Origin of the sequence: Polaribacter irgensii 23-P, assembly GCF_000153225.1 — a bacterium.
GTDB lineage: Bacteria > Bacteroidota > Bacteroidia > Flavobacteriales > Flavobacteriaceae > Polaribacter > Polaribacter irgensii.
Genome location: NZ_CH724148.1, coordinates 2,017,226 through 2,247,911, shown reverse-complemented (window position 1 = coordinate 2,247,911; position 230,686 = coordinate 2,017,226). Strand labels below are relative to the sequence as shown.

General features: G+C 34.0%; 193 protein-coding genes, 2 tRNA genes, 1 other RNA gene, 2 pseudogenes and 1 riboswitch (2 of these 199 cut by a window edge). Of the genes and pseudogenes, 104 read left to right on the top strand and 94 right to left on the bottom strand.

Annotated features, from left to right (window positions below):
* Positions 1-971: the 3' end of a TonB-dependent receptor gene (locus tag PI23P_RS10045; RefSeq protein WP_004570723.1), read on the top strand. 1,255 nt of this gene lie to the left of the window's left edge; 971 of the gene's 2,226 nt are visible here — the last part of the coding sequence; its start codon lies off the left edge, out of view; it ends in the stop codon at positions 969-971.
* A gap of 130 nt (positions 972-1,101) precedes the next feature.
* Here the strand turns inward: PI23P_RS10045 and PI23P_RS10040 are convergent, their stop codons facing one another.
* On the bottom strand, positions 1,102-1,893 hold the full coding sequence (locus tag PI23P_RS10040) for an anti-sigma factor (RefSeq protein ID WP_004570722.1): 792 nt from the start codon (positions 1,891-1,893) through the stop codon (positions 1,102-1,104).
* Positions 1,894-1,896: 3 nt separating this feature from the next.
* Complete coding sequence (locus tag PI23P_RS10035) at positions 1,897-2,427, bottom strand: RNA polymerase sigma factor (RefSeq protein WP_004570721.1); 531 nt, start codon at positions 2,425-2,427, stop codon at positions 1,897-1,899.
* Positions 2,428-2,570: 143 nt separating this feature from the next.
* Between PI23P_RS10035 and PI23P_RS10030 the strand changes: the two genes are divergently transcribed.
* The gene (locus PI23P_RS10030) at positions 2,571-2,789 is read left to right on the top strand and encodes a hypothetical protein (protein WP_004570720.1); all 219 of its coding nucleotides are present in this window, start codon (positions 2,571-2,573) and stop codon (positions 2,787-2,789) included.
* 900 nt (positions 2,790-3,689) lie between these two features.
* Here PI23P_RS10030 and meaB read toward each other — a convergent pair.
* A complete protein-coding gene (gene meaB / locus PI23P_RS10020; protein WP_004570718.1) occupies positions 3,690-4,757 on the bottom strand; it encodes a methylmalonyl Co-A mutase-associated GTPase MeaB in 1,068 nt (355 codons plus the stop codon).
* Between the two features lie 301 nt (positions 4,758-5,058).
* On the opposite strand from meaB, the gene cysS reads away from it, so the two are divergent.
* The 6 genes from cysS to PI23P_RS09990 all read left to right on the top strand — a co-directional run bounded on the left by cysS (position 5,059) and on the right by PI23P_RS09990 (position 9,909).
* Complete coding sequence (gene cysS, locus PI23P_RS10010; protein ID WP_004570716.1) at positions 5,059-6,537, top strand: cysteine--tRNA ligase; 1,479 nt, start codon at positions 5,059-5,061, stop codon at positions 6,535-6,537.
* A 1-nt stretch (position 6,538) separates the two neighbouring features.
* Positions 6,539-6,760: a membrane protein insertion efficiency factor YidD gene (gene yidD, locus PI23P_RS12425; RefSeq protein WP_004570715.1), complete on the top strand. Its 222-nt coding sequence runs from the start codon at positions 6,539-6,541 to the stop codon at positions 6,758-6,760.
* A gap of 152 nt (positions 6,761-6,912) precedes the next feature.
* Entirely contained in the window at positions 6,913-7,770 is an 858-nt protein-coding gene (lgt, locus tag PI23P_RS10005; protein WP_004570714.1) for a prolipoprotein diacylglyceryl transferase, read from the top strand.
* Positions 7,771-7,777: 7 nt separating this feature from the next.
* A complete protein-coding gene (locus PI23P_RS10000; RefSeq protein WP_004570713.1) occupies positions 7,778-8,089 on the top strand; it encodes a DUF6787 family protein in 312 nt (103 codons plus the stop codon).
* A gap of 346 nt (positions 8,090-8,435) precedes the next feature.
* Positions 8,436-9,041, top strand: coding sequence for an NUDIX hydrolase (locus PI23P_RS09995; protein WP_238300017.1), 606 nt, complete (start codon positions 8,436-8,438; stop codon positions 9,039-9,041).
* 49 nt (positions 9,042-9,090) lie between these two features.
* Positions 9,091-9,909 carry a lysophospholipid acyltransferase family protein gene (locus PI23P_RS09990; protein ID WP_004570711.1) on the top strand — a complete coding sequence of 273 codons (819 nt, stop codon included), beginning with the start codon at positions 9,091-9,093 and terminating at the stop codon, positions 9,907-9,909.
* On the opposite strand, the gene PI23P_RS09985 is transcribed toward PI23P_RS09990, so the two are convergent.
* From PI23P_RS09985 to PI23P_RS09975, 3 genes are read right to left on the bottom strand one after another with little or no spacing between them, the layout of a single operon-like run.
* Positions 9,906-10,907: an aldo/keto reductase gene (locus PI23P_RS09985; protein ID WP_004570710.1), complete on the bottom strand. Its 1,002-nt coding sequence runs from the start codon at positions 10,905-10,907 to the stop codon at positions 9,906-9,908. The genes PI23P_RS09990 and PI23P_RS09985 overlap by 4 nt on opposite strands.
* Positions 10,904-12,136 (bottom strand): MFS transporter, encoded by a 1,233-nt coding sequence (locus PI23P_RS09980; protein WP_238300016.1) that lies wholly within the window; start codon positions 12,134-12,136, stop codon positions 10,904-10,906. The genes PI23P_RS09985 and PI23P_RS09980 overlap by 4 nt, the downstream gene beginning before the upstream one ends.
* 10 nt (positions 12,137-12,146) lie before the next feature.
* Positions 12,147-15,059: an FAD-binding and (Fe-S)-binding domain-containing protein gene (locus PI23P_RS09975; RefSeq protein WP_004570708.1), complete on the bottom strand. Its 2,913-nt coding sequence runs from the start codon at positions 15,057-15,059 to the stop codon at positions 12,147-12,149.
* Between the two features lie 384 nt (positions 15,060-15,443).
* On the opposite strand from PI23P_RS09975, the gene PI23P_RS09970 reads away from it, so the two are divergent.
* Complete coding sequence (locus PI23P_RS09970; protein WP_004570706.1) at positions 15,444-16,511, top strand: methyltransferase; 1,068 nt, start codon at positions 15,444-15,446, stop codon at positions 16,509-16,511.
* A 126-nt stretch (positions 16,512-16,637) separates the two neighbouring features.
* Here PI23P_RS09970 and PI23P_RS09965 read toward each other — a convergent pair whose 3' ends face one another.
* A complete protein-coding gene (locus tag PI23P_RS09965) occupies positions 16,638-18,845 on the bottom strand; it encodes an endonuclease MutS2 (protein ID WP_004570705.1) in 2,208 nt (735 codons plus the stop codon).
* Between the two features lie 37 nt (positions 18,846-18,882).
* Between PI23P_RS09965 and PI23P_RS09960 the strand changes: the two genes are divergently transcribed.
* On the top strand, positions 18,883-19,545 hold the full coding sequence (locus tag PI23P_RS09960; RefSeq protein ID WP_004570704.1) for a uracil-DNA glycosylase: 663 nt from the start codon (positions 18,883-18,885) through the stop codon (positions 19,543-19,545).
* A gap of 230 nt (positions 19,546-19,775) precedes the next feature.
* Here the strand turns inward: PI23P_RS09960 and PI23P_RS09955 are convergent, their stop codons facing one another.
* The 8 genes from PI23P_RS09955 to rlmD all read right to left on the bottom strand — a co-directional run bounded on the left by PI23P_RS09955 (position 19,776) and on the right by rlmD (position 26,260).
* Positions 19,776-20,630 (bottom strand): substrate-binding domain-containing protein, encoded by an 855-nt coding sequence (locus PI23P_RS09955; protein WP_004570703.1) that lies wholly within the window; start codon positions 20,628-20,630, stop codon positions 19,776-19,778.
* The gene (locus PI23P_RS09950) at positions 20,631-21,500 is read right to left on the bottom strand and encodes a nucleoside phosphorylase (protein WP_004570702.1); all 870 of its coding nucleotides are present in this window, start codon (positions 21,498-21,500) and stop codon (positions 20,631-20,633) included. It lies immediately after the preceding gene.
* A gap of 9 nt (positions 21,501-21,509) precedes the next feature.
* Positions 21,510-21,833 (bottom strand): translation initiation factor, encoded by a 324-nt coding sequence (locus PI23P_RS09945; protein WP_004570701.1) that lies wholly within the window; start codon positions 21,831-21,833, stop codon positions 21,510-21,512.
* Positions 21,834-21,889: 56 nt separating this feature from the next.
* Positions 21,890-22,837 carry an isopenicillin N synthase family dioxygenase gene (locus tag PI23P_RS09940; RefSeq protein ID WP_004570700.1) on the bottom strand — a complete coding sequence of 316 codons (948 nt, stop codon included), beginning with the start codon at positions 22,835-22,837 and terminating at the stop codon, positions 21,890-21,892.
* A gap of 63 nt (positions 22,838-22,900) precedes the next feature.
* Complete coding sequence (locus tag PI23P_RS09935; RefSeq protein WP_004570699.1) at positions 22,901-23,620, bottom strand: DUF6048 family protein; 720 nt, start codon at positions 23,618-23,620, stop codon at positions 22,901-22,903.
* The gene (locus PI23P_RS09930) at positions 23,601-24,086 is read right to left on the bottom strand and encodes a DUF6452 family protein (protein WP_004570698.1); all 486 of its coding nucleotides are present in this window, start codon (positions 24,084-24,086) and stop codon (positions 23,601-23,603) included. Before PI23P_RS09930 ends, PI23P_RS09935 begins: the two co-directional genes overlap by 20 nt.
* 35 nt (positions 24,087-24,121) lie before the next feature.
* Positions 24,122-24,415 carry a 4a-hydroxytetrahydrobiopterin dehydratase gene (locus PI23P_RS09925; RefSeq protein ID WP_004570697.1) on the bottom strand — a complete coding sequence of 98 codons (294 nt, stop codon included), beginning with the start codon at positions 24,413-24,415 and terminating at the stop codon, positions 24,122-24,124.
* Positions 24,416-24,802: 387 nt separating this feature from the next.
* Positions 24,803-26,260, bottom strand: a complete 1,458-nt coding sequence (rlmD, locus tag PI23P_RS09920) for a 23S rRNA (uracil(1939)-C(5))-methyltransferase RlmD (RefSeq protein ID WP_004570695.1) — start codon at positions 26,258-26,260, stop codon at positions 24,803-24,805.
* 447 nt (positions 26,261-26,707) lie between these two features.
* Here rlmD and rocD point away from each other — a divergent pair, with 447 nt between their 5' ends.
* A complete protein-coding gene (gene rocD / locus PI23P_RS09915; RefSeq protein WP_004570694.1) occupies positions 26,708-27,988 on the top strand; it encodes an ornithine--oxo-acid transaminase in 1,281 nt (426 codons plus the stop codon).
* 103 nt (positions 27,989-28,091) lie between these two features.
* Entirely contained in the window at positions 28,092-28,535 is a 444-nt protein-coding gene (locus PI23P_RS09910) for a hypothetical protein (protein ID WP_004570693.1), read from the top strand.
* A 75-nt stretch (positions 28,536-28,610) separates the two neighbouring features.
* Here the strand turns inward: PI23P_RS09910 and PI23P_RS09905 are convergent, their stop codons facing one another.
* Positions 28,611-31,196 carry an AsmA-like C-terminal region-containing protein gene (locus tag PI23P_RS09905; RefSeq protein ID WP_004570692.1) on the bottom strand — a complete coding sequence of 862 codons (2,586 nt, stop codon included), beginning with the start codon at positions 31,194-31,196 and terminating at the stop codon, positions 28,611-28,613.
* A gap of 475 nt (positions 31,197-31,671) precedes the next feature.
* Here PI23P_RS09905 and PI23P_RS09900 point away from each other — a divergent pair, with 475 nt between their 5' ends.
* The 13 genes from PI23P_RS09900 to PI23P_RS09835 all read left to right on the top strand — a co-directional run bounded on the left by PI23P_RS09900 (position 31,672) and on the right by PI23P_RS09835 (position 45,436).
* Positions 31,672-33,786 (top strand): S9 family peptidase, encoded by a 2,115-nt coding sequence (locus tag PI23P_RS09900; RefSeq protein WP_004570691.1) that lies wholly within the window; start codon positions 31,672-31,674, stop codon positions 33,784-33,786.
* An 81-nt stretch (positions 33,787-33,867) separates the two neighbouring features.
* Positions 33,868-34,866: a cysteate synthase gene (capA, locus tag PI23P_RS09895; RefSeq protein WP_004570690.1), complete on the top strand. Its 999-nt coding sequence runs from the start codon at positions 33,868-33,870 to the stop codon at positions 34,864-34,866.
* 79 nt (positions 34,867-34,945) lie between these two features.
* Positions 34,946-36,193 carry a cysteate-C-fatty acyltransferase gene (gene capB / locus PI23P_RS09890; RefSeq protein ID WP_004570689.1) on the top strand — a complete coding sequence of 416 codons (1,248 nt, stop codon included), beginning with the start codon at positions 34,946-34,948 and terminating at the stop codon, positions 36,191-36,193.
* Between the two features lie 323 nt (positions 36,194-36,516).
* The gene (gene hisG, locus PI23P_RS09880) at positions 36,517-37,374 is read left to right on the top strand and encodes an ATP phosphoribosyltransferase (RefSeq protein WP_004570687.1); all 858 of its coding nucleotides are present in this window, start codon (positions 36,517-36,519) and stop codon (positions 37,372-37,374) included.
* Position 37,375: 1 nt separating this feature from the next.
* Positions 37,376-38,659, top strand: coding sequence for a histidinol dehydrogenase (gene hisD, locus PI23P_RS09875; protein WP_004570686.1), 1,284 nt, complete (start codon positions 37,376-37,378; stop codon positions 38,657-38,659).
* 122 nt (positions 38,660-38,781) lie between these two features.
* Complete coding sequence (hisC, locus tag PI23P_RS09870) at positions 38,782-39,837, top strand: histidinol-phosphate transaminase (RefSeq protein WP_004570685.1); 1,056 nt, start codon at positions 38,782-38,784, stop codon at positions 39,835-39,837.
* A complete protein-coding gene (gene hisB / locus PI23P_RS09865; protein ID WP_004570684.1) occupies positions 39,834-40,970 on the top strand; it encodes a bifunctional histidinol-phosphatase/imidazoleglycerol-phosphate dehydratase HisB in 1,137 nt (378 codons plus the stop codon). The genes hisC and hisB overlap by 4 nt, the downstream gene beginning before the upstream one ends.
* Before the next feature lie 48 nt (positions 40,971-41,018).
* Positions 41,019-41,600 carry an imidazole glycerol phosphate synthase subunit HisH gene (gene hisH / locus PI23P_RS09860; RefSeq protein ID WP_004570683.1) on the top strand — a complete coding sequence of 194 codons (582 nt, stop codon included), beginning with the start codon at positions 41,019-41,021 and terminating at the stop codon, positions 41,598-41,600.
* Positions 41,601-41,674: 74 nt separating this feature from the next.
* Positions 41,675-42,430, top strand: a complete 756-nt coding sequence (gene hisA / locus PI23P_RS09855; RefSeq protein ID WP_004570682.1) for a 1-(5-phosphoribosyl)-5-[(5-phosphoribosylamino)methylideneamino]imidazole-4-carboxamide isomerase — start codon at positions 41,675-41,677, stop codon at positions 42,428-42,430.
* A 63-nt stretch (positions 42,431-42,493) separates the two neighbouring features.
* Positions 42,494-43,249 (top strand): imidazole glycerol phosphate synthase subunit HisF, encoded by a 756-nt coding sequence (hisF, locus tag PI23P_RS09850; protein ID WP_004570681.1) that lies wholly within the window; start codon positions 42,494-42,496, stop codon positions 43,247-43,249.
* A 13-nt stretch (positions 43,250-43,262) separates the two neighbouring features.
* The gene (locus tag PI23P_RS09845) at positions 43,263-43,724 is read left to right on the top strand and encodes a GNAT family N-acetyltransferase (protein ID WP_004570680.1); all 462 of its coding nucleotides are present in this window, start codon (positions 43,263-43,265) and stop codon (positions 43,722-43,724) included.
* Positions 43,724-44,323, top strand: coding sequence for a bifunctional phosphoribosyl-AMP cyclohydrolase/phosphoribosyl-ATP diphosphatase HisIE (hisIE, locus tag PI23P_RS09840; protein ID WP_004570679.1), 600 nt, complete (start codon positions 43,724-43,726; stop codon positions 44,321-44,323). The genes PI23P_RS09845 and hisIE overlap by 1 nt, the downstream gene beginning before the upstream one ends.
* A 186-nt stretch (positions 44,324-44,509) precedes the next feature.
* On the top strand, positions 44,510-45,436 hold the full coding sequence (locus PI23P_RS09835) for a DMT family transporter (RefSeq protein WP_004570678.1): 927 nt from the start codon (positions 44,510-44,512) through the stop codon (positions 45,434-45,436).
* Between the two features lie 13 nt (positions 45,437-45,449).
* Here PI23P_RS09835 and smpB read toward each other — a convergent pair whose 3' ends face one another.
* Entirely contained in the window at positions 45,450-45,908 is a 459-nt protein-coding gene (gene smpB, locus PI23P_RS09830; protein WP_004570677.1) for an SsrA-binding protein SmpB, read from the bottom strand.
* A 97-nt stretch (positions 45,909-46,005) separates the two neighbouring features.
* On the opposite strand from smpB, the gene PI23P_RS09825 reads away from it, so the two are divergent.
* Positions 46,006-46,743, top strand: coding sequence for a DUF6503 family protein (locus PI23P_RS09825; RefSeq protein ID WP_004570676.1), 738 nt, complete (start codon positions 46,006-46,008; stop codon positions 46,741-46,743).
* Positions 46,744-46,745: 2 nt separating this feature from the next.
* Here the strand turns inward: PI23P_RS09825 and PI23P_RS09820 are convergent, their stop codons facing one another.
* The gene (locus PI23P_RS09820; protein ID WP_004570675.1) at positions 46,746-47,237 is read right to left on the bottom strand and encodes a histidine phosphatase family protein; all 492 of its coding nucleotides are present in this window, start codon (positions 47,235-47,237) and stop codon (positions 46,746-46,748) included.
* 250 nt (positions 47,238-47,487) lie between these two features.
* On the opposite strand from PI23P_RS09820, the gene ytxJ reads away from it, so the two are divergent.
* From ytxJ to PI23P_RS09785, 6 genes are all read left to right on the top strand, one after another.
* Complete coding sequence (ytxJ, locus tag PI23P_RS09815) at positions 47,488-47,889, top strand: bacillithiol system redox-active protein YtxJ (protein WP_018941856.1); 402 nt, start codon at positions 47,488-47,490, stop codon at positions 47,887-47,889.
* 58 nt (positions 47,890-47,947) lie between these two features.
* Positions 47,948-49,498, top strand: a complete 1,551-nt coding sequence (locus tag PI23P_RS09810) for a DEAD/DEAH box helicase (protein WP_004570673.1) — start codon at positions 47,948-47,950, stop codon at positions 49,496-49,498.
* A 527-nt stretch (positions 49,499-50,025) separates the two neighbouring features.
* Positions 50,026-51,474, top strand: a complete 1,449-nt coding sequence (locus PI23P_RS09800; RefSeq protein ID WP_004570671.1) for a type III PLP-dependent enzyme domain-containing protein — start codon at positions 50,026-50,028, stop codon at positions 51,472-51,474.
* A gap of 18 nt (positions 51,475-51,492) precedes the next feature.
* Complete coding sequence (gene speB / locus PI23P_RS09795) at positions 51,493-52,440, top strand: agmatinase (RefSeq protein WP_004570670.1); 948 nt, start codon at positions 51,493-51,495, stop codon at positions 52,438-52,440.
* The gene (locus PI23P_RS09790) at positions 52,430-53,407 is read left to right on the top strand and encodes a deoxyhypusine synthase family protein (protein WP_018941855.1); all 978 of its coding nucleotides are present in this window, start codon (positions 52,430-52,432) and stop codon (positions 53,405-53,407) included. Before speB ends, PI23P_RS09790 begins: the two co-directional genes overlap by 11 nt.
* 5 nt (positions 53,408-53,412) lie before the next feature.
* A complete protein-coding gene (locus PI23P_RS09785) occupies positions 53,413-53,691 on the top strand; it encodes a hypothetical protein (protein WP_004570668.1) in 279 nt (92 codons plus the stop codon).
* A gap of 57 nt (positions 53,692-53,748) precedes the next feature.
* On the opposite strand, the gene PI23P_RS09780 is transcribed toward PI23P_RS09785, so the two are convergent.
* The gene (locus tag PI23P_RS09780; RefSeq protein ID WP_004570667.1) at positions 53,749-55,272 is read right to left on the bottom strand and encodes a bifunctional GNAT family N-acetyltransferase/carbon-nitrogen hydrolase family protein; all 1,524 of its coding nucleotides are present in this window, start codon (positions 55,270-55,272) and stop codon (positions 53,749-53,751) included.
* A 285-nt stretch (positions 55,273-55,557) separates the two neighbouring features.
* Entirely contained in the window at positions 55,558-56,835 is a 1,278-nt protein-coding gene (gene fahA, locus PI23P_RS09775; protein ID WP_004570665.1) for a fumarylacetoacetase, read from the bottom strand.
* Positions 56,836-57,034: 199 nt separating this feature from the next.
* Between fahA and glyA the strand changes: the two genes are divergently transcribed.
* Entirely contained in the window at positions 57,035-58,309 is a 1,275-nt protein-coding gene (glyA, locus tag PI23P_RS09770) for a serine hydroxymethyltransferase (protein ID WP_004570664.1), read from the top strand.
* A 112-nt stretch (positions 58,310-58,421) separates the two neighbouring features.
* Here glyA and PI23P_RS09765 read toward each other — a convergent pair whose 3' ends face one another.
* A complete protein-coding gene (locus tag PI23P_RS09765; protein ID WP_004570663.1) occupies positions 58,422-59,756 on the bottom strand; it encodes a DNA recombination protein RmuC in 1,335 nt (444 codons plus the stop codon).
* Between the two features lie 86 nt (positions 59,757-59,842).
* Here PI23P_RS09765 and PI23P_RS09760 point away from each other — a divergent pair, with 86 nt between their 5' ends.
* Positions 59,843-60,382 carry a 1-acyl-sn-glycerol-3-phosphate acyltransferase gene (locus PI23P_RS09760; protein WP_004570662.1) on the top strand — a complete coding sequence of 180 codons (540 nt, stop codon included), beginning with the start codon at positions 59,843-59,845 and terminating at the stop codon, positions 60,380-60,382.
* Between the two features lie 83 nt (positions 60,383-60,465).
* Here PI23P_RS09760 and pepT read toward each other — a convergent pair whose 3' ends face one another.
* Both pepT and PI23P_RS09750 read right to left on the bottom strand, forming a co-directional pair.
* Positions 60,466-61,710, bottom strand: coding sequence for a peptidase T (pepT, locus tag PI23P_RS09755; RefSeq protein WP_004570661.1), 1,245 nt, complete (start codon positions 61,708-61,710; stop codon positions 60,466-60,468).
* 153 nt (positions 61,711-61,863) lie between these two features.
* Entirely contained in the window at positions 61,864-62,904 is a 1,041-nt protein-coding gene (locus tag PI23P_RS09750) for a WD40/YVTN/BNR-like repeat-containing protein (protein ID WP_004570660.1), read from the bottom strand.
* Between the two features lie 45 nt (positions 62,905-62,949).
* On the opposite strand from PI23P_RS09750, the gene PI23P_RS09745 reads away from it, so the two are divergent.
* On the top strand, positions 62,950-63,915 hold the full coding sequence (locus tag PI23P_RS09745; RefSeq protein WP_004570659.1) for a patatin-like phospholipase family protein: 966 nt from the start codon (positions 62,950-62,952) through the stop codon (positions 63,913-63,915).
* Positions 63,916-63,981: 66 nt separating this feature from the next.
* Here the strand turns inward: PI23P_RS09745 and PI23P_RS09740 are convergent, their stop codons facing one another.
* The gene (locus tag PI23P_RS09740) at positions 63,982-65,433 is read right to left on the bottom strand and encodes a GFO_1087 family putative carboxy terminal peptidase (RefSeq protein WP_238300015.1); all 1,452 of its coding nucleotides are present in this window, start codon (positions 65,431-65,433) and stop codon (positions 63,982-63,984) included.
* A 441-nt stretch (positions 65,434-65,874) separates the two neighbouring features.
* Here PI23P_RS09740 and PI23P_RS09730 point away from each other — a divergent pair, with 441 nt between their 5' ends.
* The 5 genes from PI23P_RS09730 (at position 65,875) to PI23P_RS09710 (ending at position 73,248) form a co-directional block, all read left to right on the top strand.
* Positions 65,875-66,375 (top strand): DUF4252 domain-containing protein, encoded by a 501-nt coding sequence (locus PI23P_RS09730; protein WP_004570656.1) that lies wholly within the window; start codon positions 65,875-65,877, stop codon positions 66,373-66,375.
* 186 nt (positions 66,376-66,561) lie between these two features.
* Positions 66,562-69,003, top strand: coding sequence for a M1 family metallopeptidase (locus PI23P_RS09725; protein ID WP_004570655.1), 2,442 nt, complete (start codon positions 66,562-66,564; stop codon positions 69,001-69,003).
* Between the two features lie 530 nt (positions 69,004-69,533).
* The gene (locus PI23P_RS09720; RefSeq protein WP_004570654.1) at positions 69,534-70,685 is read left to right on the top strand and encodes a putative porin; all 1,152 of its coding nucleotides are present in this window, start codon (positions 69,534-69,536) and stop codon (positions 70,683-70,685) included.
* Between the two features lie 71 nt (positions 70,686-70,756).
* Entirely contained in the window at positions 70,757-72,382 is a 1,626-nt protein-coding gene (locus PI23P_RS09715; protein ID WP_004570653.1) for a BCCT family transporter, read from the top strand.
* 8 nt (positions 72,383-72,390) lie between these two features.
* On the top strand, positions 72,391-73,248 hold the full coding sequence (locus PI23P_RS09710; protein ID WP_004570652.1) for a universal stress protein: 858 nt from the start codon (positions 72,391-72,393) through the stop codon (positions 73,246-73,248).
* A gap of 447 nt (positions 73,249-73,695) precedes the next feature.
* Here PI23P_RS09710 and PI23P_RS09705 read toward each other — a convergent pair whose 3' ends face one another.
* From PI23P_RS09705 to PI23P_RS09695, 3 genes are all read right to left on the bottom strand, one after another.
* The gene (locus tag PI23P_RS09705; protein ID WP_004570651.1) at positions 73,696-74,079 is read right to left on the bottom strand and encodes a DUF3037 domain-containing protein; all 384 of its coding nucleotides are present in this window, start codon (positions 74,077-74,079) and stop codon (positions 73,696-73,698) included.
* Positions 74,069-74,848, bottom strand: coding sequence for a HipA family kinase (locus PI23P_RS09700; protein ID WP_004570650.1), 780 nt, complete (start codon positions 74,846-74,848; stop codon positions 74,069-74,071). Before PI23P_RS09700 ends, PI23P_RS09705 begins: the two co-directional genes overlap by 11 nt.
* Before the next feature lie 72 nt (positions 74,849-74,920).
* Complete coding sequence (locus tag PI23P_RS09695) at positions 74,921-75,280, bottom strand: helix-turn-helix domain-containing protein (protein WP_004570649.1); 360 nt, start codon at positions 75,278-75,280, stop codon at positions 74,921-74,923.
* A 306-nt stretch (positions 75,281-75,586) separates the two neighbouring features.
* On the opposite strand from PI23P_RS09695, the gene PI23P_RS09690 reads away from it, so the two are divergent.
* From PI23P_RS09690 to PI23P_RS12420, 4 genes are all read left to right on the top strand, one after another.
* Positions 75,587-76,687 (top strand): M14 family metallopeptidase, encoded by a 1,101-nt coding sequence (locus PI23P_RS09690; protein WP_238300014.1) that lies wholly within the window; start codon positions 75,587-75,589, stop codon positions 76,685-76,687.
* An 83-nt stretch (positions 76,688-76,770) separates the two neighbouring features.
* A complete protein-coding gene (locus PI23P_RS09685) occupies positions 76,771-77,250 on the top strand; it encodes an Lrp/AsnC family transcriptional regulator (RefSeq protein WP_004570647.1) in 480 nt (159 codons plus the stop codon).
* 129 nt (positions 77,251-77,379) lie between these two features.
* Entirely contained in the window at positions 77,380-78,384 is a 1,005-nt protein-coding gene (locus tag PI23P_RS09680; RefSeq protein WP_004570646.1) for an NADP-dependent oxidoreductase, read from the top strand.
* Positions 78,385-78,391: 7 nt separating this feature from the next.
* Positions 78,392-78,577: a CPXCG motif-containing cysteine-rich protein gene (locus tag PI23P_RS12420; RefSeq protein WP_081439190.1), complete on the top strand. Its 186-nt coding sequence runs from the start codon at positions 78,392-78,394 to the stop codon at positions 78,575-78,577.
* Positions 78,578-78,674: 97 nt separating this feature from the next.
* Here PI23P_RS12420 and PI23P_RS09675 read toward each other — a convergent pair whose 3' ends face one another.
* The 11 genes from PI23P_RS09675 to PI23P_RS09625 form a co-directional block, all read right to left on the bottom strand.
* Positions 78,675-79,379 carry a pseudouridine synthase gene (locus PI23P_RS09675; protein WP_004570645.1) on the bottom strand — a complete coding sequence of 235 codons (705 nt, stop codon included), beginning with the start codon at positions 79,377-79,379 and terminating at the stop codon, positions 78,675-78,677.
* Between the two features lie 9 nt (positions 79,380-79,388).
* Positions 79,389-80,609: a multidrug effflux MFS transporter gene (locus PI23P_RS09670; protein WP_004570644.1), complete on the bottom strand. Its 1,221-nt coding sequence runs from the start codon at positions 80,607-80,609 to the stop codon at positions 79,389-79,391.
* Between the two features lie 893 nt (positions 80,610-81,502).
* Positions 81,503-82,414 (bottom strand): bifunctional metallophosphatase/5'-nucleotidase, encoded by a 912-nt coding sequence (locus tag PI23P_RS09665; RefSeq protein WP_004570643.1) that lies wholly within the window; start codon positions 82,412-82,414, stop codon positions 81,503-81,505.
* Position 82,415: 1 nt separating this feature from the next.
* Positions 82,416-83,162 carry a 5'-nucleotidase C-terminal domain-containing protein gene (locus PI23P_RS09660; RefSeq protein WP_004570642.1) on the bottom strand — a complete coding sequence of 249 codons (747 nt, stop codon included), beginning with the start codon at positions 83,160-83,162 and terminating at the stop codon, positions 82,416-82,418.
* Between the two features lie 42 nt (positions 83,163-83,204).
* The gene (locus PI23P_RS09655; RefSeq protein WP_004570641.1) at positions 83,205-83,642 is read right to left on the bottom strand and encodes a hypothetical protein; all 438 of its coding nucleotides are present in this window, start codon (positions 83,640-83,642) and stop codon (positions 83,205-83,207) included.
* Positions 83,632-84,843: an ABC transporter permease gene (locus PI23P_RS09650; RefSeq protein WP_004570640.1), complete on the bottom strand. Its 1,212-nt coding sequence runs from the start codon at positions 84,841-84,843 to the stop codon at positions 83,632-83,634. Before PI23P_RS09650 ends, PI23P_RS09655 begins: the two co-directional genes overlap by 11 nt.
* Complete coding sequence (locus tag PI23P_RS09645) at positions 84,840-85,469, bottom strand: ABC transporter ATP-binding protein (RefSeq protein WP_026288373.1); 630 nt, start codon at positions 85,467-85,469, stop codon at positions 84,840-84,842. Before PI23P_RS09645 ends, PI23P_RS09650 begins: the two co-directional genes overlap by 4 nt.
* Before the next feature lie 29 nt (positions 85,470-85,498).
* Positions 85,499-86,698: a GTP-binding protein gene (locus tag PI23P_RS09640; RefSeq protein WP_004570638.1), complete on the bottom strand. Its 1,200-nt coding sequence runs from the start codon at positions 86,696-86,698 to the stop codon at positions 85,499-85,501.
* Positions 86,699-86,713: 15 nt separating this feature from the next.
* Positions 86,714-88,396: a PhoX family protein gene (locus PI23P_RS09635; protein ID WP_004570637.1), complete on the bottom strand. Its 1,683-nt coding sequence runs from the start codon at positions 88,394-88,396 to the stop codon at positions 86,714-86,716.
* Positions 88,397-88,402: 6 nt separating this feature from the next.
* A complete protein-coding gene (folE, locus tag PI23P_RS09630) occupies positions 88,403-89,068 on the bottom strand; it encodes a GTP cyclohydrolase I FolE (RefSeq protein WP_004570636.1) in 666 nt (221 codons plus the stop codon).
* Entirely contained in the window at positions 89,058-89,462 is a 405-nt protein-coding gene (locus PI23P_RS09625; protein WP_004570635.1) for a MerC domain-containing protein, read from the bottom strand. The genes folE and PI23P_RS09625 overlap by 11 nt, the downstream gene beginning before the upstream one ends.
* 116 nt (positions 89,463-89,578) lie before the next feature.
* Between PI23P_RS09625 and PI23P_RS09620 the strand changes: the two genes are divergently transcribed.
* Positions 89,579-89,959, top strand: a complete 381-nt coding sequence (locus tag PI23P_RS09620) for a Fur family transcriptional regulator (protein WP_004570634.1) — start codon at positions 89,579-89,581, stop codon at positions 89,957-89,959.
* 326 nt (positions 89,960-90,285) lie between these two features.
* On the opposite strand, the gene PI23P_RS09615 is transcribed toward PI23P_RS09620, so the two are convergent.
* The 4 genes and pseudogenes from PI23P_RS09615 to PI23P_RS09600 form a co-directional block, all read right to left on the bottom strand.
* Positions 90,286-90,909 (bottom strand): hypothetical protein, encoded by a 624-nt coding sequence (locus PI23P_RS09615; protein ID WP_004570633.1) that lies wholly within the window; start codon positions 90,907-90,909, stop codon positions 90,286-90,288.
* Positions 90,910-91,013: 104 nt separating this feature from the next.
* On the bottom strand, positions 91,014-93,428 hold the full coding sequence (locus tag PI23P_RS09610; protein WP_238300013.1) for a TonB-dependent receptor: 2,415 nt from the start codon (positions 93,426-93,428) through the stop codon (positions 91,014-91,016).
* A gap of 114 nt (positions 93,429-93,542) precedes the next feature.
* Positions 93,543-93,931 (bottom strand): annotated as a pseudogene (locus PI23P_RS09605) (GTP cyclohydrolase I); the annotation flags it as partial.
* A 157-nt stretch (positions 93,932-94,088) separates the two neighbouring features.
* Complete coding sequence (locus PI23P_RS09600) at positions 94,089-94,325, bottom strand: MerC domain-containing protein (protein WP_004570629.1); 237 nt, start codon at positions 94,323-94,325, stop codon at positions 94,089-94,091.
* Between the two features lie 116 nt (positions 94,326-94,441).
* Here PI23P_RS09600 and PI23P_RS09595 point away from each other — a divergent pair, with 116 nt between their 5' ends.
* Positions 94,442-94,822 carry a Fur family transcriptional regulator gene (locus tag PI23P_RS09595; RefSeq protein ID WP_004570628.1) on the top strand — a complete coding sequence of 127 codons (381 nt, stop codon included), beginning with the start codon at positions 94,442-94,444 and terminating at the stop codon, positions 94,820-94,822.
* Positions 94,823-95,165: 343 nt separating this feature from the next.
* Here the strand turns inward: PI23P_RS09595 and PI23P_RS09590 are convergent, their stop codons facing one another.
* Entirely contained in the window at positions 95,166-95,375 is a 210-nt protein-coding gene (locus PI23P_RS09590; protein ID WP_004570627.1) for a hypothetical protein, read from the bottom strand.
* Between the two features lie 907 nt (positions 95,376-96,282).
* Here PI23P_RS09590 and PI23P_RS09580 point away from each other — a divergent pair.
* The 5 genes from PI23P_RS09580 to PI23P_RS09560 all read left to right on the top strand — a co-directional run bounded on the left by PI23P_RS09580 (position 96,283) and on the right by PI23P_RS09560 (position 101,061).
* Positions 96,283-97,092, top strand: coding sequence for a pentapeptide repeat-containing protein (locus PI23P_RS09580; protein ID WP_004570625.1), 810 nt, complete (start codon positions 96,283-96,285; stop codon positions 97,090-97,092).
* A gap of 1 nt (position 97,093) precedes the next feature.
* Entirely contained in the window at positions 97,094-97,720 is a 627-nt protein-coding gene (locus PI23P_RS09575) for a nucleotidyltransferase domain-containing protein (protein ID WP_004570624.1), read from the top strand.
* Positions 97,717-98,010, top strand: coding sequence for a hypothetical protein (locus PI23P_RS09570; RefSeq protein ID WP_004570623.1), 294 nt, complete (start codon positions 97,717-97,719; stop codon positions 98,008-98,010). Before PI23P_RS09575 ends, PI23P_RS09570 begins: the two co-directional genes overlap by 4 nt.
* Positions 98,011-98,172: 162 nt before the next feature.
* Positions 98,173-98,904, top strand: a complete 732-nt coding sequence (locus tag PI23P_RS09565; protein ID WP_004570622.1) for a phospholipase D family protein — start codon at positions 98,173-98,175, stop codon at positions 98,902-98,904.
* 186 nt (positions 98,905-99,090) lie between these two features.
* Positions 99,091-101,061, top strand: a complete 1,971-nt coding sequence (locus PI23P_RS09560) for a DUF2075 domain-containing protein (RefSeq protein ID WP_004570621.1) — start codon at positions 99,091-99,093, stop codon at positions 101,059-101,061.
* 242 nt (positions 101,062-101,303) lie between these two features.
* Here PI23P_RS09560 and PI23P_RS09555 read toward each other — a convergent pair whose 3' ends face one another.
* Positions 101,304-101,972 carry a LytR/AlgR family response regulator transcription factor gene (locus PI23P_RS09555; protein WP_004570620.1) on the bottom strand — a complete coding sequence of 223 codons (669 nt, stop codon included), beginning with the start codon at positions 101,970-101,972 and terminating at the stop codon, positions 101,304-101,306.
* The gene (locus PI23P_RS09550; protein ID WP_238300012.1) at positions 101,969-103,039 is read right to left on the bottom strand and encodes a sensor histidine kinase; all 1,071 of its coding nucleotides are present in this window, start codon (positions 103,037-103,039) and stop codon (positions 101,969-101,971) included. Before PI23P_RS09550 ends, PI23P_RS09555 begins: the two co-directional genes overlap by 4 nt.
* 231 nt (positions 103,040-103,270) lie before the next feature.
* Between PI23P_RS09550 and PI23P_RS09545 the strand changes: the two genes are divergently transcribed.
* The 5 genes from PI23P_RS09545 (at position 103,271) to PI23P_RS09525 (ending at position 113,665) form a co-directional block, all read left to right on the top strand.
* Positions 103,271-105,592, top strand: coding sequence for a TonB-dependent receptor (locus PI23P_RS09545; protein WP_004570618.1), 2,322 nt, complete (start codon positions 103,271-103,273; stop codon positions 105,590-105,592).
* Between the two features lie 32 nt (positions 105,593-105,624).
* Positions 105,625-106,833, top strand: coding sequence for a DUF4374 domain-containing protein (locus PI23P_RS09540; protein ID WP_004570617.1), 1,209 nt, complete (start codon positions 105,625-105,627; stop codon positions 106,831-106,833).
* 1,556 nt (positions 106,834-108,389) lie between these two features.
* Positions 108,390-109,850, top strand: a complete 1,461-nt coding sequence (locus PI23P_RS09535) for a cryptochrome/deoxyribodipyrimidine photo-lyase family protein (protein WP_004570616.1) — start codon at positions 108,390-108,392, stop codon at positions 109,848-109,850.
* A 126-nt stretch (positions 109,851-109,976) separates the two neighbouring features.
* On the top strand, positions 109,977-111,458 hold the full coding sequence (locus tag PI23P_RS09530) for a cryptochrome/photolyase family protein (protein ID WP_004570615.1): 1,482 nt from the start codon (positions 109,977-109,979) through the stop codon (positions 111,456-111,458).
* An 845-nt stretch (positions 111,459-112,303) separates the two neighbouring features.
* Complete coding sequence (locus PI23P_RS09525) at positions 112,304-113,665, top strand: L-lactate MFS transporter (RefSeq protein ID WP_004570613.1); 1,362 nt, start codon at positions 112,304-112,306, stop codon at positions 113,663-113,665.
* 352 nt (positions 113,666-114,017) lie between these two features.
* Here PI23P_RS09525 and PI23P_RS12530 read toward each other — a convergent pair whose 3' ends face one another.
* Positions 114,018-114,197: a hypothetical protein gene (locus PI23P_RS12530; RefSeq protein WP_155811766.1), complete on the bottom strand. Its 180-nt coding sequence runs from the start codon at positions 114,195-114,197 to the stop codon at positions 114,018-114,020.
* Between the two features lie 88 nt (positions 114,198-114,285).
* On the opposite strand from PI23P_RS12530, the gene PI23P_RS09520 reads away from it, so the two are divergent.
* Positions 114,286-114,990, top strand: coding sequence for a hypothetical protein (locus tag PI23P_RS09520; protein ID WP_004570611.1), 705 nt, complete (start codon positions 114,286-114,288; stop codon positions 114,988-114,990).
* Positions 114,991-116,208: 1,218 nt separating this feature from the next.
* On the opposite strand, the gene PI23P_RS09515 is transcribed toward PI23P_RS09520, so the two are convergent.
* From PI23P_RS09515 to PI23P_RS09490, 5 genes are all read right to left on the bottom strand, one after another.
* Positions 116,209-117,795 carry a PepSY-associated TM helix domain-containing protein gene (locus PI23P_RS09515; protein ID WP_004570610.1) on the bottom strand — a complete coding sequence of 529 codons (1,587 nt, stop codon included), beginning with the start codon at positions 117,793-117,795 and terminating at the stop codon, positions 116,209-116,211.
* Positions 117,796-117,799: 4 nt separating this feature from the next.
* The gene (locus PI23P_RS09510; protein ID WP_004570609.1) at positions 117,800-118,075 is read right to left on the bottom strand and encodes a hypothetical protein; all 276 of its coding nucleotides are present in this window, start codon (positions 118,073-118,075) and stop codon (positions 117,800-117,802) included.
* 356 nt (positions 118,076-118,431) lie between these two features.
* Entirely contained in the window at positions 118,432-121,020 is a 2,589-nt protein-coding gene (locus tag PI23P_RS09500) for a TonB-dependent receptor (RefSeq protein WP_004570607.1), read from the bottom strand.
* 122 nt (positions 121,021-121,142) lie between these two features.
* Complete coding sequence (locus tag PI23P_RS09495; RefSeq protein ID WP_004570606.1) at positions 121,143-122,066, bottom strand: FecR family protein; 924 nt, start codon at positions 122,064-122,066, stop codon at positions 121,143-121,145.
* A gap of 60 nt (positions 122,067-122,126) precedes the next feature.
* A complete protein-coding gene (locus PI23P_RS09490) occupies positions 122,127-122,690 on the bottom strand; it encodes a sigma-70 family RNA polymerase sigma factor (RefSeq protein ID WP_004570605.1) in 564 nt (187 codons plus the stop codon).
* 900 nt (positions 122,691-123,590) lie between these two features.
* Here PI23P_RS09490 and PI23P_RS09485 point away from each other — a divergent pair.
* On the top strand, positions 123,591-124,136 hold the full coding sequence (locus PI23P_RS09485; protein ID WP_004570604.1) for a flavodoxin: 546 nt from the start codon (positions 123,591-123,593) through the stop codon (positions 124,134-124,136).
* 281 nt (positions 124,137-124,417) lie between these two features.
* On the opposite strand, the gene PI23P_RS09480 is transcribed toward PI23P_RS09485, so the two are convergent.
* Together PI23P_RS09480 and PI23P_RS09475 are read right to left on the bottom strand one after the other, a co-directional pair.
* Positions 124,418-126,223, bottom strand: coding sequence for an FAD-binding protein (locus tag PI23P_RS09480; RefSeq protein WP_238300011.1), 1,806 nt, complete (start codon positions 126,221-126,223; stop codon positions 124,418-124,420).
* A 90-nt stretch (positions 126,224-126,313) separates the two neighbouring features.
* Positions 126,314-127,219, bottom strand: a complete 906-nt coding sequence (locus tag PI23P_RS09475; RefSeq protein ID WP_004570602.1) for a LysR family transcriptional regulator — start codon at positions 127,217-127,219, stop codon at positions 126,314-126,316.
* Positions 127,220-127,354: 135 nt separating this feature from the next.
* Here PI23P_RS09475 and PI23P_RS09470 point away from each other — a divergent pair, with 135 nt between their 5' ends.
* Positions 127,355-128,521 carry an acyl-CoA dehydrogenase family protein gene (locus tag PI23P_RS09470; RefSeq protein WP_004570601.1) on the top strand — a complete coding sequence of 389 codons (1,167 nt, stop codon included), beginning with the start codon at positions 127,355-127,357 and terminating at the stop codon, positions 128,519-128,521.
* 299 nt (positions 128,522-128,820) lie between these two features.
* On the opposite strand, the gene PI23P_RS09465 is transcribed toward PI23P_RS09470, so the two are convergent.
* Positions 128,821-129,420, bottom strand: a complete 600-nt coding sequence (locus tag PI23P_RS09465) for a DUF6642 family protein (protein WP_004570600.1) — start codon at positions 129,418-129,420, stop codon at positions 128,821-128,823.
* Between the two features lie 642 nt (positions 129,421-130,062).
* On the opposite strand from PI23P_RS09465, the gene PI23P_RS09460 reads away from it, so the two are divergent.
* Positions 130,063-130,560 carry an Lrp/AsnC family transcriptional regulator gene (locus PI23P_RS09460; protein ID WP_004570599.1) on the top strand — a complete coding sequence of 166 codons (498 nt, stop codon included), beginning with the start codon at positions 130,063-130,065 and terminating at the stop codon, positions 130,558-130,560.
* A 53-nt stretch (positions 130,561-130,613) separates the two neighbouring features.
* On the opposite strand, the gene PI23P_RS09455 is transcribed toward PI23P_RS09460, so the two are convergent.
* The 3 genes from PI23P_RS09455 to PI23P_RS09445 form a co-directional block, all read right to left on the bottom strand.
* Complete coding sequence (locus PI23P_RS09455) at positions 130,614-132,017, bottom strand: aldehyde dehydrogenase family protein (RefSeq protein ID WP_004570598.1); 1,404 nt, start codon at positions 132,015-132,017, stop codon at positions 130,614-130,616.
* 10 nt (positions 132,018-132,027) lie between these two features.
* Positions 132,028-133,044 carry a homoserine dehydrogenase gene (locus PI23P_RS09450; protein ID WP_004570597.1) on the bottom strand — a complete coding sequence of 339 codons (1,017 nt, stop codon included), beginning with the start codon at positions 133,042-133,044 and terminating at the stop codon, positions 132,028-132,030.
* Positions 133,045-133,552: 508 nt separating this feature from the next.
* Positions 133,553-133,717 (bottom strand): hypothetical protein, encoded by a 165-nt coding sequence (locus PI23P_RS09445; RefSeq protein ID WP_004570595.1) that lies wholly within the window; start codon positions 133,715-133,717, stop codon positions 133,553-133,555.
* A 236-nt stretch (positions 133,718-133,953) separates the two neighbouring features.
* Between PI23P_RS09445 and PI23P_RS09440 the strand changes: the two genes are divergently transcribed.
* From PI23P_RS09440 to PI23P_RS12525, 4 genes are all read left to right on the top strand, one after another.
* Positions 133,954-135,087, top strand: coding sequence for a helix-turn-helix domain-containing protein (locus PI23P_RS09440; protein ID WP_004570594.1), 1,134 nt, complete (start codon positions 133,954-133,956; stop codon positions 135,085-135,087).
* Between the two features lie 1,173 nt (positions 135,088-136,260).
* On the top strand, positions 136,261-136,590 hold the full coding sequence (locus PI23P_RS09435) for a hypothetical protein (protein ID WP_004570593.1): 330 nt from the start codon (positions 136,261-136,263) through the stop codon (positions 136,588-136,590).
* A gap of 259 nt (positions 136,591-136,849) precedes the next feature.
* Positions 136,850-137,926, top strand: coding sequence for a DUF418 domain-containing protein (locus tag PI23P_RS09430; RefSeq protein ID WP_004570592.1), 1,077 nt, complete (start codon positions 136,850-136,852; stop codon positions 137,924-137,926).
* A 246-nt stretch (positions 137,927-138,172) separates the two neighbouring features.
* Positions 138,173-138,313 (top strand): hypothetical protein, encoded by a 141-nt coding sequence (locus PI23P_RS12525; protein ID WP_155811765.1) that lies wholly within the window; start codon positions 138,173-138,175, stop codon positions 138,311-138,313.
* Positions 138,314-138,590: 277 nt separating this feature from the next.
* Here the strand turns inward: PI23P_RS12525 and PI23P_RS09425 are convergent, their stop codons facing one another.
* Positions 138,591-139,133 (bottom strand): pyridoxamine 5'-phosphate oxidase family protein, encoded by a 543-nt coding sequence (locus PI23P_RS09425; protein WP_004570591.1) that lies wholly within the window; start codon positions 139,131-139,133, stop codon positions 138,591-138,593.
* A gap of 519 nt (positions 139,134-139,652) precedes the next feature.
* Here PI23P_RS09425 and PI23P_RS09420 point away from each other — a divergent pair.
* The 7 genes from PI23P_RS09420 to PI23P_RS09390 all read left to right on the top strand — a co-directional run bounded on the left by PI23P_RS09420 (position 139,653) and on the right by PI23P_RS09390 (position 146,308).
* Positions 139,653-140,450, top strand: coding sequence for an alpha/beta fold hydrolase (locus PI23P_RS09420; protein WP_004570590.1), 798 nt, complete (start codon positions 139,653-139,655; stop codon positions 140,448-140,450).
* A 24-nt stretch (positions 140,451-140,474) separates the two neighbouring features.
* The gene (locus tag PI23P_RS09415) at positions 140,475-141,665 is read left to right on the top strand and encodes a PAS domain-containing sensor histidine kinase (RefSeq protein ID WP_004570589.1); all 1,191 of its coding nucleotides are present in this window, start codon (positions 140,475-140,477) and stop codon (positions 141,663-141,665) included.
* On the top strand, positions 141,665-142,078 hold the full coding sequence (locus PI23P_RS09410; RefSeq protein WP_004570588.1) for a response regulator: 414 nt from the start codon (positions 141,665-141,667) through the stop codon (positions 142,076-142,078). The genes PI23P_RS09415 and PI23P_RS09410 overlap by 1 nt, the downstream gene beginning before the upstream one ends.
* A gap of 440 nt (positions 142,079-142,518) precedes the next feature.
* Positions 142,519-143,793: a mechanosensitive ion channel family protein gene (locus PI23P_RS09405; protein WP_018941849.1), complete on the top strand. Its 1,275-nt coding sequence runs from the start codon at positions 142,519-142,521 to the stop codon at positions 143,791-143,793.
* Positions 143,794-144,520: 727 nt separating this feature from the next.
* Positions 144,521-145,132 carry a DEAD/DEAH box helicase gene (locus PI23P_RS09400; protein WP_004570586.1) on the top strand — a complete coding sequence of 204 codons (612 nt, stop codon included), beginning with the start codon at positions 144,521-144,523 and terminating at the stop codon, positions 145,130-145,132.
* Positions 145,133-145,179: 47 nt separating this feature from the next.
* Positions 145,180-145,818 (top strand): thiamine phosphate synthase, encoded by a 639-nt coding sequence (locus PI23P_RS09395; RefSeq protein WP_004570585.1) that lies wholly within the window; start codon positions 145,180-145,182, stop codon positions 145,816-145,818.
* A 139-nt stretch (positions 145,819-145,957) separates the two neighbouring features.
* A complete protein-coding gene (locus tag PI23P_RS09390) occupies positions 145,958-146,308 on the top strand; it encodes a DoxX family protein (RefSeq protein WP_004570584.1) in 351 nt (116 codons plus the stop codon).
* Here PI23P_RS09390 and PI23P_RS09385 read toward each other — a convergent pair.
* From PI23P_RS09385 to PI23P_RS09365, 5 genes are all read right to left on the bottom strand, one after another.
* Positions 146,305-146,682, bottom strand: a complete 378-nt coding sequence (locus PI23P_RS09385; RefSeq protein WP_004570583.1) for a DoxX family protein — start codon at positions 146,680-146,682, stop codon at positions 146,305-146,307. The genes PI23P_RS09390 and PI23P_RS09385 overlap by 4 nt on opposite strands.
* 178 nt (positions 146,683-146,860) lie before the next feature.
* Positions 146,861-147,916: an NAD(P)-dependent alcohol dehydrogenase gene (locus PI23P_RS09380; RefSeq protein ID WP_004570582.1), complete on the bottom strand. Its 1,056-nt coding sequence runs from the start codon at positions 147,914-147,916 to the stop codon at positions 146,861-146,863.
* 3 nt (positions 147,917-147,919) lie between these two features.
* A complete protein-coding gene (locus PI23P_RS09375) occupies positions 147,920-148,345 on the bottom strand; it encodes an OsmC family protein (RefSeq protein ID WP_004570581.1) in 426 nt (141 codons plus the stop codon).
* Between the two features lie 24 nt (positions 148,346-148,369).
* Positions 148,370-149,464, bottom strand: a complete 1,095-nt coding sequence (locus PI23P_RS09370) for an alkene reductase (protein WP_004570580.1) — start codon at positions 149,462-149,464, stop codon at positions 148,370-148,372.
* A gap of 80 nt (positions 149,465-149,544) precedes the next feature.
* Positions 149,545-150,120 (bottom strand): Crp/Fnr family transcriptional regulator, encoded by a 576-nt coding sequence (locus tag PI23P_RS09365; RefSeq protein ID WP_004570579.1) that lies wholly within the window; start codon positions 150,118-150,120, stop codon positions 149,545-149,547.
* Positions 150,121-150,233: 113 nt separating this feature from the next.
* Here PI23P_RS09365 and PI23P_RS09360 point away from each other — a divergent pair, with 113 nt between their 5' ends.
* The 7 genes and pseudogenes from PI23P_RS09360 (at position 150,234) to PI23P_RS09325 (ending at position 156,027) form a co-directional block, all read left to right on the top strand.
* Positions 150,234-150,818, top strand: coding sequence for a TetR/AcrR family transcriptional regulator (locus PI23P_RS09360; protein ID WP_004570578.1), 585 nt, complete (start codon positions 150,234-150,236; stop codon positions 150,816-150,818).
* A 17-nt stretch (positions 150,819-150,835) separates the two neighbouring features.
* Positions 150,836-151,468, top strand: a pseudogene (locus PI23P_RS12795) (nitroreductase family protein).
* Positions 151,469-151,504: 36 nt separating this feature from the next.
* Entirely contained in the window at positions 151,505-152,665 is a 1,161-nt protein-coding gene (locus tag PI23P_RS09345) for an iron-containing alcohol dehydrogenase (protein ID WP_004570575.1), read from the top strand.
* A 118-nt stretch (positions 152,666-152,783) separates the two neighbouring features.
* Positions 152,784-153,461, top strand: a complete 678-nt coding sequence (locus PI23P_RS09340) for a type 1 glutamine amidotransferase domain-containing protein (RefSeq protein WP_004570574.1) — start codon at positions 152,784-152,786, stop codon at positions 153,459-153,461.
* Positions 153,462-153,629: 168 nt separating this feature from the next.
* Entirely contained in the window at positions 153,630-154,538 is a 909-nt protein-coding gene (locus tag PI23P_RS09335; RefSeq protein WP_004570573.1) for an EamA family transporter, read from the top strand.
* Between the two features lie 111 nt (positions 154,539-154,649).
* The gene (locus PI23P_RS09330) at positions 154,650-155,219 is read left to right on the top strand and encodes a Crp/Fnr family transcriptional regulator (RefSeq protein ID WP_004570572.1); all 570 of its coding nucleotides are present in this window, start codon (positions 154,650-154,652) and stop codon (positions 155,217-155,219) included.
* Between the two features lie 67 nt (positions 155,220-155,286).
* Positions 155,287-156,027: an acyl-CoA desaturase gene (locus PI23P_RS09325; RefSeq protein WP_004570571.1), complete on the top strand. Its 741-nt coding sequence runs from the start codon at positions 155,287-155,289 to the stop codon at positions 156,025-156,027.
* A gap of 93 nt (positions 156,028-156,120) precedes the next feature.
* Here PI23P_RS09325 and PI23P_RS09320 read toward each other — a convergent pair whose 3' ends face one another.
* The 3 genes from PI23P_RS09320 to PI23P_RS09310 all read right to left on the bottom strand — a co-directional run bounded on the left by PI23P_RS09320 (position 156,121) and on the right by PI23P_RS09310 (position 159,308).
* Positions 156,121-157,464 carry a DEAD/DEAH box helicase gene (locus PI23P_RS09320; protein ID WP_004570570.1) on the bottom strand — a complete coding sequence of 448 codons (1,344 nt, stop codon included), beginning with the start codon at positions 157,462-157,464 and terminating at the stop codon, positions 156,121-156,123.
* A gap of 203 nt (positions 157,465-157,667) precedes the next feature.
* Positions 157,668-157,859 carry a cold-shock protein gene (locus PI23P_RS09315; protein WP_004570569.1) on the bottom strand — a complete coding sequence of 64 codons (192 nt, stop codon included), beginning with the start codon at positions 157,857-157,859 and terminating at the stop codon, positions 157,668-157,670.
* Positions 157,860-157,997: 138 nt separating this feature from the next.
* Positions 157,998-159,308: a DEAD/DEAH box helicase gene (locus PI23P_RS09310; RefSeq protein WP_004570568.1), complete on the bottom strand. Its 1,311-nt coding sequence runs from the start codon at positions 159,306-159,308 to the stop codon at positions 157,998-158,000.
* Between the two features lie 117 nt (positions 159,309-159,425).
* Between PI23P_RS09310 and PI23P_RS09305 the strand changes: the two genes are divergently transcribed.
* From PI23P_RS09305 to PI23P_RS09295, 3 genes are all read left to right on the top strand, one after another.
* Positions 159,426-160,004, top strand: coding sequence for a Maf family nucleotide pyrophosphatase (locus tag PI23P_RS09305; protein ID WP_004570567.1), 579 nt, complete (start codon positions 159,426-159,428; stop codon positions 160,002-160,004).
* A 150-nt stretch (positions 160,005-160,154) separates the two neighbouring features.
* The gene (locus PI23P_RS09300; protein ID WP_004570566.1) at positions 160,155-161,108 is read left to right on the top strand and encodes a transketolase family protein; all 954 of its coding nucleotides are present in this window, start codon (positions 160,155-160,157) and stop codon (positions 161,106-161,108) included.
* Between the two features lie 16 nt (positions 161,109-161,124).
* Entirely contained in the window at positions 161,125-161,721 is a 597-nt protein-coding gene (locus PI23P_RS09295; protein WP_004570565.1) for an outer membrane beta-barrel protein, read from the top strand.
* Between the two features lie 69 nt (positions 161,722-161,790).
* Here the strand turns inward: PI23P_RS09295 and PI23P_RS09290 are convergent, their stop codons facing one another.
* Positions 161,791-162,624, bottom strand: coding sequence for an FKBP-type peptidyl-prolyl cis-trans isomerase (locus tag PI23P_RS09290; RefSeq protein ID WP_004570564.1), 834 nt, complete (start codon positions 162,622-162,624; stop codon positions 161,791-161,793).
* 79 nt (positions 162,625-162,703) lie between these two features.
* Between PI23P_RS09290 and PI23P_RS09285 the strand changes: the two genes are divergently transcribed.
* Both PI23P_RS09285 and PI23P_RS09280 read left to right on the top strand, forming a co-directional pair.
* On the top strand, positions 162,704-163,084 hold the full coding sequence (locus PI23P_RS09285; RefSeq protein WP_004570563.1) for an RNA-binding S4 domain-containing protein: 381 nt from the start codon (positions 162,704-162,706) through the stop codon (positions 163,082-163,084).
* Entirely contained in the window at positions 163,081-163,584 is a 504-nt protein-coding gene (locus PI23P_RS09280) for a phosphoribosyltransferase family protein (RefSeq protein WP_004570562.1), read from the top strand. The genes PI23P_RS09285 and PI23P_RS09280 overlap by 4 nt, the downstream gene beginning before the upstream one ends.
* Here PI23P_RS09280 and PI23P_RS09275 read toward each other — a convergent pair.
* On the bottom strand, positions 163,576-164,091 hold the full coding sequence (locus PI23P_RS09275; RefSeq protein ID WP_004570561.1) for a shikimate kinase: 516 nt from the start codon (positions 164,089-164,091) through the stop codon (positions 163,576-163,578). The two genes, PI23P_RS09280 and PI23P_RS09275, sit on opposite strands and share 9 nt — an antisense overlap.
* 99 nt (positions 164,092-164,190) lie before the next feature.
* Between PI23P_RS09275 and PI23P_RS09270 the strand changes: the two genes are divergently transcribed.
* Positions 164,191-164,263: transfer RNA gene (locus tag PI23P_RS09270), tRNA-Lys, on the top strand.
* A gap of 46 nt (positions 164,264-164,309) precedes the next feature.
* Positions 164,310-164,393 (top strand) — tRNA-Leu (locus PI23P_RS09265).
* Positions 164,394-165,267: 874 nt separating this feature from the next.
* On the opposite strand, the gene PI23P_RS09260 is transcribed toward PI23P_RS09265, so the two are convergent.
* The 7 genes from PI23P_RS09260 to dnaB form a co-directional block, all read right to left on the bottom strand.
* Positions 165,268-168,093, bottom strand: a complete 2,826-nt coding sequence (locus PI23P_RS09260) for a PAS domain-containing hybrid sensor histidine kinase/response regulator (RefSeq protein WP_004570559.1) — start codon at positions 168,091-168,093, stop codon at positions 165,268-165,270.
* A gap of 610 nt (positions 168,094-168,703) precedes the next feature.
* Complete coding sequence (locus tag PI23P_RS09255; RefSeq protein ID WP_004570558.1) at positions 168,704-170,032, bottom strand: dicarboxylate/amino acid:cation symporter; 1,329 nt, start codon at positions 170,030-170,032, stop codon at positions 168,704-168,706.
* A gap of 314 nt (positions 170,033-170,346) precedes the next feature.
* Positions 170,347-171,474: an N-acetyl-alpha-D-glucosaminyl L-malate synthase BshA gene (gene bshA, locus PI23P_RS09250; protein ID WP_026288371.1), complete on the bottom strand. Its 1,128-nt coding sequence runs from the start codon at positions 171,472-171,474 to the stop codon at positions 170,347-170,349.
* Between the two features lie 161 nt (positions 171,475-171,635).
* Positions 171,636-172,481, bottom strand: a complete 846-nt coding sequence (locus PI23P_RS09245) for a transketolase (RefSeq protein ID WP_004570555.1) — start codon at positions 172,479-172,481, stop codon at positions 171,636-171,638.
* Positions 172,482-172,612: 131 nt separating this feature from the next.
* Positions 172,613-173,797 (bottom strand): hypothetical protein, encoded by a 1,185-nt coding sequence (locus PI23P_RS09240; protein WP_004570554.1) that lies wholly within the window; start codon positions 173,795-173,797, stop codon positions 172,613-172,615.
* Between the two features lie 86 nt (positions 173,798-173,883).
* A complete protein-coding gene (locus tag PI23P_RS09235) occupies positions 173,884-175,923 on the bottom strand; it encodes an alpha/beta hydrolase family protein (protein ID WP_004570553.1) in 2,040 nt (679 codons plus the stop codon).
* Between the two features lie 140 nt (positions 175,924-176,063).
* Complete coding sequence (gene dnaB, locus PI23P_RS09230) at positions 176,064-177,575, bottom strand: replicative DNA helicase (RefSeq protein WP_004570552.1); 1,512 nt, start codon at positions 177,573-177,575, stop codon at positions 176,064-176,066.
* Positions 177,576-177,712: 137 nt separating this feature from the next.
* Between dnaB and PI23P_RS09225 the strand changes: the two genes are divergently transcribed.
* The 10 genes from PI23P_RS09225 to PI23P_RS09175 all read left to right on the top strand — a co-directional run bounded on the left by PI23P_RS09225 (position 177,713) and on the right by PI23P_RS09175 (position 192,098).
* Positions 177,713-178,798 (top strand): DUF3810 domain-containing protein, encoded by a 1,086-nt coding sequence (locus PI23P_RS09225; RefSeq protein ID WP_004570551.1) that lies wholly within the window; start codon positions 177,713-177,715, stop codon positions 178,796-178,798.
* A gap of 89 nt (positions 178,799-178,887) precedes the next feature.
* On the top strand, positions 178,888-181,854 hold the full coding sequence (locus PI23P_RS09220; protein ID WP_026288370.1) for an amidohydrolase family protein: 2,967 nt from the start codon (positions 178,888-178,890) through the stop codon (positions 181,852-181,854).
* Between the two features lie 5 nt (positions 181,855-181,859).
* Positions 181,860-183,149 (top strand): amidohydrolase family protein, encoded by a 1,290-nt coding sequence (locus tag PI23P_RS09215; protein ID WP_004570549.1) that lies wholly within the window; start codon positions 181,860-181,862, stop codon positions 183,147-183,149.
* A gap of 197 nt (positions 183,150-183,346) precedes the next feature.
* Complete coding sequence (locus PI23P_RS09210; protein ID WP_004570548.1) at positions 183,347-184,144, top strand: TrmH family RNA methyltransferase; 798 nt, start codon at positions 183,347-183,349, stop codon at positions 184,142-184,144.
* A gap of 341 nt (positions 184,145-184,485) precedes the next feature.
* Complete coding sequence (locus tag PI23P_RS09205) at positions 184,486-184,683, top strand: hypothetical protein (RefSeq protein ID WP_004570546.1); 198 nt, start codon at positions 184,486-184,488, stop codon at positions 184,681-184,683.
* A 420-nt stretch (positions 184,684-185,103) separates the two neighbouring features.
* Positions 185,104-187,326, top strand: coding sequence for a RelA/SpoT family protein (locus tag PI23P_RS09195; protein WP_004570544.1), 2,223 nt, complete (start codon positions 185,104-185,106; stop codon positions 187,324-187,326).
* A gap of 72 nt (positions 187,327-187,398) precedes the next feature.
* On the top strand, positions 187,399-187,848 hold the full coding sequence (locus PI23P_RS09190; protein WP_004570543.1) for a Fur family transcriptional regulator: 450 nt from the start codon (positions 187,399-187,401) through the stop codon (positions 187,846-187,848).
* 57 nt (positions 187,849-187,905) lie between these two features.
* On the top strand, positions 187,906-189,177 hold the full coding sequence (locus PI23P_RS09185; protein WP_004570542.1) for an adenylosuccinate synthase: 1,272 nt from the start codon (positions 187,906-187,908) through the stop codon (positions 189,175-189,177).
* A 202-nt stretch (positions 189,178-189,379) separates the two neighbouring features.
* Positions 189,380-190,909, top strand: coding sequence for an OstA-like protein (locus PI23P_RS09180; RefSeq protein ID WP_004570541.1), 1,530 nt, complete (start codon positions 189,380-189,382; stop codon positions 190,907-190,909).
* Positions 190,910-190,916: 7 nt separating this feature from the next.
* On the top strand, positions 190,917-192,098 hold the full coding sequence (locus tag PI23P_RS09175; RefSeq protein ID WP_202899946.1) for an aspartate aminotransferase family protein: 1,182 nt from the start codon (positions 190,917-190,919) through the stop codon (positions 192,096-192,098).
* Positions 192,099-192,178: 80 nt separating this feature from the next.
* Here the strand turns inward: PI23P_RS09175 and PI23P_RS09170 are convergent, their stop codons facing one another.
* From PI23P_RS09170 to PI23P_RS09130, 10 genes are all read right to left on the bottom strand, one after another.
* The gene (locus tag PI23P_RS09170; protein WP_004570539.1) at positions 192,179-192,865 is read right to left on the bottom strand and encodes a peptidoglycan DD-metalloendopeptidase family protein; all 687 of its coding nucleotides are present in this window, start codon (positions 192,863-192,865) and stop codon (positions 192,179-192,181) included.
* A 68-nt stretch (positions 192,866-192,933) separates the two neighbouring features.
* Positions 192,934-195,201: an aconitate hydratase gene (locus PI23P_RS09165; protein ID WP_004570538.1), complete on the bottom strand. Its 2,268-nt coding sequence runs from the start codon at positions 195,199-195,201 to the stop codon at positions 192,934-192,936.
* Positions 195,202-195,447: 246 nt separating this feature from the next.
* On the bottom strand, positions 195,448-198,225 hold the full coding sequence (locus PI23P_RS09160) for a bifunctional aconitate hydratase 2/2-methylisocitrate dehydratase (RefSeq protein ID WP_004570537.1): 2,778 nt from the start codon (positions 198,223-198,225) through the stop codon (positions 195,448-195,450).
* A 234-nt stretch (positions 198,226-198,459) separates the two neighbouring features.
* An RNA gene (gene rnpB / locus PI23P_RS12275) (RNase P RNA component class A) lies at positions 198,460-198,766 on the bottom strand.
* 178 nt (positions 198,767-198,944) lie between these two features.
* The gene (gene dnaJ, locus PI23P_RS09155; protein ID WP_004570536.1) at positions 198,945-200,081 is read right to left on the bottom strand and encodes a molecular chaperone DnaJ; all 1,137 of its coding nucleotides are present in this window, start codon (positions 200,079-200,081) and stop codon (positions 198,945-198,947) included.
* A gap of 76 nt (positions 200,082-200,157) precedes the next feature.
* Positions 200,158-200,715 (bottom strand): nucleotide exchange factor GrpE, encoded by a 558-nt coding sequence (locus PI23P_RS09150; protein ID WP_004570535.1) that lies wholly within the window; start codon positions 200,713-200,715, stop codon positions 200,158-200,160.
* 104 nt (positions 200,716-200,819) lie between these two features.
* Complete coding sequence (locus PI23P_RS09145; protein WP_004570534.1) at positions 200,820-201,371, bottom strand: HNH endonuclease; 552 nt, start codon at positions 201,369-201,371, stop codon at positions 200,820-200,822.
* 80 nt (positions 201,372-201,451) lie between these two features.
* Entirely contained in the window at positions 201,452-202,762 is a 1,311-nt protein-coding gene (murA, locus tag PI23P_RS09140) for a UDP-N-acetylglucosamine 1-carboxyvinyltransferase (protein ID WP_004570533.1), read from the bottom strand.
* 6 nt (positions 202,763-202,768) lie between these two features.
* Entirely contained in the window at positions 202,769-203,422 is a 654-nt protein-coding gene (locus PI23P_RS09135; RefSeq protein WP_004570532.1) for a DUF4290 domain-containing protein, read from the bottom strand.
* Positions 203,423-203,518: 96 nt separating this feature from the next.
* Positions 203,519-205,840 (bottom strand): ATP-dependent helicase, encoded by a 2,322-nt coding sequence (locus tag PI23P_RS09130; protein WP_004570531.1) that lies wholly within the window; start codon positions 205,838-205,840, stop codon positions 203,519-203,521.
* A 189-nt stretch (positions 205,841-206,029) separates the two neighbouring features.
* On the opposite strand from PI23P_RS09130, the gene PI23P_RS09125 reads away from it, so the two are divergent.
* Complete coding sequence (locus tag PI23P_RS09125; protein ID WP_018941846.1) at positions 206,030-206,545, top strand: DUF7935 family protein; 516 nt, start codon at positions 206,030-206,032, stop codon at positions 206,543-206,545.
* An 86-nt stretch (positions 206,546-206,631) separates the two neighbouring features.
* On the opposite strand, the gene PI23P_RS09120 is transcribed toward PI23P_RS09125, so the two are convergent.
* The 3 genes from PI23P_RS09120 to PI23P_RS09110 all read right to left on the bottom strand — a co-directional run bounded on the left by PI23P_RS09120 (position 206,632) and on the right by PI23P_RS09110 (position 210,786).
* Positions 206,632-207,693 (bottom strand): YncE family protein, encoded by a 1,062-nt coding sequence (locus PI23P_RS09120; RefSeq protein WP_004570529.1) that lies wholly within the window; start codon positions 207,691-207,693, stop codon positions 206,632-206,634.
* A gap of 3 nt (positions 207,694-207,696) precedes the next feature.
* A complete protein-coding gene (locus tag PI23P_RS09115; protein ID WP_004570528.1) occupies positions 207,697-209,568 on the bottom strand; it encodes a TonB-dependent receptor plug domain-containing protein in 1,872 nt (623 codons plus the stop codon).
* Between the two features lie 29 nt (positions 209,569-209,597).
* Positions 209,598-209,832: riboswitch (cobalamin riboswitch) on the bottom strand.
* Positions 209,833-209,844: 12 nt separating this feature from the next.
* Complete coding sequence (locus PI23P_RS09110) at positions 209,845-210,786, bottom strand: ABC transporter substrate-binding protein (RefSeq protein WP_004570527.1); 942 nt, start codon at positions 210,784-210,786, stop codon at positions 209,845-209,847.
* A 1,260-nt stretch (positions 210,787-212,046) separates the two neighbouring features.
* Here PI23P_RS09110 and PI23P_RS09105 point away from each other — a divergent pair.
* Entirely contained in the window at positions 212,047-213,159 is a 1,113-nt protein-coding gene (locus PI23P_RS09105) for an ABC transporter substrate-binding protein (protein ID WP_004570523.1), read from the top strand.
* Positions 213,160-213,252: 93 nt separating this feature from the next.
* Here PI23P_RS09105 and PI23P_RS09100 read toward each other — a convergent pair whose 3' ends face one another.
* From PI23P_RS09100 to PI23P_RS09090, 3 genes are read right to left on the bottom strand one after another with little or no spacing between them, the layout of a single operon-like run.
* Positions 213,253-213,588, bottom strand: coding sequence for a DUF2834 domain-containing protein (locus tag PI23P_RS09100; RefSeq protein WP_004570522.1), 336 nt, complete (start codon positions 213,586-213,588; stop codon positions 213,253-213,255).
* A 57-nt stretch (positions 213,589-213,645) separates the two neighbouring features.
* On the bottom strand, positions 213,646-216,399 hold the full coding sequence (locus PI23P_RS09095; RefSeq protein ID WP_004570521.1) for a DNA gyrase/topoisomerase IV subunit A: 2,754 nt from the start codon (positions 216,397-216,399) through the stop codon (positions 213,646-213,648).
* 3 nt (positions 216,400-216,402) lie between these two features.
* Positions 216,403-218,262, bottom strand: coding sequence for a DNA topoisomerase IV subunit B (locus PI23P_RS09090; RefSeq protein ID WP_004570520.1), 1,860 nt, complete (start codon positions 218,260-218,262; stop codon positions 216,403-216,405).
* Positions 218,263-218,480: 218 nt separating this feature from the next.
* Here PI23P_RS09090 and lysA point away from each other — a divergent pair, with 218 nt between their 5' ends.
* From lysA to PI23P_RS09060, 6 genes are all read left to right on the top strand, one after another.
* Positions 218,481-219,725 (top strand): diaminopimelate decarboxylase, encoded by a 1,245-nt coding sequence (gene lysA, locus PI23P_RS09085; RefSeq protein WP_018941844.1) that lies wholly within the window; start codon positions 218,481-218,483, stop codon positions 219,723-219,725.
* A gap of 80 nt (positions 219,726-219,805) precedes the next feature.
* On the top strand, positions 219,806-220,315 hold the full coding sequence (locus tag PI23P_RS09080) for a GNAT family N-acetyltransferase (RefSeq protein WP_004570518.1): 510 nt from the start codon (positions 219,806-219,808) through the stop codon (positions 220,313-220,315).
* A gap of 43 nt (positions 220,316-220,358) precedes the next feature.
* Complete coding sequence (locus tag PI23P_RS09075; protein ID WP_004570517.1) at positions 220,359-221,336, top strand: NADPH:quinone oxidoreductase family protein; 978 nt, start codon at positions 220,359-220,361, stop codon at positions 221,334-221,336.
* 93 nt (positions 221,337-221,429) lie between these two features.
* A complete protein-coding gene (locus PI23P_RS09070; RefSeq protein WP_026288369.1) occupies positions 221,430-223,547 on the top strand; it encodes a Tex family protein in 2,118 nt (705 codons plus the stop codon).
* 71 nt (positions 223,548-223,618) lie between these two features.
* Entirely contained in the window at positions 223,619-225,964 is a 2,346-nt protein-coding gene (locus PI23P_RS09065; protein ID WP_004570515.1) for a type IA DNA topoisomerase, read from the top strand.
* Positions 225,965-226,072: 108 nt separating this feature from the next.
* Entirely contained in the window at positions 226,073-226,993 is a 921-nt protein-coding gene (locus PI23P_RS09060; protein WP_004570514.1) for a sterol desaturase family protein, read from the top strand.
* Here the strand turns inward: PI23P_RS09060 and PI23P_RS09055 are convergent.
* The 3 genes from PI23P_RS09055 to PI23P_RS09045 are packed head-to-tail and all read right to left on the bottom strand — an operon-like array spanning position 226,990 to position 229,504.
* Positions 226,990-227,211 carry a VF530 family protein gene (locus PI23P_RS09055; protein ID WP_004570513.1) on the bottom strand — a complete coding sequence of 74 codons (222 nt, stop codon included), beginning with the start codon at positions 227,209-227,211 and terminating at the stop codon, positions 226,990-226,992. The genes PI23P_RS09060 and PI23P_RS09055 overlap by 4 nt on opposite strands.
* Positions 227,208-227,876, bottom strand: coding sequence for an NAD(P)H-binding protein (locus PI23P_RS09050; protein WP_004570512.1), 669 nt, complete (start codon positions 227,874-227,876; stop codon positions 227,208-227,210). Before PI23P_RS09050 ends, PI23P_RS09055 begins: the two co-directional genes overlap by 4 nt.
* On the bottom strand, positions 227,876-229,504 hold the full coding sequence (locus PI23P_RS09045; protein WP_004570511.1) for an aminopeptidase P N-terminal domain-containing protein: 1,629 nt from the start codon (positions 229,502-229,504) through the stop codon (positions 227,876-227,878). The genes PI23P_RS09050 and PI23P_RS09045 overlap by 1 nt, the downstream gene beginning before the upstream one ends.
* A gap of 131 nt (positions 229,505-229,635) precedes the next feature.
* Between PI23P_RS09045 and gcvT the strand changes: the two genes are divergently transcribed.
* Positions 229,636-230,686, top strand: the 5' portion of a protein-coding gene (gcvT, locus tag PI23P_RS09040) for a glycine cleavage system aminomethyltransferase GcvT (protein ID WP_004570510.1). Its footprint extends 35 nt past the window's final position; only the first 1,051 of its 1,086 coding nucleotides appear in the window; its start codon is at positions 229,636-229,638; the stop codon falls past the right edge of the window.

Sequence of the window (230,686 nt, the reverse complement as noted above, 5' to 3'; positions counted from 1 at the left end):
CTGGTTTGCGCTACGATTTGATTAATGACGTAGCACTCTCACACACAAAAAACAGAAAAGAAATTATTGATAGAATTCAGTTAGGAGATGTGAAACAAACAAACATGTATGCATTTTTTAATGCTGAATTTAATTTGGGAAAATTTAAAATTTCTCCGGCAGTTCGTCTCGATTACTTTAAATTTATTTACAATGATGCACTGCAAATAAATTACGAAACTTTGACTAAAAATAAGGCGATAGTTACTCCCAAATTCAATATTTTATTTAGTCAAAACGAAAATTTACAATGGTTTTTAAAATCAGGTATTGGCTTTCATTCAAATGATACAAGAGTCATTTTACAACAAAATTTAGATAAAATATTACCAAAAGCGTACGGTATGGATTTTGGTAATATTTGGAAGCCTGTGCCAAAAATGGTTTTAAATACAGCCGTTTGGTATTTATTGTCTGAAGAAGAATTTGTATATGTTGGCGATGCTGGTATTGTGGAGCCCTCAGGAAGGTCCGAACGTTTTGGATTTGACTTTGGTGTTACGTATCAATTTACAGACTGGTTATTTTTAAATACAGATTTAACCTATACAAAAGCAAGAAGTTTAGAAAATCTTAGTGGCGAAGATTTTATTCCTTTAGCACCAGATTTTACAATGGTTGGTGGTTTGTCAGTGGCCAATTTAGGAAATTTCTCAGGGGGTTTGCAGTATCGATATATTGACGATAGACCTGCAAATGAAAATAATTCTATTGTTGCTCAAGGATATTTTATCGCTGATTTTAACGTCAACTACAAAATGAATGACATAACCCTAGGGGTTGCAGTAGAAAATATTTTTGATATCGCTTGGAACGAGACACAGTTTGCAACAACTTCGAGATTGCAAAATGAAATAAATCCAGTTGAAGAAATTCATTTTATACCGGGGACTCCATTTTTTGCAAAAGCAAGTATTCGGTATACGTTTTAAAAAAAAATAGTAAGATTTTAATCAAGTTTGTTTGGTTAATTTTGGTTGGGTGAAATGTCCGTGATACGTGTATCACGGATATTTTTTTGTTTCAAACAAACTTTGATCGCGTGGGGTAGGTGTGTAAAATTTAAATGGTGGAAGCGATAAGCCCCAAAGTATAAAGTTGCTCTAAATTTGGGAATTCACTACCTCCAGAGGGTTCCAAGGTAATGCCAAAAGCTTCTGATTTGCTTGTGTTTTCTTTGGTAAATACTTTGTATGTATTTGCAGTAAAAGTATCTAAAATACCTAAACTTGTAGGAGTCAATGGATTTAGAGTTAAAGACCAAACTTGGTATACTTTTCCTTTTGGTGGCGCTGGTAAACCCTTAGCATCTATGTAAATACTTTTCGTTTCCTTGTCCCAGTAAATATTTGCATATGAATCTGGTGAGATCTTCTGACCTGCTAACGGGACGGAAATGATGTTTTTGTCTCTAAAAACAGTAATTAATTTTTCTGCTTCGGCTAAATTTGTGGATGCTTTTTCTATTTGCTCTTTTAACTGTTGTTTTTCAGTAGCAACTTGCTGCTCCAATTGGTTGTTTTGAGAGATAGACCAAATTAACGAACTTCCAACGAGTATGGAAGCCGCCCAACCAGAGTATTGTAACCAATTTACTTTTGTTCTAGAAATTGGAACTATTTTCGTTTTTTTGCGGTTAATTTTGTCTTGAATTTCTGAAAATGAGTAGGCGATGTCTTTCTGCGCTCCTGAGGCAGTTAGTTTTACAATCGCTTTTTCTATGGATATTACTTCAGCGAGTAATTCAGGATGCACTTGCATTAAAGCATCGACTTCTCTGTTCTCTTCTTCAGAGAGCAAACCTGCTATATACAGTTCTAAAATTCCGGTTGCGATGTATTTTTTAATATCCATTTTTTAAACTCCAAGCATTACTCTTAATTCAGAAATACAATTTCTGTTCCTTGTTTTTATCGTTCCAATTGGCATTTCTAGTTTTTCAGAGGCCTCTTTCTGTGTATATCCTTTAAAATATAAAAGTTCTATTACAGATTTACAAGTGGTCCCCAGTTTGGTCACATATTCCTTCAAACCGATGGTGTTTGTTGCCTGGTCTAAATTGTCATTTGTTTCTAATATATCTACGAAAAAATCTGCGTTAAGGTTTTGTTTAGACTGTTTATATTTTTTAGAACGCGTATAATCAATGGCGGCATTTCTTGCAATGTTGAGTATCCAAGTAAAAAATCTGCCTTTTTCTGAAGAGTATGTTTCCGCTTTATCCCAAGCCTTTATAAAAACATCTTGTGTGATTTCCTGCGTAACATCTGAATTTTTTACGATGGTGTAAACCACGCCCGAAATACTATCACAATACATATTGTATAGTTTTTCATAGGCTTTTTGGTCTTTCTGCTGAAATTGTAAAATAAGATGTTCTAAATTCATAAATAATAATCGTCTGCTAAATTATTAATTCTTTTTGACAAATAGCGGTTTACGGATATACTTATTACTCTCTATTTACTCCTCTTCACAAATAAGCTAAATTATTATAAATTTAAACTTTATAATTACTGAATTTAGAGCATTTGGAGGTCGATCAGGGCACTGTTGGAATTGCACCCATTGATCTTAAAAATTTGTATGGAACTATTTCACCTGACAGTGGTCTCTCTCATCATAATGATGCTAACGCTATCCTTTTATTGGGACCCTCAAACCAAAATCTTGTGATTGATGAAGGTGCTATTGGAAACAATAGTTTCATATATAGCAGTTCGGATGCTTTTGTATTACGGAATGGCTGAAGATTTTCAAACTTTAGTACTGAAAAAATCATATGTAAACCGATCTCAAAGGAAGCGGATTTGCCCAAAATTCTATGTTTTATAATAACTCTGCAAAGTTATTAGATATTCCTAGTAGTAAAAATATTGCAGAAGAAATGTTGCGGTCACTCGAAAATTGCAGCTTTATGAATAATACTGTAGATCAGGACGCTTTTATGTATATGACATGTTTTAGGCATTATTTCCATTAAAAACACTATTTTTTTTACAATGTAATTAAAGATGGTTTCATGAGAATTACAAGGGGGTGAAGCATTACTTATCGAGAGTTCTACCATTATAAAAAATAGTAATTCATATTCAAACAGCAGTGCAATTAGTGTGTAACGTGTCTCCATCACGATAAAAAACTGAATCTTTAAAACAAATTAAGATTTTAATATACATTAAAAGGAGCTGGTAAGTGTAGTCGTAAAAAACACTTTTATTTCCAATGATTCAAAACATCCTTCTTCAGGTACTTATGAAGCAATTTATACTGGTGTCGCTGGTTTAGAAAGCGCAATACCTGAAGAAAACAAAGGCTACTTAGTAAAGTTGAAAAATGTTTCGAACTTAATTAATAAAGGTATCGAAGATGCTTAAAATCATTATAAGTGAAGGATTTATAGCAGTGTCGCTATGGATATTGGAGCGTATGAATTTGAAGGAGTAAATGACACTTCATTATTAAATGTTCTTAATAAAATTGATGCTATAACGGTTTATAACACCGTTGGCGATTAGGTTCACGAATTCCAGATTCCTTTTAAGCATGTATAAATGCGATACTTTAGAAAATTAGATAGGTTTCGCTGCGTTTTCAATTCTTTTGTGAAGTGAAAATTAAGAATTTTAAAATGTATTATAACAACGAGACTACATTTCTAACAATTTTTTTGCCGCTTTAAATGGGGTTGTTTTACCAGTCTCTAAATTGTCAATTTCTTCTTGTAATGCCTTCTTAATTTTTATCTTGTTATAAAAATTATCCTTTAGTTGTTGGTCAATTGTTGCCAACAGCCAAAATTTATTTTGCTCATTCCTTTTACGATTGAAATGTAAATTTTCTTTAGTCAAGGCAATATAGTCTAGAATCAATGCATCAATTTTTTGTATTCCAGAATTGTGAAGTGCACTAGCCGTAAGCACTTTAGGTTGCCATTTGCTTTCCTTTAATGGGTATAAATGGAGAGCTCGATTGAATGCAACCTTCGCTATTTTTGCATTTTGAATGTTTTCTCCATCTGCCTTGTTGATTACAATGGCATCTGCCATTTCTATGATTCCCCGTTTTATTCCCTGCAATTCGTCACCAGCGCCTGATAGTTTTAGCAGTAAGAAGAAATCTACCATAGAATGCACCACCGTTTCTGATTGTCCAACACCTACAGTTTCTATAATAATAGTGTCAAAGCCTGCTGCTTCACAAAGGATAATACTTTCTCTTGTTTTTTGTGCAACGCCTCCTAAAGAGGTACCCGAAGGAGAGGGTCTGATAAATGCATTTTCATCGGTAACCAATTCTTCCATTCTTGTTTTATCTCCAAGAATAGAACCAAGGTTAATAGAGCTACTTGGGTCCACGGCTAATACAGCCACTTTTTTTCCTTTGCCTGTTAAGTGTTTTCCAAAAGTTTCTATAAAAGTACTTTTACCAACGCCTGGAACTCCAGTAATTCCAATTCTTATTGAATTGTTAGCATGGGGCAAACAAAGCTCTAAAATTTCATTCGCTTTTTGTTGGTGCTTTGGATTGGTGCTTTCTATTAAGGTAATTGCCTTGCTTAAAAGGGTAATATTACCTTGTAAGATTCCCGATACAAAAGCAGCGACTGAGTTTTGCTTTTTGCGACTCGTTTTAATTTTTTCTGCGGACGCTGGACTGGTCGTTTTTTGTTGTGAAATGCCATCTCTTTCATGCAGTGCAGAAGGTTTTTTATCCATGATAAATATTAATACGTAAATTTAAAGATAATAAATTAGAAATTCAATAACTAACAAGGCAATTAGATCTGTGATCAAAAATGCCACATTTCTTTAAAATAAAAAAATAGACTTTTGCGTTCATTTTAAAGAGGATGGAATTTGGTTTCATCAAATAAATAATCCAAACTTTAATTTTAAAAAAATAAGGTGCTTTACAGTTTGAATCTATTTTTCCGTTTTCTAAAATTTCCCCTGTGTTCAATTTCTGTATTCTTAATAAAGTGTCTATCTTTATCGGCTGTAATCAGTCACTTTTTCAATGGAACGCTATAAAGAAAATCAATTAAAAGTATACAATTCTCTCTCTAAAAAGAAAGAGGATTTTAAGCCCATAACTGCAGGATATGTTGGAATGTATGTCTGTGGTCCCACAGTATATAGCAATGCGCACTTAGGCAACGTGCGGACTTTTATGTTTTTTGATATTGTCTTTAGATATTTATTACACTTGGGGTACAAGGTACGTTATGTGCGTAATATTACAGATGCAGGTCATTTAGAAAATGATGCAGATGAAGGTGAGGACAGGATTGCTAAAAAAGCACGTATTGAAAAGATAGAACCCATGGAGGTTGTGCAGCGCTATACGGTAGACTTTCACAATGTTCTTAAAAATTATAATTTTTTACCGCCAAGTATAGAGCCAACAGCAACGGGTCATATTGTAGAACAAATAGAAATGATCAAGGACATTGTTAACAAAGGATTCGCATATGAAGTAAACGGATCTGTGTATTTTGATGTTTTAGCATATAATAAAAAAGAGCACTACGGCATTCTCTCAGGAAGAAAAGTAGAAGATTTAGTCCACAATACTAGAAGTTTAGACGGGCAGTCAGATAAGAAGAATCCACAAGATTTTGCACTTTGGAAAAAGGCCGAAGAAAAGCATATTATGCGATGGCCCTCTCCTTGGAGTGAAGGTTTTCCTGGATGGCACTTAGAATGTTCTGTAATGAGTACCAAATATTTGGGAGAGCAATTTGATATTCACGGAGGTGGAATGGATCTAAAGTTTCCACATCATGAATGTGAAATAGCACAATCAAAAACATGCAGTGGAAAAACACCAGTGAACTATTGGATGCACACAAATATGCTGCTGTTAAACGGACAAAAAATGGCAAAATCTACAGGGAATTTTATTTTACCCAATGAAATATTGACTGGAGAGAACGATATTTTACCAAAGGCATTTTCTGCAAGTGTGGTGCGTTTTTTTAATTTGCAAGCCAATTATCGGAGTATTCTAGATTTTTCAGGAGCTGCCCTAGAAGCTTCAGAAAAAGGCCATTCAAAATTGATGGAAGCTGTTAATGTTTTAGAAAATTTAGCTACCAGTTCGGTGTCCTCTTTTGATGTCGAAAAATGGAAAAAATCTTGTTATGCTGCAATGAACGACGATTTTAATACGCCTGTGTTAATTTCTTATTTGTTTGAAGCGGTAAAAATAATCAATCAAATAAAAGAGCAAAAAGAAAGCATAACAGCGACTGATTTAGGCGTATTACAAGAAACCTTAAATACTTTTGTGTTTGACGTTTTAGGACTTACAAACGAAGTTCTGTCACACCATTCGGAAAAGACAAATGGAGTGGTTGAGTTGTTAATAAAATTGAGGAAAGAAGCAAGAGAAAATAAAGAATGGGCGTTGTCTGATCAAATTAGAGATGAATTAATTGAATTGGGCATTCAATTAAAAGATGGAAAAGATGGGACTACATTTTCATTGAACTAAATTGAAAAAAATAATAGCATACCCGTTTATTTTATTGGTGCGTTTTTACCAGGTGGCAATATCCCCTTTTACCCCATCAACTTGCAGATACAGCCCAACTTGCTCTCACTACGCTATAGAGGCACTTCAAAAGCACGGTTTTTTCTTAGGAAGCTGGTTGGCTCTAAAAAGAATATTTAAATGTCACCCTTGGGGTGGCAGTGGTTATGATCCAGTACCTTAGCAAACAGTAAAAAAGTGTATTTATTTTTAAAGCAATAAAGATTGTAATCAGCCTAAAAGGCGTGCCAATACAAAATGTAAAGCGCGGCAAATTTGTTAAAAAGAAATAAAATTAATTAGAGACGACATGCGTTCAAATACAATATAATTATTATGAGTTTTTTAGCAATAGAGTGGAACCCTTCGATCGGAATTGATTTAGGTTTTTTTGTAATTCGGTGGTATAGTTTAATGTTCGTAACTGCTTTTTTATTAGGGCTTCATTTTATGAAGAAGATTTATGTAGAAGATAAAATTCCCTTAGAAAAAGTAGATCCGTTATTTATGTATGTTTTTCTTTCCATGCTGATAGGGATGCGCTTGGGAGATGTTTTCTTTTATAGTTGGGATTATTATCAACAACACCTCCTAGAAATATTCTTACCAATAAAAGAAAGTAGCTCAGATTTTTTATTCGGCTTTATTAAAGGGTGGAAATTTACAGGATTTACGGGTTTTGCAAGTCATGGTGCAGCGATAGGTATTCCAATTGCTATGTTTTTTTACGCGAAAAAGCACTTAAACAAACCTTGGCTTTTTATATTAGATCGACTGTCTATTATGGTCGCGTTGGCAGGCTTTTTTATTCGGTTTGGAAATTTTTTTAATTCAGAGATTTATGGAAAAGAGACGGGTACTAGTTTTGGTGTAATTTTTAAAGCAGCCGGAGAAACAACTGCGAGGCATCCTACGCAGTTGTATGAGGCTTTTAGTTATCTCGCCTTGTTTTTAGTAATGTGGTTTATATATTGGAAAACAACTAAAAAAGAGCAAATTGGTTTTCTTTTTGGATTGTTTATGTTAGTTTTGTGGTCTTTGCGCTTTATCATTGAATTTTTAAAAGAGCCACAAGTTCAAAAGAGGGGACAAGAGTGGCTTTTTAGCCCATTAAATACTGGACAAGTATTGAGTATACCTTTAGTACTAATTGGAATTTGGCTTATGTTGAGAAAATCAAAAAAACAAGCTTAAGATTTTTATGGAAAAATTAAAACAACGTTGGAACATTGATAATAATTGGTCTTTTCTTGCGATATTTATTGTATTTGCACTTAACGGTTCTTTTGCAACTTGGGTTGCAAAACCAATTACAACTTTTTTTGGACTGAATCCTGAAACGATTTCTAGTTTTATTTATTGGCCATTGAGAATCTTATTAATTTTTCCAATTTATCAATTAACTTTGCCAATTATTGGTTGGCTATTCGGACAATTTAAATTTTTCTGGGCTTTTGAAAAAAAATTTTTAAGCAGGTTAGGATTGGGTTTTTTATTTAAGAACAAGGATTAGTTGCTGTGTAAATTTTAGAGCACGCTCTTATTTTTAAAATGTCTTAGCTGTAATTTTACATAGGATTGAAATTATATCTTTAGTAAGAAACGCTTCTTTACAAAAGAAGGCCTATTTAAAACGAACATTTCTTTATTTTTTGATTTTAATTCTTGCGATCATCAAATAAAACTGTTTACAAGATACACGTAAAATAAGTGCTCTTTCGGCAGTGCAGCATTAAAGAGTGAATTGCACTAATCTTATTTATCTATCATGCAAAAATTAAATGTTGACTTAAAAAAGAATTGGATTACTAAAATATTTATGCAAAGTGGAATTTAGTCAATTCAAAAATAAAATAGCTGTGCTTAAAACTCAAAAAATAGGTGGTTTGACAGCACAGCTAAAATTGGCACCCTCCGTTCGCTTGAAATATAATATTGATGAAATAGCTGCTTACAATCCTAAAAAAGCTGCGGTGCTGGCAATTTTTTATCCCAATAAAAAGAAACAAGCCGTTTTCCTACTAACTAAAAGAGCAAATTATAAGGGCACACATTCTTCACAAATAAGCTTTCCTGGAGGTAAGATACACAAAGAAGATACCACACTGCAGGAAACAGCTTTAAGAGAGACCTATGAAGAAGTTGGAATCTCTCCAGGATCTGTAGAAATTGTAAGAGTGTTAACTCCAGTCTATATTCCTCCGAGTAATTTTTTAGCGACGCCATTTATAGGAAGTACAGAAACCATGCCTTCTTTTTTAAGGAACTATGAAGTTGCTGAGATAATTGAAGTTTTAGTCTCAGATTTATTAGACGATGCGACTCTCGCTACTGTAAATATTACCAACACTTATATGGATAATAGAACTGTACCATGCTTTATGTTAAACGGCTACGCCGTTTGGGGAGCAACAGCGATGATGCTTTCGGAAATTAAAGAACTTTTAAAGTGTTCTTTTAAATGATTTGTTTTGTAGATTTGCTAATAAGCAATTAAACAACCACCCATACACAATGCCTTTAATAAAAAGAAATCCTTTTGGCCATATTTTATTTTTAAAAAAGATCATAATTAGAGCTTGTGGCGTAGTTTCACATGCCAGGTATCGAAAATTTAATAGTTTAAGGATAGAAGGTTCAGATGTTATAAGAGCCTTGCCAGAAAAAAACGTTCTTTTTATTTCAAACCATCAGACGTATTTTGCAGATGTTGCTGCGATGATCCATGTTTTCAATGCGGCTTTATGTGGAAGAGATGATTCTATAAAAAATATTGGCTATATATGGAATCCGAAATTAAACGTATATTATGTTGCTGCCGGAGAAACTATGAAATCTGGGTTATTGCCAAAAATATTTGCCTATGCGGGTTCCGTTTCGATAGACAGAACTTGGCGTAATTCGGGAAAAAATGTGAATAGGCAAGTAAAGAATTCTGATATTTCTAACATTGGTAAAGCAATAAATGATGGTTGGGTAATTACTTTTCCACAAGGCACAACAACACCATTTAAGCCTATTAGGAGAGGAACCGCTCACATTATTAAAACCTATAAGCCTGTTGTAGTACCAATTGTGATAGACGGTTTTAGACGTTCTTTTGACAAAAAAGGATTGCGCATAAAAAAACGAAATGTTTTACAATCAATCGTAATTAAAGAGCCTTTAGAAATCGATTATGAAAATGAAGAGGTTGCAGATATTATTACAAAAATAGAATTTGCAATTGAGCAACATCCCTCGTTCTTAAAAGTTTTATCTCCAAAAGATGCAGAAGAGTATTTGAACGAGGAAGCGGTGCTCAATAAGCAGCGTGAATTCTGGAGCTCTTAAAGCTCGCAAATTTCATTGATTAACTGCAATTCTTTTTCTGTGAAACTTGTGTTTTCGATTGCCTTTACACTGTCAATAATCTGTTCAGTTTTACTAGCACCAATCAAGACAGATGTAATTCTTGGGTCTTTTAAAATCCAAGAAATGGCCATTTGTGCAAGGGTTTGGCTTCTATTCCTCGCAATTTCATTCAATCCTTTAATTTTAGGCAGCATTTCAAGAACTTGAGATGTGTTCAAAAAAGGACTGTCTTTTACAGCTCTTGAATCTTTAGGCAAACCATGAAGGTATTTGTCGGTCAACATGCCCTGAGCTAGAGGAGAAAAACAGATAGCACCAATTTTAGATTTTTCAAGCAAATCCAATAGACCGTCCTCAACCCATCTATTTAGTAAATTATAATTTGGTTGATGCAACAAGCAAGGAGTTCCTAAATCTTTTAATATTTTAAAAGCCTTTTCTGCTTCTTCAGGTTGATAGTTCGAAATGCCAACATACAAGGCTTTTCCTTGCCGTACCATTAAATCCAAAGTTCCCATGGTTTCTTCCAAAGGAGTATCGGTATCAGGCCTGTGATGATAGAAAATATCAACGTACTCTAAACCCATTCTTTGCAGACTTTGATCTAAACTGGCCACTAGAAACTTCTTGGATCCTAAATCTCCATAAGGTCCGGGCCACATTCCGTAACCGGCTTTGGTAGAAATAACGAGTTCGTCACGATAAGAACGAAAATCATTTTTTAATATTTTACCTAAATTTTTTTCTGAAGATCCTGGAGGAGGACCATAGTTATTTGCCATGTCAAAATGCGTAATTCCGTGATCGAAAGCACATTTTAAAAGGTTTCTAGCATTTTTAAAATTATCCTCTTTTCCAAAATTATGCCACAATCCCAGTGAAATCTCAGGCAACAATAAGCCACTGTTTCCAGTTCTTCGATAGTTCATCTTCTCATAGCGATTTTCATCGGCTACATACTTCTTTTTTTTACTCATAACTTTGATATGCTTTTTCTAAATCCTAGAGCGGCCAACAAACCAATAATAGGAATAATTGTAAATGTTGTAAATAAATGTTGGTATTCTATTAGTGTTGGATTTTCTCCTAGCATATATCCCATAAATAGTGACATGAAAATATCGGGTGTAAAACCGGCTACCGAAATGACTCCAACTAGAGTTCCTGTCATTTGAATAGGTGTTTTTGCTTCTTCAATAATAGCAAAATACAATCCTCTTAAAGAATACGTTCCCAACGCCATAAAGATAAAAACTAAAAACGATAAAAATACCGCTTGGGTGTTAAAAAAACCAAAGCCTAGAATTGTAGATGTTACAATAAGGACCGCGAAACTAGGTATTATAATTTTAGAAGGAATGTATTTGTCTGCTATCCAGCCAACAAGAATGGCGGCAATAGGTCTTAATAATTGAATGAAAACTGCAAAGTAAGTAGCTTCTTCTAAAGAATATTTCCAAACGTCTTTTGCATAGGTTCCATATACTTCTGTAAGTTTGTAAGAAGAATACGCACAAAAAATAATCAAAGAGTGAAAAATTACTTTTTTCTTCTTCATTAAAGAAAAAGCTGTTTTAAAGTCGAAATGAAAGGCGGTTCCCGTTTCAAACTGTATCGGATCTTTTGGAAGTGCTTTCCAAACTAACAAAGCAACCAAAAACACAATAATTGTATTGGCCCCAATGATAAACTGTAGTGTTTCTACCTTATTACTATAGGTAACTTCCAGACCCTTTTCTGGGAAAAAATAGGTTAATATGGAGGCTCCAAATAAACCTATTAGTGCGGCAAAAAAACCTCTTCCTCCATCTAACAGCCCAAAAGATAAACCTTGATTGTGTTTATTTCCCCATTGTCTCGTTGCTTTTATTAAAGATGCCCAAAATAATAGAATGGTTGAAAATCCCCAAAAAGCATATAAAATTTTAAGGGTGAAAATAGAGGGAATTAGGACCATCGAAAAGCCGCCAATAGCAGTTAAAAATAAAGAAATAGATAATAATTTTTTAGGTTCCCACTTGTCTGCAATAAAACCACCAAAGAAATAAGAAAGCAAAGCAGTAACTCCATATAACGCCTGCGCCTCCCCAATTTGAGCGTCAGTAATTAGAAAGGCCTCTCTAATTACTGGCTTAAAAATGCGCATTTGAATAAATGGTAATAAAAAGATTGCCTCTCCTGCAAGAATCAAGGCAACCATTGACATCCCTTTGTTTTTAGTTTGCATCCGCCAAAGATAATGCTTCTTTTAAGATTGTTATTGGATGTTTTGCAATGCGTTCTGTTCCATCAAAAATTTGATGTCTACAACTCGTTCCAGCAGCTACAATTTCAGTTTCTTTTGGTGTATTCCTTATTTTTGGAAATAAGGTGTCTTCACCAACCTGCATGGAAAGAGCATAGTGTTCTTTTTCATATCCAAAAGAACCAGCCATTCCACAACACCCGGAATTGATAATGGTTACAGAATAATTTTCTGGAAAGTTTAAAACTTGAAAACTTGCATGGGTTCCAGACAGCGCTTTCTGATGGCAATGTCCATGAATTTTAAGTATTTTAGCCTCTTTTGTGAATAGCGATTTTTGCAGGTTTCCATTTGCCATCTCTTTCGCGATAAACTCTTCAAAAGTAAACACGTTTTTGGCGATATTTTCTGCAGATTTTTTATCATCTGCCAAACGAATGTATTCATCTTTAAATGTCAATATTGCGGAGGGCTCTATACCGATTAAAGGAGTTTCTTCTGTAACAATATCTTTAAAGATTGCAACGTTCAAATTGCAAACGGCTTTCGCTTCTTTTAAGAAACCTTTTGAAATAAAGCTTCTTCCAGATTCTTCGTGATGTACAATTTGTAAGTTATAACCTAACTTTTCAAATAGATGAAATGCATCTTTTCCAATTTCTACGTCATAGAAGTTCGTAAATTCGTCACAGAATAAATAAACAATCTTCTTATTTTCTGATTGTGGTTGTTTTTTATACCAGCTTTTTAATGTCTTTACTGCCAATTTAGGCACCTTTCTCTTTTGTGCAACACCCATAATGGCTTTGGCTATAGGAGTGCTTAAAATCGCATTTGTAAGTGCAGGTGCAATGCTTCCTAACTTATTGTACTTTACATTGTTTGCAAACAAGCTACTTCTAAAAGAATACCCATTGGTTTCCTGATATTGATATAAAAACTCTACTTTCATTGTTGCGATGTCTACATTACTTGGGCACTCTGAAGCACATGCCTTGCAGCTTAGACAAAGATCCAATACCTCTTTAAGCTCTTTTGAATCAAATTTATTGGAAGCGGTATTGTTTGTTAAGACATCCCGCAGCATATTCGCTCTTGCTCTAGTGGTGTCCTTTTCGTTTTTTGTTGCTCTGTAACTTGGGCACATCGTACCGCCAGCTTCTACTGGTTTTCTGCAATCTCCAGAACCGTTGCATTTTTCTGCGAGTTTTAAAATCCCTTCATTGTCAGAAAAATCTTGCAGGGTTTCAATTATGGGTTCTTTTCGATCTACTTCATACCGCAAACTTTCATCCATGGCAAAAGCATCTGTAATTTTACCCTTATTAAAAACATTATTTGGATCGAAAGCTTTTTTTATACGTCTTAGTAACTGGTAATTTTGTTCTCCAATCATCAAGGGTATAAACTCAGCACGTACAATTCCGTCTCCGTGTTCTCCACTAAAAGATCCCTTGTATTTTTTTACTAATTCTGCCGTTTCTGTAGTAATTTTTCGAAACAACACAACATCCTCTTTTTTCTTTAAATTTAAAATAGGACGCAGGTGCAATTCCCCGGCACCTGCATGTGCGTAATAGACAGCATTTTGCTGATACTTATCCATTAATTTTGTAAACTCCTTTATGTAATCTGGTAAATCTGCCAATGCGACTGCAGTATCTTCAATACAGGCCACTGCTTTTTTATCACCGATCATATTTCCTAAAAGTCCCAAACCAGCTTTTCTTAAGGAGTGTACTTTTGAGATGTCTTTTCCATATACTTTTGGGTGATGATACCCAAAATTATGTTGTTTTAAATCTGCAATTAAAGCGTCTGCTAATGTTTCAGCAGCTTCAATGGTATTTGCCGATATTTCTAACATTAAAATAGCTTCGGGGTCTCCTTGCAAAAAGAATCTATTTTTTGCTTGTTCTCGATTGCTTTTCGTACAATCTAATATGGTTTTATCCATCAATTCACAATTGTATAAATTGTGTTTCATTGCAGTTACTGTGGCGAGTAAGCTTTCATGAATGCTCGTAAAATGGGCGCATACCATAATACTTTCCGAAGGAGGTAAATTATCTAATTGCAAAGTCATGGAAGTTGAAAAAGCAAGAGTGCCCTCACTGCCCGATAAAAATTTTGCAACGTTTATGGAAGGTTCTGTTCCTCCAAATAAATCAGATGTTAAAAATTCATCTACAGCATATCCAGTATTCCTTCTGTGAATAATTTCTTTTGGAAATTCTTTTTTGATTTCATTTTGATTTTCAACAAGCGAAAGTTCTTCAAAAATAGCTTTGTAAATATTTCCTTCGACGGTATTTTCTTTCGTTTTAGCAATAAATTCTTGAGAGCTAATTTCTTTAAAAAGAGCCTCACTACCATCACTTAAAATTGCTTCAATTTCTAAAACTTTATCGCGCGTCACTCCATATTTTATAGAAGTGCTTCCAGAAGAGTTATTTCCAACCATTCCCCCCATCATACACCGATTCGAAGTAGATGTATTCGGACCAAAAAATAGACCGAATGGTTTTAAATATACATTTAAAGAATCTCGAACAATTCCGGGTTCTAACTTTATCGTTTTTGCAGTTTCATCAAAAGAAAGAATGGCTGTAAAGTATTTAGAAACATCCACTACAATTCCATCTCCAACACACTGGCCAGCTAGCGAGGTACCTGCTGTTCTTGGTATTAAAGTGCTTTTATTTTTTGTTGCAAAATCAATTAAAACTTTGATATCCTTTCCGTTCTTTGGATATGCCACCGCCAACGGGATTTTTCGGTATACAGAAGCATCCGTAGCATATAACGTTTTGTGTAAATTATCAAAAAACACTTCGCCCAAAAGTGACGCATTAAGCTGCTTTAAAACTGTATCTTGAATCATTGCGTTCTGTAAATATTGTTATCCTAACAAATATCTGAATAAATAAATAGATTTTCCATCTTTAAAATCATCTTTCACTATTTTTATTGATTCTACAAAAGCCAATTTAAATTTTAAGGAACACGAGGTTGTGAAATAAACATAAAGTGATCTTGCACTTCTTTTTAATGCGAAATATCTGTTAAAAAAAGTATATTTGTTGCATAATTTTTTTGTTTGAATTTTAAGACTAGCTTATGTACACAAGAAAGAAAAGCTCTTTTTTTTAAAAATTCAGCATACATTTAAAGAGTCATTGCAATTGCAGATTCTTTAAAAACAAATCATAATCAAATGTTTTGCACAAATAATCGCGTGTAAAATGTTACCATAGAATTTTAATTGATGACTGATACCTTACAAATTAACAAACCAACACCGAGCATTACTATTGAAAACACAATACGTTTTGACAGCAACACCGACGTAAGAGAGACAATATACGCAATGAAAGCGGGTGCCTCAGTTTTGATAACGGAATTTTATAGCAACGGAATGTTGCTTTTAAAAGAACTGCACAAACATCTCAGCAATCGATTACCCAATAAAACTTTTACAGAACAGCGTGCATATCGCGCGGAATATCACAAATTATCAAATCAAATTTTATTAGAAATTACAGGGCACCAGGTGGCAGTCCACAAAGCTCCTAAGATAGGATGGATCGAAAAGTTGTATCCAGACACCACTAACTTTTTATTAACTTTTCCGCAAGTACAGGGATTGAATAGTGCTTGGCAGTGGTATAAAAACGGAATATCTCTGCCCGTATTGAGAAACAAAATACACCCGTATTACGGAACTTATTTCCCGACGCGTTTCGATCATTTAATCTTATTTGACAATTGGTTAAAACGTTACACAGGTCCGAAAAAATCTGCGATTGATGTAGGAATTGGCAGTGGGGTTCTTTCTTTTCAAATGATACAACACGGTTTTCAAAAAGTTTTTGGTACCGATACAAATCCGAATGCGATTGTTGGTCTAAAGGAATATATGGGAGACACAAAGCTGTCACGAAAAATAGAATTATATTACGGAAGCCTTTTCGCTGCGATAGATAAAGAAGCAGAATTAATCGTTTTTAATCCTCCTTGGTTGCCGGCAAGCTCAGGTATAGAAAATTTGGACGAAGCTATTTACTATAACAAAAATCTCTTTCCAAAATTCTTTGCGGAGGCAAATAACAAATTGGCTAAAGACGGAAAACTTGTTATTTTGTTTTCTAACATCGCACAAATAACCAAGGTTTCAAAGGAACATCCGATTGAGAAAGAGATTGCAAAAGGGGTTCGGTTTGAAGTAGAAAAGTGCATTAAGAAACTAGTAAAAGTTGCTTCCGACAAAACAAAAAGAAATCAACACTGGAGAGGAACTGAAGAAGTAGAACTATGGGTACTTACCAAAAAGTAATCTTCTAAGAGCGAATCAAAAAAACAGTCATTTCAGCGTTTCGTTTAAACTGTATAACAAATGCCGTCTGATCAATTCAGACGGCATTTGTTGTTTTTAATCGTTAAAAAAAAGAATAAATATTATTTATTTCTTTACTTTTTCTACCAACTCAAGATTGCTAATCGCAGTTTTTGTAGTAAAAACACCATAATTAATAGTCACACTTTTCTTTTCTATTTTATCGATGGTACCAATTGAATTGGAGTCTTTTATGCGGACTCTGTCATTTATTTCGTAGACGTAAGTCGCTTTTTCTTGGGCAATTTTCACCTCTGCGATCTCCTTTTCTTCGCGCACTGCTACCACCTTTTCTAAGACCTCTTTCTCTACCTTTTTAATAACTGCTTGTATTTGCTTTTCAACAACTTTTGCAATCTGTTTTTGTGACTTTGATTTTGGGGTCAAAGGATTTTTTTTAGCATACTTTACTTTTTCGTCTGTAACCCACTTGTTAAAGTTTGCATTCAGTTCTTTTTTATTGTTATTTTGAAAGAACTTATTTAAAAATTCGTTGATTTTTCTTCCCAAAGAAAGCATTCTTTGATTGTTGTCATATAACTCTTGAAAGCCGGCCAATTTAAGTTGAATTTTATCTTCTTTCTCTTGCAAACTCTCTAAGTGCTCTTGCCCTTTCAGTTTTTGTTTTGCCAAGTTCTCAGAATTCCGCTGTAAAATTGTTCTTTCTTTTTGCAGTTTAGAAATGGTTTTATCCAAACGGACTTTCTCGGTATCCACTCGTTTCTTAGCTTTGTTAATAAGGCTATATGGAATGCCGTTTTTTTGTGCTACTTCAAAAGTAAAAGAACTTCCCGCTTGTCCAACAAACAATTTAAATAAAGGCTCTAAAGAGCGCTCATCGAATTGCATGTTTGCATTGGTTACATTTTCTAATTCATTTGCCAACACCTTTAAGTTGGAGTAGTGGGTTGTAATGATGCCAAAAGCCTTTTTCTCATAAAACTCTTCTAAGAAAATTTCTGCTAGGGCACCCCCCAATTCAGGATCAGTTCCGGTACCAAATTCATCAATTAAAAACAAGGTGTTTTCATTGCAGTTTTTTAAAAAATAATGCATGTTTTTTAAGCGATAACTATACGTACTTAAGTGATTTTCTATAGATTGATTGTCCCCAATATCCGTTAAAATACTATCAAAAATATAGGTCTGGCTGCGTTCCTCAACAGGAATTAAAATACCACTTTGCAACATTAACTGCAATAATCCAATGGTTTTTAGCGTAATGCTTTTTCCACCTGCATTTGGTCCAGAAATGACTATAATTTGCTGTTTTTCATTCAGCTCTATAGACTGTGGAATTGTAGTGATTTTTTGCTCCTTATTTTTTCGCCATAAAATAGGGTGTACTGCATTTTTAAAGAAAATTCTTTTTTCCTTTGTAATTAAAGGCAAAATAGCATCCATTTCTACTGCATACTTCGCTTTTGCACTCACCACATCTGTGCGCACTAAATAAGCTATATACTCCTCCATGAGGCCCGTAAACGGTCGAATTGTCTCTGCTAACGTGCGTAATATTTTTATAATTTCTTGTTTCTCTTCATATTCTAAGTTCTGAAACTCTCGGGCATAGGCCAAGGTTGCTTGTGGTGCGATGTATACAATATTTCCAGATTTAGAGGAGCCTAAAAGACTTCCTGCAATTTTTCGTCTGTGCATTGCAGAAACCGCTAAAACTCGCTGATTGTCGACAACGGTTTCTTTAATATCATCTAAATATCCTGCAGCAATCGCCTTTGACAAGCTGCTGGAGAAACTGGCACCAATCTTACCACGGATATTATTAATATCTCTTCTCACTTGTTTTAATACAGAAGAGGCATTGTTTTTAACCTCTCCAGACAGATCAATAATTCTTTTGATCTCATCATCTACATAGGTTGTAAACTCTATTTTTTGGGACAGTATAAAAAATGTAGGAAATTGAAGTTTTAATTTTTTAAAGAATTTTAAATGTTCATTTACCGTCAAGGAAGCTGCCGCAATTTTTAAAAATTCTGAAGTCTCTATAAAACTATTTTCTATTTTTAACCTTTTTACACTTTCAGTAATGGTGTCAAATCCATGATTTGGCACTCTGTTTTCACTTTGAAAAGATGACAAATATTCATTGACTAAATGCAGCTCTGTAAAGAGTTGCTTGCGGCCAGTTATCGGCTGTATTTCACGTACATTCTCTTTTCCTAACCCCGAAATGCAACGTTCTGAAATGTGCTGAAGAACTGTTGAAAATTCTAAATCTTGTAATGTTTTTTTTGAAATATTTGTATACAAATTTGTAAGTTTGATTTTTTTACAAAAATAAGAAACTATGGAGTTAAAAATGGGGGATCTGTGGAAAATAATCGTAGAAAGTGAAATTGTAAAACCTTATTTTAAAGACTTGACTAATTTTGTAGAAGCAGAGTATAAAACCCAGCGTTGCTTTCCACCAAAGGAAGCTATTTTTCATGCTTTTAATTGTTGTTCTTTTGAAGATTTAAAGGTTGTGATAATTGGTCAGGACCCATATCATGACGAAAATCAGGCGAACGGGCTGTGCTTTTCAGTGAAAGCAGGCACGAAACATCCCGCTTCTTTAAAAAATATATTTAAGGAAATTCAGACAGATTTAAACCAACAGGTTCCAAAGAATGGCGATTTAGAGAAATGGGCAGTTCAAGGAGTGCTGCTACTAAATGCCACGTTAACAGTAAGAGCACACGTTGCGGGTAGTCACCAAAAGAGGGGCTGGGAGACATTTACAAATGCAGTGATAGCTGAAATTTCTGCCAAAAAAGAAAATATAGTGTTTTTACTTTGGGGAAAATTTGCCGAAAGTAAAATAAATTTTATAGATACAGAGAAACATAAAATACTGATAGCTCCACACCCTTCGCCATTAGGAGCTTGGAGAGGATGGTTTGGATCTAAACATTTTTCCAAAACGAATACATTTCTAAAGTCAATTGGTGCACAGGAAATAAGCTGGTAAAAAAAAAGACTTTTACAAATGCATTCTGCAATAAAAAGTTTCTAATTTTAGGGCTTACAACATAAACTAAGCGAAATTGAAATGAACTAATGGGGTTTGGTTTAGAAGAGAATTATCTGCTAAACCGCAAGGAGAGGAAGTACTTTTACAAGAAGAAAAACAGATACTACCTAAAATACAAATTAAAATAAAGACTATTTTTTTCATTTCGTTTATTTAAAAAATTAAGATTATATTTTCTTTACAAAAGCAGCAGAATTTTTAATTTCTTTGATCACATTGAATCGAAGCATTTTCTTTTGGATGCTTGTAATCGAATTTTTTGTGATTGGTTTTCCATCACTCCATGTCGTAATTTTTAACCATTTTTGAATGTCTTCTAACTTCTGTTCATAGCGTACTGCTAAAATTTCATCAATATTTTCAATATTTTTGAAAGTACTTGTTTTTCTGTTTATAATATCTAAAATACGGGAAACGGCTTCGGGATGCTGCTCTAAAACTTCATTTCTTACTGCAATTACAAAACAGGGCCAAGGGGTAAGACAGTCTTCAATTCTTCTAAATACTCCCTGATCTACCAGCGGTTTGGTCGTAAAATGCTCCCACATAAAATAATCGGCAGTACCGGTTGTTAAGGCATCAATTCCGCCTTGTAAATTTCCTACGACTTTAAATTTTAGAGAAGCTATATCCCATCCCTGATTAAAAGCATTGACAATGGCCATTAAATGAGAGCCTGAGCCAAATCTACTAATGGCGATCGTGCCATGCTCCAATTCTTTAATGCTTTTAAATGTTGATTTCTCACCAACATGTACTCCCCAAATTAAAGGTGATTTTACAAATATTTGTACAATTTTAGAAGGATTTCCGTTTGCAATATCTTTTATAATCCCTTCCGTTAAAACAATCGCAATGTCTACTTCACCACTGCGAAGCGCCTTACACATTTCTCCAGTTCCGCCAGGAAAGTTGTTCCACCTAAGATTTATATTTTCTTTCGTGTATTCTTTGTTTTTTAATGTCAAATACCAAGGGTAATTAAAGTGCTCTGGTACACCGCCAACTTTTAATTCCGTCATTTATTCTACTAATTTTTCGAGGCAATATTCGATTAAACCATCCACGATTTTTTTATAGTTTGCGCTAAATGTGCCGTCTGCTCTGTTTGCTATGATTGCGTTCATAGATAGTGCTTGATGGCCAAGCAGCTTAGACAAACCGTAAATAGCAGAAGTTTCCATTTCAAGATTGGTAATTCGAGCACCATTGAAACTGAAAGAATCCATTTTGCTGTTAATAGCAGCATCTTGCAACGGCAAACGTAAAACTCTACCTTGTGGACCGTAAAATCCTCCTGCTGTTGCTGTAATTCCCGTAAATATTTTTTCAGACATTAATTTCTTCGCGAGTACAGCACTGTTTTTAATTAAAATAGGATGTGCTTTTTTTGGATTCCAATGGGTGTGTTTTACAAACGCATCTTCAATTTCTTGGTTTGATATTTCTTCAATTTGGTAGGAGTGAAGCATGCCATTCAGGTCTAAGGCGTGAGAGCTCATTAAAAAAGAATCCACAGGAATGTCTTTTTGTAAAGAACCTGAAGTTCCAATTCTTATAATATTTAAAGAAGTTAAGACTTTCTTTGGTGTTCTTGTTTTTAGATCGATGTTTACCAATGCATCCAATTCATTTAGAACGATGTCGATATTGTCGGGTCCAATTCCCGTCGAAATGATTGACAATCTTTTTCCTTTATAAATACCTGTAGTTGTTTTAAACTCTCTTTTTTGAGTTGTAAACTCTATAGAATCAAAATGATTGCTAATACTTTCAACTCTGTCTTGATCACCAACAAAAATAATATCGTTGGCTATATTTTCTGGTTTTAAATTCAAATGATAAACGCTACCATCGTGATTTAATATTAATTCAGATTCTTTTATACTCATATTTATTTTTTATCCTCCCACTCTTTTAACCTTAAAACCTTTGTCTTTTAGCATTTCCATGATGGTGTCTCTAAAATCACCTTGAATGATAATTTTATCATCTTTAAAACTACCCCCGACAGAAAGCTTTGTTTTAATTTCTTTCGCTAAAATTTTAAAATCAGCAGTCGCTCCCGTATACCCTTCTAAAATAGTAATTGGTTTCCCTTTCCGTTTTTCATATTTGCAGATAATCGGATCGTCTTGAAGCCAAATATTAGCGGTTTCTACTTTAACTTCTGGTGTCTCCTCGTGTGTGGGAAATAAGTTTTTTAATTGCTCTTTTAAATCCATTTGTTTTACAGTCTACAGATGTACTATTTAATGCTGTTTTTCTTGAGTGAAAAAGATTATTTTTTCAATCCCAATTCTTTTAATCGTTGCTCTAAAAATTCGCCAGCCGTTATGTCTTCAAACTGTTTTAAATGCGCTGCATCTGCACAATCTTCTAAAACATCTAATTTCATCTCTGATATTGGATGCATAAAAAATGGAATGGAATAGCGTGAAGTTCCCCACAATTCTTCTGGAGGGTTGACAACTCTGTGGATGGTAGATTTTAGTTTGTTATTGCTATGTCTTGCCAACATATCTCCAACATTGATCATGATTTCATCAGGCTCTGCCATGGCATCAATCCATTCTCCATTGAGATTTTGTACTTGTAAACCTTTTCCTTGAGCGCCCATCAAAAGTGTTATTAAGTTGATGTCTCCGTGGGCAGCAGCTCTTTCTGCTCCCTGAGGTGCTGTTTTGATTGGAGGGTAGTGTATGGGTCTTAAAATGCTATTTCCATTTCGTATATAGTGATCAAAATAAGTCTCTTCTAAATTTAAATACAAAGCCAAAGAACGCAACACGTATTTGGCCGTTTTTTCTAGCATTTTAAAAGTTTTTTCTCCAACCTCATTGAATTTTGGAAGCTCATCGACTAAAACATTATCAGGATACTCTTTTGCTCTTTCCGCATCATCTTCTACGTATTGTCCAAAATGCCAAAATTCTTTTAAATCCCCCTCTTTTTTGCCTTTTGCAGATTCTTTTCCAAAAGAAACATACCCTCTTTGGCCTCCAATGCCAGGAATTTCGTACCGCTCTTTGGATGCTACGGGTAAATCAAAAAAGTTTTTTACTTCAGCATATAAATCTGTGACTAAAGCCTCATCTAAAAAGTGACCTTTTAAAGCAACAAAACCGATGTTTTCGTAGGCGTGTCCTATTTCATTTATAAATTTTTGTTTTTTCGCTAAATCATCAGATAAAAAATCTGCTAAGTTTACACTTGGTATTTTATTCATAGTAGTCGATTTTTTTAAAAGAATTATAAAGTTACTGAAAAAAGAATGGTTGTGAAAGTAGTTTTATTTTTTTGCGAATGGAATTAAATAACTAATCGTATAATTCAATCCAAAACCTGTTTGACTTTCAAAAATTCGATTAAACCCAGGCGCATATAATACTTTAAAATCTTTGGGATCTTTTGCGCTGATTAAAATTTTGTAAGAAACAGAAATTCCGATAAAAACATTTTTCAATGTTTCTGCCTTAAGACCGATCATTAATTCTGACCAATGTGCATTTAGATTTACAGCAGACACAGAACTGGAACTTAACGTTGCTGGAAAATAATTGCCACTTTCAGCATCTGAAACATTCGGAGTATAGTTGTTTAAAGTTTGATCAAAAAGACTGAAACCATATCGAAGTCCGATAAAAATCTCATTATTCATATCCAACCAATTTTTGTAAGCGTTAAAATTAAGGCCAAGTCGCATATAGTTTCCCTTTGATGTTGAGTTGGAGTAATCTTCAATACTTGTATTTTTTTCATATCCGAACTCCGTAGCAATGTATACATTCTTTCGGATCCTATAATCTGCCGTAATTTCCATCCCACTGTAAGCACTTTCAAAATAGGTTCTTAATGGTCTGCTGATATCAATTCCTAAGCGCAGTCCGTAGTTTGTTTTATAGATAATAGTATCCTGCGTTTTAAGAGGTGTATTGTCTTGTGTTTTTTCCTGAGAAAAATTGTTTGTCCATGCAAAAAGAAGACAGCAACTAATGAAATATTTGAACATGAGCTGTGCTTTGATCATCTAGATTAGTAATGGTAGTCGGTGTAAAAGCGGTAATCCATGAATTGGTGTCCGCTGAGAACGCTACATTTTTGAAAATAACTTTAAATCCACAAGATCTAGAAACATAGGCTTCCTCAGTATCGTACAGAATAGAAAATACTGCAATTTCATTATTCTCAGAAGCACCGTTTGTGGTGTTTTTCTTGAATGTATAAACCGTCTCTGAAGTTAAGGAGTTTAGAGGAATTGAAATGCTATTTAGGCTCTGATTCGTGAAAAGGCTGTCGGTTTTTCCTGCTCCAATTATTGAGAAACGCTCTACTTTTTTTAAAGTTTCCCTATTGGTATCGTCGTAGAAATCAATTATTAATTTTGATGTCACAGGATTTTTTACACAGAAATCGTCTTTTTCACAACCTGCAAATACAAAACAGCCAAACAATAAAATTAGTGCTTCTTTTTTCACGCGTTAAAAATGGAAATTAAATTGATTTAAATACATTATTCTTCTTCAACTTCTACAATCTTATTTATTGCAGCTGCCAATTTAAAATCTAATTCAGTAACACCGTCTGCATCATGAGTTGTTAGGGTAATGTCTAATTTATTATAGACATTAGACCATTCTGGATGGTGGTTTAAAGCTTCGCATTCGAAAGCAATTCTATTCATTGCAGACATGCAATCTTTAAAATTATCAAATTCAAAATCTGTATGTAAGGCATTGTCAAAATATTCCCATTCTAAGAGTGCTGGTAACTTTTTTTCTATTTCGAAATCTGTTAGTTTTTTCATTTTTTTATTTTAAAAAGGATTCTTAATTGATTTTTTTGGATTTTTAAATTATCTATAATCTTAATCGTGTAATTGGTCTTTACTTTTTCTGTTCTCTGCGGTGCTAAAATAGTTTCATTTTTAATAATACCACCTAATTCTATTGAAATTATGAGTTGATTTAACACTTTAGATACTAACTTTTATAAAAACAGCATAAAATGCACATTATTTTTAGTTGCTTGCCTTTAAATAACGGGTGTTCAATTTTAGAAATAGCAATGGCCATGTATTATACATGGCTGAATTCATCTTATTTTATTTCGAATCTAAACATTCGAGCCAGCACCTTTTCAACTTCTAATAAACGAACAATTTTTAAATAAAACGCTAACTTTAAAAGATGAACTACGAAACTTTCTCAAATAAGACAACCGTTTCTATGTGCGCAGTGTGGGGAAATTGATCTACTAAACTCATCTTTTTGATTACATATCCCGCTGCTCCCAGTAATTCAGTATCTCTAGCCTGTGTTGCAGGATTGCAGGAAACATAAACCATCCTATCTGCATTAAGATTGATTATTTTTTGCAAAGTTTTGGGCGCAATTCCTGCTCTGGCAGGATCTAAAATAATTGTTTTTATCTTGTTTTCATACTCTGGATGTGATGTTAAAAATTTTCCAACATCTGCTGCGAAAAATTGCACACCGGTAATATTATTTCTTTTGGCATTTTTTTCCGCGTCTTCGATAGCAGAAGCTACAATATCTACCCCAATAATCTGAGCATTTTTACTTTTAGAAGCTACAATTTGTCCAATGGTTCCTGTTCCACAAAACAAATCCATAACCACCGTGTTATCTACTTTTGTTTTGTCTTCTAAAACATATTCAACGACCTTATTATATAATTTCTCTGCACACTTAGGATTGGTTTGAAAAAAACTTTTCATGCTAATTTCAAAATCTAATCCCAACAATTGCTCTACAATTTTATCTTTTCCATACACCAAGTTTAAACTCCCAGAGGTCGCAATTGTTCTGTCGCCAGTTTCGTCGTTTATCGTGTGTAGCAAACCTGCTAAACGCTTTCCAAAAATATCCTTTAGAAAGTCAGCAAATTTATTTAGGTCAAATTTCTCTAATTCTGGTGAAGTGGTGACTAAATTACATAACAACTCGTCCGTTTTGAAAGATTTACGCACTACAAAGTAGCGAAAGAAACCTTCTCTTTTTGGACCATGCCAGGGATCTAAACCTGTTTCGATACAATATTGCTTGATGTTTTTTAGATGGTCTTCCATTTGTTTGTCAAACAAACCAGAATCCTTATTTAAATCATCTCCCATCCACCAAACACCCCGTCTTTTAAAGCCTAAAGTGAATTCGTCTTTATCTCTTTTTGTAATTCTGTCATATCCAATTGCCGAAAAGCCATATTCCATTTTATTTCGATAATGAAAGACATTTGGGGAAGTGACAAATTCGTCAAATAAAGCATCTATATTTTCTACTTTACCTATTTTTTTGAACAGTGAAAGCGTACTTTCTTTTTTGTATTTATGTTGTAATTCAATTGGTAGTTGGATGTAAGGAGCTCCCGGTATGTCTTGATACGGAACTTGAATTTCGTCTTGAGAAGCCTCTAAAACGTCGATTAATTTTGCTTCCGCATATTTTTTACTCGATTTACTAATTTGGGCTTTCACCAATTGTCCTGGAAGCGTGTTCGGTACAAAAATGACAAAACTTCCTTCTTCTGAATGAATGCGTGCAATTCCTTTCCCCCCAAAAGCGTAATCTTCAATTTTTAATTCTAAAACTTGATTTTTTTTTACAAATTGGTTGCGTTCTCTCCGTGACATTAATTTTTATTTTAGTTCGCAAAATTAGGAAAAGTTATTGAGAGGCTGTCCATGAATATTATTTATGTTAAAAAGGTCTAAAATGATCTTTTGACGTACCTAAAACAGTAGGTAAAATAGTGCTGTATGACTTTCGATTACAGAGGTGTACCACTGTATTTTAATTTTTAGAACCTGCTAAGAAGCGTTAAAATTGAAATATTTCCCTTCTTAAAAGTGCAACGCAAAGGTGCATTCGTCAGACCGCATTCCAAAGAAAATCCAAGTGCTGTTGTCAGGAAAAGGAAGTTTTGAAACTGGGACAGTACTAAATTTGTTAATTATTTTGATTACTTTTGTAAAACTTCGGGGATGATTTCTTTCCCACGCTGAATTTTTGGCTCTCGCTAAAAGGATAAAGGTAGAACAGGAATGGTTATTTAATTATAAACATTTAAAATTAAGAGTATGACTGTTTTAGACAAACTTACATCACAAGAGGCAATTGAATTAGAAAACAAGCACGGTGCGCACAATTACCATCCACTTCCTGTGGTTTTGAGTAAAGGTGAAGGTGTTCATGTCTGGGATGTTGAAGGAAAAAAATATTACGATTTCTTGTCAGCTTATTCTGCGGTAAATCAAGGACATTGCCATCCAAAAATTGTCGATGCTATGATGCATCAAGCGAAAACATTGAGTTTAACTTCAAGAGCTTTTCACAACGACATGCTTGGTAAATATGAAAAATTTGCTACGGAATACTTTGGTTATGACAAGTTATTACCAATGAATACCGGTGCAGAAGCGGTAGAGACAGCATTGAAGATTGCTCGAAAATGGGCTTACGAAGTAAAAGGTATCGAAGAAAATAAAGCTGAAATAATTGTTTGTGAAAATAATTTTCACGGAAGAACGACAACCATTATTTCTTTTTCTAATGATGAGGTTGCTCGAAAGAATTTTGGACCCTATACCAATGGCTTTATTAAAATTGAGTATGATAACTTGCATGCTTTAAAAGAAACATTGGAAAGCAGTAAAAATATAGCTGCATTTCTAGTGGAACCTATTCAAGGAGAAGCGGGAGTTTATGTTCCCTCTGATGGTTATTTATCAGCAGCAAAAGAAATGTGTGCTGCACATAATGTATTGTTTATTGCGGATGAAGTACAAACAGGAATCGCAAGAACGGGACGTTTATTGGCTACTTGTGGAAACTGTGCTTGTCCAGAGAAAAACTGTTCTGGAGAACCAGAGACCAAAGCAGACATTCTTATTTTAGGAAAAGCACTGAGTGGCGGAGCATATCCTGTTTCAGCTGTTTTAGCAAATGATGCGATTATGAACGTGATTGGTCCCGGAAACCACGGCTCTACATTTGGAGGAAACCCAATTGCAGCAGCAGTTGCCATGGCCGCTTTGGAAGTAGTAGCAGATGAAAAATTAGCGATCAACGCAGATAGATTAGGACATATATTTAGATCTGAGTTAACAGAATTTTGTAAAACCAATCACTTGGTGAAATCGGTAAGAGGTAAAGGACTGTTAAATGCAATCTTAATAAACGATACCGAAGACAGCACAACTGCCTGGGATATTTGCATGAAATTAAGAGACAACGGTTTGCTAGCAAAACCAACCCATGGTAATATCATTCGTTTTGCTCCTCCTTTAGTCATGACGGAAGTGCAGTTAATGGAATGCGTTGGCATTATTAAAAACACAATTTCTGAATTTAAGAAATAAATTCTACAAAGATCATTTAAAGCCACAAATTTATATTTGTGGCTTTTTTTTGGTCTTATAAATTCATTACTTTTGAAAGTATAAGAGATCAAATACAAAGATTATGCAAAATGTGCTTACCGAATTAGAAGAACTTAAGATAACTCCGGATGCAAAAGAATTTTTAAAGGAAATTGCAAGTTGGTGCAAGTTTTTATCTGTGCTAGGATTTATTAGTATAGGACTGTTGCTTTTTGGTAGCTTTTTTTTAAGCTTGGCGTATCGCAGTGTTCCAGAAATAGCAACCTCGCCTTTTAACGCGGGAGCACTCATTACATTTTCATATATTGTTGTTGTTATCATCTACATATTTCCTCTTTATTACTTGAATCAATTCTCTAATAAAATGAAAAAAGCACTGCTATCTAAAGAGGATAAAGTGCTTGCAACTGCTTTTAAAATGCTAAAATCTCATTATAAGTTTATTGGAGTTTTTACAATTATATTGCTGTCTGTGTATCTTTTATTGGCAATTGTCGCTTTTGCAGGCCTATTTTCTCTCTCGTAAAACAGCAAGTAGTAGATTGAAAATGGAAATGGAAATGGAAATGGAAATGGAAATGGGATACTGCTGTTGTAATACCTAATTTTTCTTTACTGTATCTTTTATCTTGCCAAAGAATCCTCCCAAAACATTCTTTATCTTGTTTTTAGTATTATTTGTTTTTATGCTATTAAAAAGTAAATTTTTCAATTTATCCTTTCCTGTTTTTAGTACACTTTGTTTTTGCTTTTCTAAGAGAATTTTCAAGAGGTCTGCTGTCGTATTTTTTATGTTTGAAGAAAAGATAGGTGTCGAAAAGCTACCCTTTAATGAGGCCTTAATAGGAATGCTTTTAATCCTAGCAACATCTTTTGGAGTGCACTGTGTAAGTGCAGTTGTAACGGTACTTCCTAAATATTTAACTGGAACATCCAAGTTAATGTCATAATTCATAGCAGTATTGAATCCATGCGATCCTTCAATTTTAATAGCAATGTCTTTGTAATTAATATTAATAGGAGGCACACGCACTTGCCCATTAGCAAAAGAAAAAGAAGCACTAACATCATTTAAATTGAATTCATTTAGGTCTAAGAAGTCTATTTTAGAACCCAACAAGTTTAATGCTTTCGAATTTTTTGGCTTTAATTTTGTATTTGACAATTGCCCCCGTAAACTCCCAAAAATAGACTTTAAATTTGGAGTTATGTCGCCATTTAAATCACCAGAGACTTGCAACGTAGCATTTATTTTTCCTTCAACGGTTTCTGTAATAGGAGCGATGGCCTCTAACATTTTTAGATGGTTAAAAGAGTCTGCAATATTTAATTTTTTTAGGTTTAGATCCAGTGCAAACTTAGACCTCTTTTCTGCGGTAGAAACCACACCATCAAAATCAATATTTCCTCCAAATACAGCGGAAGTTATGTTCTTTAATCGAACGGATTCTTCTTTGATATGTAGCTCTCCAGAAACAGATGTCAAATTGATATTGTCATAGATTACTTTTTTAGCAACTGCTTCTAAGCGCACATCTAAAAAAGAAGGTATTTTTAAGTTTATTGTTTCTTTTTCTTTAGTATTAGTCGTTTTGCTTTGTGTTAGAAAATCAGATACTTTAAAAACAGTCGAATTTAAATTGAAATTTCCTTTCAATTTCTCATCCTTATAAAGAAAGCCATAAAAGTTCTCTAAATTTCCTTGAATGGCGATGTCTGATGCTCCAGTTTTTGCTCTGAATTCTTCTAAGATAACAGTATTTGTAGTGAAAGAAACCGAAGTTTTGTCAATAAAAAAAGGGTTGGCTATATCTTCAGCTTTGAACTTAAAATTAGAAACTGTAATATTCCCTTTGTTTTTTATGTGTTGATAGGTTTCTTTTTCAATAGATTTTAAATCAAATTGTGTGGTGATATCTGCTTGTAAAATCCCTTTTAGTTCGTTTTTAAAAGTAATTGGATATACTTTTTTAATAGTACCGAGGTCGATGCTTCCTTTTACTTTTAAATTTACAGTAGCATTTTCTAAAAGGTTAACAACATTGCCGCTTGCGCTAAAAAGATCTTTATCTAATTTAAAAGATGTGTTTGTAATTGCTATTTTTGTGTCTTTTAAATATCCTGAGGTGTTGATAATACTGGCATCAATATTAATATTGTTTACTGACTTCGGCAAACTTGTATATTTAAACATGGCATTTTTAGACACAAATGAAATGTTTAGCGCAGGGATCGTGGTTTCAGTAAAAGATCCTTTTACAACTCCATTTAAGTCAAAATTCCCTTTGGTCTCGATACCGTTTAAATCTTTTGAATATTGTTTTGGCAGTAATGCTAGTAAATTTTTAAATGACGAGTTTGGTGTGTAGAATGCCATATCGTAGAACTGACCTTCTTCGGTTAATTGAATAAAACCATTGAACTCCAAAGGAAGTTTATTGATAGAAGCAGTGTTTTCTTTAAATGTGAATTTTGAATTTTGTAAATCGATGTTTAAAGCAGCATTCAACTTTATGTTTATATCTTTTAAATAATTTATATTTTGATAATCTAAAGAAAGTTTAGCAGTAGTCTTGGTGTCAATATCTAAAATTTCTTTGGTAAAATTTCCTTTTCCTGAGTGATAAATATTATTTAGTGCTAGCTTAACTTTTGAAGTTTCGTCAGAAAAACTAAAATTAATATTTTCTAGTGCATATTCATTTATCAATAAGGCAACCGCACTCTCTGTTTCCGTTGTCACAGAATTATTTTTTTTAGCAATATCAAAATTAGCACTATTATTTTTATCAAAAATGATGTTCAGAGTTCCGTTTGTTGCCGAAATACGATCAATTGCTATGGGTGCTGTTTTGTAATAAAATAGGGATGTAATTTTTATGGTAAAATTTATTTTTTCGGCATGAAACAACGTATCTCTTAGAAAAGGAGCCTTATTTATGATTGCCAGTTCGTTTACTCTTAAGCTTGCGTAAGGAAAGTTTCTAAAGAAACTTAAATCTAGCTCTTTAAAGCTGACTGTTGCGTTGATCTTATTATTGATGGTATCCGAAACCAATGCTAAAATTTTATCCTTAAATAAAAGTGGAATTGCACTCATTGCAAGTATTAAAACGAGCAGAATAGAAAGGCTGTATTTGAGTATTTTATTACCTGAAGAGGATTTCTTTTGTTTTTTCGGAATCATTATTTTTTGATAGCTGTTAATTGGGTGAAATTACTTCTATTAAAATAGGCATTTGAATTTAGAAAATAATTAAAAAAAACTCGTTTTTTTAACTGGTATAAGCAACTTTTAAAATGTGTCCTCCAAGTTCGTTATCCTCTTTTAGAACTGCTCAAATTATATTATTTTTATAAGTGATCAGTGAACGTTTACAAGGATATTCGATACAATGATTATAAAGGGAACCAATTATGTGGATTTAGAAAGTATGCATTGTCACACAATCTTCTGTATTTATAATGTTCATTATTGGTTGTGTTTTTGTATTTATAAACCACTATAAAAAGTGCTTTTAAACTGTTATTGCGTTACCTGCGAAGGGCATGTTAAATTTAGTAAACATAAACTATTCTTAAATCTATAAAAAAGGAAAGCAATATTTACAAAAACTCTAATTTTAAGTCTTATTTTTGTGTTCGTTTGTAAAAATAAATCCATGAAAAATATAACTTCTAAAGCACCTTTAGCCGATAAACAACCCAAAACATTATCCTTGCACGATGATGTAAGAATTGATAACTATTTTTGGATGCGTCTGTCCGATGCGCAGAAGCTTGCAGACATAAAAGATGAACAAACTAAAAAGGTCATTGGTTATTTAGAAGAAGAAAACACATATCATGATCAAATTACTGCTTCAACTAAGAATTTTGAAAAACAGTTGTTTGAAGAAATGAAAGGACGGATTAAGGAGGATGATTCTTCTGTTCCTTACAAAGACAATGGTTACTTCTACAGCACCCGTTTTGAAATTGGCATGCAATACCCTATTTACAGCAGACAGAAAGACAACGTAGAGGCAGCGGAGCAAATTTTGTTCAATGTAAATGAAATGGCCAAGGATTTTGATTATTTTCAAATGGGAGGTCTCAATATTTCTAATGATAATAAACTGGCCGTTTTTGCAACGGACACCGTTAGTCGAAGACAATATTTTCTTCGAATTAAAAATTTAGAAACTGGAGAAATTTACAAAGACATTATAGAAAACACCTCTGGTGGTTCTGTTTGGGCAAATGACAACAGGACTTTTTTTTACACGAAGAAAGATCCAAATACGCTAAGAAGCGAAAAAATATTTAGACATGTTTTGGGAACACCAACTTCTGAGGATGTTGAAGTTTTTCATGAAATAGACGAAACTTTTGGCACCTATGTAACCAAATCAAAATCCAATAAATACATTATTATTGGATCTTACAGCACGGTTTCTACGGAAGCTCAATTTTTAGATGCAGACAATCCAACAGGGACATTTACAATGTTGCAGGGACGTGAGCGAGATTTAGAATACAGTGTTTCTCATTTTGAGAATGATTTTTATTTGTTGACAAATAAAGACAATGCAACCAACTTTAAACTAATGAAAACCCCGGTTTCTAATACCGAAAAAGAAAACTGGACAGATGTAATTCCGCATAGGGAAGATACATTACTAGAAGATTTTTCAATATTTAAAGAGTACTTAGTGCTGGAAGAACGCACGAATGGATTGAATAAAGTACGCATTAAGCGCTGGGATAAATCTGCTGATTATTACCTGCCATTTAAAGAAGAAACGTATTCGGTAGGCGTATATTCAAACCCTGACTTTGACACAGAGATAATTCGCTATTCTTACAATTCCATGACAACCCCTGCTTCCGTAATTGATTTTAATATGCGGGATAAATCTGAGCAGATTAAAAAAGAACAAGAAGTTTTGGGCGGTAAGTTTAACAAAGAAAATTATCGCAGTAAACGTCTCTGGGCAACCGCACGAGATGGTGAAAAAATAGCTGTTTCTATTGTGCATCACAAAGATACAAAGCTTGATGAAAATACACCTTTATTACAATATGCCTACGGTTCTTATGGGTATACCATTCCAGACGGTTTTTCTACCACGCGCTTGAGTTTGCTAGACAGAGGGTTTGTATACGCTTTGGCACACATTCGTGGAAGTGAATACTTAGGACGAAATTGGTATGAAGATGGTAAAATGTTAAACAAGAAGAATACATTTACAGATTTTGTAGATTGTTCTAAATATTTAATTGACAACAAGTACACTTCAGCAAAACATTTATATGCAATGGGTGGATCCGCTGGAGGTCTGTTGATGGGAGCAATTATAAATATGAATCCTGAACTTTACAACGGTATTATTGCTGCAGTTCCATTTGTAGACGTAGTTTCGACAATGATAGATGATTCCATTCCACTCACAACAGGGGAATACGACGAATGGGGAAACCCAAATGACAAAGAATATTACGATTATATAAAATCATATTCACCTTATGATCAAGTAAAACCAAAAGCGTATCCGAACATGTTGGTTACCACTGGTTTTCACGACTCTCAAGTGCAATATTGGGAACCTGCTAAATGGGTGGCAAAATTAAGGGAGCTAAAAACAGATGACAATCTTTTATTGTTAAGGACAAATATGGAGGCAGGTCATGGAGGTGCTTCTGGTCGTTTTGATGCTTTAAAAGAAACGGCGAAAGACTTTACTTTTTTGCTTTTGTTAGAACATAAATTGGCACAAAATTTGGGTACGTCATAAAATCGATTTATAATTTAAAACAAAAATTGTACTTTTACATTTAGGGCTAACAAAAATCACAGATTTTTTGTGAAATTTAGAATGACTAAAAACGACGGTATTCACAACAGTATTTTAGAGTTAGTAGGAGAAACACCATTGATTAAACTTCAAAAAATCACAAAAGATTTAAAAGGTGCTTATTATGCAAAAGTAGAATATTTTAATCCAAGACTTTCTTCAAAGGATCGGATTGCATTGCATATTATTAATGATGCCGAGAAAAAGGGGATTCTTAAAAAAGGAGCAACCATCGTAGAAACCACTTCTGGTAATACTGGATATAGTTTGGCAATGATAAGTCTTATTAAAGGCTATAAGTGCATTTTAGCGGTAAGTGATAAGTCTTCAAAGGATAAAATTGATTTATTAAAAACAATGGGTGCAGAAGTGCACGTTTGTCCAGCAAACGTGCCAGCTGATGACCCAAGGTCCTATTATGAAATCGCCAAAACGATTCACAAGAAAACAGAGCACTCTGTGTATATCAATCAATATTTTAATGCGTTGAATATAGAGGCACATTATAGGACCACAGGACCGGAGATTTGGCAACAAACTAATGGAAAAGTCACACATGTAGTAGTCGTCAGTGGAACTGGAGGAACGATTTCAGGTGTTGGAAAATTCTTGAAAGAACAAAATCCGGCGATACAGGTTTTAGGAGTAGATGCTTTTGGTTCTGTTCTTAAGAAATACCATGAAACAGGAGAATTAGATCCTAAAAAAATAAAACCGTATCGTATCGAGGGGCTCGGAAAATCACTCATTCCAACGGCTACAGATTTTGATGTGATTGACACCTATGAAAAAGTGGGGGATAAAGATGCTGCTTTAGCAGCAAGAGAAATTGTGCAAAAAGAAGGCTTATTTTGCGGCTATACTAGTGGAGCGGTAATGCAAGCAACCAAACAGTATGCTGCTTTAGACATGTTTGATAAAAAGAGCTTTGTAGTGATTATATTTCCCGACCATGGCTCTAGGTATATGAAAAAAATATATAGTGACACGTGGATGAAAGCACAAGGTTTTATTGACTAAATCATCAAAAATCTACGTTTTATTGAATTGTTTAAACTCACAGAATTTATTAACTTTGCGTACAGTAAAATAGCGGAATATGACGACAGATTTATTTGATAGGATTAGAAAAGACAAAGGTCCCTTAGGGAAATGGGCAGACATTGCAGAAGGCTATTATGTCTTTCCAAAATTAGAAGGACCTATTTCTAATCGAATGTTTTTTAATGGTAAAAAAGTAATTACTTGGAGCATCAATGATTACTTAGGATTGGCAAATCATCCAGAAATTTTAAAAGTGGATGGAGAAGCATCTTCAGAACACGGTTTAGCGTATCCTATGGGCGCTAGAATGATGTCTGGACACACTCCTTTTCACGAACAACTAGAACAAGAGTGCGCGGCATTTGTAGCGAAAGAAAATGCATATGTATTAAATTTTGGATACCAAGGAATTATGTCAGCTATTGACGCTTTGGTGACAAAAAACGATATCATTGTATACGACATGGATACACATGCTTGTATTATTGATGGTGTTCGTTTGCATTCGGGAAAGCGCTTTGTATATCGCCACAACGATATGGAAAGTTTTGAAAAAAACATTAAGCGCGCATCTAAAATGGCAGAAAAAACAGGTGGTGGCATTCTGGTGATTTCGGAAGGTGTTTTTGGAATGCGAGGTGAGCAAGGGCGTTTGAAAGAAATTGTAGCTTTTAAAAAAGAATACAACTTTAGATTACTCGTAGACGATGCACATGGATTTGGAACTTTAGGAAAAGACGGCAGAGGAACTGGTTTTGAACAAGGAGTGCAAGATGATATTGATGTGTATTTTGCAACATTTGCGAAGTCTATGGCAGGTATTGGAGCCTTTTTAGCGGGAAATAAAGATGTAATACAGTATTTACAGTACAATATGCGTTCTCAGACGTTTGCCAAATCATTGCCATTAGCAATGGTAAAAGGAGCTTTAAAGCGGTTAGACATGTTGCGGACAATGCCCGAATTAAAACAAAAATTATGGGAAAACACCAATACTTTACAATCGGGATTGCGAGCGGCAGGATTTGACTTAGGAACAACGCAAACGTGTATTACACCTGTGTTTCTAAAGGGGGACATCCCTGAAGCCATGGCAATGGTCAACGATTTGCGTGAAAACCACAACGTATTTTGTTCCATTGTTGTTTATCCTGTGATTCCGAAAGGATTGATTATTCTGAGGCTTATACCAACAGCTACACATACGCAAGAAGATATTTCAGAAACCATTACTGCTTTCTCTGCGATCCGAATCTTGTTGGAAAACGGCACTTATAAAAAAATCGCAGCAGAAATGATTTAATTGTTTTGCCATTAAAAAAGGAACATTGCATTTTCTTTTAGCAGAAAAAAGAACCAAATATTAAATTTTTGATAAAATTAAAGATTTTAATGTTTTTTTAATTGCTCCCCTTGGTTTATTACAAATAAAATTAAGATCTTTGCAGAAAAAATACAGAACATGACTTTTATTCAAGCACATCATCATCATCATTTTTACAATTGCATTCAAGCGATTTAAAAATGTATTGAATAAAATCAACATATTTATAAACCCGTTTGAGCAAATCAAACGGGTTTTTTTAATTTTAAGCCGTATTTGTTCAGACCACAAAAAAACAACAAATGAGTAATTTAAGAATTGCAGTACAAAAGTCAGGTAGATTAAACGAAGATTCCATGCAAATTTTAAAAGATATTGGAATTTCAATAGACAATGGAATCGACCAATTAAAAGCTTCTGCAAGAAATTTTCCAGTAGAAGTATTCTATTTAAGAAATGGCGATATTCCACAATATCTTAGAGATGGCGTAGTAGATGCCGCTATTATAGGTGAAAATATTTTGATTGAAAAAGGAAATGATTTGGCGTTTATTGAGCGTTTAGGTTTTTCAAAATGTAAAGTTTCTATCGCAGTACCAAAAGAATCTAAAGCCAATTCTTTAAAAGATTTAGCAGGAAAAAGAATTGCAACTTCTTATCCTGAAACAGTCATGAAGTTTTTAAAAGAGCAGAATATTGATGCGCAATTGCACACCATAAGTGGCTCTGTAGAGATCGCACCAAATATTGGTTTGGCTGACGGAATTTGTGACATCGTTTCTAGTGGAAGCACCTTGTTTAAAAATGGTTTGAAGGAAATTGAAGTGCTGCTCCAGTCGGAAGCTGTTTTGGCGGTCTCTCCAAAAATTTCTGAAGAAAGAAGTGTCATCTTGCAAAAAATCCAATTTAGAATCCAATCCGTATTAAAGGGAAGAGATTCTAAATATGTACTGTTAAATGCTCCAAATGACAAGTTAGAGGCTATTTTAAATTTACTTCCAGGAATGCGAAGTCCTACAGTACTTCCTTTAGCTGAAGAAGGCTGGAGTTCTGTGCACACCGTCATTTCTAAAAATGAGTTTTGGGATATAATTGATGGCTTAAAAGAAAATGGAGCAGAAGGTATTTTAGTTTGTCCAATCGAAAAAATGGTATTGTAATATGAAAACGATCTTAAACCCACAAAAGAAAGATTGGAATAAAATCTTAGAAAGACCTACCAAAAAAGTAGGTGATATTGAAGCGACTGTAAATGAAATTTTTACAGACATTCAAGCAAATGGTGATGCTGGAGTCGCAAAATATACTGAGAAATTTGACGGTATTGCCCTAGATAGTAATTTGGTTTCGGTAGCAGAAATTGAAGAAGCAATCTCTTTAGTTCCCAAAGAATTAAAAGAAGCAATTCAGCAAGCAAAAGAAAACATTACCAAATTTCACGCAGCACAAAAGACGGAAAAGGTAAGTGTAGAAACTACGAAAGGCGTGCAATGTTGGCAAGAGAAAAGACCCATCCAGAAAGTAGGGTTGTATGTTCCAGGAGGCACAGCACCTTTACTTTCAACTGTATTAATGTTGTCGATACCCGCTAAAATTGCAGGTTGTAAAGAAATTGTACTGTGTTCTCCACCAAATAAAGAAGGAAAGCTTCCTCCTGCTATTTTATACGCCGCAAATTTGTGTGGTGTTACAAAAATTATAAAAGTTGGCGGAATTCAAGCAATTGCAGCGTATACTTTTGGAACGGAAACAATTCCTCAAGTGTATAAAATTTTTGGTCCTGGAAACCAATTTGTTACGGTTGCAAAACAGTTGGCAACCAAGTACGGCGTTGCGATTGACATGCCTGCGGGACCGAGTGAACTGTTGATCGTTGCAGATGACTCTGCGAATGCCAGTTTTGTTGCGGCCGATTTATTAAGTCAAGCGGAACACGGCATAGACAGTCAAGTAGTATTAGTTTCTACTTCAAAAAAACTTATCGATGCAGTGTCAATTGAAATTGAAAAACAGCTTTTAGAATTGCCAAGAATAGAAATTACGCAAAAGGCAATCCACAACTCGACTTCTATTTTTGTTGAAAATGATGCCATTGCTTTAGAGCTGATCAATGAATACGGCCCTGAACATTTTATTGTCTGTACAAAAAACAATGCTTTTTATATTGAGAACATAGAAAACGCAGGTTCGGTATTTATTGGAAATTATACCCCAGAAAGTGCAGGCGATTATGCTTCAGGAACCAATCATACTTTGCCAACCAACGGATTTACAAAAGCATATTCAGGAGTAAATTTAGACAGTTTTATGAAGAGTATTACTTTTCAAGAAATTTCGAAAGAGGGCATTCAAAATATTGGAAAATCTATCGAAATTATGGCAGCTGCAGAAGGTTTACAAGCGCACAAAAATGCGGTTACGTTGCGCTTAAAAGAGCTATTATAAATAATTAAAGTGTCTTTAAGGGGTGCGTGGGGATGGTCTTTAAGAAGATTCCAACCGCAAAAAAAAGTACTTTTAGAAATGATATTAAGAGTAAATATTAAGATTGTTAAAGTCTTTATAGTATGAAAACAAAATTCAATTTAGAGAGCCTTGTTAGAGAAAATATAAAAGCTCTGAAACCATATTCATCGGCAAGAGATGAGTACAAAGATGTGAACACGTCTGAAATGATTTTTTTAGATGCCAATGAAAATCCCTTTGAAAACGGAGTCAATCGGTATCCAGATCCACAGCAGCAAAATGTTAAAGAATTACTTTCACAAGTTAAAAACATTAGCAGTAAAAACATCCTTTTAGGAAATGGAAGTGATGAGGTTCTTGATTTGATATTTAGAGCTTTTTGCGAACCCAATCAAGACAATATAATTACGCTTCCACCAACATATGGTATGTATGCTGTGTTGGCGAATATCAATGCCGTCGAAAATAGACCGGTACTGTTAAGTACAGATTTTCAACCAAAAGTGACACAGATTTTAAAGGAGGTCGATGAAAATAGTAAAATCTTGTTCCTGTGTTCTCCAAACAATCCTTCCGGAAATACCTTTACGATAGAAATTGTAGAAGAACTCTTGTTAAAATTTAATGGCTTGGTGGTAATTGACGAGGCTTATATTGATTTCTCAGAACAAAAAAGTTGGCTGGAAAAGATAGCGCAATTTCCGAACTTAATGATTACTCAAACACTATCAAAAGCATTTGGTTTGGCAGGTATTCGGTTAGGCGTGTGTTATGCATCTGAAGAAATTATAAAAATTTTAAATCGTATCAAACCACCTTACAACGTCAATGAGCTTACACAACAAAAAGCAATAGAAAGATTGTCAAAAATTGATGCTGTAAAAAAAGAAGTTTTTGAAATTATTCAAGAGCGCACAAAAGTAGTAGAGGCCTTGAAAGAGATTGCCTTTGTCAAAGTTATATATCCCACAGATTGCAATTTCGTTTTAGTTCAGGTAGACAATGCAACCACGCGTTATGAACAATTGATTGCAAAAGGAATCGTAGTGCGCAATAGAACAACGCAAGCTTTGTGTGAGAATTGTCTGCGTTTCACGATTGGTACTCCTCTTGAAAATCAGCAATTAATGAAAGCTTTAAAAGAAATATCGTTATGAAAAAAGTATTATTTATTGACAGAGATGGAACCTTAGTGTTGGAGCCGCCAGTAGATTATCAACTAGATAGCTTAGAAAAGTTGGAGTTTTACCCAAAAGTATTTCAATACATGGCAAAAATTGCTTTAGAATTAGACTACGAATTGGTTATGGTGACCAATCAAGACGGTTTAGGAACGGACAGCTTCCCTGAAAACACTTTTTGGCCTGCGCAAAATAAAGTGCTCTCAGCATTTGAAAAAGAAGGGGTTGTTTTTTCTGATATTTTAATAGACAGAACGTTTCCGCATGAAAATGCCGCAACTAGAAAACCAAAAACTGGATTGCTTAAAAAATACTTTTCCAGCGACTATGACTTGGAGAATTCTTTTGTTTTAGGAGATCGCATCACCGATATGGAACTGGCAAGAAATTTGGGGGCGAAAGGTATTTTCTTGTCTGAAAATCCAGAATTAGGGGCAGATGAAATCAATACTTCTACACAAGAAATCAATGAATGTATCGCGCTTACAAGCACAGACTGGTCAGAAATTTATGAATTTTTGAAATTGAAAGATCGCGTTGCCGAAATTACCAGAAATACCAATGAAACAAAGATTTATATTAAAGTAAATTTAGACGGTTCTGGAAAAAACAACATTTCCACAGGTTTGTCATTTTTTGACCATATGTTAGATCAAATTGGTCGGCATGGAAATATGGATTTAACCATTCAAGTAAAAGGCGATCTAGAAGTTGACGAACACCACACCATAGAAGACACTATGATTGCTTTTGGAGAACTGTTTAACAAAGCATTAGGAAATAAATTAGGCATTGAAAGATATGGTTTTTGTTTGCCTATGGATGATTGTCTGGCACAAGTGGCTGTAGATTTTGGTGGTCGAAATTGGTTGGAATGGGATGCAGAATTTAAACGAGAGAAAATAGGGGACATGCCGACAGAAATGTTCTACCATTTATTTAAATCGTTTACAGACGGTGCTAAATGTAACTTAAATATCAAGGCAGAAGGAAACAACGAACACCATAAAATAGAAGGTATTTTTAAAGCATTTGCAAAGGCTATGAAAATGGCGGTAAAACGAGATGCTAACAAAATGTTTTTACCCAGCACAAAGGGAATGTTATAAAATAGCTTTTTCTATTTGTTGCGAACAAATGGTTATAAATGAAGAACAATGAAAATTATAATTATAGATTACGGGGCTGGTAACATAAAAAGTATTCAATTCGCTTTTAAGCGTTTGGGATTTGAAGCTGTATTGTCACATAATATTGATGAAATTAAAGCGGCTGACAAAGTAATTTTCCCGGGAGTTGGTGAAGCGAGTTCTGCGATGAAAATGTTGCAGCAAAGTGGTTTGGATGCAGTAATTCCAACTCTAAAACAACCTGTCTTAGGAATTTGTCTGGGAATGCAATTGATGTGTAATTTCTCAGAAGAGGGAAATACAAAGGGTTTGGGAATTTTTGATGTTGCAATAAAACGTTTTTCCAGTGCTGTTAAAGTACCACAGATGGGATGGAATGTTATTTCTAATTTAAAATCCGACTTATTTACAGGAATTAAAGAAAATGAGTTCATGTACTTAGTACATAGTTTTTATGCAGAGGATTGCACAGAAGCAATTGCGACAACAAATTATGAGAGACCCTATGCTTCTGCATTGCGAAAAGATAATTTTTATGGAGTCCAATTTCATCCAGAAAAAAGTGGTGTTGAAGGAAGTAAAATTCTTGAGAATTTTTTAAGATTATAACAAATAACGCTCTGCAAGTAGTAGCGAGAGGATATAAATAAATTGAACGCAATCGATTCATAAAAAGTAATACAATGAGAATAATTCCAGCCATAGACATCATCGATGGCAAATGTGTTCGCCTGACCAAAGGAGATTATAGTACGAAGAAAATATATAACGAACATCCTTTAGAAGTTGCCAAAGAGTTTGAGGCAGCAGGTATTGAATATTTACATGTTGTAGATTTAGATGGAGCAAAGGCAAGTCAAATTGTCAATCATAAGGTACTCGAGAAAATTGCCAGCAAAACAGGACTAAAAATTGATTTTGGAGGCGGTTTAAAATCTGACAAAGATTTAGAGATCGCGTTCAACTCTGGTGCTCACCAAATTACAGGTGGCAGCATTGCTGTGAAAAATAAAGAGATGTTTGAAAGCTGGATTGAGAAATATGGTGCTGAGAAAATCATTTTAGGTGCCGATTTCTATCCTGACGCTTTCGGAGGCAAAATAGCAACCAATGGCTGGCAGCAGGAAAGTGCGTTCGCTTTAATTCCGTTTATCAAAGGATATCAGCAAAAAGGAATTCAATATGTAATCTGTACAGACATTTCTAAAGATGGAATGCTATCAGGACCAAGTTTCGATATTTATAAAGAAATTTTAGAGGCATGTAGTGCAGACATAAAAAGAGAATCAATACAATTGATTGCTTCTGGAGGCATCTCAACATTTGATGAATTGCCAACACTCGCAGGAATGGGTTGTGAGGGAGTAATCATAGGAAAAGCGATTTATGAAAATAGAATTACCTTGAAACAGCTAGAGAATTTTATAGTAACGAACTAAGTATCATGTTGCGTAATTTTTAAGAAAATTTGAAATTACCGGAACTTTTAAAAGCTATTAATTATGTTAACAAAAAGAATAATACCTTGTTTAGATATTAAAAACGGAAGGACGGTGAAAGGCGTGAATTTCGTGAATTTAATTGATGCTGGAGATCCTATTATTTTAGCAAAGCAGTATGCTGAATTGGGAGCTGATGAATTGGTTTTTTTAGACATTTCTGCTACGCTAGAAGGGCGAAAAACAATGTTAGACATGGTTTTAAAAGTTGCTGAACAAGTAAATATTCCGTTTACTGTAGGCGGTGGAATTTCTTCGGTAGCAGATGTAGATTTGTTGTTAAAATCAGGAGCTGATAAGGTTTCGATAAATTCATCTGCTATAAAAAGACCTGAATTGGTGAATGAATTGGCAGAAAAATTTGGCAACCAATGTGTGGTGGTTGCTATTGATGCAAAGCAAATAGAAGGGGAGTGGAGAGTCCATTTAGCAGGGGGCACCATTCCGACAGAGTTGAACTTATTTGAATGGGCCAAAGAGGTAGAAAGACGCGGCGCAGGTGAAATTTTATTTACCTCGATGAATAACGATGGCACAAAAGCAGGTTTTGCAAACGAAGCATTGGTAAAATTATCTACCGAGCTTAACATTCCTATTATTGCGTCAGGTGGCGCGGGAACCGTGCAGCACTTTGTAGATACTTTTAAAATAGGTAAATCAGATGCAGCGCTAGCAGCCAGTGTTTTTCATTTTGGAGAGATTAAAATACTGGAGTTGAAGCAAGCTTTAAAAACACATCTAATTCCCGTTAGATTATAGCTTTTAAAAAGAGATGAAGGCATTAGAAATAAAAAAGTATGAAGAGCACTATCAGCAGCAATTTAAAGAAATTTCTTTAGAATGGTTACATGCCTATGGGTTGTACGAAGAAGCGGATGCTGATTTAATAGAGAATCCCAAAAAATATATACATGCAGGAGGCTTTATTTTTCTAGCACATTATACGCAAAAAGTTGTAGGGACCGTTAGTCTGATTCCATCGGAAAACAATACTTTTGAGATTATGAAATTAGGAGTTCTTGAGGGATACAAAGGATTGGGCATTGGACGCACATTAATGCAAGTTTGCATTGATATTTGTAAGGAGAAAAAAGCACATCGTATTACTTTAGAAACCAGTAGTAAATTAAAAAATGCCATACAGCTCTATGAGAAATTAGGGTTCTTACATGTCGAAATCACAGATTCTTGTTATGAATCTGCCGACGTAAAAATGATATTAAATTTGAAATAATGAATATAGATTTTAACAAAAATAATGACGGCTTAGTCCCTGCGATTATTCAAGATGCAACCACAAAAAATGTTTTGATGCTAGGATATATGAATGCAGAAGCTTTTGAAAAAACGAAAGAAACAAAATTAGTAACTTTTTACTCTCGGTCTAAAAACCGATTGTGGACCAAAGGCGAAGAGAGTGGGAATACATTGCAATTGGTTGATTATAAATTGGACTGCGACAGTGATAGCTTGTTGATTTCGGTTCACCCAAAAGGCCCTACATGTCATACAGGCACAGATACTTGCTGGAATGAGGAAAACACCCCGAATTATGGATTCTTTTCAACTTTAGAAAAAACCATTGCGGAGCGCGTAGCAAACAAAGATGTAGAAAAATCGTACGTGGCTAGTTTATTCGACAAAGGGATCAATAAAATAGCCCAAAAAGTAGGAGAGGAAGCAGTAGAAACTGTTATTGAGGCAATGGATTCAAATGACCCATTGTTTTTATATGAGTCCGCAGATCTGTTATTTCATTATTTAATGCTCCTACAGGCAAAAGGCTTTACGTTAAAAGATATTGAAGCAGAATTGATTGGAAGACAAAAGTAATTCGACACTTTGAAATCTTAAAATGCTCAAATAAAGAAAGTATTGCGCATTTTTTAATTGGAATTTAACCTTTCAATTACGTGCCCTATCTGCGGCATTCAGAGTTTACAAGACCATTGCAGTTTGCGATAAAAAAAATGCAATTAATAAAATAATAGTATTATTTTCACTTCCAAAAAAGCCAATATGAAATCTCACAAATCGCAAATACTGATCATCATCGCATTCATTTCAATTTATGTGATTTGGGGTTCTACCTATGTATTTAATAAGATTGTGGTTACCGAAATAGATCCCTTTTTTATAGGTTTCATTCGCTTTATGACGGCGGGTACATTGATACTGATTATTGCTAAATTTTTAAAGCTTAATTTAAAAATTTCTAAAAAGCAGTTTTTAAATTGCTGTATCGCTGGATTTTTATTTTTAGTATATGGGAACGGTGTGTTCGTATGGGCCTTAAAATATGTAGATAGTGGGTTTGCAGCCTTACTCGCTTCTACCCAACCTTTATTTGTGCTTTTGCTGATGCGTTTAGTAGATCGAAAGCCCATGCAAAAAAAATCTATTTTTGGGGTCTTACTTGGTTTGCTCGGAATGTACTTATTAGTGAGCCAGCAAGATATTACTGCATCAGAAGGAAGTCTCTTAGGTATTTTTATGATTTTTACTTGTGTATTGAGTTGGAGTTATGGCAGTGTTTTTGTTTCAAAAGCAAATTTGCCCCAAAGCTTTTTTGTGAGCACTGGCTATCAAATGTTAGCTGCTGGAACTATGCTGCTAGTGGGAAGTTTAATTTTTAATGAAACGTGGTTGCCACCTTTAAGTTGGAGTACAGACTTGCAATTATCAATGCTGTTTCTTATCTTTTTTGGCAGTATTGTAGCGTTTACGTCCTTTAACTATTTATTAAAAACGGTTTCCACAGAAAAAGTGGCAACTTCGGCTTTTGTAAATCCTATTATTGCAATGCTACTAGGATGGTATGTGCTAAACGAAGTGTTGACACTGCAATCTATAATCGCTTCTGTAATTTTATTATCTGGTGTCTACTTTATAACCTCGCGCAAGAGAATTGCGAAAGTAACTGCAGATGAATCGATAAAACCTTGATCATTAATTTCTATTAGAAATTCTTTTTAATTCTCGCTAAGTCACGTTTATTATCTCGGTCTTTCATCACTTCCCGTTTGTCATGTGTTTGCTTTCCTTTTGCTAGCGCAATTTCTAATTTGGCAAAACCTCGGTCATTAATAAATAATTTTAAGGGCACAATGGTATTCCCTTTTGCTTCCACATCCCTTTTTAAACTGCGCAATTCGCGTTTGTTTAGCAACAATCTTCGCTCACTTTTTGGTTTGTGATTGAACTGGTGACCAAACATATATTCTTGAATGTACATATTTACAATGAACAATTCGCCACCTTCATTAAATTCACAAAAACTCTCTGTAATTCTCGCCTGACTCAAACGTATGGATTTTATTTCAGTTCCAGTTAGTTGAATTCCAGCCACGAATTTGTCAAGAATTTCAAATTCAAAACGCGCTTTTTTATTCTGTATGTTGATGTTTTTTTGAACCATCAATAATCAATTTTTAATTTTAACAAAGATACATGTTTACATCCACGAAAGAAATGTAATTTTGACATCTATTTGAGATCCTTTAAAACAAATTGAGATGAAACTAAGTGCTTTTTTATTATTATTACTTTTACTCGCATGCAATCCCAAAAAAATAGAGTTAACTGCAGTAGAAATTATTGAAAAAAGCATGCGTTACTCAGGTGCAGAAAAGGTAGCAAATGCCAAAATTAAGTTTGTATTTAGAGATAAAGAGTACGCTGCTGTTCGAAAAAATGGAGCTTTTGAGCTTTCTAGACACTATTTGACTACAGACAGTTTGAAGGTTCGTGAAATTTTATCAAATTCTGGATATCAAAGATTTATAAATGAAAAAAGAGTTGTAATATCCGACTCTTTAAGCAACAACTTTAGCAACTCTGTAAATTCTGTGCACTATTTTTCGGTTCTTCCTTTTGGTTTGAATGATGCGGCGGTTCAAAAAAAACGATTAAAGTCAGTTCGTATTAAAGGCAAAGAATATTATAAAATAGAAGTTAGTTTTTATGAAAACGGGGGAGGTGAGGACTTTGATGATGTTTTTATTTATTGGATTGGAAAAGAGAGTTTTTTAATTGATTATTTGGCCTATTCCTATCATACTAATGGCGGAGGAATGCGATTTAGAGAAGTAAAAGACCGATCAATCAACAGTGGTATTCGGTTTGTAAATTATAATAATTATGAACCTGTAATATCTGGAATCCTATTAAAATATATCGATTCGGCTTATGAAAATGCCGGATTAAAAAAAGTGTCTGAAATTAATTTAGAGATGATTGAAGTGCAATTGTAACCTTACTGCACACGCATAATCCGACACGTTTTCTTTGTTCCCTGTATGGTAACGATGTACACACTTGAATTGTCGGTATCTTTCATATTCTTATAGGTCTTTTCTTTAAGAATTAAATTAACAAGATTAGGAGTGGTATTGCTATGACCTACAATTAAAACAGACTTTCCGTATGTTGCTTTTATAAAAGTAGAGTCATACATATTGCTAGGATCATACGTTTGAATGGGTAATTTTTTTTGAGCTGCTGTAGGTGTTCCTGTTTGTTTTGTTCTGTTATAGTCGGTGGAGTATATAGCGTCCAATTCAATTGCGTCAAAATAATGCATCCATTTTTTGGCTCTTATCAAACCTTCTGAATTTAAACTTGGATTTTTATTTGTTGCATCGGTGCGATCTTTTTCGGCATGCCGAATTAAATAATACGTTGTTATTTCTTCCGAAGTACAAGCGCAAATTAAAAGAAATACACACAAAAATAAAGATTTTTTCATAGCAACTAGTTGAAAACACGAATATAGATAAAAAAGAACATTCATGCGATGAATACCGCATCTTCTTGAACGTATCATGTGCTATTTTAAAAGGCTCTTGTGCATGCACATCTCATTTACGTATAATTTTAAATACGTAAGAAATAGCATATCGTAAAGAGAATACAGCGATGCAAAGTATCTGTATTCCTAACTTTATGACGGCTAAAAGTTCCGTATCTTTGTAAAAGAAAACAATAAAAAAGACAACATGAGTATATTTAATAAAATGTTTGGTAGCAAAGAAAATGAAGAAGAAAAAACAGAAAAAAAATCCTTTTTAAATTTTCTTCCGCTAACTACTTTAGAACAATTAGAAACTATAAAAAAAGAGTCGCATACAGGTGCTGTATTAATTTTTAAACATTCTACAAGATGTGGAATTAGTCGCATGGTTATCAAGCAATTTGAGCAACTATTTACAGCGGAGCACGAACATTTAAAAGTGTATTATTTAGACTTACTAAATCACAAAGATATTTCGGCAGAGATTGGTGTAACTTTTGAAGTAACGCATGCATCGCCTCAAGTAATTGTAGTCCGAAATGGAAATTCTGTGCACGATGCTTCGCATAATGACATTACACTAATAAATTTATCGCGATTTATATAGTTTAAATCTGGGAAAAACCTATTTTAAGTCTTACTTTTGTATTTCAAATTTTTAACCGTTGTCAGAATCAAACACTTCACAAGTAAAAATAGGTAAGGAATTATATGGGTATCAAAAAGATGCACTTCAAGAGATTTTTAATCGTTTTGAAACAGCACCTCAAGATTATCACTTATTATATCAATTGCCAACGGGAGGTGGAAAGACTGTTATTTTCTCCGAAATAGTAAGGCGATACATAGAAACTTTCAAAAAGAAGGTTTTAGTGCTAACGCATCGAATTGAATTGAGCAAACAAACCTCTAGAATGCTAGATGAGTTTGGTGTGAATAACAAAATAATTAATAGCACTGCTCAATTAGACGACCAGAGCGACTATTATTGTTTTGTTGCGATGGTAGAAACTTTGAAAAACAGGTTGATAGACGACAAGTTGGATATTTCTGATATTGGACTCGTTATTGTAGATGAGGCACATTACAACTCGTTTACAAAAATATTTAAATTTTTTGATGGTGCCTTTGTTTTGGGAGTTACAGCAACTCCTTTGAGCTCAAACATTAAATTACCGATGTTTGAAAATTATCAAGAGCTCTTTGTAGGAGAACCCATTCACCACCTGATAGAAAGTGGCTATTTAGCGCAAGCAAACATGTATTCATATAATGTTGGGCTAACTTCTTTAGAAGTTGGCGCAAATGGTGATTATACGGTGAAATCTTCTGAGGATCTGTACATGAATACAGACATGCTCTCAAAATTGGTAAGTGCATACGAAGAGACCGCAAAGGGTAAAAAAACATTAATTTTTAACAATGGGATCAACACCTCTATACAGGTGTTTCATGCATTTAAAAAAGCAGGATATCCGATTGCCCATTTAGACAATACCAATACCAGAAAAGAGCGAGAGCTTATATTAAAATGGTTTCATAAAACCCCCAACGCGATCATTACCTCGGTGAGTATTTTAACAACGGGTTTTGATGAACCCAGTATTGAGGCAATCATCCTAAATAGAGCAACAAAATCACTTACATTATACTATCAAATGATTGGTCGTGGTTCTCGTATTTTTGGAGAGAAAAATACTTTTGAAGTCATTGACCTTGGAAATAACTTTCATCGATTTGGTCCTTGGGGAGCAGATTTAGATTGGCAAAAAATGTTCAGAGCACCGGACTACTATTTAGATGCAATTCTTTCAGATGAAGAAATAGAGAATACGTTTAGGTATGAATTTCCTGGAGACATCAAAAAGGAATTTGAAAAATCTACGGATACCTATTTCGATATGAAAAAAGTGTATATCGATACTGTAAAAGCAGGAGAATCCTCAAAAAGAGTCTTAGAAAAATCAATTGTACATCATGCAAAAATGTGTATCGAAAATAGTGAAGATGTTTTTGATGCCTTGATATTGGTCAAATTGATAGGAGAGGAAATCGATGACCGCATTAACAGGTACGCAAAATGTATTTCAAAGAGTACACACAATTTTGTAACCTGGTTAAAAGATGATTATCGAAAAAAACTAAATGCGTATTTGCGTACAAATTTTGATGAAGATTTTGAGAAAATTCACGGGCATCCGCCTATTGAAGAATAAACAATACAACTAAAAGGACTGAATTTTCAGTCCTTTTATCTTTTTACACAGACCCCCCTTTATTCTTGAGATAAAAGCCTAAGAGCGCTAGCGTCAAAGGTTCTTTATTTTAACTACCTCTTTTATTTTATGAGCATTCGGTTCTAAAGTACTCATTACATGAATGTAGCAAACGAAACACTGCTCAAAAATAATTTTCATTTTTTTTAAAATTTTGTTTTTTATATTCAAAAATAATTTACATTTGTGTAACTTATTTAAGTAAAATGCAACGTTTTTCTTATTTCGGACATAACTTTCAGTCGGAGACTGACCGTTATATAGCATTTTGGAAATGCAACGAAAAAATTAAGGTATCTCCGTTTTCTATGCTCCCAGAACTGCAGCTTTTCTCAAAGTTGCACGTAGTTTACTTACAGATATTACAGTGATAAAAACCTTTTTTACAGGCTTAGCTATTTTTAAACCATGCGTTTCGTACGTTTTGATTTAAAGGAATTTATCATATATATAATCTAAAAATAAAAGTGAACACAAAATACATAGATCTAATCGAGCAAACATTCGATTGGCCACAAGAAGAGTTTCAAACAGAAAACAACAAATTATTTTGGCGCGGTATTAATTTAATGGATTTAATTGCAACTTACGGTGCACCTTTAAAATTTACCTATCTGCCAAAAATCTCGGAAAACATCAACAAAGCAAAAGGTTGGTTTCAAGCGAGCATTGACAAGCACAATTATAAAGGAAATTACTTTTATAGCTATTGTACTAAAAGTTCTCATTTTAAGCACGTTTTAAATGAGGCTTTAAAAAATGACATACACATAGAAACTTCTTCCGCTTTCGACATCGATATCGTACTGAACTTAAAGAAAGAAGGGAAAATTAAAGACTCTACATTTGTTATTTGTAATGGGTTCAAACGGGATCAGTACATTCAGAATATTGGCAATTTAATCAATTCTGGTCATGAAAATTGCATTCCTATCATAGACAATTTTGAAGAATTACCCCTGCTTCAAAAGGAAACGTCAAAACCCTTTAAAGTGGGTATTAGAATTGCTTCTGAGGAAGAACCAAAATTTGAGTTCTATACCTCCCGATTGGGAATTGGTTATAAAAATATTGTTTCTTTTTACGAGCGTGAAATTGCTGATAATGAGCAGGTAGAATTGAAGATGTTGCATTTTTTTATCAATACAGGTATTCGTGACAATGCGTATTATTGGAACGAATTAATGAAGTGTTTAAATGTGTACATCAACTTAAAAAAAGTATGTCCAACTCTAGATAGCTTGAATATTGGTGGTGGATTTCCCATTAAAAACTCTTTGGCTTTTGACTTTGATTATCAGTATATGATTGATGAAATAGTACATCAAATCAAACAGGCATGTGACGAAGCAGAAGTATCCGTTCCAAACATATTTACAGAATTTGGAAGTTTTACTGTTGGAGAGTCTGGAGCGACGATCTATGAAATCTTATATCAAAAAAAGCAAAATGATAGAGAACGATGGAACATGATCAATTCGTCATTTATTACTACGCTGCCAGACTCGTGGGCAATTAATAAACGGTTTATAATGCTTCCCATTAATAAATGGAACAAGCAGTATGAGCGCGTTTTACTAGGGGGTTTGACTTGTGATAGCGATGATTATTACAACTCTGAACAACATATAAATGGAATTTATTTGCCAGTTTATGAAAAAAACAATCCGTTGTATATTGGATTTTTTAACACTGGTGCCTATCAAGAATCTATTGGAGGTTTTGGAGGTTTACAGCACTGTTTAATTCCACATCCAAAACATTTGCTATTGGATCGAGATGCGGGTGGAAATCTAACGGTCACTATTTTTAAAGAACAGCAAAAGAGCAGTGAAATGTTGTCGATACTTGGTTATGAAGAAAGTGCAGAGACCACAGGTAACACAAAAAAAATATTAAAAGAAGCTATTTTATAACCCCGTTAAAATCACGAAATGAATACAGCAAAAACCTACGCAGGAATTCCACAAGAATTTGGAAATCTGTTAACAGCAAAAATTGTAATTATCCCGGTTCCTTATGACGGAACAAGTACTTGGCAAAAAGGTTCAGATCTAGGACCTCAAGCATTTTTAGAGGCTTCAGAAAACATGGAATTGTATGACATTGAAACGGATTCTGAAGTATATCGGCAAGGGATTTTTCTTGCAGAGGCAGTTACAGAGAAATCATCTCCAGAGGCGATGGTCTCTGCAGTGCACGCAGTAACTAAAAAGTACATCAATCGAAATAAATTTGTTACTATTTTTGGAGGAGAACATTCAATTTCTATCGGTACAATTAGAGCCTTTAACGAACGATACGACAATCTAACGGTATTGCACATTGATGCACATGCCGATTTGAGAAAAGAGTACGAAGGTTCTACCTGCAACCACGCGTGCGCAGTTTATGAAGCAAGCCAGACAACGAATCTAATACAAGTAGGTATTCGAAGCATGGACATCACTGAAAAAAGAACGATTAATCCAGACAAAGTATTCTATGCACAAGACATGGCTGTAGATGCAGATTGGATGGAAGATGTTGTAGATCAATTGACAGACAATGTGTTCATAACATTTGATTTAGATGCATTAGATCCTTCTATAATGCCATCAACTGGAACTCCAGAGCCTGGAGGTCTTTTTTATTATGAAACATTAACCTTTTTAAAATCTGTTTTTGAACAGCGAAATGTAGTTGGTTTTGATATGGTTGAGTTGTGTCCTAATACCAAAGAAAAATCTTCAGATTTTTTAGCTGCAAAATTATTTTATAAAATGCTAAGCTACAAATTCGCATCAAAAACTGATGGGTATGAAAAGGGTGAGGAGAACGCCAAAGAAAACTCTTTTAGTAAATTAAGTAAATTTAAAAATAACGACGATGATGAATACTAATCAAAAACCAATTTCAGAATTTATTGAAAAATATTTTTTACACTTTAATGCTGCAGCTTTAGTAGATGCTGCAAAGGGGTATGAAGCACAATTAAATAAAGGAAGTAAAATGCTTGTTTCTTTGGCTGGAGCAATGAGCACTGCAGAAATAGGGAGAATATTTGCAGAGATGATTCGACAGGATAAAGTACATATTATTTCGTGTACCGGTGCAAACTTAGAGGAAGATATTATGAACTTGGTAGCGCATTCTCACTACAAGCGCGTTCCAAATTATCGAGATTTGACGCCCCAAGATGAATGGGCACTTTTAGAAAAAGGCTTGAATAGAGTTACCGATACTTGCATTCCCGAAGAGGAAGCATTTCGTAGAATTCAACAACACATCGTAAAGATTTGGAAAGATACCCAAGAAAATGGAGATCGTTTTCTTCCGCACGAATACATGTATAAGTTGTTACTGTCGGGGGTTTTAGAACAGTACTATGAGATCGATATAAAGAATTCTTGGATGTATGCCGCCGCAGAAAAAAATCTGCCAATGGTTGTTCCTGGCTGGGAAGATTCTACGATGGGTAATATTTTTGCTTCATATGTTTTAAAAGGAGAATTACAGGCATCTGTTGTAAAGTCAGGTATTGAATACATGACTTTTCTCGCAGATTGGTATACAGAAAATTCTGAAAATGGCATTGGTTTCTTTCAAATAGGAGGGGGTATTGCAGGAGATTTTCCAATTTGTGTGGTGCCGATGTTATACCAAGACATGGAAAGAACAGACACACCATTTTGGAGTTATTTTTGTCAGATTTCTGACTCTACAACAAGTTATGGATCGTATTCTGGTGCAGTGCCGAATGAGAAAATTACTTGGGGTAAATTGGATATCAATACACCAAAATTTATTATCGAAAGTGACGCCACCATTGTAGCGCCTTTAATTTTTGCATACCTACTTGAAATGTAGTTGTTATGAAGAGAGTAATTGTAGATTTCGCAAAATTAACAGCTGATATCTTAGGGCTGTTGATCACTAAATATCCAAAAGGATATGGTAATTCGGATATAATTTCTTTTAAAAATACAAAAGGGGAAACGATAAAAACATTGGAAGTAAAAACGGAGGAAACCATCTACTTAGTTAAAATCAGTGAACGCTTGGAGCAGACAATGGAAGCATTCGCGGAAGACGAAGATTCATTTGACGAAAATGAAGATTTAGATTTCGATACCTTAGAACTTGAAAAATAAGTAACAAAAAAAAGCTCCAAATATCGGAGCTTTTTTTACAGAGCACTGGTACCAATCTTATATCTTTTTTAATTCGAAAATATCTTTCCTTCGGTCTTTGAGATTTCTCACAGAACCAAATTTATTTAAATCTTTCAGCAAATCAATATCCACATCAGCAATTAAAATCATTTCTGTGTTGGTCGTTGCCTCTGCTTTTATTCCGTTTGCAGGAAACGAAAAATCACAAGGAGTAAAAACCATCGATTGGGCATATTGGATGTCCATATTATTAACCTTCGGCAAGTTCCCTACGCTTCCAGCGATTGCTACATAACATTCATTTTCAATGGCTCTTGCTTGCGCACAATGGCGAACTCGAGAGTATCCGTTTTGCGTATCTGTCAAAAAGGGAACGAATAAAATTGCCATGTCTTCATCGGCAAGCAATCTACTCAATTCAGGAAATTCGATGTCGTAACAAATTAAAACACCAATTTTTCCGCAGTCAGTGTCAAAAGTTTTTAACTGGTTTCCTCCCTGCATTCCCCATACTTTTGCTTCGTCTGGAGTTACGTGTAATTTTTCATAGCGTTCCGTTGTTCCGTCTCTTCTGCAAATATATCCTACGTTGTAAAGCAACTCATTTTTTATTTCTGGCATGCTCCCAGTAATAATATTGATATTGTAACTAATAGCCAATTCAGAAAATTTTTGCACAATTTCAGGAGTGTACTTTGCCAATTCCCGAATGGCCTCAGATTCTGGTAAATGATTGTTGTCTGCCATCAACGGTGCGTTGAAAAACTCAGGGAATAAAGCAAAATCAGAACGGTATGCAGAAACGGCATCCACAAAATATGCTGCTTGCTGCATCAATTCTTCTAGGTCTTTATAAAGGCGCATTTGCCATTGAATCAATCCCAAGCGGACTACTTTTTTAGTCGTGGTCGCTTTTTTAGATTTCTTTTCGTAATAAATATTATCCCACTCTAATAAAACGGCAAATTCTCCTGAATTTTGATCGCCCTCTAAGTAGCCTTTTAAAATTTTTGAAGGATGAAAATCATTTGAAATTTGAAAGTTTAAAACAGGGTCATGAATTTCCTTTCGTTTTACTTTTTCGATGTATTCTTTTGGAGAGAGTGTTCCAGAATGCTTGTGGTAATTTGGAATTCTACCTCCAAAAGCAATGCCTCTTAAATTCAATTTCTCTGTTAGTTCTTTTCTGTAGTCATACAACCTTCTCCCTAAGCGCAATCCCCGATATTCCGATTTGATAAAAATATCGATACCATACAAAACATCACCATTCTTTTTGTGTGTGTCAAAAGTAAAAGCGCCCGTAATTTCTTTGTAGGTATGCTCATCGTCAAAGCTATTGTAATCGATAATGATCGAGAGGGCGCAACCCGCCAATTCTCCATTAATTTTAATTACAACTTGTCCTTCGGGAAACTTTTCTATTAAAGTTTTTATTTGCGCTTCTTTCCAGTACGAATTTGGCATGCTTGCATAGGCCTCAATCATTGCTTCTTTTAACTGTTTATAATCATTTAATGTTAAAAACTGAAGCGATATATTTTCGATATTCTCTATCATTTTATGTTGAATGCCTTTTTAAAACAGCATTTCTATGCTGCAAAATTAATTAAAAAAAAGAAGTGGATTTTAAAAATAAAAATATATTTAAAAGCATTCATTATGCGTTGACTAGAAGTCAACAAAGGCTGTCTGTTTTAATTTTGTACAATGAAACAGCCTCTCATATCTATTTTTAACAACTCCTCTCGATTGTCTTTTTTGGAAGTGTATTTAAAAAATTAAAAACCCCACAACCAAAAAATGGAAGTGAGGCTTTTGCATAAAATTTGTATGTTTTGCTGTTTATCTCGCCGGTAAGACTTTACCGATACACTCTCCGAAACCAATCCGAACAGTATCGTTTTTACAATGTGCACGCATGATTACCGTATCATTGTCATTGATAAATTTACGCGTTGTTCCATCTTTTAAGGTAATCGGGTTTTGTCCACGCCAAGTCAATTCTAACATCGAACCAAAACTGTCTTTTGTAGGTCCAGAAATGGTTCCAGAGCCCATCATGTCTCCAGCTTCTACTGGACAACCATTTACGGTATGATGCGCTAATTGCTGCGCCATGGTCCAATACATGTATTTAAAATTGGAATTTGCCACGATTGTTTCTTCTTCATTTTCTGGTTGAATTCCAACTTGCAAATGAATGTCATAACTTCCTTTTCCAATTTGTTTTAGGTAGGGTAGTGGCGTATACACTTGTTTTGGGTTGTCTGTTCTAAAGGGTTCTAGGGCATCTAAAGTTACAATCCAAGGTGAAATTGTTGAGGCGAAACTCTTTCCAAGAAAAGGTCCCAATGGCACATATTCCCAAGCTTGTATGTCTCGAGCAGACCAATCGTTAAATTGCACCAACCCAAAAATATACTCTTCCGCTTCTTCAATCGGAATTCTATCCCCTAATACATTTGCATCCGTGGTAATAAAAGCCATTTCCAATTCAAAATCTAATAATTTTGTTGGCCCAAAACCGGGAATATTTGTTCCTTCAGCAGGTTTTGTTTGTCCATAGGGTCTTCTAACGGGAGTTCCTGACGGAATGATAGAAGAACTTCTTCCATGGTATCCAATGGGAATGTGCAGCCAATTGGGTAGCAATGCATTCTCAGGATCTCTAAACAAAGAACCTACGTTTGTTGCGTGTTCTTTACTCGCATAAAAGTCTGTATAATCACCGATAGAAACAGGCAATAACATTTCAACTTCATCGATTCTAAAAATAATATTATTTTTGTGCTCTTCATTATCGCGCAAAGAACCCGTGTCAAAATCAAAAACTTCAGCAATTCTATTTCTTACCAGACGCCAAGTTTTGCGACCATCTGCAATAAAATCATTCAAGTTGTCTTGAAGAAAGATGTCTTCTGTTAAAGGAATTCCCTCAAAATAACCCAATTGATGGAAAGCTCCTAAATCGATAGCGAAATCACCAATTCTACTTCCAATTGTTATGATGTCATCTCTGGTAATAAAAACACCGAAAGGAATATTTTGTATTGGAAAATCTGAGTTTTCAGATACTTGCAACCATGATTTTCTATCCGGATTATTTGCTGTTATGATCATTTTATAAATTCTTTAATTTTCTCAAAGCTATGGAATTTTTTCTCATTCTCGAGTTCAAACCTCACGAATAACGTATTATTAACAAAGCTTTTTTTTCAATTGTATAAATCCTAAAAAATTAGATAAATTTTAAGAAAAAGTTATTTATAATTATTTGGTTTTTAGTTACTTTTGTAAACCACTCAAAACAACAACGATAATGCAATTAGACAATCAAATTTTTGACCTTATTCAGGAAGAAAAAGAAAGACAGTTAAACGGTTTGGAGCTAATCGCTTCTGAAAACTTTGCAAGCGATCAAGTAATGCTTGCGCAGGGCTCTGTTTTAACAAATAAATATGCAGAAGGATATCCTGGTAAACGATATTATGGCGGTTGTGAAGTTGTTGATGTTGTGGAGCAATTGGCAATTGAGAGAGCAAAAGAATTGTTTGGAGCAGAATATGCAAACGTACAACCACATTCCGGATCACAAGCGAATACTGCTGTGTTTTTTGCCTGTCTAAAACCTGGAGACACCATTTTAGGATTCGACTTATCTCACGGGGGGCACCTAACACACGGTTCTCCTGTAAATTTCTCAGGAAGATTATACAATCCTACTTTTTATGGAGTTGACAAAGAAACAGGGGTTTTAAATTATGACAAAATTCAGGAAATAGCAACAAAAGAAAAGCCAAAGTTGATCATTGCAGGTGCTTCGGCATATTCAAGAGATATCGATTTTGAGCGCTTTAGAGTGATTGCAGATAGTGTTGGCGCGCTGTTATTGGCAGATATTTCACACCCAGCAGGAATGATTGCAAAAGGCATTTTAAATGATCCTTTACCACATTGTCATATTGTAACGTCTACAACACACAAAACCTTGCGTGGACCTAGAGGTGGAATTATATTGATGGGGAAAGATTTTGACAATCCTTTCGGAGAGACATTAAAGAACGGAAAGCTTAAAAAAATGTCTACATTATTAAATTTCGCAGTATTTCCAGGAAATCAAGGGGGCCCTTTAGTACATGTTATTGCTGCAAAGGCAATTGCTTTTGGTGAGGCTTTAACAGATGAGTTTTTAGAGTATCAAATTCAAGTAAAAGAAAATGCTGCGGCAATGGCAAAAGAATTTGTAGCGAAGGGATATAATATTATTTCTGGAGGTACCGACAACCACTGTATGTTGATTGATTTGCGCAACAAAAATATTTCTGGAAAAGATGCAGAGATCGCTTTAGGAAAAGCAGAAATTACAGTGAATAAAAACATGGTTCCCTTTGATGATAAATCTCCTTTTGTAACCTCAGGAATTCGAGTTGGAACCCCTGCAATTACAACCCGTGGTTTGAAAGTTGAGCATATGAAAGCAGTAGTAGGCTTTATCGATGAGGCGATTACCAATGCAGATAATGATGAAATTTTACACGAAATAAGTGAGCGTGTCTCTGACATGATGAGTTCAAGAAGATTGTTTGTAATGTAAACAAGATTCCAAAAGTGTTTTACAAACTTTTTAAAAATAAAAAAAGCATCAAGTTATTTCTTGATGCTTTTTTATTGCAATGCATGCGGCATACCTGCATTGTATGTTATTTTTACTGCGCGCGATCTAACAAACTTTGAGGGAGTGCTTTTTTAGCTTTTGCACCCATTTTCTTTAATTTTTCTACACTTGTAATGATATTTCCTTTTCCTTCAACCAGTTTGTTCATGGCATTTGAATACTCTTTTTTACTTTCGTCAATTCTTTTCCCAATACCGATTAAATCCGTTAAAAATCCTTGAAACTTATCATACAACGCACCGGCCTGTCTTGCAATTTCTAAGGCATTTCTTTGTTGTTTCTCGTTGTTCCACATGGTATCTATTGTGCGCAACGTGGCCAATAGTGTAGACGGCGTTACAATAACAATGTTTTTTTCGAATGCTTTATTATATAAATAAGTGTCTGAATTTAAAGCCACAGCAAAAGCTGGTTCAATGGGAATAAAAAGTAAGACAAAGTCTGGCGATTCTATTTTGTAAATATCTTCATATTTTTTTTCGCTCAACTGATCCACATGCCTTTTGAGCGAGTGTACATGTTCCTTTAAAAATTCTTCTCTTAATACATCGGATTCTTCATTTACATATTTTTCATATGCTACCAGTGAGACCTTAGAATCCACAATCATTTTCTTGTTATTTGGCAGGTGGATGACAACATCTGGAAGTATCCGGCGCCCTTCTTCATTTGTAAAGCTTTGCTGCACATAATACTCTCTATCTTTCTCTAGACCAGACTTTTCTAAAACGCGTTCTAAAACAAGTTCACCCCAATTTCCTTGCATTTTATTATCTCCTTTTAAAGCTTTGGTAAGGTTTAAAGTTTCCTTGCTCATCTGCTGATTTAACTCTTTTAGACCTAAAATCTGCTGACGCAAAGCAGCGTGATAATCAATACTTTCTTTGTGTGTTTTTTCTACTTTATCCTCAAATCCTTTAATTTTTTCTTGCAGTGGGCTTAGAATATTTTTTATATTTTCTTTATTTTGAGCGGTGAATTTCAAGGATTTTTCATCCAAAATTCTATTGGCTAAATTTTCAAATTCTTTGGTGAATTTTTCATTTAGCTTTTCTACCTCCTGCTTATTTTCAACAAGCTTTAGTTGTACACTTTTCAATTCTGACGTGAGCGCAGACTTTTCAAAAATTAACAGCTCTTTTTGCTGCTGATTTTTCTTCAGTTCTCTTTGGGCTTCTATAAAATTGTCTTCTAATATTCCTTTGGTTTCTTGTAATAAGACAACACGCGCTTCCAAAGTAGATTTCTCTTTTTCTACAATTGTCTTTTCTTTGGAAAAAGTTAATTTTGCTCCTAATCTTCCAATAAAGAAGCCTGTTAAAGAAAACAATACAGCAATTAATAAGTATGTAAATATTTCAGTCATCATGTCAATTTAAGTCCTTAAATTTATCACTTTAAATAACAACACAAAATCTTTATTTTTGATTTTTGTAAACAATTTGTACTTTTTTGAAGACAGTAGCCACTTTTATTTTAAACAGTATTTTAGGTTGGAAAGTTGAAAATAGCTTCCCTAAAGAGCCTAAAAAATATATTGTTATAGCCGCTCCACACACGAGTTGGATTGATTTTCCCATATCTATTTTAGTGAGAATAAGTCAAGGAACTATGGTGCATTTTATCGGAAAAGGGTCTCTTTTTAAATGGCCTTTCGGCTATTTTTTTAGAAGTTTAGGAGGAACCCCCGTAGACCGCACTAAAAGCAATAAAATAGTGGATGCCATCATTGATTTATTCAACACAAAAGAGGAATTTCGATTGGCTTTGTCTCCTGAAGGCACTCGAAAGAAAGTAGCACATTGGAAAACAGGTTTCTATTACATCGCCAAAGGTGCTAAAGTGCCTATTGTTATGGCAACTTTGGATTTTGAAAACAAAAAGATGAAAATTTCTGAACCCTATTATGTCACTGGTGATTTAGAAAAAGACTTTGAATATTTCAAGCTTTTTTACAAAAATGTAAAGGGTAGAAACCCTGATTTATCCTAGTATTTTTTTACAACCCCCTTTTATAGAGGGTTGTAAAAATGCTCTTGAGCTGACGAAAATCGATTTAAAACGCCGTTATGTAGTTAAATAGTATTTTTTTTAGCAACTTTCTGAACAATTCCAACAATTACCTCTGTTGCTTTTATCATCGACTCTACGGGTACATATTCAAAACGTCCATGGAAATTATGACCTCCAGCGAAAATATTTGGGCATGGGAGTCCCATGTATGATAACTGCGATCCGTCAGTTCCTCCGCGAATTGGTTTTATAAGGGGAACGATGCCAATATCTTTCATCACTTCCTCCACCAAGTCTACAATATGCATTACCGGCACAATCTTCTCCTTCATATTGAAGTATTGATCTTTAATTTCAACAGTGATTGCTTCGTGACCTAGACGCGTATTGCAATCCTGAGCAATTTTTTGAATTATCTTTTTTCTTTCGTCAAACAGATGAGCGTCGTGATCTCTAATAATGTATTCTAAAATAGTCTTTTCTACATTCCCAGTCATATCGTGTAAATGAAAAAATCCTTCATATCCTGACGTTTTTTCTGGAACTTCAGCAGCGGGAAGTGCTGACATAAATTCATTTGCAAGATGCATCGAATTTATCATTTTTCCCTTTGCATAGCCAGGATGTACAATTTTACCCACAATCGTTACTTTTGCACTTGCTGCGTTAAAATTTTCATATTCCAATTCTCCAATTTGACTTCCATCCATAGTATAGGCCCATTCAGCGTCAAATTTGTTCACATCAAATTTATGAGCACCTTTGCCAACTTCTTCGTCTGGAGTAAAACAAATTCTGATTTTTCCGTGCTTTAACTCTGGGTGTTTTAACAAATACTCCATTGCAGTAATAATCTCTGTAACTCCAGCTTTATCATCGGCTCCTAAAAGCGTTGTACCGTCTGTTGTAATGATAGTTTGCCCTTTGTATTGCAATAGATCTTCAAAATAATCTGGGGAAAGAATGATGTTTTTTTCTTGATTTAAGATAATATCATTTCCTTGATAATTTTCAACAAGCTGCGGCCTTACATTTTTTCCAGTAAAATCTGGACTGGTATCTATGTGAGAAATAAAACCAATGGTAGGAACACGATGTGTTATATTGCTAGGTAAAGTAGCCATGATGTAGCAATTTTCATCCAACTCAATCTCTTGCATTCCAATTTTTTTCAAGTCCTCTACCAAAACACGTGCTAAATTCCATTGTTTTTCTGTGCTTGGAAATGCGGGATTATCGGGATCTGATTCTGTATCAATTGTGATGTATTTGATAAACCGATCTGTAATGTGTTTTTTATCAATCATTTAAGTGTCGTATTTGTCTTAACTTGTCTTTTTTTATAGTTCCTATGTAGCCTTTTTTATGGACTATAATGATGCCATAAAGTAGGCGCGTAATCTTGCTCTAAAATAATGGTTTTTCAGGACTAAAAGGAAGGGTATGTGACTTATTAATTGCTATAATTTAAACTTGCCTATTTTTCCATCTCCTCCGAGCCAAGCAGTATTCTTGTCTGTAAATTGGATGGTATAATACCTTTCTTTAGATACTTCTACCCAAGAATTCCCGCCATCTTTAGAATATGAAATGCCTGTTTTACCCACAGCAAACACTTCTTTACCTGCTGTATTGGGAACGTATTGCACGCAGCTTTTATAATTTGGATGTTTTCCGTTTGCAAGAATCGTCCATGTTTTTCCCCCATCAGTGGTACTTGCTTTGTTGGCAACATTTTCCATTGGTTTCGAATAGTCTCCACCAATTATAATTCCATTTTTATCATCATAAAAGTCAATGGAATAGATTCCTTGCGGACCGATACCCTGAATGATGGGAGTTTCATAAATTTCCCAAGTAAGGCCATAATCTGTCGATTTTAAGATTCTTGCAGCTGTGCCACCGGATGCAATCCAAACAGTACTTCCAATAGTTTTGATATTCGTATTGCTGGCAGCAAAGAAAGCTTCCCCCTTGAGGATCTTTGGCAATTTTTCGCAAGGAATTTTATGCCAGGTTTCACCGCGGTCTTCAGTGGTTAGTATCGAAGCACAATCTGCTGTAGGGTCTCCAACGGCGATTCCGTGCACAGCGTCCTCAAAAAAAGTAAGTGCATCATAAAAAACGTTTTCGTGCATTTCTTGATATTTTAAAGTTGCAATTCCTTTTGATATTTTATATAACAAGGCAGGATTTTCGATCGTGATTGCAAAATAATCCGTCCCGTTAAACCCTAAACTTCTAAAATTAGGAAGAAGGCTGTCTCGGAATTGAATAGGAATGGGAGTCCAAGTATTTCCAGTGTTTGTTGTAAAACCCAAATTTCCACGAGAGCCAGCGTAAAAAACACATGCTCCATCTACTGCTTGAATTGCTCGAATACTCGTGCTGTCTCTTTTAAAATTTTGTATTTCAATGGAAGTGATATTTCTTGGCTGGTATTCTTGTGCGGAGACATTAAAAAAAAGGAAATTAACAATAACCGCTATTATTCTATTCATTTTTGATATTTTTATCTCACGAAAGTAAACAAATCAAAATAAGTAATGAAAAAGGCATTGGTAATTTCTGGGGGTGGAAGTAAAGGTGCATTTGCTGGTGGCGTGGCGCAATATCTTATGGAGAAAAAGAAAAAACAATATGATTTGTTTTTAGGAACTTCTACAGGAAGCCTGATGGTCTCACATCTGGCATTGGGCATGTTAGACGAATTAAAAGAGTTGTACACCAATGTAAACCAAAAAACAATTTTCAGCAACAACCCCTTTAAAATAAAAAAAATTGCTGGAGAAAAAGTAATCACAATCAACCATTTAAATACTTTCTGGAACTTTATAAACGGTAGAAAAACTTTTGGTGAGAGTAAAAATTTGCGAGCGCTAATCAAACGGAAGATCACAAAAGAAATGTATCTCCAAATAAAAGCTACAAACAAAGAAGTAGTAGTCACCGTGTCTAATCTAACAGCAAATAAAATTGAGTATAAAGCTATAAGTGCCTGCAGTTACGAAGATTTTTGTGATTGGATTTGGGGATCTTGTAATTATGTGCCATTCATGAGTTTGCTAGAAAAAAACCATTGCCAATATGCAGATGGGGGTTTTGGCTCTCTCATTCCAATTAGAGAAGCTATTTTGAGAGGTGCCACAGAAATTGACGCTATTATTTTGGAAACAGAGGTCACTCAAATTAATAGAATGCCGGCTACAAATCCGTTTTCTTTACTATTTGACGTATTTGATTTTATGCTTGTTCATGTAGAAAAACACAATATCACTATTGGAAAATTAGCTGCTTCTCACAAAGGTATTCAGCTAAATTTATATTATACTCCTACAATCCTAACCACAAATTCTTTGGTTTTTGATAAAAAACTAATGAAAAAATGGTGGAAATCCGGATACAATTACGCAAAAACAAAAGAGGAGCAAAAAATGAGCGAATTTAGGCCAGATTTGATCCCGAAAGAGGAAATAGAAGACGGAATTGACATCTTAAAAAGTAAAAATTAAAACCTTTAGAAAAGGTAAAAACACGCTTTATTTTGTTTCGTTAATTTTTTATTTCTAAACGATGCACTAAAACTTAGAATACATATTATTTCCTGCTGGTGTTGCTAATTTAGAATTAAAAAATTCTTCTTGCGTTGTTACAGAATTCTTTTGACGGGTTGCTTTTGCTCCCGTAGTAATGTACTTTAACGCACTGTCTAAAAGCGGATCTGTTCGCTCTCCTAACACGCCTAAATTACCAAAATTCTCTTTTATTTCAACTCCTGAAAAATTAACTTCAGGGATAATTCCACCGGGATAATTGATCCCATTTTTGTCTGTAATCTCCAAAACAATAGGCTGCATTGCATAGCTGTGTTTTGTGTTCAAATTGGCCCCACTTCTCTGTAAATTGTCGGAATCATACAAGGTGACTGATCCTACTTGCTTGCCTACTGTTTCTACACCGATTACGCGAACGGCTATGTAGGGGTTTAAAGAACTGATCACCAATTCTGAGGCCGATGCTGAACTTCCAGAAACAATAAAGTAGACCCGAGGTAGCTCTAAACTATTTATAGCTACTTCTGAATCTGATGTTGTGATTTTTGTTGCAAATCTGTTGGTGAGAAAATCTGAAGAAACCTGAGCTACAATTTTTTCATTCCATCTTTGCTTTGAGTATACTTCATTTGGAAACTGTCCCGCAACCATGCTACCTAAATAGGTTGCCGACTGCACAGAGCCACCGCCATTGTACCGCAGATCGATAATTAAGTCATCAATATTTTCTGATTTAAAATAATCAAACTTGGTATTTAAGTCTACATCATAAGAGCTTACAAACTGGTTGTACAAGAGGTACCCTATTTTTTTATTGTCTGTCTCAATCACTTTTGCAATTGCGATAGGATTTTCTGTAATTTCTGTTTTTGTCAAGTCATATTGAGTTCCATTTGCTTGCGGATTTCCACCGTTATACGCAGCTAAGCCTACAGAGACCGCAATATTGTCTCCAAACAATAGACTGCTGTAATTCTGATCTGTTAAAATTTCTCCATTTATAGTGTTAAAAATCATGCCTCTTTCCATTTTTTCAGCTGCTGCACTAGAATTGGGTATCACATAGCGCACATATCCAAATATATTGCTTGAATTGTCTTGGTACCGTACCAAACCAAAATCTAAACCCGTGCTTAAATTGATACCTTGGAAAGAGTTTTCTAGCGCTACATAATCGTCTACAATCCATGAAAAACGATCTTCTGGCTTTTTTAACAAACTGTTAAAAGTAGCTTCGGAAGAAGAATATCTGCGAAAATAAATGTGCTTTTCTTCTAAATTTTTAAATCGAGTATCTGCCAAAGTCGGCACTTCCTTTTGCCACAAATAATAGCTATTTAAACCTTTCCATATAAAAGCATTGATTTCATCTGCACTTGTTACCTGAAAAGTCTCTGGTAACACTTTCTCTTCTTTACTGCAAGAAACCGAAAACACAGAGATAAAAAGGAGACTAATAAGAATATATTTGTTCATGAACATAATTTTTAAATAAAAGCAATCGTTTTGAATTCTTTTTAATTGGTATTCGTAAAATAAGAGAACACACCAAAGCATCTTTTTTTTGTTTTTTAGAACGTATTTAAAAATACACATTTATTGCTACAAAAACACCATAGGTATTTTACCGACAATAAATTACTGTAAAAAACGTAAAAATAATAGCTCGGCAAACAACTTTAATACGCAAATAACCTTTGGTAAGGTACTAATTTTATACACACAAAAAAATGAATCAGTACGGATAAAAAATACTTTTTTGCATCTTTCTTTTTTTCTATTCAGGTTTTGTGATTGAATTTTAAAAATGCTTAAATATTTTGGTGCAATAAAAGCCATTATTTTTCTAGAACTTCTTTAAATGATTCTATATTTGTTATTAAAAGTCATTATTTGAGACTCACAAATTTTAAAGAAATGAAAACTGTACTTCTAATAATCGCCTGTATCATTTTTCCAAAGACAATAAGTGCACAGACTTCAATAGAAGCGCTAGAGGACATAGCTGGTGTTGAGATGGTAATTATTACCAAAGATGCTTTTAATCTCTTATTAAAGTTTAATCCAGAAAAATTTAAAGAGGCCAAAGCGCTACACGCTTTTCAAGTGTTAGAAGGTTTGGAAGAATTAAAGATATTTACTGCTAAAAATCCAGAAAGTGCAAAAATAATGACCCGTACATTTCTTGCAGCCATCAATGAAGAAGAACTAACAGCTTTGGAGGGAGGACAAGAAGATCCCGAATTTGTTAAAATTTATGGTAAGTTAACAGCGGATATTGCAGTTGCAAAGAAGGTAATACTATATAAAAAAGAACGTTCTCTCAAGGATAATAGTGAGTCTGCAACCGTTGTTATTTTATTAAAAGGGAACATCCCTGTTTACAAAACTTCGCGACTTGTAAACCTTATTATATAAAATAAGCAGCCCTTTTTTGCATATGAAAACTCCATTGAATTTGAATTTTCACTATTTGATTTGATTAATAAAAAATAATTAAGAGCGGGCGCTAAATTCACTTTGACGTATTTTTGAATTTAACGATGCATTAACAAGATCTATCTTCATATGTAGTATTTTTGAAGGTATAAGAAATGAGTATTCATGAAGATTAAAAATTATTTACTTTTTATTTTTGCAGGAATCAGCACATTTGGTTTTTCCCAAAACAATACAATTTACAGAGCGGCAGCGGAAAAAACACATGATTTAATGCATACAAAGTTGAAGGTGGATTTTAACTTTGAAGAAAAGCAATTGAATGGAGAAGCATGGGTTACCGCAAAACCTCATTTTTACACAACAAATACTTTTGTTTTAGATGCAAAATCTATGCTAATACGCGAAGTATCTTTGAACGGAAAAACAGTGCCTTATGTTTATGACAATGCTAAAATAACCATAACATTTCCTAAAAAATACACGAGAGAAGAAACCTTTACTGTTTATATAAAGTATGTAGCAAGACCAGAAAAAATAGTTGAAAAAGGCAACGAAGGAGTTACTGTAGCAAAAGGCCTGTATTTTATAAATGCCGACGGATCAGATAAAAACAAACCAACACAAGTTTGGACACAGGGAGAAACTGAAGGCAGTAGTTGCTGGTTTCCTACAATAGATGCTCCAAATCAAAAAACAACACAAGAAATTTACATTACCGTTCCAAAAAAGTACGTGACGCTTTCTAATGGGGCATTAATTAGTCAGACAACCCAGGAAACTACACGCACGGATTACTGGAAAATGGACGAAAAACATGCACCTTATCTCGTGTTTTTAGGAGTTGGGGAATTTGAAATTATAAAGGATGCGTATAAAGACCTCGAAGTTTCGTATTACATCGAAAAAGAATATGCAAAGTATGCCAAAGATATTTTCGGGAATACTCCTGAAATGTTACAATTTTTCTCGAACAAACTAGGGGTAGCATATCCTTGGAATAAATATAGTCAGATGGTTGTACGGGATTATGTTTCTGGAGCTATGGAGAATACAACGGCTGTTGTTCACGGTGAACAGGCACTTCAAACACGGGGACAGTTAATCGACGAGAATACACAGGAAAATACCATTGCGCATGAACTTTTTCACCATTGGTTTGGTGACTTAGTTACTTCAGAAAGTTGGAGTAATTTAACTTTAAATGAGTCTTTTGCCAATTACAGTGAATATTTATGGCAAGAATACAAATACGGAAAAGAAGCGGCAGAAATGCACCAACACGAAAATAGAACCTTGTATTTAGAAGGACAGGAAGCCGATAAAAAATTAGTTCGTTTTAACTATGTAGATCAAGAAGACATGTTTGATCTCGTTAGTTATAATAAAGGAGGAGCAATATTGCACATGTTGCGAAAATATGTGGGTGACGAGGCTTTTTTTACAAGTTTGAAAACCTATTTAAACACCTACAAATTTAAAGCTGCAGAGGCACATCAATTGCGTTTGGTTTTTGAAAAGGTAACGGGTAAGGATTTAAATTGGTTTTTTAATCAGTGGTTTTTCGGCGCAAGTCACCCAAAACTTTCAATTTCGTATGATTATAATATGCTGCGAAAAACAGTGACCATTAATGTGCAACAGCTGCAAGCAGAAAATTTTCAGTTTCCGTTGACCTTAGATATTTTTGAAGCGGGAAAAAGGAGAAGAGAAACGCTGTTTGTTGAAAATAACGATGCTTCTTTTACCTTTGATTTTAAAGTTCAACCCACATTCATTCAAATGAATTCCGATGGCGTTTTATTATGTGAAATCAACGAAAATAAAATATTAAGTGATTATGTTTTCCAATTAAAAAATGCGCAACACTACACGCATCGCAAAGAGGCATTGGTGGCCCTAGCGAAAAAACAAGACGATAAAGATGCTTTTACCGCGGTTGTACACGCTTTAGAAGACTTTTCTTATCAGATTAGAATTTTAGCATTGGAAAATATTGATTTGATTAATAAATTTTCTAAAAAAATGGCCATTCAAAAAATTATACAAATTGCAAATGAAGACCCAAAAACGCTGGTGCAAGCAGCGGCCATTGAAACTTTAGGGAAGTTAATCGATCCAGAATTGAAACAAATATTTAACAAAGGCCTGTCTAGCGTCTCTTATGCCGTTTTAGGAAAATCTTTAGTAGCGATGTATTATGTGGATAAAACCGTCGCAATAAAAAAATCCAAAGAATTACCCGATGAAGTTCGGAAAATTTTAGCCACTCCATTGACGAAAATTTTCATAGAATCTAATGACGAAACGGAATTGCCTTTTATCGCTAAAAGTGTGGTTTCGGGAATGTTTCTGTCCGGAGATGCTGCGACCAAACTACTCTATGAAAAAGCCTTCAATATGATTTCTAAAAGTAATAACTTGGAAGCCATTCGGAATCTAATTGAAGACATGGTTCGCAAGGGAAATCAATACCAAAAGTTTAATTTTGACAAAGTTGTGATCAATTTAATGAGAACCATGATTCAAGAACAAGAAGTGAGTACCAACTCGAATAAAGAACGGATTGTTGCGATTGTAAAAGAGGGTATGATGGGACTGTTGTAAGTAATTGTATCAGAATATTTACAACGTTTATAAACGTTTTTATTGGTTATTACTGTTCACAGAAGTGTTTAAAATTATTTTAATCGCACAGTGCATTTATTTACGACATTGTATACATGATAATTTAGATTCCTTCATAAAATTTTTAACGGATTGTCTTTTTCTTTTTTCTCCCTTTTTTCGCTACAGCCTTAGAACGACTTGAAGTGTACATCCACCTATTTTTATCTCTTAAAAGAAATATAAATTAATAATTTTTCATTTTGAGCGCACTTGGACAGTGCGTTTAAATCTTTTTTTTTATGCAGGATATCATATAATTATCCTTCCCTTTGTCCTTGTTTGCGGGTGTTTGAAAATATTTTTGTTGTTGAATGCTTAAAAGAGTTGTATCTTTGCCGATCCTAAAAATCATGAAATATTGATTTTTAATACATTACCGCAGGGTCTATGCGTTTGTAAATAACCTTCCTGGTTTATTTTCTAAATTTTACACCTTAAATTTTTAACAATTACTTGAAATTAAACCAATGACAAAAATAATTATGCGCTTACAATTTTCAAAAACTTGTGCCTTTTCAATCGTGGCATTTTTGTTCTTATTTTCTGTAAAAGCGCAAGACAAACCAGAAATTAAAATAGGGGGTGCACTTCGTTTTAATTACAATTTATCTTCTTGGAAAGACGGTCAAAAAAAGCGGGGCGGTGATTTTGGATATGATATGTTCAGAGTAAACGCAAAGGGAGCATATAAAGGAATACAATTAAATGCTGAATATCGATACTATTCAGAAGGTTTTGGGGGTGGAATGCTAAAACAAGGGTGGTTAGGATACAATTTTAACGAACGCGATCAAATTCAAGTAGGTTTGACGCAAGTGCCCTTTGGAATTCAACAGTACAACTCACACAATTGGTTTTTTAATTTAACCTATTATGTAGGATTAGAAGATGACCACGATATGGGCATCAAGTACATGCATACAAGCAATAGGTTTGAATATCAGTTAGCGTTCTTTAAAAATGCAGAAGAATTGGGTTTTGGGAACAACTCTGAAGTTTCTCCAAATCGATATTCGTACGATGTTGCTGGAAGAAATAAGGAAATAAATCAATTTAATGGAAAATTTGTTTACAAGTTCGGTAAAAAATCAGCGAGTAGATTAGGGGTCTCTTTACAATATGGAGGTTTGTATAATTTGGATACCGAAGAAGTTGGCAATCATTCTGCGGTTGCTGCGCATTACGAGTTGAACAAAGGAAAATGGAATGTAAAAGCACAATTTATTACTGCTGCTCACAATCCAGAAAATGCAGATTCCGAAGATCGCGCTGTAGTTACAATGGCGGCCTATGGAGCTCCTTATCAGGTAGCTGCCGATTTCAATATGTATTCTTTGGGGATTTCGAGAAATATTCCCGTAAAACTTGGACCTGTTTCAAATTTGCAGTTCTACAACGATTTTGCGTATATGGAGAAAAAAGCTGCTGGATTTACAGATTCTTACATGAATGTAACGGGAGTTTTAGTTTCTGCCGGAAATGTATACACTTATTTTGACTATGCTGCGGGTTACAATCACTCTTGGCTGGGTGGTAATTTTGTGGATGATTTTGCAAAAGGAAATCCCAATGCGGTTTGGGAGGCTCGATTTAATATCAATATTGGATATTATTTCTAATCTTACACTCGGAATTACAGACGTATTAAAGCACTACTAAAATTAAAATATTATTAAAAACACATTCTATTATGGCTAAGAAAATTATAAGAAGTGATGAGAAAAAATCCATTTTTGGATTGGAAGTAAACGGACCCGTATTTTTTACTTCCGCTATTATTGTCATCATCACCATTACACTAACCTTGCTTTTTAAAGAACAGGCAGAGCAGTCTTTTACTAAAATTCAAGCATTCGTTGCAAACAAGGCAGGTTGGTTTTTTATATTGAGTGTAAATGTATTTCTGGTCTTCATGATTTACTTGGCCTTTAGTAAATTTGGTCAAATAAGGATAGGAGGACAGAGCGCAAGACCGGAGTTTAAAACGCTTTCTTGGTTCGCCATGCTTTTTAGTGCAGGAATGGGAATTGGACTGCTATTTTGGAGCATTTCAGAACCCATCTATCATTACTTAAGTCCGCCAATGGCGGAGGGCGAGACTGCGGAAGCTGCAAAAGAAGCGATGAAGTTTACTTTTCTTCACTGGGGTTTTCATGCCTGGGCAATATATGCCTTGGTAGGACTGTCTTTAGCGTATTTCACTTATTCTCGCGGACTTCCGCTTACCATCAGATCTGTTTTTTATCCTTTTTTAGGAGATAAAATTTATGGAAAAATTGGAGACGCGATAGACATATTTGCTGTAATTGCGACTTTATTTGGACTTGCAACCTCTTTAGGGTTGGGGGTACAACAAATCGCGGCAGGACTAAATCATCTCTTTGGAGTCGATAGTGGCCTGTTAACTCAAATTATTTTAATTGGAGGGATCACCCTTATTGCTACGATTTCTGTTGTGTTGGGTGTAGATAAAGGAGTGCGTGTTTTGAGCGAATGGAATATGAGAGTAGCAGTGTTGTTTCTTGTAATTGTACTCTTACTAGGTCCAACGATTTTTATCTTTAAATCTTTTGTGCAAAATACGGGGAATTATCTATCGAGTATACTTGAAATTTCAACTTGGACAGAAAGTTATACAGGGACCAATTGGCAAAATGCTTGGACTACCTTTTACTGGGGTTGGTGGATTGCATGGTCTCCTTTTGTAGGTATGTTTATTGCACGTATTTCTAAAGGACGTACGGTTCGTGAATTTATTTTGGGAGTGTTAATCGTGCCTTCTATTGTTACTTTTTTCTGGATTTCTGCTTTCGGAAGTACTGCAATTCATGAGGCGATACTTGGAAATGATACCATTGTAAATGCTGTAAATGATAATGTTGCCACTGCTTTATTTGTGTTTTTAGAAGATTATCCTTTTGCATTTGTTCTCAATATTATTGCCATCATTTTAATTGCAGGATTTTTTGTAACATCCTCTGATTCTGGATCTTTGGTTGTCGATAGTTTAACAACAGGAGGTAAAATAGACGCGCCTGTAGGGCAAAGAATCTTTTGGGCTCTTGTTGAAGGCAGTGTTGCTGCTGTTCTTTTAATAGGAGGTGGGCTTCAAGCGCTTCAAACAGCCACCATTGTTACAGGGCTGCCATTTGCTATCATTTTAATCGTCATGTGTTTCTCCCTTTACAAAGGTTTAAACGAAGATTTCCGGAAACTAAAAAAGCGGGAATCTCAAAAAGAACTTGAAAATTATGAAGAAATAGTATCTACGATCGTTAAAAAACGAAATACAACCAAGGAAAATATTGCTAAATAATCTGTATTATGACTGAAATAAAAAACATCTTAGTTGCTTTAGACCTATCTGATATTGACAACACCTTAATAGAATACGCATCTTTTATTGCTGATTCGCTTCGGGTTGAAAAAGTATACTTTGTACACAACATAAAGAAATATGAGATTTCAAAATTATTTGATGAGCAACTAAAGGATGTGAATCTTGACGAAATAATTGGAGACGAGTTGAATGAAAAAGTGGAAGAAAAATTCACGTCTTCCGCAGCGTGGGAAGTTCTGATCTCAGAAGATCCTTATTCTGAATCGCTTATCAATTATATTGTCAATAAATATGTAATACAACTCGCTTTAATCGGAAACAAAAACAAAGCGAGAGGCAGCGGTGTTGTTAGTGGAAAGCTTTTGCGTTTGTTAAAATGTGACATCCTATCCATTCCAAAAGATGCAACACCTATCATTTCTAATATTTGGGCAGGAACAGATTTTTCTAATGTTTCTAAAAAAGTTTTTAAAGTTGCTGAAAACCTACAAAAAAGGTCCGATGCACACGTAAAAGCGATACACATATACAAAGTACCTGCACAATTTTCTCCTTATATTCCGAAAGAACACTTGAATACAAAAATTGAGAATCACTTGAAGGATAAATATGAGAAATTCGTAAAGAAAATTGCATTTGAGGGAACCTTAACTTCAGAAATTATTCTAGGAAGAGATCTTGGCATTGCAGAAAAACTTATTTCACAAGCTGAAACATCTGGAGTGGATCTTATTATTGTTGGCGACAAAGGGAGAAATACTTTCTCTTCTTTGCTGATAGGAAGTGTGACGGAAGAACTTTTTAATCAAGACATGGAAGTGCCTCTCTGGATTGTAAAGTAGTAGCAGACAACAAGTTTTAGAAAAAGCTTTTCAGTAAAAAGTTGAAGAGTGCAGAGCGCATGCGTGCAAGAATTGACAATGGGGATCACTTTGTCTCAACATCAATATCTCTTATAGATATGCTGTTCTTTTTGTTTTCATTTCACGCATGTTGTTTCCATTTAAAAGAAAAAACAGCATTTAAGTGTCAGTACCGTAAAGCTCCTTTTCAAGTGATAAAAAGGAAATACATCAAGACAAGAGATTTTAACATGCAGTTATAAACGAATTAGGAAAAGCCATCTCCAACTTCTTTTACAACATCGCTCTGTTTTGCACAGCATTTTTTAGGGGCTATTTTAAACAGTTAGATTTTTTATAATAAAGATTGCGCATTGGTAGCCACTTAAAAAGAAGCGTTTAGCAATGCGGTAAGTGCTTCAAAGAGTTCGTTGAAAGCATTGGCTGCTACAACACATACTTTTCAAAAATATCACGCAACTCCGCTTCAGGATTTTCACACAATCCAGGATGTGTTTTAGAACTTTGGATAATCGTACTTCTGCAAGCTGCTAGCCATCTAAAGCGATCTGAGATTTCTAAGGCTCCAATTTTTCCTCCAGCAGCATTTCCATCGCTAATTAATTTCCAGGCATCTAAATAAGCATTTAAAACAGCAATTTCTATTTCGGGAGCAAAGGCTGCTAACTTTTGCGCATCAATATGATATTGTATGCCCAAGAATTTTTTCCGTTTCGAAAATAGGAGCACCCCGATATTGAAGAACTCCTCGCGTTCTACTTTAGGAACGAGTCTAATAATTGCATATTCAAATGTATGTTTATTTTGCATCTTCCGCTTCTTTAACAAATAGATCCAACATCGAAAGTTTTGTGCTTAAAAAAGTAATGTATGCAGTTCTTATTTCTCCGGGACTGAATACATCCTCTTCACTCAACAACCAATCTTCAGGAATATTCGCAACAATTTCTGTAATAACAGCGATGTGAATGCTTTTTTTAATCTCTTCTGAAGCTTGTAATAAGTGGGTCGCTTTTGGTAAAAGTACGTGGTCTTTTACCAAGGGGAAACTTCGTTTCAAATGCGTCTCCCAAGTTGGCCAATTATGATGAAAATACAAACTTGCACCATTGTCAATAATCCAAAGTTCTTTCTTCCAAATGAGTAGGTTTGTATTTTTAGCTGTTCTGTCAATATTACTAATCAAGCAGTCTAAGAGCACCACTTTGGAAGCTGTGAGGGGATCCAACTCGGAAACCAAAGGATCATAGGTAATGGCACTTGATAAAAAATGCAATCCCAAATTTAAACCGACACTAAATTTTAGTAAATCTTGAATTTCTTCATCAGGCTCTGTTTTGCTAAAAGAAGCATCTAAGTTCATAAAGACCAATTCTGGCACTTTTAAATGCATGGCTCGCGCCAATTCTCCACCAATAAATTCTGCTATTAATGCTTTTTTTCCCTGTCCTGCTCCTCTGAATTTAAGCACGTACAAAAAGCCATCATCTGCTTTTACAATTGCAGGTAGGGAACCACCCTCTCGCAAAGGCTGTATATATTGAACAACATTTACTGTTCTTATATCCATTGTTTTCATAGGTACTAAAATATAGTATTTAAAGAAATCTAAGTTGAAAAAGAAATTTTGTTTTGAAGTTAATTTTTAAGCTTACTTCTGATATTCTTCAAAAGTGCCATCCTCATAAAAAATAACAATATTTTTTATTTTTTTACCAGGCTCCGCGATTTCTGAATTGATTAGGGTGGGATTCATCTGCGCATTCTTTTGTTTTGAAACACTCACTTTGGGGAAAGATCCCTTCCCTTTTAACAACCAATTAATATCTACCTCTTGTAATTCTGTAGTGATCTTTAAAATAAAATCTAAACTAGGTTTGTTTCTGCCCGACAAGATATGTGAAATACTAGACCGTTGCACTCCTACCTTATCTGCAAAGCTAGACGCAGAAAATTGATAGTATTCTATCACTTCTTTTAGTCTGTTCGTGAAATCTGCACTGTTTATCATTGTAACTTATTGATTATTTACAAATGTAAACCTTATCTTTTTAGCTGCAAAATTAATTCTTATTATAATTTAAAATTACGTGTATGAATATAAACCAAAGGTTTAAGTAACACACGTAAAGTGATCAATTAAAGTGTTTTAATCACCCATTATAGTATATATTGATGAAAGCGTATTTGTACAAAAGCCTGTGTTGAAGGCAAACTACAGGTGTATACATATGTAACCGATCTATTGGGTTTACTTGTTTACAAATGTGAAATACTTTGATTTTACATTTGTAAACAATTTAGTTTGATTACAAATGTGATTCTATTATTTTTACGTCCTTATTTAGAAGCCCAAGATATGAATGCACTTGAAGTCGATTTTTTAGAGACCCTTTATAACAAGGAAAAAGAAACTTCCTTAAACGGAAAATGGATTTGCTTAAAGGATATTAAAGACATACTTCAAAAACATGCCATTGCTTTTGAACTGCTCCAAATCGGAACTTCAGAACAAGAAAGACCTATTTATCAATTGAAAATTGGTGCTGGAAAAAAAAAGGTTTTGTTGTGGTCTCAAATGCATGGAAATGAAAGTACGGGGACAAAAGCGCTATTTGATCTTTTTAATTGTTTTTTAAATGGTAAGGAAAAAGAGATTGCAGCCATTTTAGAAATGTGTACGTTGGTTTTTATTCCGATGTTAAATCCAGATGGCGCAGAAGTCTATACACGAGTTAATGGAAATAACGTGGATTTGAATCGAGATGCTGTGAATTTAATAGCAAAAGAAAGCAAGATTCTAAGGAAGGTTTTGGAAGGGTTCAAGCCTGATTTTTGTTTCAACTTACACGATCAGCGGACTATTTTTAACGTTGAAAACACTAAAAATCCTGCGACCATATCTTTTTTAGCACCATCCGAAGAATCCACGCGAGCACTTACAGCTGGAAGAAAGCAAACGATGAATGTTATTATTTCTATGAACGCCGTGTTGCAAAAAATAATTCCCAACTGTGTTGGAAGGTATACAGACGAATTTTACCCAACAGCGACAGGAGATACTTTTCAAAAGTTAGGATACAATACGATTTTAATTGAGTCTGGACACTATCCTGAAGACTATGGGCGTGAAATCTCAAGGAAATTTACTTTTTTCGCCATACTTCAAGGCTTGTTTTACGTCGCCAAAACGGAAGATTTTAACAGCTACGAAGCATATTTTGAGATCCCTAATAATGCCGCTCTTTTTTATGACGTTATTCACCGGTTTCCAAATTCTCAAAAAGATGTTGCATATCAGTTTAAGGAGGAAATTATCAACGCTGTTTTAGTTTCAAAATTGCAAAAATCAGAAGAAAAAAGCCTAAAAGGGATGTTTGGACACCACGAAATCGTTTTCGAAAGCCATGTTCTTTAAATATTTCTCATATTTTTCATTGTTTAATTAAATTAAAAGTATATTTTAGCCAAAAAAATTGTATAATTTATAAAAAATGAAAAATGAAAAAATTTACGCTCGATGAGATTGATCATCAAATTTTAGACATTTTAATTGAGAACGCTAGAACACCATTTACGGATATTGCAAAGCAATTGTTAGTCTCCGCAGGAACCATTCATGTGCGAGTAAAGAAGATGGAAGATGAAGGTATTATCCAAGGCTCTACACTGACCTTAAATTACGAAAAAATGGGCTATTCGTTCATAGCGCATGTTGGCATCTATTTAGAAAAAACATCGATGACCCAAGGTGTGATTGAAAACCTAAGAAAGATATCAAACGTAACCGTGGCCTATGTGACTGCTGGCAAATATAATATTTTTTGTAAAGTTAGAGCAAAAGGCACCAATGATGCAAAAGATATCATTTATGAGATCGATGACATTCCTGGTGTGAACAGAACAGAAACCATGATTGCTTTAGAAGAAAGTATCAATGACAAAAAGAGAATGATGCATGCAATTTTCAAGGAATTGTAAAATATAAAATGTAGCACAATTTTAAAAAACCTTTATCCTTAAAATGATAAAGGTTTTTTTATGAATTTTATTATTGAAGTTCCATTAAGTTGTAGAATAACCTTATTTTTAATCCTTATTAGTTAGCGTATGAAGAACAAACAAATTATTTTAAAAAAGAGGCCTGTCGGTTTTCCAGATGCCAATACTTGGGAATTAGAAACACAAACGGTTCCTGAGTTGGAAGAGGGAGAAATTTTGATAGCACATCATTATATTTCTTTAGACCCTGCGATGCGGGGCTGGATGAATGACACGAAATCCTATATTCCTCCAGTAGCCCTGAATCATGTAATGCGTGCTGGAGCTATTGGAAAAGTAATTCAAAACAATAATAATCCTAAGTTTGAAATTGGAGATTGCGTTACAAGTTGGGGAGGTGTCCAACAGTTTTCAATATCGAATGGAGATGGTTGGTATAAAGTTGATGAAAAATTAGCCTCCATGCCCGTGTACCTCGGAACTTTAGGGATGCCAGGAATGACTGCTTACTTTGGAATTTTAGAAGTAGGTAAAATAAAAGCAGGGGATATTGTTTTGGTTTCGGGAGCTGCGGGCGCTGTAGGTGCTATTGTTGGTCAGATTGCAAAAATAAAAGGATGCACTGTTATTGGAATTGCAGGAGGAAAAGAGAAATGTGACGCGCTTGTAAACGAGTTGGGTTTTGACGCGGCAATTGATTACAAAACAGAAAATATATATTCGGCGTTAAAAAAGAAATGTCCGAAAGGGATTGATGTGTTTTTTGACAATGTGGGAGGCGTCATTTTAGATGCTGCTTTAAGCAAATTAAGAATGCATGCAAAAGTTGTTATTTGTGGAGCAATTTCGCAATATAACAACAAGCATAAAATCAATGGACCCAGTAATTATTTATCTTTGCTCGTGACAAGGTCAACCATGCAAGGTATGGTTGTTATGGATTATACCAAAGATTTTGGAATTGCTGCAAAGCAAATGGGAATTTGGATGCAAGAAGGCAAGTTAAAATCCAAAGAGGACGTGTATGAAGGTATTGAGAACTTTCAAGAAACATACAACCGGCTTTTTTCTGGAGAAAAAAACGGGAAATTAGTATTAAAAGTAATAGAATAATAGCAGAATGGAACAAGAACACTTTTTTCAATGCCCACACTGTTGGGAAGATATCTCAATGGTGCTGGATGCCAGTATACGCGAACAGACCTATATTGAAGATTGCGAAGTATGCTGCAATCCTATTGAAATAACATCTACTTTCGAGGATGGTGAATTGATAGGATTTCGATCAGAATCTATCGAGCAGTAGATTGACGTAAAAAATAAAAGATTATACTTTTAGGTGGCTGAACGCTAAAACATACCAAAACGCTTGCGTCCATGAAAATTGGACGTGAGCGTTTCTGTTATATAAGTGGGTTCTCCCAAGAAAACTCTTGGAATAAAGAGGTCCAATCTGCAGGAAAATTGGCTTTTAAGACGAGGTTTTCTTTAGAAAAAGGGTGTTGAAATTCTAATTTGCCTGCGTGTAAAAATAAATTATTCCAGCCAAATTTTTCTGCATACATCAGGTCGTGATTTTTGTCACCATACTTAGAATCTCCAATTAAAGGGTGGCTAATTTTAAGTGTGTGCAGTCTCAATTGGTGTGTTCTACCTGATTTTGGTTTCAATTCAACCAAACTATACCGCGAAGAGTCGTAGGGTTTTACCGGAATGTCTAAGGTTCTCTGCGCCAAAGTTTTCAAATGTGTCAATGCTTCTCTATACACGCTGGCATCGCGCCCTTTTACCGGAGAATCTATGATTTTTTCTTCAGGAGAAAAACCTCGAACCACGCCATAATACGTTTTATCAATTGTATTTTCTGTAAACAAAGCCTGAAATTCAGAAACATAGGTTGTTTCCTTTGCCAAAAGAATGATGCCCGATGTTTTTCTATCCAAACGATGAATTGGATATACTTTGAGGCCTTTTACCTCTAATATCCATTGTAAAAGAGACCGCTCATCGGCAACACTTCTCGAATGGTAGGCATGGTGAACGACTATATTATTTGGTTTGCACACGCACATAACATAGGCGTCTTCAAAAATTATTTCTAAATGCATCTGTTGAGTTTAAGATCTGTTTGTTTTCGAAAGTTCGCGCGCATTTGAAAAATGCAAATACTGAATTAAAGCAATGGCCATGCTGCCACAAACAAAAAAACCAATGAATAGTGGCAGGGCGGTAGTCTTTATAAAACTCCCGATAAAAGTAGCAATCGGAACTGCCATAATGGTAGATACAAAACCATTGATTGCGGCACCAATGCCTGCAATATGTCCTATGGGTTCCATCGCCAGAGCGCGTGTATTTCCGAATAAAAAACCAATGGCAAAAAACTGTAACCAAAAGAAAATGATGAGAATTACAATACTGGGATTGGGTTTTCCATAATACAAGCCGATATAAACAATCGGAACGAGTGTAAAAACAATCGCAAAAATACGCACTAGTTTAAACATCCCTAATTTTAAAACCAAGGTGCCATTCAAAAAGGTAGCAAAGCCTACGCCAACGGCAAGACCGGCAAAAATAAATGGAAACTCTTCTTTTAAATTGTACTGCTCTTCAAAGATAAGTTGACTCGCACTTAAGTAGACCATAAAAGAACCGGTAATAAAACCAGAAAATAAGGTAAAGACAATGGCATTTTTATGTTTGATAAATTCTTTAACACCAGAGACAAAAAGCGCAAATTTAAAGGCTCTTTTGTTTTCTGGTTTTAGAGTTTCAGGTTGTCTTTTCCAAAACCAAAGCATTACAAACACACCAAAAAATAACTGACTGTAAAAAATAGATTTCCAGCCGTACAGATCGAGCATTATTTTTCCTAGGGCAGGCGCTATAATGGGGACAAGTATAAAAATAACGACGACAAAAGACATTACTTTTGCCATGTAATTGCCACTAAAACGGTCTCTTATCATTGCAATACTAATCGTTCTAGGTGCCGAAAGACCGATTCCCTGCAAAATCCTTCCCGCAATCATCATTTCGAGACTGGTTGCGAAAATGCAAACTAAACTTGCCACAGCAAAAACAATAAATCCTAGAAAGATAGCAGGTTTCCGTCCAAAGCTGTCCGATAGCGGCCCTGAAATTAGCTGACCAAATCCCAAGCCTAAAAAGATCATGGTAATCAATAACTGATTGTTTTGAGAATCCGTAACACCAATCGTATCGCTAATATCTGTAAGTGCAGGTAACAATGCATCTATGGATAAGGATACGAGAGACATAAGGGATGCCATGATTACAATAAACTCAAATTCAGATTTCTGCCTAATTGCCATCTGGTAAAAGTAGTTTTTTAAGGAGGAACTCTATTTAAGATTGAACGTTATTTTAGGTCCAAACACATTTAATAAAAAGAGGACAATTCGATGTTATTTGTGAAGAGTGCTTGTTTGGAAAAGAAGGGTTCCAAAACTATGATTGCGGGTAAATAAGAGCTTCTATAAAACCTATTTAACATAATATAAATTATAGTACAGATTCACTTCGTAAATTGGATAGCTATAATTCTATATTATGTAAAATATCCCAGAAAGTCTTGAAAGCTAAATAAACATTGGTTTGGGGGTGTTTTAACATTCGTCAACAAGTATTAATTATAATTCCGTAGAATCTCTTATTTGGTATTATTCAATAACATTTTTTAAATACGTTATTCTAAAAAACATTCGAACTATAATAATTTGTAGCTATAATTCGCCATTATGTTAAATTGCCTCTTGCCAAAAACACTCGATTGCTTTTTAAAAATAATTATGCTACGCAATAATTTTTTTAAACACAATTTTCCAACGCTTGCAGCCGCACAAAAGCTAAACTTTAGAATTCTTCATAATTTGTTATTTCAATTAAAATTCTGCTGTAATTTTTTTCCAATAACATTTGGGGCAACTTTCCACAAGAGCATAAATTTTATGAAATCGAGTTTTTACGAGATTCACGAACTCCTTTAAAAGCGTAAGAATTAATTAATAAAGTGAGTAAAAATAAAATTCTATGCACTTGTTCTATTTTGGACTATTAATGAACCTTCTTTTGTTTAGTATTTATAATGTTATGTTAAATAGGTAATAAACATTATTACTATTAATCTTTCATTATTATCTATTTTTCTTGATAAAAAAAAGAAACAAAAAAATCAAGGCTTCACATATAAAAAGCTAGTATTAAATCAAACTAAGATTGTAGTTCCTTTTGAAGTTTTATTATTTTGTTCATCAAAATAAAAATCTATTCGACCTAAGTTTAAACCATAAGCCCCAACTTGATTTACAAGTGTGTTTTTTCCATCAATATTTTTTACAATAGTTGGTTTTGGTAAAAATGTATGTGTATGGCCTCCAATAATTAAATCAATATTTTTAGTGATTTTTGCTAAACTTAAATCAGATATTTTGTTTGGATTTCTTTTATAATTATAGCCCAAATGCGATAAGCAGATAATTAAATCGCACTTTTCTACGTTTTTTAATTGATGAGTAATGTCTTGCGTAATTTCTACAGGATTTAAATAACCAGTTTCTTTGTACATGTTTTTGCTTACCAAACCTTCTAACTCAATACCTAATCCAAAAATTCCAATTTTAATATCATCTTTAATCATAATTTTATACGGTTTTATGTGTGTATCTAAAACCGTGTTTTTAAAGTCGTAATTTGCAGAAACAAAATCGAATTTTGCATTGGGCAATTGGGTGTATAAACATTCAATAGAATTGTCAAAATCGTGATTCCCAATAGTAGCAACATCATATTTAAGTAAACTCATCAACTTAAACTCCAACTCGCCACCAAAATAATTAAAATAAGGAGTTCCTTGAAAAATATCGCCAGCATCTAATAGTAACGTATTTTTATTTTCTTGTCGAATTTGCTCAATTAAAGTAGCTCTTCTTGCAACTCCTCCTCTATTTGGGTTTCTACTGTCATTTTCCTTAAAAGGTTCTATATGGCTGTGTGTGTCATTGGTATGTAAAATGGTAATATGGCGTTTTTGCTGAGCAATAAATGAGGGCAACGTAAAACCACCAACCACTGCCAATACAGATGCGCCACCAAGTTTAACAAAATTTCTTCTTTTCATCTTATTGAATTTTTACACGATTATCAATGGAAACTCTTAAGGTATCTGTTTTTTTAAAATAACCAATCACAGCATCTCTTACTTTATAATTGAGGTTTGTTAATTTCTTCGGATTCTTAAAGAAATCCATTCCATCGCCACCAGTTTGTAAATAATCGGATGTTAAAACATTGTATGTTTTATTTTTATTGAATTTTTCGCCATTTATTTTTAAATCGAAACAATCATCTTTTATTAATAAATTTATATTTTCTGATAAAGGATGAGCACTTTGTTTGTCAATAAAATATTTGATCAATGCTACAACTTTAGCGCTTGTTAATTCCACCACAACTAGCTCATTATCAAAAGGCATCAATTTAAAAGCATTTTCTGTGGTTACATTTCCTGCATCAATGGATGCACGCAAACCACCACTATTAAACAATGCAAAATCAATAGATGCATTTGTTTTTTCTTTGAACATTGGGTTGGCAATATCAACACATAAATCTGCCATTAAATTGCCTAAAGTACTTTGCAGACCGATGTTTTCTTTGGTTAGATCATTGGCTGTATAAGTTAAAACACTTTCCATTTCGCCTATTAGCTTTTCTTTATAAGGAGCAATAAAGTTCTCAATTTTTGATGATGCAACAATTGTAGAGTCAATTACAATATTTTTTGCAGTAATTTTTGTAACACTTTTTTCTGTGTTTTTGCAAGAAGCAAATAACAGCAACAGACAAATAAAATGGATTTGTTTCATTAAGTTGATATTAACTGGTAATTATAAAATATAAAATTAGCTTTATTCATGCAATATTCCTTTGCAATCTGTAAGTATATAATTAAAATGTTCCACATCATCTTGATTTAATTTTAGTGTTCCTGTTATACTAACAATATCATCTGTTTTAAAGTTTTGTTTATTTATAAATACAAGTTCTATTGCTGATTCTGGACCTCCTTGACCACAAAAATAACATGATGCCATTGGTCCTTTAGAGAGCATGTATATATTTTCTTTAGCTACAACATCTAAAAAATAACCTTTAATTGTTATTTGCTTCCCTTCTAAAGCTTTTATCGAGGTTGAAAACGTAGGGTACATAAAATAATCATCATATTCTGAAAAATATGTATCTGTAAACTTTATTTTTGACAAGTCTTGCCAAGTAACATTTTGTTGACTGAAACAGAACGAACAAACGAATAGAAAAATTAAATAAACACCTTTATTTCTCATTGCTTAAAATTGTTGATATGTTCATTTTTATGATTGGATATATAGCTAATGAAACGGATACAATGACCATCATTAAAATTAGGGCTCCTATTTGCAATACATCTTGAAAAAGCGACTCTTGAAGCATGTTTTGTTGATCGTTATATTCCATAAAATGAAACATAAAACCTAACCCTATTTTTAGTAGTAAAAACCCAAGTAAGAATGAAGAAAAGGCTACGATCAATCCTTCATAAAAAACCATTTTCATCAATTGAAAATTACTTGCTCCATAAGTTCGTAAAATAGCCAAATCAAAAGCACGTTCTTTAACCATTTTATAAAGACTTATAAATATTGTAATACAAGAAATTACAAGAATTAAATAAGCTATCAAAGAAATAGTTTTAAAGCCAATACTTGTATTTTCATACAATTTATGTAACTCGTATTTAGGCAAGGAAGCTTGCATATTAGTTCGCTTGTTAATACGCCTAAGAAATGGCAACAGTCCTCTTGGGCTTTTAAAATTAATTAATAGTGATGTTATTTCTTTTTCACCATGTCTTTTGTTATCATCATGTCTTTCATAATTTACTTCCCCACCGTGATCATGCACATACCATACACTTTCTAAATTAGTAACGATTAAGCGGTCTATTACTTTTTGTGTAGGTTTTAAAATACCCACTACAATTAACAAATCATCGTGTTCTTCAATACTATTTTCTACTAATCCGTGAGAACTTAATAGGGTATCTCCTATTTTAAGGTTTAATTTTCGAGCTACAGAATTCCCTAAAATTACTTCCATCGCATTTTCAACAGGGTGTCCTTTTTCTAACTCACCGTCATAAAGAGCAATATATTCGGGGGTTGTTCCTACAATTCTAAAACCTTTATAATTATCGCCATAAGAAATTGGAACGGCAAACTTAATAAGAGGGTTTTTGCTTATTTTAAGTGCTTCATTGTATGAAATATTCCCTGTGGGATTGTCTAAATGTAATACCGAAGCCAAAACAAGCTGTAATGGACTTCCTTTAGCACCAACCACTACATCTATCTTACCTAAATTGTTTTCTATTTGATTTTCAAAAGACCTTTTTAATTGTTGAATTCCCAAAAGCAAAGCTATACTTATGGATAATATAAAAACACTTAAAAAAGTGTATAATGGTTTAGATTTTATGTTTTGTATGCTAATAATCCAAATATTCATAATGTAATTGAATTTTGGAAAAATGATTTGATTCTATGGTCATGCGTAATCACTATTAAATTGGCATTGGTTTGTTTCGCCTGATTTTTCAGCAATTTAATAACAATTTTACAGTTTTTATCATCTAAACTTGAAGTTGGTTCATCAGCTAAAAGAACTTTTGGATTATGTATAACGGATAATGCAATTCCTAATCGTTGCAATTGCCCTTCACTAAGCTCGCTAATTTTATTTTTTTTAAGTTCAGACAGGCCCAATTGTTTTAATACGATTTCAATCTTTTTATTGTGTACAAGAGCATTACTAAACAAAAGACGTGCTTTTAAATTATTAAACACGTTTAAAGATACTATAGCGTGTTTTTTTTGAAAAACAAGCCCTATGTTTTTACCTCTAAATTTATCCAGTTTGTTACTTTTTAAAGCATTTAAATCTGTATTATCAATAAATACATTTCCTGTAACTGGTTTTAATAAACCCGCCAAAAGATGTAAAAGTGTTGTTTTTCCAATACCTGACTCTCCTAAAATGAGTAAATTTTTTCCTTTCTCTAAAGCGATATTTGGAAAACTTAAAATAGCCCCTCTTTTTTTATATTGATAGGTAAGATTCTCTGTTTGTATCATTCTAAATTTTATAAAAACCACTCTCTTATTTAAACTGCTATAGGCCATTGATCTTTTTGTGTGAATGATTTATTTTTCCACAACTTAATTTCTTCCTCTGTAAGTAGACATTTATTTAATTGAGTAATCATTCCTTCTTTGTCTAAATGTTGTCCAATAAAAACCAATTCTATTTTTCTATCGCCAAAAATAATATCCCAATCTGTTTCTATTTGTTTTTGATTTTCTACAAAAGAAGCATAATTGCTACGTTCTGAAAAAGACATAGACGCCCACCAAACTCCTGCAGAATCTGCCTTGCAAGAACCACCTGCAGAACTCCAAAGTAAAGCTTGTTCAGATCTTGATGCTAACCAAAACAACCCTTTACTTCTTATAATATTTTGCGGAAAAGCCTCATTCAAATAATTTAAAAAACGCTCTGGATGAAATGGTTTTTTACTTCTAAACACAAAAGAACTGATGCCATATTCTTCTGTCTCTGGCACGTGTTCATTTTCTAATTCCTTAATCCAACCGGCAGAAGCTTCTGCTTTTTCATAATTAAATAAACCAGTATTTAGCACATTTTCTAAAGCTACTTTAGATTCATTTGTAGTAATAATTTTAGCTTCAGGATTCAATTTACCAATAATCGCTTGTAATTCTTCCAACTGATCTTCTGAAACCAAATCTATTTTATTCAGCAAAATAACATTGGCAAACTCAATTTGGTCTGTTAATAGATTTACGATAGTTCTATTATCACCATCAATATTTGTTAGTTCTCTTGTGGTTAAGTAATCTGAACTAGAAAAATCTTTCAAAAAGTTAAAAGCGTCAACAACAGTAACCATTGTATCTACATAGCTAAATCTGCTTAAATCTATTTTACCATCTTCACTTTCGAAAGTAAAGGTTTGTGCAACAGGAATAGGCTCACTAATTCCAGTACTTTCTATCAGCAAATAATCGAATTTATTTTGCAAAGCCAATTTTTCTACCTCAATCATTAAATCCTCACGAAGTGTGCAACAAATACAACCATTAGACATTTCTACCAGTTTTTCTTCAGTTCTAGAAAGTGTATTTTCATTTTCTATAAATTGAGCATCTATATTTACTTCACTCATATCATTTACAATAACAGCTACTTTTAAGCCTTTTTTGTTATGCAAAACGTGATTTAATAATATTGTTTTTCCAGCGCCAAGAAAACCACTTAAAACTGTTACAGGTAATTTTTTCATTTTTATTCTAAATATTTATGAAACTTCTATTTGGTTTAGCTTATTCATTTTTTCAATTAAATCTCCAGTAATGGCAACCACAGCTGGTTTAGGAATATTATCTTCATCAAAAGGCCATTTACTTGTTAAATTCTCTAAATCTTTAGATTGCTCTCCTGGATGTTGCACACTTAAAAACAAGGTTTTACCATCTGGTGAAAACCAGGGACCTGTCAATTCTGCATCTTTTGGTGCAGAAGCAACACGAATAACTTTTCCAGCATCTTTGCCTAATCTAGGAATTACAAATAAACTGTTATTTTTAAAAGGCATATAAGGTTTGCCTTCTTTATTCATAGCACTTCCAGACATATCAGAAGTCATCCAAAGATTGCCAGATAAATCAAAAGCCAAATTATCTGGACACGAAAATCCGTTTTCTTCTCCACCAGCTTTATAGGTTTCTGCTTTAAAGGTTAACGCATCAAAAGCACCGTTTTTTTCTTCGATTTTTAAAATAAAACCGTGAAAATCTTTTGTAATATAATTGTTGGTTAATGAAACAAAAATATTACCTGTTATAGGGTCAATTTCTATATCTTCTGGTCTGTTTAATGGAGTTGCTCCCAGCAATTTTGCAGCTTCTCTTGCTCTAATTAGCACCTCTGTTTGATCTTTAAATTTCTCTTTTAAAATAGGTTGATTTACCCAATCTAATGCCAACCATTTTCCGTTAACAGTATCTGCAACATACAAAGTCCCTTCTTTTAAAGAACTTGGTTTAGAGGAGATAAATTTATACAGATGTTCGCTATTATGGTCATCTCCTGTGTAAGCAACTACTCTTTTATCTGCCAATTCATACAACGTACAACATTCGTGTGCAAATCTACCCAAAGCAATATGTTTCTGTGCTTTACCATCTTTTGGATTCACTTCTACAACCCAACCATAATGTTCTGGAGGATAATCGTAAAAACTCTCCCAACCACTTTTACTTGGTCTGTGTCTTGCAACATTTTCTTCATCATATTCGGTTTCGCCAAAATAACTATCGTAGTTTTCTTCGCAAGTTAAAAAGGTTTTCCAAGGTGTAATTCCCCCAGAACAATTGCTATGCGTTCCTATAAAAATCGTTTTTCCTTTAATTGGTGTATCCCAATTTATTTGCATTGGTGTTTTTGCAGTAATACGTCTGTTATGAGGATCATTTTCAACAATTTTCCATTGCCCATTTTCTTCATTAATTCTTACAATACTGCCACCAACATTGTACATTTCTTTATCAACTTGAGCAATAGTTCTATATTCTGATGGGTTTTCATAATCTCTATAATTAAAATCAGAAACAAAAAGCGGATTAATATATTCATGATTTACCCACAACAAACCGTCTTTTGGATTATCATCATCAAAAGGAATAAAACAATTAAAATCGTTATTAAAACCAAAGGTATCTGTGTCGCTAATTTTATCGCCCCATTTTATAACGGTGTGATAATTTAAACCATTTGCCAATACTAAATCATCTTTATCAGAAGGCAATAAACCTTTTAAAACCAAATTTTTTAGTTCGATTAATCGTTCTTCAGAAGTTGAATTAAAACTTGTTGTTGGATTTGCAGTATTGCCACAACTCATTAAAAATTGAGGTAAAATAAGCGATCCCAAACTTGCTTTTCCTATCAAGGAGATGAATTTTCTTCTGCTATATTCCATACTATTTTATATTGATTGTTGTGCAATTATTTTTAAAAACTCATTTCTGTATTCGCTTTCCGAAAAACAGCCTCCATATTCTAATGTTGTGGTAAAACTACTTTGATCTTTAATGCCTCTTGAAGAAACGCAAAGGTGTTTTGCAGTTATAGAAACAATAACATCTTTAGTTTCTAAAACATCTTGCAAATCATTTAAAATTTGTAAAACCAATCTTTCTTGCACTTGTGGTCTGCGTGCATAATAATCTACCAGTCGATTTATTTTTGATAAACCAATCACTTTATCTTTAGGAATATACGCCACATTTGCAAAACCAACTATTGGTAGAAAATGATGTTCACAAGCAGAATCTATAGTGATATTCTGTTCCACCAACATTTTTTTGTAACTATATTTATTAATAAATACTGATAATTTTGGCTTATTTGCAGGATTTAATCCATAGAACAGTTCTTTTACATACATTTTTGCAAAACGATAAGGAGTTCCAGATAAACTATCATCTGTTAGGTCTAACCCTAATTCTTCCATGATTTTACCAAAATGATGTTGAATATTTTTAATTTTTTCATCATCAGATTTGTCAAAAGCATCAGCACGTAAAGGTGTTTTAATACTTGTTGAAAAATGGTTGTTACCTGTTATTTCAATTTGCTCATTATCTTTCATTAGTACAGCATTTAGTAATGTTGCATTGACAATATTTTTTATTGTAAAGATGTAATAGTATTAATGTAAGTGCTGGAAAATAAATAGCTTGTTCACTTAAAGGAAACCATGCTATTTTTTCATTGATTATTATTATTAACAACACAGTCCAACTCAACCATAAAAAAGGTTTTATCCAATAATTAGATGTTGTTTGTGTAGAACGGTATACAGCAAAAAAAGAAATTACCAAAAAGAAATAGTCTATAAAACTCCACCAAGTAGGTACTTTTTCACAACAAACCAATGAACAACTTTGGGCTATAAAAATAAAGGGTGTAGCAATACAATGTAGAAGACACAATGCACTTGCTATGGCTCCTATACTGTCTGGTTTTTGTTTTATAAATATCATAATTTAATGTAATACAACTGAGTTGCAAATATAGTATTATTATTAACTAATGCAACAAAGTTGCATTAAATATGATTTTATTTTTTTCTACCTTTAAGTTGAGCTATATTTGTGTAATGGGAATTTTAAGAAAAACAAAATCAGTTAAAATACTGCTTGATGAGTTTGAAAAACAATCAACAGCTATTTCTGCGATTACATTAATAGAACGCTTTCATTTAAATATGAATAAAACGACAATATATCGTATTTTAGACAAGCTAGAAGATGATGGTTTTCTTCATTCGTTTTTAGGTAAAAACGGACATAAATGGTATGCGAAATGTATTGGTTGCACTAATGTTGAACATCATGATATTCATCCACATTTTCAATGTCTAGATTGTGGAAAAGTAGATTGTTTACCAACAGATGTTTTGATACCTAATATTCCTAATCGCAAGGTTGATGTGTCTCAAATATTAATTCAAGGTAAGTGTGAAGAATGTTTTAGTTAAATAAATTTAATACCCCTTACTATTTATAAATTAAATAATTTTGTAAGTGATTAAAAATTACATAAAAGAAAATTATTTCAGTAACTCTTAAATAATTTTCAAATATAACAAGCCCTTTTTTAGCTTTTACTTTTTCTTATAAAGCCCCAAAAACATTAAATTTTCACTTTGCAATACTATAAATTAAAGTACATTTTATAACAATTAGAGGAATATCGCATTTGGGCACTATTTAACAGCACAAGACATGCTGCGAAGCTATGACATAAAAAATCTCCCAGGCTAGTTTACAGCGAACAAGCTGGGAGATCAAACACAAAAATTGGTTATTGAATATTCAAGTCAAAGGTCAATGCAAAATCAGTATCACCATCATTAGAACCCGATGTAGCTGTTTTCACATCTGGTTGGTGCTGAAGCCTAACGGTAAATAATGCTCCAGAAGATGCTGTACTAGAAGTTGTCCAAGTGCTAGACAAACCAACAGGGTTCCCATTTTCATCCTCATCGTTGTAATTTATTGGATCTGCAGCTGCATCTATATTCCCGTTTCCGATAGGATTGGCAAAGACATTTACTGTAAAACTAAAGAAGAACTGATGCTCATTATCTTCCTCAAGAATTTCATCACCAATATCTTCAGAGTCTGCTGGATCTAATTTATTTAGAATTTCATAGGTTAATGTATATTCGGTATCGGCAGCAAGTGTAATAGCACCTAAAATCTGTAATTCTTGTATACCTGTTCCGTCTGGATCTTGAGCGGAAGCTCTTATTACATCGTTTACATCAGCCGTATTCGTAAAAATAAGGGTAACATCTGTAATTACTTCTATTTCGTTTTCTTCTTCCGGTGCAATATCATCATCATTACTACAACCAATAATTGTAATAACTGAAAATAAAATTGCTAATAATTGTAAATTTTTAAATGGATTTATTGTTTTCATCTTTTTGTTCTAATTGTTTTATTTTTATTAAACGGTACTATCTATAAATCTTTAAAATTTAAGGTCCTCTGCTAGGCATAGACTTATACCTAGCTAGCTTTTTTCTATTCATTTTTAGCATTTTTTTTAAGTGTATATTTGAGTGTAAAAAGTAAATTTCTACCAGATTCGTTGGCGAAATAGCGCATTTCGTTCAGGTAGTCTCGATACCTGGTATTCAATAGGTTTTGAACGGTAATACCTCCACTAAGGTTTTTCCTTTTAAAGGTCCATGATAAGTCCAGTAGAAAATAGCCATCATTTGCGGCTGCAAAGTCAAATATTTCAGAGCTTGTTGTCAGCTCCACAGACCCATCGACCAAGCTTTGGGGTGTAATTGTACGCGGCGCTTGAGATTGTCGAAAGGTATAACTAGGGCGAATAGACCATCTAGAGGAATCAAAGAAACCTACTTTACCTTGATTCCATTTCAGTTCAATAGTTGTCGAAATCGGTGGTTGGTTGATTAAGGGAGCATTATCACCTACATTTCTAGACCATAAATAGCTTGCTCCAAAAATACTCGAAACTTTATCGGTCCATTCTTTTTTCCAACTGTAATCTGCGCCAAAGAAAAGCGCATCAACCTGATCGAAAATAAATGCAGGCATTGGGCCCCGTATTGTTCCGAAAACTCCAATAGGCCGATCAAAAACGTAATTTTCTATAAAATGTGAATACACTGTTAGGTTATGGCTATTTCCATTTTTATTGGTCTGAAATTCGTTGATGAATTTATATCCTCGTTCTGGATTCACAGTACTTTGATTTAAAGGGATCACTTCATCGGTACTCAATTTACCATTGGTGTCTTTGAATCTTAGCAAGCCAAAGGTTGTTTTAAACCCATGCTGTCCAAAACTGAACAGTTCTTCCATATTTGGGGTGCGCCATGCAGTTCCTATATTTGTTCTAAAAGTGCTATTTTCAGAAAGTTGCCGAACGTAGCCTAATGATCCAGTAAAATTAGTGAAGGTATAGTTGTCTCTAAAAATATCTTGATTGATTTCCCTACCTCGAACATCATTGGTTTCTAAATCAAACCGTAACCCCGCTTCAATCATATTTTTTCCAAATGTTAAGCTTTCAACCGCAAAAGCACTAACCCTATCCGTATTGTAGTTGGGGATATATGGAGTGGTCTGGGTACCTGGGTTATTATCGTTATTTTGACTAAAATATTGAGCACCGAGCAAACCATTTAATCCATGCCATTTAGGATGCTTCCATTCCAATTGATAGTCATAGGTGAGCAAATCGAGATTAATAATAGGTAGCTCGGCATTTCTCCGTACATCAAATTCATCTCTTTTGTTTAATTGCACACCAACAATTAGGGTAAGCTTTGCCCCTTTGGTGTACCACCAATTAATTTCTGCCTTCGCCAAATGATGTTGGGTTTTTTGGTTGGGTTGATTGATATCAAAGGAAAGAGGATTAATAATAATAGGTTCATTTGAATTAATGGCACGAATAAACGAATCTGGACTATTAGCGATAGAAGCGCGCAATAGTGCTAATTTCTGGTCAACAAAGCTATAGTTCACCTTAAAATCCCATGTATCTAGGTGGTGCAAAATGCCAAAACTAAATGCTTTTTCTTCTTTGCCAGAATTAGTCAAATTATAACCTGGTGTGTTGCGATCACCAATTCTAGTATAATTTCCATTTGCAAAATAGCTCCAATTTTCAGTTCCATTTCCAATTTCAAAATTAGTGTTGTAGCCTTTGCCATTGGTTTGGTAGCCTGTGCCTAAAGCTGCATAAAATGGATTGTTTAAAAGTGATGGATTGGGCTCAATAATAATAGCACCCCCCAAAGCTTCAGGGCCATATCGCACGCCAACTGCCCCCTTGACCACAGTGATGCTGTTTGTTGAAGCAATGTCTATTTCTGGGGCATGATCGGCACCCCAATTTTGAAAGCCATGTTTTAGACCATTATTCAATACCAGGATTCGATTCCCATACAAACCATGAATAACAGGTAATTGCACATTGGTTCCGGTTGACATAAATGTTACTCCTTGTTGCTGTGACAGGACTGCCGCCAATGATTGGGTTGGATTGCTGGTAATTTCTTTCTTTCCAATCGTAACTTGTGAAATTGTTTCAGTCCCTTTCTCTTTTCTTCGTTTCGCTTGAATGATTACTTCGTTTAATCCTGTAACTTCTTGGGTTAAATAAAAGTGTATGGCTGAATCGTGTTCATGGTCTTCTATCAAATTAGTATAGCCTAAGCATGAAATAATAAGAATATTATTTTTTGTACAAAGATTATCGATTTTAAAAGTACCTTCAGCACTGGTGGTGGTGTATCTTTCTATGCCCTTAACTTTAATCACAGCATTAGGAATAGGCTCTTCTGTATAAGCATCTAATACTTTTCCATTAAGGGAATACCCGCATGTTTCTTTTTGAGCTATAAGCAATGATGACCCAAAGAATAAAAAGTTTAATATTATAAAATGTTGTTTCATTTTAAATGACATTCGGAAATTGTTTTGGTAGTGTATTACTTGACTTTACATCTTATAGGACGGGCTATTTATGAACTGTTTTCTAGTGCTAGATGAGTATTAAAACTTACAGCCCCTGTCTTTTGGAATGTATGCTACATTCGCATGTCCGATTATTGGTAAAAAGTGATGTTCACAAGCAGAATCTATGGTGATATTTTGTTCAATCAGCATTTTTTTATAGCTGTACTTATTTTCAAATATTGAAAGTTTTGGTTTATTAGCTGGATTCAATCCATAAAACAACTTTTTTACATACATTTTGCATCATGATACGGAGTTCCAGATAAACTATCGTCCGTTAAATCTAGCCCCATCTCCTGCATGGTCATTTTAAAATGATGTTGTATATTCTTAATTTTCTCATCATCTGATTTATCAAAGGCATCAGCAAGTAAAGGTGTTTTAATACTTGTTGAAAAATGATTAACTCCTATTATTTGAATTTGTTCTTTACCCTTCATTAGTGCAGCATTTATTGTTGTTACATTGGCAATATTTTTTATTGTAAAGATGCAATACTATCAATGTAAGTGCTGAAAAATAAATAGCTTGCTCACTTAAAGGAAACCATGCTATTTTTTCGTTCATTATTATTATAAATAATACACTCCAACTTAATCATAAAAAAGGTTTTATCCAATAACTAGAAGTTGTTTGTGTAGAACGATATACAGCAAAAAAAGAAACTACTAAAAAGAAATAGTCTATAAAACTCCACATAACAGGTGCGCTATCACAACAAACCATTGAACAACTCTGAACTATAAAAATAAAAGGCGCAGCAATACAATGCAAAAGACATAATGTACTTGCTATGGCTCCTAAACTATCTGGTTTATATTTTATCAATATCATAATTTACTTTAATGCAATTGAGTTGCAAATATAGTATTATTAATAACTAATGCAACAAAGTTGCATTAAATATGATTTTATTTTTTACTACCTTTAAGTTGAGCTATATTTGTGTAATGGGAATTTTAAGAAAAACAAAATCAGTTAAAATACTGCTTGATGAGTTTGAAAAACAATCAACAGCTATTTCTGCGATTACATTAATAGAACGCTTTCATTTAAATATGAATAAAACGACAATATATCGTATTTTAGACAAGCTAGAAGATGATGGTTTTCTGCATTCTTTCTTGGGTAAAAACGGACATAAATGGTATGCGCAATGCAGTGGTTGCTCCAGCGCTGAACATCATGATATTCATCCACATTTTCAATGTTCGGATTGTGGAAAAGTAGAATGTTTATCCACAGATGTTCTCATTCCTACTATTCCTAATTGTAAAGTTGATGTGTCTCAAATATTAATTCAAGGAACGTGTGAAGAATGTTTTAGTTAAATAGATTTCAAATCTATTCATACTTATAAAATAAATAATCATCCATAATTTTTAAAATATTCAAGTATAATAAATTAAAATTTATTGGAATATCTTTAGGAAAAAATCGGAAATATTAGTTATTTAAAAATCATTCCACACACATTCCACTACACTCTTATCGTCGTTTCGTAAAAAGCGTATTCCATTACATTTTTTAAGAAACATTTAGAAAGAAAAAAAAAGAAGATTTAATCTCGCTTTAACCCAAAGCAAAGTAACATAACGCAGAACATTATAGTACAGATTTATATATTGCAATTATACAATAATATTTTAACTTCATCCCATTTTGGAAAAGTAACTACTCAAAATTCGCTGTATGAATTATTTTCTTAGCTACTGAATCATAATCATCTCCCGTAAAAACTTGAACAATTATTTTTTGATTATTACAGGTTGCTTGAATGTCTCCTAGATGGTCTTTATTTATTGCTTGATAGTCTAAAGATTCTACAGAACTAAACATACCTTTACCACTTAATTCCATGAGTAAACTTGATAATCCGAACATGTTTTTTTCAATTTTAATTTTTAAACCAGGTTAAAAATAAATAAATGCACCTGTTTATTCATTTTAACAATAATTCTCTAAACAATTTTATGAGCTTTAAAATATGTAGTCTATTTTTTGAGCACTTAAAACCGTTATACCTTATAAATTCTTAATACATCTAAATAAAAAAAATGGTGTGGTTAAAATTTTATGGAATCTTTACTTTAGGCATTAAAAAAACATTTATTAAAATTATAATAATCTTCCATTCTATTATTCATAATTAAAATATAAAATTATAAGTAATTTATTTTGAATTACTTACTACACTTTTACGGAAGTAATACATTAAATGAATCCATCCCCTTCAAAAAGAAGTATACCACTCACCCACTAAACAAATGAACACGCAAAAAAGACGTTATTCTTAAATGTTTAGAATAAAAAACTTTTTAATTAACGAAAAATGACGTCATTTTAAAATAATTATTTAGATTTAAGGGCTATTTAAAAGGAATTCAAGAAACTTCACAGGCTTTTCATCGGAAAGCTTAGCGTGCTTTCAAGTCTTCTCTAAAAATTAATTAATTTTTTATTGACACATACCCAAAGTTTAAGATGCTGTTCATTCGGAATAAACGCTTAAATTTTTGGTGTTACCATTATGGTACGGAAAAGAAATTTTTTCAGTAGCTATAAAAAAAGAACTGTAAATAAATAATTTTGTTGCATTCAACCCGATGGCAATAATTAACAAAAAAAATGAGATTTTTAACCGAACATAAACAACCGATATTGAAACAATTCAGCAACATTTTGTATGCCTATCGTTTCAATACGTGGGTAAATACGGATAAAAGGTGCTGTTATACCCTAATTGTAGCCAATTAGAGAAACATCAAGAATAATAAAATAATGGAAAAGTATGATAAAGGATAGTGGAAGAATTCAAGTTATCGATAAAATCATAGATGGCACAATAACCGAAGAAAACTACCATAATAAGTTTTTTCTAAGAGTAGGTTCAAAAGCCGACAGATATGAAAATATTGATTTCAGTCATACTTATTTTGACCATTGCTACTTTAGAAACTGTGTATTTGATTCTTGCAACTTTAATGGTTGTAAATTTATAAATTCAAATTTTTTAAGCTCAACATTTGTTGGTTGTAATTTTGATTATGCTACTTTTCAAAATACTCAAATTGATAAAGAGATTTTAGATTCTGGCTGTCCAGGATACTCTAATTTAAAACTAAAGTTCGCAAGAACTTTAAGGAAAAATTTTCAAGGTTTAGGTGATGCAGAATCTACTAATAAGGCAATTAAAATAGAACTAGACGCAAAAAAACACCACTTATTGAAACGCTGGAAATCTAATGAGTCTTATTATCGAAAAAAATACGGAGGCTGGAATAGATTTCTTGCTTTTTTCCCTTGGTTTAGATTCAAAATGGAAGAATTTATTTGGGGTAATGGAGAAAGTACAATAAAACTAATTCGTTCAGCTTTTTTATTTTGGGTAGTAATGACTATTGTTGATGTTTCTTATTCTGGTAATCTTAACGAAATATCTAGTTATTGGAGTTCCTTTGTTAAAATGCCTCAAATTTTCTTAAGTATAGAAAAACCTCATGACTATTCTAATATATATTTAAGTATCATATTTATTGTGAGAATAATAGCCTTCGGTCTTTTTATGTCTATTCTATTAAAAAGATTTAATAAACGTTAAAATGGATATATACTTATTTGGTTCTTTATGTAGAGGAGAAATTGACAAATATTCAGATGTTGATTTATTGGCAATTATTGGTGTAAATGAAAACAGCAATACTCAATTTGACACTCAAAAATTTTCTGTTTATAGAAAAAAAAGAATGTTCGAATTATGGAAAGAAGGAAATCCTTTTGCTTGGCATTTATTTGAAGAAGCAAAACTTATATATTCAGACAACAATGAAAATATTCTAGCAAATTTCGGGAAACCAAATCCATATACTAATATGAAACTAGATTTAGAAAAATTTTCGAATTTGTTTTATAATTCAATAGAGTCCTTAAAAGACTCTAAACATTCTGACATATTTGATTTATCTATGTTATTTCTTTCAATAAGAAATTTTGCTTCGTGTTATTCTTTGGGCTATTTAAATGATTTTAATTTTTCAAGAAAGTCCGCGTTGAATTTAAAATTTGACAAACTTAATATTTCAAAGAATAGTTTCGCAATATTAGAAAGAGCAAGGATATTATCCACTAGAGGCTCAGGAAAGTTAATTACGGATTTAGAAAAAAAAGAAGTACTCAAAGAAACTGAAATAATTTCAGATTGGTTTCAATTAATATTAAGAAAAATATGAATGAATTTAGTAATAGAATAGATCTTCAAAGAGAAGTCATAAAAATAGTAAATAGTGCAAAATTTGAATACGAGATTACTGGTCTTTCAAAAAATGCAATTGAACGATGGCTAATGGATAACAGGCTGGATACAGAATCTGATTTAACCAAATTACTCTTTATAATTTCTAGTAAACTATTCTTCCTAGCAAATAAAAGCCAAGAACAAATAACAAGTGGCTACAAAAAAATGAGTAGTGAAGTTTCAAATCTTGTAGAGAATTTACGAGATGAAATTTTAGAACAATAAAAACTGGCCACAACAAAGTATATAATTTATCGCTAGCTTCTTGACTACTTACGAAAGTCCTCGCAGACTTTAAATCTGTGTCTTATTTACTAACTTTAAAACAAGCAACTAGCGTTATACAAAGACGTTGTAAAACATTAAAAAAAATAACTAAAATTAAAAATGGCGAAATACTTAAGAACTTCAAGCATAAGTGCTGAATTAGAAAATTTAATCAAAGACGCACGAAAAGAACTTTATATAATTAGTCCATATCTGAAACTTTCTGACCAAGTTAAAGAACTTCTAAATGACAAAGAAAGAGAAAAAGTTGATGTCCGAATAATTTTTGGGAAGCAAGAACTCGCACCAACTGAAATGGCCTTTTTAGAAGACTTGAAATACGTAAGACTTTACTTCTCTAAAAATCTTCACGCAAAATGTTATTTGAACGAAAATAAAATGATAATTGCTTCAATGAACCTCTACGAATTTTCTCAAGTAAATAATCGAGAAATGGGAATTTTAATTGATACGGAAGATGAAGAGGACAGAAAAGTTTATGAAGACGCAACAAAAGATATTGAGTCTATAATTCATAATAGCGAAGATTTTTCATATGTAAAAGCACCACAAAAAGTATTACAATCGGAAAAAAAATATAGTCCGAAAAAGTCTGCTAAATCAAAAACTGATTTTTCAAAATCTGACTATAAAACAACAAAAGAATTATCTCAAGAAACTGAATTAAGTAGCAGGAAAATTAATTCTATTCTTGTCGACAAAAACCTGATGTATAAAAAGAACGATGATTGGTTTGCTACTAAAAAAGGAAAAGAGTTTGGTGGTATTGAAAAAGAAGGACAATATGGACAATTTGTTATTTGGCCACAAGAAATAAAAATGGAAATTTAGGAATAATAACATTTTTCAATACCATATATGATTTATAGCTTGTAATCGCCTACTTGTGGAAGTACTTTATAACTTTCTTAGTCGATAATTATTTACTAAATGAGTTAATTAAACAACGAAAAAAACAATAAACAAACACGTAATATTTCACGCCAAAACGAAAAAATATAAACAAGCAAAATATTTATGAAAAGAGCCTATTACTCAAAATCCATTCAAGATTATTTATTAGATACCGAATCGAGTATTTTAGGCGAATTAACAGCAAATCACAGCAATAGAAGTCTTGAAGAATTACAAATAAATGCTTGGAGAAAACAAATAAACATATTAAAAAATCAACTTAGAGGATTTGAAGGTCAAATATATTTTGAATTTGCAATACCAAGAATGGGGAAACGAGTTGATAATATTTTAATAATAAATGATATAATTTTTGTAATTGAATTTAAAGTTGGTGATGGTGGATATGAAAAATATGCAATCGAACAAGCTATTGATTATACTATTGACTTGAAGAACTTTCACGAAGGAAGTCATCATTTGAAACTTATTCCCGTTTTAGTAGCTACAAATGCAGAAAACTATAAAGAGCCAATTTTAAATGTGATTAACCATAATAGTGTTGCAAAATCTAATCAATACAATATAGCTGACACACTTAAAACCTTCATAAACTATAATAGTAAACCAGTTAATATTGAATATTGGGGAAACTCAATTTACAAACCAACACCAACCATTGTGGAAGCTGCTAAAGCATTGTATAAAGGTCATAATGTAAAGGAAATAACACGATCTGATTCTGGAACAATAAATCTTTCCAAAACGACTGACTGTATTAATAAAGTAATTGAAACTTCAAAGTCTGAAAATTTAAAATCTATTTGTTTTGTTACAGGTGTGCCGGGTGCAGGAAAAACTTTAGCTGGTTTAAATATAGCTGTAGAAAGAATGAAAGCGGATGAAAATGAACATGCAGTTTTTTTGTCAGGTAATGGGCCCTTAGTGGATGTATTAAGAGAAGCTTTGACGAGAGACGAAGTTTTAACAGCTAAAGATAAAAATGAAAAAGTTACAAAAAAGCAAGCAGCAATAAAAGCCAATGCTTTTATTCAAAATATTCATCACTTTAGAGACGAATATTTAAAAGATGAAATAAATGCACCTATTGAAAAAGTGGTTGTTTTTGATGAAGCTCAAAGAGCTTGGACGAAACATCAAGTTAGTTCATTTATGAAAAGAAAAAAAGGAGTTGAAGATTTTGATATGTCAGAGCCAGAATTTTTGATAGACGTGATGAACAGACATTCTGATTGGTGTACTGTTGTCTGTTTAATCGGAGGAGGCCAAGAAATAAATACTGGTGAAGCAGGCTTGGAAGAATGGATAAGTTCTTTAAAAAATCATTTTCCAAATTGGAACATTCATTATTCAAATTCAATCTTAAATAGTGATAATTATCTAAAATCTGAAAATTCAAAAAACTGGTTAGTTAAAAATGGTATAAGTGAATTTGAATTACACCTTTCTATATCTATAAGGTCATTTAGATCTGAAAAATTATCTTCATTTATACACGAATTACTTAATATCAAAACGGAAAATGCAAAAAACATATATTCAGAAATAAGGGAACATTACCCCATTATTGTTACAAGAAATCTTGACAAAGCAAAAGACTGGTTAAGAAATAAAGCAAAAGGAAGTGAAAGAATAGGTTTAATCAGTTCATCTGGTGCAAGAAGATTAAGACCACTTGGAATAGACGTTAAAAATGAAATTTCGGCACCAAATTGGTTCTTAAACAACAGTCAAGATATACGATCTTCATATTTTTTAGAAGAAGTTGCAACTGAATTCGATATCCAAGGACTTGAAATAGATTGGGCATGTGTTGCTTGGGGTGGTAATTTTTACATGAATAATACTGATTGGAAATACCAAAATTTTAAAGGAACAAAATGGCAGAATATTAATAAAGATATAGATAAAGAGTATCTTAAAAACACATACAGAGTTCTTTTAACCAGAGCGCGACAAGGAATGGTCATTTTTATTCCAGAAAGCAGTACCCAAGACCATACAAGACCAAGTGAATTTTACGATAGAACATTTGAATACTTAAAGAAAATAGGAATAAAAGAAATAGGGTAATAAAGTACGAAAACACAACACCATGTATAATTAATTGCTGGTTCTCGCCTATCTACGAATGTCCTCGCAGACTTTCTTGGTCGGTAATTATTTAATAAAATACTCGCTTAAAACGCGCAACAAATGATATACAATCACGTTCCCTATAATTAAAAACAACCTAAAAAATTGATAAAAAGAAATATCATAGAAATTTTACCAGCAATTTTAGGAGGTCTAATTTATAGGACTTAGCGGATAGATTATTGAAAACGCTTCATAAATTTTTTCTTGAAGAACCTCCCTATTGGCAATTTTAAATTCTTTAAAAAAACAACATTTCCAGCAACCTTTTCTAAATGCTTCATATTTATTAAATAGGACTTGTGTATCTGACAGAAAAAAGCGGGATCTAATCTTTCCAACCATTGTTTTAAAGAGTCGGTGCTTAAATGAATTTTATCGACTGTAAACACTTCTGTATAGTCCGCATCTGATTTGATATATCGAATCGCATCCGTATTAATTTTTATATGTTCGTGACCTACTTTTACGATAATAGACTTCTCAGTAACTGTGTTATTCAGCAAAGGAAATTTTAGTATTGCTTTTAAAAATCGTTCATAGCGAATCGGTTTTAACAAATAATCTAAAACGTTCAGCTCGTAACTTTCAAAAGCATAATCAGAAAAAGCAGTCGTTAAAATTACTCTTGGACCATTTTCTATCGTTCTTAAAAATTCTATTCCCGATATTTTGGGAAGATGAATATCTAAAAAAATCAAATCAATAGGTTCCTTTTTTAAAAACTCATTGGCACTAATCGTATCTGTAAAAGTTCCTTTTAGGATTAAATTATCTGTATCAGAAATATACTTTTCAATAATATATTGTGCAGGTATTTGATCCTCTACAAGAATACAATGGATCATTCTTGTTTTTTTAATAAATTCATGTTCAATCCAACTTCAAAACGGTTGTTGATATCTGTAATTTCTAGATTGAACTTTTCTGGATACAGTAAATTCAATCTTTTCTGTACATTTTCCAAACCTATCCCTTGCGCAAGATTGTCTGTATTACTACTATCTAAATAGTCATTTTTACAACTAAACGTTAAAACACCCTCCTTAGAAACAGCCATGTCAACAGTGATTTTTAAATCAACAGACTGACTGGAGGTACTGTGTTTAAACGCATTTTCTATAAACACCATCAATATTAAAGGCGCAATAGAATAACCAGAAGAAAGATTGTTAAAAGAAACAGCAATCACCCCCCTACTACCTATCTGCAATTCATATAATGCAATAAAACTTTTTAAATGATCTATTTCTTTGTGAAGCGCAACATAATCTGCTTTACAGTCATATAGCATATATCTTAAAACGGCAGACAATTCTAAAATGATAGAAGGAGTCTTAGGAGATTCTTGTAATGCATATGCATATAAATTGTTTAAGTTATTGAACAAAAAATGAGGGTTTAACTGAGATTTTAAGAATTGTAATTCACTCTCCTTTACGAATAGTTTTAACCTTTCAACCTCTCTTTTTTTCGTATCAAAATCCCACGCAAATTTGCAACCAACAAAAAGGATGATAATAGGCAGTGTTTCTACCAAAGAAAATAATATGCCAGGAAAATAGGCACCTCTTGTTTTTGGGAAATAAATTTGTTCTAAAAAAAACTCATCTATTAATATGACAGCAATTATTAAAACAACAACACTACCCATAAAATAAAATCGTTTCCCTTTAAATAATAATTTAGGCAACAGCACATAATTAATACAATAAGCAGCAAACATATAATTCGCAAAAAAAGAAATTTTATACGGAATAAATTTCTGAGCAGTATCTGTAAAAGCAGAATACGCTTCCTGATTGATCGCATACACTAAATACAAGAAAAAAGTAACCACGGACTGAAATACAATCTCTTTACAGTTTTTTTTAATAAAAATGAGCATGTTCACTGTCATAAGAAATAGCTGCATGAATTCTTTTGTATGCGCATAAAAATTAATTTATTTTCAATATGCTGTTCGTCATATAATATAGGTCGTTGACGGATTTGTTCTTAAAATATTGAGATACATTCTGCATTTTTGTACTTTATTCTTATTTAGTCTAAATTATAATTAATGCACTCAAAATTACTGTTTTTTTATTTCATCTCACTATTTTTTTTAAAAACAATATCCGGTCAAGAGACTCCTAGAGTCATAATGGGCACAATAAGCAACGAATACAATGAAGCTGTAAGTAATATTCATGTATTGCTTAGCGGAACGCATATTGGAGATTTTACAGATATGAAAGGAAACTTTGAGCTTCGCAATCTTCAACTACAGGAATACCGTGTAGAAATTGTTGGTTTGGGTTTTCAAAAACAAATTAAAACCATCAATTTTTCAAAGTCAAAAACAATCCACTTACATATTATACTTAAGGAATCTGTCACCAATATTGAAGAAGTAACCATCGTAGGAAAAAGTAAAACAACGCTTATTGAGGAAACAGGATTTAATATACATTCAATAGATATCAAAAAATATCAAAACAAATCAACCGATGCCGTTGCGATATTAAACAAAACATCTGGGGTTAGAATTAGATCTAAAGGGGGTGTTGGATCTAATAACAGGGTCTCCTTAAATGGTCTTTCGGGAAAACAAATCCGAATATTAGTAGATGACATACCTATGGATAATCAAGGAGCGGCCTATAATATTAATAATATATCTGTAAATCTAATCGACAGAATCGATGTATATAAAGGGGTCGTACCTGTTCATCTGGGAGTAGATGCCTTAGGGGGTGCTATTAATTTAGTGACCAAAAGAAAAAACAATTCTTTTGTAGATGTATCCTACAGTATGGGGTCTTACAATACGCATCGGTTCAATGTAAGTGCTCAGTATAGAAATAAAAACAATGGATTTACGGTGAAATTAAACAACTCATATACCTATAGTGATAACAACTACACCATGCATGATGTGCAATATTTTGAGACAAAAACAATTATCGCAGACAACAAAGAGCAACTTGTTGATCGTGAAGTTACAGGAAATGTAGAACGTTTTCACGATCGATTTAAATCGATGTTTACAAACGTTGGAATTGGATTTTTGAATACAAAATGGACAGATGAATTTTTTGTAAACCTCGCCATCGCTTCTGTAGATAAACAAGTTCAGGGATTTAATAACACGCCTATTGGACAAGCATATGGAGAAGAAGAGAACAAAATGCTGCGCATGCGTTATAAAAAATCGGGGCTGCTGAATGATCGATTAAAAATAGACCTGTTTGCTCTTTATAATGAGATAAAACAAGTTGCGGTAGATACCTCCTCCAGAAGATATCGTTGGGATGGAAGTTATAGGATCAATATAGTCGATGATCCCAGAGGAGAAAGGCTTGTAGATAAAACGTTCTTTGTGGCAGACCAACAACAATCATTGTACAGGGCGAATTTAATATATAAACTAGCTGATACGCATCAATTTATTTTAAACCATAACTATTCCAATGTATCTAGGCAGGGTAAAAATACAATCGATTTAAATGAAGAGCAAGCTTTTACATCCCCCAATACATTAGAAAAAGCAATTACGGGGCTATCGCATGCTTCTTCTTATTTTGATGGAAATCTAAAGTTAGAAATAGGTGCAAAATATTACAATATACAGACGCTTGCCAAACAAGTAATCACATTTACAGATCAATCTAGAGAAATACAAAATTTAAATACAAAGCAGCAAGAGATGGGATATCTAATTGCCTCTAGCTATTTTGTCAATCCCAATTTATTGATAAAAGCATCTTTTGAAAAAGGATTTAGAATGCCCGAACCCATAGAAATTTTTGGAGACGGATTGTCAACGGCCTCTTCCCCTACTTTGGTACCAGAAACAAGTTACAATACCAATTTAGGTGCAAAATACACTCTGAATTTTAAGAACGGCTTTTTAAAAAATGAAATACATGTTTTTAGGAGAAATGTAAAAAACTATATCCGTTTAAAGTTTTTAGGACTTATAAGTGGGTACCAAAACGATCCAGATGTACTTATTAACGGTCTTGAATATGAAGTTTCTTATGCGCTACATAATTTTAAGATCCGCAGCAATGCAACGTGGCAAGCGGTATTAAATAATCAAGATTATGAAACAGGTTCTATAGAAGAAGCTGTTTTTGAAAAGGAACAACTTCCTAATACCCCTAAGTTTTTTGCCAATTTAAATGCCAGTTATAATTTTCCGGATCTCATACATAATATAAATACCTCTGTGTATTACGGCATTAATTACGTGGACGCTTTTTATATCAGTTACGAAAAAACTGCGCTACTCACTAATAAAAATGAGATTCCTCCACAGTTCTTAAATAATTTTGGCGTTACATTTTCAACAAAAAATAAAAAACACAATTTAAATCTACATGTAGAAAACATGTATAACAGCACCGCCTTTGATAATTTTAAACAACAAATACCCGGAAGCGCAATGTATGTAAAATACCGCTTTTTTTTAGACATGTAAATTTTAAACAATAACTATAAATAATAGAAACAATGAAGATTAAAGTATGTAAACTAGGATTAATTTTTACACTAATATGTAGCGTATTAGCCTGTAATAACAATGATGACACTATAACAGATATTGACCCAATAGATGCAACCAATAATTATAAATATCTTTTGGCCCTGTCATTACCAACAACAGATCTATACCCTTTTCATGTATTGGAAGAAATAGAAAGTGGAACTGCATCTATTTACAAAGCACAAGAAATTCCGGATTTACCTTACAATCTTGTGGTAAACGGTAAAGATGGGTATGTGTATTTAAATTCTGAGACAAAATTAACGAAATACGAAATCGATGATACTGGCGTATTTTCAGAAATAGCTTCGATGCAAAACACAGGAATTAGTGGAGGACCTGTATCCGCTTTTTTACCAGACAATAAAATGATTGTTTCCACAGGAGCGAGATCTGCTGCTGGCGCATCTGCAATCTATCAAATTATTGATTTAGAAACCATGACTGAAGACAGCACAGGAAGTATTGTTTTACCTTCTGAAGATACAGATTTAACGTCTCCTTCGTTGTATATTTATAAAGACAACAAATTGTTTGTCCCTTATTTTAAAGCAGGTGCAAAATGGGCTCCTTATGATACTGCATCAATCGCAATTTACAATATTGAAACCTTAGAACTTGAAAAAGTAATTACGACGGACAAGGCAGCTGGTTTAGGATTTAGCGTAGTTTCATCGCATGCAATTACAGAAAATGGTGATTTATATATTACATCGAGTAATACAAATTATTGGGTAGGAAACGAATCGATACCCTCAGGAATTGTAAAAATCAACGCTGGAGAATCTGAATTTGATGATTATTTCTTTGACTTGTCTGCAAAATTTAATGGAAACCATACAGGAGGAATGGTTTATGCTGGCAACAATAAAGCCATTGTACAAGTATTTAGAAGTGACTTAATAACCAAATATGCAGATTATCAAGGAGGCTATGTAATTGAATACCATTCAATAGATTTAACGACCAAAGAAACGACTAAATTGGACATTCCAATATCTAAATATCCTAGAAATATGATGCAGTCTCTTGGTGATGGCAGAGTAGCGATCATTGGAAATACTGAAACCGAAGGAAACAATGTGTATATTTATGACGAAACGACCCGAACTGTAACAAAGGGATTGGAATACAACGGAACAGAAATGATTTCTGCTTTTTTACTTTTTAAATAAAAAAAGACACCCTTTTGTCGTGGCAAATGCCATCTCTATTTTTGCAGTACGATGCAAGATACGTGCAGTTTAAACAATCGTGCGAGTTTTAATAACATCCTAAAAATTGTCTTAGCGTTTTTTATAAACGCTGAGACAATTTTATTGAATATAGATTTAATAACTTAAATCCATTTCACACAAGTCACATCACTCCTACGTCCTCTCGACTGCGCTCGATACAAGCTCGTAAAAAGCGTGTGCAATAAACAGCTGTAGAAGAAAATTTTAGAACTCATTTTTCAAGAAGGTGAAAAAAAAGCCTTGATTTTACCCAACGCTCATAGCACATAAGGCTAGCGCATATATTGAAAAGCAATTGTTGCACTAAAATTACTGCTTTTACTTATTGTACGACTTTAAACGATTCATTCTATTTTTTCATATTCTTGTATTTTATATTTTATATTTTAAACTTAATTAATAAATACGCAAAAGAGATTGATATCTTATTTTTCAACTACACCATAAGTTACGTGTATGTAAACTGTGTAATGTTTAGTTCATTTCACGCGATAAAATGCGTACCATAAGCTCTCTAATCATAAAGAAGAATGATCTTCATGTAATTCTTTAATATCATTCCGTCAGCATTTTAAAAACTGAAACGTATAACCAAAATCAAAGAAAAAATTCATTTTGATGTATTTATTCAACGCTATTGGTAGTGCTGTTGTCTTTCCTCGCAAAAATATTATCGCTATCGGTAAGGTTTTGGAAGTCTCCGTAAAATGTATGAGATGTTTTTTTCTTATTGCTATTAATCGTTACTCCAAATTTTAAATCTATTCTCAGGTACTCTTCTTGTTGCTCATAAACGCTGCATCATTTTGTAAAATTTCAGATCCTGCATTTTGCGAAGCTCCTAAATTATTCAGTTCTTAAACAATACTTTTGTTTAATGATAGATTGTAAAAATTAAACATTTTGTATCTTTACGTTCCGTTAATTGACATTTATATTTCTAAAAAATAGAATTATGTTTGGGTTATTTAAAAAAAAAGCCAAACATACGTTCTATAGCGCATGTTAAAAGGGAGTCATTGAGGCACTTCGTTTTTTTTCAACGAAGAGCCAATTAAGACATCGGAAGGTTTATCCGGCTGAAGAGATTATGAAACCATTAGAGAGGTTCAAAATAAAACGACGGAAAACCAGCAACTGGATACTGCAGTCTATAACAAAGAGACTTAAAATTTAGTTTCGCATTCCCGAAAAAGGGGTGTTGAAGTTACTGTATGACAAACGCAAGACGTCTCATTTTAAACGTTGGAGAAAACTGGTATTAATGGTATAAGCCTGCAACATTTAAAAAAAGAAGTCAGGAGAAAGTTGGTTTAAATGCGACAGATAACGCGCAATTTCCGAGAAAAGAATACGCAAACGTGCGTACAAAATAAGAAAAAACGGATGTACGTTTAAAAGAACAAGTGATCCCAAAGATTAAAGGAGTAATTTTCTATAAAAGACTGCTCCCTTTCCTTTTTTGTATGAAAAAACGATAAAAAATTACATTTTTGAATAGAGAACCCATAAATATAGTTTGGTTAAAACGAGATCTTAGATTACGAGATCACGTGCCTTTGCATACAGCAGAACAAAAAGGGGTTCCCTATATTATAATTTACTTTTTTGAACCCAGTATTATTGAATATCCAGATACGAGCCCCAGACATTTACAGTTTGTATACCATTCCCTAAAATCACTTGACAAGGGCTTGGCAAACTACAATCGCAAAGTAGAGGTGTTTTATGGAGAAGCTATGGATATTTTTAATTTTCTGAATACACATTACAGCATTCAACAGCTTTTTAGTTATCAAGAAAGTGGCCTAAAAAAAACTTGGCAGCGCGATAAAAAAATCAGAGCATTTTGTGCTATAAACAACATTTATTGGGAAGAAAGTCAACGTGATGGAATCATCAGAGGTCTTAAAAATAGAGATACTTGGAACAAGAGATGGCATGCTGCCATGCACACCCCTATTCTAAAAAATAACTATTCAGTTTCAAAATTAAATACGGTAGAACATGCCTATGTATTGCCTCAAGAATTGGTTGCTAAGCTAGAAAACTATCCGAAGCACTATCAACCTGCAGGTGAAGAAAATGCCTGGCGGTACCTTACATCTTTCACTCAAAAAAGAGGATTTAACTACCACAGACATATCTCTAAACCTACAGAAAGTAGAATCGCTTGTAGTCGATTATCGCCTTATTTCGCTTGGGGAAATATCAGTATCAAACAAGTCTTTCACTATGTGGGTAAGCATCCGAATGGAACAGCAAATAACCGTGCCTTTTCTGGAATGCTAACGCGTTTGCATTGGCATTGTCACTTCATACAAAAATTTGAAGTAGAGTGCACGTATGAAACACTTTGTGTGAATAAGGGGTATGAATTACTAGCGCACAAGAAGAATGCGTTGTTTCTAAAAGCCTGGAAAACAGGACAAACAGGATATCCGCTTATAGATGCGTGTATGCGTGCTGTAGAACAAACAGGATGGATTAATTTTAGAATGCGCGCAATGGTCGTTTCTTTTTTAACCTTAAATTTAGATCAAGACTGGAGAGATGGTGTATACCATTTAGCATGTCAGTTTTTAGATTATGAACCCGGCATACATTATCCTCAATTTCAAATGCAAGCAGGAACCACTGGTATTAATACCGTGCGCCTTTACAATCCTGTAAAAAATTCTGAAGAACACGACCCACAAGGTGTCTTCATTAAAAAATGGGTTCCTGAACTAGAAAATGTTCCAGAAGCATACATACATGAACCTTGGACAATGAGTCTTATGGAGCAAGCCTTTTGCGGTGTAGCCATTGGTGAAGATTATCCTTTGCCCATAGTAGATCTCAAAACAAGCGCAAAATTAGCGAGAGATAAAATTTGGGGACATAAAAAACATCCAGCAGTTACCGCTGAAAAATACAGAATTTTAGCAACACACGTGAATAAAAGACGATAGAGAAAGTGCAATTACAACAAAAAGTAGGAGAATTGTGCGAGCACTTTGACTTGGCTTAAAAAATAGGAAGAGAATTAAGAAAGCGTAAAATGTTGCAATAAACGGTTTAAAAAAAATAAAACATACATGAAAACAGTAAATCTAATTTTTCCAAATCAACTTTTTGAATCATCTCCTCTTTTAGAAAATGGTTTTCCTATATATATGATTGAAGAATTTACCTACTTCAAGAAATTCAACTTTCATAAACAGAAAATTGCATATCACAGAGCGACAATGAAACATTACGAAGCTTTTTTAGTTTCTAAAGGGATTGAAGTTATGTATATAGAATCCACAGAGAATCTTTCAGATGTTCGGAAATTAATTCCGTTCTTAAAATCAGAAGGGATTACTAATTTCAACTATATAGACCCTATAGATAATTTGCTTCAGCAACAAATTGAAGAAGGGTGTATTTCCAATACTATTGAAAGAACAGTATTTGATTCACCATTATTTTTGAATAGTAAAGAAGACTTACAACCTTTTTTTAGAAGTGATAAAAAAAAATACTATCAAACCTCTTTCTATACAGACCAAAGGAGTAAAAGAAATATTCTGATCGATCCCGACGGAAAACCAACTGGAGGAAAATGGACTTTTGATACTGAAAACAGAAAAAAATATCCGGCAAAAAAAATACCGCCTACGATTCAATTTCCAGACGTAGATTCATTTTATAAAGAAGCATTAAACTATGTAAACAAGAACTTCTCAAAGAATCTAGGGAAACTTTCAGAAAATTCTTTATACCCAACAAATTTTGAAACCAGCAAACAATGGTTTCAACAATTTTTAGAACAACGCTTCTTAGAGTTTGGTACCTATGAAGATGCTGTTGTTGCAGAGAATTCTATACTAAATCACAGTGTTTTAACACCAATGTTAAACGTAGGTTTACTTACTCCAGAAAATATTGTTGCGCAAAGCATTGCTTTCGCGAAAGCGAATAATATTCCTATCAATTCATTGGAAGGTTTTGTGCGTCAAATAATAGGCTGGCGAGAATTTATGCGTGGTTTTTATGAAAGTCGGGGAAGTGACGCTCGTACACGTAATTTTTGGGAATTTACTAAGAAAATTCCAAAGTCGTTTTATGACGGAACAACAGGGATTTACCCAATAGATGAAACCATTAAAAAAACACTAAAAACAGGATACTGCAATCACATAGAACGTTTAATGATTTTAGGCAACTTTATGATGCTTTGCGAATTTGACCCAGACGAAGTATACCGTTGGTTTATGGAACTCTTTATAGATAGTTATGATTGGGTTATGGTGCCAAATGTATATGGAATGAGCCAGTTTGCTGATGGTGGTTTAATGGCTACAAAGCCATACATAAGCGGTAGTAACTACTTAATGAAAATGAGTAATTATAAAAAAGGGGAATGGCAAGCAGTTTGGGATGGTCTTTTTTGGCGATTTATGGATACCCATCGCGGTTTCTTCAAGAAAAACCCGAGGTTGGGAATGTTGGTTTCTATGTTTGATAAAATGCCACAAGAAAAAAGACAACAGCATATTAAAAATGCAGAAGATTATTTAGCGAAACTTGAATAAGTGTCATTGTTTCTTTTTTTTATTATTGTCAACGGTTTTGATCCATAGATAGAATTCCATTCCATACACATTGCCCCTTTGCTCCTATCCCTTAGATAAACTCAAGGCAGGCTAGCTTAGGGCAAAGTGTATTTACGCGTGCTCTTATACTTGAAAATAAAGACTCGTGAACCCTAAAAGAGTTTCATTACATTTTTTAATAAAGATTTTAGGAAGAAAAAAATAAAGAAGATTTGAATATTTAGAAAGAGTATTCCTAAACTTAAAAATGACAGATGTTTCTTTAGTAAGAAAACAATGGATTGGATCTGGTTTAATGGTATGCAAAAAAGCACCAAAAAACCTTTTTTTCAATGGCAGTATATGGCATAATTAGCCCGACACCTCATCTGGTGAAAATGAGTTTAACCAGATGGTTTTTTCAAATGATAAAGGGACTTCTATTGCACAAAAAACTGAAGGCGGATATTTGAAAAATACAAGTAGTTATATCCAGGAACTTCCCTTACCGAATTCATAGATTAAAATAAATATACCCCCATTGCCATTTGTTCTGAATGTGAAACAAAAACTACCATTTGGCAATGGCGTAACTCCTGACTAGCAGGTCATACTGAATTTTGAACAGTATATAAAGAGTCTAAAAGCACCTTTAGAATATATTTTAAAAAAAATTAGCAAGGGTACATAACAAGCTGCAACACCATACATACGTAATTGTTGATTTTAGCGAATTTAGAAAGTCATTGCGGACTTCAGATAGGTATTTATTCACTAAATTTAGCATTGAAAAAAAAGGCAATTCAGTGCACACAAACACCTTATAAATATTTAAAATTATTGATTTGTATTTAAACAAAGAGAACAGTATCGCAAAAAGCAATTACAAGCGTTGGTTTGCGCCAATTGCTGCCTTAAGTATTCATTTATGTATCGGCCAAATTTATGCCTTTAGTGTTTTTAATAAACCACTCACTAAAATTATTGGCATCACAGAACAACTGCCAGAAGATTGGACACTTTCTGAATTGGGTTGGATTTTTACGCTTGCTATTTTCTTCTTAGGGGCTTCTACGGCCGTTTTAGGAAAATGGGTAGAAAAGGTGGGGCCAAGAAAGACAATGTTTTTTGCAGCAATCTTTTTTAGTAGCGGCTTCTTACTCTCTTCTTTAGGTATTTATATTCATGAACTTTGGATGCTCTATTTAGGTTCTGGGGTATTGGGAGGAATTGGTTTGGGGTTGGGATATATCTCACCAGTAAGCACCTTAATGAAATGGTTTCCAGATCGCCCTGGTATGGCTATCGGAATGGCTATTATGGGTTTTGGTGGTGGGGCGATGATTGCCTCTCCTTTAAGCGTCTATCTAATTGCGCTTTATGGAACCGAAACCTCAACGGGAGTATCAGAAACCTTTTTAACTTTGGGTTTACTTTATTTGGTAATGATGCTGTTTGGCTCTTTAATTATAAAAATCCCTCGTGAAGGTTGGAAGCCTGAAGGATTCGACCCCACTACCGCCAGGAAGAGTAAATTAATTACAACACAAAATGTTTTGGTAGATACAGCGGTGAAAACACCACAATTTTGGTTGCTTTTTATGGTATTGGGATTAAATGTAAGCGCAGGAATTGGTGTTTTAAGTCAAGCCAGTGTCATGATACAAGAAATGTTTAGCTCAGAAAATAAGGGAGCTACGGAAGCAGTAACGGCGATAGATGCTGCTATTTTTGTTGGATTACTTAGTTTATTTAACATGATAGGTCGAATTGTATGGTCTACATTAAGCGATTATTTAGGTCGCAAAACCACCTATTCCATCTTCTTTATTTTGGGTATCTTCTTGTACATATTGATTCCATTTACGGTTCAAATAGGCAGTATGTTCTTATTTACGGTAGCCTTTTCTATCATTATTAGTATGTATGGTGGCGGTTTTGCTACCATACCAGCTTATTTAAGAGATCTGTTTGGCACCAAACAAATTGGAGCGATTCATGGAAAATTGTTATTAGCTTGGAGCATGGCAGCTATTATTGGGCCGATAACCATAAATTACTTAAGAGAATATCAAATGGAAGTTTTGAACGTACCAAGTGCCGATGTCTATAACTTAACCATGTACTTAATGGCTGGTTTGTTATTTATAGGACTCCTGTGTAATTTATTTATTAAGCCTGTCGATTCTAAATACCACAATGATTAAAAACAACTTCTGGCAAAGAATTGAACTAAAAAAAAATTCTTTTCTTCATTAAATTAGTACCCTATTTTTCTAAGCTTAAAATAGTACTATTTCATTTTTTAAACTTTTATTTTTAATTTAAACACTGCCTATTTTAATAAAACGGAAACGTTTTGCTCCTCTTAAAAAAAACCTGTTTTTACGATCGCAAAACGTTGTTTGGTGCAGGGTATTTAAAACTGCTATTGCTGAGCATACCTGCGGGTGCAAAATTAGCATGGATCCTCAAAAATTTAAGAAAGGTCCTATTCTTGAAAAAAAGCTAGTATAACCAACAAACTGTGGTTACAAATTTCGCGTATCAACCTAATATTCAATGCAACCAATAACTTACAATATTTTTCAAACGAGTTTCAAAGGTAGGTACTGTTACATGACTTGCTTTCAATGGAAGATCAAAAGAACGAGAGCAAGGTGATGCATGCAGGTAAAAAAACAACGGATAATAATCTGCAGGAACAAACTCTAATTTTAGCATCCCTACAAAAGTCATATCGGATTTTATTAACTAAATTTGGAATCTAAATATTTTATAACTCGAATACTAGCAGTTCGTCGTAAGTAAAAAACATTTTTAATAAATGAAAGAACACCTGAGTATTTTAATTGATGACAAGAACATTGATTTATGGAATGAATTGAGTGAGATATACGAAATTGAATTAATTGCAAGTCCAGAAGAACTTTATAGGTCGAAAGTTTCGGATAATATTGCCCTCATATACATTAATGAAAAGGAATTGAGTTCAATTTCTTTTACACGCGAATTACTTCAACTCTACTTGAAGTCCAAAAATGTAACCATCGCCGAAGATTTTGACAATGCCTTGAAAAACTCTGAGAGAATTGATACTCTTTTTTCTAATGGTTTAAAAGAACATATAATTAATTGCCTTGAAAATGAATTAGTACTTCCTATATTTTTAAAAATGGGGTATAAAAATCAATCATTCACTGATGATTTTAACAGTCCTAAAATGAATAAAAAAATGTTGGATATGCTCTTGGAGCGATATGAAAATAAAGGGGTTTATGACCGAGAAGCTTTAGAGTTTTTTATAGGCACATTCTTAGCAATGAAGTCCTGTAATAATGTATCCTTTAATTATCATAAATACTTCATCGCTTTTCAAAAATTAGATAAAAGACTGTATTTCTTATTGTCTGAGTTTTGGCTCGATTGGAAAACCTATGATTTTCAAGATGATGCCGACCACTATGATAAAATTTTGCAATATTTCATTGCAGACGTTAAGAATTGGATATCAAAAAAAAAGATCTCCTAAAAAGTTCTTAAAATCAGCGCAAGGGGAACTTCCATTTTAACAAAAAGTAGGTGCAGCTTGCGGAAGACCTTTTGCACAGCATAAAATTTAAAAAGAATTGAAGACGTAAAACACTGAAGTAAAAGTTGTTAAAAAATAAAATATAAATAGTAAACTCAATTTTGCCAAATCAACTTTTTGAATCATCTCTTCTTTTAGTAAATGGTTTTCCTAAATAAGTTATTGGATAATTTCTGTTCTTTAAACAACTTAAGTTTTATAAACAGAAAATTGCATATCATAGCACGGCAATGCAACATTATGAAGTTTATTTGGCTTCTAGAAGGGTCAAAGTGATGTGTATAGAATCCCTAGCGGACGTCTCAGATATTCGAGATTAATTCCATTTTTAAAATCAAGAAGTGTCACTAATTTTAACCTTTCAGACCCTTTAGGTCATTGACTTCGGAAATGAATCGAGATAGGAAGTATTTACAATACTATTGAAAGCACAGTATTTAATTCACCATCATGCCTTAATGGTAAAGAAGACATGCAAGTTTTTTAAAAGTGATAAAAATACTACACATGAAACCGTCTATAATTAATAACTGGTTGCCGACACTTTATGTGGCCTAAACAAAAATTATACCTTATTTACGGAACGCATTCGATGTTACCGCTTCTACCCTATCTCATAGTTTAGATGCTTTTATGACATCAAAATACACAAAGTTTTCTCCTGTTTTATTCCGAGACATTGTGATAAACAAAGAATACATACGAAAGGCATTGCACACATAATTATTGAAATAGAAACCAATGTTTTGTGTGTAAAATTTATAAAGTTATGCGAAAACCAGCATAAAAAAAGATTTCATAAAAGAGGACAAAAATATAATACACCGATTTCAAATAGTTTTATAAAAATGTCATAATAAAGTAGTTCGATATTTATTGCAAAGCAAATTCATATTTACAGTTTATGTGTTAATAATAAGTGATTTAAAAATATATCTTTTCTGTTTATGTGGTTTGGGAAGAGTTGTTACTGTGTACCTCTTTTAAAGTGCTAAATTTAGAGTTCTTTTGCAATTGCTTTTTATCAAAAAAAAAAAGCAAATTCTCATGAATAATATTGATGTTTTAAGAATTCAAATCAAATATTCTTAAACTTATAGTCATCTAACAATTCGTAATAATTATTTTTTGAATGCGTATCGTTTGGCTATTTAGAACTCAATTCTTTTTCCTTAACCTAAATACAGCAAATACACTTAGTGTTCCAATACCCAACCACAATACATCAAAAACAAAAATACCATAATTTTCATTTAAAAAAGTTCTCCAAATCCAGTTACCTGACAAAAATCCATTAACCAAAGGAATACATAAACCTAAAACACCGCCTAATAATAAGGTGTATTTATTCGTGAAATAATTATCTTTTTTAAACCAAAAGAAGAGCGCTGATAAAAGCCAACCTCCAAAAAACACCCAATTCAAAATTAGTTTTCGTTCGAGGTTAAAATTTTCGGGAATTAATTTAGATACAGTAAAAGCCAATGCTGTAATAGGAAACAGCGTTAACGATATAGCTAAATAAATAACACCTACCTGCTCATTAAAACGCCTCTGTTTTTCTTGAGCATTCTTTTTATCTCTTGCTGTTAGCCAAATCAATACGCCGGTTATAATTACAAAACAGGTAATTAAAGAAAGTATAAAGTAAATAATTTTTAAAAAATAATGAGTCCAAACACCTACATTACCAAATTCTGCATGGTGGAGATTTCCTGCAACTTCGTACACTGATTTGGTATAACTTAAATTATTTGGGTCTGCTATTGAGGTGATTTTATCAGTCGCAAAATCATACGAAATTTGTGCATTGTAGTAAAACTGCTTTTCTTTATCAACAACTCCAGAAACAGTAATACTACTATTTTGATTCCCATAACGAGCAACGCGAATACTTTTTGTTTGAAAATCTTTCCAAGAGGTTTTTAAACTGTCTAAAAAAGGATGTATCAATTGCACTGAATTTGTAAACTCAGGGTTGGTATACCTAACCTTATTATTAATAATTTCTATTGTATTCTTATCTGTAATACTTTCAGGAAGCATATTTCCCAGCGGTTTTATCAATAAACCCAAACAAAACATAGCTCCTGTTAAGGCATACATAAATTGAAAGGGCAATCCTATCATGCCTAATACGGTATGTGCATCTGTCCAAATGGTTTTTAATTTTGCGAACGGACGAAACACATAAAAGTTAGAGACCATCTTTTTCCAATGTACTATTACTCCGGTGACGATCGCAAACAAAAAGAAAAAGGAAACAAAACCTGCTAAGTAATAACCAGGTAAACCACCTAATTGGAAAAAAAAGTGTAATAAATAAAACAAACGATCTAGGTTGTATTTTTCGTGTATCTCTTTAATGGAAAATGTGCTTTTATTAAAGTCTTGCGTTATTAATAACTCTTTAGCACCCCCATTAATGGCCAAACTATCTTTCGATTCAAAAAATAGCGCATATAAACTAGTTGCATTTTCTTTACGAATATAAAAATCCCTTTCATAAACGGAATAGCCTGTACTATCTAATTTTCTTAAGATTAGATCTAGATTAATATCCATTACACCGAATTCATTTGTAGCTGTGGTTTCTGCGATCGTTTCTTCATTTTCCCAGGCTTTAATTTCGGTTCGGAACAAGGTAAAAGCCCCTGCAAAAAAAATGATATAGAGCGCAACGCTGATAACAATACCCGTTACGGTATGCAAACGAAAAAAACGATTGAAATTTAATTTATCCATGTACTTAAAGATATAATACCGATAGTAATAGTAGAGATACTCCTAAATAAAGCAACCAACACGTCCATCCATTTTTAAAGAAAAAAGGAAGTAACAACAGTGTTGTCCAAACGATAAAAAGTGTAAATGTTGCTGTTTCCATAACGGCCTCTTTATCAAACCAACGCAAGAAACAAGCGTGTGCTAAAAGGGAGATAGCATAACCACCGAGTATGCCTGCCGTTATCTTTGCAAAACGTTGCCAATTAGATTTTTCAAGATATTTAGGATTTGCTGGCATATTTTAATTTTTTTTAGAGGTAAAAAGCGGAAATAATAGAACAACCAAACTGCCAACAACCATTAATGCCACAAGTGCTATGCATATACCTGAACGGAACCCATAGTGCACTCGGTATAAATAGAACGAAATACTAAGGCAGAACATACCTGTAATTTTAGAAATCAGCACATGTTTTTGTATCCATAAAACGAGGTTGTTTTTTTGTAATACAACTTTTTTAGAAGTGTTATACAATGCATAAAAACCTAAAAAAAGTATTAAAAAAGCAAGTATTGGCATATTAAAAAAAGGTTTGTAAAATAAACGGTCTTTACCAAAATAGCAAAGACCGTCTAAGAATCTAAATAAAATTGTTAAAATTTCAAGGTTAAGTTTGCAGTAAAATTACGAGGATTTTGAGCTGCTACTGCAGAACTATCCCAGTACTTTTGGTTGGTGATATTATTAAATTTTATACCAAACCTCCATGTTGATTGTTCATAAAAAATAGTGCTATTAAGCAAAGTATATTCTGGAACATAGAATACATTATCACTTGACCTATAAAGTTGATCCACAAAATTGCCACCAACACCAACACCTAAACCGTGTAATTTTTTTTGAAATTTGTAAGAAACCCAATAATTGATAACATTTTCAGGAGATCCTGAAGCTTTATTACCTTCTATGCTTGCGTCTTGAGCCCTGACAATACGGTTGTCATTGTATGCATAACCAAAAACAACATTTAACCCTGCTACAGGATTTGCAATGAACTCAAAGTCTATTCCCTTACTTACTTGCTTACCATCTTGTGTAGCGAAATTATTAGCATCGTACCTTGTGGCATTATCGATAGCAATATTATAATAACTTAGAGTAGTACTTAATTTTTTATCAAAAGCTTCTACTTTTATACCTCCTTCATACTGGTTCGCATATTCAGGATCTAAAACTAATTGAGAACCGTCTGGTTGCGTTACAGGTGAATTGTTATTAAAACCATTCATATAATTACCAAACACAGACAATTGATTCTCAACAACTTGATAAATCAAGCCTAACTTTGGCGATAACGATGTTTGTTTGTAACCCTCTCTATCTCCTATTATTTCACGATTATAATTATCTAAACGCAAACTAAACATTGCAGAAAATTTTTCTGTAAAATCAATTACATCGGAAACATAAGCACTAAATGTTTGTTGATTTGAAACCAAATATGTGTTTTCAGATAGCACTGGATCCACATCACTTTTACGAATTACATCAAAATCTGTAGTCACATCAATAGTATCAAAAAAACCGGTAAAACCATAAGAGAATTGAGCCGTAGTAGTGCGATAATTTGCCCCGATTAAGATATTGTGCTTTAAATTTCCTGTATTGAATTTACCATTGATGTTTTCTTGAATATTGGTGTAATTATTATAAATCGGTCCATACAATCCTACTCTTCGGCTGACTTCAGTTGGAGATTTCCAAGTCGTGTAATATTGATAACTACGATCTACATCTTCCCCAACAAAAGAAAATAAGGTCGTAGATTTCCAGTTTTCTGAAAGTTGATATTCTGCCTGAACAAAAGCTTTTGATGCTGTTGTTTCAGCATCAAGATCTTCGTTAAATAAAGCGGTTTCATAATCGAATTGCACATCATTAGGATTTGTAATTCCTGAGTTCGCATCATAACGACGAAATTCTGGACGGGTGTTGTTCGCTTTATATAGTTCGGCATCTACTGTAAATGTTAATTTATCTGTAGCTTTATAGACGAGACTTGGTGCTATTAAATAAGAGTCGTTAAAACCATAATTTAAAAAGCTTTTTTGCTTGGTTACAGCTGCATTTAGCCTAAATAATACTTTATTGTCTTCTGTTAGTGGTGTGTTAATATCCGCAGTAAGTCGGTTTAATCCAAAACTACCTGTGGTGTAAGACACTTCTGTTTTTTTTGTTTCCTGCGGTTTTTTCGTAACTAAGTTTACGACACCTCCATAAGAGGATGCCGAAGAGCCGAATAAAGTTCCTGAAGGCCCTTTTAATACTTCAATACGTTCTACATTCGCTAAGTCAACAGATGAACGACCTGAGACCGTTTCCATACCATTTCTAGCATTGATTCCAGTTCCAAATCCTCTGAATGTAATACCGATTCCTCCTGAAGAAAAAGTAACAGGCACTGCTCCCACAGTATTTCTAAATGCATCATTTACGTCTACTACTATTTGTTCGTTTAGTAATTCATTCGTTACTACATTATATACTTGTGGGTTTTCTATGTTTTTTAGGGGCATACGAGCTACATAGTCTGCTTGTTTATCAGCATATACTCGTTTTCGGTTACCATTTACAATTACTTCTTGTAAAGCTTTACTCGTTTCATTTAAAACAAAATGAACTTGTGTATTCTTGTTGGCAACGATGCTGATATTTTTTTTTCGCTTTTCGAAACCAATAGAACTTGTTAAAAGGGTATATTCTCCCTCGGGTGCAGAAAAACTATAATACCCATTTTCATCTGCTGATATACCAAATTTTGTATCTTCCAAGAGTAGCGATACAAATGAAGCAGGCTTGCCATCATTCGTTGTTATTTTCCCTGAAACCTGTCCTTTTTCGGCACTCCGCTGTATTAAAATACTAGTCCCTAATACTTTATAATAAATTTGATATTTTACCAAAGTTTTATTTAAAACCTCCCGAAGTGTAGCGTTCGTATAGCTTTTATTAATGTTAATATTTTTCTTTACGGCATCTGGCTCATAAGAAAAAGAATAGCCTGTAACTTTTTCTATTTTACTTAAAGCTGATTCTAAATTTTGATTGTTAAAGGTAATGGAGATTTCTTTCTCTAAAATCGAATCTTGAGCAAATACGGTATTGAAATTTAGACTTATTAGCATAATTACTGCTAATTTTAAGACCTGTGAGAAACACAGATTGGTACTATAATTTTTCATATTTTTGTATTGTGTTATTTTTTATTGAAATTTAATGGCATAACACCAGTATGTAGTTTGAACGCAGCATACTGGTTGTTTTATTAATCGTTTTTTATTTTTATCTTTTCATCTATTATTTTTTAATAAATCGTTATTATTCTTCCTTCTGATCGGTATTTAAATTTTAGCACAAAACTCATTTTTTGCATTAAGTCTTGTAATGAAGGGTTGTTATGCTTGCCTCTATACAGTCTGTTTTCCAATCCTTGTTTTTCTACTTTTATAGTTACACCATAAAAACGCTCTATATCATGCATTACTTCTTTAACCGTTGTTGTTGTGTAAACAAGCTGTTTTTGCGCCCAAGCTTTAGAGAGTGAACTGTTCACCTCTTTTATTTCTAAAATATTATTTTTTAAGACCACCCGTTGATTTGGTGCTACAATAACTCCATCGTTTTTATGCGCTCCTTTTTTATAAAACAACACCTTTCCTTCATTTAAAGTAAGTGTCGTTGCATCATTAGTGTATGCAGAAAGATTAAATTTTGTGCCTAAAACTTCCGTTGTAGTGGTCCACGTTTTTATAATAAAGGGATGTAAACGATCTTTAGCAACTTCAAAATAAGCTTCTCCTTCTAATTGGACCGTTCTTGTATTGCCATAAAAAAATCTAGGAACTATTAATTTACTTGCTGCATTGAGCGTTACAATTGAACCATCATTTAAGGTAATGGTTTGTATTTGTCCTATTTGGGTTTTATATTCATTCGTGCTATTTAGAAACAGGTAACTTCCTAATCCTATAAATAAGGCTATTGAAGCTGCCATACTCCAAACTATTCTTCTAGAAACACCTTTTTTAGGTTGCGTAACTTTAAAAGCTGATATTTTTTTCTGTACGGTATTTCTTAATTTATTTTCTAAAAAAAGAGAAAAGGGCACGCCTTCTAAAATAGCATCATTTTCATTTGATGTATTTAGCCAATGTTGTACTGCTAATTTTTCTGTATCAGAACATTGCCCGTTACTGTACTTTTCTAAAATTTGAGGTGTTATTTCCATAAATAAACAATCGTGTTCATTTATATAGAGCCAAAATAAGAAGAGGAGTCCTAGTTGATTTTAAAAAAAATATAAAAAGATAGAAATAACAGGTTGAATATGTTTTTTAATAAATGACAATGCTTTTGTTATGTGATTTTTTACAGTCTTAGGAGAAAGATTTAATGCTACAGCGATTTCATTCGCATTAAGTTGGTTTTCACGGCTTAAACGATATATTTTTTGACATTGACACGGTAGTTGGTTTACTACTAATTGCAGATCTTCTTCAAGAAATGTTGTAATTGCCTCATTGTGTTCTATTACATCAATAGTAAACTCGTTTTCTTCACAAAGGTTACATGCTGTGAATACATCCTCTCTGTTTTTTGTTTTAGTTCGATAATATTTAATGATGCCTGTTTTTGCAGATTTTATCAAATAACTTTTTATAGAAAAAGATACTTCTAGTGCTCCACCCCGTTTCCATAGGCCAATAAAAACATCTTGTACAATTTCTTCAGAAGCGATCGTGTCATTTGTACTTTTATAACAAATGGCGTATAATAGCTTCCAATATTTTGTGTATAATTGGTCTATTACAAGGCTATCTTTTAGGTTATATGTTTTGTTTTCAGCTTTCATTTAAATTATATTTAAGACCAAAAAATAATTTTGTAAATATATAATTTTATATTTATTTAGATTAAATATAAATAATAAAATAAACTTTTTTTGGAAATAACAAAAAAAATAATAAGGGGTTGTTTTTGATGTAGTTAACCCTTTACTAGCTAAACATATGAATTAAGTTTAGTATTTTCCATTCCACACACATTTCACTATCTACTAAAGACATTTCATAAAAAGCGCATGTACTCGCTCTCTTATATTTTTAGAAATAAGAGCTGGTGAGCCCAAAAGGGTTTCAATATATTTTTAAAGACACCTTAAAAACAAATGACGGTATCGTATAAGATTTGGCTTTTATCAAATCGAAGTATGAAATGCACGCAAGCCCTAAAATATAAACCAATGAGTAAAGAAAAGTGATACAAAACAGCAAATGATAGTACATTTTTAATTGGGGTGTTGTCAGTAACGATTTCACAATTAAAAGCCATTTATAAAAAAATCAAATAATCGCTATCATTCTATATGCTATTAATCATAACAGAAAACTGTTAACTACAGCAGATATTGGTTTGAGGGTGTTTTAAAATTTGGCAGCAAGAGTAAATTATACTCCCGCACAAATCCATAAGGGACAAGCACAAACTGGTATGCTGTGCAGAACTCATCTTTAATAAAAGTGATGCTTATTATTTCTCCGATAGCACTACAAGTAAAACGCTTCGTAGCGAATGCAATTTTTTTAAACCTCTGTTCGCATGCATTCAGATATTATCTAAAAAGCTGGACCAATGCGATTGCTAAATAAAATTGAGCACATGCATCTGTAGAACTCTAAAATATAAAAACAATTCTTATTTAGTTTAAATAAATATAACGTAATTTTACATCACAATTAATATACGCTACAGCATGGAAAATATAGCCTTATTTTATGGATCTGAAACTGGAGTTACAGATGACATCACCCGTGATTTTGTTTCTCTTTGGGAGCAGGATACGCTAGACTTAATGGAAATAGGAGACGCCACAGTTACCGATTTTAAAAAATATGAAAAGCTTATTTTCGGTTTGTCTACTTGGTATGATGGTGATTTACAAAGTGATTGGGAAGATTTTTTTGATGATTTTAAAACGATTGATTTTACAAATAAGACTGTAGCTATTTTTGGTTTAGGGGACCAAGTAGCCTATGCAGAGTATTTTGTAGATGGAATTGGTATCTTGGCCAAAGAGGTGCTTAAAAATGGCGGTAAGATTATAGGGTATTGGCCTACGAAAGGGTATCAGCACACCAATTCTGTGGCAATAAGTGAAGAAAATACCGAATTATTTTATGGTCTTGCCATAGATGAGGACAACGAGCATCAGCTCACAGATGAAAGATTGAACACTTGGATTTCTCAAATAAAAAAAGAATTTCAAAGCACCGAAGCCGAATCTAAAGCGGCCGTTTAAGCTCAATTTATTTTGTAAAAAACAAGCAGAACTGCCTTAAATAAAAATCTGTAAGATCCAATATAAAACGGTTAGACATGTCAAAAAGAAACCAGAGGCCACTTTTTTCAGCAGTCCTCTGGTAGGCAGTATTCTTTAAAAACACATAATTAAAAACCAAACAAGTAAAAAAAAAACTATAATCCTTACAGCGTATTTATCCGATTTATAGATTGTTTTAGTTGCTATATTATAGTTAACCGTACATTCTATTTTTTCATTTGAAATAATATTTTTGCGATTTACTCTAATAACAATCCTTTAAAATTCACGATTTCTTTCGTAGTATTTACAATTGTATGGAGTTCTTTTGTGAGTGGTTTTAATTGCTCTTTGGTTACTTCTAAAACGGTATTGTTCAGTTTAATTCTAAAGTTTGCATCAAAAGCTGCATTCGTTTCTTTGTAGTCGTCACGCTGGTGTGCTCCTCTACTCTCTTTTCGAGCGATGGCTCCTAAAATAGTTGCTTCTGCAGACATGATAGAACCCTCCAAATCAAAGGCCAACATTAGATCTTCAAAACCTTCAGAATCTGGACGAACATCTAAATTTTTAAGAGCTTCTTTTAGTGTATTGATTTTGCGCAGTCCTTCTTGAAGTTTCTCTTCATTTCGAACGACACCGCAGTGCTCCCACATAATATTTCGCAATTCACGCTGCAAGGGACGTGCAACTTCACTTCCATTTTTGATGAACGCATCTATTTTTTCGTGTGCTTTTGCAATGACCTCACGAGAGCGATATTGTATGTCCATATATGAGGAGCGCTCCGCTGCTGCCGCTCCTGCACGTTTTCCGAAAATTAATATTTCGGCAAGCGAATTCCCACCCAATCTATTTGCACCGTGCAAACCACCAGTAACTTCTCCAGCTGCATACAGACCTTCAATATTTGTGGCGTGGTCCTCTGGATGCACCACAATACCGCCCATAGAATAATGTGCTGTTGGTGAAACTTCCATTGGTGTTTTAGAAATATCTATCATTAGAGTATCTAAAAACTGACGATACATTCTTGGTAATTTTTCAATAATAAATTCCTTTGATTGGTGGCTAATGTCTAAATAGACGCCACCATTAGGAGTCCCTCTTCCTTCAACTATTTCTGTATAATTGGCCATGGCAACCCGATCTCTTGTAGAAAGCTCAAGCCGTTCAGCATCGTAATTTTTCATAAAACGCTCTCCTTTGCCATTCACAAGATATCCACCTTCTCCACGCACTGCTTCGGTAACCAAAGTACCTGCAATTTCTTCGGGAATTACCATCCCTGTTGGATGAAATTGCACCAATTCCATATCGGTTAATGTACAGCCTGCTTTTAATCCGAGGTAAAACCCATCTCCTGTATTTTCATTTCTTCGCGAAGAGCTTTTTCGCCAAATTCGGGTATGCCCTCCGGCAGCCAGTATGACAGAATCTGCTAAAAATACCGTGCGTTCACCACTTTTAATATTAAAAGTCATGGCTCCAAAACAGCAATTATCATGCACTAATAATTCAGTTACGTATTGCGAATCGTGAATCGGAATTTTTAATTCTTTTGTTTTTTTAATTAGTGCCATTAAAATAGAACGACCAGTATAATCTCCCGAATAACAAGTTCTTCGATGCGTATGCGCTCCAAAAAAACGTTGATCCATTTTACCATTCTCTAATTTTGCAAAATTTGCACCCCATGCATCAATTTCAGTGACCAGCGATGGTGCTTCTTTTGCCATAAGCTCCACCATTCTTGGTTCAGAAAGGCCGTAGCCCTCAATCATCGTATCTGCAAAGTGTTGTTTCCAAGAATCTTCTGGATCTACATTCCCAAATGCAGCATTTATGCCACCTGCTGCCATCACAGTATGTACATCCTCCTTTAACCGTTTTCCTATGACGGTTACTTCTACACCCGTTTTTTTTGCTTCAATGGCCGCTCGAAGCCCAGATCCCCCGCTTCCAATTACTAAAACATTAGAAATATGTGTGCTGTGTTTACTTATTTTTGCTGCTTTCATTTTTTGTTTTATTGCGTCTAGAACAAAAATAATAGTAAAATTCATTTTTTTCAATAACATAAAACGATTAGCTACATAGGTAAAAACGATTGCCTATTTATAAAACTTCTCTTTTTAGCTTTCAGCGAATAAAAATTAAAGTGTACCAAATTCAAGTAAATTTGAAAGCTCATTCACAAGTTTTTTTATAATATGTTTTTTTTCAAAACCTCTTGTAGACACTAAATTCACATCCAATTCTAAAGTGTTTTCTCTAAACATAAGTAGTTGTGTTCTCTGTTTTTTTGACATATAAATGGCCGCAATTTTTGGTATAAACATGGTGCCTCCATTCATATCAATAATATTTTTTAAAGTTTCTAAGTTTCCTTTTAAATACTTGATTTTGTTGTTTTTTAAGCGCTCAAAAGATTGCGTTCCCAAATCTTTTATTTGACGCATCAAGAGATCTCTTAAATCTTCATGTAATAAAATTTCATTAAAATTAATATCTCTTAATGAAATCAAATTGTTCTCTGTCTGCTTTATTTCTGTTGAATATACACACAGCTTTTCCTTGTACAATTTTTGCTCATAATAGCCATGGGTTAAAGAGGGGTTGATCATTACCGCAGCATCTACTTGCTCATTTATTAAATAATCTTCAATGCGACGATCGCTCAATTCTAAAATCTTAATTTCTAATTTTGGATACTTTTTAGTTATTTTTTTTATAAAAATTGGTGTGATGTAAGGGGCTAAAATTTCTGTAATGGCCAAGTTAATTTGTCCTGAAATTTCGTCTTTCTTTTCAAAAGCCATCTGGATGAATTCTTTTTGCTGAAAACGAATTTCTTTAGCCTTTCCAATAAGGTCTAAACCTTTTAATGTAGGCAGCACTGGTTGTCGCGATCGGTCAAAAATGATGATATCAAACTCTTTTTCTAAACGTTGTATTTCTCTACTTAATGTGGATTGTGCAACATCACAAGCCAAAGAAGCTCTATTAAAATTGCGATACCTTTCTACCGCTATGATATATTCTAATTGTCTAAAATTCATAATGAAAAGATGAACAGTGTTTATAATACTCCTGCAATTTCAATATTTATCCTCGAAATAGCGAAATCTTATTTTTACAAAAATATTATAAATTTAGCTATTTAGAATCATTTTAAATAATTAAATTTGTAGCAGATGAAACAGCATACAGACTACTACGATATTGATAGCTACTTTACCGAAGAACAATTGTTAATACGCAACGCTACGAGAGCTTGGGTACATAGAGATATAAAGCCAACTATTGAGTACTATACGCAAACCGCTAGTACTTCAAAAGACTGGTCGAAACAATTAGCAGCTATTGGAGGATACGGACTTATTATACCGACAGAATACGGTGGTTTCGGCATGGATTATTTGTCATATGGTTTAATGATGCAAGAGCTAGAGCGCGGAGACACAGCAATACGCGTTATGAGTTCTATTCAAACATCCTTAGTAATGTATTCCATTTGGCAGTTTGGTTCTGAGGAGCAAAAACAAAAATATTTGCCATTATTAGCGTCAGGTGAGCTCTTAGGCTCTTTTGGTTTGACGGAGCCCAACTTTGGTTCTAACGCGTCTGATATGCATTGCAATTTTAAAATAGTCGAGGATAAAATTATTATAAACGGAAGTAAATTGTGGATAGGAAATGCCTCTCATGCAGATATTGCAATCGTCTGGGCTAAAAATGAACAAAATAAAGTACAAGGTATCATTGTTGAAACCGCGAATATCAGCAATTTTACGACTGCAAAAATTGAGAATAAATGGTCTTTTAGAGCGTCTAATACCGGTGAATTAACATTTGATAATTCCGCATTGGACAAAGGGCAGTTACTTGAAAAAAGTGCTTCTATTAAAGATGCGTATTCTTGTTTAAATATTGGCAGATATGCGGTGGCTTGGGGTAGTTTAGGGATCGCATTAGATTGTTATGAAACGGCGCTGCAATATGCGAATGAGCGCATTCAGTTTGGAAAACCTATTGCGAGCTATCAGTTGATCCAAAAAAAACTTGCTGAAATGATTACAGAAATTACAAAAGCGCAATTACTATCCTATCAATTGGCAGTTTTAATGGATGCACAAAAGGCTACACATGCCCAAATATCAATGGCCAAAAGAAATAATGTAGCAATGGCGCAGGAAGTGGCAAAAGAAGCAAGACAAATCCTTGGCGGAATGGGCATCACCGGAGAGTATCCAATTATGCGTCATTTGATGAATTTAGAGACGCTAATTACCTACCAAGGAACCCACGAAATGCATCTTTTAATTACTGGAAAAGACATCACGGGCATCAATGCTATTTAAATGATTCTATTAAAAACAAGAATTATGAGTCCTCTTATTCCATTTCTATCACTTACGGCATTTGGAATGTGCCAGCACAAAAACAAATACGTTTTTAGATCGTGACTTTTGAAATGTATCTTTAATATTGGCCGCGCCTATAGATCATTTCTTTTTAAAAGTCTTGGTTAAAAAATTTAGATGATCGCTACAATGCGCTGTATAATTTATTTTGAGCGCAGTCGAAATCTAAAATATCACTAGAAATTCTAAACTTAAAATAAAGAGTCATTTTACAAGTTCAAACCTTAAACGTTGGTTTAATAATACAATCTAAAATCGAGTAGTTTACAGGCAGTGTAATATTTTTGATGCAACTCCTCGACAACCTCTAACATATTTTCATTTTCTTCAAATAAATTAAAAAAAGCTTTGTCAAGATTTGCGCTGGTTATTTCATTCAGTTCATTACCATAGCCTGAAAGACCTTTTGCACCAGTGATATCCAAAAAATATTGTGCTTCTTCTCGGCTTAAATCCAGTACTTTTGCGTTTGAAAAATGCACAATCTTTCCACTTAATCTCCCTTCAAATATTTCTGCAATTTCTTGTAGACTATAGTAATAGCCGTTCAAACAAACACTATTTGCTTCACCAGTGATTACCAAATAAATGATTTCGTAATCTTTAAAGTTGTGATCATCTGAAACCAACGCACTTAAGCTATCTTCCAATCCTTCGATCGTGTCACATGTTTTATAAATACTGGCAATACCGTATTGCATGGTCAGTTGTTCTAGACTTTTTTGCGCTTCGCTAGCCTTGTCTGTTTCTATATTAGGAACTGCTTCTAAACAGTAAATAAAATAATCTGCATCTGTAAATTGTTCTTGAGGTACTTGTGGTATTTTCTGTAACAAATTTTTGATTTAATGAAAAGTAAATAAAGAACAAAAATAATGTATCTTTTTTATCTTTTTCTTCGATTATATATAAATACTCTTAAAATGAAGCCAATTTGCAACGGTTTTAAATTGAGCTAAAATTTTATTCACAAAAAACCATGCGTCCTTAACTTAATTCGTTTTGCAATGCAATTTCCCATGTGCTATTATAGTGTCCTTTTAAAAAGTGTGTTTGCCCACACTCATATTTTCAGAAAATAGAAGCCTGTGAATCTCATACCGTTTCATCCTATTTTAAAAAGGTAGCTAAGAAGAACTAAAAAAGAAACTGCTAGAATCCGCCGCTTTTTATCAAATATTTTTTAAAAGCGACACCAAAAGGAACCAATAAGAAAAAAAAGGAGACGTATACGAGTTATAAAATTGGCTTGAATAAAAGAAAGTAGCGCATATCCTATAAAAAATCAAAAGACGCTTAAGCTCATAAATATTTGAACATTCGGGCTGAAGTCAGCAAAATAGCACTGATAAATGCACTTTTTTTTATGAGGTCTTGTAAAATAATAGCTGTTACGCGGAACATGTATACCTTTAAATTAAATGTAATTTTGTAATATTGTTCTTTAACGTAGATGTAAACAATTAAATAGTACAACAATGGAGAATATTCGGAAATACAATCAAAACAACGAATTAGACAAAACGGACGAGCAAATAATAAGACTTTTACAAAAAAATGCGCGACTGTCCAATAAACAAATTGCTGCAGCAGTGGGTATTGCAGAATCTACCTGCTCTGAAAGAATGCGAAAACTAAATAAGAAAAAAATATTCTTTGGGTTTCACGCTTTCGTAGATTCTTCTAAACTAGGCACCAATATCGAAGCGATGGTTTCTATAAAATTGACAAAAAACACAAAAGAAAAAGTGGAAGATTTTAAAAACTCGATGTTATTGTTACCAGAGGTTATAAATACCTACCACTTGGCAGGTCATAGCGATTTCCTACTCTATGTAGCCGTAAGAGATAAAAACCATTTACGGGACTTATTGATGGATCACGTTACCAAAGACTATGTGAAAAGCTTGGAAACTTCCCTGATCTATGATTTTACACAAAACCCGTTATTTCCAATTTACTTGAATCATGAATAGAACGATAAGAGCCAATTCAATTGAATTGGCTCTTATCATGCTGTTGGTTTTCTTTATTTCTTTAGTTTGAAACATACCACTTTTGTTTCTGACATGGCTTCAATCGCAGACTTCACCCCTTCTCTACCAATTCCACTCAGCTTAACACCACCAAAAGGCATGGCGTCTATTCTATAATCAGTAGAATCATTGATCATTACACCTGCGCATTCTAGACCATTGATGGCCTTGTGAGCGTTCTGGATGTCATTCGTAAAAACGGCAGCATGCAAGCCAAAAGGAGATTTATTACAACAGTCAATGGCCTGCTCTAAATTTTCAACTTTGGAAATAGTGACAACAGGTCCAAAAACCTCCTTGCAATTCGCAATATCATTGTTACAATCGGCGACTAAAACAGTCGGAATATAGGAATTTCCAATCTTTTTTCCTCCAGCAATCAACGTTGCACCATGGTCTATGCTTTCTATCACAAATTGATCAATTTCGTTGAGGGCTTGTTTGCTTATAATAGGCCCAATATCAACTCCTTCTGTCAAGGGTGCGCCTATTTTTAGGGTTGCCGTTTGTGCGACAAACTTCTTTAAAAAAGAGTCATAAATAGCCGCATCCACAAAAACGCGTTTCACACCCACACAGTTTTGTCCACTTGCAAAAAATGCTCCTGAGACACAAGATTGAACAGCGTCCTCTAAATCTGCATTAGAAAGCACGATTACTGGCGAATTGGAGCCAAGTTCCATCACCATCTTTTTTAGTCCTGCTTTTCTCTGTATAATTTTTGCTGCGGTTACGCCCCCTGTAAAACTGATCAATCGTATTCTATCGTCACTAATAAGCGCATCTCCAAAATATTCTGGTGCTCCTGTAATGATGCTCAGCATTTCTTTCGGCAATCCAGCTTTAAAAAGAATTTCTCCAAATTTTATTGCCACTAGTGGCGTATAATCACTCGGTTTTAGAATTACTGGATTCCCTGCAGCAATTGCTGGCCCTAGCTTATGACATACTAAATTTAGAGGATCATTAAATGGAGTAATGGCTACAACAATACCAATGGGACATTTGAGCTCATATCCCATTCGATCTTCTGAACCGGGAACCGCATTAAACGGAATGGTAGCTCCTGAGATTCTCGACGCTTCTTCTGCGGAAAGTTGCATTGTCTGCAGGGCACGAGTTACTTCTTTCTTCGCTTGTGAGATGGTTTTTATACCTTCCGTTGCGATGAGGTTAGCCAACACATCAAATTCCTGTTCCATTAAAAGAACTGCTTTTTTAAGAATTGAAATTCTTTCTGAAGCGGGCATCTTTTTGCCAATAGCTTCCCCTTTTTTTGCAGTGTCCAAGGCATTCATTACATCTTGCTCTGACGATTGAGGCACCGACCCTATGATTTCTCCTGTATAACTATTATAAACAGGAATTGTACTTGTCTTTTTTGTATCTGTCAACATCTGTTTTTTTTTAAGTATTCATAATGGATATAATGTCATTATACAAGGCAAAACCTGTTTCTGTTTTCCCTGCTCCTGCTCCAATTATAGTCGTATCTCCGAGAATATCAGAGGTGATTTTCAAGGCATTACTTGCACCAGAAATGCCATATAATGAATCACTCGTTGGCACCATTATAGGGCCTACCGTTCCATGGACTTTATGCTGACTGTCTTTCCAAACACGACCAATTAACTTCCATCTCATGCCTTTAGAAGAAGCCTCCTTGATCTCTGAGAGGGTGATTTTAGAAATCCCCTGTACGGCGATATCTTCATGTGCTAACGGTGTATTGAAGACAACATTTGCTAAAATTAGTACCTTTGCCAAAGTATCCAAACCTTCCACATCGTTTTTTGGGTTTGCTTCTGCATACCCTAGTTCTTGCGCTTGTAAAAGCGCTTTCTCGTAAGACATGCCCAATTCCATTTGCGTTAAAATATAATTTGAAGTGCCATTCATAATACCGCTTAATTCGGTAATTTTAGCGCCTACTAACCCGGTATTTAAGACATTGATAATGGGTGTGCCACTCATAACAGTCCCTTCAATTGCGAGTGTTTTGTTATTTTTTTTGGCAAGGTTAAAAATCTGTTGATATGCTACAGCAAAGGGACCTTTGTTGGTAGTTACCACATGTTTTCCTGAATTTAATGCGGCTTCCATATGAGCGATTGCAGGTTGTCCAGTTTTAATATCTGTAAAGCTGGCTTCAATAATGATGTCTGCCTTAATTTCTTCTATCGCTTTTGTGATGTCAACGATGCGTTCTGACAATAGGCTGTAATCTCCTTTGTGTGCATTGTTAAGTATTTCCTGCATATTGATTCCATTCGCATCTATCTTGCAGCCTTTCATCGTGTCTAGTATTCCTACTGTTTGTATTTCTGTGCCTTTAGAAATTGGCAATACCGCATTGACATCTAAAATTATTTCAGCCAATCCTTGCGATACAATTCCAAATCCTACGTATACTATTTTAATCATTGATTGTTGTTTTTAATCTATTTAATGATTCAAAATTAGGCATATATTCGTGTATTCCTATGAATACCATAAATCATTCTGATAATTCACTTTAAAATGAATTAGCTGCGGTTTTATACAATAAATAAGGCACAAACAAAATTTAAATCGTTTTTAAAGTGTTCTTGTTTGTGGGTGAATTTTTAAAATGCTAAAAATAGGGGATGTTAAAACAGATTGTTTTACAGGTATTGCACGCAAGTTCAAACTGGCAGTATTTTTTTTGAAGGTTGTGTTTTGGCTTATCCCTGTCGCAACTAGTTAAGAGTATCAATACGTATATAATTAAAAAAAGGACTATTTCAACCTTGATAAAACGTGTAAAGATCCTGTTGACCTATTGAAGAAACTAAAGTAATTAGCGAAAATATTAAAGGAATTAAATTCAAATAATGGGATAATTTTTGTTCAGTCTAAACATCCGCCACGCTAAAAGGAAAACCTACTCAAAATTGATTTAAAAACTTTTTTAATCCGCAAGCACTGCGGCACCTCCTGCTAAGATATAATTAAAATATGCTACATTATTGGAGTTTAATTTCAAGACCCCAGTAATGGTTACGATCGCATCTGTCTCAAAATTTAAAGGATTGCTAAAGTTTAATTCTGTGGCCGTTTCAATACCGCTTACCATCTTTAATAATGCTCAAAAAGTCCTGTGAAAATGTAAGACTTTACCTTTACAAATGGATCTGATTAATTGCTGATCTTTGAGAACAAGGAAGAAGAACCAGTACCGTATTATTCGTGTATTGTACTCCATACTTTTGATTAAAATCGAAATTCCTACTCTCCTGCTTTTTTAAAGGGATGGATTAAAAAGGAATCATTTAAACTTTATTTCCTGTAGAAAATTTTTATTTTAGCAACATGAATGTATTAAGTGTTTTTCCAGTTTTAAGTGTTCTTTTTGGATGTGTCTTAATTATTTTTATTTTATTTAATAAATTTGGGCTAGGGGAAAATAAAAAGATTCGCTATGTATTGGCTTCTTTGCTATTAATTTATGTGTTTACCGCAGCAGATTATGCACTTTCAATAACAAACCAAATCCCCGCTACCTATTCGGGTGTTACCTACCTTTTTTATCATTTTACCGGACTGCTATTTTACTATTTCATTATCCTTTATACCAAATCTGAGCTGCATTTAAAGAAATGGATGCCCATCGTAGGCGTCTACACATTGCTAAGGATTCTGGTGTTCCTTCCCTTTGATCACAATCAAAATTTACAAGATTTTGTTGCTGCATTAGAAACGTCAAACTATGGAATCCTTGTGTTCGTAGAAAATAGTGTAGTAAGCGCTGTGAATATAATACTGATGTGTCTTGCCTATAAAAAATTAAAAAAAGCACCATTTCAAGTGAAACTGAATGAAAGTCAAAAAAATCTTTACAAGTGGATTAAAATCATCATGATCGCCATCATATTCTTACAGATCATCGTCTTTATCACCACAATTTTAGGAAGTCTAGACAGTGGCGCCTTTGACTTTTACCTGAAAATAGAAACGCTTGTGTATACTTTATTCTTCTTCATATTTGCTTTTTCTATCATGCATTTTCCAGTATTTGCATATTCTGGAAATTTTGAAGATTTACCCAACGCTACGATTCAGAAATATGCAAAATCTTCTTTGTCTGATTCTTCGGCTCTTTTTAAGCAAATAAAAATGCTCGTACATACAGAATCCCTGTATTTAGAGTTTGATTTAAAATTGAATACGGTCGCTGAAAAATTAGACCAATCGGTGCATCACATATCACAAGCAATCAACCAGAACGCAAAAATGAGTTACCCTGATTTTATTAGTAGTTTTAGAATCGAAGCTGCTAAAAAGAAACTTATAGCGCCAAAACCCAATACAATATTTTCCATTTATTTGGATGTAGGTTTTAATAGCAAAGCTGCTTTTTATACCGCTTTTAAAAAACATACCCAGATGACACCTACCGAATTTAAAAAACAACACAAGTCTCACATTAATATAAAGAATTCATAGTAAGATGTTTAAGCATTTACAATATGTCTTCCCTATAAAAGAAGACATATTTTTTTGTTTGGTATTATAGGGAGCGCCAAGATCCTTTTTTTTTTTAAAATATATTTGTTGCATCAATTAGAATCAAACAAATAATTTAAATGAAAATGTATACCTGGCTCATCGCTGTTAGTTACTTTTTAATAACATCAGCGCTTCATACAATACCCGAAAAACAAAAGACTACAGCGATACAATAGTTGGAAACTCCAAAACTACACCATTGATGGAAAAAAATACATACCCGATAAAAAGAAAAAAAATGATGTTACCTTTTTTATAGAAAACACCATACTTATCTCAAAGTATGCCGGTAAAAAAGAAAGAGGAACGTATTTCCTAAATACCAAGGGGACCTCTATTTTAATGACAGCTACAAATGGGGATATTACAAAGGCGTACATCCTTTCAATTTCAAATAAATCGTTGATACTGAAATACGATATTCCTGAAATTAGAGAAATTAAAATATATTATACTCTTGCAATCTAAAGGTATTAGGATGAAAAAAACAACACTTATTTTACTGCTTTTTAGCATTGGTTGCTGATTTTCACAAAAAAATTAGTCTAAAATAAAAACACATTCAAAATTGAAAATCAAAATTTTTATATAAAAAATGTCATTGATATGCGCCTAAAAAAAAAGCTCAGCCGTGCGGAAAATACTGATAAAAAAAAGTAAAACTACAGCTACAAAAAAGCCTTATCAGTTCAATTAAAAGTTTTATGGATGCCGCCTTGGGTGCGACAAACGGTAAAGTTCCATTCACTTTAAAATCTATAATTTAAAAATTAAACAGGTACAAACAAACATCTATCAAAGAACAGCAAGCGTGCATATTACGCTGTATTTTTAAACAAAAAAAACGGATTTGTGCCATTTGAAGTTGCGCATTGTGAAGACCAAATTTTCCCAGTATTGAATCTAAAAGAAAGCTACAATACCCAAGAAAAACAAAATCTTACAAACTCTAGAATATTGCTTGTGAAGCTTTATTACAAAACAGAAAGCAACCGAACACAGAGTGTTAGAAAGTAGTTTACGAACTGCTAAAAATTCGTCAAAGATGCTGCTATTCGCGAAACCTATGTGGCATTAGGTACCTGGTTCAAGATGCTTACAGTAAAATAAATGAGAGAGAGATATGCCAAAAGCTGGAATATTGCGTGTGCAAAATTTGCAGACCGTGAAGAAAATTTAATGCTTTTTTTTTATATTATAAGCTATGGTCAATCTAGAGCTATATCAAACGTAGTGAGACAGCGCGGATATCGCACTGTAGATTGCTACCTCATTGGTTTTGTATTCAATGGCTTTATAAAAAAAATACCAGGGCTTTATGTAGACCTTGGTTTAAATGTACCTATTGGAATGGAAGTTTTAAAAGATATAGCGGAAAAAAAGTTTAAGAACTTTTTAATTGGTCTTTGCGCAAATCAAGGAGTGAAACTAATTTCTTAGACCGATTTTGAAATCATTTTTAATACTGGCATTTTTCAACGTTGGCAAATGTTAAACATAATCAATAGAAATTTTACATTTCAATTAGAAGTGGAGATTAATTTTTAACTATGCATTGATAAATTGAACAAACTTTACGGATACTGCTTAAACTGCTATTTTTATAAATGAAGCTTCTCTTTCGGAGCTTCGTTGGAAGGGGTAATTACTTCAAGAAAAAGCAATCCTTAAGCTATTATATTTTAAAAATAAAAAAAACATGAAACAAAGAATTATAGGGATAGATGTAGCGCGTGCATTGGCAGTTATCGGAATGATAATCGTTAATTTTAAAGTTGTTTTTGGTGATAGTGGGCAGTCTTGGGTGCACGTATTTGCCAGTGTTTTTGATGGGAAAGCTGCAGCTACCTTTGTTGTTTTAGCAGGTGTTGGAATCGCTTTAATGACGAACACGGCCATTAAAAATAAGGATCATAAGAAGTTAAAAATAGCACGCATTAAAATTTTAAAAAAAGCGGTGTTTTTATTTTTTGTTGGGCTATCATACATCACAATATGGCCAGCAGACATTTTGCATTTTTATGGCGTCTATATGGCAATGGTACTTGTCATATTAAAGTGCAAACAAAAAACAATCTTTATTACAGGGGTTTTTATAATCATAATCTATCCAATTTTAATGATGGTTTTAAATTATGAGAACGGGTGGAATTTTAAAACGTTGACATATCAAGATTTGTGGACGTTCAAAGGCTTTCTAAGAAATCTCTTTTTTAATGGCTTCCACCCCGCAATTCCTTGGGCAGCTTTCCTGGTTTTTGGATACTGGTTTGGAAAGCAAGATTTACACAACAACCAATTCTTGAAAAAAATATTATGGATGAGCGCGCTATTTTTTATCGCTATTCAAATGGTATCTTATGGTTTCATCACTCTTTTATCAGAAGGAAACCAAGAAACTGCTTTGGAACTTACTGAAATATTTGGAACGAATCCAATGCCACCGCTACCCCTTTACATGGGCAATGGGGTTGCAATTGCCTTTGTTCTCATTTCAAGCTGTATTTTACTTGCCAAGAAATTTGAAAAAAGCACAATCATAGATGCTTTAAATAAAACTGGCCAATTGGCGTTGACCTTCTACGTTGCACACGTTATTATTGGAATGGGAATTATTGAAATAATAAATCCATCTAAAATAGGAAAGTACTCCATTGAATTTTCGGTGGGATACGCAATCGTATTTAGTATGTGCTGTATTCTATTTGCAATTCTTTGGAGAAAATATTATCAAGTAGGACCTTTAGAATGGGTTTTGCGAAAAATAACCGATTAAGAACCATTTTACAAAAACTTCTTAATTTTCCAATGCCATAGAATCTATAGAATAGTTGTTTTTAAGGCTTCTTTCATCGGTTTTTAGCAATGTTAAAGAGCAAATTAAACTAGGTGTTTTAAATATAAAAACAAACACTTCTCAAGTTATCTAAAGAGAAATATACTTTGTAAAGATTTTTTTAGGCAAGGAATCAGCATTGTACGATAAGATTTAATTATTAGAAGTCCCAATCAATGTATAAAGTTGAGCATATTTGTTTGTCTGCCCATCTTATTTTTACAGTACACTACCGATGATGATCGTTTTGAGAAAATTACCAACCCCTTATCTGAAGCATTTGAGATGCTCTTAATTCAAAACAATAGCGCAAGTATTGATGTATAGCGGAGCATGCATTTTTAGTATGAAAATGGAACGTCTTTAGAAAAACTATTATTTTAAGATTTATTGCAGGCTAATTAAGTTCTGATAAAACTCTTTTTTGTATTCATTTAGCGTTGCATGTTATCGCTTGGCTGGCTTAAAACTGCATATGCCCATAGAAAAAACATGCGCAGTTTATTAATAGTTATAAAAAAGCCTTTGTTTTCGGATAACCTCCCTTAAAAGTAGTCAACCACCTTATAAAAACAGGCATTTTTTCGCACTCAAAACTGAAAATCTATGGCACTAGAAATTCACCAGTCCAACCACTAACTGTTTTTGAAAATAAAACCCGAACATGGTTTGGACGCTGCAAACGTAAATATTCAATTTTATAGGGGACTAGTCTTAACGGACAAAAATAATTTTCAGCAGCTAAATATCCTACTTCATCTAAATTTTCTATCGGAGTGCCTGGTGCTAAACTTGTGGTGTAATCTTTTCTAGACGCTGCTTGCACAGTATGCCAATAAGATGCAATTTGTGCACTGTCTGTAATCAGCTCTGCGTTTCCCTCGATTCGTATTTGTAATAGCTTTTTAGAATCGTAAAATAAGGCGCTAAATTCAGGATTCTTTTGAAGATCTTTAATTTTTTGAGTTCTCTTATCAGTATAAATTACTAAACTTAAATCTAACAATGTTTTCCGAAGTACAACGGTGCGTTGCCTGGGCTGGCCATTTTCATTTGTTGCTAATACAAAATTTCGAAATGGATGTCGTTTTTTAGCATGGCCGTTCACAAGTTCTATTCGCGCTTCTTCTAGATATTGATTTTTCAATTGTATTGGTTTGGTTGTAATTAGTTAGTTTGAATAAATACAAAAGTACGTTTTATAAAGGTGAATTTTAACAGCAAGCTGTGCAAATTATTCCCTGTGATGCCCTTTCTATTTTAACAATTGTAACAATAAAAACACAGTTTTGTGCAAGTTTAGACTTTTTATTAATTTTCCATGAAATAAACCAATTTTTTAATTGTACAAACGGCTATTTTTTGTTTTTTAAACTTCACAGCATGCTCCTTTTTAAAACATATTTTAATTTTCTAAAAAGGCTATTTACTGCAATACTTATTTGTTAAATAAGTTTCATAAAGCCCCCAATTATCAAGCTGTGACTGTATCTATCAATAGTACCATTTTTAAGTAATATGAAAATTAATAGCCATAATTCATAAATTATTGTTAGATTCGCAAAGTTATTCCCAAAATCCTAGAGTTATTGAACTCACCCGTAAAGTTATATCTCTTTAAAAGAAACAGGTTTCTTTAAATTATAATCCTACATAAATTTATAAAATGTTAGAACACATTATAAGAAAAAACAATGTTACAGTGCAGGGTACAGGCAATAGAGCGATGCTTTTAGTGCATGGGTATGGTTGTGATCAAAATATGTGGAGATACATTACGCCACATTTTAAAAAACAATATAAAATAATTTTGATCGACCTTGTAGGATCAGGTAAATCAGATACAAATGCATACGATTATAATAAATACAGCTCTTTGGAAGGATATGCCGATGATATTATTGACATCTGTGATGCTTTAAACTTAAAAAATGTTTGTTTTGTTGGGCACTCTGTAAGCGCAATGATAGGAACACTTGCCGCTATCAAAAGACCTTCTCTTTTCGAAAAGTTAATTATGATTGGTCCATCCGCACGATATATCAATGATGCCAATTATACTGGTGGATTCTCTCAAAAAGATATTGACGAACTCCTAGAAACTTTAGAATCTAACTACTTGGGTTGGTCTAGTGAGATGGCTTCTGTGATCATGAACAACCCTGAAAGACCAGAATTAGCGTTAGAATTAGAAGCGAGTTTTTGCCAAAATAATTTAGAAATAGCAAAACATTTTGCCAGTGTTACTTTTTTAGGAGACAACAGAAGTGACCTGAAAAAACTTACCATCGATGCACTCATCATACAGTCTAAAATAGATGCCATTGCATCGATCGAAGTTGGAAAATTTGTACACGAGAATGTCCAAAATAGTTCTTTTATAACGCTAGAAACTACCGGCCACTGTCCTCATCTGAGTGCACCTGACGAAACAGTTAAAGCGATGAAACAATATTTAAGATAGGTATCCAAAAACTCCGCAAGGCTAATGCATTTAAATATTGATTACAAAGAACTGTATAACACTTCTCCTAGTGGCTATTTTTGTTCCTTACCCAACGGGACAATTATTGACTCCAACAAAAATTTTTTAGAATTAATAAGTTATACGAGAGAAGAAGTAATTGGTGAAAAAAAATTTACTGACTTTCTCTCCCTTGGAGGAAAAATATATTTTGAAAATGTATACGCACCAGCATTAAAACTGAGTGGAACCGTGGAGGAAATAAACTTCAATTTTATAAAAAAAGATGGAAGTAAATTTCCAGTTCTGGTAAATTCTGTGGAGGTAAAAGATAAAGAGGGATTGCATTTATTCACCCAATCTGCAGTGTTTAATATTTCTCAAAGGAAGAAGTATGAACAAGAACTTATAATCGCTAAAAGAAATGCGAATGACCTTTCTAACAAATTATCGTCTGTCAATACAGAATTACTAAATCGTGCTAAATTAATTTCAAATCAAAAAAGACAATTAGAGGAGTTCAATGAGCATTTAGAAAATAAAAACAAACAACTTTCAAGTTTTGCGCATATTGCCTCTCATAACTTAAGAGCACCTGTTAGTAATTTGATGGCATTAAAGGATTTCTATAATGAAAATACGGATTTAGAGGACAAGGAAATGCTATTCACCAAAGTTGAGACTGTCATTGACCATTTGAATGAAACATTGAATGAATTAATTGATTCAGTTAAAATAAGAGGAAATAAAGACATTGTACACGATGCCATTATTTTTGAAGAGGTCTTCGATAAAACACGCACTATTTTAGAGCATCAAATATTAGATTCAAAAGCAATAGTGACCTCCAACTTTTCGAAAGCTCCGGAAATAAAATACCCAAAACTCTACATCGAAAGTATAATGTTAAATCTCTTGTCTAATTCCCTGAGGTACCGGGCACCCCATCGCATTGCAGAGATACATTTTTCGACTGCGGTCAACGACAAAGAAATAATGCTTACTGCAAGCGATAATGGATTAGGAATTGATTTAAAAAAATATGGGCATAAAATTTTTGGCCTAAATAACACATTTCATAGACATCCAGATTCTAAGGGAGTTGGATTGTTCATGACCAAAACACAAATAGAGGCAATTGGTGGTTCTATAAACGTAGAAAGTGCAGTTGATAAAGGCACTACCTTCAAAATAATTTTAAAGAAAAATAGATAATGGTTGAAAAATTGCCCCTGATAGCGATAATAGATGATGACATGATTTATCAGTTTATGTTATCTCGCATTATCAATGACAATAAATTAGCAGAAAATATTATTAGCTTTTCAGAGGGCGAACAGGCCTTTCAATATCTTTCTGAAAATAAAATAAATAGCGAAAATATTCCAGACGTCATCTTTCTCGATGTAAATATGCCAATTATGGATGGCTGGATGTTTATCGAAGCGTTTGCACATTTAAAAACTCAAATTCAGAAAAAAATTGTCATTTTTATGCTCAGCTCTTCCATTGATCCTGTGGATATAGAAAAAGCTTACAAAATAAGTGAAATCTCAAGCTACTTTATAAAACCAATAAAATTAAAGGAAGTGAAAAGAATTTTTAAAGACTATAAAACTTTCTTATAAAATTTGAATTATTGGGCATTGAATGCCAAAATCAAAAGGAACTATAAAAATATAAAAAAACAAAAGAAGACTAAAATGGGCGTCAAAACTAAATACTCCCTTTTTTAAATAAGCTCTTTTCAAAAGATAAGCACGTACTCTTTATTTTCAGAAAACTTAGTAAATCCAACATAAGTGACTCCAATTTCGCCATAAAAAGAGTAAATTCTTGTTTTTTTTTAAATACTGGCGTTCATTTTTTCTTAAATTACATTTGCATTTTAGAAATATTCAGAATCTTCTCGAAAGTTTTTCATTCACGAAAATTTAAATCTTCTCTTTATTCTCGCACAATAATAAAAGCATACAAATAGAAATAATTAGATGTCAAAAAACCTACTTTTGTAGCTTATAAAGAAACCACTTTAACCATCAAAAAATTTACCTAAAACTTGACTTTAATGAATCTACAACATTTGGTAAACGATTATTTAGTTACTCTTGGAGCCTCTGAGAATGCTGCTAAATATTTAAATATGGTGTTTTTACTTTTAATTTTGTTAATCTTGGCGTTCTCAATAGATTATATCATTCGTAAAATTATACTAAAACTATTTTCACAGCTCTCAGATAAAACAAAAACCAATTTTGATGATTTATTAGTAAAAAATAAAACACCTCGAATTATAGCGCATATTATTCCATTACTTCTTGTAATGAAATTAATTCCCTTTGTTTTTGTTGATTTTATAGTTACTGCATTATTAGTTTCGAAAGGGTTGTATTTATTGGCCATTGTTCTAATTCTTTGGGTTGTTCGCAGTCTTTTAAGCACACTCAAAGATTATTTTAAAACATTAGAAAGCTTAAGAGACAAGCCCATAGACAGTTTTATACAAGTCTTTACGATTTTCTCTTGGGTGATTGGTGCTTTGTCTGCCTTTACTATTGTCTCAGGAATTGCGTTTGTTGAATTTATCGCAACTATTGGTGCTGCCTCGGCAGTGATTATACTGATATTTAAAGATACTATTTTGGGATTTGTTGCTAGTATTCAAGTATCTATAAACGATATGGTAAGAATTGGAGATTGGGTAACCTTTGAGAAATATGGTGCAGATGGTGATATTACAGAAATTAATTTGTCTACCGTGAAAGTTCAAAATTTTGACATGACAATTACGACCATTCCTACGTACGCGTTAATTTCAGATTCTTTTCAAAACTGGAGAGGAATGCAAGATTCTGGAGGAAGATGTATAAAAAGGGCAATCAATATCAAAATGGCAAGCATCCATTATTTGTCGAATGAAGAGATTACAGCATTCAAAAAAATACAATCAATTACATCCTATCTAAATACCCGCCAAAAAGATATTGAGATTTATAATACTCAAAATAACATCGATAAAGAATTGCTTTTAAACGGACGGCATTTAACAAACATTGGAGTGTTTAGAAAGTATGCTGAAACCTATATTGAAAATCACTCGGGTATCCATAAAAAAATGACTTTAATGGTGCGCCAATTAGCACCAGGGACACAGGGAATCCCAATTGAAATCTATGCTTTTAGTAAGGACAAACGTTGGGAGAATTACGAATATATTATGGCTGATATCTTTGATCATGTCATTGCAGCCGTTCCTTATTTTAATTTAGAAATTTTTGAGTTACCGAGCAATACTAGTTTTATGGACTCTAAAAAAGATTTGAATTCCGATTTGCTCGGTTAATTTACTTTTCTAAAAAGGTGTTTAGTAAGCACTAAGCTTTCGAAGAAATACCTGTGTTAAGTGTATTTTAAAACAAGCAGATGTTCGTTTCAAACAAACAAAAACTTCAGCTAAAATAAAAGTCGTTCGAATTTTTAAAGATCAACGCAGCTTTATTTATTACAAGCATATCTGTAAGTCTCACAAAAAAAATTGTGAATTTGGTTTAGTGAAAAAAGCGATGAAAAAACTAAATGAAAAGGAGGTAGAACATAGTACCTTGAAGCTACCCTCTAGAAAGTTGTCAGCAGTAAATCGATACGACTTTTATGCATAGAATCTATATACACCATAAGCGCTCGTATAAGTAAGCTTGCGCTGTTATATTTGATTAGCTTTTATTTGTATTGGCAATACGCTACTAAATCTGCGAAATGCACTATCGTGCAAAGTAATAAAAAGTGAATAGTATCTGCAACACAGCTGGCTTATAGACTGTTTAAAAATAACATACCGATTTCGCTGTTGGTGTAAACAATTCCGTTTTATTATTTATACACCATAGATACTATAATTTGCTAAAAATAAACAGACTCACCAACGATTTAACAATAAGATGTAGTATTCTCTTGATGGCGTTAAAGAAAATATTGAAGACCTTATTTATCGCACGAATCCATTGAATTAAATTGTATATTTGCATTCTTAATGACTGTTATTACTAGTATCAGCAACCTTTTTAATTTCTATGCCATTTAAAAAATTACATTCCGATATTCAAGAAAAACTAAGTTTTTTTGAAATAAATGTACCTACTCCATTCCAAACTCTAAGTATACCTGTCATAAAAAGTGGCGCCAACATATACTGTACAGCACCTGCAGGCAGTGGAAAAACAACAACACTGATTCTTACTACGATGCAAAAATTAAAGTGTGAAGAAGTAGGAACCGCACCCAGAGCTATTATTTTAGTAGAAAATAGAGACCGTGCACTCGCATTGGAAAAAATTCTAATCACATTCATCAGACACACTACATTACGCGCGTACGCCTGTGATGATAAGTTTCATATTGAAGTACTTACCTCGGAAATATTTGAAGGTGTAGACATTTTGATCGCTACTCCTAAAACGATAAATAAATTGCTTTTATCAGAGGGGTTAAATACGACACAGCTTAAAATTTTTAATATCGATAATGCGGAGTTTCTCGAAAAGAGCACTACTTATGGAGATTTAATGGCCATTACACAAAGCATACACAAGTGTCAATATGTTACTTATTCAGAAAAAATAGGCCCCATGCTACAGCGTTTAGAATCTCATTTTATGCAGTATTCTAAAAAAATTGCGCTTTAAAATAGTCTGATTATAATATCAATTCCCAAGCTAAACACGAAATCCAAATGATTCCAAAACTACATTACATTTCTCAGGGAACAACGCCAAAAGAGCACATCGAAAACATCCAAAAAGCCTGTTCGGCAGGTGCAGAACTAGTGCAGTTGAATGTAAAAAACCTCTCGGAAAAGAAATACTTAAAATTAGCAAAGGAAGCGAGAGAAATAACCGCGTATTTTCAAACACGTTTAATTATTAGTGGAGACTATAAAATAGCCAAAGCAGTAAAGGCAGATGGCGTACATTTAGAACAAAAAGGTAGTTGCCCTACTGCCGCTAGAATTCATCTATACACTTGGCAAATTATTGGCGCAGATGCCAACACGCTTGCTGCATGTAAAATATTAATCGATAAACAAGTAGATTACATCACCTTGAGCCCTTTTAAAGCTGAAAAAAATAAAGATACAGAGCAAACCATTTTAGGCTTGCTTGGATACACTGCAATTGTAGAGGCTTTGAATACCAAAACTCCGATTATTGGTGTTGGTAAAATCACTACAAAAGATATTTCAGACATCTTAAAAACTGGAATTGTGGGAGTTGCCGTAGCAGATGAAATTACACTAGACTTTGATATTATAAAGAAATTCAATCAACTCTTAAGTGCTTCTTCAACAGAAGAGCAGCGGCATACTTTTTAGTAAATTAAAATTTGGGAAGTCCTTTTTTAACATAAATATTAGGATTTATTTGAGGTTTTAAATTTCTCTAAGAGCGCAAATAGCGTTACTTTTATTGATATTAATTTGTAGAGATAATCTACAACTTTAAAAAAAAACATTGAATTTACTCATAGCACTGACCTGGTTTTCTGGCTTAGCATTTATTTATTTCGGCGTGAATTGCTTCTACTCAAAATTTATTATTGCTGAGTTTGAGAGATATGCATTACCAAAATTTAGAAGATTAACTGGGTTTCTCCAGTTATTAGGGGCTATCGGTTTGTTGGTGGGACTCTATTTTTCCCCGCTATTACTTTTGTTGGCCGCCATTGGTTTAAGTGTATTAATGCTTATGGGGTTTGTTGTAAGACTTAAAATAAAAGATAACTTTATAAAATCAGCGCCCTCTTTCACCTTTGCAGTTCTGAATATAATGATTGCCTTTAAAACCTTTGATACTTATTTTTAAAATGCGGAATATGCAATAATTAAATTTAAAACTATAAATAAAAAGGCTGGAAACGATTTATACCAAATATCTTTAATCTTAATATGTGCGAGTATGGATCCAAAAAGTAAAAGACTCAATCCTAAACTTCCGATTAACGTAAGCGCATCGAGCTGTATAGATATCAATAATATAAGAGCTAGCGCAACTTTTAAAGTTCCAATAATATAACAAAACTGTTTTGAAAAACCATAAACTTCAAATTCTTCAAAAATAGTTTTTGCAGTACCACCTCTCCATTTTGTTGCCTTATTTTTTTGTAACAACCAGACATTTAAAATGCTGATACTTACAATAATTTTCAATGCAATAATACCATATCCGATCAATTCCATAAGTTTCAGTTTAAGTTTTTATTTTTTAGCTAATCTATAACAATCTAATTAATAATTAGTACTTGCAACACATCTTTGCTCGTAAAAATGCAGTACTAAGATACTACAATCTATTGCGTAAAAAAACAGCATTTAATACTATTTTAAATGCTGTTTTTAAGGCTGAATAAAACCGTTTTTATTTAAGAGATTTCATATCAATCACAAATCGATATTTTACATCATTGCTTGTAATGCGTTCAAAAGCGGTGTTTATATCTTGCATCGCTATCAACTCAATATCACTAGTAATATTGTGTTTTCCGCAAAAATCTAACATCTCTTGCGTTTCTTTTATTCCTCCTATTAATGATCCAGCAATGCGCTTTCGTCCCATAATAACACTTCCTCCATGAAAGGGCTTTAAAGGTTCTACCGCACCTACTAAGACCATTGTTGCATCAATTTTAAGCAATCCTAAATATGGATCCATTTCGTGACCTACTGGAATGGTATTCAAAATAAAATCAAAACTACCTTGGTGTTTTTTCATGTCGTTTTGGTCTTTAGAAACCATTACTTCGTGTGCCCCTAATCTTTTCGCGTCTTTTCCCTTTTCTGGCGATGTGGTAATCATAACTACATGTGCGCCTAAGGCATTGGCAAATTTCACACCCATGTGGCCTAATCCACCTAGACCAATCACTCCTACTTTATCGCCTTTTTTCACTTTCCAATGCGTCAACGGTGACCATGTGGTAACCCCTGCGCATAACAGAGGTGCCGCTGCTGCTGCATCTAAATTTTCTGGAATTCGAAGAACAAACTTCTTATCTACTACTACAGCTGTTGAATATCCACCATAAGTTTGTGCACCTTCGATATGTGCATCTGGACTGTTGTAAGTAAAAGTGGCTCCTTTTTCGCAAAACTGTTCCAAATCTTGTTCACAAGAAGCACAGGTTTCACAGGAATCTACCATGCATCCTACGCCCACCAAGTCACCTACTTTATGGCTTTGAACATCCGTACCTACTTCCACTACTCGACCAATAATTTCATGTCCTGGAACTACAGGATAAGTTGAGCCCTTCCAATCATTTCTGGCGGTGTGAATATCACTGTGACATACACCACAATAACGAATATCAATTTTTACGTCAGTGGTACCTACTGCCCTCCTCTGAATGTCTAATGGCTTTAAATCTTCTGTTGCTGCAGTTGCACCATATGCTTTTATAATTGTATTTGACATGTATTATGCTGTTTTTAAGGTTACTTTTAATTCGATTTCTGTGTTTAGTAATTTAGAAATAGGACAAACTTCTTTCGCTTTGTGCGCTATTTGCTGGAACTGTTCAGCATCAATATTAGGCACATCACCCTCTAAATTTAAAGTAATTTTTGTAATGGTACCGTCTTCAAAAATAACACTAGCGTCTACATCCAAAGTAGTTGCTGTAAATTCAGCTTCATTTAATAAAAAGCTCAATTGCATCGCAAAACAACCTGCGTGTGCCGCTCCTATTAATTCTTCAGGATTGGTCCCTTTTTCTCCATCTTCAAATCGTGTTTGAAACGAGTATTGTGTTTTTTCTAGAATTTTACTTCCAGTAGTTATGTTTCCGTGTCCTTCTTTTCCGCTACCTTCCCAAGCGGCGCTTGCTTTTCTCGTAAATTTCATAATAATTTTTTTTAAGTTAAAGTTTTAAATGGATGCCGTGGGATAATCCGTATACCCTTTAGCTCCTGTCGTGTAAAAAGTTTCTTGATCCCAATCCGCTAAACCTAAGTTCTTTTCAAAACGTGCTACTAAATCTGGATTAGAGATGTAGGGTTTCCCAAAAGCCACCAAATCTGCATCCCCATCTTCAAGCACTTTATTTCCTTTTTCTTGGTCAAAAGACGCATTGATCATTAATGTCCCGTTGTATAAAGGTCGGAAATGTTTTGCAATTTCTTTTACGGCATGTGGTATTTCTGATACATCTGTAAAAGGTTCAGAAAGGTGCACATAGGCGAGATTATACTCATTTAACTTTTTGATAATATACTCAAAAGTAGGAATGGTGTCTTCATCCATCGTCATTCCAAACAATCCGTGTAAAGAGGGATTGAAACGAGCTGCAATTTTTTCTTGGGGAATCACTTCTTTTATTGCCTCTAAAACCTCAAAAAAGAAACGCGTTTTGTTCTCGTCACTTCCTCCATACATATCAGTTCTTTTATTCGAAGATCCATTAAAGAATTGATGAAATAAATATCCATTAGAAGAATGAATTTCAACGCCATCAAAACCCGCTTTTACTGCATTTGCTGCTGCATTTTGAAAGTCTTTAACCGTTGTTTTAATTTCTTCCACAGTCATTTCTTTTGGTGCAACAGTATCTTTAAATCCTTCTTGCGTGTAAGCTTGTGCATCGGGGTTAATTGCGGATGCTGAAAAAGGTAATGCTCCGTTGTGAAAATCGGGATGTGACATTCTACCAACATGCCACAATTGGACGAATATTTTACCTCCTTTGTCGTGCACTCTTTTGGTGATTTTTTTCCAACCTTCCACTTGTGCGTCAGAATAAATTCCAGCGGTGTGAATATAGCCTACGGCTTTTGGAGATACTTGTGTACCTTCTGTAATAATTAAACCTGCTGACGCCCGCTGTTCGTAATACAAACCGTGTAAATCGTCTGTTGGAACATTACCCAGGTTATCCGCTCTACTTCGGGTCATCGGAGCCATGACAACTCTGTTTTTTAAAGATATATTTTTAACGAATGGTGTTAATAATTGTTGCTTTTTCATTTCTTATAATAATTTTTATTCTTTACAAATATATAAGACTAGCGAACCAATCTTCTTGATCTAAATCAATTAATACTTATTTAACTTTTTAAATTTTTCCTAATTCTACTCAAATTTTCAGGAGACACCCCCAAATAATTAGCAATATTATAATTGGGAACTCTATCTTTTATATTGGGATATGTCTGACAAAATTTTAGATATCGCTCTTGTGTATGTTTTTCTAAAGTTGATAAAATTCGCTTGCGCTGTGCAATAAATGCTTGCGTAGTTAAAATTCTAAAATACCTTTCAAAAATTGGTGCTTTGTTGTAAATCTTTTGAAGACTGTCATAATGAATGGATAGTAGTTGAGAATCTTCAATTGCTTCAATGAACAATTCTGAGGGTACCTGATTGTAAAAGGCATCGAAGTCTCCGACCCACCAATTTTCTATAGCAAATTGAATAATATGTTGATTTCCTTTAGAATCGGAATAGTATGCTTTTAAACAACCTTTTACAACAAAATACTCGTGTTTTACATGGGTACCTGGTTTCAGTAGAAATTGGCCTTTAGTAATGGCGATCTCATTTAAAGAAGCATTGAATATTGATAACTCTTTTTCCGATGTTTTGATGTGGCTGTTGATGTGGCTGTTTATCGTTTTATGCATGTAACAAAGATGCATCAAACAGAGCTTCGTTAAAAAAACCATTTATTAAATTTTTGTTAAAAAAGAATGAACGTTCATTTTTAAGTGTATCTTTGTATTCGAATTTAACCACTATGGCCACACTTCAGAAAAGTATTGACAAACGGAATGCACTGATCAAAGCAACTATAGAGCTCGTGAATAACAATGGTTTTCATGCAACTCCCATGAGTAAAATAGCAAAAATGGCAAATGTTTCGCCGGCGACAATCTATCTTTATTTTGAAAATAAACAAGATTTAGTCAACCAAACATATATTGAAGTGAAAGCAAAATATACAAATTATGCCTTTGAGACTTACAACGAAAATATGCCGGTAGAACAAGGGTTTGAACTAATTTGGAAACGCATTGCCCATTTCAAACTAATCGAATGTGAAAATGCGATGTTTTTGGCACAATGCGACAATACGCCCATGATTGATGAAACAAGCAGGCAGGAAGGAATCAGACATTTACAACCCCTTCTCGACCTTTGGAGGCGCGGAAGGAATGAAGGGATTATCAAACCAATATCAGATTTTTTGTTGTATGCCTATTCCATAAACCCTCTTTCTTTTTTAATGATGTCGGAAAAAAGAGGAGCCTTTAAATTAGATAAAACACAATTAAAAGAAGCGTATGAATCTGCTTGGAGCAGTATAAAAGTATGTGAATAAATCAAAAAAAAATGAAAATGGAATTGTTAGATAAATTAAATTAGAGATATGCTGCAAAAGCAATGAACAAAGAAAGAGTTTCCGGAGATAAGATAGCGCGTATTTTAGAGGCGGCGCGTCTCGCAGCAACATCAAGCAGTTTGCAACCTTTTGAAATTTTTGTGATAAAAAATCAGGCTGTTAAAGAAAAAATTAAGCCAGTTGGATGGAATAAATCTGTAATTACAGACTGCTCTCACCTGCTTGTTTTTGCCGCTTGAAACACGTACACCGCAGATCTAATAAATTATATGTTCGATTTAACAAACAAAATTCGCGGTTTTGAAAATGAGGGATGGGAAAATTATAGTCAAATGTTATTGAACTCTTATCCTCAAAAAGATGCAGAAAAAAATTTTAATCATGCGGCGAAACAGGCCTATATTGCTTTTTCTCACGAAATTATTGCAGCAGCGTACGAGGAGGTAGATACTACACCCATAGAAGGTTTTGACCCTGCGGCGGTTGATGAAATTTTAGGATTGCGAGAAAAAGGGCTGCGCAGTGCCGTGCTATTGCCTTTAGGATATCGGCAAGAAGAGAACGATTGGTTGTCAAACTTAGTAAAGGTTCGAAAACCAATGAAAGATTTAATATCAGTAATTGAATAAAGTACATATTTATTAATACATAAAAATAGCAGGAAGATGAACAATTTTGAATTTAAAAATCCTACCAAAATTATTTTTGGAAAAGATACGATTGATAAACTAGCAAACGAAATACCAGATAAAGCCAAAATATTACTCCTCTATGGTGGAGGAAGTATTAAACAAAACGGAATTTATGATCAAGTAAAAAAAGGCTTAACAAATTTTGATATTGTTGAGTTTGGAGGAATCCCTGCAAACCCTGAATATGCCATTTTAATGGAAGCTTTAAAAGTGATTAAAGATGAAAAAGTTACCTTTATATTAGCTGTTGGTGGTGGATCTGTAATTGATGGAGCTAAATTTTTATCGCCAGCTGCTATCTATGAAGGTGAAACTCCTTGGGATATTTTATCGAAAAATATTAGAACTGAAAAAGGAATGCCTTTTGGAACGGTGTTAACATTGCCAGCAACAGGTTCAGAAATGAATTCTGGTGCTGTAATTACCCGAAAAGAGACCAAGGAGAAGTTATCAATGGGAGGGCCTGGTTTATTTCCACAATTTTCCATTTTAGATCCCCAAGTAATCACATCTATTCCAAAACGTCAGTTAGCAAATGGTTTGACAGATGCTTTTACACACGTTCTAGAACAGTATATGACCTATCCAGATGGCGCTATCTTACAGGACCGCTTTGCTGAAAGTATTTTGCAAACGATTATTGAAGTGGCTCCTAAAGTCTTGAAAGATCCTACCGATTACAAAGCAGCTGCGAATTTTATGTGGAGTTGCACCATGGCTTTAAACGGCATGATCCAAAAAGGGGTGCCAACAGATTGGGCAGTTCACGCAATGGGACATGAGTTAACTGCTTTATTTGGAATTGACCATGCACGCACATTAGCAATTGTTGCACCAAGCCATTACAAATTTAATTTTGAAGCTAAAAAAGAAAAATTAGCACAATATGGTGAACGTGTTTGGAACCTTACAGAAGGAAATACAGATGCCAAAGCACATGCAGCGATCGAAAAAACAGTGGTCTTTTTCCATGAATTAGGAATTGACACAAAATTATCTGACTATACAAAAGAATATGAAGGGACTGCAGAAAAAATTGCGCAGCGTTTTACGGACCGCGGTTGGTTAGGTCTTGGAGAACATCAAACACTGTCACCAGACAAAGTTGAAGAAATTTTGAAAATGTCTTATTAAAATATTAAAATAAGAACAATCAATTTATTGCTTCTTCTAAATAGCATAAAAATTATAAAGAAAATAGAAGTGCTTCTGAAAAAATTTTAGAAGAAAATTAATTATTAAAAATAAAAAAATGAACATATTATTTGTACTTACATCACACGATCAATTAGGAGATACTGGAAAGAAAACAGGTTTTTGGGTAGAGGAATTTGCAAGCCCGTATTACATGTTATCCGATAAAGGTGCCAAAATCACAATTGCAACTCCAAAAGGTGGTGCTGCCCCTATAGATCCAAGTAGTGAGGTACCTGATGCTGCAACAGCAGCTACTGATCGTTATAACAAAGACATAGCAACACAAGGCTTAATTGCAAACACAGAAGTTTTGGCAGGAATAAATCCAGACGACTTTGATGCTGTTTTTTATCCAGGAGGACATGGTCTTTTATGGGATTTAACAAATGATGCAGCTTCCATTGCCTTAATTGAAAAGTTCAACGCACAACAAAAGCCAATTGCGTTTGTATGTCACGCACCAGCAGTGTTAAAAAATGTAAAGAACACCGATGGAACTCCCCTAGTAAAAGGGAAAAAAGTAGCTGGCTTTACCAACACTGAAGAAGTAGCGGTACAATTAACAGCTATTGTTCCTTTTTTAGTAGAGGATATGTTAATTGCAAGTGGCGCTAGTTACTCTAAAAAAGAAGATTGGGCTAGTTACGCAGTGCAAGATGGAAACTTAATTACGGGTCAAAACCCAGGATCTTCTGAATTAGTTGCTGAAAAATTAATAGAAAGCTTGAAGTAATTTAAAGGGTATTTATTTATAAAGGGTTGTCTTTTGAGACAACCCTTTTTGCTTACAAAAACTTTTTTTGTAAGCATTTCAAAAATCTTCCTACGGTCTAAATTTTGAGATTTTCAAAAATGACATTTTTTATATTTAGCACAGGACATAAAAAAGTATATTCGCGCCATGTGGATATATTTGGGCTTATTAGCGGCATTCTTCTTAGGATTACACAACTTATGTAAAAAACATGCCGTGCAAGGAAATGAGGTTTTTCCTGTACTTTTAGGAACCGTTGCATCTGGTTTTCTCATGCTCATACCTTGCTACTTAGGCTCTCTTATTTTTCCTGAGTACACCAAAGAAATCGGATTTTATATTCCGCAAATTCCATGGGAAACGCACGGTTATATTTTACTAAAATCTATTATTATGACTGCCTCTTGGGTTTTAGCTTATCAGGCATTAAAAAACTTACCCATTACCATTGTGGTCCCAATTCGTTCTGCAGGACCTTTTTTTACACTTATTGGAGCGCTGCTCATTTATAAGGAACAACCCAGTTTTTTACAATGGCTAGGTTTTTTTTTAATCATCTCCTCGGTACTACTCTACTCAAAATTAGGCAAAAAGGAAGGCATCAACTTTAAACGAAATAAATGGATTTTTGCAATTATTGCTGCCACACTATTAGGTGCTTCTAGTGGTTTATATGACAAGTTTTTAATTCAGAAGTTGACTCTAAATCCGCAAACATTACAATTTTGGTTTTGTTGGTATACGTTACTTATTTTAATGGCGATATTAGGAATTCGCTGGTTTCCATATGCTGCAAAACGCAAAGCTTTTAAATTTCGATGGAGCATCATCGCTGTTGGAATATGCTTACAAATTGCAGATTATTTTTATTTTAAAGCCTTGCAAGATCCCGATGCTTTAATAATGTTGCTATCTGCAATCAAAAGAAGTCAGCTAATCATTGCTGTTGTGCTCGGAGGAATTCTATTTAAAGAAAAAAATAAGCGCAAAAAATTAATTCCCCTAACGGGTATTTTATTGGGTATCTTTTTGATTTTATATGCAGCAAACGAATAGTGAAAATCTGTTATCGTAATAAAAGTGTTTAACCTTATTTAATTAATGTTAATCACTTTATGCATAAAATGAATCCCTATCTTTGACCTTTCTTTAATTGAAATCACAAATTTGGAGCAGATAAAAACGTATATAGATCAAATTGCTAACATTTCCTCCAAGGATTGGGATTTTTTCAAATCAAAATTACAACGTCGCATACTTCCTAAAAAAACGGTATTTCTAAAAATAGATGCAATCGAAAATCATATTTCTTTTATCGAATACGGTGTTGTTCGCTTGTTTATTCCCAAAGAAAATCCCGAAAAAGAAATCACTTTCGGCTTTAGTTTTAAAAACCAGTTTGTAAGCGCTTATGATTCTTTTTTAACCCAAAAACCATCGCTTTATCAATTACAAACATTGACAGAAACGAGTATTCTAAGTATTTCCTATCAAGATCTTCAAGAAGTTTATAAAACAACCCAAATTGGCAATCTTATTGGCAGATTAACTGCAGAACGTCTTTTTCTAATCAAATCTACACGAGAACAAAATCTCTTAAATTTGACTGCTGAGGAACGTTATTTAAAATTATTTAAAGAACGTCCGGAGTTATTAAAAGTGATTCCTTTAAAATATATTAGTTCTTATATTGGTATTACCGCACAAGCTTTAAGTAGAATTAGAAAACGGTTATAAGCATCGTTTTATTGATTTCGGTTCATTGTTTTGCGAGCAATATCAAATTATCTTTGTAAAAAAAAAGATGATAATAGTTATTTTTATTCTGGTTCTTTGGTATGGAGGGTTATTTTTTCAATCCTTTTTTCTACACCGATATGCCGCACACCAAGTTTTCACAATGTCTAAAACAATGGAGCGTATTTCCTTTATTTTAACCTGGTTCTTCCAAGGCTCTAGTTATTTAAGTGCTTATGGATATGGGATCATGCACAGGATGCACCACGCTTATACCGATACCGAAAAGGACCCTCACAGTCCATCTCACGATCCAAATTTATTTGCAATGATGTGGAAAACCAAAACAATTTACCAAGATATTAATGATCAAAATATTGTTGTAGATGAGAAATTTACAAAGAATGTGCCCCAATGGAAAAGTTTTGATGCGTTTGCAAGTTCTCGCTTTTCTAGACTGCTTTGGATTTCTTTTTATATTTTATTCTTTGCTTATTTCACAACCGCTTTATGGCAATGGGCATTATTACCAGTAGCGCTATTAATGGCACCTATACACGGCGTTATCATCAATTGGTTTGGTCATATTTATGGCTACGTAAATTATAAAATGACCAATACTAGTAAGAATTTATTTCCTTTTGATTTTTTAATGATGGGCGAAGGGTATCACAACAACCACCACAAACACGCAAGTAGCGCCAATTTTGGAATCAAATGGCATGAAGTTGATGTGACCTATGTAATTATGAAAGTGCTTCATTTTTTAGGATGCATACAATTGAAATCAATTCCTGCTAAGCGATAAGACAAAAACAGTCTTTCTGTTACGAATAAAAAGTTTAATTATAAATAAGGGATGTCTCTTTTAAAGCATCCCTTATTATTTTAATAAAGTCTCTTATTTCGTTTTTGCATTTCTTTTTGTGCCTTCCTTACTTCCACCTACATTTTTTATGTTGGCCATATAATCTGACAATATTTTATCTACCAGTTCTTCTTTTGTCAAATGATGAAAAATAGTCTTTATTTGAGCCTTAAAATCTTCAGGAATAGTTTTGTTTACTTTTGTTTTAAAAATTTTATTTGCCCATATCAAAGCATTATTTTCTTCGATACTTTTAGCATCCGCTTTTTTAAATATTTCAAATCGAATGTCTAGTGCTTTTTCAAAATCACTAATATCTTTCAATTCTTCTTGTTGGATAATGGTTAAAGAAAGGCCACTGGCACCAGCTCTTGCCGTTCGACCACTTCGATGCACGTAAGCGCCATAAGTATCTGGCAAATGATAATTTACCACGTAAGAAAGATCTTTGACGTCAATACCGCGCGCAGCCAAATCTGTAGCCACTAAAATATCGATGTACCCATCTCTAAATTGTCCCATAATTCGATCGCGAATTCCTTGAGTTAAACTTCCGTGTATGGCCCCTGAAGAAAACTTATTAATGGCAAGGTTTTTTGATAATTTATTCACAGCTGCTTTCGTTTTACAGAAAATAATTCCCCGTTGTCCTGCTTTCGAGTTTAAAAAATGCAACAATACCTCTAGTTTTTCAATGGGTGCAACCACAACATACTGATGATCGATTCCTTGATGCCCTAAAGTGGTCATATTTGCTTCAATTTGAATGACCTTTGGCGCCATATAATTTTGTATCAGCTGTTTTAAAGTTCCGGGCAAAGTCGCTGTAAAAAGAAACGTTCTTCTTGCTTTCGGAATTTCTTTAATAATACTATCTAAACCTTCTTTAAGTGCAGTGACCATTTCATCTGCCTCATCTAAAATGAAATAAGAGATACTTTTGATATCAATGGCCTCTCGTTTCACCAAATCTGCTAATCTTCCTGGTGTGGCAACAATAATATGTGTTGCTTCTTTTAAACGTTCTATTTGGGGCTTTATAGGAATCCCACCGCAAAGGGTCGCAATAGATACTTGTGATGTATGCTCGGCAAAAGAAATTAAATTCGCAGCAATCTGCTGTCCTAATTCTCTGGTTGGTGCTAAAATTATTGCTTGGATCGCATCATTGTTTACATCGATCAATTGCAACAATGGCAATCCAAAAGCAGCGGTTTTTCCAGTTCCTGTTTTCGCCAGAGCAACTATGTCTTCTTTATCATTTAAAACGATTGGAATTACTTTTTCTTGAATTTCTGTTGGCGTAATAATTTTTAAATCATTTAAACGTTGCTGTAATGCTAAATTAATTCCTAAATCTGAAAAATGTATTGACATAAAATGTATTTTAAAAACGCGAATGTGGTGCGATGCCTTTTTATTTAGAAAAAGCAAGAGTGTGAAGTAACGAATGTATTTTTTAGGGCTGCCTGCGAAAGTATGCGCTGCTCTTTAAAAAAAAGCTGCTAAAACTTTAAATATATAATACTAAAAAAGCCCATCTTAGAGACGGGCTTTTCTTGAAAAAATATGAATTTATATTAGATAACTTTTACGTTAACTGCATTTAATCCTTTGTTTCCTTCTTGTAAGTCAAATTCAACTTGGTCACCTTCTCTGATTTCATCTACTAATCCAGAAATGTGTACGAAATGATCTTTATCAACTCCTTCTTCTGTAATAAATCCAAATCCCTTAGATTCATTGAAAAACTTTACTGTACCTTTACTCATCTTGTTATAATTTAATTTGTAATGTTATTCTGCAAATATCGGACCTTTAGATTAAATAAAGCACATATTTATAAAAAAATCACGTTTATTTTTTAATTTTTATCTAATCTTGAGGTTTCACTAGGAAAATGAAGTGTTTTATACCCCGTAGATTCTCACTTTTTTCTTTTTTAAACGCGAATTATTTAACTTTTCTTCTAGTTCAGCTGCTAAATTCGCTGGAACTGCCACAAAAGCACAATCTTGTTTTAATTCTATTTCGCCTAATTGATCTTTCGTTAATTTTCCTTGTTTAATAAATAGGCCTGCAATATCACCTTTTGATATTTTATCTTTTCTACCTCCGGAAATAAATAAAGTTTCCCAAAAAACAGGTTTTCTTTCCGCTTGCTTAGAAATATTCTCTAAATCTGCATGTTTGATAAAGTCTGGTAATCGCTCTTCTTTCCATTTCAAGACATATGCAGTACCGGTTGCGGATACTCTTGCTGTACGTCCGTTTCTGTGCGTAAACTCTTCAAGCTCTCTTGGCAATTCATAATGGATAATATATTTCATTTCTGGAACATCAATTCCCCTTGCCGCTAGGTCTGTAGCAATTAATATTTGATTGGTTCCATTTCTAAATTTGATCAAAGATCGCTCTCGGTCCTTTTGTTCCATCCCTCCGCTGAAGCAACCGTGCTTAATGTTTTTACTTTCTAAAAAGGCACTAACATTATTGATACTATCTTTTAGGTTACAAAAAATTATTCCTTGTTGATTTCCTAAGAAATTTAATAAATGTAATAACGTATTTAATTTGTTTTTGGCAGGAGACAATACTGTTTTTATAACCAATTTAGAGGTTGTTGCTTTTAAATAATTGACGGTATTGGGTTGGTCTAACCTTACAAAGTCAGGAATTTCAACACCCTGCGTTGCCGAAGTCAAAATCCGTTTATTTAAAGCGATCAATTGATTGATAACACCTCTCATTTCGTATTCAAATCCAACTTCTAAAGATTTATCAAATTCGTCTAAAATCAGGGTTTTAATATGGTTTGTAGAAAAACGCTCATTGGCAAAATGATCCGCAATTCTTCCAGGAGTACCTATTAAAATTGCTGGAAGGTGTTTTAATTCTATTTTATCTTTAGACATGGGCCTTCCTCCATATACTGCATTTACTTTATAACCAGAACCCATAGAGCGAATTACTTGTTCTATTTGGATTGCCAATTCTCTAGAGGGTACTAAAATTAACGCTTGTATTTCTTCAATATTTGGATCTAAAAAGTCTAATAATGGCAACGTAAATGCTAAAGTTTTCCCCGTTCCTGTTGGAGATAAAAGAATGGTATTTACATTTTTGTGAATCGTAGCAATCGCTTCCTCTTGCATGGGATTTAACTGCTGAATCCCCAATTTTTGTAATATTTCCTCTTGTCCTTTTATATTATTTGCCATTTTTACCTTTTATCTTTTTGTTGAACCTAACGGACAAAGATAGTTAGAGTTGACTGGTATTGACTACAATTACGAAAAAGATTGTTAATTTTGCATTTCTACACAACAATTCAAAGCATGTTAAAACAAAAATTAAAAGGGTATCACGTAATTCTTGCCTCCGGCTCTCCAAGGAGACAACAATTTTTCAAAGATTTAGATATTGATTTCTCGATTCAAATAAAAGAGATAGAAGAAAAATATCCGAAAGAATTAAAGGCAGCAGAAATCACCGATTTTCTTGCAGACTTAAAGTCAAAAGCATTTACAAATTTACAGAAAGAGGATCTCTTGATTACGTCTGACACGATTGTTTGGTTAGAAGGGGTTGCCTTGGGAAAACCAAAAGATGCGAAAGACGCTTTTAACATGTTAAAAAGATTGTCTGGAAAGAAACACAAAGTAATCACCTCAATTTCCATTAAAAATACTTTTTTCCAGAAAATTATTAATGACAGTACAACCGTCAATTTCAAAAAACTGTCTGATGATGAAATACACTATTACATCGATAATTACAAACCTTTTGATAAAGCGGGTGCTTATGGTATTCAAGAATGGATTGGTTTTATTGGAATCGAAAGTATAGAAGGAAGTTATTTTAATGTTGTTGGTTTGCCAATTCACAAACTTTATGATGAATTGATGAAATTATAAGAAAAAGCCTTCTAAAAGAAACAGGTGTTTATAAGATATCGCCTTCATATGTTAAAAAGTCTTATTTCTATTCTATCTTTTCTTTTCCTAAAGAGAAATAAAAGTTTATTTTTACGAAAATTTTACAACACAACACTTTACAACTTTACAATGAAAAAATACACGTACACAGAAAAAAAAGACACCCGTTCGGGTTTCGGTGATGGTTTAACAGAGTTAGGTAGAACAAACCCAAACGTAGTTGCTTTATGTGCAGATTTAATTGGTTCCCTGAAAATGGATCAATTTATTGAAGAAAATCCAGAGCGTTTTTTCCAAATTGGTATCGCAGAGGCTAATATGATTGGAATCGCTGCTGGTTTAACCATTGGTGGTAAAATTCCATTTACAGGAACCTTTGCTAATTTTTCTACTGGAAGAGTTTATGATCAAATTCGACAGTCTGTGGCTTATTCTGGGAAAAATGTAAAAATATGTGCTTCGCATGCAGGTGTTACTTTAGGAGAAGATGGTGCAACACACCAAATCTTAGAAGACATTGGTTTGATGAAAATGTTGCCAGGAATGACGGTTATAAATACTTGTGACTACAATCAGACCAAAGCAGCAACTTTAGCGATTGCAGATTTTGTAGGACCTGTTTACCTGCGTTTTGGAAGACCTAAAGTGCCTGTTTTTATGCCAGCAGACGAGAAATTTGAAATTGGAAAAGGAATTCAATTGACAGAGGGTACCGACGTCACAATTGTTGCTACTGGACATTTGGTTTGGGAATCTTTGCAAGCTGCTGAGCAGTTAGAAGCAGAAGGTATCTCTGTAGAAGTGATCAATATTCATACAATTAAACCTTTAGATGAAGCGATCATTTTAAAATCTGTAGCAAAAACTGGGTGTATTGTTACAGCCGAAGAACACAATAAGTTAGGAGGTTTGGGCGAAAGTGTTGCCAGAACATTAGCACTAAACACCCCTACTCCACAAGAATTTGTAGCGACCAATGATACGTTTGGCGAGTCTGGAACACCAGAGCAACTCATGGCTAAATACGGTTTGGATGCCGCTGCCGTTATAAAAGCTGTAAAAAGAGTACTTTCAAGAAAATAAACTTAAAAATAAAACGATGAAAAAGTCAATTTTAATTTACTGTTTTATTCTTGTATGCAGTCAAATCGCAACAGCTCAAGTAGGTTTTGGAATAAAGGGAGGCGTTAACTACAATTCTGAAAGTATTGCCAATGCCAGTTCAGATGTCTTCGAAGGCTCAGAAAGTAAAACGGGATATCATGCTGGTATCTGGCTGCGTTTTAAAGTTCCCGTTGTTGGTCTATACATACGACCTGAATTGGTATATACCAATTTAAAAAATCAAGTTCTTTACAAACCAACAAATACAACAACTGCTTACAATTTTCAAAAAATTGACATTCCTGTATTGTTAGGGAAAAAGTTTTTTGGTGTTGGTAATGTATTTATTGGACCTTCTTTTCAATACATCTTAAGTTCAGATTTCACCGTGGGTGACCTTTCTGACGTGGATGCAGAAGGATTTACCGTTGGTTTGCAGTTTGGTGGTGGAATTGAATTGGGAAAAATAGGAATTGATGTTCGTTGGGAAAGAGGCTTTAATAATATCGAATCTAAATTTATTGGCAGTGAAAACGTAACGTTTGACACAAGAGTTGACCAAATTATTTTTGGTTTGTCTTACAGAATATAAAATTAAACATAAAAAAAAGGCTCTTGAGAAATCAAGAGCCTTTTTTTGTTATCAATTTGATTTGTGAATCTAAATCGTAGGGTTCAAATAATCTGGCACTCCAGGCCTACTATTGTCACTAAAATCATTTTCTAAGTCACCATCATTATTGGTATCCTCCTCTGAGGAAGGTTTCCCATCATTATCATGATCTGTGTTTTTAACAAAATCCAACAGTTCGACATTGAACATTAAATTTTGATTTACCAATGCACTTCCATAATTATTAGCATTAATTGAGGTGTAGGACATTCCCGAAGGTATAAATAAAATCCCTTTTCCACCGTCAAGATAAGTGATGGGTCCATTCAAAGTTTCACCATTTTCTTCTTTCTTTAAATAGCCCCCTTTAAAATGTGTAAATCCAAATGACCAGCCTCGCACAGCTAGTCGTTCATAAGAAAACCAAGCACCTGAAGTATTGGAATCAAAAACAGTACTTAATTCTACACTAGAGCGTATGCTTTGTCCTGAATACTTTACGTAAATAGAATCTGATACTGCAGGGTTGCCCTTATCGTCCTCCGAATTACCAAATTCGGGATCAATCGGGTTTCCCTCTTTTATTTTATAAACATATATTTTGTAATCAAAGTTATTTCTACGGGCGTCCGTGATTGTTAATTTTTCTTTTTCGTCAAATAGCGCAATTTTTCCAGGAACTAAAGTTTTCACAGCGTCTGAAGCAGCGTCATAATAGTTATTCTTTAAAAATAAAAGAATAGAATCATTATCAGAAATTGCCAAAGCCTCGTGATCGACACTCGTAAAAGGGTTTACAAATGTATTGTTGTTATCGTTACATGAATATATTAGAACCAAGCTCAATAGCATCAGTAAAAAAATATGTTTAATTTTATTCATTTCATCTTAAAATTTAAGCTTGCAATCTACCATTTTTATACCTTTGTAAAAAGACAAACATTATATTTTAACTTTTTTTATGAGAATCGACAAATATTTATGGTGCATCCGCATTTTCAAGACAAGAAGTCTCGCCACAACCGCTTGTAAAAAAGGACAGGTTAAAATGGATGCCAAAAGTGTAAAGCCCTCAAGAGATATTTTTGGTGGAGAATTAATCGTCATTAGAAAAAATCAAATTAATTATCAGATAAAAGCTTTAGCTTTACCAGAGAGTCGAGTGGGCGCTAAATTGGTAGATCAATACAAAAAAGACGTGACACCAAAAGAGGAGTTTGAAAAGACAGAACTCTTAAAGTATGCCAAGGACTATTACCGGAAAAAAGGTGTGGGCCGGCCCACTAAAAAAGACCGAAGGGACATCGATAATTACCAAGAAGACACAACCGAGGAGATATGATTTCAGAAAACCATATTATATTAAATAACACTCAAATAAATCAAAAAATCAAACGAATTGCGTACCAGATTTACGAGAGCAATAGTAATGAAAAAGAAGTTATTATTGCGGGTATTATAGGAAATGGATTTGCCTTTTCAAAAAAAATTGCTGAGGTATTAGCGGAGATATCAACCTTAAAAGTTACGCTCTGCGAGGTGATCATCGATAAGACAAAACCCTTATTACCCATTCGCACCTCTTTGCCGGTAGAAAGCTATATCAACAAACCGCTTGTTTTAGTAGATGATGTTCTTAATTCTGGAACTACTTTAATTTATGGAATCAAGCATTTTCTAGGGGTGCCTTTGAAACAATTTAAAACGGCTGTACTTGTGAATCGAAATCATAAAAAGTATCCTGTAAAAGCAGATTTTAAAGGAATTTCTTTGTCTACGTCTATTAAAGAACACGTGCATGTAGAATTTACAGGAACAGAAGCAATTGCGTATTTAAGGTAATGCAATTTTTAACGCTTTTGTGATTTCTGAAATAGATTGGTCATTTGCAGGTAAAATAATCGCTGCTTGCTCGTAGAAAAAACTTCTTTCAAAAAGGTGTTTAGCCACAAATTCTGGAATTGTATCATCCGATAGATTTGCGATCAAAGGGCGGTTACTTTTTTCACTTATTAATCGAAATACTAAAGTTGGAATTCCCACCTTTATATAGACTGATTCCGCATCCGATGCCAATATAAGCGCCATATTATTTCCATAACAAGGGGTACCTCCCCCCAAAGAAAGTACAAAATCGGCTTTAGAATTTAAAAGTTCTTGTAAATACAATTTTTCAATACTCCGGAAATAAATCTCTCCTCTTGTTTTAAAGATTTCCGAAATACTACTATTTTCTTTCTTTACAATATAGGCATCTAGGTCTATGAAATTCATACACAGCTTTTTAGAAATTTCTTTCCCAATTGTTGATTTACCGGAAGCCATGTACCCTAAAAGTATAATTTTCATTTATTATAGATTTTAGACAAATATCGAAAAAAAAATCATTTTTATACCATTAATTTCAATGATTGACATTATATTTGCAGCCGCTAAGGGATAAGAAAGGACCTGGTAGCTCAGTTGGTAGAGCATCTCCCTTTTAAGGAGAGGGTCCTGGGTTCGAGCCCCAGCCCGGTCACAAAAAAGTTAAGCGCAAGCTTAACTTTTTTACTTTAGTATAATTTGCGCACGTGGCGAAATTGGTAGACGCGCAGCCTTGAGGGGGCTGTGAACGCAAGTTCGTGGAAGTTCGAGTCTTCTCGTGCGCACTTATTATACAACACTTTATCTGTTACTTTTTAGTTTTCAATGATTATTATAGATTTTTCTAAAAATCATACCCTTCTGTTGAAAGGTTTTATTTTTTAAAATGGATAATGTTAATCAAATTAAATAAGTACAATACGACCTTCTACTTCTAAAATTGTAAACTATAATAATAATCTTTTCACTTTCTCAAAATTACAGCTTCTAAATTTGTCATAAATTTTTTTGATATGAGTATGGTGAAAACTATCTCATTTATGCACAAGCAATAGCATCTATATTTTTTAAAAATAGAGAAACAGGACGTTAGATCCTAGACTTGAAAATAAATCAATTTAATAAATTCTAGTTAAGAAAAAGCACGCACTTAGTTTCATTTTAGCACAAAAATTCGCACGGCAGCGGAAAATACATTCGCTAGGTTTTATAAAATACTGGGCTGCGTGCAGTAAACTTAAAACAGTTTGCAATCATATTACAATTTGAAACTGAAAGATTGATTTTAAAAACTTAGAAATACAAAACATTTTTTTTACTGAATTGTTTAAAGTCCTATTAAATTTTTTAACAGCACCTCAAATACGGTGCACAATAAATAAAAGACCAGAAATTTTTTAAACAAATTAATAAGGCCTGAACTAGATTCTTTTAATGAAAGAAATCAATGCACAAAAAAAATGGGCTTCAAAATAGTATGGCTGCAATACCAAATCAGATGTCTTGCAATTTGTTCGGCAGCGACAAAGAGCATACAGCCTTCCTAAGTGATTACATAATATTACTTAAGGTTCTTGCAATGACTTTATAGATTGCATCTAAAATGAGATAAAACGACTAAAAAAACAATTTTATACAGCACCTTCATCTATTTCTCACTTATAACTCTAAAAACAATTTTTCAAGTTTTTCTACAGTGAACGGCTTTTGTAAAACGACATCTATTCCATGTTCTTTTTTAACCTTGGAGTCAATGCTCCAACCAGAAACTGTAATAATCTTTACTGCGCGTTCAAAATCATTTCTAACTTGTTTAATGAATTCCCATCCATTCATTTCAGGCATTCCAATATCTGTAAACACTACGTCAAAATTATTTTCATGGAGATGCACTAATGCACTCTTTCCGCTATTGGCAACTGTACATCGGTGTCCCATGAGTTCCAAAAGCTCACACATATCATCAGTAATCATAGTATCGTCATCTACCCATAATATATTAAGCACACTCTTTTCTCTCGTTTTAATGACAATAGTTTCTTTGACTTTTTCACAGTAGACTGCTGGAAAACTAATTTCAAAGGTAGTTCCTTTTAAAGGTGCAGACTCTTTAACCGTGATATTACCATAATAATCCTTAACGGTATTGTAAACACCACTCATTCCAAGTCCCCTACCAAGTGTAAAACCTTTCGTACTAAAAAAGGGTTCAAATACCTTGGCTTTGGTCTTTTTATTCATCCCAATACCGGTATCCGTAAAAGTTGCAAAGATGTGTTTGTCTCTATAACTGGTGGTAATACTAATATCTCCTCCTTTCGGCATTGCTTCAATGCTATTTTTAATTAAATTATAAATGGCAGACTTCAATTCCCCTTTGTGACCGTTAAATTTGGGAATCTCAGTGAAATTTGTAATCAATTGAAAACACAATCCTTTTTTTTCCATATTATCTTTCCAAAGCGGGCGCGATTGTTCTAAGCTTTCTTCAATCAAAGTATTAAAATCAATTGGTTCAATATTTTTAGATTCATTTTCTACATCTCCAAATTTTTGTAAAGCATCTACTCTAGCTGCAGTGTCATTTATTATTCCACTAATATTATCTAAACGATCTATCGTCTTGCCAGAAAGATTCTTCTGAAGTTTAATAACTTCTATGTTTCCAGACATCTGTTGCAATGAATTATTAAAATCATGAGCTATAGACGAGGACATTTCTCCAATTGCTTTAATTCTTTGATGCTTTATTTGCGCATTCTCAAATAGCTTTTGCTTCGTAATATCTATAATAGCTCCTGTAATACTAAATACGGCTCCAAGATCTCCTACCGTCGCTTGACAAACAACCCTTACCGTTTTCTTTACCCCATTAGGAAGCTTAATTCGAAATTCAAGATCATACGGTACCCCAAATTCTGAAGCCGCCTTGCGAGCATTTATCAATAGCTCTAAATCTTCTATATCCACTCTTTTAGCGATAGCATTATAAGAGGGAACTCCTCTATGTGTGTCGAAACCCCAAATATTAAAAGTTTCATCCGACCATTCTGCTTTTTGAGTTGAAGGATAGTACATCCAACTTCCAACTTTTGCCAATGCCTCTGCATGGTTCAACCTCTTTTCGTTCTTTTCTAATTTTAAGGTGGTTGCTATTTTTTCATCTAATACTTGCAAGCGCTTGGTATAATCAATAAAGCTAATAACAACTTCTTTTATTTTTCCAGAATCGTTCAATATTGGATATCCATTAACTTTTACCCAAGTAATACCCGCTCTAAACGGATGCGAAAAACCAACGATACTATTTTTTATTGAATTTTTAGTTTGCAAAATTATATTTATTGGATACTCTAGAAAAGGCATGGGAGATTTATCTTTTCTTACAAGTTTCCAAATAGGATCCATTAATTTTATTCCCTTAATTTGATCGTCAGACAAACCGAATATTTCAGAAACTCGAAGATTATTGCTGATAATAGAAGTATCTGGTGCATACACAATCACTCCAGCTTCCATATTTAAGATTAACATGCGAAACCTTGCTTCACTTTCTTCTACTTCCTTTTTGGATTTGATTAAGATTTTTCTTTGTCTGTCCTGCAGTCGGTTTTGAAATAATAGCTTTTTATTTGCAACCAACAATTCTTGATATATTTGATTTTGTTTTGTAATGTCTCGGATTATAGCCGTTATTTTAATTGTGCTGTTGCCAGTTCGTTCAATACTAACATACCATTCTGTATCCCATATTTCTCCTGACGCGCTAATATTTTTGTTTTCAAAATGAAAATTATTTTTACTTGAGTGCTCCCAATTTAAAAATTGAGCTTTCGACTCCTCTAAATCTGCTGGATGTATAAAATCAAAAACACGTTTTCCTATGCATTTATCAGATGGCAAACCATAGAATTTTTCTGATGCGTGGTTTATAAATTCGATCGTTCCTTTTTTATCAAAAACAACAATTAAATCACTACTCGCCTTCAAAACATCACGGTATGCTCCTTCACTCTTCAACAATGCACTATGCTTTCTTATAATTTCCTCCTCTGTGAACTTTTTAGGATGAATATCTCTGTATATTTTGACAATTTCTATCACTATCCCATTCTTATCTTTGATGGGATAGATATATACTGAAAACCACTTTTTTTCTCCATTCAAATCAAAAAGAATTTCTAACATTTCACTTTCACCTTTTTTTTTCACTTTTTTAAAGGCAGCCTTAAGTAAGACGGAAATAGTGGGACTAAAAAGATCTTCCGGCATTTTACCAATAATGCTTTCTGAAGTTGTTGGGTAGTCTTTTTTTTTGTTGCAGTAAATATATTCGCCGGAAGGCTTGTGAAAAGTGATCATGCCTTCAAAAGCATCTAAAAGAAGATAAAGTCTATCTTTATTTTGCTTTACTTTTACCTGAATTTTTAATTTTTGAACCAATTTCTCCAGTTCTTCATATGTTGGTTTGCCATTTGAATTCATATTATTTTGTTGGGTAAAATTGGGCTTGAATAAATATATTACTGATTTTAAACATTTTGCCCGTTATTAATTAGGCTATATGAAATCAAAAATAGTGTTATTACTTAATACCTACAAGTAATTACGAAGAGATGCTAAAATCCAAAGTATAAAAAGTTCTTAGGTTATGAACTTTTAAAGAATAGTGAAAAAATATACCGAATGAATGCAATTAACAGTAAGCAATATATTTAGAGTGAGACGTTCTAAAGTTCCATAAATTCAATCGCTACCAAATGTATCAGCGCAAAATCATTCTTTGACTACCATAAAATTTCTACGCAGCGTCTTTTATTAAATTGTGTTTTTAAAATTGTATATTTTTTTAGAAATATGAATTGTAATTTTAAGTCTTTTTTGCCAATCGTATTTCATCTAGTTACCATTGGTGGCTACAATTGAGTAAAGACACATTTTAAAATAACTAAATTTATGATCTATAAATAGTTTTAAAGTTGCTTTTTGAAGACACAAAACAATTAAATTTTTAAATAGTTACTTGTTGAGTATACGTAACTATTTAAAAAGCAGCACAAGAATAAAACAGGTACGTAGTACAACAAAAAAGTTTTTATTTTACTTTATCGAAACGATCATCCCATTTTTTTTCTTCTGGATTGTCTCTTAATTTTCCTAGGGATTTAGCAACCATCATAGAAACAGTAGCATCTCCAGTAACATTTACGGTGGTACGCATCATATCTAAAGGTCTGTCTACTGCAAAAATCAATGCCAGTCCAATTGGTAACAATTCTTCAGGAAAACCGATGGATTCTAATACAATAACCAACATCACCATTCCTGCACTTGGAACCGCTGCAGATCCAATAGAGGCTAACAGTGCTGTTAAAACAATTACTATTTGATTTGAAAAAGTCAAGCCTTCTGGCCAAATTACTTGCATTATAAATACCGCAGCGATTGCTTGATACAAACTTGTGCCATCCATATTTATAGTGGCACCTACTGGTAAAACAAATCCAGAAACTTCTTTATCCACTCCTAGATGCTCTTCTACTCGTTCCATTGTGACTGGCAATGTGGCAGCGCTTGAGCTCGTAGAAAAAGCAAGTAACTGTGCGGGACTAATTTGTTTTAAAAACCACAGAGGTGATTTTTTTGTATACACACTAACTAGAATCAAATAGAAACCAATCATTAGTAGCAATCCACCAATTACGCAAAGTGAATACGCTAATAATTTTAATAAGATTTCTATATCATCAAAAGCGATAATTACGTTTGCTAACAATGCAAAAACTGCATACGGTGCAAACAACATAATTAAATCGACCATTTTCATAACCATTTCATTTAAAGAATCAAAAAAGTCCATCAATGGTTTTGCCTTTTTTTCGGGAATTAATAACAAAGAAATTCCAACAAACATTGCAAAAAAGATAATCTGTAACATACTTGCATCTACAAAAGATTGAAAGATGTTACTTGGAAAAATATCGATCAAAGCTTGCAAAGGTCCTGCATCTTTTTGAGCGGATGCCTTTACTAATTTATCTGTAACTCCTAAATCTGTTTCATATTTTGCTTTTATTTTTTCAATAGTATCAGCAGACATTCCTGCTCCAGGTTTCACCACATTCACAATTACTAAACCAATAATAATTGCGATTATAGTAGTCCCAATATATATTGTGATTGTCCTTAAACCCATTTTCTTAATTTTAGAAATATCTTTCAAGTCTGATATTCCCTTAATCAAAGAGGCTAATATTAAAGGAACTGCAATTAATTTTAAAAGATTGATAAATATGGTTCCAAATGGTTTAATCCAGTCTGATACAAAACCTTTTCCGCCATCAACAGTATTCATGATAAAACCAAAAACAATACCCAATACCATTCCTATTAAAATTTTCCAGTGTAAAGCTAAATTCTTCATGCAGTTGTCTATTTTTTTAAGATTTTGAAAGGTAAAAAAATAATTAAAAATTTAGGTAATTTTGTGTGTTTAATATCTTCGTTTTTATAAAACATTTTTATAATGATGTAAAAAAAGAATAATACTGCAGTGTAAGTAATATGTGTTAGAAGTATGACAAGGATTTATTTCTGATAGGTAAATAAAAGACAACTCTCAATCGTATATTATATCAATTCTTTTTTACACGTGTTTTGAATGCACTACACACTCTAAATAGATTGTATCGGAAATATAATAGGACAAAAATAGCACATTACTTTTTGCTCTCTGCGCTACTTTTGATAACAGGATTTATAAATTTCTTCGTAGATGGGAAGAATACTTTCTAAAGAAAATTGTCGTGTATGAATTTTGGCATTTTGCTTAAATTTCTCTAATGTTGCATCGTCTTTAACAATAGATATTGCATTTTTTGCCATGTCTGCAACGTCTCCTAAATTACTTAAATAACCAGTAACTCCGTGAATATTGACTTCTGGAAGTCCTCCTGTATTTGTAGAGATTACGGGAGTTCCTGCGGCCATTGCTTCGAGTGCTGCCAAACCAAAACTTTCCGTCCGTGAAGGCAGCAGAAAAACATCGGTGTAACAAAGTATTTTAGCGACTTCCGTGCTATTTCCTAAAAAGAAAACATCTTCAGAAATTTTTAGTTCCTTTACCAACTTTTCGGCTTTCACTCTTTCTGGACCTTCTCCAATCATTAATAATTTAGCAGGAACTTCTTTACGTACTTCATTAAAAATACGCACCACATCTTCAACTCTTTTTACAGGTCTGAAATTACTAACATGTGTAAAAATTCTTTCATGCGGTTTTGCTAAGGCAAAGCGTTTACATTCTTCTTTATGTGCATTGTTATATTTATCGACATCGATAAAGTTATAAATGACTTTAATATCGTTTGTAATGTTAAATAGTTTGTTTGTCGTTTCCTTTAAATTATTGGAAACTGCAGTCACAACATCCGAATTATTAATACTAAACTCAACTGCTGTTTTATAATTAGGGTGACTTCCTACTAAAGTAATATCAGTTCCGTGAAGTGTGGTTACCACGCGCACATCAAGCCCCTTTTCTCTTAGCATTTGTTTTGCCATATAAGCTGCATATGCATGCGGAATTGCATAATGGGCATGTATTACGTCTAAATCGTATTTTTTTACAACTTCAACCATTTTACTAGACAATGCCAGCTCATAAGGTTGGTATTCAAACAAAGGATACTCTTCAATAACCACTTGATGAAAATGTAAATTATGTGATAAAAAATCCAAACGCACCGGTTGGTTATACGTAATAAAATGCACTTCGTGCCCTTTATCTGCCAATGCCATTCCAAGCTCTGTAGCCACAACTCCACTTCCACCAAAGGTAGGATAACAAACAATTCCTATTTTCATTCTTTCTATAATGATTATACAATTCAAGCAAACAGGGATCTGCCTGCGTTTTTGCTTGGTAAAGGTACCAATATTTCGAACCTTTCTCTCAAAAAAAAACATAAAAAAAGAGTTTTTCAGTATCCCTGAAAAACTCTTTTTGTATCTAATTTTATTTTTTTTTAGTAATCTCCTAAAGTTTCAGGATTTTGGGCTAACGCACTTTCTAATTGCGCATCACTGGGCGCTTTCCCGTGCCAAGCGTGAGTATGCATCATAAAATCGACACCATTACCCATCTCTGTGTGTAATAAAATACACACGGGCTTTCCTTTTCCTGTCAACCCTTTTGCTTTTGCTAAACCAGCCAATATCGCTTCAATATCATTTCCTTTTTCAATGTCTAAAACATCCCAACCAAAAGCTTCAAATTTTGCGCGAATACTTCCCATCGCTAAAACATCGTCTGTAGCCCCATCTATTTGTTTTCCATTTAAATCAACTGTTGCAATTATATTATCAACTTTTTTTGCTGATGCATACATAATTGCCTCCCAATTCTGACCTTCTTGCAATTCACCATCTCCATGCAAAGTATAGACAATCTTATCATCTCCATTTAGTTTTTTTGCTTGCGCAACTCCTAAACCCACAGACAATCCTTGTCCTAAAGAACCCGAAGCTATCCGCACTCCTGGCAAACCTTCATGCGTTGTTGGATGTCCTTGTAATCTTGAATCTAATAATCTAAAAGTTGCCAGTTCAGAAACTGCGAAAAAACCACTGTGTGCTAAAACACTATAAAAAACAGGTGAAATGTGCCCATTGGAAAGGAAAAATAAATCTTCATTTTTTCCATCCATTGAAAATTCAGTAGTATACTCCATTACTTCCTGGTATAAACAAGTAATAAACTCCGCACAGCCTAAAGACCCCCCTGGATGTCCAGAATTTACTTTATGTACCATGCGCAAAATATCTCTACGAACTTGTTGCGTGAAATCTTGTAATTGTTGTGTTGTTGGCATTTTGTTGTTTTAATTTGGTGACAAAAGTAATTTTTTATCAGCAATCTACAAGATTAATTATACTCAAAAATTAGGGTTATTAACAATTGAAATAAAATGGGCTATTGAAATAATTACAACAGCGTAAAAAATTAAGTTTTTTGCTTTTTTTTCTTTGCTGCAGGAAATAGGACATTGTTTAAAATTAAGCGATATCCTGGCGATGTTGGATGCAAATCTAATTCTGTTTTAGGATCTCCAATTTGATGGGTATAATCTTCAGGATCATGTCCACCGTAAAAAGTAAACATTCCTTTTCCAAGAGTTCCGTGAATATAACGTGCCTCTCTATTTACACTGTTTTCTCCCAAAACCAATACATTACTTTTCACTGTGCTCCTATCAAAAGAGGTTGTCTGCCCCATAAATCCTTTCACTAAAGTAGTATGATTTTGTGTCAACATTGTTGGTACTGGATCCCATTTTGCTGAAAATGCAATCAGAGAAAAATAGTCTGATGTTTTTGGAATTTTGCGCTTCCTCGTCATGTCTATAGATGAGAATTCATATGTTTTCGGATTTCTAATTAACTGGTAGTTTTTAAACGCAAACGTTTTGTTATAGTTTATTTGAGATTGATACGCTATCGAAGAACCATCTCCATCGAACATTGCTTCTGCAATATCCACACCTTCTGCAGACAGTGCAATATCAAAACTGTCTGTTGCCGAGCACATCGCAAACATAAAGCCTCCACCAACAACATAATCTCTGATCTTCTTAGCAACCGCTAATTTCTCTTGTGAAACTTTAGAAAATCCCAACGTCTTTGCTAATTTTTCTGCTCTTTGCTTTGCTTCAATATACCAAGGAGTGGTTCTAAAAGAACCGTAAAATCGACCATACTGTCCTGTAAAATCTTCGTGATGTAAATGCAACCACTCGTAAATTAACAACTTATCTGCAAGCACTTCCGTGTCGTAAACAACATCAAAAGGAATTTCAGCATAGGTCAAGACCATGGTAACAGCGTCATCCCAAGGCATTTTATCTTTTGGAGAATACACAGCTATTTTGGGTGCTTTTTCTAAAGTTACTGCATCTTGATTGGAAGCTGGTGCTGCAATTTCTTCTAATATCAACTGTGCCTTTGCATCTGAAATCACCAAATAGGAAACTCCGCGAACTTTACATTCGTTTGAAATAATTTTATTATTTTCTATTAAAAATGCGCCGCCATCAAAGTTTAAAAGCCATTTTGATTTTAAACCTGCCTCTAAAGAAAAATAAACAATACCATATGCCTTTAAATGGTTGTTCTGATTGTCGCTGCTCATTGGAACGTAGATAAAGGATGCCCAAACAGTGTTTGACAACAGTAAAAAAGCAAGTATTGTAAGGAGTTTTTTCAATGTCTAATTATCTATTTATTTTCTTCATTATTGTACTTTTTAAACCAAGCCAACGTATGTGCCACCTTGCTAATTAAATTACTAGGTTTTCGAGCAATCCCATGAGACGCTCCAGGTATCTCTACCAACACCGTCTCAATTTTCCGCAACTTTAAAGCGTGGTATAATTGTTTTGCTTCACTTGGAGGTGTGCGTAAATCATTCATTCCCACCATCACCATTGTTGGGGTTTCTATATTACCAACTAAAGACAATGGAGAGAACTTCCAGTAGGTTTCAAAATTCTCCCAAGGCTGTCCCGGAAGTCGTGAATTCGCATATCCATAGTAATTGTCTGCAACTAAAGTTTTACTAATCCAATTCATAACTGGCTTAACAACCACAGCCGCTTTAAATCGCTTATTTTTTCCAATCACCCATGCCGTCATAATTCCTCCTGCACTTCCTCCAGTAACAAATAATTTTTCGGAATCTACAATTCCTTTTTTAACCAAATAATCTACCCCGTCTATTACATCATTATAATCTTGTCCCGGGTAATTGTGATATAATAAGTTGGCAAATTCCTCCCCATAACTTGTGCTTCCTCTTGGATTTGGATAAAACACCACATAACCATCTGCAGCATACAACTGAATTTCTGCGGTAAACCGATCTCCATAATTTAGAATTGGACCGCCGTGGTTTTCTACTAACAAAGGATATTTTTTTGATGCATCATAAAAAGGGGGTTTTACAATCCAACCTTGAATGCTTCTTTCATCATAAGAAGAATTGTACCATACTTCTTCCGTTTGTCCCAGTTTCCGATGTCTTAAAACATCTTGATTTAAATGCGTAATTTGATGGGGTCCTTTTTTATTTTGAATGACGGCAAGTTCTGCGGGATATTCTGGTCGGGATTGTGTGTACACTATAGTACCATTATCAGCAACAGTATAAGATCCTGAAGCGTAAGGCCGTCCTATTGTTGTTCCCCCTAAATTGTCTGCTAATTTCATTAATTTTCCGTTCGTAGAAATATGCGCGACCTTAGAGTTCCCTTTTTCATCATAGGTGCAATACAAACCTTTTCCTGAGCTATCCCAAGAAATATTTGAAATACTATTGTCAAAATTTCCAGAAACCACTTTGCGATTACTTCCGTCTAAATTCATTATATATAATAATGTATTCTGGTGGGCTTGTACTTTATCTTCAAACCCTAAAAACGCTATGAGTTTTCCATTAGGGGAAACTTTTGGTGCATAATCAGGTCCGTTTTGTGAAGTCAGAACGGTTATAATTCTACTATTTATGTCTACTTTATAAACCTCACTATTTCTAAAATCATACTCCCAATCTTCCACTCTATTTGCTGAAAAGTAGATTTCCTTTCCGTTGGGAGAAAAGGACAAACTTCCGCTATGGTTATAATCATCACTCGTTATTTGTCTTGGAGTACCTCCTTCTGCAGGCAGTATAAAAAGATGCGTAAAACCTGGTTGCATGTAACCGCTACCATCTGCTTCATGTTTTAATCTGTCTGTTATTCTTGCCGCTTTTGCCCAGGATGCTCCTTTGGGTTTTGCTGGCATTTTTACGATTACTGGAGACTTTTTTGCTACAAACATTGTAAAAGCAATCTGCGTTCCGTCGGGAGACCAAGAAAGATTCCCTGGTGCCATTTCTAATTGCGATAGTTTTGCGATTTGACCTGTTTGAACCCAGTACATATAAACTTCCGATCCCTCTTTAGTCCCACTTACAAATGCAATTCGATCTCCACTTGGCGACCATTTTGCTTGTGATTCATTTACTTCTCTTGAGGTTAATTTCCTATTTGAAGAGCCATCTGAATTGATAATCCAAAGATTCCCTCTAGAGGTATCTTTCATAATATCAAATCCGTTTCTTCTATATATGATTTGGGATGCATCTGGAGAAATTTGAGGATCTGAAGCCCATTCTAAAGAAAATACGTCTAAAGGTTGAAAGGCTATCTTTTGTTCTTGTGCGGATATATTTTGAAAACCTAAAATAAATAATGAAAAAATTAACAGATGCTTCATAAATGGATTGTATTTTAAAAATTTGATTCAAATTCGCTCTTTTAAGAAACGAAAAATAGAACTGTATTTATCATAAACGAAAATACACAATTGCAATGAAGCAATTGTGTATTTGTAAAATTTTATGACTTTCTAACTATTTAAAAGGGAACATCATCACTGCCAAATGCGTCTTTCGGTTCAATTCTTTGGTCTGGAAAAACATCATCGGGAAAATCTGTATTCATTGCGGATTGAAATTCTGAGCTAAAACCTTCATCCAAATCTGAGAATTTTGCTAGGTGTCCCGTAAATTTCAAGCGAATATTCTCCAAACCACCATTTCTGTGTTTTGCAACAATAAATTCTCCTTGCCCTTCACATGGTGTGTGTTCGTCGTCATCCCATTCTGTCATTCCATAATACTCTGGACGGAAAATAAAAGAAACAATATCAGCATCCTGCTCAATGGCTCCAGATTCACGTAAATCAGACAACAGCGGTCTTTTACTCCCTCCACGCGTTTCTACTGCACGCGATAATTGAGAAAGTGCAATTACAGGAACCTCTAGCTCTTTGGCCAATGCTTTCAAGTTTCTCGAAATCATCGAAATTTCTTGTTCCCGATTTCCTCCTGACTTCCCACCTGCCGTCATTAACTGCAAATAATCAATTACAATAATTTTAACACCGTGTTGGGACACCAATCTCCGCGCTTTTGCACGCAAATCAAATACTGAAAGTGATGGCGTATCGTCAATAAAAATAGGCGCGTCAGATAATTTCTTAACCTTTACATTCAATTGCTCCCATTCATGTGGTTCTAAATTTCCTTTTCGTAATTTTTCTGAAGTCAAGCCAGTCTCAGAAGAAATCATCCGAGTAATAAGCTGTACAGAAGACATCTCTAATGAGAAAACAGCAACCCCATGACCAAAATCAATTGCCATGTTTTTCGCCATCGATATTACAAACGCTGTTTTTCCCATACCGGGACGCGCTGCAATAATAACTAAATCGGAGGGCTGCCATCCAGAAGTTAGCGCATCTAACTTGGTAAAACCAGTCTCTAATCCAGACATGCCCTCAGAATTTCCTATTTCTTGAATTTTGGCCAAAGCCTGCTTTACAAGAGAACCTGCATCTTCAGAACTCTTTTTTAAATTTCCTTGGGTAACTTCAAATAGCTTGGCTTCGGCATCATCTAACAACTCAAAAACGTCGGTACCGTCATCATACGCGTTTTCAATAATTTCACTTGAAATAGAAATTAATTTGCGCTGAATGTATTTTTGTAATATAATTCTTGCATGAAATTCAATATGGGCGGAAGAAGCTACTTTTTGTGTCAATCGAATCAAATACAAATCACCACCAACAAAGTCTAATTTCCCTTTCTTTTTTAACAGATTCGATACTGTTAAAAGATCTATCGGTTCTGAATTCTGAAATAATTCGTAAATAGCAGCATATACTTCGTTGTGTTTTTGGTCATAAAAAGCATCTGGACTTAAAACATCAATAACGTCATCAATTCCTTTTTTATCAATCATCATGGCACCCAACACCGCCTCCTCAAGCTCTACTGCCTGCGGTGGAATCTTACCTTTTTCAAGACTAATAATTCTGCTTTTATCGGTTTTTTTTACTGGGTTTACACTCGTCTTCTCCATGTTGGTAAAGGTACTTTTTTACTTGGTTCTCATCTCTAAAATTGCACTAAAATTTGTAAACAATATTTGTCTACTAAATTGTTATTATCTTGTTAACAACCAGTCAACTTCTCTTTTAATAGGTTATTTTTATACCAATGAAAAAAGAAAGAAAACAACTTATCATAGCCCTTTGCTTGCCCATTCAAGTGCTATTAGTGCAACTGGCCTCTAAAAATCCTGCCTTTATAGAACAGTATTATTCAAGTGGAATCTATCCCATAATTTCATCTTTTTTAAGAATTATTTTTGGCTGGCTTCCCTTTTCATTTGGTGATCTTTTAATCGGTTTTTTACTCTTTCTTTTTCTCCGATTTATCATTCGGTTGATTGCCAGTAGATTTCGCAATTTCATCTCAAAGGTCGTCCATTTTACAGCTGTTTTATCAGGCCTTTATTTTTGTTTTTATCTTTTTTGGGGTTTGAATTATTATCGGCAACCCATTGCTGAAAACTTAAACTATCCACACGGAGAATATTCTACAGCACAACTTCAAAAAGTAACGGAAACCATCATCACAAAATTAAATGATGCTCAATTTAAAATCACCAAAAACGATACCTTACAAGTTGAAAACAACTTTTCTCCGGAGGAAATGTATGATATGGCAATTTTAGGCTATGCACATCTGGCGGAAGATTTTCCACAATTTCAATACAAATATAAATCTATAAAAAGTTCTTTAATGAGCGTCTTACAGACGTATAACGGAACAGGAGGATACCTGAATCCTTTAACAGGCGAAGCACAGGTAAATGCTAAAATTCCAAAAACAGGCTATCCAACCACAGTTTGTCACGAGATGGCACATCAAATAGGGTTTGCAGCTGAAAATGAAGCAAATTTTATTGGCTTTTTAGCGGCAAATTATAATGACAATATTTATTTTTCCTATGCGAGCTATCGAATGGCTTTTTTATATTGTGTTTCAGAACTTAGAAAACGAGACCGTAATTTGTCCCAAGAACTTTATCAAACATTAAACAGAGGAATTATAAAAGATTTTAACACAACTTATGAGTTTTGGAAAGCTTATGACAATCCATTTGAACCGCTGGTAAAAAAAGGATACAATGCCTATTTAAAAGCAAATAAACAAGATAAAGGCATTGCTTCTTATAATTATGTAGTCGATTTATTGATCAGGTATTTTGCAACTTTAGAAGGCCACTCGCTTTCTTAAAATTTTGTTAAACTAATTTCTTTTAACAATTTACAAATTGGATCTAATTAAATTTAGGCCATAAAAATTTAATCTTTGTTATGACAACTATGAGAAAACTACTCTTACTTTGCTCATTTCTGTTGACCTTTTCTTTGCACTCGCAAGATTATTTCCCAACAGATTCCGGAGTAAAAACTACAGAAAACAACTTAGTAGCGCTCACAAATGCTACTATTTATGTAAACCCAACAAAAATCATTAAAAAGGGAACTTTACTATTCCAAAATGGAAAAATTCTTGAAGTTGGAAAAAATGTTACAATTCCTAAGGGCGCAAAAAAAATCAACCTGACTGGAAAAACAATTTATCCAAGTTTTATAGATTTGTACTCAGATTTTGGAATTAAAAAACCAAAAAGAGTAGTTAATCGTTCTCGATCTGCGCAATATGCTGCTTCTAGAGAAGGATATTACTGGAATGATCACATTCGTCCAGACATCAATCCCGTCAAAGAATTTTCGTTCGACACAAAAAAAGCGAAAGCACTTTTAAATGAAGGTTTTGGTGTCGTAAACACGCACTTACAAGATGGAATTATTCGTGGAAATGGATTGTTAATTGCGTTAGACCCAAATTCTTCAAATGCGTACCGAGTTTTAGACACCAGATCTGCACAGTATTTGTCCTTTTCTAAAAGTGCCCTGTCTCAACAAGCGTATCCTAGCTCTAGAATGGGTGCAATGGCATTGTTAAGACAAACATATAACGATGCTTCTTGGTATGCTCAAGGCAATATAAAAAATAAAGATTTGGCTTTAGAGGCCTTAAACGGCAATAAAAATTTAGTTCAAATTTTTGAAACAGGGAATTTATTAGATGCCTTAAGAGCAGATAAAATTGGAGATGAATTTGGAATTCAATACACAATTGTTGGTTCTGGAGACGAGTTTGAAAGAATTAGTGAAATTGTAGGAACCAATGCCAATTTTATTATTCCTATAAACTTCAGCGATGCTTATGATGTTTCGGATCCATTATTGGCGCAGCAAATCTCTTTAAGAGACATGCGTAAATGGAATCAGGAGCCCTCTAATTTAAAAGTATTAGCTGAAAGTGGAGTTAATTTTGCTTTGACTACACGCTCTTTAAAATCTGTAAAGTCTTTTCATAAAAACTTACAGAAGGCCATAAAATATGGTTTTGACAAAGAGAAAGCTCTGGCATCTTTAACAACCATTCCGGCAACTATTATTGGAAACAATGCTATTGGAAACTTAAACAAAGGAAGTTATGCTAACTTTATTATTACCTCTGGAGATATTTTTGATGCTGAAACTATTCTTTACGAAAACTGGGTACAAGGCAATAAGAATGTAGTAAATGATATGTATATTAAAGATATTAACGGAAATTACATGTTGTCTGTAAATGATAAAAATTATGAATTAATCGTTTCTGGGAAAGCCAAAAAACAAAGTGCTGCTGTCAAAATTGGTGATAAAAAAGTAGAATCTAAATTTTCGTATAAAGAAGATTGGATTTCTATAACTTTAAATGAAGACAAAGTATACACTAGAATGTTGGGTAAAATTATCAACGCTTCTAATGTCATGCAAGGCACCGCTTTTGATACCCAAGGAAATGAAACTTCTTGGTCTGCTAGTGTACAAGTAAAAAAGAAAAGTAAAAAAGAAGAAAAGAATAAAAAAACTGAAAAAGAAACGGCTATAGTTGTACTTCCTGTAACCTATCCCAACCTCGGTTTTGGAAATTATAAAATCCCAGAAACGGAGACTATTTTAATTAAAAACGTAACTGTTTGGACGAGTGAAGCTGTTGGAATTTTAGAAAACACAGATGTATTATTAAAAGAGGGTAAAATTGTGGAAATTGGCAGCAATTTAAAAGACCGAAGAGCCACAGAAATTGACGGAACGGGAAAACATTTAACTGCTGGTATTGTTGATGAACACTCTCATATTGCTGCTTCGGCAATTAATGAAGGAGCACAAAATTCGTCTGCTGAAGTGACAATGGAAGATGTCATAGATCCAAATGACATCAATATTTATAGAAACCTTTCTGGTGGAACTACTTCAGCTCAAATTTTACATGGTTCTGCAAACCCAATTGGAGGTCGGTCTGCAATCATCAAACTTAAATGGGGAGAAAGTGCAGAGAATATGATGTACGACAGTTCTCCAAAATTTATAAAATTCGCCTTGGGTGAAAATGTAAAACAATCAAGAAGTGCGAATGGAACTCGTTTTCCGCAGACACGAATGGGTGTTGAACAAGTTTTTACAGATTACTTTACAAGAGCTCAAGAATACGAAGTTTTAAAGAAAAGTGGCAAACCTTATAGAAAAGATGACGAGATGGAAACCTTGGTTGAAATTTTAAATGGAGAACGTTTTATTTCTTGTCATTCTTATGTTCAGTCAGAAATAAATATGCTGTTAAAAGTTGCTGAAAAATTCAACTTTAGAATCAACACATTTACACATATTTTAGAAGGTTATAAGGTTGCTGATAAAATGGCAAAACACGGTGTTGGAGGTTCTACCTTTTCAGATTGGTGGGCATACAAATACGAAGTAAATGATGCGATTCCATATAATGCTGCAATTATGCACAATGCTGGGGTAACCGTAGCAATAAATTCAGATGACCGGGAAATGTCGAGACGTTTAAATCAAGAAGCAGCAAAAACCATCAAATACGGCGGTATGACTGAATTAGAAGCTTGGAAAATGGTTACTATAAATCCTGCAAAACTCTTACACATCGATGATAAAGTAGGAAGTATTAAAGAAGGAAAAGATGCGGATGTCGTTTTATGGAGCCATCATCCAATGTCGATCTACGCAAAAGTAGAAAAGACCATTGTAGACGGTAAAATTTTCTTTGATAGAGATGAAGACCTAAAAAAGCGAGAGGCGATCAAGCAAGAAAAAAGTAAATTGATTACCCTGATGCTAAATGAAAAAATGAAAGGCGGAAAGACAAAAGCACCTGTAAAAAGAGGTGATATTAATTTTCACTGTGACACTTTAGAAGCACTCTTAAACTAAAAATAATGAAAAAAATAATATCTAGTTTACTATTTTTCTTCTTTGTAGGGAATAGTATCGCACAACAAACACCCGCAAACAAACAAACGACCGCATTCTCGATAGAGGGTGCAACTGCACACATCGGAAATGGAGAAGTCATAGAAAATTCTTTACTCATGTTTCGTGATGGTAAAATTACTTTTATTGGAAGCGCAACGGTAAAAACAGCAAGATTAGGAACGGTCATAAATGCCACAGGAAAACAGCTATATCCTGGTTTTATTGCCGCAAATACTACATTAGGTTTGGTAGAAATCGATGCGGTAAGTGCAAGTGACGACCAGGATGAAATTGGTGCTATGAATCCGCATATTAGAAGTTTAATTGCATACAATGCAGAAAGTAAAGTTATTGAATCTATGAGGCCAAATGGTGTCTTAATGGCACAAGTAACTCCAAGAGGTGGCACCGTTTCTGGAACTTCTTCTGTTGTTCAGTTAGATGCGTGGAATTGGGAAGATGCTGCGATCAAAACAGATGATGGTATTCACCTCAATTGGCCTACTAGTTTTACATCAGGAAAATGGTGGCTAGGTGAAGATCCTGCTTTAAAGCCCGATCCAAAATATATTGAAAACATTGATAAGATAAAAGACTATTTTACGAATGCAACCAATTATTTGGCAAGTAATAAAATAAAAACACATCTTCCTTATCAGGCCACTGCTGGTTTGTTCGATGGTTCCAAACGATTTTTCATTCATGTAAGTGGACAAAAAGAAATTACAGATGCAATTACGATTTCTAAGGAATTAGGTATTGAAAAGCTGACCATTGTAAATGGAGAGCAGGCAGATAAAGTAGCAGATTTATTAGTAAAATACAATGTTTCGGTTATTTTGGAGAGACCTCACAGAAACCCGAACAATGAAGACGATTCTTATGACGCTACCTATACAATAGCCAATACATTAATCGACAAAGGAATTCTTGTAAGTATCGGAATGGAAGGGCAAATGGAACGCATGAACGCCAGAAATCTTCCTTTTTATGCAGGTACTTTTGCTGCTTTTGGTTTGGACAAAGAAGTTGCTTTACAGTTAATTACATTGAATGCCGCTAAAATTCTAGGAATTGATTCCTTTGCGGGCTCCTTAGAAGTTGGTAAAGATGCTACATTGTTCCTTTCTGAAGGGGATGCTTTAGAAATGCGGGGTAACATTTTAACAAATGCTTTTATTCAGGGAAGAGCTATTAGCTTAGAAACCCATCAAACAGAATTGTGGAAGCGATACGCCGAAAAATATAAGTAATACTCAAAAAGTAAAAAAAACCTGCATAATGCAGGTTTTTTTTGTTTTCGATGTACTCTGATTTAAAAAATACCTGTATTATACTCAAAAAGCCAACACAAAAAATATCAAGTTAAAAATACGTGTAGGTTAAATATAATGAATTTTGTTTTGCTTGGCTTTTCTTAGAACTCAGTTAATTCGGTATCTTTGCTCCAATGAAAGAAATTTCCAGTATTCACAATTCTTATATCAAAGAACTTCTAAAGCTACAAGAGAAATCTCGAGAACGAAAAAAAAAAGGGCTTTTTATCATTGAAGGAAAGAGAGAAATCTCTCTCGCTGTTGCGGCCAATTATAATTTTGATACGGTTCTCTATGTTGATGATTTGATCTGCGAAAAAGAAGTGCTACACCTTTTTAACGAGAATGTAAATAGAATTCAAATCTCAAAAGAAATATATCAAAAATTAGCATATCGAGCGTCTACTGAGGGCGTTATTGCAGTTACAAAAGCGAAAGACTTCTCGTTAGAACACATTAAATTTGTCACTAAAAACCCCTTAATTCTAGTTGCTGAAGGCATTGAGAAACCTGGAAATATTGGTGCGCTTTTAAGAACGGCCGATGCTGCTAATGTAGCTGCTGTTTTTATTGCAAACCCGAAAAGCGACTTGTACAACCCCAATATTATTCGGGCAAGTATCGGTTGTGTTTTTACCACTCAAATTGCAGTAGGAACTTCTGAAGAAATTATTTCTTATTTGACAGAAAATAACATTCGCCTGTATGCTACTACATTGCAAAATTCAAATGAATATCACAAAGAAAATTATACGGAAGCTTCTGCAATTGCAGTGGGAACGGAAGACACAGGTTTAACCGCTGTTTTTAGAGAACGTGCAACACAGAACATCAACATACCTATGCAAGGCGAAATAGACTCTATGAATGTCTCTGTAGCCGCAGCAATCGTTTTATTCGAAGCAAAAAGACAACGAGAATTTAAAAGGTAAATATGAAAATGTTAGAAATAGATATTGAAGGCTCTGCAATCAAAAGGAGTTACTATAAACATGGAAACAGGAGAACTTTTTACGCAAATATTTAGAGTTGACATACCAAAACCTGAAATTATAGATGCTTTCACAAAAGCGATACACGAAATGGCAACATATCTTGAATAAGAAAAAGCGGTAGGCTACAATTTTCCAACCACAATTGTGAATGTACAGTGCATCTACTCTGGTAATTTAAGTACAAAATAGTTGCATGTAAAAGGAGACGAATTATTGCATAAAAAAGGCAAGCTACCTTCTACATAAGTAATGATGCAGATTTAGCAGGCTTAGCAGAAATGAGTTTAAGAGTAGCTAAAAAAGAAAAAGGTGTTGTGATTGCAATCACGATTGAATCTGAAATTAGATCTGGACTTTTTTACAACGGTCGCTTAATTACAAATTTAGAGATTGAAAAAATATTGCACAGCAATGACAAGCTTATTGAATTTCACACCGAAATTTTCACCTGTAAAAAAGGAGCAATTAAAATTTGAAGAATGGGCAATGCGATTTGATTCTTTATTCGAGTACTTAAAAGTTGTGTGCACCACAAACCTACTTGTTTTAGGCAGCAGAATCAGTGAAAAATGGGTCCATTTTAAACAATATCTTAAAGCAGCTAATCCTGTAAAAGGAGCAACATTTAAAAACAATGCAGGCATTATTAACGCAGCAAAGGATGCGCATAAAAATAGCGCATCCTTTGCTGAGATTAAAATCACATTACGAGGTAATATTTATAAATTAAGAGTAAAAACTCCACTGCTATTTTCTTGCTACTTTAAATTACAGATAGACTGTATTGCACGCTATCATACATTTTAATTAAAATTTAGAAAAGTAAATTCTTGGTTTTTAAAATTCTTATTCTTAATTTCACTATAAATAAAAATTTTAAATTTTTAGATTGATTTATGTTATACACAGCGACCGTAGAGGAAGAAAATAAAGAAATTGCTAGTAGATACAAAGACTTACTAAAGGGGACCTATGAAGTTTTGTCTGTTGCAGATAAAAAATTGATTAGAAAAGCTTTTGAAATTGCTGTGGATGCGCATTCTGAGCAACGCAGAAAAACTGGTGAACCTTACATTTTCCATCCTATTGCAGTAGCCAAAATTGTGGCTATGGAAATTGGTTTGGGTGCTACCTCTATTGCTGCGGCATTGCTGCACGATGTTGTAGAAGATACGGCATACACAACAGATGATATGGAACAATTGTTTGGGGAAACAATTGCAAGAATCGTTACAGGACTGACAAAAATATCTCGGTTAAACAAAGAACAAGATGCTTCTATACAAGCTGAGAATTTTAGAAAAATGCTCTTGACTTTAAATGATGATGTCCGTGTTATTTTAATTAAAATTGCAGACAGACTTCACAACATGCAAACCATGGATGCAATGCCCACGCACAAACAAGTGAAAATTGCGTCAGAAACCTTATACATCTATGCCCCCCTTGCACACCGATTGGGTTTGTATAATATTAAAACTGAATTGGAAGATTTAGGCCTTAAATATACAGAACCAGAGGTGTTTAATGATATTGTCACCAAAATAAAAGAAAGCAAACAAGAACAACAGAAATATTTAGAAACCTTTGCAGAAACGTTAAAAAAAGGTCTTGACAAAGAAAATTTCAATTATGATATCATAGGGCGTTTTAAATCCATCTATTCTATTCGCAGAAAAATGCGAAAACAAAATGTAACTTTTGAAGAAGTATATGACAAGTATGCTATTAGAATCATCTACACCCCTACCGCCGATGACGACAAATTTGATGCTTGGAAAATATATACGATTGTAACTGACTATTTTAAGCCGAATCCTACCCGGTTGCGAGATTGGATTTCTCAACCAAAAACAACAGGTTATGAGGCGTTGCATATTACTGTAGTTGGACCTGATGCCCAGTGGGTAGAAGTCCAAATTCGTTCTGCAAGAATGAATGAAATTGCAGAAAAAGGCTATGCAGCTCATTTTAAATACAAACAAGGAAACACCAATGAAAGTGGCTTAGAATCATGGCTAAACAGGTTGAAAGAATCTTTAGAAAATCAGAGTTTAAATGCTGTTGACTTTGTAGAAGAATTTAAATTAAATTTATATTCTAAAGAAATTTATGTTTTTACGCCAAAAGGAGAATTAAAATCACTGCCAAAAGATGCTTCTGCTTTAGATTTTGCATTTACCATTCATACAGACGTTGGCTTAAAATGTCGGGGAGCAAAAGTAAACGGGAAGCTGGTACCTTTAAGTCATACTCTAAAAAGTGGCGATCAGATAGAAGTAATTACCACTGCCCAGAACAAACCAAATGCCCGATGGTTGGACTTTGTAATTACAGCGAGAGCAAAAACAAAAATAAGAATCGCCCTGAAAGACGAAGAAAAAACAATTTCTGAGGAGGGAAAAGCTATTTTAACGAGAAAATTACGCCATTTAAAAATTCCTTTCAATGAAAAAACAATCAATGAGCTTGTCAGCTTTTTTAAAATAAGAACAAGTTTTGATTTATTTTTTAGAGTAGGCAATGGTGCCATTGACAACACAAAATTAAAGGCCTATGTAGCGCAGCGAAATAGTACCATCCTTAATTTCTTCAAAACGAAATTAAGACGCTCTCCTTCCACTCCAAAAGACCCCATTGATTCTGACGAAGTAACAAGCACCTATGATGCACTGGTTTTTGGAAAGGAAGAAGAAAAACTAGATTATAAATTGTCGAAATGTTGCAATCCCATTACAGGAGATAAAGTATTTGTTTTTTTAACGATTAATGAAGGCATTAAAATTCACAAAAAAAATTGCCCAAACGCTATTTTATTACAGTCTAATTATGCTTATCGAATAATGCTAGCAAAATGGATTGATTCAACGAAACAAGATTTTAAAGTGATTTTACACATCAGCGGTGCCGACAATAGCGGAATTATAAACAGTCTTACCAAAATTGTTTCTAGCAATATTGGAGTCTTTATTAACAGTATTAATATTTCGGCAAATGAAGGGGTTTTTGACGGTAAAATAAGCATTAGTGTCAAGAATAGTGGTCAGTTAGAAAAACTGATGAGAAGTATTCGGAAAGTCGATGGCGTGAAAAAAGTAGACCGTGTTAATAGTTTATAAATAACATCTCAAAAAAAAAGGAGTTTAATCAGAAATAACATTAAATTTGGATTTTAATTAAATTTTAAGAAAATGAGTAATTCTCTTGAAAATCAAGAAGTAGTAAAGAAAGTATTTACCTCATATTTAGAGGAAAACAAGCACAGAAAAACTCCGGAGCGGTATGCAATCCTCCAGGAGATTTATGATGCGGACGAGCATTTTGATATAGAATCGCTCTATATCAAGATGAAAAACAAGAACTATAGGGTCAGTAGAGCAACACTTTACAACACAATAGAGATTTTATTGCACTGTGGATTGGTTCGAAAACACCAATTTGATGGACAATCGATGGCGCGATACGAAAAAAGTTACTTCGATAAAAATCATGATCACGTTATTTTTTCAGATTCTGGAGAAGTAAAAGAATTTTGTGATCCTAGAATCCAAGTTATAAAAAAAACGATTGAAGAAATTTTTGATATCGACATTCAAAGTCATTCGCTTTATTTTTATGGAACAAAAAAGAAACACTCTTAAATAACAAAACAACTTAAACAACACTCCCAAAAATTTGGGATACAAATTACACAACTAATGGCGGTAGATTTATTACTCGGATTGCAATGGGGAGACGAAGGAAAAGGTAAAATTGTAGACGTTTTAACTACGAATTATGACATTATAGCACGCTTTCAGGGTGGTCCAAACGCCGGACATACCTTAATTTTTGATGGACACAAGCACGTTTTACATACTATTCCATCAGGAATTTTTCATAAAACAGCATTAAATGTAGTAGGTAACGGTGTTGTAATAGATCCCGTAATCTTTAAAAAAGAATTAGAAAATTTAGACAAACACAAAGTAGATTATACTACTAAATTATTAATATCTAGAAAAGCACATTTAATTTTACCCACCCATAGACTCTTAGATGCAGCTTCTGAGACCTCCAAAGGAAAAGCTAAAATAGGCTCTACCTTAAAAGGAATTGGACCAACGTATATGGACAAGACTGGAAGAAACGGAATGCGGGTTGGAGATTTAGAACTAGAAAACTGGAAAGAAAAATACCATGCTTTGACTGCAAAGCATTTGGGAATGTTAGACTATTTTAATATTAAAATCGAATATAACTTAGAAGAACTAGAGGCAGAATTTGACAAAGGAATTGAAAAATTAAAGACATTACAATTTATTGATAGTGAAGAATTTTTAAACCAAGCTATTAAACAAAACAAGACTATTTTAGCAGAGGGTGCTCAAGGCTCCTTGTTAGATATTGATTTTGGGACATATCCTTTTGTTACATCTTCAAATACGACAGCCGCAGGTGCTTGTACCGGTTTAGGTGTAGCCCCAAATAAGATTGGTGAGGTATATGGAATCTTCAAAGCCTATACAACGCGTGTAGGTTCTGGACCTTTTCCTACAGAATTATTTGATGAAGACGGAAAAGAAATGGCAAAAGTTGGGCAAGAATTTGGAGCAACAACTGGAAGACCTAGAAGATGTGGTTGGTTAGATTTGGTCGCACTTAAATATGCAGTAGATGTAAATGGTGTTACCCAATTAATGATGATGAAAGGAGATGTACTTTCTGGATTTGATACTTTAAAAATATGTACTTCTTACAACTATAAAGGAAAAGAAATTTCACATTTTCCTTACAATATTGAACCAGAAAATGTTTCTGTAAACTACTCTGAATTCAAAGGATGGGATGAAGACTTAACAAAAATGACTTCTGCAGAGCAGCTGCCAAAAAATCTTATCGACTATGTTGCTTTTATAGAAAAAGAAACAGGCGTACCTGTAAAGATTGTTTCTGTGGGTCCAGATAGAAAACAAACCATTGTAAGATAACGCTCCGCTATCTCATGATATAAAAGCATCTTTTAGAATTCTAAAAGGTGCTTTTTCATTACAACAATCTTTAATTTTTACTTTTCTTTAATAGTAAAGAGCTAATCTTTTCAGTATTTTTGTAGAAAAATACCACTTGAAAAAATTAATTACACTCCTTTTATTTCTCTTTCATTTTTTGAGTCATACACAAACTCAAAAAATGATTTACTCTGCAGATCTGCAATATGTAGATGAAGACCAATATCCGGGAGCAACTGTGCTAATTGGGAATGTTAAAATGATCCACGCCGGTGCTGTGCTTACTTGCAAACAAGCCTTATTTTACCAGAAAGAAAATTTTTTCAAAGCTTTAGAAAATGTAGTGGTCAACCAAGGAGATACCATTACACAAACTAGTGATTATTTAGATTACGATGCAAATGCCAAGCAGTCGCTATCCTGGGGAAACGTAGTTTTAAAAGATCCAGAAATAACTTTAACCTCAGATACGTTACAATTCGATCGGTTGAACCAAAAGTTGTATTACCAAAGTTATGCAACAATTAAGGACAAAACAAATACATTAAAAAGTAAAAAAGGACAATATTATCTCGAAACAAAAAAATTCACAGCGACTACGCGTGTAACGGTTGTTAACCCAGAACACCATTTAGAATCAAATCATTTGGACTATTATGCCAATACAGGTCTGACTTATTTGTTTGGACCTTCTACAATTACCAATACCCAAAATGAGAATAAAATTTATTGTGAGCGAGGGTTTTACAATACAAAAACGGATATCTCTTATTTTGTAAAAGAAGCAAAATTATTCTTAAAAGAGAGAACCATTGAAGGCGACAGTTTGTTCTATGACAAAAAAAGAGGTTTTGCCTCTGCCACCAATAAAATTCAAATAATCGATACCGTAAAAAACTTTGTGATCCGTGGAAATTATGCTGAAATATTTGAAAAAGAAGATTCACTTTTTATTATCAAAAAAGCGGTTGCTATTTCTATTGTAAAAAAAGATTCTACCTTTATTCACGGAGATACGCTGTTAGTAACAGGTATTCCGGAAAAACGAATAGTACGGTCTTATCACAACGTAAAAATTTTTAAATCGGACTTGCAGGGAAAATGCGACTCTTTGCATACCAATCAACAGTCTGGCATTACAAAAATGTTTATAAACCCCGTCTTATGGTCAGATGGAAACCAAATAACAGGAGACACCATTCACTTAATATCCGACACCATCACTGAGCAATTAGACTCTTTAAAAGTGCTGAATAATGCTTTTATAGTATCCAAAGACTCCCTGTCTATTCAAGAGTACAATCAAATCAAAGGAAGAGACATGTTTGGTAAGTTTAAAGCAAATAAACTCGAACTGCTTTTAGTCAAGGGAAATGCCGAGTCGCTATATTACAATAGAAGTGAAGAAACAGGAAGTATAGAAACCATTACCAAAGAGATTTCTAGCAATATTGAATTTACTTTAGAAAATGGTCAAATTATTTCCATGAAATACTTGAAATCCTCAGATGGAAAAACACACCCACCTTCCCAATTTCCCGAAGTAGAACGGAAGTTAAAGGGGTTTATTTGGAGAGCTAAAGAACAACCAAAGACAAAGGAGGATATCTTTAAAAAGAATAATGTAGAAGAACTTACTGAGATGGAAGAGCAAAAAAAGAACAACGCACTGTTTACAGATAACCTTGAAGAAATACAAAAAAAACTTTAAGTTCACAATGAAAGATGATTTCTTTAAATACCAGGCACAAACGTCGCCACATCCGCTGGCAATTGAAATTTCACATGCCAAAGGAAGTTATATATATGATACTTCTGGAAAGGTATATTTAGACTTTGTGGCAGGGGTTTCTGCAAACAGTTTAGGTCACAATCATCCCAAAGTTTCTGAAGCTATCAAAAAACAATTAGATAGCTATGCGCATGTGATGGTATATGGTGAGTTTATACAAAAACCACAGGTAGACTTGTGTAAGTTACTAGCTGAAAATTCTCCTGAAACCTTAAACTCTGTTTATATTACAAATTCGGGAACAGAAGCTACAGAAGGTGCTTTAAAACTTGCTAAAAGAGTTACCAATAGGGCTGAAATTATTGCTGCTAAAAACTCCTATCACGGAAATACAATGGGCGCTATGAGCGTTTCTGGTGTAGAAAAACAAAACCAAGTATTCCGACCTCTAATTCCAGGGACTCGCTTCATCGCCTTTAATTGTGACTTTTGCCTGCAACAAATTACAGAAAAAACAGCTGCTGTAATTTTAGAAACTATTCAAGGAGGGGCCGGTTTTATTGAGCCTAGAGACAACTTTCTGCAAAAAGTAAAACAAAGATGTTTGGAAATGGGTGCCCTATTAATTCTTGATGAAATTCAAACAGGGATTGGAAGAACTGGAACTTTCTGGGGATTTGAAAATTATAATGTTATTCCTGACATCATTATTACAGGAAAAGGGCTTGGTGGCGGAATGCCAATTGGTGCATTTATTGCAAATCGCTCGATGATGGCATTGCTACAAGACAACCCTAAATTAGGACATATCTCTACATTTGCAGGAAACCCAGTTATTGCTGCTGCAGGTTTCGCGACAGTGACAGAAATTTTAGCGCAAAATTTACTTTCAGAAAGTATCCGAAAAGAACAAATTATTAGAAAACATTTAACACATCCAGCAATTAAAGAGATTCGGGGAAAAGGCTTAATGCTTGCTGCTCTTGTGAACACTCCTGCCCTAGCAGCCCAAATTATACATGCTTGCATAGACAACGGTCTTATTCTCTTTTTTCTCTTATTCGAGGGACGGGCCATGAGAATTTCACCTCCATTAACGATTTCAGACGATGAATTGATAAAAGGATGCGACATCCTTACCAAAAGTATTTGCCAAGTGTTGGAATAATTCTATTTCTCAAAAAAAGAAACTGTTGCTCTTTTGTTTAAGAAATTGTGATTCCTTTTAGCAAGTCAGGATGCAAACTTTTAGCGTATTTTTAATAATACATTGGGATCTGGGCAATTCTGTTGATAAAATTCAAGATCACTGGAAGCAGACACTCCGGGATAATCTCCAAAATAATCTGCAAGATCTTTAATTATTTGAAAGTGTAAATGAGGCGCATAGTCACCATTGACGGATGCCTCCCCTAAAAATCCAAGCACACTACCTTGCACAAACAAATCCCCAACTTTGATAGTGGCAATAGATGCCTCAGACAGATGCCCGTACAAAGAGTAAAAAGTTTTCTCTGCAATGCTGTGCTTTAAAATAATCGTAGGACCGTAATCGCCATGGTTTTTATTGTTTTTGTAGCTGTGAACTTCTCCTGTAAGCACTGCTAACACTTTTGTATTTGCAGCACACCAGAGATCAATTCCTAAATGAATATTTCTTTTATTGTGTTCTGCTACATTTTTAAAATAAGCACTGCGATCATACAAGTTTCTTTTTTCAAGATATCCACCGTGTGCAACCTGACTATTTTGCAAACTTAGATACGAATTGATATATTTTTCCCAAGCTCCCGAGTCCGCAATATTAAAATCTAGTACAGCGCTATTGTTTTCTGAAATATCTATTGAAACATAAAAGTTCAATGGAATAGCAGCATCGATTACGGCAAGTGGTATTGCTGAAACCTGACTTAAAAATTGACTAAATACATTCATAAAAATGTGCTATAAAACAAAAAAACTCTCAAATTTTCTCGAAAGTTTTTTTGACACCCCTTATTCTCTTAGGCGTTTTCTTTTTTGATTAAATTTAAAGCTGAACCTTCATTATACCATTCAATCTGACCGGAATTATAGGTATGATTTGCAACTACAGTGTCTTTAGATCCGTCTGCGTGCACAACTTCTAAAATTAAGGGCTTGTTAGTCGCAAATTCATGTAAATCTATAAAATTAAAGGTATCGTCTTCTTGTATTAAATCGTAATCCGCTTCATTGGCAAATGTCAATCCTAACATCCCTTGCTTTTTCAAATTGGTTTCATGAATACGTGCAAAAGATTTCACCAATACAGCGGCAACACCGAGATGTCTTGGCTCCATAGCTGCATGCTCTCTTGAAGAACCCTCGCCATAATTATGATCTCCAATTACAATTGTTTTTATTCCTGCAGCTTTGTAAACTCTTGCGGTATCTGGTACACCTCCAAAATCTCCAGTAATTTGATTTTTGACAAAATTGGTTTTCATACCAAAAGCGTTTACCGCACCAATTAAACAGTTGTTAGAAATATTATCTAAATGTCCTCTAAAACGCAACCACGGTCCAGCCATCGAAATATGGTCTGTAGTACATTTACCGTGGGCTTTAATTAGTAGTTTAACACCATTTAATGTATTCCCTAATGGTGTGAAAGGCTCTAACAATTGCAGTCTTTCAGACTCTTTATTTACTACAATTTCAACACGACTTCCATCTTTTTGAGGCGCTAAATAACCATCATCTTTAACTTCAAAACCTTTAGGTGGTAATTCCCAACCTGTTGGTTCATCTAACATTACTTCTACTCCATCCTCATTAATTAACGTATCCATCATTGGATTAAAATCTAGTCGACCAGCAATTGCCACTGCTGCAACAATTTCTGGTGATGCCACAAATGCGTGTGTATTTGGGTTTCCATCTGCACGTTTGGCAAAATTTCTATTAAACGAATGGATTATAGAATTCTTTGGTGCATTTGCTGGATCGGAATATCTTGCCCATTGCCCAATACAGGGACCACAAGCATTTGTAAATATTTTAGCATCTAACTTTTCAAAAACACCTAAAATACCATCTCTATCTGCAGTATATCTTACTTTTTCAGAACCTGGATTAATTCCTAATTCCGATTTCATTTTTAAACCTTTATCGATTGCTTGTTGCGCAATTGATGAGGCTCTAGATAAATCTTCATAAGAAGAGTTCGTACAAGAACCAATCAATCCCCATTCAACTTGTAATGGCCAATCATTTGCATTCGCTTTCTCCCTCATATCAGCACCAACTTTAGTAGATAAATCTGGCGTAAACGGTCCGTTTAATAAAGGGCTTAATTCTGATAAATTAATTTCAATAACTTGATCAAAATATGCCTCTGGGTTTGCATATACTTCAGCATCTCCTGTTAAGTAGTCTTTTACTTTATTTGCAGCATCTGCAACATCACTTCTGTCTGTAGCGCGCAAATAACGTTCCATAGACTCATCATAACCAAATGTTGATGTGGTTGCTCCTATTTCTGCACCCATGTTACAAATGGTCCCTTTACCTGTGCAAGACATTGAAGTTGCTCCTTCACCAAAATATTCTACAATTGCTCCTGTTCCACCTTTTGCTGAAACAATTTCTGCCACTTTTAAAATAACATCTTTTGGTGCCGTCCAACCAGAAAGTTTACCGGTTAGCTTTACTCCAATTAATTTGGGAAACTTTAATTCCCAAGCCATTCCGGCCATCACATCTACTGCATCTGCACCCCCAACACCAATAGCAACCATACCTAAACCACCAGCATTTACCGTGTGAGAATCTGTACCAATCATCATACCTCCAGGAAATGCATAGTTTTCTAAAACTACTTGATGAATAATTCCTGCTCCTGGTTTCCAAAAACCTAAACCATACTTATTAGATACAGACTCTAAAAAATTAAAAACTTCGTTACTTGTATTTAAAGCAGATTGTAAATCTGTGCTTGCTCCGTCTTTAGCTTGAATTAAGTGATCACAGTGCGTTGTTGTAGGAACCGCAACTTGAGTTTTACCAGCTTGCATAAATTGCAATAGCGCCATTTGTGCAGTTGCATCTTGCAAAGCAATTCTATCTGGAGCAAAATCTACATAATCTTCTCCTCTAATAAAGGCCTTTTTAGAATCTCTATTCCAAAGGTGACTGTACAGTATTTTTTCTGCTAAAGTAAGCGGTTTTCTTGTAATTTCACGAGCTGCGTCTACCCGTTCTACAGTGTTTGAATACACTTTTTTGATCATCTCAATATCAAAAGCCATAAAATTTATGTTTTAATAAAACAATATACAAAATATAGAATTGGTATCAGAAATAATTTAGAAAATTAAATTTATATAAACAATTTCTTGTTTTGAAGTTGTTTGGAGAGCATCAACTGAATAATGCACAATAATTTTAATTCTGGGGCTAAAAAAAGCCCAATTTTAAAAATCAGGCTTTTTTACAAGTTTCATGTTCAATAACATCCAACAAACTAAATTGAGAAATGTAGTCCTCTTTTGTATTTATTTCACCAACTGTTTTAGTGAGGGAGCAAACTTTGTTAAGTTAATTCCCCTTACTGCCGTTTTGTATTCTTCCATTGTAGGGATTCTTCCTAAAATTGTAGAGAGCACTACAACAGGCGTCGATGAAAGTAATGACTCTCCTTTTTTCTCTTCACTATCTTTCACAACCCTTCCTTGGAAAAGACGCGTAGATGTTGCCATTACAGTATCTCCCGCAGCAGCTTTTTCTTGGTTTCCCATGCACAAATTACAACCAGGGCGCTCTAAATATAAAATATTTTTATAGCCAGTGCGGGCTGCATCTTTAGGAGCATTGTCATCAAACTCAAAACCAGCATATTTTACTAATACATCCCAGTCACCCTCTGCTTTTAATTCATCTACAATATTATAAGTAGGTGGTGCCACCACTAGCGGTGCCTTAAACTCAACCTTACCTTGTTGTGCTTCTACATTTTTAAGCATTTGAGCAAGAATTTTCATATCTCCCTTGTGAACCATACAAGAGCCAATAAAACCTAAATCTACCTTTTTTGTTCCTCCGTAAAAAGACAAGGGTCTAATTGTATCGTGGGTATAGCGCTTAGAAACATCATCATTATTCACATCTGGATCTGCAATCATTGGTTCTTCAACCAAATCAAGATCAATAACAACTTCTGCGGCATACTTTGCATTCGCATCTGGAGTTAAAGCTGGTTTTTCTCCAGATTTAATTTCTGCAATTCTTCTGTTAGCAATATCAATTAACCCCTGAAGAACTTGCTTTTGATTGTCCATCCCTTTTTCAATCATAATCTGAATCCTTCCTTTTGCAATTTCCAAAGATTCAATCAAAGTTCCATCTTCAGAAATACAAATCGAGGCTTTCGCCTTCATCTCTGCAGTCCAATCCGTAAATGTAAAGGCTTCATCAGCAGTAAGTGTTCCTAAATGAACTTCGATAATTCTACCCTGAAATACGTTATCTCCGCCAAAATTCTTTAACATTTGAGATTGCGTTGCATGCACAACATCACGGAAATCCATATAATTTTCCATTTTCCCTTTAAAAGTAACCTTGACAGATTCTGGAATTGGCATGGACGCCTCACCCGTAGCAAGTGCTAAAGCAACCGTCCCTGAGTCTGCACCAAAGGCAACACCTTTTGACATTCTAGTATGTGAATCTCCACCAATAATTATTGCCCAATCATCTACAGTAAGGTCATTTAAAACCTTATGAATTACATCGGTCATTGGTTTGTATATATGCTTTGGATCGCGAGCAGTAATTAAACCGAAGTCGTTCATAAATTTCATCAATCTTGGAATATTTGCCTTAGATTTATCATCCCAAACAGAAGCAGTATGACAACCTGATTGATATGCACCGTCAACAATTGGAGAGATCACTGTAGCCGCCATCATTTCCAACTCTTGAGAAGTCATCAAACCTGTTGTATCTTGCGAACCTATAATATTTACTTGTACACGCACATAAGAGCCTGCATGCAACGTTTTACCGGGCGCAATACCTACTGCATTTTTATTGAATAATTTCTCTACAGCTGTAAGACCTTGTCCGTCAATAGAAATTTCTTTTGAGTTCGCGTAAACTGATACCAAATCGATGTCTAGTGCCTTCGCTGCAAACGCCTGTAATTTTTTACCGAATACAATTGCGTAAGAACCACCAGCTCTAATAAATTCTACTTTTTGAGGTGTCAATGCTTCAGAAATATCTGTTAAAACGGTATCACCGCTATACAGTTTCTTTTCTTTCGTATTAACAGTCAAAACAGTTCCCGTAGCGACAGAATACGCTTCTTTAAGAACAACGTCTTCATTTTCATCTCTAACGATATTGCCGGCTTCGTCTTTTTGTTTGATCCAATTTTTAAGATCAATTCCAATACCACCAGTTACTCCTACAGTTGTTAAAAAAATTGGAGAAATTCCATTTGTACCCGCAATGATTGGCGCAATGTTTATATAGGGCACGTATGGACTCGCTTTTATACCTGTCCATAAAGCCACATTATTTACTCCAGACATTCTAGAAGAACCAACTCCCATGGTACCTTTGTCTGCAATTAACATCACTCTCTTACTAGGGTGTTGCTTTTGTAATGCTATTAATTGATTTTGTTGTGCTTTATTATGCTCAAATAAACATTGACCATGCAACTCACGGTCAGAACGTGAATGCGCGTCACCTCCTGGAGAAAGTAAATCTGTAGAAATATCTCCGATTCCTGCAACAAAAGTTACAATTTCGATTTCTTCATCAATCTCAGGCAATTTGGTGAAAAATTCTGCCTTGGCGTAACTCTCTATAATATTTATTGCAGTTGTATTGCCTTCTTTAAATGCGTTTTCTAAGCGATTCATATCCGCTTCATACAAAAAAACCTGTGTTTTCAGCACCGTTCCTGCTTGCGAAGCAATCGCAGCGTCATTCCCTAAAGCGATATCTAAAAGAACTTCAATGGATGGACCTCCTTTCATATGAGACAACTGCTCAAAAGCAAAAGAAGCTGTGATTTCCTTGACTAAAGATTTACCTAAAATAATTTCTTTTAAAAACTTCGCTTTTACACCTGCTGCACTTGTCGTTCCTGGCAAAACGTTGTAGATAAAAAAATCAAGAGATTCAGTTCGATATGCATGATCTATATCTTTAATTTGAGAAACAATTTCACTCAATAAATCAGCACTATCGATGGGTTGCGGATGAAGTCCTAATTTTTTCCTATTCTCTATTTGATTGAGGTAATCTTTATAAATACTCATAAAAGGGATCTTTAATTAATGTAAAACGTATCGTTATAAGAGGGTAAAAGGATGCTAATAAATATTTAATTATTTTAGTCTCGCAAACTTACATTTTTTATGCTAAGGTTAAACAATAAACAATAGATAGGTGTAATTAATGAATAAAAAAAAGCTATTTGTTAAAATTGTGATGATTTCATAATTTTAAGCCCTTAATTTTACTATAAAGTAAAAATATGATAATTAAAATATTAAAAAAGCAGGCTAATAAGCCGAATCCTGTCCCTTTATAAAAAGTTCTTATCATTTATCTCGTTCTAAAATTACTTTTAGAATCAATCTGCCTACCCTTTAGAATCGAGCGAGTAGCTCTCAAGCTCTAATTTACATGGCATTGCACCTCATAGAGTTTACCTGGTTTCACTACAGCCGAACTGTACTTGCTTTCTGTTGCACTGGTCCTCAACTTACGCTGGACGGATGTTATCCGCTATGATACTCTATGGTGTCCGGACTTTCCTACATGCTAAAAAGCATGACGATAAGATAAGCCTGCTTATTTTTTAATATTTTATTTCCATAAAAAACCCACTCAATAAATTGAGTGGGAAAATTGCTATGAAAAAGAAAAAGTGTTGCTAATAAATCAGCAACACTACAAATATATATTTATTATCTTGTTAAAAATAATTATTTAGATAAAAATCACCCTTAAAATTTATTTTTTCTTCATTTTACTATGAAAACATATCCTTTACTTTTTCAAAAAAAGATTTATCGAACTTATTGGGTGCAGGTTTGAAATTCTGATGATCAGACATTTTTTCAAAGAATTGCTTTTGCTCTTTATCTAGCTCTTGCGGTGTCCACACATTAATATGTATTAAAAAGTCTCCTGTCCCGTATCTTTCAATACTTGGCAAGCCTTTTCCTTTCAGCCTTAATATTTTACCAGATTGTGTCCCTCCATCGATTTTAATTTTTACTTTCCCTGATACGGTATCCACTTCTTTACTTGTACCAAGAACAGCCTCAGAAAAATTTACATAAAGGTCGTAATGAATATTTGTTCCTTCTCTTTTTAAAGTTTCATGTGGAATTTCTTCAATTAAAACAAGTAAATCACCCGCAATTGAATTTTTCCCTGGAGCTTCATTCCCTTTCCCTCCTACTTTCAATTGCACGCCCTCTGTAACACCAGCAGGAATACTAATAGAAACGGTTTCTTCTGTAATAATCAAGCCTTGCGCATCGGCATCATTTGGCTTACTGCTTATAATTTCACCAGCACCTGAACAGGTTCCACAAGTAACTGCGGTTTGCATTCTCCCTAAAATTGTATTGGTAATGCGCATTTGTTGTCCAGAACCGTCACAAGTTGTACATGTTTTATAAGAAACACCTTCCGCTTGCATTTTTCGCCTCACTTTCACCTTTTTTTCAGCACCCTTAGCGATCTCTTCTAGCGTAAGCTTTACACGAATGCGCATATTACTTCCTTTAACACGCGCTTGACGTTGGCCTCCGCCACCTCCAAAGCCACCAAAACCGCCACCGCCGCCTCCAAAAATGTCGCCGAACTGGCTAAAGATATCATCCATATCCATACCACCACCACCAAAACCGCCTCTGCCGCCGCCTTGAGGTCCATCTAGACCCGCATGACCATATTGGTCATACCTTGCTTTTTTATTGTCGTCACTTAAAATTTCATAAGCCTCTGCTGCTTTTTTAAAATTTTCTTCAGCAGTTTTATCATCTGGATTTTTATCAGGATGGTATTTAATTGCCATTTTTCTGTACCCCTTCTTAATTTCTGCTTGAGAAGCGGATTTTGAAATGTCTAATGTTTCGTAAAAATCTTGTTTTGCCATTTTTTACAATTGAAAAGTTAAAAACTGAAAGCTTTGAAAAACGCCAATTCTTAATTTATAATTTATAATTGTTTTCTTATTGTCCAATCACTACTTTGGGGTAGCGAACCACTTTATCTCCTAATTTGTATCCTTTCTCAACGCAATCGATGATCTTTCCTTTCAAATCCTCTGAGGGCGCTGGTATTTGGGTAATTGCTTCGTGGATTTCAGCATCAAAAGTGTCCCCTGCATTGGTTTCCACTTTCGACAATCCTTTTGTTTCTAATGTCTTATAAAATTTTTGATAAATCAATAAAACACCTTCTCTTAATTCTTGTGCTACTTTATTTTCTTCATCTTGCTCTGTATGCGTAAGTGCTCGCTCCAAATCGTCCACTATTGGCAGTAAAGATGTCATTAATTCTTGCCCCGCAGTTTTAAACAACTCTATCCGTTCTCTTGTTGTTCTTTTTTTGTAATTCTCAAATTCTGCAAACAAACGTAAAAACTTATCTTTTTCGGCCTGTATTAGTTCTTCTGCAGTGGGTTCGTCCTGCACTACTTCGGCTTCAATATCTTGATTTTCTTCTGATTGAATTGTTTCTTGCTCGTTTACAATCGCTTCTTTCTCTATGTTCTCTTTCTTACTCATTTCCTAGTCATCGTTAAATTCTTGATTATAAGAGGCAAAAATGTTGCCAACAAAAAAATAGTGTCAAACTGACACTATTTTTTACATTCGCAGGTACCCCTATTTTATTCGGAAACGTCTCCCCAGTTTTCTCCAGATTTTATTCTATGAATTTGCATATCTGAAACACCAAAACGCTTGGCTATCATTGTTATTCTTGTTCTTTTATTCTTAAGTTGACGCTTTATAATTTTAACTTTTCCTTCCGTTAATTTAGCATTCCCTTTCTTTTTATTCTTTACAATAGCATCCCAGGTAGGATTGTTAAATTGATGCAATTCTTTTTCTCTTTTTGTAGCCCACTTCAGATTTTCTACGTGATTGTTATTTTTATCATAATCGATATGAATCACGTATACCTGTTTTTCATTTTCTTTTTCTAAAAAATGTTGTGCAACTATTTTGTGCACATACCTACTTGTTGACTTTTTATTAATTTCTTGTTTGAGAGAAATTGTTTCATAAGAATTTATGTACGCTTTTTTCTTAATAAATTCTCCAAAATCCCGGTAAACAATAATTCTTCCGTGATTAGAAACTTTAAATTTTTTTTCTATAGAAATTACCTCATCAAAGACAACTTCCTTCCACTCTTCACCATAAAAGTTACGTATCATGTAATAAAAGTTAAATTAAAATATTTAATGAAACCTTTTTCTTTTTTCAATTTTTAAACTAGCAACCTTTTTTAATTTTCTTAATTTTCTATTCTCTCTATTTTTGCCCCAATTGACTTTAGTCGTGCTTCTATATTTTCGTAGCCTCTATCTATTTGTTCTATATTGTTTATAATGGACGTTCCTTTTGCTGATAAAGCGGCAATCAAAAGTGAAATTCCTGCTCTAATATCTGGAGAGGTCATCTTCGTCGCATTCAACGAACTCTCAAAGTCAAGACCAATTACGGTGGCTCTGTGTGGGTCACACAAAATAACCTTTGCTCCCATATCGATTAACTTATCCACAAAAAACAATCTGCTTTCAAACATCTTTTGATGAATTAAAACGGTTCCTTTTGCTTGTGTTGCAACGACAAGAACAATACTCAACAAATCTGGAGTAAATCCTGGCCAAGGGGCATCTGCAACTGTCAAAACAGATCCATCTATGTAATTTTGAATCTCATACGAATTTTGTGCAGGGATGTAAATATCATCTCCTATCTTTTCTAATTTGATGCCTAATTTTCGAAATACAGCAGGAATTTGTCCTAAATTTTCCCAACTCACATTTTTAATTGTCAATTCAGAACGGGTCATTACGGCAACACCAATCCAAGAACCAATCTCAATCATGTCTGGTAGCACAGTGTGTTCACAACCACCCAAAGAAACCACTCCTTCAATAACCAATAAATTTGAGCCAATGCCTGAAATTTTAGCACCCATGTTATTCAACATTTTTGAAAGTTGCTGAATATAAGGCTCACAAGCTGCATTGTAAATCTTTGTAGTTCCTTTAGCAAGCACAGACGCCATCAAAATGTTGGCTGTTCCTGTGACTGAAGCTTCATCTAATAACATTTCTACTCCTTGCAGTTCTGCTGCTTCTACACCGTAAAATGATTCGTCTTTATTATACCTAAACGTGGCACCCAATCTAATAAAACCCTCAAAATGAGTATCTAACCGTCTTCTCCCTATTTTATCTCCTCCTGGACGTGGAATGTATCCTTTTCCAAAACGTGCTAATAAAGGCCCTACGATCATAATGGATCCTCGCAAAGAACTCCCATCCGTTTTAAATTCTGCTGATTCTAAATACCCTAAATTAACTTCGTCTGCCTGAAAAGAATATGAGTTTCTGCTTAGTTTTTCAATCTTCACTCCAAGTTCTCCCAGAATAAAGATAAGCTTATTTACGTCAATTATATCTGGAACATTTTTTACAACTACTTTCTCTGGAGTTAATAAAACAGCACAAAGTATTTGTAAAACTTCGTTTTTTGCTCCTTGTGGAGTAATTGTTCCATTTAATTTATGACCGCCCTCAATTTTAAATGATGCCATAAAATCTTATCTTTTTCTATTTTTGTGTTGATTGCTATGCTGCGGCTTCTTGTGAACTAATTTTGCACTGTTCTGTCCCTGAGAGTTTCTTTTTCTCAATAAATTACTGCTTTCAGAAAGCGCTTCCTGTGTTTCTCTTAAGTCAATTTTTCCGTCAGACAAATCAAATAAATGCTTAAAGATGACCGCATCATCCACAGTATCTTTATTCCAATTTAAATAACACTTCTTCATATGGTTGGCAATGGTGAAAACCAAAGCATCCTTTTTGTCTCCATCTTCCCAACTCAATGCAATGTCTATCATTGTTTGTATATTATTTCCATAATATCGGTATCTTGAAGCAGATTTTGGATATGGTAAACCTTCGGGCTTTTCTTTTAACTCCTCTTTTGATGGCTGTGGATATGGAGATTCAACATCTAGTTTAAAATCTGCCATAATAAATAATTGGTCCCACAGTTTGTGCTTAAAATCTGGAACATCACGCAAATGCGGTTGTAAATTCCCCATCACATCTACAATTGCTTTAGCCATTTTATCCTGTTCCTCCTTAGTCTCTAAAGCCAAACAATGGTCTACTAATTTTTGTATGTGTCTGCCGTATTCTGGTATTATCATCAACGGTCTTTCTGAATTATATTCTAAATCGAATGTCATTTATTTATTTTTGAGGTCATCTCGCGAAGCAAGCATTAGATCCTAATCTACTGAAGTTTTTTCGGACTGCAAAATAACAATTTATTTTTAGTTTTTTTAGCCAATCACTTTTAATTTAGCGAATTGCAAAAGTAATTTCTTTTTCCCAGCAGTTGCAAATTGAATTTCCGCTTTTTTATCAGGCCCTTTGCCTTCAACACCAAGAACGGTTCCAGTACCAAAGCGATTGTGCTCCACAATATTTCCTGCAATGATATCCCCGTCAAAAAGATTCATTTTTGGCGAAACTAGAGAAACCTTTTTTAGATTTGAGGAAACCACAATTTCTTTCTTTTGTGCTACATCGCGTTCCATCTTTTTCCGTTGAATGGGTTTCTGAAAGCGGATTCCTTTGGGCGCATCCTCGAAAATACTTTTATCTACAAAACGGTTGATGGCAGGCTCAGGTGCCTTTGGAGTGAGATAGTGCAAGTATTGGTCGTCTATCTCCTCTAAGAATCTACTTGGTTCTGCATCTACTAACTTTCCCCACCGATAGCGCGTCTGCGCATACGTTAAAAAAGCTGCCTTTTCTGCACGTGTTAATGCAACATAAAAAAGTCTCCTTTCTTCCTCAAGCTCGCTTCTCGTGCTCATACTCATTGCCGAAGGAAACAAATTTTCTTCCAATCCAACCACATAGACATACAAATATTCTAACCCTTTGGATTGGTGTATGGTCATCAACGAAACGGTAGGCTCGTCGTCTTTTTTTTCAGAATCAAAATCGGTCGCAAGTGCAACATCTTCTAAAAATGAAGTTAAAGAAGCATCTTCTCCCTGCTCTATTTTGTCAGTAATAAAGTCTTTAATTCCATTTAACAGTTCTTGTATGTTCTCCACTTTACTCACGGCTTCTGGAGTACCGTCTTTTTCTAAATCTTTAATAAACTTCGCCTCTTTTACTACAACTTCTGCAATTTCAAACGCATTTTTCGTCTGCGACTCGATTTGCAAACGCAGCATCATGTTCATGAAGTTTTGGAGTTTATTCTTAGTTCCAGCATTTATTTTTAAATCAATTTTATCAATGTATTTTAAAACATCAAAAATTGATTTTTTATAATGATTTGCAGCAATTGTCAACTTATCTATGGTTGTTGCACCAATACCTCTTGCCGGATAATTGATAATTCTTTTCAATGCTTCCTCATCGTTTGGATTGATCAATATCCGTAAATAAGATAAAATATCTTTAATTTCTTTTCGCTGATAAAAAGAAATGCCACCATAAATCTTATAATCAATGCCTTTTTTACGCAAAGCGTCTTCAATCGCTCTAGATTGAGAATTTGTTCTGTACAGGACGCAGAAACTATCTAAACTTAATTGATTGTTCATTTGATTTTCCCAAATAGACTGCGCAACAAATCTTCCTTCTTCCCCATCCGAAATAGTCCGCATTACATTAATTGCCTCTCCAGCGCCATTTTCGGTCCAAACCTCTTTGTCTAACTTGGTTTTATTCTTAGCAATAATCGAGTTTGCTGCATTTACAATGTTGCTTGTCGATCTATAATTTTGCTCTAATTTGAATGTTTTTACGTCCGGATAATCTTTTTGGAAATTTAATATATTTTGAATGTTTGCTCCTCTAAAACTATAAATACTTTGAGAATCGTCTCCTACCACACAAATATTTCCAAATTTATCTGCCAACGCTCTTACAATAATATACTGGGAGTGATTCGTATCCTGATACTCATCAACCATGATATATCTAAAACGATTTTGGTATTTTGCCAGGGTTTCTGGAAAACGTGCTAATAATTCGTTTGTTCTCAATAAGAGATCGTCAAAATCCATAGCACCCGCTTTGAAACACCGCGCTACATATTCTTTATAAATTTCTCCTACTTTGGGCCTGCTTGCATGCATGTCTGCCTCTTGCATGTCTGCACTATTAAAGTAAGCGCGTACCGTAACCAAACTATTTTTAAAAGAAGAAATTCTCCCTAAAATTTGTTTTGGTTTGTAGCGTTCTTTGTCCAAGCCCATTTCTTTAATAATAGCACTTATCAATCGCACTGAATCTTGTGTATCGTATATGGTAAAGTTACTTGGAAAACCTAGTTTGTCTGCTTCTGATCTCAGAATTCTAGCAAAAACAGAATGGAAAGTTCCCATCCATAAGTTTTTTGCTTCTCCGTCTCCAACGACCGAAGCAATTCTTTTTTTCATCTCTTTTGCCGCCTTATTTGTAAATGTAAGCGATAAAATATTAAAAGAATCTACACCTTGCTTCATCAAATGGGCTATCCTATAGGTAAGTACACGTGTTTTACCAGAACCTGCACCAGCAATAATAATCATGGGCCCGTCCTTCTGCAAAACTGCTTGTTTTTGGGCATCGTTTAAAGAATCTAAGTAACTATTCAAGCTGTTTTATTTTGAAGTATTTAACGCTACAATTTAACCAAAGTATTTCTCTTTATACCGGAAGCTGCAGGTTTTTTATTCACAACTTATGCCCAGTTAATTTTAACTAAAAAAAATAATAAGCTCCTTTTTTTTATTGAAAATTATGGCAAGAATCTTACCTTCGACTTTAATCTGCTTATTTAAATGATGGAAGACAAAATTATTGAGAGTATTGCTTATCTTTTGCCTGCAATCGCAACAGGACTGGTAACCTATTTTATGTTTTCAGGCTTTATAAAACACAGCCTTACCGAAAAAAGAATGGAAATGCGCGCTGCACAAAAGAAAGAAGCACTTCCCATAAAACTACAAGCTTGTGAGCGCTTGTTATTGTTTTGTGAGCGCATCAATCCTGTAAAAATGCTACTCCGTATTCCTCCTATTTCTGCCAATACCGAAGATTATTTACAGTTATTAATTGCCAATATATCACAAGAGTTTGAACACAACTTTGTACAGCAAATTTATGTGTCTGAAGATACTTGGACCGCAATTGTGGCTTCAAAAAATGCAGTTACGAATAAATTTATAACTACCGCTGCAACTGTGGGTTCTGCAAATGCGTTGCGCGAAACTATTTTAATGGAGTATTCTCAAGGATTACCGCCACCAACGAAAACGGCAATCGATTTTATAAAAAGTGAAGTTCATATATTACTGTAATAAAAAACTCCAAATTAGAAATGTCTAAAATGGAGTGTTTTGAAAAGCAATACCTTTCTTTTTAAAGTAAAGTGTTATCGCTTATTTTAGTTAAAATAAATTTTTGAAGCACCTACCGCAACTTCTTTAGACTGTGTTTTAGCTTTTGTTTCAATACTGTATACATTTAGCACACTAACATCAGAAAAATTAGCATTCAGTGTAAAAAGAGCATCTCCCTGTACTTCTATTCCATAAAAGTACCCTTCAGCTTCAATAATACTTGTATTTGACAAACTGGTTGCTGTATCATTTATAGCATATACATTATTACCTATGTTGTAATAGATTGTGTCATTTTCTAAAACCATCAAAGATGGATGCTCTCCCGATGCAAAAACTAACTCGTTTGAAACTGCTAACGATGCAACATCAATCATTGAAATACTTCCTAAAGTGTTTCCCGTCACGTTCCAATTAGCATCATAAATTGTTCTTCCCGAAGACAAAACAACCAGTTGCCCTTGATTGTTAAAAAACAATTCATCCGGATTGTCCTTTACGATTACCTCTTGCACCACTTCCGAAGCTATATCTATAACAGAGACAATATTGTTTGTAGTAGAAGCTCCTTTATGAGAAACATATAATTTTCCGTTATTCTCTATAATTCGTTCTGGTCCATTGCCTACAGGTATCATTCTTTCTACCATATTTGAGTCTAAATTTACAACTGCAATAAAGTCATCTGTTGCATCTGACGCAGAACCCCAATTTGTTACGTATCCTTTATTTCCAGAAACGGCCATATATCTAGGTGTAAATAAATTAGTTGTAATTTCTCCTCTCTTTTCGAAAGTATATCTATCGACAACCGTAATTGTATTTTGGTTGTCTACTACAATAAAAGCCTTATCATCGTCAAAAGCGATTGACTGTAAAAAACTTCCTAATTCATTCAAATTTACTTTTTTATAAATCAAATTTTCAACTAGGTCAAAATCATTGGATACAAAAGAGACAGAACCAGTTCCAGCAGAACTTCCCTCTCCAGAAATTAAGAAACCTGTTTCATAATCCCCCTTTGGCAGGACAACAGATTCTGAAGAACACGACGCAAAAAGGACAGTTATTAAAGCTAATGTTGATACTAATTTAGTGATTTTCATAGTTTAAAATTTATAGTTTATATTTAGATTAAAGTTTCTGTTTGGCATTGGTCTCCTAGGTTGCGTAACATAGTTTTCATTAAAAACGTTGTTCACCTTAAAACCAATGGATACTTTTTGATTTTTATTTTGAATAATGCTATAATCACCACCAATATTAGCAACGAAAAAGCTAGATATTATAAAGTCTTTGGAGTTACTTGCTGTTGTAAAGGTTTTACCTGTAAATAGTTGCTGATAAAACAAACCGACCTGTTTAAATCGATACGCAAAACTGCTATTCAATAAGTGCTTGGGAACAAACATTAAAAAGGTATTTGTCCGTTTGTCTTTTGCTATTGTATATGCGTAGTTCACGTTCGCAGTTACTGCATGATGCCCGAATACTTCTGTGTAATTAGAAGCCAACTCGATCCCTCTATTCTCAGTATTTGCAAGATTCATTGGCGTCCAAACACCTGGCCTTTCAGAATCTCCGTTGGGGATCCAAACAATCTTGTTTTTGGCATCAATATAAAATACAGAAACATCTATATTCATCTTATTCTTTTTAAATACAACACCAAACTCTCCCTGCATAGCTGTTTCTGGAATTAAATTTTGATTCCCTTGTCCTGGCCAATACAAATCATTAAAAGTAGGTACTCTATAGTTTTTTGATCCATTTGCTCTAAAAGACACATGGTTTATCTTTTTTGACTGAACACCAAGAGCCAAACTTACAGGAACCTTAAAATCTGAGTTTAAATCTTTTCTTACTTTAATATCAAAAGAAAATAAATTTTGTACACGTTGCTGGTATTCAAAAGATTGTGAAAATTGACGCCTATTTTTTTCTACGATTCCATCTGTCTTTCCAAATACAGATTCATACTCTGAATAGGAAGTTATCGTCGAATGCCACTCAGGAAGTCGGTATGCAATTGAATAATTGGAGAGGTACCTTTTCGTCCTTCCGAAATTAAAATTATCAGAATCTTTATCTCCAAAATACTGATATTCTTGCGTTAAAAACCCGAATTTTAATTCTTGGCTTATATTATCCTTTTCATGCGTATACACCAATAAATTTCTTTGATTAATATCTTTGTATTTGTCGTTAGCTGCCTTGGGGTTTGGCAATTCACCAGAAAAAAACCGTGTTCCCTTATAGTTTGTACTATATAATTTTAACTGCGAGAAAAGAGATGTTCTATAGCCAAAAGTCACCGTTGTATTTGAATTATGGTATGCTCCGTTTGTATTTTTAAATCGTGTTCCCAATAATTTATAATCGTTTTCAGACTGGTTATACGAGAATCCAATTTTTAGCGAAAAATTCTCTGAAGACATTTTAAACTTGTACAAACCTCGGTAGGTACTAAAGCTACCTACAGATGCTACAAATTGATTTTGAATTGTTTTTTTTGGACGGTATACCAATGCATCACTTAGGTGAATGGTACCCCCAATTGCGCCAGAACCATACTCTATACTTCCACCGCCACTTCGAATGTCAATTTGATCAAATAAACTCACTGTAAGCGAGTTAAAACCAGTTTGTCCGCTATTTATTGAATTGATATTAATACCATTCCAAATAACAGCGGTATTTGATGCACTTGTTCCCCTAAAACTGGCGGTACTAGTCCCGCCAGCTCCATATTCTTTAAAATAAATTGGAGCATTAAATCTTAATAAAGCAGTAAATGATTCTGTGTTTTTTAGTAAAATAGAATCTTTTAAAGTACGAATTTTATATCCTGTAGAGTTTTCGGCGATTCTCTGGTCCGCAACTACAACAACCTCCTTCAGAATGGTTCCAGTAGAAACATTTTGAGAGCAAATAGTGTTTGTAACTATACCTAAAAATATAAATAGCAGCTGTCTTTTCATAGTACACGCAACTTTTATCCCGAAAGTTTTATCTCTTTTAAATTGAGGCAGGTCTCCTGGCTTGTTTTTTGTTATTAAACCTTCCCGTTCGAAAACTACGGTGTAGTATTTGAACAGTGGTGCATGAAAATAACAACTCTAAAAAGAGGTTTCATAAAAAATTGTGAAACAAACTTACAGTTGCGGGAACAGCTTTGGGTTTAAACCAAATTCCCTTTTAATCTGTTCTAGAAATAGAACAGAACCTAAATTAAAAATCAAATATAATTTTTTAAATTACTTTATTACTGTTAATTCCTTATAATTTGTGAATTTTTGACTTAAATCTGCAGAAATTTTGAAATATTGTGGATGAATCATTTTAGCTAAACATTCAATTCCGTTGACCAACGTAGCTGCAGAAGATTGTGTAAACATGTCAAAATCTGCCAAATAAACGTTGCCATTTTGTACTGCTTTTAATGCCTGCCATTCTGGTCTTTCTTCTAAAAACTTCATGTCTTCTAAGGTTCTAGAAATTTGATAACCACAAGGAGCAATAATCAATATCTCTGGATTATATTTCACAATTTTATCCCAAGGAATAACAATACTATTGCCAGACGGATGCGATAATAAATCGATACCACCAGCGAAACCAATTTGATGAGGAATCCAATGACCACAATTAAACAAAGGATCTATCCACTCTAACATAAGCACACTTTTAGGCTGAATTCTTTTAGCTCTTTGCTGATCTATAATAGCATACATACGCTCTTTTAACTTCTTTACATATGCGAGGCCTATTTCTTTTTTTCCAAGTGCATCTGCAATTGTAAGAGCATTCTCAAATACATCCTCTAAAGAATTTGGAGTAATTGAAATCAACTTTGGGACTTTTTGCAATTTATATGCTGAAGTTGCTACACAAGCTGTATCGATCTGACAAACATCACAAACATCTTGCGTAAAAATTACATCTGGTGCGATACTTTCTAAAACCAACTCATCAACATAATACAAAGTACCTCCTTCTGCCTTCGTCTTTGAAAAAATGGTATTTATCTCTTCACTCGTTAACGCTTGTCCCTCCAACTTGTAACGAACCGCAACTTGCTTTTCTACCAATGCTATTTTTGGACATTCAAAAGTTATCCCATGTAAGTATTCTTGCAATCCCATATCATAAATCATTTGGGTTACTGCTGGCATAAAAGAAGAAGCAATCATTTTCATTTATTTTGAAATACAAACTTACATTCTTTTATGATAAACAATCCTTTTTTAAAAAATGATTTTGAGCTGTATCAAACAACTTAAAAACTATAATTCATTCTATTTCTTAGGAAAAAAGAACTAATAAAAGCCGCTATGCTCAAAAAAAAAAAAGAACGTTTTCTGACAAACCGGTTAATTTAGCCACCTTAAAATTTGGAATCAAAATTTAAAAGGAAGAACCGAAAGATATCTTTTTAGATTGAGATGAACGTTCGACAACTATTATAGAAAACAAAAAATAGCAGGGATGTTTTTTTAAAAAGGTACAGTCGATAGCGATTGTGAACTTTTAATTCACTAGTTTTTATGTGGATACCAAATACAATGTAGAAGAAGCATTAAGGCCAGCGAAATGCAAAATAGAAAAAATAAAAACCACAGATGCACGCATTATTAAAATCTCCGGTGAAACTGACATGAGACTGCATGCAACCACTGAATCTAGAAAAAAATTTAAGTAGCTACCAGCTTTTAGATACATGAATATGCTGCTAAAAAAGTAAAAAAAATACGCTTATGATTTCAAGACTGTCGCTTAGGCTAAAAGAAGTAATTGCTTTCAAAAATGCGCTCTTGTCTAAGCAACTCCAAAAACAACTGCAAAAAAAATAGATCCTAAAACAAAGCCGATGGATTTCTTAACCATCTTAAAAATTACTGCGCCTTCAAAGATGCGCTATTCTTCTTGTGCTATTATCAATTCGCATGCTTTTAAAAAAAATAAGTGAGTGTGTTTTCGTGAGTAAAACAAAAAATCAATCGCAATAAATTCTTTAAAAACGTAAAATGCCTTAAATTTAAACATGCCCTTAGAAGTTGAACGTAGTTTTAAAATTGAGCTCAAAATCATACAGTTCTAAAACGAAATAACTACTTTTGATTGATTGAACGGAAGAGAATTTTCATAAAAATTAAAAGGACTTAATCATTTTTTTACGTTGTTAAAATTAAAAAAGGAGTCGCGAACAATACAAAAGAATTGAATTTTGAAAAGACTCGTTTTATAAAATCTAACTGCTGTGAATGATGAAGCGTAATCAAAACTACTTGCTAGAACCCTAACGTTTAATTTAGAAATAATCCAACAAACAGCAATTGTTGCTGTAACACATGCAAGTGTAATAAGAAGTTTAAACGCTCTTATAAATAAAATTCCGTTGGAAATGTCCTTCGACTTAAAATTACCGTACAGAGAAATTTTAAAATTAAAATATTAAAATGAGATATTTAATAACCACTTTACTCGTGAGTATTTTCTTTATTTCTTGTAAAGAAAAAACAGCAACCTCAACGCAAAAAATTTCAAAAAAAAGCAGCATTCAATATGCCACAGGCTTTGATATTATTATCGAGGGCAATCAAAAGAAATTAATTATCAAACAGCCGTATCAAAATGCAAAACAAACTTTTACGTATCTACTTACGAATACAACCAGTATACCTAAAAAGACTATTAAAATTCCTTTAGAAAATGTGGTGGTTACTAGCACTACACATATCGCAATGTTAGAGCTTCTTCATCTTGAAAATTTGCTAGTTGGATTTCCTAAAACAAGATTTATTTCTTCGGTTAAAACCCGAAAACGGATTGATGACGGTTTTATAGCAGAATTGGGCAGTGCGCAAGAAATGAATACAGAAAAACTCATAGAGTTGGCGCCAAAACTCGTTATTGGCTTTGGTTTAAATGGTAATAATAAAGTGTACAATACAGCTAGTAAAAACGGAATTCTAACAGTTTATAATGGAGATTGGCTAGAAGAAACACCGCTGGGTCGCGCTGAATGGATTAAATTTTTTGGCGTTTTATTTGGAAAAGAAAAAGAAGCAGATAGTATTTTTAAATCAATTGAAACGCGCTATTTAAAGGTAAAGGAATTGGCAGCACAGATAACAAACACTCCAACAGTACTTTCTGGAAATTTATTTAAAGACGTTTGGTATATGCCCGCAGGAGAAAGTTTTATTGCAAACTATTTTAAAGATGCAAATACCGATTATTTATGGAACCATACTACAGGAAGTGGTAGTATGCCCTTAAGTATAGAAAGCGTATTAGATAAAGCTCAAGATGCTACGTATTGGATTGGTTGTGGGTTGTTTGAGAACAAGAAAGATATGCTGAAAACAAACTCTTATTACAAAGCCTTCAACGCTTTTAAAAAAAGTAATATTTATACATATGCAACGAATAAAGGAGAAACTGGGGGTCTTGTTTACTTTGAAAAATCACCCACAAGACCCGATCTGGTTTTAAAAGATATTATTAAAATTACGCAGCCCCAATTGTTGCCTGATTATCAATTGACCTTTTTTGAAAAGATGCAATAAAAGAGATCCACACTGTTTGTGAAGCCTATAACGTGCTACAATAATGTTTTAGATTTAGAACGAATAAAGTTATTTAGTCTTTTTTTGGTGTCCTTAGGTACTCTTTTTCAACCGTTCTATACTATTTTCACGCAAATATAAAAACAGTGGAAACGTAAAAGCAACGGCAACTAAAAAAGTTAGCGGTATTAGCACCCACCAATATTTTATTTTTAAACGCAAAGATTCTGGTATCATAAATGCGAAAAAAGTAAACACAACAACGGTTAAATCTGCTCCAAAAGATTTGCCTGCGAAATTAACTTGCGCATCGTTTAAGAAACTTGTCATAGAAGGATTTTCTACCGTTTGGAAATATTGAATATTGAAATACCAGGTGTACGTAATTCCTATAACTGTCAATACTAAAAATAGATGCTTTCTTTTCATACGCGTTGTGCACTAGTGTTTTTGTGCCTTTTTACATTCAATGTTTCATTGTCTAGGTTAAAAGAGTTTTGTTTGACTTTCGTCCTCTTTCTTTTTCTCTTCAGCCTTTTTTTTAGCGACAGCCTTTTGTAAAACGATCGCCGCTTTATCAGCAGCAGAAAGAACCTCTAAAAATGGTGGTTCCTTTTCACTATCTATAATTTCAGCAGGCAATACATCTTCCACAACCTCTTCATAAATAACTGCTACAGCTTCTAAAGCAATTTCTTTTGGTTCTTCAAAAGGTAATGATTCTAATAGATTTACCTGTTTTATTTTCTCTGCGCTCAATTGATTTCCCTGTGCTTTAATCCCTTTTACAGATATAAATTGCTCAAAATCCACAATCTCATTCGCCAAACTACGCTTTGAAAACAGCACTTCTGCCACTGGTCTGTAATCTGTAGCAACAATCGCTAACTGAGATTTCAGATGCTCAGAGATAAAAATTTCTTCTTTTTCTGGAATTTCTATTAAAAAACGCTTTACATAATAGCGTTCTTTTTCTCCATCATAATAAATTGCTGAAATTGGTTTGTTCGTTTTCCACTTTTCTAAAACAAGTAGATCATTCTCAAAATGCATCTCTAAATTTGGCTTCGCTGCTTTCGCTTTTCCACTTTGCGTAATAATTAACAACTTATCTTCTGCCCTAAACTCACCTAACAGCTTCCCTCTTCCATCGACATTTAAGCGCTGAACGGTATCGTCAAACCAAATTTTTCTTGGTTTTAAAGTAGAGACCCCCTCTGATTTAAAATCAACTATTTTGATAGCATATTTTGTAATTGTATTTCCTCTTACTGCTCTCCCCTTCAATGCTAAATCTGTGAAATCGATATCCCATTTCAACTTATTTAAGCCGGCAGCAGCGCGCAAATTGATGGTTACTACTTCTGCCTCACCATTTAAGTTTGCTGTAAAATAATGTACTAATGAGCCTTTACTTCCATTTGTAAGATCGTACTCTTTATCTCTTGTAACCGAAGTTACATTGAAACGTTTCATGTATGAGGCACCTTTCGCACCGTCGCGATACATAAAATTATACACCGTTCGCTTGTCCTGCTTTTTAAAAACAGCCACATATATAATGTCTTTTCCCACAAATGTCTTACCAGCTGCCTTGGTCACCATCATTTTACCATCTTTTCTGAAAATAATAATATCATCGATGTCCGAACAGTCTGTAACAAATTCATCTTTTTTTAGCGTAGTTCCAATAAATCCCTCTTCCCGGTTCACATAGAGCTTTACATTGTTCATTGCAACTTTTGAAGCAATAATATCATCAAATGTCCTGACTTCAGTTTTTCGCTCTTTTCCTGCTCCGTAGGTGTCTTTTAAACGTTTAAAATAAGCAATTGCAAACTCAATTAAATTGGCCAAGTGCGCTGTAACAATTGCTATTTTAGCTTCTAAACCTTCAATAAATTGTTTGGCTTTGTCAATGTCAAATTTTGATATTTTCTTAATTCTAATTTCTGTCAATCGCGCAATATCCTCTTCTACAATGGCTCTTTTAAGATGTTTAATATGTGGTTGTAAGCCTAAATTAATAGCATTTAATACGCCTTCCCACGTTTCTTCCTCTTCAATATCTCGATAAATTCTATTTTCAATAAAAATACGTTCCAAAGAAGAAAAGTGCCACTGCTCTTCGAGTTCATTTAGCTGAATTTCTAATTCTTTTTTCAGCAAATCAACTGTTAAGTCTGTAGAATGTTTTAACATTTCAGAAACTCCCACAAAAACGGGCTTGTTATCTTCAATGGTGCAAGACAGCGGAGAAATAGAATTCTCACAACTGGTAAAAGCATACAAGGCGTCAATAGTTTTGTCTGGTGAAACATTTGGGGGCAAATGCACTAAAATCTCTACTTCTGCTGCAGTATTGTCCTCAATTTTTTTAATCTTTATTTTCCCTTTTTCGTTGGCTTTAATAATGCTATCAATTAAGGTTGTTGTTGTGGTTCCAAACGGAATCTCGTTGATTACCAAAGTCTTTTTATCCAACTGTGCTATTCTCGCACGAACCCTTACTTTTCCACCCCGAACACCGTCATTATAATTGGTAAAATCTGCAATTCCTCCTGTGATGAAATCAGGTAAAATTTTAAAACTGCGTCCTTTTAAATATTTCATAGAAGCATCAATAAGCTCTATAAAATTATGAGGTAGTACTTTTGTAGAGAGACCCACCGCAATGCCTTCTGCTCCTTGGGCGAGCAAAAGTGGAAACTTTACGGGCAAATCTATCGGTTCTTTTCTTCTTCCGTCATACGATTGTTTCCATGCGGTCGTTTTCGAATTAAATACTACATCCAGGGCAAACTTAGACAAGCGCGCTTCAATATATCGAGAAGCCGCTGCACGATCTCCAGTTAAAATATTTCCCCAGTTTCCTTGCATGTCAATCAGCAATTCCTTCTGTCCAATTTGCACCATAGCATCTGCAATAGAAGCATCTCCATGAGGATGGTACTGCATGGTATGACCTACAATATTCGCTACTTTGTTGTAACGTCCATCATCCAAATCTTTCATAGAATGCATGATTCTACGTTGTACTGGTTTTAAACCGTCTTCTAATGATGGAACCGCTCTTTCTAAAATTACATAGGATGCATAATCTAAAAACCACTCCTTATACATTCCTGTAATTTTAGTAATGGTCTCTACAGTCTCTGTCTGATCGTTTTCTGTATCTGATTGTTCTTCTTGATTGCTCAAGTTTTCTTCGTGCTCGTTTTCGTTTATTTCTTCACTCATAGTCTATACTTCATCTTCAATAGTATCCAACTCTACCTTTAAATTTTCAATGATAAACTTTTGTCTATCAGGAGTATTTTTTCCCATATAAAATTCTAGCATCTGCTCGATAGACATTTCCTTATCTAACATCACGGGGTCTAATCGAATATCGTCTCCAATAAAATGAACAAATTCATTTGGAGAAATCTCTCCCAAACCTTTAAACCTGGTAATCTCTGGCTTTCCTTTTAATTTTGCAATTGCAGCATTCTTTTCTTCCTGAGAATAACAATAAAAAGTTTGCTTTTTATTTCGGACTCTAAACAGTGGCGTTTCTAAAATGTATAAATGTCCTTCTTTAATTAGCTCTGGAAAAAATTGCAGAAAAAAAGTGATGAGTAGCAAGCGAATGTGCATTCCATCAACATCTGCATCCGTGGCGATTACAATGTTGTTATACCGCAAATCTTCAATACCATCTTCGATATTTAAAGCAGCTTGTAACAGATTAAACTCCTCATTTTCGTACACAATTTTCTTACTCAAACCAAAAGAATTCAAGGGCTTTCCTTTCAAGCTAAAAACGGCTTGCGTATTTACATTTCTCGATTTGGTAATCGATCCAGAAGCAGAATCTCCTTCTGTAATAAACAAGGTAGTTTCTAAATAGTTTTCCTTTTTGATATCTCCCAAGTGTATTCTACAGTCTCTTAATTTCTTATTGTGCAAACTGGATTTTTTCGCTCTGTCTTTTGCTAACTTTCGTATTCCCGAAAGTTCTTTTCGTTCTTTCTCTGCCTGCATTATTTTCCGCTGCAACATATCCGATACAGCAGGGTTTTTATGCAAATAGTTATCTAACTTGGTCTTTAAAAAATCATTGATATAGGTTCTAACCGTAGGCAGCTTTCCCCCCATGTCTGTTGAGCCTAACTTTGTTTTTGTCTGACTTTCAAAAATGGGCTCCATGACCTTTATGGCAATAGCAGAAATAATGGATTTCCGAACGTCTGAAGCCTCAAAATTCTTTCCGTAAAATTCTCGAATTGTTTTTACAATCGCTTCTCTAAAAGCCGTTTGATGCGTTCCTCCTTGTGTTGTATGTTGTCCGTTTACGAAAGAATGATATTCTTCTGAATATTGTGTTTTACTATGTGTTATCGCTACCTCAATATCGTCTCCTTTCAAATGAATTATTGGGTATAACATATCCTCTTGGTGGTTGTTATCTTCCAATAAATCTTTCAATCCATTTTCTGAAAAAAACTTTTCTCCATTAAAAATTATGGTCAACCCCGGATTCAAATACACATAATACTTTAGCATTTTTGCTACGTATTCATTTCTGAATTTGTATTTCTTAAAGATCTCCTCATCTGGAATAAAAGATACTTTGGTTCCTTTCCTCCGAGAACTTTCCTCTAAAAAATCTTGTTGCTCTAAATTTCCTTGACTGAATTCTGCTGAAGCTGATTTTCCATCTCGGGAAGACTCCACTCTAAAAAAAGACGAAAGCGCATTCACAGCCTTGGTCCCTACCCCATTTAATCCTACAGATTTTTTAAAAGCCTTAGAATCGTATTTTCCTCCGGTATTCATTTTAGATACGACGTCTACAACTTTTCCTAAAGGAATTCCACGACCAAAATCACGAACAGTTACCTTGCTCCCTTGTATCGAAATTTCAATATTTTTACCAGCACCCATCACGTATTCGTCAATAGAATTGTCTAAAACTTCTTTGACTAAAATATAGATTCCATCGTCGGCAGAAGAGCCATCTCCTAATTTACCAATGTACATTCCCGGACGCATTCTAATGTGCTCTTTCCAATCTAATGACCTGATATTATCTTCTGTATATTTAGTTTCTTGACTCATGAAAAATGGGACTGTTATTCGGTTTGAAGCCTTGCTAAAATACCATTAAACGCACAAAAATAAAATACATGTGAAAATTAGTTATCAACAGGATTTCAACTTTTTATTGTGCTATTTATAGATAAAAACCACAAAATAAAACAATATGTTATATTTTTAAACAAATAAAAGAATGCCCAACAATTAAACTACTTTTGTTTAAAATAAATCAACACCCCTTGGAAAGAACACAACTTTTAGAACTTGCAACCAAATACGGTAGCCCTTTATATGTATACGATACAGATAAAATTGAAGCACAATACAATCGCTTAACAAATGCCTTTAGTACTGTTAAAAATTTAAAATTAAATTATGCTGTAAAAGCACTTTCAAACATTAATATTTTGAAATTTCTACAGGGTATTGGTGCGGGTTTAGACACCGTGTCTATCCAAGAAGTGCAGTTGGGCTTAACAACGGGAATCGATCCTAAAAAGATAATATTTACGCCTAACGGAGTTTCTTTAACGGAGATTGAAGAAGTTGCCAAGTTAGGAGTACAGATTAATATAGACAACCTTTCTATCTTGGAGTTGTTTGGACAAAAACATCCAAAAATCCCTGTCTGTGTGCGAATAAATCCACACATTATGGCAGGTGGAAATTCAAAAATATCTGTAGGACATATCGATTCTAAATTTGGTATCTCAATTCATCAAGTGCCCCACATAAAAAGAGTAGTGGAAAACACGGGAATGAACATCAATGGAATTCACATGCACACAGGATCGGATATCTTAGACATTGATACTTTCTTGCGGGCGACAGAAATTTTATTTGATGTCGCAAAACAATTTGAAAACATTGATTTTATCGATTTTGGGAGTGGCTTTAAAGTACCTTATAAAGAGGGTGATATCTCTACAGATATTGAACAATTAGGATTGCAATTGTCAGAGCGGTTCAATGATTTTTGTGTGGAATACGGAAAAGAAATTACGTTGATGTTTGAACCTGGAAAATTTTTAGTTTCTGAAGCGGGTGTTTTTCTTGCAAAAGTAAATGTTGTAAAACAAACCACATCTACGGTTTTTGCACATGTAGATTCTGGCTTTAACCACCTGGTAAGACCTATGATGTATGATTCCTATCACCACATTACAAACATTTCTAATACAGAAGGAAGAGATCGCTATTATTCTGTGGTTGGTTATATCTGTGAAACAGACACTTTTGGATCTAACAGAAGAATTTCAGAAATCTCAGAAGAAGACGTATTGTGTTTCCACAACGCAGGAGCCTATTGTTTTTCCATGGCATCCAACTACAATTCTCGCTACTTACCTGCCGAAGTCATGGTGCATCGAGGAGAGGATTACTTAATTAGAAAGCGACAAACAATTCAAGATATTTTGCACAATCAAGAAGTTGTTGACTTTTCAATAATTAAAAAAAATAGCGAAGAAGCAATTCCTGCTTAAAAAGAATATACTAAATTTAGCCACGCATTCACACCCAATAATTTTGTGAGTTCGTGGCTTTTTTTATTTAAAAATTCTCAATGCAGATTAGACATTCCACTTTTAACGACATTCCAGATATCATGGCTATTATCGCGGATGCAAAAGCATATTTAGCTGACCAAAAAATTGAACAATGGCAAAATGGGTATCCAAACACAGCGCAAGTTGAAAATGACATCGAAAATAGAGAAAGCTATGTTCTTTTAAACACGCAAAGTCAGGTAGTTGCTACAGCGATGTTTACCACTAGGAAAGAACCCACATATGAAATAATTGCCGGCAAATGGATGGTAGACGAAAATACAGTTTATGGAGTAATTCACCGGATGGCGATAAAATCAGGCTTCCGAAAGTTGGGTCTGGCAGTTCGGTTATTTGAAGAATTTCACCAGCAACTGGACCAACAAAATATCCAAAGTCTAAAAATTGACACCCATGAAGAGAATCTTGGTATGCAATCCCTGATTAGAAAATTGGGCTATCAATACTGCGGCGTTATTTACACCAATTACGGTGATAAAAGATTGGCTTTTGAAAAAGTATTTTAGAAACGTATCAATACAAACTTTAATCTATGAATAAGGAGAAACTATGAAAGCAATTGTTTGTGAGAAATTCGGCCTTCCATCATCGCTAAAACACAAAGAAGTAGCTCCTTTAAGACCCATACAAGATGAAGTTTTATCAGGCACAGCCGCATGTAGTGTCAATTTTCCTGATCCCTTAATGATTCAAGGTTTGTATCAACTCCAACCCACATTGCCTGGTATCTCTGGAAGTGATATTGCAGGGATCGTAAAAGAAGTCGGTAAAAATGTGATTGCTCACAAGGTTGGAGATGCCGTTTTTGGCTTTGTACTAAATGGTGGTTTTGCCGAAAAAGTTATCGTGGAATCCAATGCCCTATTTCCAAAGTCTAAAAATATTAATTTCTCAGTTGCAGGCTCTTTTTTAGTGGCCAATAGCACTTCGTTCCACGCATTGAAAAATCGTGCTAAATTACAAAAAGGAGAAAATTTAATTGTTTTAGGATCCTCAGTAAGCGTTGGTTTAGCGGCCGTAACGTTGAGGGAATTGCTAGATGCAAAAGTAATCGCTGCTGCATCTAAAGACGAGAAGCTAGCCCTTTGCAAACAACATGGTGCTGATCTAACCATCAATTATTCCAAAGAAAATTTAATAAAAAGGGTAAAAGTAATGATCGAAGGAAAGGGAGCGGATGTGATTTTCGACCTTGTTGGTGGACCTTATTCCAAACACGCCCTGAGAGCAACTGCTTGGAAAGGAAAATTGCTTGTCGTAAGTTTTGCGGCTGGTACAATTCCAAAAATTTCACTGAACTTAACGCTGTTGAAAGGATGTCAGATTGTCGGCGTTTTCTGGGGAAATTTTACCCTACACTTTCTAAAAAAAAATTATAAAAATACCATAAAACTTCTACATTGGTTTTCTAAGGTAGCATTAAAGCCACACATCCATCATGAATACCCCCTTAAAGAGACATCCAAAGCTTTGGAAGAAAGGATGCAAAGAAAAGTAAAAGGAAAAATTGTAATGTATAACAGTTAACCTATTTACTTCTGTGCAAAGCCAATCTGTCTTAAAATAAAAAGACGAATGTATTTCCTTTCAATTATTTTTAATTCCTTACAAACACAAAAAATGCTCCAATATATAATTCAACAAACACGACTCTCGTCACGATCCATATCAAACACACTCTCGTTGTTAAATGAAGACGCAACCATTCCATTTATTGCAAGATATCGAAAAGAAATAACAGGAAATTTAGATGAAGTACAAATTGGAGCGATTATGCAGTTTAAAGATATTTTTGAAGCTTTAGAAAAACGTAAGAAAGCTATTACAAAAGCACTCGAGGAACAAGGGGTATTGACCGCTGAATTGTCCAACAAAGTACTTCTTACTAAAGATCTAATTGCCTTAGAAGATGTGTATCTTCCCTATAAAAAGAAACGAAAAACAAAAGCTGAAACTGCTCGTTTGCAAGGCTTAGAACCGCTAGCTAAAATGATAATGGCACAACAGATCGCCAATTTAGAGTCCACCGCTTCAAAATACCTCAACAACGAAATTCTTTCTGCTTCACAAGCTCTGGAAGCTTCCCGTTTTATTATTGCTGAATGGATTAATGAACGGACAGATGTTCGGAACAGTCTTCGAAATCAAATAAGTCGGTTTGGCAGCATTTCATCTAAGGTAATAAAAACAAAAATTAATGATGAAAAAGCGCAAAAATTTAAAGATTATTTTGAGTGGCAAGAAGCATTAAATCGAATTCCTTCCCATCGTTTTTTAGCAATTTTAAGAGCGGAAAAAGAAGGATTTGTGCGCGTAAAAATAACCATTGATGAAAACGACGCCATTCAAAAAATAGAAAACCGAATTATTCGTTCTCAAAATACATGTACTCCTCAAATTCAATTGGCAATTCAAGATTCCTACAAACGCTTGTTATTTCCATCACTCGCTAATGAAGCACTCTCCATTGCTAAAGAAAAGGCAGATTTAGATGCAATATTGGTCTTTTCTAAAAATCTAAAGCAATTACTATTGGGCGCTCCTTTGGGTGAAAAAAGAGTTTTAGCAATTGATCCTGGTTTTAAATCTGGTTGCAAAATTGTATGTTTAAATGCACAAGGAGCATTATTACATCATGATGTCATCTATCCACATGCACCTCAAAACCAAACTATAGAAGCACTTAAAAAAATTAATTTTTTAGTAGCAAAACATAAAATTGAGGCGATTGCTGTTGGTAATGGAACCGCTTCACGCGAAACAGAGCAATTGTTGGAAAAAATTCAATTGCAAGATAAAGTCGCTGTTTTTGTGATAAGTGAAGCGGGAGCTTCCATATACTCTGCATCTAAAATTGCACGAGAGGAATTTCCAAATTACGATGTTACTGTTCGCGGCGCTATTTCTATTGGAAGAAGACTACAAGATCCCTTAGCAGAATTGGTGAAAATTGATGCCAAATCAATTGGAGTTGGTCAATATCAGCACGACGTAGATCAAATAAAGTTAAAAAAATCCCTGGATGCTCTTGTCGAAAGCTGTGTAAACACAATTGGTGTAAACATCAATACTGCCAGTGAGTCTTTGTTGAGTTATGTTTCTGGAATCGGACCAAAAATAGCAGAAAACATAGTAGCTTATAGAACTGAAAATGGCGCATTTCCTTCGAGAACGGCCATAAAAAAAATTCCTCGATTGGGAGGAAAAGCCTTTGAGCAAGCTGCTGGATTTTTACGAATTAAACATGGAGAAAATCCACTTGACAATTCTGCTGTTCATCCCGAAATGTATTCTTTAGTTAAGAAAATGGCAAAAGATCTAAAAATAAGTGTCTCTACCTTTTTTGGAAACAGTGCATTATTGCAACGTATTTCTTTGCAACAATACACCTCAGAAACCATTGGTATAGTAACTCTAAAAGACATCATCAAAGAACTAGAAAAGCCAGGTGCAGATCCAAGAGCGATAGCAAAAGTATTTTCTTTTGACGCTACCATTAAAACAATTGCAGATTTAAGAATTGGTCAGGTGCTGCCTGGAATTGTAAATAACATTACCAATTTTGGCTGTTTTGTTGATATTGGAACGAAAGAAAGTGGATTGATTCATGTTTCCAACTTGTCAAATACCTTTGTAAAAGACGTGAATGCTATTGTTACTTTGCAACAACAAATAATGGTAAAGGTTTTGGAAGTGGACCTCCCAAGAAAACGAATACAACTCGCTTTAATCAAGTAGTCGGTTTACTTATGAACTTTATCTTACAATTGAAAATTATTTTCTTATTTTCGAGTCCGCAAAAATAACCAATGAAAGTTTGTATTGCTGAGAAACCGAGTGTCGCTAGAGAAATTGCTGCTATTTTAGGAGCCAACACAAAACGTGATGGTTTTTATGAGGGCAATGGCTATGCTGTTACCTACACCTTTGGTCACTTATGCACGCTGTTGGAGCCAAAAGATTACAAAGCGCATTGGAAGAGTTGGGATTTAAACAATCTACCGATGCTGCCAGAGCGTTTTGACACAAAAGTTACAGGAGACGCTGGAGTAAAAAAACAATTTAATATTGTAAAATCTTTATTTGACAGGGCTTCTGTAGTCATCAATTGCGGAGATGCTGGAACCGAAGGAGAACTTATTCAACGTTGGGTAATCAACCAATGCAAGTATACCGGAGAAGTGCAACGCTTGTGGATTTCATCTCTAACAGAAGAAGCAATTAAAGAAGGGTTTAAAAATTTAAAGCCTTCTTCAAATTACGATAATTTATATTATGCCGGCTATTCAAGAGCTATTGGAGATTGGCTTTTAGGCTTAAATGCTACCCGCCTGTACACCGTAAAATTTGGTGGCTACAAGCAGGTTTTATCCGTAGGAAGGGTGCAAACTCCCACCTTGGCGATGATTGTTAACCGACATTTGGAAATCAATGATTTTAAACCACAGCCCTACTGGGAACTTCAAACTACCTATAGAGACACTCTATTCAATTATGAAGATGGGCGTTTTCTAAAACAGGAAGATGGCCAAGTTTTAGCCACAAAAGTAAAAGAGTCTGACTTTGAAATCGTAAGCGTAACAAAAAAGAAAGGAAAGGAATATGCCCCAAAACTTTTTGATTTGACAGGCTTACAAGTATATTGTAATACTAAATTTGGTTTCTCGGCAGATGAAACCTTAAAGACGGTGCAGAAATTATACGAGATGAAAGTGGTTACGTACCCAAGGGTAGATACCACCTTTTTACCCAATGATGTATATCCGAAAATTGCGGGAATTTTAGCGAAACTCACCAACTACAGTCAGTTAACACAGCCTCTTTTAGGAAATAAAATAAAGAAAACAAATCGTGTTTTTGATGATAAAAAAGTAACCGATCACCATGCCATAATTCCGACAGGAATTCAGGGAAACTTGCAATACAACCAACAGCAAGTCTATGATATTATTACGCGTAGATTTATTGGTGCTTTTTATCCAGACTCTGATGTTTCTAACACAGCCGTTATTGGGAAAGCTGCAGATGTGCCTTTTAAAACCACTGGTAAAGAAATTATTACCAAAGGTTGGCGCGTTGCTTTTGAAACAGCGGAAAGTAAAATTAAGAAAGAGTCAAATGAACAACTCACATTGCCCTCTTTTATCAAAGGAGAACGTGGAGCGCATGCACCCTCCTTTCTAGAAAAGGAAACAAAACCTCCACGAAACTTTACTGAGGCGAGTTTGCTTCGCGCCATGGAAACTGCTGGAAAGCAAGTAGATGATGATGAAATGCGTGAGCTCATGAAAGAAAATGGTATTGGAAGACCCTCTACCAGAGCAAGTATCATAGAAACCTTATTTAGAAGAAAATATATTGAACGTAAGAAAAAACTAGTAGTTCCAACGCAAACGGGAGTTGACTTAATTCTAATTATTGACAATGAATTGTTAAAGTCTGCTGAGTTAACAGGACGCTGGGAAAAACGTTTAAAGGAAATCGAAAGAGGAGAGTTTAATGCGGGTACCTTTATTAATAATATGAAGAAAATGGTAGACGAACTGGTCGTAGAAGTCCGCTCCAATACTTCTAAAAAGAGGATTTCTGCCGTTACTGCAAAGGTGCAACCAACATCGCAATCGACAGCACAAAAAATAAAACCATCTACAGCATCTAAAAAGGAAGTACAGGGAAAAATTTGTCCGAAATGTAAGAAAGGGAAACTATTAAAAGGTTCCACTGCATTCGGTTGCTCTGAGTATAAAAATAATTGTACACTCAAGATTTCTTTTGAAGTTTTAGGAAAAAAAGTTTCTGAAAATCAGCTCATCCGATTATTAGACAAGGGCTGTACAACAAATTTAAAAGGATTTAAAACCACTTCTGGTATGGTAGAGGGATTGCTGCGTTTTGACGCAGATTTCAATCTAAAACTAGAGCCAAAACAGCAAGTCCCTGCAAAAAAAGTCGACAGCACTTCTGAACGGCAACAGGCAGAAAAGATTGTCTGTCCAAAATGTAACAAAGGAACAGTTCTAAAAGGAAAAACAGGCTACGGATGTTCTCATTACAAATTAGGATGTGATTTTGTTTTTACTTTTGAAGCCATAAAGAAAACTGCCAACGGTGCCCAATTGACAAGAGAATTGGTGTTACAGATTATCAGTGAATAATTTATTTATAAAACCTCAGAAACTTTTGTTCCGCAAACTCATCTCTTAAAATTTAAAATTCCCTAAATTATTATCTTACATTAGTGCAAATTTAAAGCGTACGCATTCATGGATTTTACAAACCCACTTGTATATGGTGTTCCCTGTTTTTTAGGTCTTATTTTAGTAGAATTAGCCTACAGTAAGCATTCTAAAAAAGCTAAAAAAAAACAGCTATACTTCTGGAAAGATTTCGCCGCAAGCATGACCATGGGTATTGGTTCAGCAATTTTAGCTCCTTTGACAAAAACCATCGCCGCTATTGTCCTTTTTAACTTTGTTTATGAATTTTTCAATCCGATCGTTGGTGGAATTCGCATGAATATTATGGGATATGAATCTTTTGGGTATGCTTGGTACATTTGGCTTTCATGTCAGTTTTTAGACGACTTTAGTTACTATTGGTTCCATCGTCAAAACCATAATATTCGTTTTCTTTGGGCTGCCCATGTAGTGCATCACTCTTCTCAAAATTTTAATCTAGGGACCGCTGTAAGAAATGGTTGGTTTACCGTATTGTACAAACCTTTTTTTTACATGTGGATTCCAGCGATTGGTTTTCCTCCTGAAATGTTAGTCGTTTGTCTTGGAATTGAAGCTTTGTGGCAATTTCAATTGCATACAGTATACGTACCGAAATTAGGTTTTATAGAAAAAATAATGAACACCCACACCATGCATCAAGTGCATCATGCTCAGAACGCGGCATACATGGATAAAAACCATGGCGGATTTCTAAATATTTTTGATCGGATTTTTGGAACTTGGAAAGAACTTGATGAAACTATTGAAATAAAATATGGAGTCACACACGCACCAGATTCCAACAATCCTCTAACAATTTTAACACATGAATACAAAGATATCTGGCGAGATATGAAAAAATCTACCAACTGGTATCACAAATTTAAGTATGCTTTTGCAGCACCGGGATGGAGTCATGACGGAAGTACACAAACGATAAAGCAACAAAGAAAACGCGACTTTTAATCTATCATGTTTTTTAAGTAAAAATTCTCTACTTTTTCTCTTGCCCAAGGCGTAGTTCTAAGAAATTTTAAGCTCGATTTGTAGGTAGGATTATTTTTAAACGCATTGATATTTAAAGTATCTCCTAATTCTTCCCACCCATATTCACGAAATAATTGTTCTAACATGGTTGCTAACTTTATTCCATGTAATGGATTATTTACTTGTTGTCCACTCATAATACTGAAGAATTTGCTATTGTTAAAATTTTATGTGAATCTAAAAATACGTCATGTGCTGTATTTCTTGCGACTATTTTCATGCATTTTACTATTTTATCTGGATGGATAATACGGTACTTTTTAAACTCCCCAGTAAGAAAGGGATTTAATAACCCCATCGCTACTTTTCCAATTTTTTCACCTAAACGATGCTCATTTCGATGTCCGCCAATTAAAGAGGGTCTTAAAATAAAAGTATGTCGCACATTTTGCAGCAGTACATCACGCTCCATCTCCCCCTTTGTTTTGCTATAAAAAACGGTGCTCTTACTATCTGCCCCCATAGAGGACAACACGATAAAGGTTTGAATGCCATTCTGTTTGGCAAGCTTTGCAGCACTTACGGGAATCCCGTAATCAATCAATTTATATCTTTTTTTATCTGGCGTTTTCGTTGCGGTAGTGCCGATACAACAAAAAACTTCGTCTCCCGTAAATTGCACGCTGTGCAATTCTAACTGCAACATATCGACAAGATACTCTTCTACTTTTTTAGAAGTTGATCCCACAGAACTTCGAGAAAATAATTTAATTTTATCGTAAGAACTGTCGGCAATTAAATGTTCTAAAAGAATGCCTCCAGTTAGCCCCGTTGCTCCCAATACAATTGCTGTTTTACCCATTATTTATCTAAGTCTGGTAATATAAATGCATCTAAAACCGATTTTTTAGCCATCATCTCTTCGATTGCTTTTACTGTTCTCGGGGCCTCTCCAGACAAATTAACTGGATCCTTTTTAGTAACTAAAATATCATCTTCAATACGGATTCCGATACCCCACCACTTTTCATCACAAGCACTTCCTATTGGAATATAAACACCAGGTTCCATCGTTACTACCATATTTTCTTCAAAATTACCGTAATTTCCGGGATCGTGCACATCTAAACCAATATGATGAGAGGTACCGTGTGGAAAATAAGGATGTTTTTCATCCAAACTTTTTATAATTCCTAAGGTTAATAGGCCTGCATTAATTATTTTTCGAGCTGCTTGATTGGGTGCTGCCATACTTTCTCCAACAGTATATAGGGAAATTCCAGCTTCTTGTGCATTATACACAAGGTTATAAATCTCTTTTTGCTCGTCTGTAAACGTTCCATTTGCAGGTATTGTTCGCGTCACATCGGCAGTATACCCCCGGTACTCTGCTCCTAAATCCATTAAAACAAGCTCATTTCCGATATTGGTTTTATTGTTCTCGATATAATGTAAAATACAACCATTATTTCCTGCACCGACAATGGAAGGATAGCCTTCATATTCCGCACCGTATTTCTTGTAAACAAATTCGTGTATTCCTTGCAATTCAGTTTCAGACATGTGTGGCTTCATGGCCTTCATCACTTCTATTTGTCCTATTGCTGAAATCCGAACGGCTTTCGTTAAAAGAACCAGCTCTTCAGCAGCCTTTACTTCTCTTAAAGTTGCCATGTTTTTGGCTAAAAAACCAATATCAATATTTGTTTTCGCTTCTAATTTTAGCACTATTCGTTTTTGCAATTCTTTTTTTAATTTAGCATCTGTAGCCTCTTTAAATTGCATCAAATCTTTATCACCACTTAAAGAGGGATCATATACAAGGGCTCTGCCTATTATTTGCGCAACATTCGCAGTGTTTTCTATCGACGTAGCTCTTACCAATTCATAGATCTGTTTTTTTATCGGTGATAAAAAGTTTTTGGGATTGTATCCCGCCTTCTCTTTAAAAGAAAACACCAAATCATATATTTCTGCGCTATTCTTAGAGGAATTTCTATAATCATTCTCAAATTTTTCAATAAAAATTCGATCAAACTTTTTAAAATTAATATCTGATTTTACAAAATCTTCCGCATTTAATGCCACGTCAAAACCTAACGTTTTTTTCGCTCCCGCAACTCCCAAACGCTTTCCATTCCACTGCTCTGCTTTTACATCACGCTTTTGTACATATAAAATTTCATCATACGAAGTCTCTTCGCTCTCTATTTGAGTCTCGGAGAATAAAACTAAAACTGCATTTGGCTCACGATACCCTGTTAGGTAGTAAAAGTTAGGGTCTTGATGAAAAACGTAATCTACGTCATTTGCCCTATTTCGTACTGAATTTGCAAATATAATCGCAACAGAATTTGCGGGCATTTTTTCTCGCAAAGCAGCGCGTCTGTCTTTGTGAAACTCTTTTGAAAGGAAATCTGAAGGTATCTGAGAAAAACTACTTGCACTGTGCATTACAAGAGCAACAATAAGAAATTTAAAAATCCGCATAGCAATTGATTTATTAATACTAATTCAAATGTAGTATTAATTATTTTCAACTTATAAATATTAACAGAATATTAGTGCGTGCTTATTGCGAATTTTTCAATATTTTAGCCGAAATTCTAAGAAATATATCCATGAAAAACATTGCTTTACATTCAATTCACGAGAAACTAGGTGCTAAAATGGTTCCTTTTGCTGGATACAATATGCCAGTGCAATATGAAGGAGTTACCGCAGAGCATTTAACGGTTCGAGAAGCTCTTGGTGTATTTGATGTAAGTCACATGGGAGAGTTTTTAGTCAGCGGAGCGCAAGCACTTGCGCTACTTCAAAAAGTAATGTCTAACGATGCTTCAAAACTAGAAATTGGCGACGCGCAATACAGTTGTTTTCCGAATGAAGACGATGGTATTGTAGATGATTTACTATGCTATAGACTGCAAGAAAACGAATATTTACTCGTCGTAAATGCTTCAAATATAGAAAAGGATTGGAACTGGATTTCTACCTACAATAAAGACTTTCATGCTGATTTAAAAGATGTGTCTGACAATTATTCACTATTGGCTATCCAAGGCCCCAAAGCAATTGCAGCGATGCAATCACTCGCTACACTAAACTTGTCAGAAATTCCTTTTTACAAGTTTAAAATTGGAAATTTTGCAGGGGTAGAAGATGTAATTATTTCAGCAACAGGATATACTGGAGCAGGTGGGTTTGAAATTTACTGTAAAAATGAGAATGCTACACACATTTGGAATGCAGTATTTAAAGCTGGTGCGTCGTTTGGCGTTAAACCTATCGGTTTAGCAGCAAGAGATACCTTGCGTTTAGAAATGGGGTATTGCTTGTATGGCAATGATATTGACGACAGCACATCTCCAATGGAAGCGGGTTTAGGCTGGATTACCAAGTTTACTAAAGACTTTATTAATGCAAGCGCATTGGCAAAGGAGAAAGCACAAAAACCTTCTCGAAAACTCGTAGCATTTGAATTGGATGAGAGAGGCATTCCAAGACAGGGGTATACCATTGTAGATGAAAATGACAATCCTATTGGAACCGTTACTTCTGGTACTATGAGCCCATGTTTACAAAAAGGAATTGGAATGGGCTATGTGCCTACTACATTTGCAAAAGTGGGCGCTAAAATTTATATTCAAGTACGAAAGAAAGCAATTCCTG

Bases quoted from the DNA above. Each gene is read 5' to 3' on its own strand.
- PI23P_RS09820 (WP_004570675.1), bottom strand. From the start codon at position 47,237: ATGAAAAAATCTTTATTTTTGTGTGTATTTCTTTTAATTTGCGCTTGT.
- PI23P_RS09410 (WP_004570588.1), top strand. From the start codon at position 141,665: ATGGTTGAAAAATTGCCCCTGATAGCGATAATAGATGATGACATGATT.
- PI23P_RS09555 (WP_004570620.1), bottom strand. From the start codon at position 101,972: ATGATCCATTGTATTCTTGTAGAGGATCAAATACCTGCACAATATATT.
- hisA (WP_004570682.1), top strand. From the start codon at position 41,675: ATGAGAATAATTCCAGCCATAGACATCATCGATGGCAAATGTGTTCGC.
- fahA (WP_004570665.1), bottom strand. From the start codon at position 56,835: ATGATCATAACAGCAAATAATCCGGATAGAAAATCATGGTTGCAAGTA.
- PI23P_RS09060 (WP_004570514.1), top strand. From the start codon at position 226,073: ATGGATTTTACAAACCCACTTGTATATGGTGTTCCCTGTTTTTTAGGT.
- PI23P_RS09980 (WP_238300016.1), bottom strand. From the start codon at position 12,136: ATGTCAATGGTTGCCTTGATTCTTGCAGGAGAGGCAATCTTTTTATTA.
- PI23P_RS09520 (WP_004570611.1), top strand. From the start codon at position 114,286: ATGAAAGAACACCTGAGTATTTTAATTGATGACAAGAACATTGATTTA.
- PI23P_RS09715 (WP_004570653.1), top strand. From the start codon at position 70,757: ATGGCTAAGAAAATTATAAGAAGTGATGAGAAAAAATCCATTTTTGGA.
- PI23P_RS09740 (WP_238300015.1), bottom strand. From the start codon at position 65,433: ATGAACAAATATATTCTTATTAGTCTCCTTTTTATCTCTGTGTTTTCG.
- PI23P_RS09550 (WP_238300012.1), bottom strand. From the start codon at position 103,039: ATGCAGCTATTTCTTATGACAGTGAACATGCTCATTTTTATTAAAAAA.
- PI23P_RS09650 (WP_004570640.1), bottom strand. From the start codon at position 84,843: ATGAATATTTGGATTATTAGCATACAAAACATAAAATCTAAACCATTA.
- PI23P_RS10000 (WP_004570713.1), top strand. From the start codon at position 7,778: ATGGAAAAATTAAAACAACGTTGGAACATTGATAATAATTGGTCTTTT.
- PI23P_RS09210 (WP_004570548.1), top strand. From the start codon at position 183,347: ATGAAAGAAATTTCCAGTATTCACAATTCTTATATCAAAGAACTTCTA.
- PI23P_RS09245 (WP_004570555.1), bottom strand. From the start codon at position 172,481: ATGCCAACAACACAACAATTACAAGATTTCACGCAACAAGTTCGTAGA.
- PI23P_RS09160 (WP_004570537.1), bottom strand. From the start codon at position 198,225: ATGAGTATTTATAAAGATTACCTCAATCAAATAGAGAATAGGAAAAAA.
- PI23P_RS09790 (WP_018941855.1), top strand. From the start codon at position 52,430: ATGAATACTAATCAAAAACCAATTTCAGAATTTATTGAAAAATATTTT.
- PI23P_RS09450 (WP_004570597.1), bottom strand. From the start codon at position 133,044: ATGATTAAAATAGTATACGTAGGATTTGGAATTGTATCGCAAGGATTG.
- PI23P_RS09075 (WP_004570517.1), top strand. From the start codon at position 220,359: ATGAAAGCAATTGTTTGTGAGAAATTCGGCCTTCCATCATCGCTAAAA.
- bshA (WP_026288371.1), bottom strand. From the start codon at position 171,474: ATGAAAATAGGAATTGTTTGTTATCCTACCTTTGGTGGAAGTGGAGTT.
- PI23P_RS09625 (WP_004570635.1), bottom strand. From the start codon at position 89,462: ATGATATTTATAAAACAAAAACCAGACAGTATAGGAGCCATAGCAAGT.
- capA (WP_004570690.1), top strand. From the start codon at position 33,868: ATGACTAAAAACGACGGTATTCACAACAGTATTTTAGAGTTAGTAGGA.
- PI23P_RS09125 (WP_018941846.1), top strand. From the start codon at position 206,030: ATGGAAGACAAAATTATTGAGAGTATTGCTTATCTTTTGCCTGCAATC.
- PI23P_RS09470 (WP_004570601.1), top strand. From the start codon at position 127,355: ATGAAACAGCATACAGACTACTACGATATTGATAGCTACTTTACCGAA.
- PI23P_RS09665 (WP_004570643.1), bottom strand. From the start codon at position 82,414: ATGAAAAGAAGAAATTTTGTTAAACTTGGTGGCGCATCTGTATTGGCA.
- PI23P_RS09455 (WP_004570598.1), bottom strand. From the start codon at position 132,017: ATGTTGACAGATACAAAAAAGACAAGTACAATTCCTGTTTATAATAGT.
- PI23P_RS09730 (WP_004570656.1), top strand. From the start codon at position 65,875: ATGAAAACTGTACTTCTAATAATCGCCTGTATCATTTTTCCAAAGACA.
- PI23P_RS09260 (WP_004570559.1), bottom strand. From the start codon at position 168,093: ATGAATTCAAATGGCAAACCAACATATGAAGAACTGGAGAAATTGGTT.
- PI23P_RS09590 (WP_004570627.1), bottom strand. From the start codon at position 95,375: ATGTTCGGATTATCAAGTTTACTCATGGAATTAAGTGGTAAAGGTATG.
- PI23P_RS09495 (WP_004570606.1), bottom strand. From the start codon at position 122,066: ATGGAAATAACACCTCAAATTTTAGAAAAGTACAGTAACGGGCAATGT.
- PI23P_RS09220 (WP_026288370.1), top strand. From the start codon at position 178,888: ATGAGAAAACTACTCTTACTTTGCTCATTTCTGTTGACCTTTTCTTTG.
- PI23P_RS09970 (WP_004570706.1), top strand. From the start codon at position 15,444: ATGACTGATACCTTACAAATTAACAAACCAACACCGAGCATTACTATT.
- PI23P_RS09145 (WP_004570534.1), bottom strand. From the start codon at position 201,371: ATGATACGTAACTTTTATGGTGAAGAGTGGAAGGAAGTTGTCTTTGAT.
- PI23P_RS09675 (WP_004570645.1), bottom strand. From the start codon at position 79,379: ATGCATTTAGAAATAATTTTTGAAGACGCCTATGTTATGTGCGTGTGC.
- PI23P_RS09480 (WP_238300011.1), bottom strand. From the start codon at position 126,223: ATGAATTTTACTATTATTTTTGTTCTAGACGCAATAAAACAAAAAATG.
- PI23P_RS10035 (WP_004570721.1), bottom strand. From the start codon at position 2,427: ATGAATTTAGAACATCTTATTTTACAATTTCAGCAGAAAGACCAAAAA.
- PI23P_RS09620 (WP_004570634.1), top strand. From the start codon at position 89,579: ATGGGAATTTTAAGAAAAACAAAATCAGTTAAAATACTGCTTGATGAG.
- PI23P_RS09165 (WP_004570538.1), bottom strand. From the start codon at position 195,201: ATGGCTTTTGATATTGAGATGATCAAAAAAGTGTATTCAAACACTGTA.
- PI23P_RS09170 (WP_004570539.1), bottom strand. From the start codon at position 192,865: ATGAATGTATTTAGTCAATTTTTAAGTCAGGTTTCAGCAATACCACTT.
- PI23P_RS09685 (WP_004570647.1), top strand. From the start codon at position 76,771: ATGAAAAAATTTACGCTCGATGAGATTGATCATCAAATTTTAGACATT.
- glyA (WP_004570664.1), top strand. From the start codon at position 57,035: ATGCAATTAGACAATCAAATTTTTGACCTTATTCAGGAAGAAAAAGAA.
- PI23P_RS09345 (WP_004570575.1), top strand. From the start codon at position 151,505: ATGAACAATTTTGAATTTAAAAATCCTACCAAAATTATTTTTGGAAAA.
- PI23P_RS09300 (WP_004570566.1), top strand. From the start codon at position 160,155: ATGAAAAAATACACGTACACAGAAAAAAAAGACACCCGTTCGGGTTTC.
- PI23P_RS09065 (WP_004570515.1), top strand. From the start codon at position 223,619: ATGAAAGTTTGTATTGCTGAGAAACCGAGTGTCGCTAGAGAAATTGCT.
- PI23P_RS09215 (WP_004570549.1), top strand. From the start codon at position 181,860: ATGAAAAAAATAATATCTAGTTTACTATTTTTCTTCTTTGTAGGGAAT.
- PI23P_RS09500 (WP_004570607.1), bottom strand. From the start codon at position 121,020: ATGAAAAATTATAGTACCAATCTGTGTTTCTCACAGGTCTTAAAATTA.
- PI23P_RS09680 (WP_004570646.1), top strand. From the start codon at position 77,380: ATGAAGAACAAACAAATTATTTTAAAAAAGAGGCCTGTCGGTTTTCCA.
- PI23P_RS09225 (WP_004570551.1), top strand. From the start codon at position 177,713: ATGAAAAAAGAAAGAAAACAACTTATCATAGCCCTTTGCTTGCCCATT.
- PI23P_RS09365 (WP_004570579.1), bottom strand. From the start codon at position 150,120: ATGCATAAAACGATAAACAGCCACATCAACAGCCACATCAAAACATCG.
- speB (WP_004570670.1), top strand. From the start codon at position 51,493: ATGAATACAGCAAAAACCTACGCAGGAATTCCACAAGAATTTGGAAAT.
- PI23P_RS09205 (WP_004570546.1), top strand. From the start codon at position 184,486: ATGAGTTTAAGAGTAGCTAAAAAAGAAAAAGGTGTTGTGATTGCAATC.
- PI23P_RS09765 (WP_004570663.1), bottom strand. From the start codon at position 59,756: ATGACTGAAATATTTACATACTTATTAATTGCTGTATTGTTTTCTTTA.
- PI23P_RS09610 (WP_238300013.1), bottom strand. From the start codon at position 93,428: ATGAAACAACATTTTATAATATTAAACTTTTTATTCTTTGGGTCATCA.
- lgt (WP_004570714.1), top strand. From the start codon at position 6,913: ATGAGTTTTTTAGCAATAGAGTGGAACCCTTCGATCGGAATTGATTTA.
- PI23P_RS09235 (WP_004570553.1), bottom strand. From the start codon at position 175,923: ATGAAGCATCTGTTAATTTTTTCATTATTTATTTTAGGTTTTCAAAAT.
- PI23P_RS12530 (WP_155811766.1), bottom strand. From the start codon at position 114,197: ATGACTTTTGTAGGGATGCTAAAATTAGAGTTTGTTCCTGCAGATTAT.
- PI23P_RS09745 (WP_004570659.1), top strand. From the start codon at position 62,950: ATGAAAAAGGCATTGGTAATTTCTGGGGGTGGAAGTAAAGGTGCATTT.
- PI23P_RS09370 (WP_004570580.1), bottom strand. From the start codon at position 149,464: ATGAAAAAGCAACAATTATTAACACCATTCGTTAAAAATATATCTTTA.
- PI23P_RS09595 (WP_004570628.1), top strand. From the start codon at position 94,442: ATGGGAATTTTAAGAAAAACAAAATCAGTTAAAATACTGCTTGATGAG.
- ytxJ (WP_018941856.1), top strand. From the start codon at position 47,488: ATGAGTATATTTAATAAAATGTTTGGTAGCAAAGAAAATGAAGAAGAA.
- PI23P_RS09445 (WP_004570595.1), bottom strand. From the start codon at position 133,717: ATGGTAAGCGGTATTGAAACGGCCACAGAATTAAACTTTAGCAATCCT.
- PI23P_RS09910 (WP_004570693.1), top strand. From the start codon at position 28,092: ATGCAAAATGTGCTTACCGAATTAGAAGAACTTAAGATAACTCCGGAT.
- murA (WP_004570533.1), bottom strand. From the start codon at position 202,762: ATGGCATCATTTAAAATTGAGGGCGGTCATAAATTAAATGGAACAATT.
- PI23P_RS09720 (WP_004570654.1), top strand. From the start codon at position 69,534: ATGACAAAAATAATTATGCGCTTACAATTTTCAAAAACTTGTGCCTTT.
- PI23P_RS09600 (WP_004570629.1), bottom strand. From the start codon at position 94,325: ATGATATTGATAAAATATAAACCAGATAGTTTAGGAGCCATAGCAAGT.
- PI23P_RS09380 (WP_004570582.1), bottom strand. From the start codon at position 147,916: ATGTCAAATACAATTATAAAAGCATATGGTGCAACTGCAGCAACAGAA.
- hisIE (WP_004570679.1), top strand. From the start codon at position 43,724: ATGAATATAGATTTTAACAAAAATAATGACGGCTTAGTCCCTGCGATT.
- PI23P_RS09460 (WP_004570599.1), top strand. From the start codon at position 130,063: ATGGAGAATATTCGGAAATACAATCAAAACAACGAATTAGACAAAACG.
- PI23P_RS09835 (WP_004570678.1), top strand. From the start codon at position 44,510: ATGAAATCTCACAAATCGCAAATACTGATCATCATCGCATTCATTTCA.
- capB (WP_004570689.1), top strand. From the start codon at position 34,946: ATGACGACAGATTTATTTGATAGGATTAGAAAAGACAAAGGTCCCTTA.
- PI23P_RS09725 (WP_004570655.1), top strand. From the start codon at position 66,562: ATGAAGATTAAAAATTATTTACTTTTTATTTTTGCAGGAATCAGCACA.
- PI23P_RS09900 (WP_004570691.1), top strand. From the start codon at position 31,672: ATGAAAAATATAACTTCTAAAGCACCTTTAGCCGATAAACAACCCAAA.
- smpB (WP_004570677.1), bottom strand. From the start codon at position 45,908: ATGGTTCAAAAAAACATCAACATACAGAATAAAAAAGCGCGTTTTGAA.
- PI23P_RS09985 (WP_004570710.1), bottom strand. From the start codon at position 10,907: ATGAGTAAAAAAAAGAAGTATGTAGCCGATGAAAATCGCTATGAGAAG.
- PI23P_RS09695 (WP_004570649.1), bottom strand. From the start codon at position 75,280: ATGATAAACAGTGCAGATTTCACGAACAGACTAAAAGAAGTGATAGAA.
- PI23P_RS09945 (WP_004570701.1), bottom strand. From the start codon at position 21,833: ATGGATTTAAAAGAGCAATTAAAAAACTTATTTCCCACACACGAGGAG.
- PI23P_RS09510 (WP_004570609.1), bottom strand. From the start codon at position 118,075: ATGCCAGCAAATCCTAAATATCTTGAAAAATCTAATTGGCAACGTTTT.
- PI23P_RS09320 (WP_004570570.1), bottom strand. From the start codon at position 157,464: ATGTCAATACATTTTTCAGATTTAGGAATTAATTTAGCATTACAGCAA.
- PI23P_RS09615 (WP_004570633.1), bottom strand. From the start codon at position 90,909: ATGAAAACAATAAATCCATTTAAAAATTTACAATTATTAGCAATTTTA.
- PI23P_RS09990 (WP_004570711.1), top strand. From the start codon at position 9,091: ATGCCTTTAATAAAAAGAAATCCTTTTGGCCATATTTTATTTTTAAAA.
- PI23P_RS09255 (WP_004570558.1), bottom strand. From the start codon at position 170,032: ATGAAGAATTTAGCTTTACACTGGAAAATTTTAATAGGAATGGTATTG.
- hisG (WP_004570687.1), top strand. From the start codon at position 36,517: ATGAGTAATTTAAGAATTGCAGTACAAAAGTCAGGTAGATTAAACGAA.
- PI23P_RS09340 (WP_004570574.1), top strand. From the start codon at position 152,784: ATGAACATATTATTTGTACTTACATCACACGATCAATTAGGAGATACT.
- PI23P_RS09960 (WP_004570704.1), top strand. From the start codon at position 18,883: ATGGAGTTAAAAATGGGGGATCTGTGGAAAATAATCGTAGAAAGTGAA.
- PI23P_RS09435 (WP_004570593.1), top strand. From the start codon at position 136,261: ATGAGAGAGAGATATGCCAAAAGCTGGAATATTGCGTGTGCAAAATTT.
- PI23P_RS09110 (WP_004570527.1), bottom strand. From the start codon at position 210,786: ATGAAAATGATTGCTTCTTCTTTTATGCCAGCAGTAACCCAAATGATT.
- PI23P_RS09515 (WP_004570610.1), bottom strand. From the start codon at position 117,795: ATGGATAAATTAAATTTCAATCGTTTTTTTCGTTTGCATACCGTAACG.
- PI23P_RS09845 (WP_004570680.1), top strand. From the start codon at position 43,263: ATGAAGGCATTAGAAATAAAAAAGTATGAAGAGCACTATCAGCAGCAA.
- PI23P_RS09635 (WP_004570637.1), bottom strand. From the start codon at position 88,396: ATGGAATATAGCAGAAGAAAATTCATCTCCTTGATAGGAAAAGCAAGT.
- PI23P_RS10040 (WP_004570722.1), bottom strand. From the start codon at position 1,893: ATGGATATTAAAAAATACATCGCAACCGGAATTTTAGAACTGTATATA.
- hisC (WP_004570685.1), top strand. From the start codon at position 38,782: ATGAAAACAAAATTCAATTTAGAGAGCCTTGTTAGAGAAAATATAAAA.
- PI23P_RS09280 (WP_004570562.1), top strand. From the start codon at position 163,081: ATGATTTCAGAAAACCATATTATATTAAATAACACTCAAATAAATCAA.
- PI23P_RS09240 (WP_004570554.1), bottom strand. From the start codon at position 173,797: ATGAGCAGCGACAATCAGAACAACCATTTAAAGGCATATGGTATTGTT.
- PI23P_RS09305 (WP_004570567.1), top strand. From the start codon at position 159,426: ATGTTAAAACAAAAATTAAAAGGGTATCACGTAATTCTTGCCTCCGGC.
- PI23P_RS09335 (WP_004570573.1), top strand. From the start codon at position 153,630: ATGTGGATATATTTGGGCTTATTAGCGGCATTCTTCTTAGGATTACAC.
- PI23P_RS09905 (WP_004570692.1), bottom strand. From the start codon at position 31,196: ATGATTCCGAAAAAACAAAAGAAATCCTCTTCAGGTAATAAAATACTC.
- PI23P_RS12420 (WP_081439190.1), top strand. From the start codon at position 78,392: ATGGAACAAGAACACTTTTTTCAATGCCCACACTGTTGGGAAGATATC.
- PI23P_RS09375 (WP_004570581.1), bottom strand. From the start codon at position 148,345: ATGAAATTTACGAGAAAAGCAAGCGCCGCTTGGGAAGGTAGCGGAAAA.
- PI23P_RS09115 (WP_004570528.1), bottom strand. From the start codon at position 209,568: ATGAAAAGACAGCTGCTATTTATATTTTTAGGTATAGTTACAAACACT.
- folE (WP_004570636.1), bottom strand. From the start codon at position 89,068: ATGAAAGATAATGAGCAAATTGAAATAACAGGTAACAACCATTTTTCA.
- rlmD (WP_004570695.1), bottom strand. From the start codon at position 26,260: ATGTCACGGAGAGAACGCAACCAATTTGTAAAAAAAAATCAAGTTTTA.
- PI23P_RS09530 (WP_004570615.1), top strand. From the start codon at position 109,977: ATGAAAACAGTAAATCTAATTTTTCCAAATCAACTTTTTGAATCATCT.
- PI23P_RS09580 (WP_004570625.1), top strand. From the start codon at position 96,283: ATGATAAAGGATAGTGGAAGAATTCAAGTTATCGATAAAATCATAGAT.
- PI23P_RS09415 (WP_004570589.1), top strand. From the start codon at position 140,475: ATGCATTTAAATATTGATTACAAAGAACTGTATAACACTTCTCCTAGT.
- PI23P_RS09090 (WP_004570520.1), bottom strand. From the start codon at position 218,262: ATGAGTCAAGAAACTAAATATACAGAAGATAATATCAGGTCATTAGAT.
- PI23P_RS09705 (WP_004570651.1), bottom strand. From the start codon at position 74,079: ATGCAAAATAAACATACATTTGAATATGCAATTATTAGACTCGTTCCT.
- PI23P_RS09785 (WP_004570668.1), top strand. From the start codon at position 53,413: ATGAAGAGAGTAATTGTAGATTTCGCAAAATTAACAGCTGATATCTTA.
- PI23P_RS09360 (WP_004570578.1), top strand. From the start codon at position 150,234: ATGGCCACACTTCAGAAAAGTATTGACAAACGGAATGCACTGATCAAA.
- PI23P_RS09430 (WP_004570592.1), top strand. From the start codon at position 136,850: ATGAAACAAAGAATTATAGGGATAGATGTAGCGCGTGCATTGGCAGTT.
- PI23P_RS09080 (WP_004570518.1), top strand. From the start codon at position 219,806: ATGCAGATTAGACATTCCACTTTTAACGACATTCCAGATATCATGGCT.
- PI23P_RS09935 (WP_004570699.1), bottom strand. From the start codon at position 23,620: ATGTTCAAATATTTCATTAGTTGCTGTCTTCTTTTTGCATGGACAAAC.
- hisD (WP_004570686.1), top strand. From the start codon at position 37,376: ATGAAAACGATCTTAAACCCACAAAAGAAAGATTGGAATAAAATCTTA.
- PI23P_RS09575 (WP_004570624.1), top strand. From the start codon at position 97,094: ATGGATATATACTTATTTGGTTCTTTATGTAGAGGAGAAATTGACAAA.
- PI23P_RS09565 (WP_004570622.1), top strand. From the start codon at position 98,173: ATGGCGAAATACTTAAGAACTTCAAGCATAAGTGCTGAATTAGAAAAT.
- PI23P_RS09975 (WP_004570708.1), bottom strand. From the start codon at position 15,059: ATGATTCAAGATACAGTTTTAAAGCAGCTTAATGCGTCACTTTTGGGC.
- PI23P_RS09105 (WP_004570523.1), top strand. From the start codon at position 212,047: ATGAGATATTTAATAACCACTTTACTCGTGAGTATTTTCTTTATTTCT.
- PI23P_RS09190 (WP_004570543.1), top strand. From the start codon at position 187,399: ATGAGTAATTCTCTTGAAAATCAAGAAGTAGTAAAGAAAGTATTTACC.
- PI23P_RS09780 (WP_004570667.1), bottom strand. From the start codon at position 55,272: ATGATAGAGAATATCGAAAATATATCGCTTCAGTTTTTAACATTAAAT.
- PI23P_RS09490 (WP_004570605.1), bottom strand. From the start codon at position 122,690: ATGAAAGCTGAAAACAAAACATATAACCTAAAAGATAGCCTTGTAATA.
- PI23P_RS09195 (WP_004570544.1), top strand. From the start codon at position 185,104: ATGTTATACACAGCGACCGTAGAGGAAGAAAATAAAGAAATTGCTAGT.
- PI23P_RS09420 (WP_004570590.1), top strand. From the start codon at position 139,653: ATGTTAGAACACATTATAAGAAAAAACAATGTTACAGTGCAGGGTACA.
- PI23P_RS09700 (WP_004570650.1), bottom strand. From the start codon at position 74,848: ATGAAAACAATGGATATAAGAACAGTAAATGTTGTTCAATATATACAG.
- PI23P_RS09640 (WP_004570638.1), bottom strand. From the start codon at position 86,698: ATGAAAAAATTACCTGTAACAGTTTTAAGTGGTTTTCTTGGCGCTGGA.
- PI23P_RS09100 (WP_004570522.1), bottom strand. From the start codon at position 213,588: ATGAAAAGAAAGCATCTATTTTTAGTATTGACAGTTATAGGAATTACG.
- PI23P_RS09070 (WP_026288369.1), top strand. From the start codon at position 221,430: ATGCTCCAATATATAATTCAACAAACACGACTCTCGTCACGATCCATA.
- meaB (WP_004570718.1), bottom strand. From the start codon at position 4,757: ATGGATAAAAAACCTTCTGCACTGCATGAAAGAGATGGCATTTCACAA.
- PI23P_RS09325 (WP_004570571.1), top strand. From the start codon at position 155,287: ATGATAATAGTTATTTTTATTCTGGTTCTTTGGTATGGAGGGTTATTT.
- PI23P_RS09825 (WP_004570676.1), top strand. From the start codon at position 46,006: ATGAAACTAAGTGCTTTTTTATTATTATTACTTTTACTCGCATGCAAT.
- rocD (WP_004570694.1), top strand. From the start codon at position 26,708: ATGACTGTTTTAGACAAACTTACATCACAAGAGGCAATTGAATTAGAA.
- PI23P_RS09050 (WP_004570512.1), bottom strand. From the start codon at position 227,876: ATGGGTAAAACAGCAATTGTATTGGGAGCAACGGGGCTAACTGGAGGC.
- PI23P_RS09385 (WP_004570583.1), bottom strand. From the start codon at position 146,682: ATGGAATTGATCGGATATGGTATTATTGCATTGAAAATTATTGTAAGT.
- cysS (WP_004570716.1), top strand. From the start codon at position 5,059: ATGGAACGCTATAAAGAAAATCAATTAAAAGTATACAATTCTCTCTCT.
- PI23P_RS09540 (WP_004570617.1), top strand. From the start codon at position 105,625: ATGAAGATTAAAGTATGTAAACTAGGATTAATTTTTACACTAATATGT.
- PI23P_RS09310 (WP_004570568.1), bottom strand. From the start codon at position 159,308: ATGGCAAATAATATAAAAGGACAAGAGGAAATATTACAAAAATTGGGG.
- PI23P_RS09400 (WP_004570586.1), top strand. From the start codon at position 144,521: ATGCCATTTAAAAAATTACATTCCGATATTCAAGAAAAACTAAGTTTT.
- hisF (WP_004570681.1), top strand. From the start codon at position 42,494: ATGTTAACAAAAAGAATAATACCTTGTTTAGATATTAAAAACGGAAGG.
- hisB (WP_004570684.1), top strand. From the start codon at position 39,834: ATGAAAAAAGTATTATTTATTGACAGAGATGGAACCTTAGTGTTGGAG.
- PI23P_RS09545 (WP_004570618.1), top strand. From the start codon at position 103,271: ATGGGCACAATAAGCAACGAATACAATGAAGCTGTAAGTAATATTCAT.
- PI23P_RS09175 (WP_202899946.1), top strand. From the start codon at position 190,917: ATGAAAGATGATTTCTTTAAATACCAGGCACAAACGTCGCCACATCCG.
- PI23P_RS09285 (WP_004570563.1), top strand. From the start codon at position 162,704: ATGAGAATCGACAAATATTTATGGTGCATCCGCATTTTCAAGACAAGA.
- PI23P_RS09925 (WP_004570697.1), bottom strand. From the start codon at position 24,415: ATGAAAAAACTAACAGATTTCGAAATAGAAAAAAAGTTACCAGCACTC.
- PI23P_RS09710 (WP_004570652.1), top strand. From the start codon at position 72,391: ATGACTGAAATAAAAAACATCTTAGTTGCTTTAGACCTATCTGATATT.
- PI23P_RS09670 (WP_004570644.1), bottom strand. From the start codon at position 80,609: ATGGCAATTAGGCAGAAATCTGAATTTGAGTTTATTGTAATCATGGCA.
- PI23P_RS09055 (WP_004570513.1), bottom strand. From the start codon at position 227,211: ATGAGTGGACAACAAGTAAATAATCCATTACATGGAATAAAGTTAGCA.
- PI23P_RS09045 (WP_004570511.1), bottom strand. From the start codon at position 229,504: ATGCGGATTTTTAAATTTCTTATTGTTGCTCTTGTAATGCACAGTGCA.
- pepT (WP_004570661.1), bottom strand. From the start codon at position 61,710: ATGATTGATAAAAAACACATTACAGATCGGTTTATCAAATACATCACA.
- PI23P_RS09135 (WP_004570532.1), bottom strand. From the start codon at position 203,422: ATGACATTCGATTTAGAATATAATTCAGAAAGACCGTTGATGATAATA.
- PI23P_RS09295 (WP_004570565.1), top strand. From the start codon at position 161,125: ATGAAAAAGTCAATTTTAATTTACTGTTTTATTCTTGTATGCAGTCAA.
- PI23P_RS09475 (WP_004570602.1), bottom strand. From the start codon at position 127,219: ATGAATTTTAGACAATTAGAATATATCATAGCGGTAGAAAGGTATCGC.
- PI23P_RS09750 (WP_004570660.1), bottom strand. From the start codon at position 62,904: ATGAATAGAATAATAGCGGTTATTGTTAATTTCCTTTTTTTTAATGTC.
- PI23P_RS09405 (WP_018941849.1), top strand. From the start codon at position 142,519: ATGAATCTACAACATTTGGTAAACGATTATTTAGTTACTCTTGGAGCC.
- PI23P_RS09120 (WP_004570529.1), bottom strand. From the start codon at position 207,693: ATGAAAATCACTAAATTAGTATCAACATTAGCTTTAATAACTGTCCTT.
- PI23P_RS09275 (WP_004570561.1), bottom strand. From the start codon at position 164,091: ATGAAAATTATACTTTTAGGGTACATGGCTTCCGGTAAATCAACAATT.
- PI23P_RS09645 (WP_026288373.1), bottom strand. From the start codon at position 85,469: ATGATACAAACAGAGAATCTTACCTATCAATATAAAAAAAGAGGGGCT.
- PI23P_RS09570 (WP_004570623.1), top strand. From the start codon at position 97,717: ATGAATGAATTTAGTAATAGAATAGATCTTCAAAGAGAAGTCATAAAA.
- hisH (WP_004570683.1), top strand. From the start codon at position 41,019: ATGAAAATTATAATTATAGATTACGGGGCTGGTAACATAAAAAGTATT.
- dnaJ (WP_004570536.1), bottom strand. From the start codon at position 200,081: ATGGCAAAACAAGATTTTTACGAAACATTAGACATTTCAAAATCCGCT.
- PI23P_RS09560 (WP_004570621.1), top strand. From the start codon at position 99,091: ATGAAAAGAGCCTATTACTCAAAATCCATTCAAGATTATTTATTAGAT.
- PI23P_RS09440 (WP_004570594.1), top strand. From the start codon at position 133,954: ATGAATGTATTAAGTGTTTTTCCAGTTTTAAGTGTTCTTTTTGGATGT.
- PI23P_RS09095 (WP_004570521.1), bottom strand. From the start codon at position 216,399: ATGAGTGAAGAAATAAACGAAAACGAGCACGAAGAAAACTTGAGCAAT.
- PI23P_RS09150 (WP_004570535.1), bottom strand. From the start codon at position 200,715: ATGAGTAAGAAAGAGAACATAGAGAAAGAAGCGATTGTAAACGAGCAA.
- PI23P_RS09660 (WP_004570642.1), bottom strand. From the start codon at position 83,162: ATGAAACAAATCCATTTTATTTGTCTGTTGCTGTTATTTGCTTCTTGC.
- PI23P_RS09290 (WP_004570564.1), bottom strand. From the start codon at position 162,624: ATGAATAAAATTAAACATATTTTTTTACTGATGCTATTGAGCTTGGTT.
- dnaB (WP_004570552.1), bottom strand. From the start codon at position 177,575: ATGGAGAAGACGAGTGTAAACCCAGTAAAAAAAACCGATAAAAGCAGA.
- PI23P_RS09940 (WP_004570700.1), bottom strand. From the start codon at position 22,837: ATGAATAAAATACCAAGTGTAAACTTAGCAGATTTTTTATCTGATGAT.
- PI23P_RS09180 (WP_004570541.1), top strand. From the start codon at position 189,380: ATGATTTACTCTGCAGATCTGCAATATGTAGATGAAGACCAATATCCG.
- PI23P_RS09395 (WP_004570585.1), top strand. From the start codon at position 145,180: ATGATTCCAAAACTACATTACATTTCTCAGGGAACAACGCCAAAAGAG.
- PI23P_RS09485 (WP_004570604.1), top strand. From the start codon at position 123,591: ATGGAAAATATAGCCTTATTTTATGGATCTGAAACTGGAGTTACAGAT.
- PI23P_RS09655 (WP_004570641.1), bottom strand. From the start codon at position 83,642: ATGAGAAATAAAGGTGTTTATTTAATTTTTCTATTCGTTTGTTCGTTC.
- PI23P_RS09955 (WP_004570703.1), bottom strand. From the start codon at position 20,630: ATGACGGAATTAAAAGTTGGCGGTGTACCAGAGCACTTTAATTACCCT.
- PI23P_RS09315 (WP_004570569.1), bottom strand. From the start codon at position 157,859: ATGAGTAAAGGTACAGTAAAGTTTTTCAATGAATCTAAGGGATTTGGA.
- PI23P_RS09950 (WP_004570702.1), bottom strand. From the start codon at position 21,500: ATGAGTATAAAAGAATCTGAATTAATATTAAATCACGATGGTAGCGTT.
- PI23P_RS09185 (WP_004570542.1), top strand. From the start codon at position 187,906: ATGGCGGTAGATTTATTACTCGGATTGCAATGGGGAGACGAAGGAAAA.